Here is a 181,236-nt window from a genome sequence, read left to right on the forward strand (position 1 = left end):
AATCCGTCGTGCCAATGCGATAAACCGACTGCCCGCTGGCATTGACGCTGCCGGAAAACTGCACGAAATAGGAATCATTATAAGGCGAATTATTTTCCGCTTTACTGCGCACCCATAACCGATAAGCAACACCCGACTGGGCATTAAAACTCATCTCGAAATAGTGTGCGGGACTGGCGAGCGCGGTTGTCAATTTCGGCGCGCCGAAATCAGCGTTTTTCAGGCATGCGCCACCAGCGGCTGTAGAGTCTGAAACATTAGTAAAATTGCCAATTTTGGTGCTGGCTGTCGATGCATATAAAACGATTTCACTGGCACTTGCTTGAGCGGTTGTTGGCATTTCTCGCCATACAACCATCAGGGACAGAACGATAAACACAAAACTTGTCTGTCTGAAAACTTTTTTCATTCCTTCAAAATCTCCCTAGAAAAAATTGCCTGTTTAAACAGGCTTCGTGAGTTCACTTAAAACAATTTTCAATTGGCTGCGACCGGTTTACGTTTAATTGCACCTGAACCGGCAGGCAGGCATTTACTGCCTTGTAATAAGTCGCGCCAAATATGAAACACACATGATTTTCGTGAGAATATCTTTAGTTCGGATTGGGTATTGCCTTTAACAAAAGGTCATGGCGCACGTAGCCAAACCTGTATCTTTCAGGCAACCACTTATGCGAAGTTGAATAATCAGGGGTATGAAAGCCCAGACTATACATTTAGCAATTATGAATATGCCTGCAAAACCCAACCGATTTTTTTTTCATTTACATTCAAAATAAGAAATTGCAAGGGGCATATGCTTGAGAAAGGGGGGTATCTCTTTAACCTTTCCACCGGCAAGAAGCGAGTGAGTCGGATTTTGAATAAACCAATATCCGCTATGGTCAAACAAATTGCTCATCTTACCTTGATTAATCAATTTTATTTACAGGAGCGAGAGATGCAAATTGAGATTGCGCTCAATCAAAAATAAAATCCAGTGTGAGGTTCGGTTCATTTTCCCCATTGAACCGATGGTTTTTTATTGCTTTGCTTTTTGTTTTGAGAATCGGATTATACTGAGTGACTCCCACCCAATCAATAATAACCGACACCCCCGACGCAGATTATGAAATCATCATAGATTTTTGAAAAGCTCACCTGAATTCGGTATGGAAGCATCCGGGATATAAAAGCGTGGCATCGCGATTAAAAAACGCTGCTGACATTTTGCAGTTTTAATGGAATTAGAAGTATTTAACCGATGAGTGAAGCAGATTGCCGAAAAAAGGCAAATTCAGGTTTGGACAGTTGAACGAAATCTGAAAGGCGTTCGCTAAACCTGCATTCGCTTCCAAAGACAGTCGCTGTCCTGCAAAAAGCTGGCGGATGGCAATCAAGGATGAGTCGTGGCACAGGCTTGAGAAATGCAATTAGACGTAATTATCCCAACCTTTAATCGTCAGGATTTACTCCCACGCACCTTAAAAAGCTTGCTCGAAGCAGACCTGCCACAAGAGTTGACGGTTCACGTCAATGTTGTCGATAACAATTCCAAAGACCGCACGCGACAGATTGTTGATGAATGGATGAACCGGTTTGATGGGCGATTGCATTATCTCTTTGAACCCATTCAAGGGCGTTCAGCGGCGTTAAACAAAGGCATTTTATCCACCACCGGAGAACTGGTCGGCATGATTGACGATGACGAAGAAATCCATCGTCAGTGGTATGAGACTGTGCAGAAGGCGTTCACTCATAACCATATAGATTTTATTGGTGGTCCCTATTACCCCTGCTGGGGCGCCGAGTGTCCGGATTGGTTGCCGAGAAAATATGCCGGCGTCATCGGTTGGATTGATGGCGGAAGTCAGGTTTGTCCGTTTAACCGAAGTTACCCGGGCATTTTAATGGGCGGAAACGCGGTGATTCGTCGCGCCATTTTAACTAAAGTCGGATTGTATTCAACTGCGCTTGGACGCACCGATACACATCTGCTGGCGGGTGAAGATGAAGAGATGTATGAGCGGTTGTTGAATGCCGGGGCGCGCGGTTTATATCTGCCCGATTTGATTATCTATCATTACATCCCGCCGCAACGATTAACCAAAAGTTATTTTCGCAAATGGTGTTTCTGGCGCGGCGTATCAATGGGATTGCTTCACCGGGTACATCAACGACAATCCGCCATTAAACAACTTTGGGGCATTCCGCGATACCTTTATGGCGAAGCCCTGAGAGGCTTTAAAAGAAAATTGCAGGATGCACTGCGGTTGAAAATAGATTCCGAACAGGGCTTTGCAGGGGAATTAGCTGCCTGGGATTTAGCCGGTTACCTATACGGCAGGCATTTCTATAAACCTGTCGCCACGAATAAATCCACAAAAGGTTTGGCAGTTATCTCTTCGGTGTAACCGAAATCATTTTGAATTCACACCATAAAATTTTGATTGAAACGAAGCAATTGAATTCACCGGAAACTGGAATCGCACATGGCAACATCTGATTTAATCAACGCAGGAATCAACCGAGAGTTATCTGATGCCACACCTCGGCGGGTGTCGGTGATTCGTCCACCTTCGCTCACCCGACTAAATTTCATCGCTAACCTGACCAAACTTTTCCACTACCGGGATTTGCTCTATACCCTGACGCTGCACCGCATCAAGGTGCGTTACAAGCAATCTTTATTAGGGATTTCGTGGGCGATTTTACAACCGCTGTCGATGATGTTGATCTTCACCATCATCTTTTCGATTTTTGCCAGAATGCCAAGCGAAGGTTCGCCCTATGCGTTGTTTGCTTATGCCGCTTTGCTCCCCTGGACATTTTTTTCTACTGCCCTTGCGAATGCGACGAACGCCCTGGTCAGTCATACGCAACTGGTAACCAAAGTCTATTTCCCGCGAGAGATTCTCCCGATGACTTATGTTTTCGCTTCGTTATTCGATTTTTTAATTGCCTCGACGGTGCTCGCCGGGTTAATGGTGTATTACCGCCTTTCACCCACCTGGAATGCGCTTTATGCGGTGCCCATTCTATTCATCCTGACCTGTTTTGCCACGGCGATGGGATTGCTGTTTTCTGCAACCCAGGTGCGCTTGCGTGATATAGGGGTCGCGGTGCCGTTGCTTTTGCAACTGTGGATGTTTGCCACGCCGGTGATTTATCCGTTGAGCGCGGTTCCCGGACGTTTGCGAATGATCTATGTGCTCAATCCGATGGTTGGGATTGTCGAAAATTTTCGCCAAACCATTTTGAATGGCGCATCTCCCGATTTCTACACGCTGGGGATATCGGGTTTGATGGCGCTGGTCTTGCTGATTATTTCTTATCTCTATTTCAAACATACGGAAGCCACAATGGCGGATGTGATTTAAGCAGTGGAGCAGGTTGACGATGGCTGATTTGTTATTCAATGGTGTCTCAAAAAAATATCGGATTCGTGAAGACCACGAGACCAATGGTGAGCGCCGCCCACTAATTTCCAAAATGCAAAAATTATGGCACCGCAAGCGCGATTTCTGGGCGCTTCGCGAAGTCAGTTTTGAAGTGGAACGCGGTGAATCTCTCGGCATCATCGGGCATAACGGCGCGGGTAAAAGCACGATTTTAAAATTGCTCTCCAATATCACCACCCCGAGTAAAGGAGAGATAAAAATCAACGGCAGCCTTTCGGCGCTCATCGAGGTCGGTTCCGGATTTCACCCGGAACTGACTGGTCGTGAGAATATTTATTTGAATGGTTCGATTCTGGGTATGCGACGACGCGAGATTGCCCGCAAGCTTGAAAGCATTGTCGAATTCGCCGGCATCAAACCATTTCTCGATTTACCTGTAAAACGTTACTCATCGGGAATGTACGTTCGATTGGGCTTTTCAATTGCCGCGCATCTCGAACCGGATATTTTGTTGCTTGATGAAGTGCTCGCGGTTGGCGATTTGGCATTTCAGGCAAAATGCATGCAACGCATTGATGATTTGCGACAGGCGGGGACGACGATTGTGTTTATTTCGCATGACCTGGCAGCCGTTCAACGCCTGTGTAAACGTGTATTACTTATGCAAAAAGGCGGAATCATCGCCAGAGGGTCGGCAATGGATGTCGTGAATAGGTATCGCCAGACGGCATCCGATTTTTCGCCGCCCGATGGTCATGGACTACTCATTACCAAATCGGCGGAGGTCACAGCTTTAAATTTTTATGATGCGCAGGGCAGAGAAGTAAAGGTGATGAAAACCGGAGCCGAAATGCGCGTCAAGCTCGATTATTTTGCCCGCGAACGCATTGAAGATTGCGTTTTCGACATCTGCTTTTATTCAGCCAATCGGGAATTGACCTGTCAATTTACCACCGAATTAAAAGAAGACCGGATTGATATTGAACCGGGTCAAGGAACGGTTGAATATCATTGTCCCGAAATCGGATTGCTACCCGGTATCTATTATGTCGACGTGACCATCAAACATCGCGCCTCTCCAAAGGGAAGTCACATTGATTGGCAATATCAACGGGCGATGTTAAGGGTTGACCCCGGAAATTTGGTTAAAGGGAAATTTTATATGCCGCACGAATGGCGACATGAGCGACCGGATGTTGCGACGAGTCTCAGAGCGGAACAATTTCTCAATCAAACGGTTTCCTGATGGGCAATCGTTCAAGCCAAAAGTGGCTTTACGTTCGACATCGGAAACCTGAATGGAATAAAAAATGCCGCGCCCCGTGAAGAAGTCAAATCTGAAATATCGCAAACCGAAAGTGGTTTCCGTCATCATTCCCTGCTATAACCACGCCGGTTTTTTGCAAGAAGCGATTGACAGTGTCTTACAACAAACCTACAAGGATTTTGAAATCCTCGTCATTGATGATGGGTCAACCGATAAAACTTCAGCAATTGCCGCGAGCTTTTCTGCGGTTCGTTATGTCTACCAAAATAATCAGGGGTTATCAGCGGCGCGCAATCGCGGCATCAGCGAAAGTCTGGGAGAGTTTCTGGTGTTTCTGGATGCCGATGATCGCCTGCTTCCCAAAGCTCTTGAAATCGGCGTGAAGGCATTAAGCCTCAGACCGGATTGCGCCTTTGTGTATGGGCGCAGCCAATACATCAATGATAAAGGCAAGCATATTCCGGTCAACTACCCTGAGCCGGTTTTAACCGATCACTACCTGGCGTTGCTGCACTCTAACCATATTTGGATGCCTGCGCAGGTGATGTATCGCAGCAAGGTTTTCGACGAGGTCAGAGGGTTTAATCCCTCAATCAGCGCCGCCGCTGATTATGAACTGTACCTGCGAATTACCAGGCGTTTCCCGGTTTATAACCACTTGGAGATTGTTGCCGAGTATCGCCAGCAACTTACCAGCATGTCGCGCAATTACCGGTTGATGCTCACAACCACCATGCGGGCGCTCAATTCTCAGAAGCCAGCTATTCGAGATGAACCCGATTATCTCAATGCCTACCGTGCAGGAAAAAAACTCTGGCAGTCTTACTACGGCGAAGGTTGCGTTGACCAGTTTCGTAAAGACCTGCGAAAGCCGGGACGAAAAGCCGAATTATTCAAAGCGATGATAATCCTGCTTCGATATTATCCGCAGGGTGTGGTCAAGCATTTAAGGAAGAAATTGACATTGATGTTGAAACGCCCACCCGAAATTCGCTCGACTCCCTCATTGAAATAACAGCCGGAGGAGTAATCATCCGATGGATGAAGCGTTTGATATATCGGTCATTCTTTGTACCTATAATCGCGCCGCGCAACTGCGACAGGCGATTGCCAGCATTATGGCGCAGGATTGTCCGCACCTGCGATTTGAACTGATTATCGTGGATAATCATTCAACCGACCAAACGCGCCAGGTTTGTCAATCCATGATGGCGCAAAGCCCCATTCCGATTCGTTACTTTTTTGAAGCGAGGCAAGGGGTTTCTTATGCGCGCAATTCAGCTATCAACCTGGCTAAATCGGAAATTCTCGCCTTCTTTGATGATGATGTTTGGGTGACGCCGGATTGGTTAGCCACTATTAAACGACGATTCGATGAGCATCAGGATGTCGATGGCATTGGCGGCAAAGTTTTGCCGGTCTGGAACTGTGTAACGCCCGGTTGGTTGAACCCTGCGCAATATGCGCCGCTCGCGCTTCAGGATTATGGCGATAAAAGTATACAGATAAACGCCAGTCAGCCCTTATGTCTGGTTGCTGCCAATCTGGCAATTCGCCGCCAAGTTTTTACGCGAATCGGTCTTTTTTCTCCCACCCTGCAACGTGTCGAAAATGGTATCGGTTCGATGGAAGACCATGAATTGCATTTGCGAATCTGGGATGCCGGATTTCAAGAAATGTATTGTCCGGAGATGATTGTCAAAACCGAAGTGCCGGGCGAACGTTTGACAAAAAATTATTACCGGCGGTGGCATCAAGGTCACGGCCATTTTTATGGGTTGTTGCGGGATCGGGAATTTGAACGCTCGATTATGCGCCTGTTCGATGTGCCAATGCATTTATACAAACAGACACTGGTTGATTTATGGGGTTGGGGAAAAAATCGGTTGTTTGGAAAAGCTGATAAGGCATTTGCCAGTGAAATACAACTCTGGTTTTTCATGGGCTTTTTTAAACAACGCTTAATGACCAGCAGAGCCGGCGTGACCCTGAAAAAAATGCGTGAGGTTTTTACCTCGCTTTATGCTTCACCAAAGCCGCAAAGAGAAAACCCATCAATTGACGAATAAATACGACCCTCTTACCAATCCTTTAAAGCAAAAGCAAAACGATTCAATGGTTTTCTTGCACTGATGCTGTGAATCAAAAAGCTTACCGGCTTGATTGCCGCAAAGTTGGTGGGTGTCGATAAGTTTAAGGAATTTCCCGCCAACGGGTTTTTCATTTGCCCATAGTGAATAAAAATTAATTACACTTCGTTCATCCTATTAGGTGTCACTCGCCAAAATAAAAAAATAGCGGTAAACTCTTGAGCACCAGGAGACCAGAAGCTTTCACGCATGAATCTGTCTTTGCGCGTGTTTTTCTATATCGCGCCAATTATTTCATTGAAGTAAAGGTCAGGTTATGAAATTTAAAATCACATTTCTCTTAGGACTGTTTTTTGTTCTGTTGAGTTCGGCACACGCGCAAAAAGTTATTCGCTTATATGAAGGCGCTGCGCCCGGCTCCGAAACCTGGACACACAAAGAGAAAGAATATTTCTCGCCTATCTGGAATACCCAAGTCGTTACCAACGTTGTGCATCCTACGCTTACGGTCTATCTGCCTGATGCCAAAACGGCTACGCAAACCGGTGTGATTATCTGTCCGGGAGGCGGTTTTCACGCGCTTTCCATCAACAGCGAAGGCATCGATGTTGCCAGGTGGTTAAGCAGCAGAGGCATTGCCGCCTTTGTCTTGAAATATCGTCTGGTGCCAACCGGCGAAGATGGCGTCAAAGAGTTCATGGAAAAGATGAATAAAGGACAACGGTTTGATACCGACCCGGCAATTTCCATGGGAATCGCTGATGGCATTGCGGCAGTCGCTTATGTGCGAAAACACGCGGAGGAATTCGGTATCGCTGCGAATCGCATTGGCATCATGGGATTTTCAGCAGGCGGCACGGTGACCGCAGCCGTTGCCTTTCAATATTCAAAAGACAGCCGCCCGGATTTCGTCGCGCCGATTTATCCGTATATGGGCGCGGTCAAACCCGCAGAAGTTCCCGCAGACGCGCCGCCGCTTTTTGTGTTAGCGGCAACCGATGATCAACTCGGTCTTGCGCCCCATAGCGTTCAACTTTATGGCAAATGGACTGCCGCAAAAAAAACTGCCGAAATTCACCTCTATTCAAAAGGCGGTCACGGGTTTGGCATGCGCAAACAAAATATCCCTTCTGACCGGTGGATTGAACGGTTCGGTGAATGGTTACAGGTGCAAGGCTTGATGAAACCGCTTCATTGATTTTTCGATTAACAAGGAATTTGACGATGACCAAAAAAATGCTGCGCTCAAGGTATTCGCTTTTAATTGCCTGGTGTTTGATTTTTTCTACTGTCGCGAACGGTTTACTGTTGGCGAATCAAGGAAGTAGTGCTGCGCAAATCAAAGTTGTTCATTTACGAACCGAGTATAAAGAAAATCCGATAGGCATTGATGCGCGCAACCCGCGTTTAAGTTGGCAACTGCAAACGGCAGGTCGCGGCGTCACGCAATCGGCGTATCAACTTCGCGTGGCGCGCAGTGAGCGCGATTTGCGAAGCGGCAATAATCTGGTTTGGGATTCCGGGAAAGTCAACTCCGACGAATCCATTCATCGCGTCTATGAAGGCACGCCCTTGAAATCCGGTGAGCGTTATTTGTGGCAAGTGCGCATCTGGGACGGAAGCGGAAAAGCATCGGACTGGAGCGAAGTCGGATTCTGGGAAATGGGATTGCTCAGTCCTACGGATTGGTTGGCGAATTGGATAGAGCCTGACATTGCAGAAGAAGCGAAAAAATCGCAACCCGCACCGATGCTTCGCCGCGAGTTTAAAGTCGGTGGCGCGATTGACCGGGCGCGGGTTTATGTGACGAGTCGCGGACTTTATGAAATGCAGTTGAACGGTCAGCGCGTCGGCGATGAAGTGTTTACGCCCGGTTGGACAAGTTATAAAAAACGCCTGCAATATCAGACCTATGATGTGACCGCGCTTTTAAAAAACGGAGACAATGCCGTAGGCGTCATGCTTGGCGATGGGTGGTATCGCGGCTTCATAGGTTTTTCCGGGCAACGCAATGTTTACGGCGATAAACTCGCGCTGCTTTGTCAGATTAAAATCACTTACAAAGATGGGCGCGAAGAAATCATTGCAAGCGACGACAAATGGAAAGCGACGACCGGCGCTATCTTGCTTTCGGAAATCTATCACGGCGAAACCTATGATGCGCGACTCGAAAAAGGCAATTGGACGAATGCTCAATTTGATGACCAGCAATGGGCAAAGGTCAAAATTGCCAGTTACCAGAAAGATAATCTCATCGCGCCTGCGGGACCTCCCGTAAGAAAAGTTCTGGAAATCAAACCTGTCAAAATTATCAAAACCCCTGCGGGCGATTCCGTCGTTGATATGGGACAAAATATGGTCGGCTGGGTACGTTTGAAAGTTCAAGGCGCTGCGGGTTCGACCGTCACCCTTCGCCATTCCGAAGTGCTCGATAAACAGGGGAATTTTTATACCGAAAATCTTCGCCCCGCAAAACAGTTGATTCAATACACCCTCAAAGGCGGCGGCGTGGAAACCTTCGAGCCACATTTCACCTTTCAAGGTTTTCGTTATGTCGCGGTCGGTGGTTTTCCCGGAGAACTGACGCTTGATAACGTAACCGGCATCGTCATTCATTCGGATATGAAACCGACGAGCGAATTTGAAACCTCAAGCCAACTCATCAATCAATTGCAACACAACATCATCTGGGGACAGAAAGGCAATTTCCTGGATGTGCCCACCGATTGTCCGCAACGCGATGAGCGATTGGGATGGACGGGCGATGCGCAAGTCTTTTCTCGCACAGCCGCTTTCAACATGGATGTCGCGGGATTTTTCACCAAGTGGTTGAAAGATGTCGCCGCAGACCAATTCGATAATGGCAGTGTTCCTTATGTTATCCCCGATGTGTTGAGCAATCCAAACAGGCAAGCCGCAGGGTCAGCGGCGTGGGCAGATGCGGCGGTGATTATTCCCTTTACGGTTTATCTCAGTTATGGCGATAAACGCATTCTTGAAGAACAATACGCCAGTATGACCAAATGGATTGCTTATATGAAAAATCGCGCCGGTGATGATTACATCTGGGATGGCGATTTTCATTTCGGCGATTGGCTCGCTTTTGCATCAACGGCATCGGATTATCCCGGCGCTACCACCGGCAAAGATTTTATCGCAACAGCTTTCTTTGCCTATTCGACAAGTCTCGTACAACGCGCCGCAGAGATTCTCGGAAAGCGTGATGACGCGGCAAAGTACGCCGAATTATTTAACAACGTCAAAGCCGCATTCAATCGTGAATTCGTTACTGCAACCGGTAGAGTCGGCGAAAACACCCAGACCGCTTATGCCCTGGCTTTGCAGTTCGATTTATTGCCCGAAAATTTAAGACCGGTAGCCGCAAAACGACTGGCGCAGGAAATTCGCGCGCGCAAACATCTCACCACAGGTTTTGTCGGTACGCCGTATCTCTGCCATGTGCTGACGCGCTATGGTTATTTGAACGAAGCCTATATGCTGCTCAATCGCGAACAGTATCCATCCTGGCTTTATCCTGTGAAACAAGGCGCGACGACGATTTGGGAACGTTGGGACGGCATTAAACCGGATGGGTCATTTCAGGATAAAGGAATGAATTCGTTCAATCATTATGCCTACGGCGCGATTGGCGAATGGATGTATCGCGTGATGGCAGGCATTGAAATAGACCCGACAATGCCCGGGTATAAACACACGCTCATTCAACCGCAACCCGGTGGCAATTTCACCAATGTCAAAGCCAGCCATCAGACGATGTATGGCAAAGTGAGTTCCGCGTGGACATTGAAAGATGGGCAATTTGAACTGGGTGTCGAAGTTCCCGCCAACACTCGCGCCACTGTGCGTTTGCCGAAAGCCCAACTCGCAAACCTTAAAGAATCCGGTCAGGCTATCGGTAAAGGAAATGGCATAACCGATATTCGACAGGATGGTGAGAGCGTGGTTATCGAAGTCGGGTCGGGTCAATATCGTTTCGCGTATCCGATGGCAACCGCAAATTGATTGAGGTTTAAAAAGGTTGATTAAGCGCATCAAAAAATTGCTGATGCAATTGCCTGTCATTGGTTACAAGGTGGACGAAATAAATTTACGGGCGCAGATAAATACTTTGTTCAAGATTTTAATTTTCATAAAGTCACTGGGTTTTCATAAAGTGAAGGGACATTGATTAACGTGTAAGTTTCCCTCTTAGGATTGAGCGGATTTATTCAATGAATTTAATCCGTTGAATCCGTCAAAACCGAGGACAACTTTTAACTTTTAATCGGGAACCGATTCATTGATTGTTGAAAACTGAATGACCGGCAAATTCAGTGAGGTATTGTGAGTAATCAGGAAAAACATTTTCAATTTGTAAAATATTTATGGCAGGACGAAGTTGCGGAAAAATTATCCGGCATCGAACGCCTGGTCTATCGCTCGAATAAACTGGGCGAAGATTTGACGCTTACCAATACCGGCGGCGGCAACACCTCAGCGAAACTGATGGAAACCGACCCGCTCACCGGCGAAAGCGTCGAAGTCCTTTGGGTCAAAGGTTCGGGCGGCGATTTGCGCACTGCAAAAAGCGATGGTTTCGCTTCGCTCTACCTCGACAAAATTCGCGCCATGAAACCGCTCTATCTCAATCACCCTGAGCGCGGCGCGAAGACTGCAATCGAAGATGCGATGTATCCGATGTACAGCCATTGCGTTTTCAATCTCAACCCACGCGCCTGTTCGATTGACACGCCACTGCATACACTCGTGCCGTTTACGCACGTTGACCATTTACATCCAAACGCGGTGATTGCCATTGCCGCATCAGTAAGTCAAGAGAAGTTGTGTAAAACGATTTATGGCGACGAAGTGATCTATGTGCCGTGGCAACGACCGGGCTTTGATATTGGTCTGCAAATCGAACAGTTGATTAAAGACAACCCGCAAGCCAAAGGCGTTCTGCTCGGACATCACGGCATGAGTTCGTGGAGCAACGACGATAAAAACTGTTATGAAACGGCGCTTGAAATCATTGACCGCGCCGCGCGATTTATCGAAGCTCACGACCAAGGCGCGCAAACCTTCGGCGGGCAGAAATATCAACCGCTTGATGATGAAACGAGAAGGCAGTTCATCGTCAACATCGTTCCATTTTTGCGCGGACAGGTTGCGGTTTATAAACGCTTTGTCGGCACCGTGCAGGACGATGAAAAGATGTTGCGCTTTGTCAACAGCCACGAGGCGCGGCGGCTTGCGGAACTTGGCACCTCTTGCCCGGATCATTTTTTGCGCACCAAAATCAAACCATTTTTTGTTGATTGGAATCCTGAAAGCGGCGACCTCAATCAATTAAAAAATCAAATCAAAGAAGGGCTGATTCAATATCGCAAAGATTATGAAGCTTACTACCATCGTTGCAAACGTCCCGATTCACCGGCGATGCGCGACCCCAATCCAACGGTTGTATTGATTCCCGGACTTGGCATGATTGCCTGGGGCAAAAATAAAAGTGAATCGCGAGTGACCGCTGAATTTTATAATTGCGCCATCGAAGTGATGCGCGGTGCAGAAGCCATTGACAGTTACGAAGCGATGGAACAACAAGAGGCTTTCGATATCGAATACTGGTTACTCGAAGAAGCGAAACTCAAACGCCTGCCACCTGAAAAAGAACTCGACCGGCAAATCATCGTCGTCGTTGGCGCGGGCGCAGGCATCGGCAAAGCCACAGCGCAGCGTTTGGTTAAAGACGGCGCGCATATTGTCTGTGTTGATTTGGACGAATCGGCAGCCCGACAGACGGCGCAGGAAATCATCGCCAAATACGGCGAAGGCATAGGGGTTGCCGGAACCGGAATCAGCAATTGTGGCACGGCGATAGGCTTGACGTGCGACATTACCAATCGCGAGAGCGTGCGACGAATGTTTGAAAATGTACTGCTTGCTTATGGCGGTCTGGACGCAGTGGTCGTGACCGCAGGGATTTTCGTGCCGCCCGATAAATCGGGTCGCATCGAAGATAATCGTTGGGCACAAACTTTCAATATCAATGTGACCGGAGCTTACATCGTTGCCGATGAAGCCTACAAAATTTTTCAGCAACAAAATCTTTCAGGCAACATCGTGCTGACGACCAGCGCCAATGCCGTGGTCGCGAAAAAAGGCAGTCTTGCATATGACGCCAGCAAAGCCGCAGCGAACCATCTGGTAAGAGAACTGGCGATTGAGATGTCGCCACTGGTTCGCGTCAATGCGGTGGCTCCGGCAACGGTCGTCAAAGGCAGCACCATGTTTCCGCGTGACCGGGTGATTGCTTCGCTTGCAAAATACGCCATCGAGTTTAACGAAGAAGAAAACACCGAAGCGTTGCGCGAAAAACTGGCAGCCTTTTATGCCAAGCGGTCGCTTACGCAAACCCCCATCGAACCCGAAGACCAGGCTGAAGCGATTTTTCTGCTGGTATCAAAACGACTGGCAAAAACCACAGGACACATCATCCCGGTTGATGGCGGGTTGCAGGATGGTTTTTTTCGATAGTAGGCAGTAGGCAGCAAGATGTTTGAGCTTTTAGCAACTCGTAGGTTTTTAATGTTTTTATTGATTGACAAACAATCCGGTAAACTCGAATCTGAAAACCAAAAACTGCTTACTGCTTACTGCTTACTGCCTACTTTTTCTCAAGGAGGTAACCATGACCAAACATTTTGAAATCGAAGACGGGTTTATTGCCGAAGAAAATCAGAAATTAACAGCGTGGGTTGAAGAAGATTACGAATACCTTGCGAAAAAACTGGCGCGTGAAAATGTGGATATTGAGCGGCTCACTGAGCGCGCTAAAACTTTTCGTGTAGCTGTGCCTTCGTGGGGCGTAGGAACCGGCGGGACGCGGTTTGCGCGATTTCCGGGAATTGGCGAGCCGCGAAATATTTACGAAAAACTCGAAGATTGCGCGACGATTTTTAAACTCGTGCGCGCCACGTCTGCGGTGTCTTTGCATATCCCCTGGGATAAGCCGGATGACCCCGCGCAGTTATTTCAATTTGCCGAAGAACGCGGACTCGGTTTCGATGCGATGAATTCCAATACCTTTCAAGACCAGGTTGGACAGAAACATTCGTACAAATTCGGAAGTCTCACGCATCCGGAGCGCGCGGTTCGCGAACAGGCAATCGCACATAACATCGAATGCATTGAGATTGGCAAAACGCTCGGTTCCAAAGCCCACACCGTGTGGATTGGCGATGGCGGAAATTTTCCCGGTCAACAGCATTTTCGCCAGGCATTGGAACGTTACCTCGAAAGTATGCGCGAAATTTATGCGGCTTTGCCTGATGATTGGCGCGTGTTTATCGAACACAAATTTTATGAACCGGCTTTTTATTCAACGGTCATCAACGATTGGGGAACCAGTTATTACTGCGCCCGCGAACTCGGCGACAAAGCGCAATGTCTGGTTGACCTCGGTCATCACGCGCCGAATGTCAATATCGAAATGATTGTGTCGCGGTTGATTCAATTCGGCAAACTCGCGGGCTTTCATTTCAATGACAGCAAATATGGCGATGATGATTTGGACGCCGGTTCGATTAAACCGTTTCAACTTTTTTTGATTTTTAATGAACTGGTTGATGCCGAGTTGAATCAGGTCGCGGGCTTCAATCCGGCTTATATGCTTGACCAATCCCATAACCTCACAGACCCGATTGAATCGTTGATGCTGAGCGCCGTCGAATTGCAACGCGCCTATGTGCAAGCCCACCTGGTTGACCGCGAGGCTTTGAATGCGGCACAGGAAAATTGCGATGCGATTGCCGCGCTGACGATTTTAAAGAAAGCCTTTACCACAGATGTTTCAGCGATTATCGCCAGGGCGCGTTTTGCATTGGGCGGCGCTTATGACCCGATGGCGATTTACCGGGCAAGCGGTTATCGCCAACGCAAAGCCGAAGAGCGCCCCGCGCAAGTCGGCATCGCCGCAGGCATCGTTTAACCATTGCGGATTGCGGATTGCGAAATGCGGATTGAAAAAAGAAGTTCATTTGCCAATCTATTTTTGCCTTCTATAAATGAGCGGAAAATCATGAGCGAACAATCGTTAAAATTTCTTCATTCTGAGAAGGACATAGCTCCGCTTAAACTTGAGATGTTTCGCAAGCTCTCAACTCAAGAACTCATAGAGTCTTTGCGTCCGGGAGAAGAAGGCTCGCTCAAAACCAGACCGGATGGCACTGTGCTTGATGGACACCATCGGCTTATCATACTTAGGGAGCGAGAGATTGACATTCATGCTTTACCGCGCGAAATCCTTGAGAAGGATTCGCCGATGACATAAGGAGGATACCGATGGCAGCACGGATATACTGGATTGAAGCCCCTTGGAAAGGGAAATTGGCAATCATTCCGCGCCCGCCCGGAGGAGATTGGCTGAAAGATGAAGTCGCCGGTTGGCACGATGTTGGTATCAATGTCGTGGTCTCTTTTCTCACTCCAGACGAGATTGCCGAATTTGCTCTCGAAGCTGAAAAAGAATTATGTGAAGAGCAAGGTATCAGCTTTATTTCGTTTGCGATTTCCGACCGCCAGGTTCCCGCGTCAAAGAGCGAGACGTTAGCTCTTGTACAAAGATTAAAGCAATTGCTGGTCAAGGGAGAGAAGGTCGGTTTGCATTGCCGACAAAGCGTTGGCAGGTCGGCGTTGATTGCGGCTTGTTTACTGGTATCAGTAGGCGTAGAGCCGGACGAGGCTTTCAAACGCATCGGTTCGGCGCGTGGCGGCAAAGTGCCTGATACTGCCGAACAGCAGCAATGGGTAGCCGGTTTGGAAAAAGATATGTCAACGAAAGGCGAAAGGCTTTTCGAGGCGTATTTGCTTTCGCAAGGCATTACTGATTATGAGTTTGAGAAAACCCATCAAGGCAAAAGCACAAGACCCGACTTCAGCGTTACGCTTGATAGGGAATATCTTTTTGAAGTGAAGGATTTTGAGCCGAGAGATATATTCCCTTCGGGGGCTTATGACCCTTTTCAACCGATCCGGTGGCAAATAGTGGAAAGCGATAAGAAATTCAAAGACTATGAAGAGCAACCGTGTTGTCTGGCGCTTTATAACCACAACGCAAGTCTCATTCATTTGGAAGAGCCAGAAATTATATGTGGGGCAATGCCGCAAGTTACCACTATCAGTGCCATCATAACTTTGCGTGAGGTTGAAGTAGGGACACGAAAGCTTGGTGTGTATTTGAAGAAGTTGATGGCAAAGACGCCCGATATTACTCCCATCGAGGCTTATCGGGAAACCTTTTCCCCGGAAATAGATTTCGATAAGCATGAAAGACAGTTAGGCGTGATCATATGGGAGAATGCCTTTGCGCGTATCCCGTTTCCGCGAAATATTTTTTGTGGGAAGTTTGATGAGCGATACATTTTGGATAAAGGTCATCCAAGACGCATTTTTGTCGGCTCGGGACTGGCTGCCCTTGAAGAGATTGAGGAATCGGAATCGCTATTATTGAATGTTCCATAGCGTTATCGGTTTGAACCTATTTATATCGAATCACAAAGTTTCACCGGTGTTGATTGCTGTTTTTATCAACAGTTGTCTGAGTCACTTTCAGAATATCAATGACCGAAGGTCTCTACATCGCAATTGATTTAGGCGCAGGCAGCGGGCGTGTCTTTTTGGCAGACTTCGCGCCTGATGCCTTTCGACTCGATGAAATCAGGCGATTTCATTACCCACCACGCCACCTTGACGGGCATCTGCGTTGGAATTTCGCGCATATTTTTTCGGAGATAAAAATCGGATTACAGGAAGCAAGTCAGCGCGCGCAAACTTTGCGACGACCTGTTGAAAGTATCGGCGTCGATAGCTGGGCAGTTGATTATGGATTGATTGATGACGCGGGAAATTTAATCGAAGACCCTGTGGGTTATCGTGACGGGCGAACCGAAGGGATGATGTCGCGGGTTTTTGAACGAATGCCCCAAGAAGAAATTTTTGCCCGAACCGGTATCCAATTTTTAAATCTCAATACTCTCTATCAACTGTTCGCCCACACGCAATCAGGAATTTCCGACCGCGCGCAACATCTGTTATTGATTCCCGACCTCATCAATTTTTTGCTGACCGGAAAAATCATCAACGAATATACCAACGCGACCACCACGCAACTCGTGAATGCTGAAACCGGAAAGTGGGATGAGGAAATTATTGACCGCCTGAATCTGCCTGAGCAGTTGTTTAATGAAATCATTCCGGCTGGAAAAGTGATTGCGCCGCTGCCAGCGGATATTGCCAAAGAGACCAACCTGGAAGGTGTAAAAGTGGTTGCGCCTGCCACGCACGATACCGGAAGCGCAGTTGCCGGAACGCCGCTTGAAAACGATTGGGCGTATATTTCATCGGGAACCTGGTCGCTGGTTGGTGTCGAACTTGCAAAGCCATTAATTAATGATGAAATTGTCCGACACAATTTCACCAATGAAGGCGGCGCTTTTGATACCACGCGGTTTTTAAAAAATGTGATGGGGCTGTGGATTCTGGAATCCTGTCGCCAGGAATGGTTGAGTCGCGGTCTCGATGTCGAGTATGCAAATTTACTGGCTCAGGTCGAATCGCTTGATGAAGATTGCGGATTGATATTTCCCGATGATGCGCGCTTTTTTAATCCGCCAAGTATGCTCGAAGCGATTGGCGACCAGTTGCAGGAAACCGGACAAGCGATACCCGACGAGCCGCATAAAATTGCTAAAGTGATTTTAGATTCGCTGGCTTTTCGTTATGCCTCGGTGCTGCGTACCATCGAACTGCTGACCAAAAAGAAAATCACAGGCGTCCACGTCATCGGCGGCGGCAGCCTCAATGACTATTTGAATCAGATGACTGCCGACACGACCGGCTTGCCGGTTTTAGCGGGACCGGTCGAGGCAACCGTAATTGGCAATGTTTTGGTGCAGGCGATTGCCGCCGGACGTTTTGTCTCACTCGCAGACGGACGAAAATATTTAACCGATAAGTTGCAATTGAAAAAATTCTTGCCACGACGGTTGCCGGATTTGTCTGAGCGAACGAAAAAATACGCGACAATCGAGGCGCGTTACATTCAGCAATAAAACGAAGTCGAAACCTATAAAAACGATGCGAGTTTCTTTATTTGTCACCTGTTTGATTGACCAATTGTGGCCCTCCATTGGCACGAGTACGGTTGAAGTATTGCGTCGCGCCGGATGCGAAGTGGTTTTTGATGAACGGCAAACCTGTTGCGGACAACCGGCATTCAATACCGGCTATCGAAGTGAAGCGCAACGATTGGCAAAGCGTTTCATCGAAATTTTTGAAGAAACCGACAGCGAAGCGATTGTCAGCCCTTCGGGGTCCTGCACGGCGATGGTGCATCATTTTCAAGAGCTTTTCCCCGATGATGAAAATTGGCGAAATCGCGCGCGGGCGATTGCCGAGCGCACTTTTGAATTCGGGAGTTTTCTGGTCAAAGTTTTAAATGTCGATAATGTCGGTGCCAGTTTTCGCGGGCGCGTCACCTGGCACGACGCCTGTCACGGACTAAGGGATTTGCAAATTCACAGCGAGCCGCGCCGGTTAATTCAAAACGTCAAAGGCGCAGAGTTTGTCGAGTTGGCAAACGCCGATGCCTGTTGCGGGTTTGGCGGCACGTTTTCGGTGAAGTACCCGGAAATTTCCGTTGCCATTCTCGACCATAAAATCGCGGCAATCGAACAGGCAGAGGTGCGCGCCGTGGTATCAGGTGACGCGAGTTGTCTGATGCAAATCGGCGGGCGATTATCGCGCCTGGGTTCAAAGGTTCAAGTGCTGCATTTAGCTGAACTCCTGGCATCGAATGAATAACCCTGAAATTGAGCAGGCGTATTATAAATTTGTGAAGCGGAAACTCCATAAGAAGCAGACTCTGCATCTTGAAAGCATTCACCAACTATGAATCAATCACCGGAAACTTTTGATACCAATGCCATTCAGGCATTAAATGACCGGCAACTGCGGGCGGCGTTACTCAACCTCGCCAGTACCTTTGGCGAGCGGCGCAAACTGGCAATTCTTAGTGTGAATGATTGGGAAGGTTTACGCGCCCAGGCTCGCAGCATAAAAGATGAAACGCTTGCCAACCTCGATCAATACCTTGAACAATTCGTTTTGAAGGCTGAAAACAACGGCGCGCAGATTCATTGGGCGCTTAATGGCGAAGCCGCGCAACGCCTCATTCTCGATTTGCTTAAAGAAAAAAATGTCCGGCGCATCGTGAAATCCAAAAGCATGACCACTGAAGAGATTCATTTGAATGAGGCGCTCGAACGCGCCGGTTATGCGCCGGTTGAAACCGATTTGGGCGAATGGATTATTCAACTGGCGCACGAAACCCCTTCGCACATTGTGGTTCCCGCTATTCATAAATCGAAACGGCAAATCGCCGAACTCTTTGTTGAAAAAGTAGGCATTGAACCGACGGATAATGTCGATGAATTAACCAAGACCGCGCGGCGCGTCTTGCGTGAGCGGTTTGCCGAAGCCGATGTCGGCATCAGTGGTGTCAATTTCGCGGTAGCTGAAACCGGGACTTTTTTGATTCTTGAAAACGAAGGCAACGCGCGGCTCACCACCAGCCTGCCGAAAATTCACATTGCGGTGATGGGCATCGAAAAAGTGATTCCACGCCTTGCCGATTTGGATGTGTTTTTGAAACTGCTGCCACGTTCAGGCACCGGGCAGCAACTGACCGCTTACCAATCGCTCATCACCGGAGCGAAACGCCAACCCGATGATGAAGGACCCGAAGAAGTTCACCTCGTGATTTTGGATAACGGTCGTTCGCGAATGCTGGCGCACCCTGTGACCCGACAATCGCTTGCCTGCATACGTTGTGGCGCGTGTTTAAATGCCTGTCCGGTTTACCAGCAAATCGGTGGGCACGCTTACGGGTCGGTTTATCCGGGTCCAATCGGCGCGGTGATTACCCCGCAACTGAGTGGCATTGAAAAAGCCCGGCAATTGCCCTTCGCTTCGAGTTTATGCGGGGCGTGTCGCGAAGTCTGTCCGGTTAAAATCGACATTCCCGAATTGCTTTTGCATTTACGCGCCGAAGTGAAGCAGGGAGCCGCAAGTCGCGCAGCATCGCAAACCGGCAAGGTGAGTAAGCATCGGATTGAGCGGTTGGCGTTTCGATTTTACGCTTTTGCGTGGTCAAAAAAACTGACCTACGAATGGGGAATGAAAATCGCGCGGGTTTTCCAACGCAGCATTGCCCGCAAAGGGCGAATCGGAAAAGTGAGCGGATTGTTTGCCGGTCTTGCTCCGGCATTGGAAGCCTGGACAGATTGGCGGGATGCGCCGACGATTGCTGAGCGGTCATTTAGAGAAGTGTGGCGCGAGGCTGAGAAAACCAAAGGTAAATGAAATTTGATTAATCCGAAACCCCAAAATACTTCACGCGAAGCGATGCTTGCAGAAATTCGCAAGCACCTAAATCAAAGCTTGCCTTTCGATGCGTTGTATCAATCGCAACACGCCCTGCAAAGACCGGCGAAAGTTCAAATCGATGCTGCGCCTAACGTTGATTTATTCGACCGCTTTAAACAATCGCTTGAAGCGGTGATGGGAAATTGTGTGCGGGTCGTGAGCGAAAAACATGCCGCTGAGGTTTTGCAAGCAATCATTGATAAGCTGAACGCGCGACGCATCGCGGTTTCCGATTCCCCGTTAATTCATCGCGTATTGAGAGAAATTAAATTGAACGGCGAATTGATTGAAAACCCCGGTAAATCGCGGCTTTTTGAATGCGATATGGGCATTTCATCGGCGCAATGGGCGATAGCCGAAACCGGTACGCTGGTTATCGAATCCGATAGCGAACGCCATCGTCTGGTTTCGCTGGTGCCTCCGGTTCACGTCGCGATTTTTGAAGTTGAAAAAATTGTGCAGACGATGAGCGAGGTTTTGGCATCAATTGGTCAAGAGCGTGAATTGAGTCGCACCATCACTTTCATTACCGGGCCATCACGCACATCGGATATTGAACTGACTCTGGCAATCGGCGTCCACGGTCCCGCCAAATTATTTGTCATTGTTATTGATGGAGCGACGAATGGCTGAAGCGGTTTTGCTGCGGGCTACGAACATCAATAAATCTTACGCAGGCGTTCAAGCTTTATCTCAGGCTGCATTTGAACTGAGAAAAGGTGAGGTTCACGCGCTCATCGGTGAAAACGGCGCTGGTAAAACGACGCTCATCAAAATCATCACCGGAGCGATTTTGCCCGATAGTGGTGAGCTTGAAGTTGATGGACAAATCATCACTCACCATTCTCCGGGTCACGCGAAAACCATCGGCATTGCGGCGATTTATCAACAACCTGCGCTGTTTCCTGAACTCACCGTAACGGAAAACATCGCGCTCGGTTTGGAAGCGACAAAATTATGGCAACCGGTGAATTGGTCAGAACGCCAGCGGCTAGCCGAAAATTTGCTTGCTGAGGTCGGCGCAAAATTTGATACGCAAATGACCGCGGGTGAACTTTCAATGCCGCAACAGCAACTGGTTGAAATTGCCCGCGCCATCGGCGCTAACGCCAGGGTGTTGATTCTCGATGAACCGACGGCTTCGCTTTCCGAAGCGGATACACAAAATTTATTTCAGGTCATTCGCAAACTTCGCGAGCAGGGTGTGGGAATGATTTACATCTCGCACCGGCTCGAAGAATTGCCGTTGATTGCTGACCGCGTCACGGTTTTAAGGGATGGGCGAACCATTGATACACGGGTGATGGCGGAGGTTAATCGTCAAGCGTTGATTCAATTGATGGTCGGTCGTGAATTGACCGTGGTGTTTCCAAAACAACCGGTTGAATTGGGTGAAACGGTTTTGGAACTTCGAGGTTTAGGTTGCAAGTCATCGGGAATTGCAAATATCAATCTCTCGATTCGTGCCGGTGAAATCGTTGGTCTTGCGGGCTTGGTTGGCGCAGGGCGAACCGAACTGGCGCGCGCCATTTTCGGATTAACCCCGAATCCTGCGGGTGAAATATTACTGAAAGGTGAATCGGTAAAAATCACCAGTCCTGCTGAGGCAATCAAGGCAGGCATCGCTTACCTTCCTGAAGACCGCCGTCAACACGGGGTTATTTTGGATATGCCGGTTGCGGCAAACGTTACGCTGGCATCGCTCAATAAATTTTCTCGTTTGCGTGGGTTTGATTTTCAACGAGAAAAACAATTGGCTACGGAATACACCCATCGATTGAATATTAAAACGCCAAGCGTTTTTTCTCCGGTTGCCAATTTATCGGGCGGCAATCAACAGAAAGTGGCGTTGAGTCGCTGGCTGGCAATCAAACCTGCGGTGTTGATTTTGGATGAACCGACGCAAGGGATTGATATTGGCGCGAAATCTGAAATTCATAAATTGATGGGGGAACTTGCCGGACAGGGGGTTGCGATTTTGATGATTTCATCGGAGTTGCCGGAGATTTTAGGAATGAGCGACCGCATCGCAGTCATGCACGCGGGGACGATTGTCGAGGTGCTCAGTCGCACGGATGCTACACAGGAAAAAATTCTGGCGCTGGCTTTGGGGCATAAAACATAACCCATGATTTTAAGGCGATTTTGAATGAATTTTAAAAATTACAAAAGAGAACTGTCGGCGGCGATTGCCTTGGCTATTTTGTTAGGTGTAGTGACGATGTTCGCCCCGGCGTTTTTCAGCGCCGCGAATTTGCGCGACCTCGCTTTAAATAACCTGGCGGTGTTGATGATTGCCATTGGCATGACCTTGGTGATTCTCGTCGGTGAAATCGATATTTCCGTAGGCTCTCAATTTGCGGTCGCCAGTGTAGCCGTCGGGTGGTTAGCCAAATCCGGGGTGCCGGTTTTATTTCTCTTGCCCTGTGCCTTGTTAATTGGCGCATTGATGGGCGCATTAAACGGATACTTAATCGGACGACTGAGCTTGCCTTCGATTATTGTGACGCTTGCCATGCTGGTTATGTGGCGCGATGGATTGCGCTGGATAACCGAAGGCGCATGGGTGCAAAGCTTGCCGGAAAATTTTCAGTGGTTCGGATTGGGACAAACGGTTGGACAGGTCGCGCTGGTGATAGTGGCGTTAATGATCTTCGCGGGATTCAATTGGGGCTTGCGAAATCTGCGAGCCGGGCGCGTGGTTTATGCGGTTGGCTCGCATAAAGAAGCCGCGCGTCTCGCAGGGATTGAACCATCTGGCATTGTGTTCAGTGTATTTGCGGTGATGGGCGCACTGGTTGGGCTTGCCGCATTACTCAATGGCGTGCGGTTTTCCAGTATTCCGCCAAACACGGGTGTTGGGCTTGAACTAAAGGCGGTTGCGGCAGTTGTGGTTGGAGGCACGGAAATCACCGGCGGGCGCGGCAGGTTATGGGGAACCTTTATCGGGGTTGCGTTGCTTGGAACCATCGGAACGGCGTTGACTTTTCTTGGTATCAATCCGTTTTGGGAGAAAGCCATTCAAGGCGCGATTATTTTAGCGGCGTTGATTGCTGATGTCGGACTCGAACGATTCGACCGCTCAAGTATTGCGAATTTTAAATTGCGGAGTGAAAACGCCAAATGAACGAAGCCAATCCGCATTTGATGGAACGTTGGTTTCCCAATAACGAGTGGGTACTGATAGGGGTCCTCATTTTTGAATGCGCTATTTTCGGTTTTGCCGGAGAAAATTTTTTAACTGCGACAAACGGTTTTGAAATCACTCGACTCGCGGTAGAAATCGGACTCATCGCGCTGGCGCTCACGCCAATTATCATTACCGGCGGCATCGATCTTTCCGTTGGTTCGATGATGGGACTTTCAGCCGTTATGTTCGGGAGCTTATGGCGGGATGCGCAACTGCCTATCGGTTTAGCGATAGTCCTTACCTTAATGATTGGCATTGCGGGCGGGGCGCTCAATGGTTTTATCATCACGCGATTAAAATTTCCGCCTTTGATTGTGACGCTTGGAACCTTCTCATTGTTTCGCGGCATTGCCGAAGGCATCACGCGCGGTGTGGATAATTATTCGGGATTCTCTCAAGGATTTTTATTTTTAGGGCAAGGGTACGTCTTCGGCATTATCCCGACACAACTATTTATTTTGATTCTGGCATTCGCGGCATTCGGGTGGATTTTACATCGCGCGGCTTTTGGTCGCAGTTTATATGCTATCGGTTTTTCAGCAGACGGGGCGCGTTTTGCGGGCATTCCCGATGCCCAACGCCTGATGATGATTTATGTTTTATCGGGATTATGCGCAAGCCTTGCGGCGATTATTTATGTGGCGCATCTGGGACAAGCGAAATCCGATGCCGGAACCGGATATGAGTTGATGGCAATTACCGCTGTGGTGCTTGGCGGCGCATCGATTTTCGGTGGGCGCGGAACTGTACTGGGAACCGGGCTTGGACTGTTTGCGATTGTCATTTTGCAAAATGGCTTGCGGCTCGCCGGATTGCCTGCGGAACTTGCGGGCATCCTGACTGGCATATTGCTGGTCACGACAATTATTTTTGACAGATTATCAAAAAGGCGAAAAGCCACTCCGACTGAACCAACGATTGATGAGGAGATTGATGTGAAAAATTCACAGGTTGCAATTTTATGCGCGGTGATTATGGCGGCTGCGTTGCTTGTAGTAGGCAGCAATTTTTATCTGGTGCGTTCATTGCGAGAGGATTTAAACCGACCATCGGGCGCGCCAAATGCAACCACCGCGACAACTGCTCCCAGTAGAAAAAAGGTGATTGCCATGATGCCGAAAGCCAAAGGCGATCCGTATTTCATCAGTTGTCGTCAGGGCGCAGAAGAAGCGGCAAAGGAACTGGGAATCGAATTATTATGGGATGGTCCCACCGACCTTGACCCCGCAAAACAGAATGAAGTCGTCGAAGCCTGGATTACCAGAGGGGTTGATGCAATTGCTGTCAGCGTTGAAAACGAGGTGGCGATTTCAACTGTGCTTCGCAAAGCGCGTGAACGCGGCATCAAAGTCATCACCTGGGATGCCGATGCGCAAAAAGATGCGCGTGATTTTTTCATCAATCAGGCGACGCCGCAGGGAATCGGTTATACGCTCACTGATGAGGCTGCAAGAATCCTCAATAACAAAGGGGAATTTGCGATTATTACGGCATCGCTGAGCGCCGCCAATCAAAACGAATGGATTAAACACATCAAAGCGCGCCTGGCGGAAAAATATCCTGATTTGAAACTGGTTGCCACGCAACCGAGCGATGGCGACCGCGACCGCGCGTTTTCCGAAACTCAGAATGTTTTGAAAGTTTACCCGAATGTGAAATTGATTATGGCGATTGCGGCTCCGGCAGTTCCCGGCGCCGCCGAAGCGGTCAAACAATCGGGGCGTAAAGATGTCAAGGTCACGGGACTCTCGCTTCCCAATATGTGCAAGCCGTATATCAAAGAAGGCGTTGCCGAAAGCATCGTGCTCTGGAATACCCTCGACCTCGGTTATCTCACGGTCTATGCGGCGAACGCTTTGATAAGTGGGGAATTGAAAAAAGCGAACACCCAGATTCAAACCGGAAAACTGGGCAAGATTGAAGTGGTAAATGATGAAGTGCGATTAGGTTTGCCATTCATTTTTAATAAGGAAAACATCGACCGGTTTGATTTCTGAGCGATGGCATTGGAACTGCGGAATGACAACGATAATGGGTTCAACCCGTTAATTTAAATTTACAAAAATTGATTCGTAGACGATTAATCATTTATCTGGTATGGTATTCATGTTGGTTTGGCAGTTCGAGTGCTGCTGATGATTGTAAGTTCAGGTCCTTCCGCTACTGTTTGGAGAGCGTTTGATTCGTTCATTCCTTTTCCCACCAAGTTACAGAAGTTCCTCATAACCAGTTTAGGAGAACAAATGAGTAAAAAAATTTATGTTGGCAATTTGTCTTATCACACAACCGAAAATGATTTGACCACGCTTTTTGAACAAGCCGGTCAGGTTGAATCCGTCAGTATCATTACCGACCGTGATACCGGTCGTTCCAAAGGTTTCGCCTTTGTAGAAATGAATAGTGAGGACGCGGACAAGGCGATTGCCCAGTTCAACGGAACCGAAGTCGATGGACGTTCGTTGACGGTCAACGAAGCGCGACCGCGTGAAGAGCGTTCCGGCGGACGTGGTGGATTCGGACGTAATAACGGTGGGCGTGGAGGACGCGGCGGCTACGGCAACCGCTACTAATTTTCGGATTAACTAAAGGATGGTCGGGGTAAAAGCGATTCGCTTTTACCCTGACACTTTAAAACTTTTCAAAGCTGTTCGCGAACCATGGACTGGAAAATAAAGACAGATTCTGAATGGTCATTAACCTACAGCAAACGGATACAATTCAATCACCGCTTTAATCTCCAATTCAAAATTTAAATATTGGCAAAGCGTGGTGTATCCAAAGTGAGATTCATGAGTATTAAAACATTTCAAGAGTTGGGACTCGGAGCGCCGATTGTTAAGGCGCTCAGTAAACTCAACATAACGAATCCGACAGAGATTCAAAGTAAAACCCTCCCGCTGGCGATGGCGGGGAATAACATTGTGGCTACGGCGCAAACCGGGTCAGGAAAAACCGCAGCATTTTTGCTGCCGATAATCGCCAGATTGAAGCCAACCGGAAAACTTCGAGCTGTGATTCTGGCTCCGACGCGTGAGCTTGCCAAACAGATTGAAACGAATGCGAAAAGTTTTGCTGCGGGGAGCGGACTTCGTTGCCTTTCGATTGTCGGCGGCGAAAGTTTTTCCAAACAATTTCAGGCTTTACGCGCAGGTGTCGATATTTTGATTGCCACGCCCGGACGATTGAACGATTTAATCAATCGTAACGCCATTTCATTTAAGTTGATCGAAGTTTTTGTTCTTGATGAAGCCGACCGTATGCTGGATATGGGCTTTTTACCGCAGGTCAGACAACTCATCAAACATCTGCCGGTTAAACGACAAACGATGTTGATGACCGCGACGCTATCAAAGGCAGTTGAAAAGCTGGTATTTGAATTGATGCGCGATTATGTGCGGGTTGACGCGAATCCTTTGACAACTACGGTTGAAACGCTCACCCAGAAAGCCTATCCGGTTCTGGCGCATGCCAAGACCCCGTTTTTACTGGCGTTGTTAAAAGAACAACCCAACAAAACCTTTTTGGTATTTACCCAGACGCGACATGGTGCAGATAAACTGGTGCGAATCCTGACTGCCAATAATCACCAGGCTGTCACATTGCATTCCAGCCGCAGTCAATCACAGCGCAATGCGGCGCTGGCGAAATTTCGTTCGGGTCGTGCCAGAGTCCTCGTGGCAACCGATATTGCGGCGCGTGGCATTGATGTCGATGACATTGCCTTCGTCGTCAATTATGAAGTGCCCGCCACTGCGGAAGACTATATTCATCGCGTCGGGCGAACCGCACGCGCCGGACGCGATGGGGCGGCAGTAACTTTGGTTAGCCCTGAAGAAGAGTTCACCCTGGAATCGATTGAACGGTCAACCGGCATCAAACTTGAACGATTGCGCTTAAAGGGGTTTTCCGACGGGCGCTCTGAAAAGCAAATTCTGCTTGCAAATGAAATCAACCGCTTGCGGGCAATGCAGGCGCGTTCTTACAGACCACGCGCCTAGGGTTAATTGGTCGATAACCATTTTGATGTTTATCAAAAAAGAAAGGAAAGGTGAGTTATTAAAGAAGATATGATTTCCGCAGAAGGCGTTATCCTCGAATGTGTTGGCAACACCAATTTCAAAGTGAAAATCGGTGAAGGTCATGAAATTCTCGCGCATTTGTCGGGGAAAATGCGCAAAAACTTTATCAAGGTTTTAGCCGGTGATCGGGTGGCGATTGAGTTGTCCCCTTATGATTTAACCAAGGGGCGAATCACGTACCGATATCGTAGTTAATAGCGGGTTGTTTAAATGGTCGCGAATCCCTTACGATAAATTGTTGTATAACGGGTGAATACTGAACCGCGCCGGGATGCGCTGGCTAACGAAAGTTATGCTTCCATGAAATTGTTGATTGGGAAAAAAGTCAATTATCCAAGTCAAGGTCCGTGCCTGATTGACGCTATCGAGGAAAAACTGATTGGCGGAAAACGGGTTACCTTTTATCAATTGCAGGTTCTCAACGAGGGTGGGGGGAAATTGTTGGTTCCCGCAAACAAGGTTGAAAATGTTGGCATACGCCCTTTGCTCAAGAAAACCGAAATTCCCGGTTTGCTGGAACGATTGAGGCGAACTTCAAAATCAGATTTAAATTGTCGGGATCGCATTCGCCTGAATATGCAATTGCTCGCCACCGGTTCGGCATTTGACCTTGCCGAAGTGGTCGAATCCTTGACGGATTTACGCGAGAAAAAAAGCCTGTCGTTTGGGGAACGAAAAACTTTGGAAAAAGCCAGGTGCCTGTTGATTTGTGAAATCTCGGAAGTCTTGGGAGAAACCAGAACCGAAGCGGAAGTTCGCATTAACCAGGCACTTGAAAAAGCTTGTTAATCTATCAACCCGCAAATGGCACTCTAAAGCAGCCTGCAAAATAATTTACCGGGGTTGAGAAAGGGTTCTTTGGCTGCACCTTTATGTGGTCAAAGAGCGTTTCTTCGAGCAGTTTTACAGTAAGTTTTTTTCCACTGTTTAACCCTGGCTCAGTAAAATCAAGCGCCAACCGATAGGGATTAAACGCCAACTCGGTTTCACAAAAAACACACTTAACTATCCGACCTCGACCCCCAACTTCATCGAATTGAGTCAATGATAAAGAGAAGCTGACTTTAATCGAACGGTTCGGGATGGTACAGTTAGTTTTCATTTTGCATAAATCAGTGGAACAGTGGAAAATCAAATCGCCGACAGAAAATGGGCATCGGTTTGCCAAACGAAAAACCCAGCTTAATCAAAGCAGCTCATCAATCAATCCATTCCTTGATACGACGATCACGATTTTGCGATCACTTTTCCAGGAATCTTCGATTGATTCAAGGTCATTGCCGATGCAACAGTTACTCTCATCAGTGATATATAAGGTTTCAATGATTAAAAGGAGAATGACGCGATGAAAAAAATAATCGCTAACATTTTGAGTGTGAAATTAGTTTTGAGTTTACTGCTGGCATTCATCATTCAGTCACCTGCAACCCCTGCACAGGATCGACTGAAATTGATGCCGGGTTATGACCAATATCAGAAATTAAGCCGCGAAATTCCCGGATCGGTGAAAACCGGCGCGTTGCAAGTTGCCTGGAAAGACGGCGGCAAAGCTTTTGAATACCGCAAAGATGGCAAGCTTTTCCGCTATGACATCGCCACCAAACAGGCTACGGAAGCCACTTCCACGTCAGGCGACGCCGCCAATGATGATATGATGGGGCGACGCCGCAGAGGCGGGCCCGAGCGTGGCAGACAATTCGATTCAGCTACTTCACTGGATGGCAAACTCAAAGCTTTTCATCGCAACCGTAATCTCTTTTTAAGCAATGCCGATGGCTCGAATGAAATCGCCATCACCACCGATGGCGACGAAAAGAAACGCATCAAATACGGAACCGCAAGCTGGGTATATGGCGAAGAACTCAATCAGACCACAGCGATGTGGTGGTCGCCGAATGGCAAAAAAATCGCCTACTATCGTTTTGATGAAAGCCCGGTTCCCGATTTCTTCCTGCAACTCGATCAGACCAAACTGCAAAGCCGCATGGACATCGAAGCCTACCCCAAAGCCGGGGTCAATAACCCCATCGTTGAACTGTTTGTCTATGACATCGACAGCAAAAAATCGACTCAGGTGGATGTTCGCGATGGCAAGCCGTTTGAAAATTCGGCAGTCGGGCATTATGTCTATGGCGTCACCTGGTCGCCCGACGGCACAGAACTTTTATTCAATCGCAGCAATCGACGACAGAACATTATGGAATTTACCGCGGCTAATCCGGAAACCGGCAAATGCCGCGTCGTGGTTCACGAAGAATGGTTGCCGAGTTGGGTTGATAATTCGCCCGAAATACGATTTTTAAAGGATGGCAAACGCTTCATCTGGGAATCGGAACGCACCGGCTGGAAAAATTATTATCTCTATGATTTGAGCGGCAAGTTGATTACCCCGCTTACCCAACATCAATTTGAAACCGCAAGCATCGTCCGCATTGATGAAGACACCAATACGTTTTATTACCTGGCGCGAAGCGGCGACAATCACATGAAAATGCAATTGCACCGCGTGGGACTCGATGGCAAAGGCGATAAACGGTTGACCGACCCGACCTTGAATCATGCGGTCAATCTTGCGCCTGATGGACAGTATTTTGTTGATGTCGCGCAAACCCATGACACGCCACCGAGCACGCGGTTGGTTGATGCGACCGGTAAAGTCGTCGAAGAACTGGCGAAAAGCGACCTCACGAAATTTGAGGAATTGAAACTTAAAAAGATGGAACTCATCAAATATAAAGCCGCCGATGGGGTCACCGAACTTCACGGTTTGCTGAGTTTCCCATCCAATTTCGATCCCTCGAAAAAATATCCATTGCTTGTGAGCGTCTATGCGGGACCGGCAACCAACGGGGCGCGCGAAACTTTTTCACCGCCAAGCCCGCTTACCGAATATGGGTTCCTGGTGGCTTCGCTCGATTCGCGTAGCGCCGCCGGACGCGGCAAGCGTTTCCTTGACGCTATCTATCAAAAACTCGGCGTCGTGGAAATTGATGACCAGGCGGCGGGCGTGAAATCGCTCTGGTCGCGATCTTATGTGGATAAAAATCGTGTAGGCATTTTCGGAACGTCTTACGGCGGATATTCTTCGGCGCTCGCGATTTTGCGTCATCCAGATGTTTTCCAGGCGGCGTCGGCATCGTCGGCGGTGACGTCGTGGCATCACTATGACTCGATTTATACAGAGCGTTATATGTGGATTCCCCAGGAAAATAAAGACGGATACGAAGCGGGCAACGCCATGAATTATGCGGACAAGCTGAAAGGTCGGTTGATGATTTATTATGGCACCGCCGATAACAACGTTCACCCGAACAATTCCATGCAATTGATTCGCGCTTTGCAAAATGCCGGAAAGAGTTTTGAAGTGCAGGTCGGTCCCGATGCCGGTCATTCAGGTTTGAATATGAATCGCATGATGGAATTTTTTATTGAAAACCTGATGATGAAATCGGCGCAACAGTAAAAATTTTTTCGCGCTTTCGGAAGCCTTCGATGCTTTGCATCAAGGCAGCAGCAGAGTACGGAACAAACGAAAATAACGAAACAAGCGGAACCGGCGAAACCAGCGATTTCCGTTTGTTCTGTTTATTCCGTCTGTTCCGTATTTTTCTTAACACCTTTCGAGGGACTTCCCTCAATATCCGAGAGCTTTCAATTTTGCCCGAACCGCTTTTGCGGTGGTCAATCCTTCCAGATGAGTTTCAACGTCGGTCATTGAAACAAATTGTTTGCCATCCCAATCATAAACCAGTGAACCTTTAAACGGTTCTTCGCCGCTGCCGTTGCGATACTGTTCAAAAAGCAGAATCAGTTCAAACTGCGGGTCTTTATCGGCGTTGGCAAACATCACGGCATTTACGGAAAATTCAAATTGACCGGGAATGGCGTTGATGGCGGGCAATGAAAATTTTTTGTAGGAACCATCAGCATTGAGCGCCAACACCCAGCCTGAAAACCCTGCGCTTAATTCATCTGTCTTATCGAAAAGAATAACCACAGCTTTGGCGAATGCGCCGAACTTGCCTTCAACAACCGTGTGTACCAGTTCGGTTTTCGCAGGAATAATTCTTTTGGCAAACGCCTCAAGCGATTCGCCTGCCTGGCGTTTCATGATTTCCTGAGCATTACTTGAGATGACGAATGAAAATGACAAAAGCATTGGAATAAATTTACGGATTCCTTTTTTCATTCAGCCACTCCTTTACTCGCTTTGAGCTATCGCAATAGCGAGAATAAAAGACCAATTGCGCCGCCTGCAAGGACGACCCACAAGACATCTATTTTGAATCGGTAAAGCGCGATGAATGCTGCGATGCTCATGATCGCCGCAAACCAATTTATATCGGATAACCTGCCACTTGGAAAAATCACCGCAAGCCCGAATACCAGCGCAAGGTTTAAAATCACGCCGACCACTGCCGCGGTGACGCCTGAGAGCGCCGAAGTGAGCGAATGATTCTCGCGCAGTTTTTCAATGTAAGGCGCGCCTAACAAAATAAACATAAAAGAGGGTAGAAATGTCGTGTAGGTAGTAATCAACGCGCTTATCACACCTGCGGTGGTTTGCGATAAACCGTCAGGATTATTCCATCCCGACATAAAGCCGATAAATTGCAAAACCATAATCAGAGGCCCAGGTGTGGTTTCAGCAAGCGCCAGCCCATCAACCGCCTGCGACTGAGTAAGCCAGCCGTAGGAATCGACTGCCGCCTGCGTAACGTAAGCCAAAACTGCATAAGCTCCGCCAAAGGTCACAAATGCCGCCTGAGTAAAGAAGCGATAAAGTTTTGCAAGCGGGCTTTCCCAACCTCGCCACCAAATCAAAATGACAAATGGAATTGCCCAAAGTACGACAAAAACCGAAAAAGTTTTAATGCTGTGTAACAGGGGTTTTTGCGAGACGGTTTTGGCTGTTTGGGTTAATGATTGTTCAATAGTTGAAGCTGTTTTTGGCAGATTGAACCGTTTCAATAACAATCCCAAAATTGCCGCCGTAAAAACGATAAGCGGAAAGGGAACGTGCAGAAAATAGATAGCCATAAAAGCGAGACCAGCGATGATAAAGTGTTCCATTCGTTTCAAAGCCCGTTTGCCGATTTTCATAATGGCTTCGACGACAATGGCCACGACGACGGGTTTGAAACCGGAAAGGATGGCAATCACAAAAGGCACATTACCGAATCGCGCATAAATGTATGAGAGCGCAAGCAAGACCGCGATGGATGGCAAGACAAAAAATGAACCGGCGATGATGCCACCGCGTGTGCCGTGCAGCAACCAGCCGATATAGACCGCCAATTGTTGCGCTTCGGGGCCGGGCAGCAACATACAGAAGTTCAAGGCATGAAGAAAACGCTCTTCGGATATCCATTTCCGCCGATCAACCAGATCATTGTGCATCAGCGCAATTTGACCGGCAGGACCGCCGAAATTGATAAACCCAAGTTTCAACCAATAGCGAAACGCTACCCGGAAATTGACTTCCTGCGATTGCGAATCATTCAGGTCAGACGCTTTGTCAGATTGCGGCGGTTTATTCATGAATACCTATAACTTAAATACCCGTTTGGCATTTTCGCTTAAAAATTTTGCTTGTATATCATCCGGTAAATTGAGTTCGTAAACCTGCGCCACACATTTTTCCAATGCGAGTTGCGGAAAATTGGTTCCGAATAAGACTTTGTCTTTGCCATAGGTTTTCAGGTAATGAATCAATTGCGGGGGATAATAGCGCGGCAGATAAGCCGAGGTGTCGATAAAAACATTGGCGTGTTTCCAGGCGAGTCCAATCATCTCATCTGTCCACGGGTAGCCGATATGACCGCCAACGATTTTGAGTTCGGGAAAAGTGAGTGCCACTTCATCAAGGTATGGCACCGGGCGTCCGGTTTCCGAGGGCATCAATGGGCCAGTGTGTCCGACCTGTGTGCAAAACGGGATGTCCAATTCAATGCACTTTACATATAGCGGGTAATAGAGTTTATCGTTGGGCGGCAATTTCCAAAGCCAGGGCACTACGCGCAGGGCTTTAAATCCCCATTCTTTTACGGCGCGTTCGAGTTCCCGCACTGCTTCAACCGGTTTTTCGAGATTTACGGCGGCGATGCCTGCGAAGCGGTCAGGATAAGCGCGAATCATTTCGGCAATTTCATCATTCGAGAAAATCCAACTGCCCGGTCGATGCCACGCCGAAAGCATCAATTGATCAACTCCGGCTTTGTCCATTTCCGCGATGATTTGTTCGCCTGAGAGTCCTTGTTCAACCAGGTGAGCCGAACCGGATTGTTGAAAAAGCCGAACAATTTCGGGCATTTTGGCAAACCCTTTAGCGTTTGCCGGTTGTGCCCAGGCATCAATGATGAATGGTTTTTGAGTTGTAGTCATAGGTTATCGAATCGTAATTGATTTATAGTTTCGCCAGGTGGTCGCGGGCGGTTGCGGTGTATGGGTCTTGCGGCGCAACCTCTATGGCTTTTTGAAAATTAGCGCGCGCCTGCTCTTTATTACCGGCGGCTTCATATGCCAGCCCCAGGCTCGTATACGCCAGACGATGTTGCGGTTCGCGACGAATTAATTTGTTGAAACTATCAATCGCCTGTTGTGGTTGATTCATCTTCAGGTACAAATCGCCAAGCGCAAAAAGCAACACCGAATGATCGGGCGCATAGACTTGTGCGGTTTGCAATTGATTTAAAGCTTCCTGAAACCGCGATTGTTTGGTTAAAACGATGCCCAGATTGATGCGCGGTTCGGCATACGTTGGCGCGTAGGTCAACGTATTCATATATTCCTGCTCAGCCTGTGGCAATTTACCCAGTTGGTCATAAACCCACGCGAGGTTATAGCGCGCAACGGTGTAAGATGGATTCAGATAGACAGCACGAATCAAGTGCGGTTCGGCCTCCGCCAGACGATTTTGCGCGATATAAACTGCTCCGAGATTGAAAAACACATCCGAATAATTCGCGCCGAGTTCGATGGCTTTCAAATATTGTTGTTCGGCTTCGGCAAACTTGCCCTGATTTTGCCAGAGATTGCCGAGGTTGGAATAGACATCATAATTGTCCCCATTGTATTTCAATGCTTCCTGATAATTGCGCTCGGCTTCTGCCGGGTTGCTCTTGCTGTATTGCGCGCCGCGATAGTTATAAAGAAATGACCATTGCGGGCTGACTTTCAAGGCATTATCGACCATTGCGAAATCATTCTTCCAGGTTTCATTCTGCGAAATCGTCAATCCGAAAAATACCAGACTGATGAGCACAATCGCCGTTCTGAAAACCATCTGTTCGCGCGCTTTGAAAAATTGACTGAGCCGGTAAATCGCCAGTGCAAGCAAAATGCAAAAGCCAACCGATGGCGCATAAAGATAACGGTCGTGGATTAGGGATTCCTGCGGATTGAAGGCTTTCAGATTTAAAACCGGCAACAAAAATAAAATCATCCAGATGAGCGAAAGTTTTCTGAGCATTGAATTTCGCGTGAACCAAATTGCGGCAAGCATTATCCCGATTGCTCCCAGCAAACATCCCCAAAATTGTATATCAGCGGCGCTCGAAACATATTCCTGACTGTAGATGATGGATAACGGCGACGGTGCAAAAAGTAATTTCGCGTAGCGTAATAAAATCACCGGAATCGTAAAAATCACCTGCTCAGTGGTAATGCCGATGGCTTTGGGTTCGGTCTTGCTCAAAAAACCCAGAACCAGAAAACGCGCGACCAGATAAATCGCCGCCATCGCGAAATAGGGCGCGGCGCTTTTGACAGAACGAATCGCGGCTTCGTAAATATGCTCTTCGGGTTTTTTATCCAGTAACTCTCTAATCAAAAGAAATGCCGGAAAGACGATGGCAATCTCTTTGCTGAACAGAGCCAGCAAGGCGCAAATCAAACTTAAAATTAATAGGTGTTTTTGCAGCGCGCGATTTCGCTGGCGTTCATAAAAAATCAGCGAAGCAAGTAGAAAAACGGTCACTAACGGGTCGGGCAGCCCCGAAATCCAGGCGACCGATTCGCTATGCACAGGATGCAGCCCGAATAACAAGGCTGCGCCGAGAGCCATTTCATTCGCGAGTTGCCACTCTCTGGCGAGCAGATAAACCAGGTAGGTTGCCGTCACATGCAAACCCAACGAAACCAGATGCCATCCGAACAAATTGGCACCGAACATCTGATTGGTGATGATGAGCAGGGAATTGAACATCGGGCGGTAATAGAGACCGACGGCTTCGGGCGAATTGGCATTCATAAATTGCCAGACGCTTTGCACGAACATCTTGGGAATGTTGGTCAATGAGCCAAGTGAAGGATTATTGATAATCTGAAATTTATCGTCGTAAACGAATTCGCCGCCAAGCGCATTTAAAAATGCCACCGCAGTGATTGCTAAAACGCCAAGTAAAAGCCATCGCTCATTCTTGCGAGTTTGCGAGATGGCGATGGCTTTTTCGCGGCGCGTTTGTTGGTTGGTTGTAACGACAGTTTCGGTTTGCGTCTGGGGAATGATTTTTTTGCCTTTTCGTCCTCTGCTCATAGCAGAGCTTTAATACCATTCGCCCGCTGTAACTTGCAACCGTTGCGCTTATTTTGCAGGCAGAGCAAAAGCCATGACCGAATCGCCCATCTTGGTTCCGAGTTTGCCGTGACCGCCCGCGCAGATAATCATCTATTATTTGCCGTTTATTTGATAGGTTATCGGCGTCGCTTGTGCGACTTGCAATGATTTGACATTTTCGCGGTTGATTTGTGTAAGCGGCGAAAAGCGCGAGCTTCCCTGGTCGCGCCCGTATGCCGCCCATTCATGGTCTGATGATTTACTGCTATTGAATTTTTCGATGGCAAATGAATTGAAAAAATTTGAAGAAATAAACAGGCACAGAACTGCTACACCGAACCAACGACGATTCATAAACTCCACCTTTCCTGATTCAAGCAATGATTTAAATACCGAATTGGTTACGGCATTTGATTCCCGTTACGTTAAAGATGCGCGACGGGTTGGTTAATTTAGTGAGGAGGTGAAGAGGTTTCAACGGATTTTACAATGATTTTTTCATCGATTAAATTTTCCTGACGAACGCCGTTTACAAAATACATATCGATTTCGCCTTTATTTTTCGCAGCGATTTTGCCGCGATATTCACACTCGAAAGCCTCTTTTATCTGTTCATAGGTTGCGCCGGAAATATTGATTCTTCCTGCCACGCCGGAGGATTCCAGACGACTGGCGGTGTTGACCGTATCGCCCCAGACATCATAAGCGAATTTGTCATGCCCGATGACGCCTGCAACTAATGAACCCGAATGAATGCCGATGCGGATTTGCCAGAAAGGTTTATTGGCTTTTTGTTTTTGCGCCTTCAACGATTGCATCAAAGCTAAAATTTCCAGAGCGGCGTCGAGGCAATCCATCGCGTGGGTGTGATTGATCATTGGAATTCCGCCGACCGCCATATAGGCATCGCCAATGGTCTTGATTTTTTCCAAGCCATGTTTATTGGCGATGCGGTCAAATTCACGAAAACAATCATCCAGTTCGCGAATCAGTTCCTGCGGCGAAAGCTGTTCGGCGATTTGGGTGAAGCCGACGAAATCGGTGAACATTATGGTGACGCTTTCATAATGCTTGGGTTCAACAGCGTCTCTGGCTTTCAACTCGTCGGCAATGCTGGCGGGCAAAATATTGAGCAATAATTTATCCGATTTGCGCCGTTCCTGATTAAGATTTTTGGTTAAGACTAAAACCAGAATGCCGGTAAAAATCTGTACGAATAATAAATTGATAGCGATGTCAGTAACTCTGGCTTCATTGTTCAGGTGTGGGGCAATCAGTTCAGGATGTTTGACCTCTATAAAAATTATTGTCAGGGTGAAAAAGCAGGATATAGCAAAAGCCAGAACGATTGAACGTTTCGCAGGCGCGAGAATAATGGCAATGACGAGCGCCGGAATGAAGTAATAATGCGCGCCACCGAGGGTTCCTGCATTAATCAGGGTGTTGACGAAAAGAAAAATTTGAATGCCAATGATAAAAGGCCAGAAAAGTTTCCTGTACGACCCACGCAACCGCGCGAAAAAATAGAACACCAGAAAAACCAGCCCCGAAATGACATGCAAAATAAAAAGAAGATTTTGATTATTGAAATCCAGAAACCGGAAAGCGCCGCCGAGATTGGCTACCCCACTTATTAAGCTGAGGGTGTTAAACAATCGGTGTTCAAGTGAGAATTGACGCGGTTCGCCAAAGAGTTCTGTGAGGATTTGGTTGAACCGCTTTTGCACTATTCAGGCTCCTTTTCACTGCTTATTCAAGAATGCCAAATTTTCAATTGATTATTCCTGCTTTTCGGAGCAATGGCTGGAAATTAAGACCGGAAGCGCGAACGTCCGCGTTCCCGTAATACGTTTTTAAATCAAGGGAATTTTAATCGCCTGCTCAGCCCGGCGATTCACTTCCTGCCAGTTCACGTTCATCATAAAGGCGTCAACATATTTGGCTGCGGCTGCGCCGTAATCCATATGATAAGCATGCTCATACATATCCAGCACCAGAAGCGGCCTTCCCATCGGCGCATTGTGCATATGATCCCACGCCCAATAATTATGCAATTCGCCGTTGTGCAGATTATATGAAAGCACAGCCCAACCGGAGCCGCCTGATAAAGCCATCGCGGTTTTGCGAAACTCCGCTTCCCAGTTTTCAAAACTGCCGAAATGGTTTTTGATTAAATTGACTACCGCGCCACCCGCTTTGCCGTCGCCGCCGAGATTTCCGAAATAGTGCTCATGCAAAACCACTGACCCGGTGCGAACCAATTCTTCGCGTTTTACATCGCCATAAATATACGGCGGCAAATCCTTGTCTTTTAACAATGCGTCCAATCGCTGCTCGACGGCGTTCAACGCCTTAACCGCTCCGGAGTAGTTGTTTTCCCAGTGCGATTTAATCAGTTTTTCAGAAATGCCTTTCAATTTTGTCGGGTCAAAGGGTAGCGGTTTTATAGGATGTTGTCCGCGAAAGGCAAGGGTCGTCGCTTGAGTAGTTGTTGGTTCGCTGTTGCCTGAAGCGGCTTTACTTTCCGTATGGTTTCCAAGGATTGCCATGCCTGCTCCGGCTGACAGGAGATTGCCGATTGATTCCCGTCTGGAAATTTTTTTCATTGCTTTTACCTCTGATGGATTTTCTTTTTCAATGTACTATCAGACTAGCACTAGCCAAATCCTCTGTCACCTGAGAGGGCAGATTGTTGATGAATTTTGGCTGTGATAAGATGCGCCCGATTATTGAACAGAGAATTGGAACATTAAGGTAATGTGAGAACGCGCAAATGACTCACAGCTTTTGAAGCTGATAAATCATCCGCAATTTCAAAGGAGCAGGCGTTATGCAATTTTTCCGTTATGCTCAAGATTACTATGGCGACTGGCTTCCTGTGCAACTCTTACCCTCTGCGGGTTGGCTGATGCTCTGGCTGGTCGTGTTATTCGTTGGCATTCATCGCTTGCGACGCGCTGTCGGGGAACCGCTTGCCAGCGAAGCTGAAAGCCTCGGTTTAAGCGGTGAAAAGTATGAACTCGGCGCGAGGCTCTACCATTGGGGCAATTTCGTATTTTTAATGATGCTTGCGGTTTCCGGGCTTGCCTTGTTTGTGCCGCGTTCAATTCGCGGGACGATTTTTTCATGGGTACTGATTCACGAAATATTTGCGGGGCTTTATATTGTCGGGTTATTGGTGCATATCATATCGGCGCTTACCAAAGGCGAACCGCGAACCATGTGGTTTGAAAAACGCGACTGGGCAGATTTAAAAACCATCATGGGCAATTTTTTCGGACGCACAAAAAACTACCCGCGTTTTGGCAAGTACGACCCCTTGCAGAAAATCTATCACGCCCTGCTCACAGTGGTTTCTATGGTTTTGATTTTTACAGGAATTTATCTGGTCTTTAGCGTCGAAGTATGGGCGACATTTTCGCACGGGTGGCTGCGCTGGCAGCGACTGTTGCATGACCTGTCGGCGTTCATCATCGTCGCCATCATTCTCGGACACATCTATTTCGCGCTGATTCGTGTCAACTGGGCGAATCTGGCAGCGATTATTAACGGAAAGGTTTCCGCGAAATATTTCCGTTTGCGCCACAGTGCGGCGCGTTGGCGACCGAGAGTTGCAAAGTCTAAATAGGTTGAGAATTCATACAATCATCAAACATTCATCATCATTCATTGGCTATTTTCAGGAGATAAGGATTGATCAACCCTTGGCGCGGACTGAGCGAGTTACCCAGGCAGATGTGGATACTGTTTGCGGTGACCTTATGCAATCGAATGGGCACAATGGTTTTGCCATTTCTGGTTTTGTATTTAACCAGGAAATTAGCGTATTCGGCAGCCGATGCCGGGTTGGTGTTAATTGCCTACGGGGCAGGGGCAATCGTCACTTCGCCGTTATCGGGAAAACTCTGTGACCATATTGGTCCTGTGCGTGTGATGAAATGGACGCTGTGGCTTTCGGGGGTGATGTTGCTCATCATTCCCCTTACTCAAAATATTTTTGTCATCACCTTGCTGGTGTTTATCTGGGCAATATTTGGTGAAGCCTTTCGCCCGGCGAGTTTGACGATTATCAGCGATGTGGTGGTTGCCGAACAACGAAAGAGCGCCTTTGCGCTCAGCCGGTTGGCAGTAAATTTGGGAATGAGTATTGGCCCGGTAATCGGCGGATTTTTAACGACGATTTCCTATGTTGCCATTTTTCTGGTCGATGGCATGACTTCAATTATTGCCGGAATCGTGCTGGCAATTTCCGGTTTGCAAACTTCACATCATCAAAAGGCGTTGCATACGGCGCTTGAAGTCACCCATTCAGTAGCGACCCGGACAAGCGTTTTAAGCGATGTTCGATTGCTCTATTTTTTAATCGCCATGATTCCGGTTGAGTTGGTGTTATTTCAAACGCAAGCGGCGATGCCGTTATATCTGGTGGGTGATTTGAAATTTTCAGAAGCTTTGTACGGTGGGCTGATGGCAATCAACACGGTGATGATTATTTTTCTTGAGGTGCCGCTGACGCTTGCCATTGAACAATGGTCGAATCGTCTGGCGCTTGGACTTGGCGCATTGCTTTTCGCTTTGGGATTTGGCGCGCTCGCCGTGACTTCAAGTATTGGCGGGGTCGCTTTGACAATTGCGATTTGGACATTTGGCGAGATGGTGTTATTCCCCGGCGCATCGGCTTATATGGCGGAAATCGCGCCGCCGGAAAAACGCGGGGCATATATGGGACTTTATTTGATGACCTTCAGTATTGCGTTTGCCATCGCGCCGTGGATTGGCACTGCTACGCTTGAGCGTTTTGGAGCCAATACCCTCTGGATTGCAACCTTCGTTGGCGGTTGCGTGTCAGCGTTTATGATGATGGGGTTGCGACATCGAACCCGGCTGGTCGAACAAAAGGTTAATTGAAAAGGGATAAAGGGAAGCAATAAATCCCCATGATGCGCGGAAGAAATTGTGCGGTTTTTTCATAGCCGTCGGTTTTCGATGCCATTTAAGTTGTGAGGTGATGATGAGCGAACAAGAGAAAGCAAAAACCGAAGAAACACCCGATGACACAACCCGGCGTTCGTTTATTCAAGCGGCAATCGGCGCGGGATTAACCGCTGCGGCAATCGGCGGCACGGGTTATGAAATTGTTCAACTCACCAAAGCAGAGAATAAGCAGGAACCGATGACGCCTCGTCAAGCGACATCGGCTGACATTGAATTGAAGGTCAATGGTCAATTGCAAAAATTAAACATCCCGCATCATCGAACTTTGTTACTCGCTTTGCGCGAAGATTTGGGACTGACCGGAACCAAGAAAGGTTGCAACCTGGGGCAGTGCGGCGCGTGTACAGTGCTGGTTGACGGGTTGCCGGTTTATTCATGTTTTATGTTGGCAATGGATGCCGTTGGTCATGAAATCACCACTATCGAAGGTTTGGAAAAAGATGGCACATTGCATCCGCTTCAACAGGGCTTTATCGAAAAGATGGGCAGTCAATGCGGGCATTGCACGTCGGGAATGATAATGAGCGGGGTTGCCTTGTTAAATGAAAAATCTTCGATAACCATTGATGATGTCAAGCAGTCACTCGCGGGCAATCTCTGCCGTTGTGGTAACTATGAAAATGAAATTGCTTCAGTGGTTGCTGCCGCAACCAAACAGGGAAAATTCCCGCCGCCGCCAGATGGAATTGGCACAACCACTCCGCCCGGTGGAATTCCTTCGCAACTCAATTCCAAAATCCACACGCTTGACAGCGAATTGAAAGCCACAGGTCGCGCCCGTTATACAGGCGATTTGGGGTTTCATGCAGATGATGAGTTTTCAAAAACACTGATTGCCAAAGTGCTTCGCAGCCCTTACCCGCACGCCACTTTTTCAAGCATTGATGACCGCCTCGCAAAACAATTGCCCGGTTATCGCGGCATGATTTTGTTTCGTGATTTTCCTGAACTCAACCTTGACCGCCATCCGTTAAATAACAAAGCGCGGTTTGCAGGCGATGCGATATGCGCAATTGTTGCCGACGATCAATACACCGCGCAGGATGCTTTGGATTTGCTTCGCGTCGATTTTACGCCTCTGGAATTTTATCTCGATGAAGAAACCACGCTAAAAAACAAAGTCAAAGCCATCCACAAAGACACGCTTGCGGGATTTGGCGGGCAACCCGGTTCAGCGGATACGCCGACGATTGAATTCAAACACGGCGATATGGATGAAGGATTCAAGCAAGCCGACTTGGTTGTCGAAGGTCGTTATGTTACGCCGATTCAATGTCACGTGCCGATTGAGATGCATTGTTGTGTGGCTTCGTGGAAAGATGAGCAACTGACGGTTTGGGATACTCAGCAAAGCCCGCATCGCGCGGCGGCAATTATCGCCGAAGTTTTGAAAATTCCGGAAGCCCAGGTTCGCGTGGTTTCGCAATTTTTAGGCGGCGGATTTGGCGGCAAATGCACGGACGACCCGGGCAAGACTTTATATCAAGCCATCGCCGCCTTGCTTGCGAAAAAGACCGGCAAACCCGTAAGACTCGAATACACCCTCAAAGAAGAGGTGTATGGCGAAGATGTGCGCAATCCGTTTGTGATGTATTTGCGAACCGGCATGAAAAAAGACGGGACGCTTACGGCGCTGGAATGCCGGGCGATTCAACGCGCAGGCGGATATGCCAGCAGCAGCGCGCCCGTCGCCTCGGTTGCGGGCGAAGGCATACTCGACACCTACCGCTGCACTAATTTTCATTATATCGCTCACTGCGTTTATACCAACACGCCGGTTGGCGGCGAACTTCGCGGCTTCGGTCATCCACAGGCGGTCTATTGTTTGGATACGCACATGGACAAAGTTGCCGAAGCCGTGGGGATGAACCCTCTGGATTTTCGCTTGAAAAATTATCTGCGAACCGGTGAAGGCGTCACCACCGTTGAAGGGTCGCTCACGCCGATTATCAGTTCGGGTTTAGAGGAATGCATTAAACAGGGCGCAAAAGAAATCGGTTGGGACAAATGGGAACCGCCGCAAAATAAAACCGGGCGCATACGGCGCGGTTTAGGCATGCGCATCAGTCAGGAGCATTCGGGACGCGATGCCAGCATAGGCTTACTCTGGATTGATAAGCAAGGAAAAATTCATGTGCCGCTTGGCATCGGTAACATTGGCACCGAAGCGCACACCGGTATTGCGTTGATTGTTGCCGAAGCGTTACGGGTTCCGGTTTCTGAACTTGTGGTAACGTGGGGCGATTCGGCGACCACTGCCTGGGATTTTGTGACCGATGCCAGCCGGTCGCTGCATTGTTGCGGCAAAGCGTTTTACAATGCGGCGCAGGATTTATTGAAACAACTTGGGCGGGATGCCAATCAAGGGCTTGCCGGAGTGAATCTGAAATCACTTGGGACGGGCATCAAACCCCGCGAAGATTTCACGCCGTTTTGCAATGTGAAAATCGATATTTCGCCAAAGCTCAATGAACAGACCGGCGCAGTGGAAACGCCGCAACCGAAACTTGATGTGAATACCGAAGCGATGGCGAAAAAGTTGGTGAGCGAAGGCGCAGCAGTCGGTCTCGGTTATTACGTTTACAGTCCAGGGGTAAAGAGTTGGGGCGCAGGGTTCATTGATTGCGAAGTCGATATGACGACCGGGCAGGTAAACATTTTGAATTTCGTTTGCGCGCACGATGTCGGCAGAGTCATTCACCGAACGGCTGTTGAAGCGCAGATACACGGCGGCGGCATCTTCGGTTTAGGATACGCCTGGACGGAAGAATTATTGGTTGACCCGAGCACCGGAATTCCAATGAATCCAACCCTGTATGAATATCGCCCGCTGACGATTTTGGATGTGCCGCCGCTGGTGCCTGTCATCGTTGAAGCGCCCGCTGAACCGGGACCGTTTGGCGCAAAAGGAATGGGCGAAAACCCGGTGTTTAATGGGGCGGCAGCTTTGGCGAATGCGATTTATAACGCCGCCGGTGTGCGTATAGATGAAATTCCTTTGACTCCGAATCGGGTTTATAACGCCTTAAAGAAAGCCGGGAAATTGATGGCTTAGGAAAAGGTTTATGTCTCTACCCGTAAAAAAACGTATGGAATCAGTGAAAAGACATCGGGTTTGGCAAACTCAACTTGATAAAGATGAATTTTTTGATTCGGTATTCGGTAAATAATTTTCCGGTATTTAGAGGACGAATAAATCAATGAGTTGGCAAATAGCGATTGATGAACCGAAAAGTTTCGAGTTGCTTGCGCCTTCAAGCGTTGAACAGGCGATTGAATGGGCGCATCGACATGGCGAGGATGCGGCGATACTGGCGGGCGGTTGTGATTTGCTGGATAAACTCAAAAATCAATGGGCAACGCCGCGCTATGTGATTAATTTGAAAACCGTCGCGGGCTTGAAAAAAATTGAGTCGAATAATTCGATGATAAAGCTTGGGGCGCTGACGACGCTTGGCGAAATCGAACGCCACAGCCAACTCAAACAACTGGCTCCCGCGTTAGTGCAAGCCGCATCGCGCGTTGCCACACCGCAGATTCGCAACCTTGGCACCATTGGCGGCAATCTTTTGCAGGATTCGCGTTGTCCTTATTATCGCGGCGCGTGGCAATGCTATCGCAAAGGCGGCATCATCTGTGATGCGGTGCGCGGCATCAATACTGAACACGCCTTGTTTGGCGGCGACCGTTGTTTTACCGTGACCCCATCAGACCTTGCGCCGGTGATGGTGGCGCTTGACGGGAAAGCGAAAACCCAAAGTCCGCGCGGCGAATCGCAAATTGATTTAGTGGATTTCTTTATGCTTCCCAAAGATGACATTCGCCATATGCATCGACTGGCGAAAGATGAAATCCTCACCGAAGTTGAACTCCCGCTTCGCCCGAATCAACGCTCGACGTTTATCAAATATGCGATGCGCGAAGCCTGGGATTTTGCCCTGGCAAGTATCGCTGTGAGCATCACTCAGGAAGGCTCAACGATTCGCAATGCCCGCGTGGTTTTTGGCGCGGTCGCTCCTGTGCCTTGGCGAAGTCATGAAGTGGAACAGGTTATCGAAGGAAAATCGTTGAACGATTCATTGATTGAAGCGGCGGCTCTGGCAAGTGTCAGAGCTGCCGAACCGCTTTCACATAACGAATACAAAATCGGATTGATGAAAAAACTGGTGCGCGCGGCACTCACGGAGTTATCGAAATGAGTTTGTTTACTCGCAAAAAGCAGACAGAAAATTCAAAGCCAATTAAAAGAGCGCCGAAAATTATTGCGCCGCGAAATCTCGACGGGCGCAAAACCGTAGCCGCCGTCGGATTCAGCAAACTGGAACTCGAACGCGCCGGACTCACGGAAAAACAGGCTGAAGAATTCGGACTGAGGGTTGATGAAAACCGCATTTCCGCGCTCGGTGACAATGTCAATTTATTAAAACGCCTGCTTGAAAAGGCGTAATCGTTTTGCTGGTGCAAAAAAAGATGACAATGCTCTCACGGATAAAGACTGAGCTGATTTTTAAGGTGCATTTCCCAGCGGATGCGGCGGATTCAGCGGATGAGAACGGATAAATTTATTCAGGGTTTATCAAAGTTGACGCGGGTCTATCAACAATGAATCGGGTTTATCAGTTGTCAGAAAATCCGTGTCTATCCGCAGTATCCGCTGCATCCGCTGGGAAGCCAGCTTTGAGTAGTAGCGCAATGATTTTTGTTACGAACCTTGATGATAAATTCAGTTTGCGTAACCAATTCAGAATTGCCGAGTATTTCTTGAGCTTAATTTTATTCAGTCCCTTAATTGGAGAATGTCATGAATCGTCGCCAATTTAACTTCAATCTGTTTTGCGCTGTGAGTGTTTCAATCTTGCCTTTTCATCAAGCGAATGCCCTATTGCGCGTCAATGGCTCGCGATTGAACCTGCATCTCAAAGAGCTTTCAGAGTTTGGTAAAAACCCGCAAGGCGGCGTCAGTCGAGTGGCTTATTCGCAGGCTGATTTGCAGGGGCGCGAATATACTATGCGCTTGATGCGCGAAGCGAAACTGGCGGTCAGCATCGATGCCGCTGGAAATATCATCGGCAGACGCGAAGGTGAAAACCGCGCAAGGGTTGCTCCGCTGATGATCGGTTCGCACATCGATTCGGTTCCCGAAGGCGGCAATTACGATGGTCAGGTCGGCTCGATGTCCGCGATTGAAGTTGCCGCAACGCTTGCCGAAAATAATGTGAGCTTGCGTCATCCGCTCGAAGTCATCATCTTTTCCAACGAAGAAGGCGGCACCTATGGCAGCCACGCGATAAGCGAGGGCTTGACTGAAAAACAACTGGGACTTACGAGCACCGGCGGCAAAACCATTCGCGAAGGCATTAAACTTATCGGCGGCGACCCGGACAAACTTTCGCAACCGCTTCGCAGACGTGGGAACGCAGCCGCTTATCTTGAATTGCATATCGAACAGGGCGGCATTCTTTACAACGAGAAAATCAATATCGGCGTAGTCGAAGGCATTGTCGGCATCAATCAATGGGAAGTGACGATTGAAGGGTTTGCGAATCACGCGGGAACTACGCCGATGAATCAACGGCGAGACGCCATGCTTGCGGCGGCGCGCTTTATTGACGCGGTCAATCGCATAGTCACGAGTACGCCCGGTCGGCAGGTGGGAACGGTTGGCAAATTGCAGGCGCAACCCGGCGCATTTAATGTGATACCCGGCAAGGTGATTTTAGGATTGGAACTCCGCGATTTAGATGCCGCGAAAATTCAGATGCTCTTTCAAAAAATTCAAGCCGAAGCGGAACAGATTGGCAAAGCCACGGGAACGACTTTCGCGTATAAAGAAGTCAATTCCATCGTGCCAGCGCCAACCGATTTGCGGGTGCGAAAACTGATTGATGAAACCGCGAAATCTTTAGGTTTTTCGACGAAATCGATGCCAAGCGGCGCGGGTCACGATGCGCAGGAGATGGCGCGCATCTGTCCGGTCGGCATGATTTTTATTCCCAGCAAAGACGGCATCAGCCATTCGCCCCGCGAATATTCAACTCCCGAAGACATCGTGAACGGCGCAAATGTTTTGCTACAGACCTTGTTGAAACTCGATGCGATGAGTTTAGGCTGAAAATCATGCAAAGAGATATCCGTGATGTAAATGAAGCCTACGCATTTTTAAGAGAACTTGGTGCACCGGAAAAATTATTGTTGCCTGTTGCGCTGGTTGGTGAAGCAGCAGAAATCATCATCAAAAAATTAAAGAGCTTTAATTTGGCTTTTGATGAAAGATTAGTGCGTATTGGTGTGGCTTTGCATGATACCGGAAAAATTTTGCATGCTGATGAGTTTTTTATGCCGGGAGAAAAACATGAAGGTGATGGAGAGACGTTGCTCTTATCTAAAGGCATTGACCCAAAGTTAGCGCGAATTTGTAAATCCCATGGTCAATGGGAACAGATGGAATGTTCAGTGGAAGAATTGTTAGTTGCTTTGGTCGATAAATTGTGGAAAGGGAAGCGTGAGGAAGGATTGGAAAGTAAAATCATTGAAAGGCTGGCTAAACAATTAAACCTTAATCAATGGGACTTGTATATCGAGTTAGATTCCTGTTTTGAAGATATTGCAGTCAAGGGAAATGAACGATTGACCCGTAGCAAAGATAGTTAAATTGATCAATGGTGAAAATTTAACACCTACCCAGCTATCCCAACTTTTTCGCAAACCCTGCATAACCGGTAAGCGTTGAATTGGTAAATTCAAATTTGAAATCGTCGCTCACGGTGCGCGTGAGTAACATTCGCCAGAATGCCAGTTGATTCAGTTTTGGCGCGAAGCCTTTCAGAAATTGAATCCTTAAATGATTGGCTTCGCATATTTCGCGAAGTTCAGCGGGTTTAATGAAAAGGTGCAAAACATGCAGATTCTTCGGGGTATTTTTAACGAACCATTCGACGCCTTTAATGACGATGAGCCACGATAAAAAATTGCGGTTAAAGGTGTGAAAGAAAAACAGCCCTTCGGGTTTTAACACTCGCGCAATCTCTTGAATGATGCCTCTCGGTTCGACGTGTTCGAGAAAATCCATCGCGCAAACCACTTCAAAAGACTCATCTGCATAGGGCAACCGATAGGCGTCACCGAGTTCATATTTCACCGAATGGGTAGAATCGTACTGGCGGGCGACCGCAAGGCTGCTTTCCGAAGCATCGATGCCGGTGACGTTGAACCCCTGTTTTGCTAATTCATTCGATAAAAACCCTGCGCCGCAACCGACATCAAGAATGCGAATGCCTGGATTGGGAAACGCTTTATCAATTTCACCGATTATCCAAGGATTGCGTGAACGCGATTCGGCGCGAAGCAGGGCGACCGGGTCATCACCTGCCGTGTACCAGCGTTCACCTAATTCGTCGTAGAGGTCGTTATTGACTGCGTTTTTGGATGCGGTTTCCATAACAGATTCCAGTAAACCAGTTGATACACCCCGAATAACATTGTAAGGCAGGTATTGCCAACAAAAAAACTGCTCTCGAATCCTTCATAGCGAATGAGATTAAAAAGCGAGTAATTGGAAGTGTCTACATGAAGTTCTCCCCACAACAATGCGGCGCTCAGGAGCATCAACGGATGCAGAATAAATAACACGGCGTGCAGCCAGTTTTCACTCGCCTCGCAAACTTGTTTGTGTACCCATTCATCTTTGGTGACAAACAGACAAGAGAAAATCGCCAGCCCCGCATAAATTCCAACAGCAGTTGGCGAGGGGCGAACCAATAATAAAAAGAGCCAGCAAATTAAAACTGTGAGCGTATCGAGGGGATGACCGAGTCTTTCCCATCGCGGCAATTTTCTCCGCCAATGAAAATAAAATTCATCGAAAGCCATCGCCAGCATTTGCAGCGCAAAGGGAATTAACAGGTAACGCGAATTCATTGCTAACGCTTCCTGAACAATGCGCCTGCCATCGTCAGTCCCGGTCCGAAACCGATGCTTGCCACAAGCGTTCCCGATTTGACGTTGTCGTCATCCAAAACTTTCGACCAGATATGTGGCAGCGTCGCTGATGACATATTGCCGCGTTCAAACAGGACGGCGCGGCTTTGGGTAGTTTGTTCATTGCTGACATCAATCAATTCCTGAACCGTATCAATGATTTTCGGTCCGCCCGGATGAATGGCAAACACCGCCGTGGGCTTTGACTCGGCATAATTTTCGCCGCCTTGCGCGAATAATCGTTCCAGGAATCCGCTGATGGAATTGGCGATTTTATTCGGCACATCACGCGAAAGCGTCATGCGAAAACCGAATTCCGAAACCACCCAGGTCATATCTTCCAGCGAATTGGCAACCATCTCTTCACGAACCGAAAGCACTTCAAATGCCGGTGTCGGTCTGCCTTTTGCAACATCCTCATCAATTGCCATCGAATAGCGAATGAAACCATCGGCAAACAAACTCTGAACCACCAGTTGTTCCGGCGAATGATTTTTCGGATTGAAATGCAGCGAGCAAAGTTCCGTGTGAACAACATCAGCGCGTGCCGGTTCAGGGTTCTGCTGGTTGAGCATTAATCCGGTGGTTACACGCAAAGCAGGAATCGAGGCGTAACACCCCATATGATAAATCTGCGTGGTTCGCGTCTGGCTGTGCCAGGCTTTGCCGTCAACCAATCGCTGAATGGCGCTCGGTGAAGCGTAGCCCGTGCAGGTCACATGAATTAAATCGGCAGGCGGCGGTTCGTCATTCTCGTAAAATCGTTCGACGGCGCGATTGACGGTATTGGCGAAGAATTGATTTCGCGTGTCCAGTCCTTTGCCTTCGGGCGCTTCTTCGATATTGAAGACCTGCATCTGTTGCCATTCGCGATGCGAGAAATCTTCCAGTTCGGTGCCGCGCCAGCCGATATGTTTGGGCGAACAGCCGAACCGCCGAATCAGCTTTTCAAATCGCGGAGCCATTTCCGATACTTTGGACTCATCGTTGGTAACAATCGCTTCAGCTTTCGCATGTGCCGCCGCTAGCCAGGCGATGCACTCTTCCTGTGTGCCGTAATAAGAAGGGAACTGCTTCCTGAAATCGTATAACAGTGGCAGAGGTTTCATACGGTCTCCTTTTTAAGTGTAACGCCGGTATTTGAAAAAAAACCAGGCAAGCAATTTAACCTTTTATGGAAGAAGTAGCCAATTAAAGCGAATAAAATTGTTTGTAAAAAATAGATATAGCCACAGAGAGCCGAAGATTGATAGTAGATATGGCAAATGTGTATAGTGTGGATATTAATCTTTAGCGAATCGGGTGTTTATGAACAAACTCGACATTGCCGCGCGACAAAACAGACTGGCGCAGATTATGGAGCGCGTCGCCGCTTCCTACGATGAAGCGATTCCCAAAATTCATCACATCGACCGCATGCCTTTGCCTTCGCGTGAAGATGCTGCTGCGATTATGAACGCTCTGGAAGAAATTATTTTTCCCGGTTATTACACGACCAGCAATGTCACTCATCAGCGCATCATCTATCGCGTACAGGAGCGCGTCGGTTGGTTGTTTGAACATCTGAGCGACCAGATAACCAAAAGCCTTTTTCATATGGATGCGCTCGATGGCGAACGCTGTTTTACATCGGATGCCAAAGCCGAAGAATGCGCTTATCGCTTTCTCGAAGCTTTGCCGCGCATTCGCTGTTTACTTGCCAAAGATATTCGCGCGGCATTTGATGGCGACCCGGCGGCGCAATGTATTGATGAAATTATTCTCAGTTACCCGGCGGTCTATGCGATGATGGCGTACCGCGTGGCGCACGAACTTTATCTTTTAGATGTGCCATTGTTGCCGAGAATGCTTACGGAAATCGCTCATTCAAAAACCGGAATCGATATTCATCCGGGCGCAACCATCGGCGAACGATTTTTTATCGACCACGGAACCGGCGTGGTGATTGGCGAAACCACAGTGATTGGCAATAATGTCAAACTCTATCAGGGGGTGACGCTTGGCGCGCTCTCTTTTCCCAAAGATGAAAACGGCAGATTGCTGCGCGGCAATAAACGCCATCCGACCATCGAAGATGATGTAGTGATTTATGCAGGCGCGACGATTTTAGGAGGCGACACCGTCATTGGCAGCGGCAGTATTATTGGCGGCAATGTCTGGTTGACCGAATCGGTTCCGCCGTTTTCGCGGGTTGTGCTCGGCGACCCCAAGCCCAGATTTTTAGAACCCCAGGAATCCTATCATCAAGTTTAGCTCGGTCAGCGATGGTTTTCGCTCAAAGCCGGTTGAGGTAGCGGTGGATGTGCGAATAGCAATCAACGACCGCTTGTTCACCCGCTCAAGATTGACTTGTCTTTTTGCATTCCTTGTTGCATCATAAGCGCCCTTGAGATTCAACGGAAAAGAACCCCTGAAATGTTGCACGTTGAACAACTGCAGTGGCTGGCTGACAACAATGGATTTGAAACTCACCTGAAGTTTAGCGGCGACGCAATTGATGTGTGCATTGCCTCTGTCGCCTTCAACCCGGAAGACCGCTTCACGCCCGTCAATACCCAGAAAATTAAAAACCATTCGGTTGCCGAACGAAACCTGAAATTATTACGTGAAGCCGCCGTCAATTTATCCAACGACGGCTTGATGTTTGTTTACGGGTTGCCATCGCAACTGGCGCGTTACGCAGTGGCGCTAGCGGATTTACTAACCTTTCGCTACTGGGTTGCGGTTCGTACGGCGACGAAAGAAAAAGCGATGGGGTTAAGACCTGAACATACAGGTTTGTTGCTTCTATCCAAACCGGGCGCGCCTATCAATAAATTGCGAATGTCGCATTCGATGTGCAAAGCCTGTGGGAAAACCTTGAAAGATTGGGGCGGCAAATCGCATTTGATGAATCCGCAAGGGGTGATGCTTTCCGATGTCTGGATGGATTTAATCGTTGATGGCAACGACCAGATGCCTGCGGAAATTTTTGAACGTATCCTGCAACTTTCACTCAGTGTCAATCGCAAACAGCTATTACTGCTGTCACTCGATGAACGCCCGCTGCAATTTTCGTTGTTTCAGGAAGCTCCGACTGCTCATCCTTTACACTGGCAAAAACCTAAACCGCAACCATCGCGAGAGATTCCTAAAGCTATTTTAAATACTATGCACAAAGGCAAATGTCTGGAGGTGTTGAAAAAAATTCCCTCGCAGACTGTTGATCTGGCATTTGCCGACCCGCCCTTTAATTTGACCAAAACCTATAACGGCTATACGGATGCGCTTGAGCAGGATGATTACACCGGCTGGTGCAAACGCTGGTTAATCGAATATGAACGGGTGTTAAAACCGGGCGGCGCGCTGGTGGTTTTGAATTTGCCGAAATGGTCATTCTTTCTTGCCGATTTTTTGTGCCGCTCGAAACATCTGTACTTGCAAAACTGGATCGTCTGGAATGCCTTGCCGGAACCCAAAGGCATATTGATGCCCGCGCATTATACGTTGCTCTATTTCACCAAAGGTAAAACGCCATCGCGATTCAATTACTGTTCAATGGAAGAAGGCTGGCAACCGTTTGTTGAAGCGGTTTTTCCGCCTGACCGCGCAGATGTTTGTAAACGCCGCGTATGTATTCGCAAACGTCGCGCTTCGGCTTCAACCTGGCGAGGTGAACTCACAGACATCTGGTATGACATTCCGCGTGACCGTCGCGCCGGTCGTCGTTCATCATCACTTGAAATCCATCCTTGCCCGACCCCTGAAGCGTTGATTGATCGAATTATTCGTTTAACCACCAATGGCGGTGATGTGGTGTTGGACGCTTTTGCAGGCGTAGGGACAACTGCGTTGGTAGCGCAAAGGCTCGGCAGAAATTTTGTGACGATTGAACAGGATACCGGTTACAACATCGTTGCGGAGAAGCGAATCGGCGAACGTCAATTGCCTCTGCCACAAGCAAAACCAAGAAAAACCGGGACGGTCACGAAACGAAAATTGCAATTGGAACTTAAACGCATTGCCGTGGCGCTCAATCGTGTACCGACGAGAACCGATATTGAAACGTATTCGCAGTATAAAATCGAGCAGTATGAATCGGTTTTTGCTTCCTGGGGTGAAGCTTTGAAAGCCGCAAAGATTTTCGCGCGTTCGCCGGAGAATTTATATGAACTCTTCGATGTCCAAACCCAGGAAGATTTATTCGCCTTTCTCGACCTACAGGATTAAAGGGCATGAAGGTGCCTGTCTAAATGCTACTCATTCCCCCGTAGATTTCAGACACCTTCACGCTTTACCAGTGCCGTAATCGGTTACTGCCGGCGATTGATGGAAGCCGGAGTTAAAACTTCAGTATCGGCAATAATAATTTCCACACGGCGATTCACCTGTCGGCCTTCGGGCGTGTCATTGGTTGCAACCGGCTGAGTTTTGCCAAGCCCGCGAACCGCAATGATTTTCGTGCCGGAGATACCCGCCTGCGTGAGATAATCTCTCACTGACGCTGCCCGGTCTGCGGAAAGTTTGAGGTTATATTCATCCGAGCCGATGGCATCCGTATGCCCTTCGATTTCCATGCCGTAATCACCCGGATAAGCCAATAAAATCCCTGCGAGTTTACTCAATTTTTCGCGCGCTCCGGGTTTTAACGACGCTTTGTCAAAGTCGAATAAAACGTCGGAAAGATTAACAATCAAGCCACGCGCTGTGCGTCTGGTTTCGAGAATTTCGGAAATCGAAATATAGAGTCGCTGTTGCAGAGCATCGCGTTCCTGTCGGGCTTTTTCAGCTTCACGTCGAGCTTCTTCGGTTGCCTGTTGGGCTTGCGCAGCCGTCTGTCGGGCTTGCTCTTTTTCAAGTCGTTGGCGCTCTGCCTCTAATCGCGCAACCTCTGCGCTGGCTTTGGCGCGGTCGGCTTCGGTCTGTGCATCTTCAAGCCGTTTGCGCGCGGCGAGCAATTCGTTTTCTGAACGCACCAAAGCCGCGCGATAATCCTGGGCTTCCATTCTGGCGCGTTCAGCTTCGTTTTGTGAACGGGCAATTTCTTGGGAGGCAGCCCGGCGTTCTCCGTCAAGACGTGCTTGTACGGCTCGTTCTACCGCAAGGCTGCGTGCCAATTCGCCCAACCGGATGACATCGCGGGCTTCGCCGGCATACATTTTTTCGTGACGCCTGTGCCGCACCCAGATGGATTCGAGAGTAGATAATCTGTTCTCTGCCTGACGCAATTCTTCGGGAGCAAATTCGCCTGCGTCAGCGCGACGGGCGATTTCAACCGAACGACGCGCGCCTAAAATAATCAGAGGCGTCGCATAATCCGGCGAAAGGCTGCCGTCTTTGGCTACATAGTAAATTCCTGAATCCCCGCGATATTCAATTTGACTTGAAGAGATTGTGCCTTTGGTATTTTCACGCAAAACATTTTCAGCGACGATGACCGGGCTGGGCAACTTGACCTGCCCATGAGGCTCGGCAGTGACGATGAGTGCGAAATTTTGATAACTTGTGGTTACTTCAATTTCACTTTTATTCCCATCAACATACAGTTCACCGAGGTTATCTGCCTGCCCTTCGGGGGCGACCGCCCAAAGCACATAAGTGGTGTAATAGGCTCCAAGGGTTTGCGGATTATCCAGGCGGTCGAGATCGAGTTTAATTCTGGTTCTGCCTTCTTTGCGTTTGATTTCGGCTTTTCCTCGAACCCGGGGTTGAACAGGTGAACCGATTAAATCTACTGAAGTGCCATCACCTTCCGGGTATTTAATGGCAAGCGTCGCGCGTTGGGCAATGACGACTTCGGTTGTACGGGTTTCAACGCGGATTTGTGGGAGTGCAGGATAACCGGATAATAAAACGATTGAAGCACATAAGAAGATGAAACTTTTGAATTTCATTGTTTGCTCCTTTCAATAAGGATTTTGAAAAATGAAAAAAGGGCAAAGAATTCACTAGAAGCGAGTGACTTTGCCCCCGGTTAATGATGAATTAACGGATACGCCTAGACCGTCGTTCGACGTCCGGTAAGCAACTGAATGATAAATAATACCAACGCCACAACCAGTAAGAGGTGAATCAACCCACCTACATTACCGATCAGTCCAAGCGCCCATAAAACCAAAAGAATTAAAATTAGTGTCCACAACACTGGTTTTCTCCTCTCTGTTTAAAAAAGTGATGAGCCGATTTTTTAAGCTTTCTTTTGTCGCGCCGTCGCCGCCTTGACCGCTGTGCCTTCTGCATTTGTTGGAATCTCATCTTTGAAGTACAAGCGACGGGCTTTATCACTATCCGGTTCAATAGCGAATAACATATCCGCCAACTCATCAGCGTGCTCTTCTTCAACTGCCAGAATATCTTCCATTAAACGACGCGAGGTCGAATCGTTTTCGCCAAAGAAATTAACCATTTCACGATAGGTCTCAATGGCTATTCGTTCGGCAATCAAATCTTCTCTGAGCATTTCCGAAAGCGTATGACCTTCCCGATATTCGCTGTGTGCATTCTGTGCGATAATCGCCGGATTCATTTCCGGTTTGCCGCCGAGTTGCTTGATGCGCTGGGCAATCCTGTCTGCGTGTTCTTGTTCCTCATTCGCGTGTTCGAGAAATTCTTTAGCCACCGCAGCCGAATGAATGCCGGTGGCGGTGTAATAATGAAAACGATAGCGTAAGATGCAGACAATCTCAGTAGCCAATGCTTCATTCAAAACATTGATTGCCTGTTGCGGGTCAAGCGCATAATCACTGGTCAACGCGCCCTCCTCGATTTTTTTTCTGGCGCGGGCGCGAATTTCTTCGATATTTGATAATAAATTCATCTCTCTCTCCTTCTTGCTGTGACTTCCACTGTCCAATTAACCAAACCATCCTGGAAAAATTAATCTGTATAAACCGGCAGTTCTTGAGTATCTGCCAAACCTTTGCTTTCCAGTTTATCTTTCAAATTGCAGAGCGTTTCTTCGAGAAGTTTTTCAGGATTTTTGCCAAATAGATTGGCAACCCAGGAGCCGAAATTTCCCAATGGCGGTTTAAAATGAATCCAGACATGAACTTCTGTGCCTCTTCCGTCAAGCATGGGTTCAAATTTGACAAATCCTTCATTGGGAACCGCCGACGGCTCCAATGAACACCAACTGATTAATTGATTTTCGACTTCTTCGATAATTTCGGCAGTCCATTTAATTTCTCCCAAGGGGGCTTTCATTACCCATTGGGAATGGCGATTGTCTGTAACTTTCACCGCTTCCAAATTGCTGGCGATGGTTGGCAGGCTGGATAATCTGCGCCAAAATTGATAAACCTCATAGACCGGTCTATAGATATAAATGGTCTTTTCAATATTCATCCCATCAGTTACTTCTTGGGGAATATGGACGGTTTTTAAAGTTGTTATGGTTCCAGAGTCTAGTTGGAAACGGATAATTTTTGCAGTATTCATAACCTTGCCTCACCAATCATTTTCTTCGCTACCCAAGCTATTCAGGCAAAAGATATGCCTTGCTCAAAAAACTCAGGTTAAATGGCTGAAAATTAAGCATAGTCTGCGGTTTGAGCGATTGCAGAACAGGCGTGCTCCCTGCACTTTGAAGGATAGTCATACAATCGTAATGAAATTATTCAAGACAGTTTTTTTGAGGAATTTATTTTCGTACAGAAGCATTCAGGGAGTTCCGTTTAAGAAAGAAAGTTGATTATCTATACACATTTTTTGTTTGTTGGGGGTACAAAATGGATGAAGTAAAAACATCAGGCAGTCAAAGTCTTCCCACGCCCGCGCCTTTAATTCAGTCAATGATTTTTAAATAACGAAAGAATCATCGCTTGTGCCAAATGGCATGGTGATTGCAGTCTTCAACCCTGCTTTGTCTATTGAACAAAGTGCGATTAGGTAAATCTTGAGTTTACCGAATTGTTTAATCCTGGGCGTTCAGAGTCAAAAGTTCCTGCTTGATTCTGACGCCCGAAATTATCAACAGAGGAGAAATAATTATGTGGAATAAAGATGAAATTAAAGGGAAGGGGAAAGAAGTAAAAGGAAAATTTAAGGAAGAAGCCGGTGACCTGATGGATAATCCGAATCTTGAAAGCCGAGGCAGGAAGGAACAGGCGGAAGGACAAATTCAACAAAACTATGGCGAAGCCAAACGCAAAATCAAAGAAACGGTCGATGATTTAACCGATTAATTGAATTTAAGAAGGACGATTGCTTGAAAAATCGGTCGTTCTTTTTGGTTTGGAAAGGAGGGCAAAATGAAGAGTTTTAAATCGCTGGTGATTGTGATTTTTTCTGTAATGATTTTTACCGGATGTGAAAGATATGAATCCAATACCAATTCAACCAACAGCAATGCAAACAGACAAGCCCAAATAAGCGATGCGGATTTAGAAAGAGCAATTGAAGATAAATTCGATGCCGATGCGCAAATTAAAAATACCAATATCGATGTCGATGCCGATGTCGATACCAATTCCGTAACCTTGAGCGGTACGGTTGATTCGCAGGAGTTGCGACTCAAAGCTGTTGAATTGGCGAAAAGTTCGCATGCGGGTTTAATCATCAATGACAAAATCGATGTCAAACCGCGTGAAGTTTCGCGTGAAGGCTATACCGATGATATGGCGAAACGAGATCGCGAAAGAGCCAAATCTTCGGGTGATTCGATTGGCGATAATTTGGAAGACGCCTGGTTATACACCAAGGTCATGGCGAAGTTAATCGGTGACAAAGACACCCCGGGGCGCAAAATTAATGTCGATGTGAAGAATCAAGTCGTCACCTTGCGCGGAACGGTTGATTCAACCGAGCAAAAACAGGAGGCTGAGCGTATTGCAAAAGCTACGGATGGAGTGAAAAGCGTCAATAATCAATTGAAGGTTGGCAAAGCTTAACCTTGGCTTTGAGCGGACTCTTGCCTCGGGCTGGATGAATTGTGTAAGCAATCATCCAGCTTTTTTAGTTTACCCCAATCCTTGCTTTTTAATCCTCAATCGTTCGTGTTAATTTAGGCAGGCAAATTACGCATACAATTTTTTTAAGGCTGTGAGCATGCAACCAACCACACGACTCTATTATTCCGATTCTGCTTTACTTGATTTCCAGGCAACCGTTCTTGAGGTACAAACCGTTAATGGACAGACGAGAATCGTGCTTGACCAGACCGCTTTCTATCCAACAGGAGGCGGTCAACCGTTTGACACCGGCAGGCTCAGCGGTATTGAAATCATTGAAGTCATCGAAGAGAATGACAAGATTTTTCATATTACGAATGCCTCGGAACAACTTTCCGTGGGGCAAATCGTCGAATGCCACATTGATGCAGCCCGGCGGTTGGAGCATCTGCAACAACATAGCGGTCAACACCTTCTTTCACAGGCGTTCATTCAAGCCGTAAATGCCGAAACCCGTTCGTTTCATCTCGGTTCACAAAGTTCAACCATCGACATTGAACTTGCCACACCGAACGATGAGGCGATGCGCGCCGCCGAAGAGATTGCCAATGCCATCGTCTTTGAAAATCGACCGATGCGCGTTCATCTGGTGAATGATGAAGAGGCGACTCAACTCCCGCTTCGCAAAGAGAGTGCGGTGAGCGGCATAATTCGGGTTATTGAGATTGAAGATTTTGATTGGTCGCCTTGCGGGGGAACCCATGCTAAACAGACAGGGCAAATCGGTTTGATCGTCATCAAATCTTTCGAGCGGGTGAAAAGCAATCTGACACGGGTTGAATTTGTTTGCGGGCATCGCGCTTTGGAAGATTACCGACTGGCAAATCAAACGGCGGTAACTACAGCGCGATTGTTCAGCGTCGGAAGAGACGGCGCGCCGCCATTGGTAGAAAAAAACCTTCAGGAAGTTAAAACCCTCAAACGGCGTATCAAAGATTTACTGGAACTGGCGATGACCACCGAAGCCCTACAGTTGATAAATGCCACGCCGGAAACCAACGGATTAAAACTGATTAAATTGCTGTTCGACAATCGCGATGTTGATGAACTTCGCATACTGGTTTCAAAACTCACAACCGAGGATTCGGTAGTTGCGTTGCTGGCGACCAAAGACGACAACGGCGCGCGTTTGATTTTCGCGCGTTCTATGAATCTCTCGCAAAATATGGGGCAACTCTTATCCGCAGTTTGTCAGATGACCGGAGGGCGCGGTGGCGGCAAACCGGAGATGGCGCAAGGCGGCGCGACGGATGTGAGCAAGCTGGCAGCAGCCCTGAACGATGCAGCAGAGCAGGTATTGCGTTAAATGAAGAGTCCATGATCTGAACGGAAATAACTTCGATCATAAGAAGAATGAATCGGACAGTAATTGCGGTAACTTGGTTGACCGAAAGCAAGGGACAATTGACCAATGACGAATGACAAAAAACGCATCGCGATTTATTTTACCGGCGGGACGATTTCGATGAAGATTGATCCAACGCTTGGCGCGGCTGTTCCTGCGCTATCCGGGAAGGAAATTATCGGCAACGTTCCTGAAATCGCGATTGAAGCCGAAGCCGAGATTATTGATTTCGGCAGATATCCGGGTCCGCATTGGACGTTACCTCTGATGTGGGAATTAGCAAAACAGGTGCAATCCACTTTATCACGCCCTGAGGTTGATGGAGTCGTGGTCACGCATGGTACGGATTCGCTGGAAGAGACCAGCTTTTTTCTCGATTTAACCATTCATAGCGAAAAACCTGTGGTGTTTGTCGGGGCGATGCGCAACAGTTCGGAAGCCGCCTGGGACGGACCGCCTAATTTGCTATCAGCGGTGCGCGTCGCATTGTCTGACGCAGCGCGTGGCAAAGGGGTGATGGTGGTGATGAATGACACGATTGTTGCCGCAAGCGAAGCCACCAAAACGCACACTGAATCGATTGATGCTTTTCAAGGATTGGATTTTGGTTGTCTTGGAGTTGTCGATAAAGGCGAGGTAATTTTTCGCCGGACGATTTTAAATCGCCAACCCCTGAACGCCGGATTTGTCGTTGAGCCGGTTTTTTTGATTAAGGTTGCAGCAGGCGTTGATTCGACGTTGATTCACGCGGCGATTGATGCGGGAGCCAAAGGATTGGTTATCGAAGCGATGGGGCGAGGCAATGTTCCGCCTGCGTGTGTTGACGGCATTCAGCGCGCGATTGAACAAAATATTCCGGTGGTGTTGACTTCGCGTTGCCCGCGTGGTCGCGTCTATGACAGTTATGGCTATGAAGGAGCGGGCAAACAACTTCGACGAATGGGCGTCATTTTCGCGGATTTCCTGAATGCTCAAAAAGCGCGAATCAAACTGGCGCTGGCTTTGAGTATGACCGGCGAAGTAAATGGGATTCGCAAATTGTTTGAGCAATGACGGATGTGAAAGCGAATTTAGTTTGGGGTTTTGCGCTCTTCCAGTATCGCCTCTAATTCTGCAACCGCTTCAAAATCTTTTGTCAGCCGCGCCGCCTACAATAATAAATTCGACATGGTTGTTTGTAAGAGAATGTAGCAGTTCGCCGAAATTAGTCATTCGTCACCCTTGCCTGTTTGCCTGCGCGTTGCAATTCTTAGGCAAATTCCTGCAAGCGCATCAACTCTTCAACTCTTTGCTGAACGGTAAGTTTTAAATTTTGGCGAATCAACGTTCGATCAATATCTTTTTTATAGGCTTCGATCACCGGGTCAGGTTCTAAAAACATCTGGTCTTTGCTCAAGATTTCTTGACTCATGGTTTTTTCCTCAATATCAAAACAAGGGAAATTTTATTCTCTGTGTGCGGCTACGGTTTTGCAAGAAAAACTAATGCTTGCCTTGTTAGCGAAGAATGAATGATGTTACCTTCTCGGCTTTATTATTTGGAGGGAAGGTGTCGAAAGAACGGGCGTTTCTGGCAATCTACATCAGCATCGCAATCAGTTACCTCGGCGTTGGGCTGGTCGCGCCATTGATTTCAATCGTTCTGGCTGAACATGGCGCCAACAGCGTCATCGTCGGGCTTGTGGGAACGACGATGTTTACGGCATTCACCCTGGCATCGTTTCCCCTCGGACATTGGATAGATCGGCGCGGCGCAAAGTTATTTTTAATCTGGGGACTGGTGGTTTACGGCGTTTCGCTGGCATTTTTCGCCTTTACCAATTCCATCGCGCTGTTCTTTATTCTGCGGTTTATTGAAGGCGTAGGCGCGGCAGCCATTTCGGTTGCCACGGAAACCATGATCGGACAACTCAGCGAACCGCACGAACGCGCCAGACGCATGAGTTATTACGCGCTCTCGGTTGGCGCAGGTTGGGCAGCGGGACCACTGGCAGGCGCTTTATTGTTTACCCTGCAACCGGGACTACCGTTTTTTGCCTGTTGTTTACTGAGTGTTCTGGCGGCTATCGCGGTTGCCATATTTGTTCCGCATTCGGGAACCAGAGGGCATCACCAGGATGCTTCCATCAAACAGTTTTCCTTTGTCTTAATCATTCCGGTTTCGGCAGGCGCGCTTTATGGTTATCTGATGTCATCGCTGGTGACGCTATTCCCGCTTTATCTGAAACGACTCGGCATCAGCGAAACGTTGATGGGAAGCATCATCACGGCAGTCATCATCGGCACCATTCTAAGTCAAGTGCCTATCGGACACGCGGCGGACAAGTTTGGCAAGATTCGTGTGCTGTTTATTTCAAGCGTCATCGTTGCGGTGGTTTTCCTGCTGATGCCACAGAGTTCAAACTGGCAGAGCTTTTTAATCTATGGGGCAGTGCTTGGCGCTGCGGCTGGCAGCTTTTATCCTGTCGGACTATCAATTATCGGGGAATTAGTAAGACACGAAAAGTTAGGCGCAGCCAATGCGCTTTTCTCGTTGATGTTCGGCATCGGCTCTTTGATTGGGCCAACCGTTTCAGGTTACACAATGAATCAATTCGGATACGGCTGGCTGTTTTATCTGCCTGCGAGTTTAACCATACTGTTCTGTTTTATGGTTATCTTCTCAAAATTAAAAATGGCGGATAGCCGCGTGCCCTGAAGCCAACTCTCATTCAAAAAAACAAAACCACGAAGACTCGAAGGGCGCGAAGTTTCACAAAGACGATTGCATGTGGCGCTGCGCTTACCCGACAACTAACGCAGGTCAGCGGTTGGCAGAAATTTCGGCGGCTTGCGCACCTTTGAAATCTGCTCAAAGGCATAGGCGATTTTGATTAACGTCGGTTCCGTATAGGCTCTACCCGCAAATGAAATGCCGACCGGCAAACCGAAAATATAGCCGAGCGGCATCGTGATATGCGGATAACCGGCAACCGCCGGAGGACTGGATAATCCGCCCGAAAAATGATCGCCATTGACTAAATCGGTCGTCCACGGCGGACCACCTGTCGGTGCAATCAAGGCGTCGAGTTTATGTTTCAACATCACCGCATCAATGCCTTCGGTGCGCGACAGGCGCAAGTTTTTCGCAAGGGCTTTTAAATACGCGGGGCTTTTCAAATCGCCTTTGGCTTCCGACCGCATAAAAATCTCCTGTTCAAAATAGGGCATCTCGCGGTCGCGGTGTTTTTGGTTGTAATCAATCAATTCTTTCAGAGATTTTGCCGGAGCTTTTGCGCCAAGTCCGGCAAGGTAAGCATTCAAATCGGCTTTGAATTCATACAACAGCACTTCAAATTCCGAATCGTCGTATTCGCCGACGTGCGGAATATTCGCCGGGTCAACGATGATTGCGCCGGCGCGTTTCATTGCAGCAATCGCTTCGTTCATTAAAATATCGACCGCAGGATTAAAGCCAAACGATTTTCTGACGATGCCAAGCCGCGCGCCTTTGAGTCCATTGGCGTCTAAAAATTTGGTGTAATCGGTTAAAGCTTTTCCGCGACTCTGCAAAGTGGTTTTATCGCGCGGGTCAATGCCGGTCAGCGCCCCCAAAACGATTGCCGCATCGGTGACGGTTCGGCACATCGGGCCTGCGGTGTCCTGTGTATGCGAAATCGGAATGATGCCGGCGCGACTGACGAGACCGACTGTGGGTTTGATGCCAACCAGCGAATTCATATTTGAAGGGCAAACGATTGAGCCATCGGTTTCGGTGCCGATGGCGGCGGCGCAGAGGTTTGCTGCTGCGGCAACCCCCGAACCGGAACTTGAGCCGCAAGGGTTGCGATCCAGCGCATAAGGATTTTTCGTCAGTCCGCCGCGTCCGCTCCAACCACTGGTCGAATGGGTCGAACGAAAATTTGCCCATTCGCTCAAGTTGGTTTTGCCTAAAATAATTGCTCCCGCTTCTCTGAGTTTTTGTGCGACGAAAGCATCTTTTGCCGGAGTGGACTGGTCAAGCGCCAGGGAACCGGCAGAAGTGCGCATGCGGTCGGCGGTGTCGATGTTGTCTTTGATTAACATGGGGATGCCGTGTAATTGGCTACGGGAGCCGGTTTCACGTTGTTCTTTATCCAGAGCGTCGGCAATTGCCAGGGCGTCGGGGTTGAGTTCGATGACGGAATTGACGGCGGGACCATTTTTATCAATCGCTTCGATACGCGATAGGTATGATTCGACCAGTGACCGCGCCGTGTATTTTCCGGTTTTCATCCCCGCTTGCAGTTCCGCGATGGTTATCTCTTCGAGTTCAAAATCTCGAATGATAAAAGGCGGCTCGGCAGCGGCTTTCACCCTGGAGCCAACGAAGACCACGGCGCTCGCCTGAGCGGTGGTTTTGAGAAAACCTCTGCGACTATTTAGCAATTCTTTTTTAGGCTTCATGTAAATCACTTTCTGTCGGGTTGTTGATTGAGTGATGCAGAGGAAGGTTATTTTGAAATCCCCGGCTTGGCAAGTCGTGAAAAGTAAATCTAGAGGTTAGGTTTTTTAGGCGGTTTGCATACTCCGCAGGTTCCGCGCTCTTCATTGCAGTGCTTGCATTTTGAGCAATTCTTACAGGCTGCACATGGCGTTCGACCTACACATTTGGCAAATAAGGGTGTCGCTTCACTGTGAGCATTGAGGTCATGGGGCAGAGCAAAGAGGGCTAGTGAAGTGATGCAAAAAACAAGGAGTAATTTGAGCATCTTTTAATTCCGAATCGCAGGTTAAGGTGTCCGCCTCCTGGTGACGAGCCATGAGGCGGATGAAATTTTAAGCGGTGGATTTCGTTGAGCCGCGCTCGCGTTTATAGGGTTGCGCCAGATATTTTTCGACGGCTTGTTGCGCGTTGTTGTAATTGTTGCCATTGGCGCGGGCGCGTTCATACTCTTTTACGGCGCGTTCACGCCCGTCCGGCCCTTCAGCATCATAGGCATTGCCTTTATAAATATAAGACCAGACTTCGACCCACGACGGTTCAAGGTCGCCATTCAACACCTGTGTAAACGCATCTCTGGCTTTTTCCCAGTTCTGTTGCGCCATATACACCAGACCGAGGTTGTACCAAGCCCACGAAGAACGCGGATTAAGTTTGCGCGCGGCAATGAACTGCTCTTCGGCTTGCGCGTACTCTTCGCGATTGAAATGTTCGATGCCGCGACGCACGACCACAGCGGTTCTCAGGGTATCGGAAATTCGCATATAGCGATTATCCGGGTCAACGACGATTTCCAGCGGCTTGCCTTCGGATTCAATCTCGAAATCCGCCGATTGCCCGCGCAAATCGATGGTGGTTTTCGACGTGCGCCCGCCTTCAGCTTCAAGCGCGACTTCGACCGGACCTCTAAAAGATTCGAGGGTTTGTCTGACTGTGCCGCGCACTTTGAATTTGCCGTCTTTGGTGCGAATGATGGTGTAATCAGAAGTAAATTCCGGTACGCCCGTCGAGTCTACCCAGAGACTGAAAAATCCTCGCATACTCGAACCGGCGACTTTGTCGGTTAAGGCTTCAAAATCATCAATGCCGGTGGTTTGTCCTTTGTAGGTTGCGTAATAGTTTTTAATCAGGTTGAAAAACTTGTCATCGCCGATGGTTGAGCGCAGCATATGAAAGACATAAGCGCCTTTGTAAAACACCACTGAACGATAAGCCGGTGATTGGTCGTTGAGTTGCGAAGGCGCTCTGGCGATAGAGGCTTCCTGTTCAAACGACAGACCGGATTCGAGAATTTCAGCGAGGGTGCTTTGAAATTCGGCGGCGCTTTGTTGTGATTCGCGATAGAGCACAGATGAGTATTCACCCAAGCCATGCCAGAGCCAGGCATCGTCGAAATTTTTCAAACCGACAGCCTGCCCCCACCATTGATAGGCGACTTCGCGCGCCAGCAATTCAACCGGCAAAGCTCTTTCCGAAGTCAAAATACTGTGTGAGAGAAAGCCGATGCCCGCGGTGCTGTAAGTTTCCAGGGTTTCGTCATCGACCTCTGAAAACACATAGCGATTGCCGAACGGGTATTGCCCGAATTTGGCGTTATAAAAACTGATGATTTGGGCAATCTCTTTGCCGTATTCTTCGAGGCGGCTTTCGCTTCCGGGCAAAGCAAAAAGGTCAATCTGTATACCGCCGGAATTGATGGTGCGAGTGATAAATTGACCGGCGGCAAACGAGCCGACCAAGACCGGTTGTTTTTCCACGAAGGTGAAGGTCTGGCGTTTATCTTTGGGATTGGGTGCGCCGAATATCGATTTAGCCGGTTCCGTCAAGGGTTTACTGGTGGTTGTCGATTTTTGCGCAACCGGCGTTGTGGTTGCGGGCGATGCAGATTTTTTTGCAGGGGTGGTCGGCGCTACCTGATTGCTCTTTGGCGGCGCAACCATCATTTGAGGTGGCGTGGTTGCCGCCTGTACTGCGGGTTTATTTTGCTGCATCTGAGTTTGAAATACATAGGTTGAAACAGGTGCCACGGGATTATCGCTATGGCCTGCGACGACCCAGTTTTCGGGAACCGTCAAACTGATTTCCGAAGTGGCGCGGTCGGAGACATAACCGTGAAAGGGAAACCAACGCGCCGCATAAAACAGATATGAGCCTTCGGGTCCGACATAGGCGAGGCGTGTGTCATTGATGGGACCGCCTTCGGGCGTTGCAAGGGGACCTGAATATTCAAAGGTCAAAGTGATTTCCGAACCAGCGGAGTAGAGTTGCCCCAGATTGATTTTGACGTTCAATTCATTGACGCGGTCTTGAATGAATTGCAGTTCGGTTCGTCCATCGGGCGCTTTGACGCTGGTGATGATTAACGAACCATTCATTTCAAAAACTGCCGATTGCGTCTGTTTGAGCGCCTTGAAGGTCACCGTGGTTTGCGCTTTTAAAATATGATTATCCGGCTCTAATTCGGCATAAATTTTATAGTGAGAAATATCGATGGGGTCGCTTGCGGGGTTTTGCGCAGGGGTCAAACTCGTTAGCCCGAAAAGCAAGGCAATCGATAAAAGTAAACCCATCATTCTGTTCTTAAAAATCTTATTCATACTTCGTGAATCCTTTATGTTGAAAACCATTCGTTAGCCCTCTTCCGACGCAGAAATTATAACATCGTGATTTCAAGCCATACCAGTTTGGGAGACTACTCAGCATTCTTTAAGACGAATGATGCCCAAGTCAAAACTTGCGCGCCAATTACCTTGCCAGTCCGCTTGCCAACCGGGAATCAGACTGCACAAATGCGTCATCAGGCTCATTAGGGCTTGCGGCAACCTCTCCATTTGGATTTTCAAAAGCTAAAAATATTTTTTCCAAAGCTTTCGCGCTTTGGCGGGTTTTTGAGGAATATATACTGACAGCACGCGGTACGATACCTTGCGCCGGGGAGACGGGTTTTAAGCAACAGCAATTCCGGTTGGAGAGTTATGAGTCTTATACCAGGCACTATTGCAATCTGAGGCTGTAATTTAAGCGGAAGCGAAATCCCGTACTTCGAGAGGCGAAACAGAGAATGCCGCTCAGTAAATCCGAACTCAAGCAATTGGGTGACACTTTACACGCGCGTTTACTTGAAGCGCGCGATGACGGCGTGGTGTCGGAAATTTCCGAGCATTTTCTTCAACTCCTGGTCAAAAGCCTGAGCCGGCGATTTTATAAACAGATTCACGACCCGCATATCATCGCTTCGGCGGCGATTGATGCGTTAATGAGTTTTTTGAAACAGCCGGAAAAATATGTGCCTGCCAGAAGTAAGAACGGATTGTTCGGTTATCTATTTATGATTGCTGCAAGAGATTTGTTCACCATATTAAATCGGCAAAAAGCTTTTGTGCCGGTCGAGGCAATCGACAGCGAAATCCTGTCGCGCAAACGCCGCAGCGATACGCCTGAGCGTAAGCTTTTAGAGGATGAATTGCTGCGCGAAATTCAATCGCCGCTCAATGAGGTGGATAAAAAAATCGTGGCATTGATGCTCGATGGGGTGCGCGGCACCGAGCATTACGTTGAGATTTTAGGTATTCAGGATAAACCGGCGATGGAACAGGCGGTCATTGTAAAAATGAATAAAGACCGCTTGAAAAAATCGTTGAAGAAGTTGATTAGAAAGCTTGGCTATATCAGCTTGCCCGGCGGTTTGATTCTGGTGGTGCAGCGTTGGGCGAAAGCCGCGACTCAAAAAGCCGTGCCGCATCTGGTTAATCTTTTGGCAATCGCCATTCTGGTTGCGACCAACGCGCTCATTCTGCACAAACATAACCGTGAAGTTCAGGCGGCACACACGACGAACGCTTTCAATCAAGCGCCGCAACAGCGCCCTGCACCAAACGGAATGAAAGGGCGTTGGGTAGAAAAAATATTTTTTGCTTCAAACAGAGCCAAAGAGCAGGGAACCATTCAACGCCACATCTGGATGATTAACCCGGATGGTTCACAACCTGAACAAGTGACCTTTGGTGATGTGGCGGATGAGAGTGTCAAAGTTTCACCTGATGGAACCCGTATCGCATTTACGCGACGGGAAAGGCCAAGGGCGATTGATGAAGGCAATGCCAGTTCAAGCATTTTCATTAAAGATTTACTTACCGGAGAGGAAATTCCTGTTACTGATAAGTTCGATTATCCAAATTCCGAGCATTATTCTTTCGGCCCCGGTTGGTCACCGGATGGGACGAAAATCGCATTTGCTCGAAAAAGCTCAATAGACCCTGATGGTCGCGGTAAATTCGGCAATCTCTGGATTATGGAAATTTCCCCTGCGATAGGTGAGCCTTATGAACCGCCGCAAGAAAAGGGTTGGGGTAAATATGCGCCATCGTGGTCTGCGGATGGCAAAACGATTTTGTTTATGAAGCACCTGTGGGTTGATGGGCAGCTAACCATTTTTCGGCTTGATTTGACAACCGGACGTGAAGAAGAGGTGATTCCACTGGTTGAAAATGAATATCAGCCGAAGTATTCGCCTGATAGAAATAAAATTCTCTGGATAACCTATCGTCACAGTTCAAATGGAGGAGATATTTATATTGCCGATGTTGCCGACCCGGTCAACACGCAATATCGCGTCACAACTTTTTCAGGGTGGGAAGAGTCGGATTGGTCGCCCGATGGAACCCGTGTTGTATCAGCCAGACATAGTTATCAATTAAACGAAACGTCGTATAAAACGATGCCGCTGGCGCATATTCCCGATGATGTGATTGAAAAGCTGCAACCGCTAAAAGATCAAATCTTCTCGAAAGAAGAGGAGTTTTTAACTGCCGTTAGTGAGTTGCTCGGAGCAAACAGGACAAAAATATACAGCTACCGGATCACTCAACACGGTAACGTCGATGATGAAGATTTATGGATGATGGATATTGACGGCAGTAATCCCGTGCAAATCACCGCAGGCGCTGATTCGGACGAAGCGCCCTGCTGGGCTTATATTTTTCAACCTGAGTAAATTCCTTATCGGGGAATGGCTCGCAATTGAATTATTGAGGAATAGATATAGACACGCCTTCGACTGATGTATGTGCTTGTAAGGTGAGAGCTGGCACTCCACAAGGGGAGCATATTCAATAGTGGTTGAGAGCGTGTCTTCATTATCACTTAATGTTCAGGAAAAAAATAATTCCACAATTGCAACTGAGATAGCGACCAATTCACAGTTGCCAAACAGTAGAAACCGTCTCAGATAAGGCTTACAAGCCTACACTCAAATGAACCAAAAGGAGGGATTATGGATATACGTGTGTTCAGTAAAAGCCTGTTAATGGTTTTAGTATTTTCTTTCACTGTCGTGTTGATTTGTGGCGTAATCAAACCAAGCAGCGCCTCAGCTTCCTTAACATTTACAGAAATTGGGGCAAGTGCAGGGATAACCGAACCAACTGATGCTAACGGGTCAAGCGTGGCAGATTTTGATAGCGATGGATTAGAAGACCTGATTTTGGTTGGGTATTTACCATCCGTCACCGGGAATACGTTAAAACTGTTTCATAACAACGGCGACGGCACCTTCAACGATGTAACGGATTTGTGGGTTGATCTATCGAGTGTGCAAGCGCAGGATGTTCGATTCAGCACTTGGGGCGATTTCGATAACGATGGCGATTTAGATGCGGTTTTGGGAACCAGTAACCCAGCTAAACTGATCTTCTATCGCAATAATCAGGTTGGCTCAGGAAGCCCAATCCTTTCGGTGATGCAAACAATTTCCGAGCCTATAAACTTATTCTATCTAGCGTCCTGGGCAGATTATGATAACGACGGCGATTTAGATTTGCTGGCTAATCGTTTTCCTGGCACTTTATTGCTTCTCAAAAACCATCTCAAGGAAACCGGTACCCCATTGTTTACAGATGTGTCTATCGTTGCAGGAATTGACCAGAATGCCATCACCGCTTCCAGTTTGCACTGGAGCGATGTTGATAACGACGGTGATGTAGACCTCTATGTGATCAATGACAAGAACTATACTTCTTATCATAACTTTTATCGAAATCTTCTCATCCCGACGGGCAATGCCGTTTTGCAGGATGAAACCGTGGCTGTAGGTTTGCCAAGATCGCTCTATCAAGCTACTCACGCGCAGTTTGCCGATTATGATGATGACGGTGACATGGATATTTATTTCAATCTGGGATTCTTTACAGCAAATCTGCTTTACAAAAATAACTTTGTTGAAACTGGTGTGTTGAGTTTCACCGAACAACCCAACGCTTTAGGCGCGACCAGCCCGATTGATGGGGGATATGAAATAGTTTGGAGTGATTATGACAACGATGGCGATATTGATCTACTCAATGGTGGTGGCAGTAATGACCCATCATTTTTGTACCAGAATCTATTGGTTGAAAATACTGTTCCTGGCTTTGCTGATATTACTACAACAGCGGGATTGTCGGGACAGAGTCACCGAAATTCAATGTTTGCCTTCGATCTGGAAAATGATGGCGACCGCGATATTTTCATGGGGTACAACGGCATTGGTGCTAATCGGCTCTATCGTAACAACCTCACAGACAGCCATTGGCTATCTCTGAACCTGGTAGGGACGACAAGCAATCACGATGGCATAGGCGCGCGAATTATGTTGCGAACCGGAACCCACAGACAATATCGCCAACATAACATTCCAGGGTCGTGGACAACGGGAATTCAGAGTCATCGCCTGCATTTCGGACTCGACAGCGCCAATATCATTGATGAAATTGAGATTCGCTGGACTTCGGGATGTACACAAACACTTACCAATGTTGCAGCCAATCAAATTTTGACTGTCGTCGAAAACTGCAATGACACCCAGCCCCCTTCAATCGTCTGTCCAGCAAACCTTGTCACCACTGCGGCTTCAGGGGAAAGTTCGTTGGCCGTAACCTACCCGCCGCCTACAGCCAATGATAACGCCGGTATACCGACAGTGGTTTGTTCACCATCTTCCGGTTCAACATTTCCGTTAGGCATTACCACCGTCACTTGCACAGCAACCGATGGGGCAAATAATCAAACGAGTTGTACCTTCAAAATTGTAATCTCCGGCACGCTCCTCGCCGTTGCCGACAACTTCCTCAGAGATGGCGCGGACAATACCAATGAAGGCGCGAATGAACGATTGCGGATTCAAAGTTCCGGGCATAATCGTGTGATTGTCAGGTTCAATCTATCAGGCATTTCAACCGATGGATTGCAATCTGCAAACCTCATCCTGAACATCGCTGAAAACTCCGATAATTGGGGAACCACCGGACGTTTGGTGGATGCGCATCGGTTGCTTGCCGATTGGACGGAGGGCAACGGGCGCAATGATGTGATGGTCGGTGGCGGTCAAGGTTTTCGCGGCACCGGCGAAGGCGCAACTTGGAAATGCGCCAAGGATAGCAACATCAACAATCAAAATGATGACTGCGTTTCGCCTTGGAACGGCGGCAGTTTTGCTTCGGCGACGGCTTCAAGCATTCTGCATATCAATAACCAAATGGGCGATGTGAGTTGGAATGTCCTGGCTGATATGCAAGCCGGAGCCGATTATGGATGGTTGATTAAAAAGCAAGCTGAAGGGCAAAACGGACAAGTGCGCTACTATTCGCGCGAAGGGGCGACACTTGCGGGCAACGCCAATCTCGCTCCTCGACTGGTTTTAATTTATCAACCCTGATGCTTGCTCGGAAAAAATGCGCAACCCAGAATATGCTGTAATAGAAAATGTAGGAAAATCTCTGATTTGCCAATAAAGAGATGCCAACAAGCCAAAGGGCAAAGCCGCGTCATAAGTTGCTTCGCCCTTTGGCTTGTTGTTTGACGGGTTGATGCTACTTCGCCATCGCATCGGTGACTTTGATTTTACCGGCGACGATGTCGCGTTTGGCTTGTTCGACTTCTTCGAGAACGGTTTTGGGAATCAACGGTTCATTATATTGGTCGAGCGCGTAGCCGACGCCTTCGTTATCTAAGCCGTAGATGTGCAGCCCGCCGGTGAATTTGCCGTTCACCAAATCTTTCACAATCAAATACACCGCGTTGTCGAGGCGTTTCATCATACTGGTTAAAATGAATCCCGGCTTGACCCAGTTCTGGTTGGCATCCACGCCGATGGCGAAATATTTCGCTTCGCCGCCAGTTTGTTTGCTGCGGTCTTCTGCCGCATCGAATACGCCAAGACCGGAATTGCCCGCCGCTTGAAACACAATATCCGCGCCGCGTTCAAATTGCGCGGTCGCCAGTTCCTTACCTTTGCCGGGATTGTTCCAGGCGCCATCATTGATGCCGACATAGTTTTCATAGACTTCGACTTTCGGATTGGCGTATTTCGCGCCCTCTTTGTAGCCTTCGGCAAAACGATGAATCAGCGGAATATCCATGCCGCCCACGAATCCGAGTTTGTTGGTTTTGGTAACTTTCCCGGCAATGACACCAACCAGAAAAGAGCCTTCGTGTTCTTTAAAAATCAACGAAGCGACATTCGGCGTATCAATCACCCCATCGATAATCGCGAACTTTAAATTGGGATAGTCTCTGGCGACATTCTCCATGATAGGGGCTTGCGCAAAGCCTACGCCGATAATCAAATCGTAACCGCGTTCGGCAAAAGCGCGCATCGACGGTTCAATCGAAGTCGGCTCTCCGGGTTCGACATCGCGCAAGAAGACATTATCAGGCATCTCTTCTTTGGCGCGTTTGACGCCTTCCCAGGCGGCGGCATTGAACGATTTGTCATCTTTGCCGCCGATGTCGAAGACGATGCCGACGCGCAACTTGCCGCCCGCTTCATCGCGTGTGCCTTTGCATGCCGGAAGCAACAGACTCAAACCTAAAAAAATCGCAACGGTTATTTTTTTCATCGTGATTATTTTGAATTTAAGAAGATGATTTTTCAATGCGGTCAACCCGCGTTTCCAAGGCTGCAATTCTGGGAAGTTCGTCTTCTTCGATGCGTTTGACTTTGCGACTGGTTTCAATCACCGCCTGGGAAATAGCTTTTACTTCAAAGTGTACACCATCAATCTTATCGTTCAGTTGCTGCTCAACCGAATCAATCTTATCGCTCAGTTGTTGTTCAACCAAATCAATCTTATCGTTCAATTGCTGTTGTACACCATCAATTTTGTCGTTGAGACGTTGTTCGACGGAATCGATTTTGTCGTTGAGACGTTGTTCGACAGCCCTCAATTCATATCGAAAATCATCTTTAAAACCATCGAGCATTACTTTCATTGCCGTGATGATTTCTTCGTTCGCCATAGGCTCTCCCAAGTGCTATCTTTGATTTACCCCCGCATCATTGGATTGTCGTAAAGGCTACTTTTCTGCAATTTCGTATACATATGCCAATTCATGCAAGCGGCTTTCTTTGCCGTCGTGAACTGCCATCGTGGCGCGACGACGTTCGCCTTTGCTGTTGATTGAATATCCCCACAGCGTTGCGCCGCCGTATTCACCAGCTTTGTTAAGCGCATAAAAATTGATGCCGAATTTGCTGAGTTTCGCTTTGTTGTCGTTATAGCTTTTTGAAACCCGTTTGCAGGCTTCAAGGCAGGCATCCGTCGGCGACATCCCTTTACGCATCATCTCCACAATGGTGTGCGCGCCGCAGATTTTGATGTTCTCTTCGCCGCGACCTGTCGAACCCGCCGCGCCGACTTCGTTATCAACGAACAAACCCGCGCCAACGATTGGCGAATCACCGACGCGACCCGGTATCTTAAAAGCCAGACCGCTGGTCGTCGTCGTCCCCGAAATGTCGCCGCGTTCATTGACCGCCAAACAATTAATCGTGCCGGTTGGCGGATGGGCAATCATTTCGGTTGCCAGACCGATTAAATCCGGGCGCGTCTCTTTTAAAATACTCATCTTTTCAGAATCGGGCGCGGCAAGCCCAGGTCCCCAGGCGTCTCTATCGCTCATCATCTCTTTCCATTGCAACCAGATTAACCGCGCCTCTTCGGTGAGCAATTCTTCTTTTTTGAACCCGTGTTTAAAAGCAAAACGCCAGGCGCCTTCGCCGACCAACAACATGTGGTCTGTGCGCTCCATCACCAGTTTCGCAACCTTGGAAGGATTCTTGATGTAACGAATCGAAGCTACCGCGCCGCCGCGTTTCGTCGGTCCGTGCATGACGCTGGCATCCAATTCAACATCGCCTTCTTCGTTGGGAAGTCCGCCGTATCCGACAGACATATCTTTCGGGTCATCTTCAACGATGTTGACGGATGCGATTACCGCATCGAGCGTGTCTTTTCCGGCTTTTAACATCTGCATGCCGGTTTTGATGGCTTCCAAGCCGTTTGTACTTGAAACAATGAGCGGACGAGTGCCTTTGCTTTGCGCATGCCCTGTAAGCATGAGATTCGGACTGAGGCTTGCGGCGGTGCCGATAACGGCGCTGGTTTTAATAAATTTTCTGCGATTAATTTTTGAGTTCATCGAATGTCTCCAAAAGATTGATTTCTTCCACTGAAGATAGGGTTGAGGGTTGATTGTATGAGCGATGGGCGCGTTTGTAAACTCGCGTCAAATGCAGTTGAAATTATTACCTCAACGCAACACCTGTTTAATTAACACAGGTGGTTCAACGCGCGTTTCCCCGATGGTGTAAGCCTGTTGAATAATTCGCGTGACTTCGTCAATCATCGAACCATCGTTGTAATATAAGGTCACCAATGGCGAATCGGCATTTACTTCGTCGCCGATTTTCGCGTCCACTTTTAAGCCAACGCCCAAATCAATCGGCGTGTCCATCCTGAGACGCCCTGCGCCGAGCAGCATCGACGCATGACCGACAACGCGCGTGTCAATTGCCTGAACGAAGCCGCTGCGTTGCGCAACCGCCGGCTTTTGGTTTGTGGATTGCGGCAGCAATGAATAATCATCAACGGCTGCGGGGTTGCCGTTTTGAAAGGCAATAATCTCACGCATCTTTTCCAAAGCTTTGCCCGATGAAATCATCTCATCGTAAATCGCTCGCCCGTTTTCCAAATCCGTCGCCACGCGCCCTAACAGCAACATCTCAGCCGATAATTCGCGGCAAAGCGTGTTGAAATCTTCGGGAGCCTCGCCTTTCAAAGTATCGAACGATTCAATGACTTCCAATGAATTGCCGACCAATCGTCCGAGCGGTTGATTCATATCGGTGATTAAGGCGACCGCTTCTTTTTCCATACCCTTTGCCAGGTCAATCATCAGTCGTGCCAATGACACGGCTTCGGCTTCGGTCTTCATAAATGCGCCGCTTCCGGTTTTAACGTCCAGAACTAACCCGGTGATGCCTTCCGCCAGTTTCTTGCTCATAATCGAACCGGCAGCAAGCGGCTGGCAGGGAACCGTCGCCGTCACATCGCGCAAAGCATAAAGTTTTTTATCGGCAGGCGCTATCTCTGCGGTTTGTCCAATGAGGGCGCAGCCGACGCGCTCAAGCCCGCGTTTATATTCATCAAGCGACAAATTGACATTGAATCCGGGAATTGATTCGAGTTTATCGAGGGTGCCGCCGGAATGGGCAAGCGAACGTCCTGAAATCATCGGCACAGGCACGCCCGCCGCTGCCACCACCGGGGCAATCACCAGCGAGGTTTTATCGCCTACGCCACCGGTTGAATGCTTATCTACGCGGGGGCGACCCAAGAAAGATAAATCCACGACAATGCCCGAATAAAGCATTTCGTGGGTGAGCGCGACGGTTTCGGCTGTGGTCATGCCGCGCAGAAAAATTGCCATCAATAAAGCGGAGACCTGATAATTGGGCACTTCTCCACGTGTGTAACCTTGAACGATGAAACTGATTTCTTCGCGTGAGAGTTCCATCCCATCACGCTTTTTTTCGATAATATCTACGGCTCTCATGAATTTCCTTAACTGTATGATTTTTCCCGATGAATAAAGGAATACTGAGGCAATAGGATTTCATCCGATCAGACTAACGTCAATCCGACAATGAAAAAAATTAACGAATGCGGACGGTCTTCAGATAGTTGCGATAGACCAAATCCTGCTGGCGCACAGCCAGATGACAGGTGATACATTTTTGCAGATTGCCCCGTTCAATCACTTGTTTTCCGTCGCCACTCAATACCAGAAATTCCCAATCATTGCTTGGCGGATTAAATCCCGCTTCACGTTTAATCATCGCGGTTAATAGTTCGGGTTGGGTGGTGGTTGCATCGGGCATTTTCTCTTTGACAATCATCGAACCTTGCGGAAACGACGCCGACCAGTCATTCAATAAAATTTGTTTGCCAGTGTTATTGACGAAGACATTGATATATTTTTCGGCGTGCAGGCTGATGTTGAGTTTTGCAGCCGATGCCGGGGCGCACATTACGGCGATTTGCGCGTCGAGTTTTACGGGCTTGTCGGTGACGCGATGCCACTTCCGGTAGCCGGTGATTTCGGGAGCCTGCAAAGCGACGTTGGCAGATTCAATCGAATGAGTTTCAGGCAAGCTTAAAAAGAAAATCGCCAGGAACAGAGAAACAAGCAGGCTGAATATGAAAACTCTTTTTTTCATTGCTACTCCTTCGAGAATTTATTGGTGGCGTTCGATAACCATCGGTTTATAACAGAGTGTGATGCCGACCAGAAAAGTTATCGCGCCAATCATCGCGGGAGCCAGATGAACAAAATCATTATAGCCGACGATTGGGTGAATGCCGATGGCGGTGGCAAACCCCACCGTCCCCGCAAGACAGAGCACCTGCCAGAGATTTCGCGAAGATTTGCCACACCAGACGCAAAATAAAACCGCGAGTCCGGTGGTACAGATGCCGCCGCCAAACCCTGCGCGGTCATGGGCAATAAGCGGCACCAGTCGCTCATTGATGGCGCGTAACTCTTCGGCAGTGACCTTCATAAAGCTTAAATCCTGCGGCACGAATACCGCCGTCATTCCGACAATTAAAATCGTCGCTCCGGCGGCAATCATTCCAAGCCCTGTAAACAGCAACAGCAAGCGTCCCATTCCTTCGCGGGTCTTCACATTGATTTTTATCGCGGGTTTAAAAATGGTTTTAAACATTTCATCGCGTGGTAAGGTTGCGCGAGAGCGCAGCAAACCGGTTAGAAAAATCGGCAGTAGCGCAAGCGTCGCAACGCCATGCCAGGAATCAAGATAGCCATATCCGAGATAGGCGAGGAAACTCCCGAAACCGAGAATGCCAGTAATTAAAAACACCCACCAACTCCACGCCGCTTGTCTTTTCAAGGGAAAGCTGACCATCCACATATAAAGCGAACCGATAGCAACCAGCGACCCGCCCCACGAGACGCGGTCGTGAATCATAAAATGAACGATGCGACATTGATGCAGTTGGCAAAGCTCACTTGCGGTCATACCGAGATATTGAACATCCTGGGGAAGGAAATGACCGGTGGCGGCAATAAAAATCGCGCCGATGCCCGAAAGCATCAACATCAAACCGGTGAACCAGAGTAACGGACGCCCATCGCCAATCAAGGGTGCAAAAATTCCTCGGTTGTTTTCGGTCATCAAGCTGATTTTAACGAGGTTCGGAAAAAAACAACAAAAATGCTAAGTTTTTTCTATTTCATCGCGTAAGACAGCAAATTCTAATTTTGCCCAGCTTCGATAATAGGAATCAACAAACCCAATTTGCTCGATAAACTGATTTCAGCAAGCCGTTCTAAAGCCTCCGCCATTTTCATTCCGTTGGATTTTTTCGCTAAATCTGATTCTTTGAGAATAGTGACAAAACATCCACAGGGTTTTCTTTCTCCAGAAAGTCCGGAGCCTCGCCTTGCCATTCGATGTGTTTGCCGGTGAGCGTCGCTTTGTATGTATTAAACATTGCTTGCCTCCATTTTGCGATTGACTGATTCGCGTCTCATTATTATTTACTATCGCACTCAAATCAACGCAATCAAGGCAACAGCCTGTGCCTGCATGGCTTCGCCGCGCCCCACTGCATCAAGCTTTTCATTGGTTTTGGCTTTGACGCTGATTTGATGGAGTTCGATTTTTAAGACGGTGGCGAGTTGCTGGCGAATCGTTTGAATATAAGGCGCGAGTTTGGGTTTTTCCGCAATAATCGTTGAATCAATGTTCGCAATGCGATAGCCCAGTTGTGCAATTAAACTAACCACATGCGCCAGCATATCCAAACTCGAAGCCCCCTTAAAGCGCGGGTCACTGTCGGGAAAATGCGAACCGATGTCACCAAGGGCTGCGGCTCCCAAAAGCGCATCACAAATCGCATGCGTCAAGACATCGGAATCCGAATGTCCGAGCAAGCCTTTGTCAAAAGGAATCTCGACGCCGCCTAAAATCAGCTTGCGTCCTTCAACCAGACGATGAATGTCGTATCCGATGCCAATGCGCATAATGTGAAAAAGAATTCAGAAGTCAGGAGTCAGAAGTCAGAATTGCCGTTAAAAATCAGGCGTTCCTCCAAATAAACCCCGAATAATAAACCAGTAAAGAATGAAGCATGTATAAAAAAAGCTTGCGGGAAGTGAGGCGATGAGCAGGGCAATTTTTATTTCGCCTGTATCTTCGCCTTGTTTATATCCGTAAATAAAAACTGCAAATTCCAACAAGGTTATCAACATACTTAAAATAATTGCAGCCCCATAAGAACTGATTAAAACCGGAATATAAGGTAAAAACGATAAAACAAGAATAAGTTGAATGACGCTATCCCACGATGTCGTTTGCGTGAGATTTTTATTCAGGAAGCTCATCGGTCGTCCTCCTTTTGCTGAAATATCCGGTGAGATTTTATCATCCGAAATATTCTCGATGAATGACTTCGGCAATCTTTAAATCAAAAGGTCGGGTGATTTTGATGTTGATTGGCGAGCCTTCAACAACCGATACCTTTTGTCCGATGCGTTCGACCAGTTGGGAATCATCCGTGCCGCGAAAGCCTTCAGCCTTGGCGCGTTCATGCGCTTCTTTGATAATCGCATATTGAAACGCCTGCGGTGTTTGTGCCTGAAAGATATAGCGTCTATCCAATGTCCTGCGAATCGTTGATTGCTTGACCTGTTTGATGGTATCGACGCTGGCGGTTGCCAAAATGGCTGCGCCCTTCGATTCGGCTCGCTGAACGACCTGTTTAATCTCTTCGGGACGCACAAACGGACGGACGGCATCGTGAATGAGCACAATGCCGGCAGTGCTTTCGCGCACCACCTGCAAACCTTGATACACCGAATCCTGACGTTCGGCTCCGCCACCGACGACGCGGGCAATCTTTTTGATGTTGTAACGCGAAAGCAAGGTGAGCACTTCGGAGGTCAGACTCGGTTGCAACACCAGAATAATCTGGTCAACCGCATCCGAGTCTTCAAAGCGTCTGAGGGTGTGAACCAGCAAAGGCACACCGACCAGTTCAAGCATCTGCTTGGCGCGGTCTGCATGCATGCGCGAACCGATACCGGCTGCCGGGATTATGACTGTGTTGATTTTGCGTTCACTCACCTGTGCGAATTTGTTTCGGGACAGTCGGCGCTTTCACTTCTTCGCGAACCGTAGCGCGTCCATCTTCATTAAAGCGACCAAAAATCATTTTGCCTGCCGTGGTCTGCAAAACCGAGGTCACTGCGACATCAACGTTCTTGCCAATCATCCGGCGTGCGTTATCAATGACAACCATCGTGCCATCATCCAAGTAGGCAACTCCTTGATTATACTCCTTGCCCTCTTTCATGACATAGACGCGCATGAGTTCGCCCGGCAGCACTACAGGCTTTAAGGCATTCGCCAGTTCGTTGATATTGAGCACCTGAACGCCCCTGAGTTGTGCGACTTTATTCAGGTTGAAATCGTTGGTGACGATTTTACCTTCAATCTGTTTGGCAAGCTCGATCAGTTTATGGTCAACTTCGCGAACATCCGGGTAATCGGCTTCACTGATGACAATTTCAAAGGTGCCTTTTTTCTTTTGCAGGCGTTGCAGAATGTCGAGTCCGCGTCGCCCGCGATTGCGTTTATTGGAATCGGCGCTGTCGGCAATCTGCTGTAATTCTTTAAGGACGAATTGCGGAATAACCAGAGTGCCCGCCAGGAATCCTGTATCGGCAATGTCGGCGACCCGACCATCGATGATGACCGAGGTATCCAAAATCAAGGGCGCGGCTTTGCCCTGTCCCTTTTCAACAAAGATGCCGCCAAGCGCAGACAAATCGAGATAATCGCCTTTGACGGCTCCCACAACCAGACCGACATAAGCCATGATTAGGGTGATGGCAACGGTTAAAAATGATTTGAACTCTTCGGAAATAGAATGTTGTAAGGAGATGATCCAGCAAATTAGAGTCGCACCCGCGATGCCGAGAATCGAACCCACTGCCCCTCCGATGAGTGTTTTCAAACTGGCTTTTCGGATACGGGCTTCAAAGAAAATAATCGCCAGCGCAATGATTGCGCCTGTGGCGACCGAAGAAGTCTGTGAGCCGTTAATGGGTTTAAGAAAGTAGCCGGCGCCCACGAGTGCAACGATGAAGACGATACGAATAATAGTAACATCGAATCGCATTGAGACCTCCGTTCGTCAAACAACCGCCTTCGGACATTGAGGTTTTGTGCCCCAGAGCGGTAGTTGGGTGACAAGATGAAAATTTAGGGGTCGAAAGACAGAGGTCAGATTTATTTATGATGAGAAGTAATCCTGAAGGAATGAATATTACTTATGAGAAGTGAGGAATACTTTTCAAAGAACCTAAAAACAGAAATCTCCTAACCCCTGAATTCGTCATTACGTTATCTGTCACTGAAATTAAATTGTTAAAGAACCGGTGTGGTTCATAGACCACCATTTCTTCCACAGCAAAATTATCCTGAAGCGAACTGTCCTGCTTAGATAAACCCAAATCCTTCAGGGTTCAGATAAAGACGCGCTTTTCAGCAGATAAGAATTTTTTCTGAAATCGCGTTGACGGGCTAAAACTGCCGGTTTTGTCGGAGCGTTTGGTCTCCAAACATCCCCATTATAGCCAAAAATAAAAGTTTTTCTATCTGATTTAAACATTGTCTGAAAACAATTTTCTGTCTGCTCCGGCAAGCCTGCAACTTTTTCAGTTTAATTGGATTTCCGAACGCTTTGCGGTTTGTTCGCCCGCGATAAAAGCTCTGCCAATTTTCTAACCGCGGCGCGCAGTTGTTTCTCATTGTATCCGGCATATCCCATCAATAACCCCGCGGGTCTTGGGTAGCGTAGGCAAAGCGAAGATAAAGATTGCGCGTAGATGCCCGCTTTAGCGATGAAGTTTTCGACGGATTGGTCACTTAATCCGCCTTGCAACCAGCCAATCACATGCATTCCCGCATCGTGTGATTGGGCTTCAATCAACCCATTCAGATTACGTTGAATGGCATCAAGAAGGATTTCCTGCCGTTCGCGATAGAGCATACGCATCCGCCGCAGATGTCTGTGAAAATGTCCTTCGTTGATAAAATCGGCAACCACTGCCTGATCAATCGATGGGGTAAACCGGCTCTGAATATTTCGTAAACGTGTGAAGGCATCAATCAGGTCGGGAGGCGCGACCACATAGCCAATCCTCAGCGCAGGGAATAACACTTTACTGAAGGTGCCAATATAAATCACCCGCCCCTCTTTATCCAACCCTTGCAAGGCAGCAAGCGGACGCCCGGCATAACGGTATTCGCTATCGTAATCGTCTTCGATAATCCAGGCTCCTGCGCGTGAAGCCCATTCGAGAAGCGCCAGCCTGCGCGTCAAACTCATGGTGACGCCGAGCGGGTATTGATGCGAGGGCGAAACGTAAACCAGTTTGGCTTTCGCCGAAAGCTTGATGGCTTCATTGACATCAAAGCCTTCATCGTCAACCGGCACCGGAACCAGTTTAGCCCCGGTACTGATTAATGCTGAACGCGCGCCCAGATAACCCGGGTCTTCAATCCAGGCGGTGTCTTCGGCATTGAGCAGTAATCGGGCGCTGATGTCCAAACCTTGTTGCGCTCCGGCGATGATAATCACCTGCTCGGGTTCACAACGAACCGCCCGTGACGCTCGCAGATAATCGGCAATCGCTTCTCTTAAAGGGCTGTAGCCGGCGGCATCGTTATAGGTCAACAGTTCAAGCGGCGGCTTGCGCCAATGTTTGGTTAATAAATTTGCCCATATTTTCTTGGGAAATTCAGCAAGCGCAGGCGTCCCGTGACGAAACGGTTTAACGGTAGCTTGATTTGACAAAGCATCTGACGCCAACGGCTTGGTCAATTTTGCCCCGAAATCCGATAATGCCCGCCCGCGTTTGGATACCGCTACAACCTTGGATTTTTTCTGCGTCGTAAACAGCATGTCATCGGGGAGCGAATGGGAAACAAAGGTGCCCGCGCCGACCTGCCCTTCGAGGTAACCTTCGGCAAGCAGTTGTTCAAAGGCATTCAAGACGGTGTTGCGCGACACGCCGAGTTCTGCGGCGAGTTCTCTGGTCGATTGCAAACGGGTTCCGGCTTGTAGTTGTCCCGAAAGGATGGCTTTTCGCAACCAATCATAAAGTTGCCGGTATAACGGAATTGGCGATTCGCTACTCAGTGCGAACGTGACCGGTAAGGCTGTGGCGCTTTTAGACATGGAAATTTGACCTTGAAAATTGGCACCATCACTTTATCTGAAAATGGCTCTTGTCGCCATACCAATTTGTTTTACAATCCATGCGTTTGCAAAGGAGAATTATTTGATGGAACGAATAGAACCGACCTCAAGAACCACAGTAAAACGTCTGCCCAAACGCGGCGAATATGACCGGGAAAAGATTAATGCAATCCTTGATGAAGGGTTTGTCTGTCACGTCGGCTTCGTTGTTGAGGGGCAACCGTTCGTCATCCCGACGGGCTATGCGCGGGTTGATGACCAACTCTACATCCACGGTTCGGCGGCAAGCCGTATGCTCAAAAATTTAAGCGAAGGCATCGAGGTTTGTGTAACCGTGACCTTGATAGACGGATTGGTATTGGCGCGTTCGGCATTTCATCATTCGTTCAATTATCGTTCGGTGGTAGTATTTGGCAAAGCCAGCCTTGTTGAAAACGAAAAGGAAAAGCTGGCAGCGTTGCGCGCCTTTACCAATCACATTGTGCCAAGTCGATGGGAAGCGGTTCGCGAACCCAATGAAAGCGAGATGCGAATCACCACCGTACTGAGGATTCCATTAACCGAGGCGTCGGCAAAAATTCGCACGGGACCACCGATTGATGATGAAGCGGATTACGATTTGAATGTCTGGGCAGGGGTTGTGCCTTTAAGTTTACAAACCGGCGACCCAATCGTTGATGAACGCCTGAAATCGGGAATTGCCATTCCTGATGAAGTTCGTAATTACCATCGCGCCAAATAAGCAATGATGGAGTAAAGAAAAAAAATCGAAGGAGAGCCACACAATGAGTCAGATCACCTATCGCTATGGTAATGATTTGAATGTTGATGAAGTGATTGAATTTTTGCAGGCTTCAACCCTGGGTGAGCGAAGACCGATTGATGACCAAGCGATTATCTCGGACATGATTCGACATGGAAATTTAACCGTGACCGCGTGGGATGGCGATTTGCTGGTCGGGTTTGCCCGCACGCTGACGGATTTTTCTTATTGTGGGTATATGTCGGATTTGGCAGTTCGTGAAAGTTATCAACGTTCAGGCATCGGTGTAGCGTTGATTCAAAAGACGCGAGAAAAAATGGGGGCGCGTTCAACCCTGATTTTGTTAGCTGCGCCGAAAGCCGTCAATTACTATCCGAAAATCGGGTTTACCCAACCCGATAGCGCCTGGATATTAAAAGCCAATGACCCATTTCCTCTATAGCGGTTTGCAATACGATTTAATAAGTTGAACAATCGCTCTTTGACCGCTCACTCAACAGAGGCTGAGTAAATTCATTGGCAAACTGCAATAAATAAAAACCTCTCACACCAGGAGTGCATGAATCGGTTGCTTCATTCAATGCGAGTCATTGTAAAACCGACATTCAGTTTGAACTCTCAAGTGATGCTGAAACCAGCGAGGGAATCGCCACAAACCACGCGCTTAGTCCTAAAACCGCGACGATTGCTGCCAGGAGATAAAATATCATCGCGTATGAGCCGGTTTGCGTGACACATTTGGCAAGCAGTAAAGGACCGATTGCCGAAGCCAGTACCGTGAGGGCTTGCGCTGCCCCTTGAATCTTTCCTAAATGCGCTCGCCCGTAAGTCTGGCTCCAGAAGGCAAAGAAGATGACGATGACAAATCCGCCTGCCATGCCCATGACCAGCGCATAAAAAAAGACATGAGTTTGGCTTTGCAGATGTGGCAAAGCCAAAAGCGAACTTGCCAAAAGACCCATTGCTACGGCGAGCAGTCGCCGCATTGACCACTTTGATGTGAGCCAGCCGCCAAGAAAATTACCTGCCAGAGCCGTTAGTGCAGTAATCACCAGCGTGCGATAGTAGGTCGAAGCATCAAATCCGCGCTCGGCAAGAATGGATTCGTTAAACAAGGCGATACCCGAAGCGATTAAACCATAAACCGAACTCGATAAAGCGAAGACCCAAAAGGCGGGCGTCGCCAGTGCTTCCCGTAAAGTAAAACCGGCTTTTTCATTTTCAACAGGGTTCTGATTTCTATTTTCGCCATCAAGTTTAAGCCCGATGGATTCCGGTGTGCGACGCACCAGTAACCAACTCGCAGGCGTCAGCGCCAGCAATAACGCCAGACCGATTTCTGCCCAGGCAACCCGCCAGCCATTGCGGCTAATGACTGTACCGACGACCGGAAAAGCAATCATAAAACCGATGCTTAATAAAACCGTGTAAATCGCCATTGCCAGATTGATGCGGCGCACAAACCATTGTCCGACGATGGTGATGCTCACAACCGAAAGCGCGCTCTGCCCGAAGCCGCGTGTCAAGGTAATCAAGACGGCGAGCAGAATTACACTTTGAATATTACTCATGGTGAGGACAACGGCGCTCAGGAATAGAGAAACGGTTGTCAGCACGACGCGGCTGCCGAACCGATCAACCAGTCGCCCGATGCCTATACAAAAAAGCGCGCCGATGAGCGTTGCCCAGAGATTGATTTGCGCAAAAACCAGACGATCCAGGCGCAATTCGTTAAGCAACGGCTCGGTAATCAGTCCGAGTCCCTGCGTTCGCCCCGGAAGCGTGCCAACCATTGCGAGCGCGGCAACAGATAAATTCACCCAACCATAATAGAAGGGCAAGCGAGTGGGGCGAAGGGGTCGCGCGGAAAGTTCCGCCGGTAAAGAGTTCATCAAAACGATTCCTTAGATTTGGTGTCGGTATTCAATGGTCACCTGTTTGGCGCATTGGCTGGTACGATGTTCGACTCGTTGAAGTCAACCACCACAGCAAGCATAACGTGAAGCAAAGCCCAAGTCCAAGCCAGCGCACGATGCCGCTCGCAAAAACCACCGTGGCATTGAAAATGATAAAGAGCAGAAAGACCTGCCAGACAACCGCTAAAAGTTTCGGGCGCGCGTGGTAAGTGTCAAGCCCGCGCCACCACCAGATTACATCAATCAGCCAGCCCAACATAAACGCATAGTTGACGTATAACCCGCCGCCCCAATTCCATCCAAAGATTTCTGCGGTCTGTCTGGCAGTCTCTTGATAAACCGCATCCTGACTCCAATGATGATAAAGGTGATAGGCGAAGCCAACATGAACGACCAAAGTAATGAAGGCGAAGGTGTAGAGGTATCTGGCAAACCTATCCCATTTTTGCCTTCCGCGAGAGAGGCAATAGGTCGCGCCGCTCAGAGCAAATCCGCTGAGGGAAAGCCAAATCCATAGCTTGGTTAAAAATTCTTCTCGACTCATGAATCAGGTGAGTGGTTCGCTTTTGAATTCGCTCGGCTGGCGTCTTACGCAGAAAAGATTATTCCAAATACCGGAACCGAAAGAAAAGAAAAATGGGAGATTAATCAACATAGGGATGTCTTTTAAAAGACACCCCTATGTTCGCCGAAAAGGTGATTCGCGAAATTGATAAGGTTTATCCCTGCTGAATGATGCCGCTATCGATTAGCTGACCGGGTTCGCTGATTGCCTTAAAGCTGATTTGCTTATCGTCAATTTCCATGACCATGAAGTGATTGTCTTCGTCATAGCTGACTTCGCGAAACGGGCTTTTCAAATCGACATCGCCGCGACGACATTTGCCGCCGGCTCCGGTAACGAAATATTGAATGCCTTGTTGGGTTTTGGTGCGTTCATAAATATGGTCGTGACCCGATAACACGACGCTCACGCCGTAACGTGTAAACAACGGTTCGAGTTTTTTTCTAAGTCCGGTGTCCGACCCGTGACGTTTGCCGGAAGAATAAATCGGATGGTGAAGCGTGGCAATTTTCCATCGCGCTTTGGAATTGCGCAGCGAAGTTTCCAGCCAGTTGGCTTGCGTCGCATCGTAATCGGTTGAATCGATCATAAAAAAGTCCGCAAGCCCCGCGCCTTTTTCCAGCTTATAAAAATTCATCCCGCCCATATTGAACAGCGGATACTGGCATTGATCCTGGCGGCCTTCCCGAACATCGTGATTGCCGAGCACCGCGTAAAATTTGATTTTTTGTTTGACCAGTTCGGAAAAGGGTTGTTCAAAACATTTTGCGAAATAACGTCCGCTGCCGTTCGGGTAGACGTTATCGCCTGCTGAAATCACAAAATCGAGCGCCGAGCTTTGATGCGCCGTAATCAGTTGTTTTGCGGTATTAATCGCGTCTGTGTCACCGGTTCCCCAATCGCCGATAACTGCAAATCGCAGTTTATCCTTAACCGGCGAACAGAAAACCGATGAAGGTTTAATTAATGTTCCCGCCGAAAGTGCCGCAATGGAAAGCAAAGCCTGCCGTCGCGTCATTAGTCTGCTTTTATTGTCATTCATATTACACATCCTATCTCTCATTATTTTGGTTTTTACTCCTTGATGATTTGGCCGTTGGTATCGACCTTGAACTCTTGCGATTTTTTGCCACTTTTGATGTGGGCTTCGTAGGCGACGAGCTGTCCGTTTTTGGTGATTGATTCGACCATAACGATTTTGCCGCGTCCTGCCTGTTTTTCGATTTCGCTTTTAACTGCTGAGGGAAGTGAATCCAATGCCACCTCTTCTTCTATTTCAACAACTGCTCCGTTGGCATCAATCAACACATCTTTATGATGCCCGTCGATTTTCATGCCAACTTCATAAAATATCTGCCCATGCTCTTTTTCCTGCGATAGTTCAATGACGGTTGCGCCTTTGCTTTGTTCGGCAATGGTTTGTTGAACGGCTTTGGGCAGGTTCTTCATCTTGACGCGCTTTTCATCAGCCTGGGTCAATACCGATAAAGCCATCAGAAATGCCAGACAAAAACAGATGACCCCCATCAGGTTTTTTAAGCTGAGTTTCATATTCGTTCTCCGGTTGGTGAGGTTTGTTGTGCTCGCATCTATTCGCGGATAGCGCGCTTGATTTTATTGGTTACGATAAATGCACGGAAGATGAATAAAAATGTGTGACGGGCTTTGCGCCGCGCCGCATTCTTAATTTTGTTCGTTGAATTAAATTTTCACTGACGGTGAAAACTTGCTCTCCGAAATTATAAAATCTCAAAAATTTCAGGTGGTTGTCAAAGGCGATTATTAAATTCTTACAAGAAGCGGCACCTGCACTGACAAGATTTGTAAGTTGAAACGATCTTGTAAAAATGCAACGTTGAAATTAAAGCACTTATCTTGCTCACTCATCTGGCACACGCATTGCCAATATCAACGGCGTAGCTTAGAAAGATACACGGTGACCAAGGCAACGGGGGCTGCGTTGGTCATCGTAAATTTCTATAAGAAGCGACAGACAGAAGAAAAAATAGGGATGATGCAACGGGGGCTGTGTCATCCCTTTTTTAATTTCTCACCAATGATTTTTTCCCGCCGCAGGTGAACCATAAGCTCATAAAATGAAAATCAATTGAAACGGCAAATGAATGAGCAACCCGACCGGATTGAATCCAGGGAACAGTTGCGAACCGGCGCTCATATAAATGATTGACCCCGGAGCCAACTATAAAAAGGCAGCGCAGGTAATATGAAGGCAGTTTTGAGTTTGTTCATTTGGGCTTTGTCAGTTTGATTGACAACTTCCTCAATTGTCTCGAATAATCTCTCACGGAGAAACTTTATGAGCAATCAATATGTCGAACAAATCAACGGAGCCTACAGAGTCGCAGGCAGTCGGGTTTCTCTTGACTCGATAGTTTATGGCTTTTGGAACGGCGAATCGCCCGAAACGATTGCACAATCGTTTCCGACACTGACCCTCAAACAAGTTTATGGAGCCATAACGTTTTATCTGGAACATGAAGCCGAAATTGATGAATATATCAGCCAAGGCGAAATCGAATTTGAAAAATTGCGTGATAAAGCCCGCCAGTCTGACCCGATGTTTTATCAAAAACTCGCAAATGCCCGTAAAAATATGAAAACTCCTGCGCTATGAAGATTCGCTTTCAGGCAGATGCAGACCTCAAATACGCGATTGTTGCGGCTGTATTGCGCCGTGAACCCACGATTGATTTTCAAACCGCTACGGATGCTCACCTGGAAGGAGTGACGGATTTAGAAGCTGAGTCATGCCCAGTGGAAAAATGATACGATGACGAAAAAGGCGCAAATCACGGGCACTTTGAGGCAAAACTTGGATTTCCGATTAATTCGGACACAGAAAGCTAAATTTCCGGCATTATTTGTGGCGCTTGATTGCGAAAATGCCTGAAAAAAGGCTTTTACCAGTCTATCGCTCAAAAAGACTTCAAAAACTACTGGGCATGACTCAGATTTAGAAGTGCTTGACAAAGCCGCAAAAGAAGGGCGTGTATTGGTTTCTCATGATAAGCGAACCATGTCGCAGCACTTCTCTGAATTTATCAAAACAGAGACCAGTTCAGGGTTGCTTATTGTCTCTCAAGAAATGCCGATAGCTTCAGTTGTTGAAGAACTGTTGTGAATTTGGTTTGCGTCTGAACCTGATGAATGGAGCAACCGCGTCGCTTATTTACCGTTGTGAAGATAGGGCTGATCAAAAAACCACATCCAGCGCATCCACCACATTACGAATGCCGATGACATCGATGCCGTCGTCGTATTCCAACCCGGTTAAATTGCTTTGCGGAATCACGCACCGTTTAAAGCCCATCGCATAGGCTTCGCGCACGCGGACGCTGGCTTGACTGGTGGCGCGAATTTCACCTGCAAGTCCGACTTCACCGAACACAGCGGTGTGTGCGTCGATTGGCAAATTGCGAAAACTCGAAGCAATTGCCACGACAATCCCTAAATCGGCAGCCGGTTCGTCAATCGCTATGCCGCCCGCGACATTGACGAACACATCATCGCCCAAAACATTCATTCCCACACGCTTTTCAATCATCGCCATCAACAACGCCACGCGGTTGGCATCCACGCCTTGCGTCATGCGCCTGCCGTTGCCGTAATGCGAAGTGGTAACCAATGCCTGAATTTCAACCAGCAATGGACGTGTGCCTTCCATGCAGGCGGTGACCACCGAACCGGATGCGCCTTCGGGGCGTTCGCTTAAAAATAATCCCGATGGATTTTGTACAGGCACAAGTCCGCTGCCGGTCATCTCAAACACCCCGAGTTCATTGGCTGCGCCAAAGCGGTTTTTCACCGCGCGAATAATGCGGTGATTGTGATGGCGTTCGCCTTCAAAATATAAAACCGTATCGACGATGTGTTCTAAAGCTTTCGGTCCGGCGATGGCTCCTTCTTTGGTAACATGCCCGATGAGAAAGACCGGAATGGTGCGGTTTTTCGCAAGCATTAAAAACTGTCCGGCAACTTCGCGAACCTGAGATACGGAACCGGGCGCGGATTCCAACTTCATGGAAAATACCGTCTGCACGGAATCGACAACAATGGCTTGCGGTTCGACGCGGTCTACCTCTTCAAAGATGCGTTCAAGACAAGTCTCTGCGAGCAGATAAAGATTTTGCGCCTGGATGCCGAGCCGTTCGCCGCGCAATTTGATTTGCCGGGCGCTCTCTTCGCCGGAAACGTAAAGAACCTTGCCGTAATTTTTCGAGAGTTTATCAGAGACCTCCAACAGCAATGTCGACTTTCCGATCCCTGGGTCTCCGCCGATTAAAACAATCGAACCCGGCACGATGCCGCCGCCGAGAACTCTATCGAATTCGCTGATGCCCGAAGGTTGCCGCGCATCATCCTGACTTTCGATTTCGCTATAGGCTTGAGTTCTGGCTTCTTGAAGTCGAAACATGCCGCCGCGCGGCGAGGTGGATGAACTGGCAAGTGCGGGTTTTTCTTCGGCAAACGAATTCCATTCGCCGCAATCGGGACATTTGCCCATCCACTTGGGCTGTTGCGCTCCACAATTTTGACAAACATAAACGGTTTTCGATGATTTGAATTTCGCCATGATAATTAAATTTTAGCAGATGAATTTAATTATCGAAGGCAGCACGGAGATTTGCGCAGGGGCAAATCCGGCAGCTTCGCCGTCAATATCAATAGCAAGTTTTTCATTACAACGAATCGTCACCGCAGCGGTTTGATAATCACTGACTCTTGGATTTTTTAAATAGCCACCGTGAAAAATGCGCGGCAATTCTTTGACGACGTCCCAACGCGAAGCGCAGTTGGTGAGAATGACATCAAGTAGTCCGTCATCAAGCTTGGCTTGCGGCGCAAACATCATGCCGCTTCCGGCAAAGCGCCCGTTGGCGACGATAATCAAATTGCTGTCGATTGGCATTTGTTCGCCGTTTTCAAAAATTACTTTAACCGGTTTGAGGCGGTATTGACCGAGCACGCCAATCGCCCCGGCAATAAAGCGAAGCTTGCCACCAACCCACGCCGGTAATTTATTTCGCCAGCCATTGACGAGGCTTACGACTTCGCCACCCAAACCGAAAGAAACAATATTAATAGCAAAGCGTGAAACCGTTTTGCCTTGGCGGTCTTGATACGCCACCCGCATCGCATCAATTAAACGAGTGTTTGAGCGAAGAATGATGTTTACTGCATCACGGGAGTTTAATAACCCGACCGAACGACGAAAATCCGAACCTGTGCCGCACGGGAGTAAGCCGATGCTCGCCTGTGGATTGATTGGACTGCCTGAATCATGCAAATAACCGTTGATGATTTCATTCAAAGTTCCATCACCGCCGACCGCAATGATTTTAGAAAATCCATTGGCGAGAGCTTGGCGGGTAATTCGTGAGGCTTCGCCGGAATCGGAAGTCAAATATTCTTCAAACGTGATGCCTGCGTTAATGAATCGGGGTTTTAAAGATTGCCATTTTGAAAGGGTAGTGCCGCGACTGGCGATTGGATTGATGATAAAGAGGGTGTCGGGCATTGATTAGGATTTGGCTTCCTGGGTGAGGCGTTCGACGCGGGCTTCGGTGATGCGATTGCGTGTGGTCGCATGTACGGTTAAACGCAAACCGTTGTATTCGATGGTCTCTCCATTGGATAAGAGTTTACCGGCACGCGCCATCATAAACCCGGCAATCGTGTTGTAGTTGTCGGATTCCGGCAGATTTAAATGCAAGGCGCGATTGGCTTCTTTGATAGAAATACTGGCATTGACGGTTAAACTGCCATCGGATTGTTCGACAATCTGTTTGACCGCCATTTCGTCATGTTCATCGCTGATGTCGCCGACGATTTCTTCGAGCAGGTCTTCAATGGTCACCAACCCTTCAACGCCGCCGTGTTCATCGACAATCAACGCCATATGGGCGCTGGTTCGCCGCAGCGTGGCGAGCGCATCATTTAACTTCATCGAGTCGGGTAAAAAAACGGCGGGTCGTAATAGTTTTTCGAGGCGAACCATCTCGCCGATACGCGTCGCGCGGCTCAAATCTTTATAGAGCAGAATGCCAATCACGTTGTCGAGCGAATCGCGATACACGGGCATTCTCGAATAGCCGATGCGTTCAAAAGTGGCGAGCATATCAACCGGCGTCATTTTTTCATCCAATGCCTCGACTTCGGTGCGCGGTATCATAATCGAATCCACTGTGGCTTCGGTGAATTCAAAAACGTTGTCAATCAAGGTGCGCTCTTCTTCGATAATGTGACCGCTTTTTTGACTGGCAGCAATCAGATGGCGCAATTCATCTTCGCTATAAGCTTTGGCGTGTTCATCCAGTTTATGCAATCCGAGCAGGCGCAAGGTCACATCGCCCGATTTATTGATCATCCAGATGGGCAGTTTGAATACTTTTTCAAATAGCGCCATCGGCAATGCCACGGCAATCGCAACCTTTTCGGCGCGTTCAAGGGCAATGGCTTTCGGGACATATTCGCCGAGCAAAAGATGAAAATAGGTGACAATGACCAATGCGAGGAACGTGGCAATTGAGTGCGCCGCAAGCAGGGTGGGGAAGCCAGCCGGAATGATTTTTTCGAGTTGTGGCGCAAGCAGATGAGCAAAGGTTTCTTCGCCCAACCAGCCAAGCACCAGGCTGGCGATGGTTACGCCGACCTGACAGGTCGAAATAAATGCGGTCAGATTATCAAGAAAATGTTGGACGGCTTTGGCGGATTTATTGCCTTCTTCAATAAGCGCGATGATACGCGACGGGCGAACCGTCACCATCGCGAATTCGGCAGCCACAAAATACCCGTTTGCTAATACCACCAGAAAGACAATGGCAATCTTGATTAAAATAGAACTCCAGGACTCATCCATAACCGAAAAAATAATAGCACAGGCGAATGGATTAGGGGACTCACAAAACTGGTTCGCTAACCCCGAAGGTCAGGGCAACCGAATCCATTTCGGATGAAATGCAAAAGGCTCACACTCCGAACTGGCGCAGGTGATGGTCCATATGCAAATAGCCCCAACGCAGCCATTCTTCGCGCGACATGTCACCAAAAATCGGATGAGGCAGCCAGTTGAAATCAACCGCGATGCCGGAAAATCGTTCAACGGTATTTTCCAGTTCCTGAATATCACGGTTGAATTCGTCGGGTTTGGTGCCGCCGATTTCCTGATCCATTTCCGGCATGGTCTTTACGCCTTTGGGCCAGGTGAGCGGCACCTGCAAAGCAAACCATCGCATAAAGCTTCGACTGATGAAATTGCTGCGATTGGATACCGCCTTTTCGCCGGTTCCGGCTTTAAACGAATCGTTCAAATGACAAACCATCTGATGCGCATTCATCTTCCCCCATTGACGCGGACTGTCGGGGCGAACTTGTCTGAGTCGTTCCAGAACGGCTTGCTTATCACTTTGGTTCAGCAGGCTTTTCATCGTGCTTTTTTTATCCTCTCTATTTCACTCAAAATCAGTGCTTCTACCTTAGCCCAAACTTCCGGGTCGTACTCCATCCTGGTATGAGCGACGCGAAATATTTTTTTCAGCCATGAAACTTCCGAAATATCGATGTTTTTGTTTCGATAATCAAACTGATAATTGCCGATGATGGCGGTTTTGTCAGCAGCTTCGGGGCGAATAGCTTTTTCGCCTTTGATAAAAAGACCATTTCTTTGAAAGAGATTTGCGGCGCGGCGGACGTTTGATGGAATGATGCGGTCACCTCTGCCTACACTATCAATTTGCACTGTGAGTAATATTGGAATATCCCACGCCTTTAACTGGCGTGCCAGTTTGACCACTGCTGCCCCGCCAAAACTCTGCCCGTAGAGAATCAGGCGTGTCGTTGCCCGTTCCTCAGCATCAAGTTGTCCATCTTGATTGCGATCAAACGCCTTGCGGATTAGTTGCAATGCCAATTCACGTTTCTGGTTTTCAACCGTTTCGATTTGAACCTGATGAAGGTTCATTGCCCGCAATTTTAATGCGAGTTTGCGAACATTACGCGCATCATTATTCCAAGGCTCGCGCCCGCCCATAAATCCCAACACCAATATTTCTCTATCGGGAAGCGGGGTTCGGGTAGTGAAGTGGCGATACCGTTGTCCGTGAAGAAAGATGCAGCCGCCTTGCGTGCCAATCAATAGCGCGCCAAGGATGGCGTAACAAGTTAGGCGCTGTTTAGTCATAAACTGCCCGCGCGAATGTCAATTCACTTCATCCAATTGCTGGCGCGTTCAATAGCGCGATGCCAACCCGCCAGTAAAGTTTGACGCATATCATCGGACATTTGCGGTTCAAACACTTTATCGCGCGCCCACATCGCATCGAGTTCTTCTACACTCGTCCAGTAATCGACCGCAAGCCCTGCAAGAAAGGCTGCTCCGGCGGCGGTGGTTTCGGCATTGGCAGGGCGAACCACGGGAATGCCCAGAATATCAGCTTGAAATTGCATCAGGAAATTATTGCGCACCGCGCCGCCATCGACGCGCAATTCGCTGAGGGCAATCCCCGAATCATCGTGCATACAATCGAGCACGTCATAGGTTTGATAGCAGATGGATTCAAGAGCCGCGCGCACAAGATGTTCTCGCGTCGAACCGCGCGTAAGCCCCGCAATGATGCCGCGCGCGAATTGATCCCAGTGCGGCGCGCCAAGTCCAACGAAAGCGGGAACCAGATAAACACCACCATTATCCGCGACGCTGGTCGCGAGCGCCTCGGTTTCGGAAGCGTCAGAAATAATTTTCAATCCGTCGCGCAACCATTGCACCGCCGCGCCGGCAATAAATACACTGCCTTCCAGAGCATATTCGGTCGCTTCATCGCCAATCTTCCAGGCTACGGTGGTGAGCAAATTGTTCTTTGATTTCACGGGCTGGGTGCCGGTATTGAGCAACATAAAACAGCCGGTTCCATAAGTGTTTTTTGACATGCCTTGCCTAGTGCAAACCTGCCCGAACAAGGCTGCTTGCTGATCACCGGCATTTCCGGCAATGGGAATCGCGCGACCAAAAAATGCCGGATCAGTTTCGCCGATGATGGCGCTCGAAGGCGTCACATGCGGTAAAACTTCACGCGGCACATTGAGGATTTTAAGAAGTTCGTCATCCCAATCATTGGTCTTGATGTTGTAAAGCAATGTGCGGCTGGCGTTCGATGGATCGGTTGCATGCACACGCCCGCCCGTGAGTTTCCAAATCAACCATGAGTCAACCGTGCCGAAAGCGAGTTTGCCTTTGACAGCCAGTTCGCGCGCCCCCGCCACGTTATCGAGAATCCATTTGACTTTGGTGCCGGAAAAGTAAGCGTCGAGAACCAAGCCGGTACGATCTTGAAAAAGTTGCGCCAAGCCATCGGTCTTCAACTTTTCGCAATCCTCAGCCGTTCTGCGGCATTGCCAGACGATGGCGTTATAGATGGGTTCACCGGTTTCGCGATTCCAGATGATGGTGGTTTCGCGTTGATTGGTTATGCCGATGGCGGCGATTTGATCGGGTTTCAGATTATTTTCAGATAAGACCTTTTGCGCAGCGTCAAGTTGTGACGACCAGATTTCCGCAGGGTTATGTTCGACCCAACCGGGTTGCGGATAAATTTGCTCGAATTCATGTTGAGCAATGCCGGCGGGTTTGCCTGTATGGTCAAATAAAATCGCGCGTGAACTGGTGGTGCCTTGGTCAAGGGCGAGAATGTAGGTTTGGCTCATTAAGTTATCTCCGAACGGATTTGGATTTTTGAGAAGCGACATATTAGCATCTGTTTTATGAGTTGCCTAATGCCCTCCGCCAAACAGCAGTTGTTGAAAGCCTCACTTTTTTAACCGAAAACCGGCGGTTTTAATGGAAACCTCGCTCATGAATTTACCGAGGTTTTGAGAATTGAAATAAGCGCCTTGACTGCTTATGACAACCAAATAAATCATCTGGCAATCGTAGTTTGTTATAATCGCCAGCATTCAAATCGAGCGCACGAAAGTTTTGCCATTTGGGAGTTGCGATTGATTTATCTGGTTATCTGAAATGTTGATTGAGATGAGGTGGAGAAATGGATTTTATCAACACACTGGCTTTTGCGATGGGGTCTTCGTGGCTTTCGGGCATCAAGCTTTATGCGATGGTCGCAACCCTCGGATTGCTTGGACGGTTTGCCCATCTGCAACTTCCGGGTGAACTCGGCATTGTGACCAACTGGTGGGTGATTGGCGTTGCCGGCGGTCTGTTCGTCATTGAGTTTATCGCCGATAAAGTCGCTTATGTTGATAGCCTCTGGGATACGGTTCACACCTTCATTCGCATACCGGCAGGAGCGGCGCTTGCTGCGCTGGCTTTTGGCGATTACGACAAAGGCGTTCAAGTGATTGCATTATTATTGGGTGGCGGGATTGCGCTCAGTTCACATGGAACCAAAGCAACTTCGCGAATGGCGATTAACACCAGTCCCGAACCGGTTACGAACATCGGTGCCAGTTTATTTGAAGATATACTGGCAATCGGCTCGACGTTTCTAACGGCTTACTTTCCATTTTTGATTATCGGATTGGTAGGTGTCGCGGTCATTATAGCGATAATCATCCTGCCTAAAATCCTCAGATTTTTGCGACGGGTGATGAAAAAGGTTAGGGGTTGGTTTTCTGCAAGCGAAAAGCAGACCAGCCCATAAAACGGAATTCGGGAACTTCTTAACGCTTATTCTGTTAAATAAGCCAATTGCCAGGCAGATGGGAATTCAGTTTTGGAGAAGATAAATGAAAAGAATGATTCTGCTGTTTGGCGTGCTTGTGGTGTTTTACTCGTCAACTGCATTTGCGCAAACCTCACAGCCCGTTGTCGGACGGAAAACCATTTTATTCGATGTTTTCATCATTGATTTAAAAAATCAGACGATGGAAGAGTTGGAAAAAATCGCTAAGGAAAAGCGGCAATTGGATAAGGCGGTTGCCGACGGAAAGATTAAGATAATCGCCCACGAAAGATTACGATGTTTATCCGGTGAAGGGACGAACATCAAACTGGGGCAACGATTGCCTTTTCAATCCGGCAGCGCGCAAAACCTGCCGCAGATTCAATACGAAAACTTCGGATTGACCCTAATCATCAATTTACAAAATATTTCGGATGGCAGCATTGAGGCGAAATATACGCTGGAGTTCTCTTATCAATTGGCGAACTTTTTAGATGCAGCGCCTGCATTTCTTCAACGCACGTTGGCAGGGATAACCAAACTGAAGCCTGATGACTTAACGCCGGTGATTGAAGTTCGCCAACGGGAACCTTTTTGGAAAGCCATGCAGGAGAAATCAGATGCCCCTACAGCCAATTTCTGGGTTGTATTTTCGGGGAAGTTTATTGATTGAAGGTGTAGGGCAATAAAGTAGGGTTTATTGCCCTTAAATTTTGCGCTTCACATTTCCAGACTGCTTAAACTGCGGGCTTGCAGCGGCAATGCTTTGGGATGGAATTTACGGGCGAAAGTATAAACATAGGTTCGCAAATTGTAGTAATAAGGGTTAAAGCCAAAATCATCGGCTTCTTTTAATGCCTGGGCAACCGACCATTTGCTTTCCGCTATGCGATAGATGGCGCTCATTTCACCCGAGCGATTCACTCCGTCTGCGCAAAACACATAAAACGGTCCCTGCGTTTTATCGCTTACCAGGGCAACGAAAGCTTTGGCTTCCTTATCCGTGGGCGGATTCCAAACGCTTGTAGGCAACCAGCGATATTGCAAGCCGCTGCGTTCGGCAGCGATGCCCAGTTCGTCTGTATGGTCGTAAATCGAACGCAAATCAACAATAGTCTTGATACCCAGTCGTTTTATTGTTTCAATGCCACCATGAGCCGGTTCTGCCCCTCGCGTATAGTTTGCGTCCAATCGGTGAAAGAAAGGTAAGGTAGCTGAAACCTCCGCGCTGTCATCACGAAGGTAATTTGTTTGCTCTCCCGCAGTAGCATTTTTGGTTGAAACGATTGTCGGGTTGGATGAAGCATTTGCCTGAGTAGCAAAAATGGCATCACGTCTGACAACGACTAATCCAATAACTAAGACTACCGTGATAACGATAAGGGAAAAGATAAAACTTCTTTTTTGCACTACTTTTCATTCCTTCTTGTCAGCTTTTGAGGGCTAACACGCTAAATTTATTTATAGCCGATTTTCATCACGCAAGCAAAGAAATGATGATTACGGAAAATCACAGCCGGCGGTTTGGTTTAATTACGAAGCAATTTGACCCTAAGAATTCAGTCATTTTGAACGAAGCGACTTTTATAAATTTACTAATGTCGGAAAGGCAGCAAGGAAACCATTCGGACAAATTAAAAAACCAACTGAACAAGTTTTATGGCACGAGGATAGCTTACTTTTTGCGGATTGGTTCGACTTGTATCCATTGCATACTGAATAGGTGAGGATGACGGCATCGGTCTATAAACAGAAACAACTTGCAGCCAACCTGTATGAAGGTCTGATCAGCCTTTTCGGGTTCGGGGTGTTTCTTTTTTCTCTCTATAGCACATTTATCAATTATGCAATGATCGGGATAGATTGGGATTGGGTAGTTTTAACCCTGATTACCATCTGTTTGATCTCGCGCATTGAAATGAAATTATTAAAAACGCCGGGAGCGTTGACTCTTGGCGATACGATTTTTTTTGCCGCGATATTATTGAATGGCATTTATCCGGCAGTGACGCTTGCGGGTATTGATAGCGTCATTCGAGCTTTTCAGAAAAAGAAATCCTATCGAGAGACGCTCTTTCGAGTTGCGCTGATGAGCCTCGCGCTGTTTTGTGCCGGACAGGCTTATCGGTTACATGACAATGGCACACCGCTGAGCAAGATGAACTGGGAATATCTGATCGTCGGGCTTGGCGTTATTGGTACAGTGTTTTTAGTATTGAATTCCGGTCTGATGGTGGGGATGATTGGCTTACGAAGGGGATACCGATACCTTCAACGGTCTAAAGATACTGCGGTTTGGACGGCTTTGTCATACTTCGTGGGGGCAGCCGTCGCCTGCATTATTATCAAACTAATTGCTACGGTTTCATTCATCGCATTTTTAACCACTGCGCCGATATTAACGATTACCTACCTGACCTATAAAACTTACCTCGATAAAGTTGAAAATACCAACCAACACGCAGAAAAGGTGGCGAATCTGCACCTCAGAACCATTGAAGCGTTGGCGATTGCGATTGATGCCAAAGATGAAGTCACCCATGACCATGTGCGTCGGGTGCAAATCTATGCCACAGGGCTTGCGCGACTCTTTGGGCTATCTGACAGTGAGATTGAAGCCTTAAAAGCCGGTGCCTTATTGCATGACATCGGGAAGCTGGCGGTTCCCGATTACATCTTGAATAAGCCGGGACCGCTGACGCCTGCGGAATTTGACAAGATGAAAGTGCATACGATTGTTGGCTCAGAGATTTTGGAGCGCGTCGGCTTTCCTTATCCGGTTGCGCCTGTCGTTCGCCATCATCATGAGCGCTGGGATGGTCGCGGCTACCCGGATGGACTTAAAGGGGACGCCATTCCGATTACGGCGCGCATCCTCTCGGTTGCCGATTGTTTCGATGCCGTGCGTGAAGAGCGGCAATATCGCAGAGCCATGACCCGCGAAGAAGCCATCACTTTACTGAAAGATAACAGCCAGGCGATGTTCGACCCGGCTATCGTTCAAGCCTTTTTAACTCACCTGGATGAATTTGAACAGGAAATCAGGGAGCAGGGAATTCAATTGCAATCCTTTACCGGATTGAAGGAGTTTAACGACCCGGCGACAGACTTGCGCCGGGAAAATGACGCTCAGGTATTTGAGAAAATTCGTAGCGCGCACAGGGAAGTCACGGCGCTATACAACATCGCGCAGACGATTGGCACCAGTCTGGATTTGCGCGATACCTTTGCGGTCTTTTCTGCGCGTTTACAGGATATTGTGAGTTACACCACCTGCGTTTTATATCTGGTGAGAAAAGATTCGACAAAAATCGAAGCGGCGCATGTTGCCGGTCGCAATGCCGAGCTATTAAAAGGTAAAAAGATGCCCTCCGGGGGAGGGATTGCGGGATGGGTTGCGGCAAATAACCATCCGATGCATAACAGCGATCCCAATCTTGATTTTGAAGCCTTGCGCATCGAAATGCCGGATGATTATCGCGCCGTCCTGGTTGTGCCCATGATGCGCGAAGGGCAGATGATTGGCGCGCTGGCGCTCTATTCGACTGAGATTTTGAATTATGACGCCGACCATTTGCGACTGGTCGAAGCCGTTGCCACCCTTTCGGCAGACGCGATTGCCAATGCCGTGCACCATGAGAAAACTCAGGAAAGCGCCCTGTCAGATTCGCTCACCGGGTTACCCAATAAGCGGGCATTGCGGTTGCGTTTCGAGGAAGACGCTGACCGCGCCCTGCGCCATAATGACCATTTTTGCGTGGTGATGATGGATTTGGATGGCTTCAAAAATGTCAATGATATGTTGGGTCACCCGGTTGGTGATCATTTATTGCTGGAGATTTCTAAAATCATGATTCAGCAGGTGCGTTCGACCGATTTCATCTGCCGTTATGCCGGTGATGAATTTGTGGCTATCTTGCAGGCTGATACTGAAGAAGCTCTGGAAATGATTTATCGTTTGCAAAAAGCCATTGAAAAGCATGATTTCCGTTTTGGCAGATCAGACCTGCATATCGGAATCAGCGCCGGTCTTGCCTGCTTTGATTCGGATGGTTGTACGCTGGATGAATTATTATTGAATGCCGACCGGGCAATGTATTCCGATAAACTGACTCGCAAGACCAAAGTGTCACAAGCCTCATCGACCAAAACCGGTTCAATCAATCAGTTGAAAGTAATGTAAATCAATCCTCAGCAATTCTCAGTTTGACCTGATCGCATCAGAATCAGAGTGAGTTTGGCGCAAGCGCCCTCGCTTCTTGAGCCTATTTTCAACAATTGCAGTCCAATCAATGGGCTGACCGGCAGCGCCATTTTCCAAACTGAGAATTGCTGATCAATCCTTCACCGGTCAAAAAACTATTGAAGAGACGCTTCCATATGATATGCTCATCTACGAGTTTTTCAGTGTTTTTCGCCTCCTAATTCAAGATTTAACCAAATAGCCTAGCCGCACAATAACCCTGATAGTCTTTGGTAAACCGCCTTAGTGCTGTTAGCTATTGCTATGGTGATCTCCAATGCACACAGAATGGTTAGAAAACGATTTCTTAACAGGTGATTTTGCTTCGAGGCGTAATCCGAAGTGAGCAAAATATTACAGGCAGATTTATTTTCTGGTAAAAGCAGAGATAAAAGAATAGATAAAAACCATGTCCAATAGAATTGCCGTTGAAAAAGTTGGTGATGTAAGTTCTCTCGGAATCGCACAGCCTAAAAAAACAGGTGAAGTTTCACGGATTACCAAAAGTATTGGCTTCTGGGTTTTTAACTTAACATTTATTGGGATTTTCACTCTGGCACTTTATGCTCACCTCAAAGTTTCTAAGGTTGGGGATACCTATGTGGGGTGGCTGATGCCATTCGCGCTCTTTTTCAATTTAGTGTTTACGGTTATCGTTTTGGCAATCATTTATGCAGTAGGACGGAAAGTAACCGGTTATTTTTCAACGGTATTTATCAGCGTCGCCGAAGAAATTTCCTTCTCTACCATGTTAGGTTTGGGAATTGTTGGGTTAGTTTTATTTGTTTTTGGTATTTGGGGGCTATTTCGACTAACTCCTTTGATCCTCCTTTTATCCGGTTTAGCGATATTTTCCTACAAGGAATTTGGTCGCCTAATAATTATGTCGAAAGGAATATTGAGAGCCTGCCGCTCTATACCTGGAATCCTCATTGCCTTGGGTTTAGGAAGTATAGTGATTCTATTAGCGGTAAAATCATCAACCCCGCCTTATGCCGTTGATGATGCAATTTGTCATCTGGCGGTTCCGCAGGAATATATTAAGGCGGGAAAAATAATCCCTCTTTTTGATAACTTCCCGAGCAATATGCCGCTGCTTGTTCATATGTTTTATGCCGTTTTTATTGCGGCGAAGGCAGATATTGCGGCGCGTTTTTTCAGTTTGGGGTTAGCAGTTATAACAGGCATCGCGGTTTATGCTTTTGGTCTCCGGTTTCTCAATCGTCTTGTGGCGACCCTTGCCATATTCATCTTTTTTAGTGCGGGCGTTGTCTTGGAAGTGGCAATCTCGAATCGCATAGATGTGACCGTTGCCGGAATGATGTTTCTTGCAAGTTATGCGATGGTGAATTATTTTGAATCCAATAGAATTCAATGGCTTTGGCAATCCGCACTTTTTTCCGGTTTTAGTTTAAGCATTAAATATACTGCCGCGATATGGATAGCTTCTCTTGGCGTTATGTTTCTTTACGAAGGGTTAGTTCGTAAGCGCGAACCTTTGTTGAACTGGGTGAAGAATGGGGCTTTCTTCACCCTCATTATGTGTGCTGCGGTCTCACCCTGGTTAATAAAAAATGCAGTTTACTTTAAAAACCCTCTCTACCCGTTTATCACCGGAGAGGTGGCGGATTATGGCGCACAGGGAATTCGTTATTTCACTGCTCCAGATGAAAAGCGAATGGATGATTATTTTATTCAAAGCAAACAGGAGGTAGGCGAAGAGTTTGATTATATCGAAAAAACAATGACACGGCGGGCAACAAAAAGGGAAGAACGTCACCCGTTAAGAGTTTGGGAGCATTTCACGAAACCCGAGTTGTATAGTATGGGCGATGCCGAAAAGTCACATTCGCCAAATTATTTTTTTATGCTTTTACCTCTCTTCTTTTTAGTGCCGAAGCCCAGATGGTTAATCTGGCTGGGATTGTTTTCAATTGTTTTTTTTCTATTTGTGGCATCATCCGCCTGGCTAGGTAGATATCTGGTGCCGATGTACCCCGCCCTCACTGTAATAATAGCTCACACAATTGTTGCCCTAGCGCAACGATGGCGGTTGCTTAACCGTTTAAAGATGGTTTTACCGATTGCGGTGGTAATCATCGGGTGGCTCTTTGCTATGTATGCCTTTGCCTCGCAACTCAATCAATTGCATGAAATAGACTTTATTGTCGGTAGGCTTTCGCGTAAAGATTTTCTAAGTCCGATGTATTATTATCCTGCCATGGATTACATCAATAACTATACGCCAACCGATGCCAAGGTGATGTTGATGGGCGTGCAGACCGGCTATCATCTGCAAAGAGATTATATCGCTGACCCGGCTTGGGATTCCGTAGAGTGGCAACGTTTAATGATTCGGAATAATTCAATGGCTGAAATTTACGAGGATGTGAAACAACAAGGCATCACTCATGTCCTTTTTCATCCTGGTTTATTCAATTTTATTGCCGAATATGGTCGAGCAGGAAGCGGCCCCTCTGGTGAAATGTATTCTGCCCAAAGGAATAAAAAAGGTGAAAAAGATTATGACGTGCAACTCAGGAACTATGCGACCTTTGAATTGTTTAGCAGTAAATACCTGGAAAATGTTCAAACCTTCAAAACCGGGAATATTGAATTCCGAATTCTGAAATTGAAATAAACCGGAACTGCATTTTGATAGCCCTTGAAAAAAATTTTGAAGAATATCGGTGAGATATGGCAGCAAGTGAACTTGGAACCAGACAAGAGTTATCGATGACATCCTTGCGTAAACCGAATAGTCTGACGCGGATTCGCGCGATTGCGGTGAATGCTTTTCGTGAATCGGTTCGCGACCGTGTGTTATATAACCTGATTTTGTTCGTCTTGATTTTAGTCGGCGCGTCAATTTTTATCAGTGAACTGTCAATCGATCAGGAAACCAAATTTATCGCTTCGCTCAGTCTAAGCCTGATGCTGGTATTCGGGGCGCTAATTGCCATCTTCATCGGCGTCGGTCTGGTCTATAAGGAAATTGACAAACGCACGATTTACAACCTGCTTTCCAAACCGGTTCATCGCCACGAATTCATTATCGGGAAATACCTGGGGCTTTGTTTGACTCTGCTTGTCAATCTGCTGGTAATGGTTGCCGGGACGGAACTGGCGCTTCTCTATGTGAGTAAAAGTTTCGGCGCGCTTCATCTGTCGATTCTGCCGACCGCGTATCTGATTTTCCTTGAACTGGCGGTGACGATTGCCGTGGCATTGATGTTTTCGAGTTTTTCAACGCCCATGCTGTCGGCACTGTTTTCGTTTGCCGTTTATGTCATTGGCAATTTCAGTAACGATTTGAAACTGGCTGCCGACCTGAGCGAATCGGCAGTCACCCGCGCGATTTTAATCGGACTTTATTATGTAATGCCGAACTTTTCTAATTTCAGTTTTATTTCCCAGGCATCTTACGGACAATTGCCGCCCGCAAAGATGCTCTTAACTTCAACCGTCTATGCGGTGATTTATATCAGTATCTTGATTTCAGCAGCAGTGTTGATTTTTCAGAAACGCAATTTTAAATAGTGAGTCTTGAAATGAACCGTTGGCTTCCTGCAATTTTTATTATTGTCGGTTTTGGCGTGCTCTATCCTTTGCAACGCTATATCGACACAGAAATGCCCAAATCATCCATCAGTGAAGAATCGCTCTATTTTACTTCGGGCAAACAAATCAAACAGATGAGCCTTGGACTCGATGCCCTGACAGCCGACATTTACTGGATTCGCACGGTACAGTATTTCGGCAGAAAGGTGATTGAAAACGGTCAACCGCAAAGCTTTGGCAACACCGGAACCATCAAAATGCAACTGCTTGCGCCGCTTCTCAAAATCATCACCGAACTCGACCCGCATCACATTCCGGCTTACCGCTTTGGCGCAATTTTTTTACCTGAACGTGATATGAACGCGGCAATTGAATTATTGAATAAAGGCATTGAGGAAAATCCCAATGAATGGCGACTCTATCAGGATTTGGGATACATCTACTGGCAAAATCAGGAATATCAAAAGGCGGCAGATGCTTATGAGCGCGGCAGTGAACTTCCGCAAGCGCCCTGGTGGATGCGCGATTTGGTCGGCTATTTACGCATTAAAGGTGGCAGCCGCGAAGCCGCCCGGGCAATATTTGAACGTTATGTTGACAGCGATGACCCGAAGATTCGCGAACAGGCGGTTGCCCGATTGAATCAACTGGTGTCGCTTGATGAACTCGACCTCATCAATCCGATTCTGGCGCGTTATAAACAGGAAACCGGAACCTGCCCGGACACTTTGCGCATGTTTGCCGCAAAATTCAAAAGTCTGGGTTTGACTTTGAATAAAGATTACCTGCCGGTTGACCCCTGGGGATTTGCTTATAAACTTGACCCGGTCAATTGCAAAGCGACCATCGCCGACGAATCGTGGGTGCCGAGAGAATAAGGTCAGCCTTGAATTTTTCGCAGTTCGATATTGACGGTTCCGTTTGACAGTTTGAGTTTGGTTTTGACGGGCAATTTTCGCGCATCATCGGAAAACCAGATATACATCTCGCCGCTTCGGCGCAAAAATAAGCCGCCGAAAATTTTTGCCTCGATCATGATGGCTTTAAATTTACCGGCATCGACTTTCACTTCTTCGCGTTTGCCAATCAGCACTTCAATGTTACGAATCCGACCTTCATCGCAAACCGGAAATGATAAAGTCGTGCCTTCCTTTAATTCCTGAGTGCGGGTGAAATAAAAAATCGACAGAATATCTTGTACCCAAACCGGCGAGGTACTCTCTTTTTCCTGCGGCGCAAAATCGGGTTCCGAAAGATTCTTGAAGACATATTTCAATCGCCCTTTTTCACGATCAATTTTCATGGTGTGTTGTTTGCGGGTCTTGCCATCATCAATCAGTTTTACGGCTTCAATGACGCTCAAATCCTCTGTGCTGATCAGTGAACTCAGGGTTTGCTCGAAATTCAATTTGAAAAGCGAGGTGAGAAACCCTTTGGAGACAATCTCACCTTTGAGTTGCAGCGTATTGGCATTGGCGGTTGGCTCGGTCTTTAAGGTCATTTCGCCGACTTTGCCGGAAAAAATCAATTTCTCAAAACTTACTTCATAAAACAGGGATTCTCCGGCTTGAAACGGTAGCGGGTGAGTAATTTTTGGCGCAGGTGGTCGGGTAGTTTCAGCCTCGCCGTTTTTTAATAAAAAATCCTGGTCGAAAGGGAAATTATTAAAACAGCAGGTTGAGGAAGCGGCAGGTTTTTCTCCGGCTTCGGTAGGGGGAGAAAAAATGATTGCCGGAGAAAAAATCAAAAACAGACTTAAAAAATATTTGTTCATAGGTTTATTACATCAATACCATTTTTACTGCCAATAATCCATAAACCACAACCACCCCCAAAGCCGCGCGATACTCCCGATGTTTTTTATACTGCTGCAAAGAAAAGCCACTTTCACCTTCTCGAACAGGGGATTTTCTAAAAGGCGTCAAGCGTGGCAAAAACATCGGCACGCGCGAACGATAGGATGCATAGTCTGCCGGAAATAGATTATTCAAGGTTTCGGCTTCGGCAAGCATCACCGGAATATAAATCAATAAATACAAGCCGAGAAATACCGCGATAAACCACAGACTGTTCGTGCTCAATGCAATGCCCATCGCCATGATGAACGTACCGAGATAAAGTGGATTGCGGGTAAATGCATAGGGTCCGCTGACCGTGAGTTCCTGATTTTTTTTCAAAAAACCGGATGCCCAGGCGCGAATCCCTAAACCTAAAACTGAAATCAGGAAACCGATGATTAAACCGCCGAGAGTTGGACGCGCGGCAATAAACAGTAACGGCACAATCACAAACCCCAAGGTGACGCGGAGTTTTTGCGCCAACCGGCGAAAGGTCAAACGATTTTCAACTTGAGCATTTTGCATAACAGTATCGATTATTGTCCGGTATCAGCCTGATTACACGTTGAAAGCCAACGGTTGTTGCATCTTTTCATTTACAGTTTTGGCATTTTTTAGTCGCTTAACGACCGCTTCACAAACTTTTTCCAACGGAATTTCCATACATTGCCAATGCCAACAATGCCTGCGGTGACAATGTTCCCGACACCATAATTCCAATCCCAGGTTAATATCACACTTGGCGAATGCGCCATTGCGTTTGGCTTCGGTTGGCGCGAACAAGCCGACAATCGGCGTGCGACAGGCAGCCGCGAGATGCAGAGGTCCGGTATCGCCGCCGATAAAAATTTTTGCCTGACGTGCCAGCGCCACAAATTGTTTGAGCGTTGACGGCAAGGGAATGGCTTTTTTTATCCGTGAGCTTTGCGCCACGCTTTGTGCCAATGCCTCTTCACCTGGCCCAAAGGTCACAAATGACATCAGTTGATAATTTTCCCAAAGAAAATCTGCGACCGCGCCAAAATTTTTCGCGTCCCAGAGTTTGGTCGTCCATCCGCCGCCGGGGTTGAGGATGGCAAATTGCAAAGTTTGATTTAAGGCGTGTTCATGGATGTACTGTTCATCTTCAAGTGAAATAGCAATCGGAAACTCATACCTGTCGGGTGAAGGCAACTCTAGGCTTCGATTAATTGCGGCGCGCGCCACGGCGAGATTTTTTTCAATCACATGAGCGAACCCTGCCGTGTGAATCTGTTCGGTTAAAAACCGGCGGCTGATTTTTTCTCTGAGGTCTGCATCTTCAAACCCGATACGGCGGTCGGCTTTCGAGGCTTTGGTCACCAGACCGGATTTCAACAATCCTTGAAAATCAATTGCGACATCGAACGATGAGAATTTCTTTGGAGCAAATAATTGTTTCTCGATTTTTTGCGCCACTGAGCCGCTGAAAATATTTTTCTTTAGGCTTTTAGTGTCTAAAATTATCAGTTCATCAATAACCGGTGAGCCTTCCAGAATTGCTGCGGCTTTGGGTTCAACCGCCCAGGCAATTTCTGCATCAGGCAGCGACCGTTTCAAAAAAGCCACTGCCGGAAGCGTATGAACCACATCCCCAATGGCGCTAAGTTTGATAATCAGAAATCGCATCACAATGAGAGAAACGATTATAACATTTTGGCAGGTAATGAACGAACAACTGCTCAAATAAAGAAAAAGCCTGACGGAAAACCAGATTCCGTCAGGCAGAGGGTGAATAAGGAGAATAACTTTTCTTACTTGATGCGCTCGTCCCGATTAATTCGACCGTCAAGAATATGCAAAACGCGATGCGCGTGTTCAGCAATATCGTGTTCGTGGGTAACCAGAATGATGGTGTTACCCTGACGATGCAAGGCATCAAATAATGCCATGATTTCCTGCGAGGTTTGCGAATCGAGGTTTCCGGTCGGTTCATCCGCAAGAATAATTGACGGGTTATTAACCAGAGCGCGAGCGATGGCAACCCGTTGACGTTGACCACCGGAAAGCTCATTGGGTTTATGGTGCATACGGGGACCTAAATCTACCCGCTCAAGCGCCTGTTTTGCCATCTCAATGCGCTGACTGCGCGGCGTGCCATTATAGATTAACGGCAATTCGACATTGTGCAACGCTGTGGCTCGCGGCAACAGGTTAAAGGTTTGAAAAACGAAACCGATTTCCTTGTTACGAATGTAAGCCAGTTCGTCGTCATCCATCTCGGAAACCAGCTTGCCGTTTAACCAGTATTGACCCGACGATGGCGTATCGAGACAGCCAATCAGATTCATCAAGGTCGATTTGCCTGAACCCGAAGGACCCATAATCGCCAAGTATTCGCCGCGCTTCACTTCAAAAGAAACCCCGCGCAGCGCGTGTACTTCTTCGGTTCCCATTCGATAGGTTCGCCATAAATCATCCGTGCGAATCACCGTATCCGAACCCGGAATGGTGTAGGCAAGGTCAACGGGTCTATCTAACACAGCTTCTTCAACAACCATATCTCCTCTTTCTTTCTTGTGGTTTTCTGCCATCACGCCGCCTGTCTATTTGGATTCAGGTGTTGCGGGTTTAACCTCTTTCTTTACCATATCGCCATCTTTCAGCGAGCGTAATGTTTTATAGGGACCGGTAATAATTTCGTCGCCTTCACTGATGCCACTGGTGATTTCAATATCCTGATCACCCTTGATGCCAGTGGTGACCTGTTGGAAACTGGCTTTGCCATTCTTGAATACGAACACGCCTTCGACCTCTTTCTTCTTCGCGCCGTTGGTGGCGTTGGCGTTCGCTTGTTCACCTTGCGGTTTTTCGTCGCCCGGCAACTCACGTGGAACGATGGCTTGTAGCGGTGCAGTCAGTAAGTTTTCGCGGGTCGCGGTGGTGATGACCGCCGTTGTAGACATACCGGGACGCAGTTTCAAGCGAATTTCTTCCGATGGGTTCAAACGGATTTTGACAATAAAATCGCGGGCTTCCTGGGTGTTTGCCGTCGAAGAAGTGGTCGATTGACCGGAGCGCGTCACTGCCGATGCGCCTTTTTCAACGACTTCGCCTTCAATTTCGATTTCACCCAAAGCGTCAACTTTGACTTTGGCTTTCTGTCCGACCTGGACATCGGCAATGTCGGTTTCGTCAACCTTGATTTCAGCATTGATTTGCGCCATATCGGCGACCGTCATTAACGGTGAGGATGAAAAGTTGGCGACCACGAATTGACCGACCTTGACAGGTAAATAAGAAACCACACCATCAATCGGAGAATAACGGGTGGTCTTTTTCAATTGGTCAGCTTGGATGCTGAGTTGCGCCTGACTCTGTTTGACGCGGGCTTCGGCGGAATGCAATCCGGCTTTGGCGCGGTCGACCGCAAGCTCTGCGTCCTTGATTTGCACCTTCAATTGATTGACGCGGGATTCATTGGCTCTCACTGTCGCTTTCTGTTGTTCATAACGCGACCGCGCCGAATCGAATTGCGATTTGGTCGTGAGTCCCTGTTCGACCAGTTGCTGATAACGATTGAATTCGACTTCGGCATATTGCAAATCAACTTTGCTGCGTTCAAGTTCAGCTTCGGCTTGCGCTAATGAGGCTTTGATTTGATTGATATTATTTTCGGCTTGTTGAATAGCGACCTGTTGATTCTGCACATCGACCTGCGAGAGTTGGACACCGGCTTGGTTGACCTGTACTTGCCCGGATAATTGCGTCGGGTCTACGCGAACCAGGGGTTGCCCTTTTTTAACCGGGTCGCCTTCGACGACATAAATCTGTTGCACGGTGCCCGCGACTTCGGCGGTTAAATCATAGTAACGAACCGGGCGAATATCACCTGATGCCGTGACTTTGGATTCCAGTTTGGCGCGACGGGCTACGGTTCCGGTTTGAACCGCTTCACCTTCCTTGTTTTTCAAACGTGAAGAGAGCACCACGATTGCGACAATGCCGACAAGGGCAGTGACAATCAGGATGATTTTCTTGCGACTTAGCTTCATTTCTTAAATTGTCCTCCGATGATTAAAGCGATTGTGGATAACCGCCTTCTTGTACGGCACTCCTCACGCCTAGGTTTCAATAATCTCAAATTATTTGATTAAACGAATTAAAATGATAACGGTCTTCAAGTATAGCCGTCAAAAGTTTCATACGCGCGGCAAGTCATTTGCGGGTGCAAAATAAACCTACTGCTTTGGAGTGCGGTAACCGGTTATCGCTATTGTGTTCGGTAAAGCCAGTTAAATGTTGTAAAGCCGCTCAAGCGCATTGTTTCAATCAAAAGCTGTGACAAGTCGCAGCGCTCCAAAGGCAGCATCCATTTTAGCTAACTGAAAGAAATTGCCTGATAAAAAATAAAGCCGGTTGTTTGATGGCAACCGGCTTTGAAGAGATAAAAATTGGTCAATCGAAAATCGGGTCTTATTCAGGTGGTCGGGTGTGCATCATACCTTCAGAAATTTGCCCGTCGGGATTTTTAACCTTGATTTCAACCGTCTGACCGGGAGCGATATTTTTACCGGCTTTTTTACTGCGCAGGGCTTCGGTTGGCGGTTCCAGATTGAAAGAGGCGAATTCGCGATCATTGACCATGACGAGCGAACCGACCTGGAAATTGCTGCCAAAGACATTCAACTTGTTGCCCTTTTGCACGATGGATGTAATCACCGGCTTGGTCTGAGTTCCACCGCCACCACTGCCTTGAATCGTAAACCTGCCGCTGATGACTTCTGTTGCAAGATTGGATTTATTGGTAGCTTGAATTCTAATTTTAGCCAGTGTGGTCGAAACATTTGGAACTACCCAATCAAAACTTGATACATTGGGATCGGTGGTGTTTATGATAACCTGATTTGGCGCTCCTCCTGGGAAAGTCGCGCCATCGTCGGTTGAGTATCGCAATTCAATACTCGCAATGTTCGATTTTCCGGTGGTTGTCCAGTTAATGCGAAATGTTGAACCCGCATTTAAAGTTTGTCCGGTAATTAACGGGTCAGCAAAAGCTACCGTGACATTTGAAGTGGCGGATTCTGAAAACACTTTTGCTGTGTAAATATAATCGCCCTGATTGGTGCCATCGCCGTTTGCCGCATTACCGGCAACGTTAAAAATAATCGTGCCAATATCGGTTGTCGGAGCCGTCCAATTCACTTGCCAGGTTCGCGCATTTCCGGCATTCGGATTAGTTCCTGCTTGGGTGTGCTGAATATATTGTCTACCGCCGGGGCCAGTTTGAAAATTCAACTGAGTTTCGCTATTAACCGGAGCCAGTGTCCCTGCGCGATTGCGATTGCTATCGATTACTGTCATCTGAAAACCGAACTTTGCGCGTCCACTTTGCTGGACTCGAACAGTTAAGATGTATTGCTGACCGGGTTGATAAATCGCTGGAACACCTGTGATGGTGACGGTTCCGGGACCCACATCATGGTTGACGAACGTGTCATGGCATTGAACGCAGCTATTAATATCACCCAGCGCATTGGTGTATCCTGGGTCCGGTCCCGTGACGCTTGCATAAGCAATAACTGAAATCGCCAATACCAGAATAAGGGTCTGTAGTTTTTGTTTGACTGATCGTTTCAACATCTTTGTTTTCCTTTCTCAATCCAGAGAATCTCTATGACAGATTAAAAAAATCCACACGTTTATTGATCAACTTTATGGTTTATTTCGTGTGGTGAGGATTGAAAAAGCTAAGCGTATACGAAACGGGCAATCAATTTTATACACTGATTGCCCGGATTTTCACAATCACTTGCTTGAGGGTTACAAGAATCCCAGATGATTAAAGGTGCTGTTCAGCACACCCGGCGAATCGCCGTTTGGCAACCACTTGTCGAGGATTTCGGCATAGACCTGGCGAAAATCCGTCGTAAAGACCGGATTTCCGGCGCGGCTCAAAGCGGTCGCTTCAAGCGACGGTTGCGCGCCAAAAAAGCCGCCTTTGATGGCATTGCCGATGACGAATAATTCCGAAGCCTCGCCGTGGTCTGTGCCTTTCGAGGCGTTTTCATTGGGACGGCGACCAAATTCCGAATAGGTCAAAACCACCACATTATCCGCCAATCCATGCTCCGCCATATCATCAAGGAAAGCTTTGACGCCTTGTGACAGGAACCTGAGCAAATTGGCGTGCGCGCCGATGGCTTTATTGGTGAATTGGTCAGCCGTCGTGCCGATTTGCTGCGAGTGGTTATCAAACCCGCCATACCTGACGTGGAAGATATTGGCATCGCCAATCGTCGTCACCACCTGCGCCACCATCTTCAAGGGATTCGATAGCGGATTGCCTGCCGGATAGGTCACCGATGACTGATAGGTGTTGACCACATTAGCCAGAGTTCCCGCGCCGCTTTCGGCTTCCATTCCCGCATCGGCGATGGCTTCAACGAAACTGCCCACATCAAAAGCGCGGGTGCTGTTCGCCTTGAAGGTATTGAGTTGATTGTTGCGGTCGCCTGTGTAGCGCCCGTCGGTTTGATAGGTATAGTTCGAGAACAGGTTATTGGCGTTGTTTGAAGGCGCAATGTTCGGCACCACGACTTTGTTGGCAAACATCACACGCGGTAAAACACTGCCAAAAGAGATTGCCGATAATCCCGACTTGCCGACCAGCGCGGTGTCCGCGTAACGACCAATCCACCCTGTCCCTGTGCGTTGCGTCGGGTCGGCGCTCATCCAGATGTCTGTCGATGAGAAGTGTGAAAGGTTGGCGCTCGGATAGCCCACGCCCAAAACGGCTGCGACTTTCCCCGCATCCCAGAAACCTTTGAGTTCAACAAGCGATGGATGGAATCCGAAATCATTATTGATGACGGTTGACACACCGTTGTTGACCATCTCTTCAGGTTTGAAATGCAGGAAGGGGCGCAAACTGATGTAACGGGAATTGCTATACGGAATAATCGTATTCAATCCGTCGTTCGCGCCTTCCATTTGAATCATCACGAATATCCGACGATTGAGAGTCACCGGTGATTGACCCAAAATAATTTTGGGCATCACCATGCTGAGTGTCACGGCGCTGGCGCTTGTTTTGATAAATTGTCTTCTGGTTGTTCGCATGTTGGGTTCCTCCTAGTTCATCTGAAATTCGGGCAGACTCATAATCTGGTGAATGAGACCGCGAATCTTTTTGTCGATGGTTGTATCGTTGACCACCCAGGTCACTTGATTGCCGGCGTCATCGGCGCTCAGATACCTTCTCAACTCCTTATTCGTAGGCGGTGAGACCACCACTGGTCCCATAACATCAAGCATCACGCGGACGGTTTTCTTGGTCGAAGGTTTTGCCCAACTTCTGAGGTTATCGGTAGGAATCCAGAAACCAACCTGAGCGGTATTGTTTGGTTGTCTGGTGGTGGCTAACTGATTGGCGAAATTGAATCGCTCAAGCATGGTTGTGGTATTGATCCATCCCATATTGAAATCCCAACCTGCAACATCAGGCGGATTGAACAGGTCTTCACCAATCAAACGCGAACGACCCTGCAATTGGTTATCGAATTGCCGGTTGCCGGCGATGCCCGGATTGTAAGTAGCTTTGAGACTGCGCAGCGCGCTGACTATCAGTTCAATCGGTTGTTTCACCAGCCCGTAGCGCGCGCGGTTGCTATAGAATTCATCCGAAGTCAGGATAGCGCGCATCAACTCTCTGATGGAGTGATTGGTTGACATATAGATGCTGGCGAATTTATCAATCGTCGATTTGTCGTTTTGGCTGTTGAGGTCAAGCGGATAGACAAAGAAGGTGAACATCTTATAAACCAGATAACGCGCCGTCGCGGGTTTCGCAGATACGATGCTGATGATGTCTTGCCCCGTATAGTTTGCGGTTTGTCCGTAAACGGTTTTCGGTCCGGCATCGAATTGATTGTTATCAACAAACCATAGATAGGAAAACGGATTGCTATCGCCCGGCGTGCGGCGGAAACGCCAACCGGTAAATGCTCTGGCAATCTGTTTAATATCATCTTCGGTGTAATTGGCTTGCCCGGTGACCACATCTTTAATGCCCATCGTGAAAAGCTCTTGCAGTTCACGGGCGAAATTTTCATTCGGACTGGTGCGCGTGCTGGTCGTAGTGTCGAGCCAGAGCAACATCGCCGGGTCTTGGGCTACTTTTAACAGCAGGTCATCGAATCTCGCCAGCGCATTCTGTCTGAGGGTCAGGTTTTGAATGTACATAAATCTATCCTGAACTTTTGAAAGCGCGGTGGCGAAATGGTTGTGCCAAAACAAAGTCATCTTCTCCTCGAATTGCCGTTTGCTAAAAACCATGCGGGCAACCCACCAGGTGCGGATGATGTTTTGATTGAAAGTGGCATTATCGGTCGGGTCAGTGAAATTGAATGAATTGGTTAAGACCTGCTCCATTGAACTGTTGTCAATTGAGGTGTAATTGAGCAGGTAATCGACAGCCGCTTGCGCCGTGCCTTTTTGCGCCAAAGCGTCTATCTCTTCCGTGCTACCGCCAAAGCCCGCCCGCCTGAGTAAATGGGCAGCATCTGCATATTCCATACTTCGTTCTCCTCCAAGCGAAAATCAACAGCGGTCGGTTACCGCCTGAGCAATTCGTCAGCCGGATGAATGAATTCCGATTTTGTCGAAATTACCTTCAAAGGTTCACATCCGGCTTCGATATAAGTTTGATTGAACCAGGGGTGAGGTGCCCCAGTTGTCAGACAGTCATAGGGAGAAAAAAGTCTGACAATTTTTATCCGAGATATAAATGAATTGATGACTCCCCTCAACTTCACAATCCTTGCGGGCTTTTATAGCGACGCTCCCACTCGCTTCGCGTTGAAAATGCCGTAGGATTGATTGCCCGTTCGACTGCCAGGATGCCATCGAGATGATCGATTTCATGTTGTAATAATTCCGATAAATCGCCTTCGGCTTCAATGCTCTTTGGCAAACCGCTTTCATCTACATAATTCACCTTGATTTTTACGAACCGCTCAACCCTGACCAGCAAATCAGGAAAACTGAAACAGTCATCCCACAACTGCATCCGCTCATCGCTCGTCCAGATAATTTCGGGATTGAGCAAAGCCGAGCAAAATCCCGTCGGTTGCATTTTGATAAAAATCGCTCGTTTTAAAATACCGATTTGCGGCGCGGCAATTCCGCGTCCATAACCTGTGGCTCGCCGAAACTCGGCAAGCGTATCACTCAAATCGTGAATCAAGGTCTGCATGTCCTGAGCGCGCGCATCAATGACCGGCGTAGACTTTTGCGCGAGCAAAGGATTGCCGAGTTGTAATATCGCTTTTCCTGGCATGGCTTTATTGAAGGTGTTTTTTCAGCTTTTTGAGATTCCCTTAAAAACGTCGCTAATTATACAACCTCGCGAGAGCCGGGAAAACATAAAGATAATTGTTGGGAGAAGAAATTTGTATGCAAACTTCGCAGCCTGATGAAAGACCTTAAATAAAATCAACAACTACCGGTCACCGATTTAAACAATTGTTTGAACAACTCGCACAAGCCTCGAATGGCAATAGCATGAAGCGCGGATGTAGCGCAGGTTGTCTAACCTGCGGCAATCTTGGTCAAAGCCCCTTGAAATTTCAAGGACGGACTTGCCTCAATCGGCGCAGACTCGACAGTCTGCGCTACATTTTTCCTTTAACTTCATGCTATTGGCATCGAAGAGGCACAACTCAATAATCTAACGGAGCGCCTTGGGTAGCAATCGGTCATCAATCATTGGCTAAGTTGAATTGTCGGGTTATGGAGTCACTTGACTCAAAAAACCGACATCTTCATATTGCGCGCCGAGAATCGCGCGGGCATCCGCACCGAGCCAGCGATTTAAAATCGTCGAATAGACCGAACGAAAATCGACGTGATGTTTGGGATTGCCACCCGCATCCAATTCCAAAGCCGCAAGCGATGGTTGTTGTCCGTAAAAACCGCCGCTCACCGGATCGCCGATGATGAACATATTCGACGTTGTTCCATGATCAGTGCCAAATGAAGCGTTTTCGCCGGGTCGCCGCCCGAACTCCGACCACTGCATCATCAAAGTTTTATCCGCGAGATTGTGCTCGGCTAAATCATCATAAAAAGATTTCACCGCTTCGGAAAACCATCTGAGCAGCAGATGGTGTTGTCCCGCGAATTTATTAGCTTGTCCGGTTGAATGGTCTACCTGGTCGGCATGATGGTCGAAGCCATGAATGGCGGCATACAATAAATTGGCTTCGGGCATGGTGACGAGAATTTGCGCCAGCATTTGCAAAGCCACCGCCAGCGGATTTTGTGAGTTATAGACCACCGATGATTGATAACTCGAAAGCGCAGCTTGAACTTTTTGCGCGCTGGTCAGCGCTTCAAATGCCGTGTGATTAATCGAACCTAAAAATTGCGAGGTTGAGAGATTGCGACTGGCGGCTTGATAAAAGGTATTGACCTGATTCCTCGCATCATTCGGATAAGCCGGGTCGGTCAGAAAATTATAGAACTGAAAACTGATGATGTTCGGGATAACCACGCGCTCTGCATAAAAAGTTTTCGGCAACTCGCCGGCGACGGCTGCCGCCGGTAACCCCGCTTGTCCGACCAATGCCACATCCGCGTATTTGCCCAACCATCCTTTACCGGCAAGCCCCGTGGTATCTGCCGTGTGCCAGACATCCATTGCCAGAAAATGCGAGAGCGTTGAATTGGGATAGCCTACGCCTTGAACGATAGCGACTTTGCCTGCATCCCAAAGGTCTTTGATTTCTGTGAGCGCCGGATGTAGTCCGATATTGCCCGACAACAACATCGAGCCTTTGGCGGTGTTAAGTTCCGATTCGCGGAAGGCGAGCTTTGGTCGCAACGCCAAATAGCGCGAATCCGAAAAGGGAATGACCGTATTGAACCCATCATTGCCGCCGCTCATTTGAATCACTACAAGTTTTTTTGAATTTTGCGTGTCAGCAGTTTGTCCCAATGCTTCACTTAAAAATAGATTCGGCATCACGACGCCGAGTGAAACCGCTGTGGCGCTTCGTTGAATGAATTGTCGTCTGGTGGTCGCCATTTTTCGTATCCTCTAATTCAATTGAAATTCGGAAAGGCTCATCATCAAATGCACCAAGCCGCGCACTTTTTTATCGACGGTTAAATCATCTTTGACAAAGGTCACAGGATTTCCGTCATCGCCGGTCTGCAAATAATTTCTGAGTGCCAGATTCACCGAAGCATCAACCGGTAGTGGACCCAGCACCGATAAAAAATTTCTCACGGTCTTTTTCACATTGGCTTTGGTGTAGCGTTTAATCTGGTCGTGCGGAATCCACACGCCCGGCGCATTCAAATCAGCGGTGCGACTGATGGTCAGGAAATCTGCGAAGGTATAACGATTCAATAACCATGAGGTGTTAATCCATCCGAGTTGCAGACGCCAACCGGCAACGTCGGGCGGGTTGAATAATTCCTGCCCTAAAAATGACACGATTTGCGCCAGAATATTGGAACTGGTGCGCGGATTGTAATCACCGGGGTTGTATCGCGCGCCAAGCATTCGGACTGCGCCAACCACCAATTCCACAGGGGTTTTTACCAGTGCGAACCGCGCCCGTTCACTGAAAAATTCATCGGAGACAAATATCGCGCGCGCCAATTCTTTGATGGAATGGTTGCTGGCGAAATAGACATCGGCAAACTTTTCAATGGTGCTGCGGTCTGCGGCATTAGCGGTATCGAGCGGATAAACAAAAAAGTTAAAAAATTTATAGACCAGAAAACGTCCGGTCGCCCGTTTATTCGAGACGATGGAAATAATGTCCTGCCCTGTGAAGTTCGCAGTTTGCCCGTAAACCGTTTTCGGCAGTTCATCATGTTCAGCCGGATTGACCAAGAACGGATAATTGAACGGGTCGCGTGTGCCGCGATTGAAAAAGAATTTCCAGCCCGTAAAGGCGCGGGCAATCTCCTGCACATCCTGTTCTGTGTAGTTCGCCTCTCCCGTAACCACATCTTTAATGCCCATCGTGAAAAGTTCTTGCAGTTCACGGGCGAAATTTTCGTTGGGTTTGCCTCTGACATTGACAATGCCGTCGAGCCAGATGAGCATTGCCGGGTCTTGCGAAACGGTGAGCAGTAGATTATCGAAGCGATCCAATGCCTGTGCCCGCAGTTTGAGGTTTTGAACGAACATGAAACGGTCATCAACTTTATTGGCGGCGGTGGCAAAATGGTTGTGCCAGAAAAGCGTCATCTTTTCTTCAAACGGGCGTTTGCTGTAAACCATGCGGGTCATCCACCAGCGTTGCAGTTCGCCGCGATTGAATCGCTCGAATATATCGGGATTGGAAAAATCGAAACTCTGAGCAATCAAATCATCGAGAGCCGAGTTATCAGTTTGGGTATAATTGATGAGCGCATCAACCGCGCCTTCGCGACCCAGCGTCGTTAAAAATTCAAGCTCTTCGGGTGGGCCACCAAAGCCCATGCGTCGAAGTAAATGAGCCGCTTCATCAAAATTCAGGCTTGCCATCGGTGCTCGCCTCCTTTAAGCATTGTTGTGGGTATCTACAATCGGTTTCCTGAAAAAGCCTTCCCAACCAAACTCCGGCAGACAATGGAGCGTCGGGGTCTTGGAAAAAATACCGGCTATGAAAAAAAATTAATCATTCGGACAATCCCTGGTCTGCTCAATCGCATTGAATATCACCCGTTTGTATTTATCGACTTCGATAATATGAAACGGTTGCGCAAGCATCATCGGGTGCAGACAATTATTTCCGGGTTGGGAAATCACATAGCTCACCCGCAAGGTTTTTTTATTGAGTTGCAGAGTTTCGCTGGCGGTTATTTCGTGACCCGGTGAAGGTTTCTCGCCGCCAAAAATCGCAATCACCATCTTTTTCTCAAAATCGACATCGGGGAGTTCGGGCTTATCCGGTATATTTTTGAAAAAAACATTCCATAAACTTTTTAATTCTTCGCGAGATTTGATAACGAAATTATTCGCCTGGTGCTGGGCGCTGATTGAATTTTTCACCAGAGACTTGAATTCAATGCTCTTTTGTTTAATCGCCGGCTCATCCTGCGCAAAAGAATCATATTGAGAACCGCCAAGGGTGAGACTTAACCCAACCAGCACAACCGGAAAGAATCGAAGAAATTTATTCATAAAGCTGCTCCTTTGAAAGTGTTTGTGAGAAGGGTTGCGATTATATCACGATGCCACTTTCAATAAATGGTTTGCGCGCCGGGCAATGGGTGAGCGGGAATAATTCTTCGCCCGGTTTTTAAATTCACTCCATCATTTATTCCGGTTTCGGTTTAGCTTTACCCTTACCCTTCAACTGTTTTAATTGCGCCCGCTGCTCGGTCGTTAAATGGTTTTTAACTTTGATGAGCAGCGCGGTTTGGGCGCGTTTGATTGCCTGTTCGATGGACAACACTTTATCGAGTTGCGCGAGGGTAGTTTGTTCATTGACGTTTTCCTGTTTGATGAGCGTAACCAGTTTTTCCAGTTCATCCTGCAACTGCCATTGCAACTCGGTGAATTGTGTTTGCGCTTTGCGAAATTCGGTTTTAAAAAAATTCTTTTGCTCTTCACTGAGACCGATGGCTTGTTGATGCTGCATCACCAGTTCGGGGGCAAAGAAATTTTCATCAAAGGGGTCGCCCGCAGGTTGTTGGGCATAAGCTGATTGCCAGTTAAAAAATAAAAATAGTGCAAGACACATCAATTTAATTTTCATGTTGAACCTCTTTAATTTTTCTCGTTTGGAATGAGTTTATTGAAATCAATTTTGGGACTTTCGATTCGCGGCAAGATTTTCAACCACTCGTCACCGGGAATTTTTAACAAAGCCGCCGTCGGCGAGTGCCAGGCGGTGAGGGTTTTCACATTCCATTCTTCGGGTCGCGAAATGCGGTGTCGGACTGGTTGCGGTTTTGTTGGTCTTTGAGCGGCAGTTATTTGCGGCGTCGTTTCAGGCTGCTTCATCTGGATAGCCATTTCCGGCGTTACCTGAATGATAATTTCTTTTGCCGATAGACCGGCGAGGAATTTTTCATTGAAGCCGTTCTGAAACGGATTAAGCCAATAAATTCCACCGATAATCATCATCATCACACCGAGTGAAAAAGCGAGCCGCAACGCATAGGGTTTTGATGACGATGGCGTTCGCCTGGACGGTGCAACAAAGGTCGAGAATGCCGGTGTGATTTTCTGCTCCTCTTCGCGTAACTTACGAAAGAGTTGCCTGATTTTCTGCTCTTGAAAATCCCGATTCATCGCTTACTCCCAATTCAATCAATTTCCGTCTCAGTTGGGCTTTTCCACGGTCGTAATGTTTACGCGCTGCGCCAAGCGTGATTTGCATCACCGCAGCGGCTTCTGCCAGACTCAACTCGTGATAAAAGACCAACTGTAAAATTTCCTGTTGCCTTTTGGGCAAAGTTAAAAGCGATTGTTTGAAAATTCCCTGAATTTCCGTGTGAAAAACCTCTTCATCAAAATGACCGTAAGTTGATTCGACCAAATTTTGCCGATGTCGAACCAGTAACAATCGCTTCAAGGTTTCGCGCCGGTGATAATCAATCGCGGTTTTGCGAATGATTGCGAATAACCAGGTTTTAAATGATGACCGGTTATCAAACCGCGCTTTGCCTTCGAGAACTTTCACATAAGCCGACTGCAAAACATTTTCGGCATCTGCCGGATTTCGTGAACAACAGGCTAACGCCCAGCCGAAGCTATCGCTGTGGTGGCGCTCCAATTCAACTCTTAAATCAATGCTGTTCATCAATCAGCAGCTCGTATTTTCAGTTCGTTAGATTAGTCGATTCGGAGAAGCAACTATATGACAAGAAACCGGAGATTAGCAGAAAATTTTTATTTGCGGGATGGATGAAGGATTGATGCCACAAGAAAAAGCGCCTGACGATTAAATGAATCTTAAATCGTCAGGCGCTTAAAAGTGCAAGCTTGATGGATTAGTTTTGTGAAGAAGCGGCTTTCTTCCGTTCAGCCTGTTTCTTTAAGGCTTCGGTAGCCTCTTCTTTGGTAATTGAACCATCCCCGTTTAGGTCTAAGGCTTTGAAGGTTTTTTCACTGGTTAGTTCATCGGCGGTTATCTTACCATCTTTGTTTTTATCCAGATTGGTAAATAACTGCGTGACATCAACGCCGCCGGTCGCTTTATTGGCAACTTCAGAAGCCAGTTGGGTCAGCACGCGATTAAATTCATTACCTTCTTCTGCGGTGATTTCACCGTTTTTATCTTTGTCCAACGCATTGAACGAAGAAACCATTTTCGCAAATTCATCTTTTGACAATTTGCTGTCGCCATTGGCATCGAGGAATTTAACTAAAGTTTCGCCAGTTCGCGGACCTCTAAAGCTCTGCATCCCGGTGTTCCATTCCGCTTCATCAATAAAGCCATCTTTGTTGGTATCGAAACGCTCCATCATCATGGGATTGGGCAACTCATCTTTGCCTAATTTTTTATCCTTATTTTTATCCATATCCGCGAAGGTCGGCATTTGACGATTCATCTGTCCCTGAGGCGGAGCCGCCGGTCTGTTTGAGGCATCGGTTTGATTCAATGCGCGGAAGAATTCATTGCCTTCATCAATCGTCAATTCGCCGTTTTTATCCTTATCCAGCGAATCGAACAGGACGAGAATTTTTGCGAACTCCGCTGTTGAAATATTACTGTCGCTATTGGCATCAAGAAATTTAACCAGGGTTTCACCGGTTCGCGGACCTCTAAATCCCCCCTGCGTTACAGCATTCCATTCCGCTTCATCGAGGAAACCATCTTTATTGGTATCCAGGCGATCAAACCGATCAGCCATAAAAGATGGAACCTGCGCTTGAAATTCCTCTTTACTGATTTTCTTATCCTTATTTTTGTCGAAATCAGCAAATGTTGGCATCGGGAATTGGCGCATCTGCATTCCCGGCGGAGGTCCTTGCGGAGGCATATCCTGCGCCGACGTCATCAGCGCGCCCCCGAAAACCAGAGCCAACAAAGTGATTAACTCAAATGTACTTTTCATTTTTCACTCCACAATTTTACGGTTCCGAATTAGAACCCGAATCTCAGTGAAAGTTCGATTCTTCGGGCATTATCAACATTGTTTGAACGACCAAAAAGCGGGGAGGTTAAAACGCCGTTGTAGAATCGATAGTTGGTATGATTCAGGATATTGTTGATGTTGACATTAACCGTCAAACTATATTTTTGACGGACATCGCCAAAGGCACGCATCATGCCACCGCCGCCACCTTGACCGCCACCACCAGGTCCGCCGCCACCGGGTCCGCCGCCACCGCGCATCATCACTGACCCCATCTGATTCATCGCCTGTCCCATTGCGGAGTTGTTGTTGTTATTGCCGCGGTTGTTATTGCCACGATTGCCCCCCTGACGCTGGTTGTTCTGGGCATTTTGATTATTGTTTTGTCCGCCGCTTTGCGCTGACATTCCAGGGAAACCGCCGCCAATTGGCGGGCCAAACCCGAAGGATTTCGAGATACTCATATTCAAATTGAAACTACTTGGCCCATCGCCGTAGTTGCGCGGAATCAGTTCTTCGCCGGGAAGCGGGTTCGGATTGAAAATGCCGAATCGGGTTTCAACGGCTCCGGGGGTGCCGGCAGCGGCAAATGATGGGCGATCCGAAAAGACCGTATCGAGGTTGTTATCGCGACCGGTGGTGATGTTAAACGGACCTCCTGAGCGTATGTTCATAAACGGACTCAAGCGGAATCCATATTTTGTGGTAAATGAACCGCCGAGAAAAACCGAATGGCGAACATCGTTACTGGAGCGCCCATATTCCGCCGCCAGGTCGTAGGGATTAGCCGGTGAAGTTCCCGCGCTATCGGTGTTGCTCTTGGTTGAAGCCAGGACGTAGTTACTGAAAATCGTGAAGGTGCGGCTGAATGCGGTTCTGAAACCGAAACGCAATTCGTGGCGGTTGGACATGCCATTGGATTGATATTCGAGAATCGCGCCTTGTGAGGGATTGGGTTTGACCAGATTATTGTCGGCATCACGCACCGGCGCATTGATGTTGACCGTCCTCAGCAAATTCACCCCGCGAGTATAGGTATAGGCAACCGTTCCAAACATGGTTTTGTTCAACTGTCTTTCATAACTCGCGGTTTGCAATATCTGGTAGGGCGCATTCAAACTTTCATCCTTGACGCGAATCGACACCACGCTGGTTGGCGCTGAACTGAAGGATGAAGGAATATTCGGGAAGAAATTGGGCTGTGCAATGACGAAATTGCGCTGGCGAATGCCATCATTGCGGATGGTGTTAAAGGTAATTCCGGTATCCAGACGACTATAGAAGATGCCGCCGCCCGTGCGAATGGTGCTCCTTTTGGCTTTATCAGGAACCCACGCCAAACTGTAACGCGGCGCGAAATTGAATTTGTCATCGAGATGGGTTTGGAATTCCTGACGAATACCGTATGAAAAGCTCAAGGTCGGTTTGATTTTCCAGTCATCCTGAAAATACATACCGTATTCCCACTGCGTGAAGCCGATGAACGGGTCGCCGCGATTGATGGAAAATTGCGAAGGCGCATAGCCCGGTGTATCGGTCAGCACTCGGCGATAAAGTTCCAGCGATGAAATCGGCACCGGCGCGCCGTCAACCAGAAGGCGATTGCCTTGCGCATCGCGTTCAAAATCGGAACCGAAAAGGAAGGTGCCGCCGAAATTTGATTGGTCGATATTGGAAAGTTTGGTGGCTTCGCCGCGGAATCCGAATTTGAGGATGTGTTTGCCTTTGGTATAGGTGATGTCGTTGGAAGCTTCCAACCCATCGGTGGTTCTATCGGAGAATAACTGCCCTTGATTGCCGCCCGATGTGAAGGCTTCACTGACGATGATGGCGGGCGCATCGGTTAAAGCGCGCGAGCCATTTGAACGACGATTGATTTGAAAACGGAATTCGTTGACCGCATGTTCGGAAGCAATCGTGGTCAATGAAAAACGCAAGGTATTATCTTTTGAAAATGAGGTCGAACCGGTTTCCGGCAAACTGAAATCGCCGCCATTTCGCGTGTTGTCCATTTTACTGAAGCGATACCATAGTCCCATGGTGTGCTTTTTGGTCAATAAATAATCGGTGCGAATCGACACATTAAGACTGCGCATCGGATTTACCAGAGTAGTGACGAACGGTGTGGGCGTCAGCGTGTCGGTCGGCAGAATAATCGCATTGATAAAAGCGTTGTCGTCATTTTCGCGACGATTGGCGTCAAAGAAAAAGCCCCAGCGATTACGAATGATGGGACCGCTGAAATAGCCGCCGTAGTTGCGCATCTGGGTCGGCGCTTTGAAATTTGCGGTGGCTTGACGCGCATTCAATGATTCATCGTTGAAGTTCATATTGAAGCCGCCGTGAAAGGTATCGGTTCCCGGTTTGGTCACGATTTCAAATCGGGTGTGTCCCGGTTCGGAATATTCCGGGGCAAAGGGGTTCGAGTTGATGCGGATTTGTTGAATCGCTTCTTTGGAAGGCAACCGTCCACCTTCGCGGAATCCATTAACGTAGACCGTGGCATTATCAACACCCGCCATCTGTTTTAAAGCGTCAAGCAGTTCATCCGGGTCATCCGGCAAAGCTGAGAGTTCGCGTTCAGTGATCACCGTGGCGGTTAAATTTTTGTCCGAATCAGTAGAAATTCCTGCCGAATCATTTTTGACTTCCACCTGTTCCTGAATGAAAACCTTTAAGGGAATATTCTGTTCGATGGATTTGCGGGAAGTGAGGTCGATTTCCTGGATGAATTTCGCGAAGCCTTCGAGTTCAACGCTTACCCGATAAATTCCCGGTTTAATATTGTTGAATCGGTAGCGCCCCTTTTCATCGGTGGTGGTGGTGGCGACTTTTTCACCCTGCGCGTTTTCAAGGGTTACGGTTACGGCAACCAGAAAGGCATTCTGTTCGTCGGTGACGACGCCGTGAATTTCTGAATTGTTGACGCTTTGGGTTTCGCCATCGCCGTCGTAGGCTTGGGCAATCGGGCTGATATTGGCAATTAATAAAAGGATGGTAAGCGTAATGGTGATAATTTTTTTCATTTTCAACTTCCTTGTCATCAACTGGGTCTCCTACTGTTTGGGTCCACTGTTTTTATCGGGAGCAGAGATCGGGATTTATTTTTCCTGGCGTTGTTCCTCGCGCCGTTTTTCCATTTCCTGAATCATCTTTTCAAATTCCGGCAACTGATCGGAACTGAGCACCTCGCGAATCCTTTCGCGTTCCTTCTGGCGGACTTCATCGAATTTGCCTTCGTACACTTTGAGTTCCTTGATGTTTTCGCGCATGCTTTTTCTCAAGGTTTTGAACTGGTCAAAGGTTTCATCAAGGATGGCGCGGATTTGCGTGTGCTGCTCTTTGGAAAGGTTCATCCGCTGATCCATGCGTTTGATAATGAACTCCTGCGGTTTGTGGTTTCCGGGACTCTCGTCATTACTGGTCATGCGCTCATAAAGATTCATGGCGAGCGCGCCGGCAAAAAAGCCGATGGCGAAAATCGAAAAGATAATCAAACGGGCTTTGGTTTTGCTCTTACTTTCCATGGTTCAACCTCTCTTCGGCAACAATAAATGTTGAGTCAATGACATCGTCTGCGGACGGTTCAGCAATTTCGATACGCGCCGCCGTGCCTTTTTCGGTTGACGCCGGATGACTCCATAATAAGGTTGCGCCGATGATTAACAGCAACAACAAAGCCATCGCCGGAAACATTTGTCTGGCGGTCAACCAAAGCATCGTCGCCATTGATTCGTCTGCACCGATTTGCGGCAAGCCAAAACTCTCCGGTCCACGGGCGATTCGCGCCCGCAGCGCCGCCATAAAATCCTTATCCGGTTCGATGACTTCCGGCAATGCCGTTAAATCGAGAACCGTTTGTGACAGCGAAAACAGTCGATACTCCGCAGCGCAGGCGGAACAGGTCTCCAAATGTCCCTGCAAGGCTCTGCGCTCATCACTACCGAGGTTCTGAGCTTTCGCGTTTCCGCTTAGTGCCGGAAACGCTTTACGAACTTTTCTGCACCCCATCGATTTCATGCTCCTTTTCATCAACAAACTTGCAAAGATGACTCTTTCTTATTTTTTCTTTTTCTGTTTTTGTTTATTTTCTGCGCTGAGCAGAAGCCTTTTCATTGCGCTTCGCAAAGCGCGCCGCGCACGAAAGGCGCGAACTTTAATCTTTGATTGTCCCCAGCCTAACATTTCGGATATTTCCTGAACCGAGTACCCATCGCGGTCTAACAAAACCAGCACGAGTCTATCTTCGGGTTCGATCTTTGCCAATAATTTCTCGGCAATGTCGGTGGCTTCGCGCTGGCGTTCGGAACTCAGGTGGCGGTCGCGTGCCGCCTCGATCATCTGTAATTCGAGCCATTCATCCTCTTCTTCCATAAACTGCGGAGCGAGATTTTCCGAACGGCGACGCTGGGCACGCAGATGGTCATAACAGGCATTGACGGCGATTTTTGCAACCCAGGCTTCAAATGAGCGTCCGAGAGTAAAGGTTGTGAGCGAAAAGTAAGACCGCGCGAAAACTTCCTGGGCGATGTCTTCAACCATATCCCGGCGACGAAAAAACGACCCGATAATGCTAAACACACGCGGGCTATAACGGCGTACAAGAATCTCGAAAGCGTCTTGATTGCCTTCGAGAACCCGGTTGATTACATCGTCGTCGCTTATCGCTTCCACTGGTTTCTGCTGTAGTCCTCCAATCGCCACAGCCGAATTAGCATTGGCCACGAATTCCTCATTGTCGGTTGTTGGAACTTTGGTTTCCACGCTTATCTGGAAATATTACTGAAAAAATCAACATCCGTTTCCACTGATTTGTCATTTGCGGCAGGATTGCGCCCGTTGACTCACCGCAGGTTAAACGTCATCGGTAGATTTTTGTTCAGCAAATTCGCGAACCGACGGTTCGACAAGCGTGTTCAATTTACAAAGAACCTGAAAGCCGTAACTCCATTTCTGCCTTCACCGGTTAAAGACGGAAGAAAAAATTGAATGGTTACGAAAAAAAATTCAAATTTTTTATAAGAAATATTTTATTTGCGGCAGGTTACTGGATATTTCCGTTCAAAACCTCTGCGAGCTTTTGCGAGAACGCCGAACGCGGCATCACCACATTGCAACCGGCTTCGAGGGCGCGGTTTTTCAAGTCAACCTGAACGTGGGAAAGAAAACCGACGATGAAAGGTTTTTCTAACCTTTTATCGGCTTTTATTGCCCGGATGAGGTCAATTGCGTCGAATTTCGTAGCATTCAAATCGATAAGCAATAGGGAAGGTGATTTTTGGTCTAAATAATTCTGGATTTCAGCCGTTGATTTTACCCGTTCGATGGTTTTACCAAGGGTTTTGGCTGTCGCGAGGATTTTGGCAGCGAAAAACATATCATCAACCGCCACCAGAATGCTTTCAGTTGTTTTATCCATCGGGTTTTCCTGGTTATCCATATATTCAAATGATGTTTCGCAACATCTCATCCAACGTGGCTTCGATGGATTGCGCGACCAGTTCGACCATCGGTTGGGTGTTCATCTGCAAGCCTTCACACAGGGCAATACGGTAATCCGCATGTTGATGAGGACGCAGAATAATCGGGGGCAGGGTCTTTTTCACCGTTAAAAAACTCGCGACCAGCAGGCTTGTCCGTTCATTGCCCGATTCAAATGGCGCAATTTCCATAAATCGTAAAAAGGCGATTGCCGCCTGTTCGATGGGATTGAGTTCGGTTATCGAATGCATCGTAAACCAGCGACAGGCATGCTCGACAATGATTGGCAGATTTTCCGGTCGAATGGATGAGCCTTCGATTATGGTTTTTCGCAATGCCCCCGCGCCAAAGGAATTTTGCAATCGCAATAATAAATTCAAATCGAGCCGGGCATTGTCATTTTGTGCGATTTTTTTCAGTTCGCGAAATGCCCTGAGCGTTTGGTTCAATAAAGCCGCAGGTTCAGAACCCGAAAGGGTCTCAGAGGCAGCGAACCGCGAGATTTCCTCGCGGGAAACCGCTTCACCCTCAAGCGCCAACACCGATTGAAGAAATTCAACTTCAACCCAGGCAGCTAACGCTTCCTGTTTAACCGTTGAAAGCGGGTGTTCGATAAATGCTTTATGTTTGTTCGCTAACCGATTAATCCATTGATAGGATTGCCGTGTAGAGAGTATCGAAGGCATTTGCGGCGGTCTTTGCATCACCCTTTGACTATAGGAAGCATAGGAAGGATGGTCAACAGCGAGTGGGTAAGTTGTGCTTGGTGCTTTGTACTTGGTGCTTGGTGTTTGGTGCCTGGTCTTTCTCCTGAGTTTTTAGCTTGCTATAAAGCAAATATCCCAATGCGAATACCTGAATGAGCACCGATTCATTATTCAAGTACAGATGCAAAGCACAACATACCAGGCACGAAGTACAAATCATAAAACACCAATGACAGATGATAAATGACTATGCTAATCTTTGCCTCTCATTAAGCCATGCATATCGAGCGCGAAATCAGACACCATATTGTTGAAATCGGCAGGCGTATCTATGAAAACGGATACATCGCTTCGTCGGATGGCAACATCAGCGCAAGGCTTTCGGATGGCACCATCGTTACGACGCCGACAATGATTTGCAAAGGTCGCATGAAGGAAAGCGACCTGGTGCTCGTCGATATTGACGGCAATAAACTCCGCAAGGAGGAACGCAATCCGTCTTCGGAATTTTCGATGCATCGGGAAATTTATCGCCTGCGCCCTGATGTTCATGCAGTTGTGCACGCGCATCCGCCCTTCGGAACCGGTTTTGCCGTTGCCAATGTGCCGCTCGATAAACCACTGCTTTCGGAAGTGATTTTGACTTTGGGATGTGTGCCGCTGACGGCTTACGGGACGCCTTCGACCAATGAATTGGTCGAATCGCTCACCCCGTTTATCCCGCATCACGACGCCTTGCTGCTCGCCAATCACGGTGCGGTGGCTTATGGCGGCGATTTGGATTCGGCATACTATCGCATGGAAACGCTTGAGCATTTCGCGAAAATCGCTTTGATTGCTCGACTCGTCGGGCAGCCGAAAGAGATTCCGCCTGAAGCGATTGGCAAATTATTAGACGTGCGCGAACGTGCGGGTTACATGCCGCCGGATGCGCGAGGCGGACAGGTTTGCGGGTATTTGCCGGGGCGCGAAAATCAAACGGTCAGTTCGACCGCGACCGACGCGACCGACGAAGAGACGGTGACGCTTACCAAGAGTGAATTGAGCGCCTTGATTTCAGAAGCGGCTCGATTGATTGCGCAACAGATGCGCGGATGATGATTAGCCCAGCCGTGAAATTCCGGTAAAGCGAAAAGGCAGTTGCGCTTTACCTTTTCACAGGAGATCGGATGATGAGAAGAAGTATTTTAATCGGTTTGGTTTGGTTGATGCTTACGGGTCTGGCTTGGGCGGGTCCGAAACCCGATTACAACGGCAAATGGAAATTGGATTTCGCCAAATGTGAAGGGGTGCCGCAAGGCATGGATCAAGTGATGACCATCACCCATAAAGGCGATGACATGACCGTCGTTACCAAAGTTTATCCGGCTCAGGATATGCTTGCCAGTGTTGTCAATGACAGCTATGCGCTTGGCGGACAGGAAACCAAATATGTGGCGCAGTACGGCGGTGAACCCGGCGAAGGAAAACGCCTTGCCAAATGGTCAAATGACGGCTGGGGATTGGACATTAGCGAGGAAGCCGCCATCAACACCAAACAGGGTGTCGTCAAACTCGTGACTTCGCGGAAATGGATGCTTTCGCCCGATGGCAAAACTATCACCATCGAAATGACCGCCAAAAACCCACGAGGCGAAACCAAAACCAAAAGAGTTTTTGTCAAAGTTTAAATCACCACAGGGAGTTCAAGATGAAGCCCGGAAATTTTCATTCTGGCTTCTGAATACTACACATAGGAGACGATATGGAAGCACTTGGAATGATTGAGACCAAAGGACTGGTTGCCATGATCGAAGCCGCCGATGCGATGGTCAAAGCCGCCAATGTCACATTGGTCGGTTACGAAAAAATCGGCGCAGGATTTGTGACTGCGATAGTGCGCGGCGATGTTGCCGCCGTCAAAGCCGCCACCGATGCCGGAGCCGCCGCCGCGCGCCGCGTCGGAGAACTGGTCAGTGTTCACGTCATCCCGCGCCCGCATCACGCCGTTGACGAAGAACTCCCGGTGACGAACGAATCCAGATAACGGTCGCCGGTGGTCGGTAGCCAGTGGTTGGTTATGATCAGCCACTGGCTACCGGTTGCCGATTACTGATTACCGAAAATATGTTATTAGCCAAGATTGTCGGAACCGTTGTCGCGACGCGCAAAGATGAACGCCTGCACGGGCGCAAATTGCTGATCGCGCGACTGGTGGATGAAAACGGACAGGAACAAAAAAGCCATGTTATCGCCGTTGATACCGTAGGCGCAGGCTTTCGTGAAACCGTTATCATTGTGCAAGGCAGTTCAGCGCGCATGGCTGAAGGCTGTAAAGATATGCCCGTCGATGCCGCCGTCGTTGGCATCGTCGATACGGTCGATGTGATTCAATGATGTAAACCAACTAAAATGAAAGTTGTCTTCTCAACTTTAATACACATCCTTTTCCCATTATTTGGCTTCGAATATTATTTGCGATTATGCCACCAAATGAATCGTGATGAAATCAGTTCTCCACCTACCCTTACCTACTTTTTTTTGTTTTTTACCTACGGTGGACTAATTCTGTTAATTTACACAAAACTTTTTTGGTATTGGTCTGGACTGGCAAGTCTCGGAGCTGCCTATCTGTTGGTGGTTGCTCCGATTATTCTATCTTTTATCGCCTTTCTTCAATTTCAAAATAGATACCTGTCGCGCTACCATCGCAGCGCGTTTATTGCCAGTACCGCTTACGGTGTTCTAAGCGGTGTTGTCTGGGTCGTTATCATTTACCTGAAAACTACTAACCTAGCTTAAAAGGAGATTCACCATGTCACATTATCACGATGAAAACGATATGAAATTGCTCAAGGAAATGTCTAAGCTTTCGCCTGAAGAATTCAAAGCCTGGTTTAATTTAAACAGCATCGTCGGGCGCGAAGGCGGCAACATTCCTGTTAAATACCGCGAACTGATTGCCCTTGCCGTCGCTTTCACGACGCAATGCCCTTATTGCATCGAAGCCCACGCCAAAGCCGCGAAAAAAGTCGGCGCGACCCGCGAAGAGGTCAGCGAAACCGCTTTCCTTGCCGCCGCTCTGCGCGCCGGCGGAGCCGCTACCCACGGCGCAATGGCGCTCAAGTTTTTTGACGCTGAATAAATTTCCGGAATGGTTAATCTTTAACCCGTTGCATCAGTTATGAAAATTTATCTTGATAATTGCAGTTTGCAACGACCCCTGGATAGTAAATCGCAAATTCGTATCTTGCTCGAATCCGAAGCTGTTTTATTCATCATTGAGTTATGCGAGAAAAATCTGGTTGAATTGATTAGCTCACAGGTTTTGTTGTTTGAAATTAACCAAAGCGTCAATTTAGCCCGAAAAGAATTTGCACTCGAAGTGCTGCAATATTCAACAACGGTCGTTACACTTGATGAGGAGATAAAAAATCGTGCTAAGGAAATTGCCGCAGCAGGAATTATGGCTTTGGATGCTTTGCATCTGGCAGCAGCAGAGATAGGTGGAGCAAATTACTTTTGTACCTGTGATGATAAACTTTTGAAAAAAGCAAAAGCTTTGGTAAAACCGACATTGACGGTGGTTTCGCCACTTCAGCTTTTAGAGGAATTGGAAAATGACAACGGAAGTTAAACCACTGGCTGAAATTACTCATGAAGCGATTAACGTACTCTGCAAAAATATCGGCGTTGCAAATACTTTGAGGTTTATTAACCAGTTTACCCAAGGGTATGGCAACTACACGGATGAAAGACAGACACTATTTGAATCTCTATCTGTTGAGGAAATCGCTGCTGACATTGCATCAAAACCCCAATAGTCGGCTTACTCTTGTAAACTCATGAACATTCTCAGAATTGCAATGGCGCAAATCAATCCGACAGTCGGCGACCTGTCGGCGAATGTTGACCGCGTGATTGATTACCTGAATCAAGCCCGCGCATTTGGCGCAGATGTGACGATTTTTCCTGAACTCTCGCTGCCGGGTTATCCGCCCGAAGACCTGCTTTTAAAACCCCATTTCGCGCGGGAAAATCGTCGCGCCCTTGAGCGCATCATCGAAGCCAGCGGCAAACAACTCATCGTCGTCGGTTTTGTCGATACCGATGGTTCGGATATTTATAACGCCGCAGCAGTGATTGCCGTCGGCGAACTCGTCGATGTCTATCACAAAACCTATTTGCCGAATTATGGCGTGTTTGATGAAGAGCGTTATTTTCAAGCCGGGAAAACCTTTCCGGTTTATGCCATCGGCGATGCCCGCATCGGCGTGAATATCTGCGAAGACATCTGGTATCCGGGCGGTCCCGACAAATCACAATCGCTGTTTGGCGATGCCCATTTGATTATCAACATCTCCGCTTCACCTTATCACGCCAATAAAACCTATGACCGCGAACGCATGCTCTGTACCCGCGCCGAAGACAACGCCGTGGCGCTTGCCTATTGCAACCTCGTCGGCGGACAGGATGAACTGATATTTGATGGCAACAGCTTAATCATCAACGAAGGCGGGCATATTATCGCGCGCGGTAAAGCCTTTGAAGAAGATTTAATCATTGCAGACATCGATACCGAACGGGTGTTCGGCGAACGCCTGCACGATCCGCGTCGTCGTCGTGAAAAGATTCGCGCCAAATTCGATGAAGCGGTTTATACGATTCAACTCGAAGCGGATGTGCGCCATTCAAGTGAACGACCACAACTGACGAATCATGATTACCAGCGACTCAGCGAGGAAGCTGAAGTTTATACGGCGTTGGTTCTGGGAACCCGCGATTACATTCGCAAAAACGGCTTCGATAAAGTTTTTATTGGTCTATCGGGCGGCGTCGATTCGGCGCTCACGGCGGTGATTGCCGCAGATGCCATCGGCGCGGAAAACGTTCACACCGTATTTATGCCGACGGTTTATTCATCAAGCGAGAGCGCCCGGGATGCTGAACTGCTCGCCGAAAATTTAGGCGTGCATTATCAGGTCATCGAAATTCAAAGCACCTTTGACGCCTATTTGAAAATGCTTGAGCCGACCTTTGATGATTTGCCAGGCGATACCACAGAAGAAAATATTCAGGCGCGGATTCGCGGCAATATTTTAATGGCGCTGTCGAATAAGTTTCGCGGACTGGTGCTTTCGACCGGCAATAAAAGCGAAATGAGCGTCGGCTATGCGACACTCTATGGCGATATGGCGGGCGGCTTTGCGGTGCTGAAAGATGTGCCGAAAACCCTGGTCTATCGCATCTGCAAGTTTCTAAACGAACGCGGCGATAAGCCGGTCATTCCCGAATACATCATCACCCGCCCGCCATCTGCGGAACTCAAACCTAATCAAACCGACCAGGATACCCTGCCGCCTTATGATATTCTCGACGGCATCATTCATCTGTACGTTGAAAAAGATATGAACGGCGAAGCGATTATCGCCGCAGGCTTCAAACCGGAAACCGTGCGTTGGGTCATCAGTCGCATTGATGCGGCGGAGTATAAACGCCGTCAAGCGCCGCCGGGAATAAAAATTACGCCGCGCGCCTTTGGACGCGACCGCCGCATGCCGATTACCAACAAGTATCACAATTGAAATTCTAAAATATCAGGGTGTTTGTGGCGTGGAATTGGCTGCCCTTGAGATAACTATCGGGCGTCGCCAACGCTTGCGCAAAAATCGAAACGGCAAAACTACAAACAGCAAAATCGGAACCGCCGCGAATAAAAAGCGAATCAACAGTAAAACAATCCCAAGGGCTATTCGGATGCCGAATGACCTCGATTGTTAGCGAATGATTTGGCGCTTGGTGGTATAGAAACCGTTTAAGAAAAAATTGTTCCCGGTGCTTTGAACAAAAATTGCCTGGCTGAAGGTGGTTTGAAAAAAGGGCAAACCCGCGAGAGTTTGCCCTGAAATGTAAATAAGGATTTTCGCTAACGCAAAAACTTTAGCTCAAAACTTTGGAAACGTCACGTTGCAAAACGTCAACTTTGGGTTTGTGGCAATGGCTCATCCTCTGCGGGCGCATCACCATCTCGACTCGCTCGCCAGCGACGATATGCCAATCGTAAAACCAAAAATAATGGTATGCCGATAAACAGCACAACCGGAATCGCTGCGATTGCCAGGCGAACCAAACCGAGAACGAAACCTGCCGCCCAGTCTATGCCATCGCCAAAGGCTTCTTTGATGCTGTACCAGAAGCCTTTCGGATTTGATGAGACAATCGGTGTCGGGGTCTGCAAAACAATGGTGATGGTCGAAAGCGCCGCTTGATTTTCGATGAAGCGTTTGCGCCCTTCGAGGCGTTCAATCTCTGTGCGGACATTGGCGATTTCCGTTTGCACTGAAAGCGCGTCTTCAACTTTCGCGGCGCGTTTTAAAATGTCGAGGAATTGTTGTTCCAGAGCTTTCTGAGTTTTAATGCGGGCTTCAAGGTCGATGAACTCTTCGGTGACGTCCTGCCCGGTGACATTTTCATTGATGACGCGCGAACCGATGGGGCGAATTTTCGCAATCACCGCATCGAACCGGTCAGCGGGAACGCGAAGGGTGACGGTAACCGTTTCGCTTGCGCCGCTGCGACTATCATTTTGTTTATAATCCGAAGTCACCACGAAGCCGCCAAACTCACCGGCAATAGCATTGAGTTTACTTTGCAACTCGGCAGGCGCATCGCATTCGATAGTCAATCTGGCATTGCGAATAATTTTGCGTTCAATGACCTGTTGATTTTGCTCGGACGCGGTTGCCTCATTGAATGAAGCGTTTTGAGTTTGTTGGGTACGCCCGCCTTCAGTGGTGATTAAAGCGTTAGAAATCGCTGAATCGGCGTTTATAACTTCTGCCGTAGATTTAGCCTGGGCAGGCAACTGTTGATCATAATATACGGATGATGGTTTATTAGTATCTCGGGTGTTGCTATCGTTTTGTCCCACAGAACATCCCGATAAAAGAGAAATCGAGAGGATTATAAAAATCGTCGCGGCATTTTTCATGGCTTACCTCTTCGCGCTTGCGAAATTTCCTTCACAAGGTTTGGAATACCTCAATGACTCAAATGTTCAGCCATTGAGTTTAATTTAATTGCAAGACACTTACCGACTTGAGCGTTTGGTTTATCAAACCCGCTTTATTAAATATTGGTTCCAGGAAAATCCAGCAGTTTACGTTTGAAGAATGCGCCCATAGAGATTTGCTTGCAAGGTTTCATTGGGCGCTGAACAAAAAAAAAGCTGAGAAGACTTTTAGAAATCTTCTCAGCAAGGGATGTGTAGTGGGTTGAAAAGGGAATCGCTATTTGGCTTCGACAATGTCGGCTTTCAAACCGGAAATCGCGCCTAAAACTTCGTCCTGTTCTTTCTTGGGAACTTTGAATTTATTGAGGGTGGCGACCAGATGCTTAACCGTAATTTCCCAGTCTTTTTCATTTATCTTTAAGCCTTTGTGAACTGTCTTCATATCGCGTCCGAGATACAGGCAGGGACCGCCGGTTGCGTTGCACAGAAAATCAACGACCAGTTGACGAATGCGCTTTTGCGAACTTTCACTAGCGCCTTGAAAAAACCGTCCGAGTTGTTTGTCGGTTGCTAGCCTGCCAATAAAATCATCGGTCACGGCTGCCAGCGCATCATAGCCGCCGAGTCGTTTATAGAGCGAATCGCCGGATTGCGCTGAAGCCTTGGGGGCAAGAAACACGAATGCAACAACTAACATGGTTGAGCAAATGATTGATGTCGTCTTTTTCAAATCCAATCCTCCTAATCCTGTGTTGAAATAGTTTGAATTCACCCGAAAATCTTATGGGTAAACCACCGGTTTATTGTTTAGTTAAAAATTGTGTTGTACGAAATGCGCCGGTTTGTCACTGGCGTCAGTGATTACGCGGAGAGAAAGCGATATGGATTTACCGGATGAAAAAATCTTTCGGGAAAATTTTAAGGAGACCCGGGGAGGCTCGTTTTCTCCCCGCGTCTCCTTGTTGAGCCTCTCGGCTGTCAGGCGATAAGCCGATTTTGGGTAGGACTGAGGCTCTTTTCCTGCGAGGAGGGGAATCTCCGCAGGTTGGTTGACCAAAAGCAGGAGCCAACCAATTTGAACGATGAGCTTGAGCGGTAGGCTGTCATCGTTATATTTTTCAGCCGATTCAAATAACTATTTTGTGAATCCGGCCCCAAAAAGCTTTCTCAATAGTCCTTGCTACCCATAGACGCCAAAAAAAATATTTATTCTGCAAAATCGAAAAAAAATTTTAAAAATATTTTTATTCGAGGCAGGTCACGTCGGTTTTGCAATTACGGTTGGGAATTTGAACGGTTTTCAAAATGAAAGTTATCAATACAAGAAAAAAGGCGCGATGGATTTTATGGAGCCGTCCAATCGCGCCTGATGAAGGTAAATGATGAGGAGGTTTATCGATCTCGCCATTCGGGAAGTCGTCCGGGCGTGTAAGGCGCTCCGGCAACTTCGAGGGCTTTTTCCAGTTTGCTTAAATCGCCCTCAACCAGCGTGCGCAACCTGGCGAGTTCCTGTTCAAACTCCTGAGCCGCGATGTTGTACTGGTCAATCTGGGTTTGCGTCGGTCGCTGGATGCTGAACGCCAGGCTCCCGGCGGCGGCTTGCACACGTTGGTTAATGCCTGCGGGGGTGTTTTCGTTGCGCGCCGCAATCACCGAATCGCCTCTGAGGGCGCGAAGAATGAGGTTGATGCGTTTATCGAGCGCCACCACATCATCAATCAAACGGGTATCCGCGCCCGGTGATTCAACAATGGCGCGTCGCATGAGTCCGAGCCGCGTGCGAACGTTATTCGCCACATCCAACGCGCCAGTCATCGCCCGTTGCAAACGCGCGACTTTGCGTTGGAATTCGACGAGCGCCGCGCGGTCGGCTGCGGTCATCTGCGCCAATCCTTCGACCGTGACGTTGAATTCCTGCGGCGTGGAAAGTTGTGCGAAAATCCCACCAACCCGTTTGAACATCTTCACGGTGTATTTACCTGGCATTACCAAGCCGCCCGACGGCGGTTCAAAGAAAGGATTCTCTTCGGCATTGGGAATTTGTTGAACGAGTTGTGGCGCAGGGTATCGCAAATTCCAGGTAATACGATTCATGCCCGGCGCAGCAGGGGCTGTAAGTCTGCGCACGACATTACCCTGTGCATCCGAAACCACGAACAACAACGAAGGTGATTCTTCTTCCTCTTCGGCACGTAACTCTTCCCAGTTGGGATACTTGGCATTGCCGCGTCGTTCGGCTTCGACACGCATCTGTTTTTTGGTCTTATAACTCTCTTTCAGATAATAAGTGAAGGTCGCGCCGAATGGCGGGTTGGGCGCTGTGTAAAACGATTCGCCCTGAAAAGCTTTACCGCGCCCGCCCAAAGGTTGCGATTCGATGTACATTAAAGTTTCTTTAACAGGGAAAAGTGTAGCTTCCTGTTCGAGCATTTCAGGTTTCAACAAACGAAGTGGCGTGTAATTATCCAGCACATAAAACCCGCGCCCGAAGGTGGCGACGACCAAATCATTTTCGCGTTTCTGAATTGCCAGATCGCGAACCGCAATGGTCGGCAAATTGCCCTTGAGTTGTGTCCACTTCGCGCCGCCATCGATTGAGAAAAACAATCCGAATTCGGAACCGGCGAAAAGTAAGTTGGGATTGACGTGGTCTTCGGCAAACGCCAGCAAGGGATGCGCCGGCAGATTGCCTTTCATCGATGTCCAGGATTTTCCCGCATCGGTGCTCTTTAAAATGTAAGCGTTGAAATCCGCATTCTTATGATTTTCAAAGGTCGCATAGACCGTATTGGCATCGTGCTGTGAGGCGATAATGCGGCTCACATAGGTCATATCGGGAACGCCTGGAAATTTTTCAACCCGTCGCCAGGTTTTGCCCGCGTCTTCGGTAATATTGATGACGCCATCATCGGTGCCGACATAAATCAAGCCCTCTTTTTTCGGCGATTCCGATAGCGCAATCGAATTTCCAAAAAACGAAGTGGATTGATTTTTCGCAACGGCATCAGGACCCCAGACTTTTCCCATCACCGACAAAGCGTTGCGGTCGAGATTGCGCGACAATTCGCCGCTGATGAGTTTCCAGGTATTGCCCCGGTCATCACTGCGATAGAGTTTGTTTGCCGCATAGTAAAGTCTGGTGCGTGAATGCGGGCTGATGATAAACGGCGTATCCCAGTTGTAACGCAACGGGTCCTCACCTTTGCCGGCGAGCGGTTGAATGCTGACGCGCTCTCCGGTTTTTTTATCGAACCGGACAATCACGCCGTATTGCAAAGCTGAATAAATGGTGTTCGGGTCTTCGGGGTCAACTTGTGAATGAAACCCATCACCGCCGAGGGTAACAATCCAGTCCGAATTGACAATGCCGGACGCGCTACGGGTGCGCGAGGGCCCGCCGAAACTATAATTGTCCTGTGTGCCGCCGTAGATGTTATAAAACGGATAGGCATTATCAACCGTCACATCGTAAAACTGGGGAATCGGCATATTGGATTTGAAATCCCAGTTTTCGCCTTTATCAAAACTTTCATACAAGCCGCCGTCGCTGCCGACTAAATAATGGCGGGTGTCATCCGGGTCAATCCAGATGACGTGATTATCAACGTGTTTGTTGCGTTCACCGAGCGCGCGAAACGTCCTGCCGCCATCATCCGAAACTTGAAAGACAACATTGGGCAGATAAACCCGGTCACTGTCTTTCGGGTCAACGGAAATCTGTCCGTAATACATCGCTTGTGCGATGTTTGGACTGCGGCGTTCCCAGGTTCCGCCTTTGTTGGTTGAGCGATAAATGCCACTGCGATTGTCTGCGGCTTCAACTGTGGCATAAACGATTTTGGCGTCGGTCGGGGCAATCGCCAAGCCAACACGCCCCATATCGCCTGCGGGCAAACCGCCGCGCAATTTATTCCAGGTTGCGCCCGCGTCTGTGGATTTATAAATCGCGCTTTCGGGACCGCCGTTAATCAAGGTGTAAACGTGACGGCGACGTTGCCACGAAGCCGCGTAAAGGGTATCGGGATTTGAATGGTCGATGACCACATCGGTGACCCCAGTGTTGTCGCTGATGTTTAAAATTTTATTCCAGGTTTTTCCGCCATCAGTGGTTTTATAAAGCCCACGATCTCCCCCTGAACCCCACAATGGTCCTTGCGCGGCAACATATACATGCGCGGATTTGCGCGGGTCGATGACGATGCGCCCGATGTGTTCGGAGGCTTTGAGTCCGAGATTTTTCCAGCTTTTGCCACCGTCGTCCGAACGATAGACCCCATCGCCATAAGAGACACTACGTTGAGAATTGTTTTCACCCGCCCCGACCCAGATGGTCAGGGGATTTTTCGGGTCAATGGCAATCACGCCGATGGAATATGAACCTTCGTTATCAAAAATCGGCGACCAGGTCACGCCCGCATTGGTGGTTTTCCAAATGCCGCCCGAAGCTGCGCCCACATACCAGCAGGATTTATCCGTCGGGTCGACTTCAACGGCGACGATGCGCCCGGAGGTGAATGCCGGACCAATGCCGCGAAGTCTGAGTCCGGCAAAGGTTCCCGGATTCATTTTATCGGGTGGTTGTCGAGGTTCCTCACGTTGTTCCGGTTGTTGCGCGATTGCAGAAATGGCATGGATAAACAATGCGAGGATTAAACATAAAAGTAACTTGCCGCGAATTTTTTTCAAAGGTCAGTCCTCCATCTCAAATGATGATTTGCTGTACGGGATTAATGATTGAATTGAAGATTCCACTGTCGTCTGAGCGGGCAATCATACAGTCAGATTCATAGAGGTTTCAAGAAAGCGGGGTAAAGTTAAATTATTAAGCTTCATCTCGGAGAACCAACGAAGAATGAATTACTTCTCCATCCCCAGTTGTTTTTCCAGGTATTCTTGCTCGCGTTTTTGTCGTAAGTTCCAAGACTCAAAATTTTTCCTGTCAGGATTGACGTATTTCGGTGGGTCGGTCGGATACATTAACCAATCATCTCTGATATATGGCGGTGTTGGAATCGGAGTTTCACCTTTACTGATTATCCGCTTTTCGGCAACGCTTTCGCTTTCTTTAGGACTGAATAGATAGTAAGCCGCACAGACTATTGCGATTCCACAGGTAATGCCAAAAATTGCCGTGCGTAAAAGCGCCAGACGAAAACTTTTCTTTGACAGTTCTTCAGACTCACGAAGCGGCAGTAAGAGGTAAACTGGTTTCGCGGTGGCTCTGCCAAAGAGAAAGCCAAGCGCAAATCCGCCGATTCCGGCTGTGAACCATAAAAGCATTGATTTAATTCGCAATTTCATAGGGAACTCTGAAGCAAGTGAATCGGTGATGACTATAGAAACAATAAAGGGCTTTTCATAAAAGATTTTACTTGCATCCCCATATGTGCCTGCAAAGTAGGCAGGGGAACTCCTATGAAATTCATATCGCAAAGCTACAGCAATAGGAAATTATTTTTTGATTTTTGGAGTTCGTTTTTGCGGCAACAGCGGTTGCAGGCGTTTAACTTCGACCTTCTCGGCGCTCACCCGTTTCACTTCATATGAAATTGAAACCGGTCTGGCATTTTCATCGAGTTCTTGTGTCATAAACCCTTTTCCCCCGGCTGCGGTTCCCAACTTAACCGGTAATACGCCGCGCACCCCGTCAATCAAATAACCGTTGATGTACCGCCCCAAATCGGGCGAATAATTCAAAAACCAGATACGAGTGAAATCGACAGCGGCTTCGCCATCAACGCGCTTCATCAGGGCGATGTAGTTATTTTTAATTTCGCCTTTTTTGGTTTTCGTCTGGTCAAAAACCACCCAACCGGTGAAGCGTCGCCCGTCGCCTTCAAGGTGCAAAACATCATCGGGCACATCGAGTTCAACCTGGGCTGCGCCTAACCAACCGGCGCGCAAGACTTCACCTTCCGACAGACGAACCTGATACCATAAAACGGTTTTGGCATCCCCTTCGTCATTGTTGGGATTACTGTCGGTGTCTTCCTGTTTTTGAATGGTGCGAATTCTGCCGACGATTTCCACATTGGTGCCGCGATTCAAAGAAGTGAGCACTTCGCCGCCGGGTTCGAGTCGCAAATTGGCGGATACCTTTACCCGCCCAAGACCTTGAGCCGGTAACTCGCGCGATTTATCAAACAGTTCATTGGTTTTATCAAGGTAGGTTTTGTTGATGACATAACGCGATTCGAGCCACCCGGTATCACCGCTCGGAGTAAGTTTGACTTTAACCCAATTCTGAATCGCGCCGGTCGGCGTTTTGATTTCCGCTTGTTCGAGGATATCGAGACGGTCGCCTTTTTTAAGCTCTTTGACATTGAGCGACACCTTGGCTGTCGAAGATTTCAACATCGCGGTTTTCGCAATGACCACACCTTCGTCGATTTTGGTATCGCTAATTACATTACAACCGTAAAAAGAGAGACTGAGGGTTAAAACAAGAAGACCGAAAAGCGGTAATCTATTCATACAATATTTATTGATTGACATGATGCCGAATGAGATGCAGGAGCGAACCATCAGGATGCAGAGCCAAGGTGAGTGATCAATCCGGGCTGCATTCACCACTCACCTTTAGGCAAATAAACTTTTAGGTTTGCGGTAATGAACTTTTAATCTCCTGCAACATTGAACGCACTGTCGCCGCATCTTTTTTGCGCCAGGTGTTAGCTAATTCCAAAAGTTTGTTTCTCATCGCCTGCTCGCCGCCGACGTAGCATTTCGATTTCGGATCGTTCCAGAGTAACCGGTTGTTGACGAGGTCTTCAGGTTTTCCTTCATAAGCAATGAGCGGGTCTTTTTCCGCGAGCTTGATCAGTTGGTCTACGCATCCGGCAGGACTGTTGGCAGCCTGAGCACTTTTTGAAGAAGCCTTTTTAACTCTTTTGGTTTTCTTTTTCGTGGTCATCATCTGGGGCTGATCCTGACCTTGATCCTGAGCCTTTGCCACTATTGACATGCCAAGACCCAGAGTGAGCGCGACGAGAGAGCTGAGTATTATCCTTTTCATCTGTTTAAGAAACCTCCGTTGGGATTAGGGTCACACGAGCCGTGCGACATGATTCGTGCAAAAAAATTATACAGATTTCACGCTATTCATTACAGCGACAACCGAAAAAACTTGCTTACACATTCGGCAATTTCCAAGGTTCCCGATAGGGTCTCGTAACCCAGCCTTGCGCCTCTTTATCATCCTTCACGGTTTCCTTATCAACATCCCAGTTGACTTTGCGACCCAGGCGAAATGCCAGATTGCCCAGATGACAAATCATTGTCGAATTATGACCAATCTCAACATCGGAATTGGGTTTGTTGCGCGATTTCATACAGTCAATGAAATTTTTCACATGCAAAAAATGATACTCTTCATTGCCGGTGACCTGTCTGGGAAGCGGCATCATCTTGTTTGACCGGGCGTTGCCTTTGCGCTCGACTTCGGAATAAACCTCCCAGCCTCCGCGGTCAACCACCAGCGTTCCATTGTTGCCGTGAAAAGCGACGCCGTGGTCGCGGGCTTCCGGTCCTCGACCGACTGCCGTCGCATGTTCCCAAATCAGGCTGTAATCGGAAAATTCATAAAGCACCTGTTGGGTGTCAGGAGTTTCTTCGGCATCATCGGGAAATCCGTACTTGCCGCCGATGGACATCGCCGAAAGCGGCGCGCGCATATTCATTGCCCACGCGGCAATATCAATCATATGCACGCCCCAATCGGTCATCAGTCCGCCGGAATAATCCCAGTACCAGCGGAAGTTGAAATGAAAACGGTTTTTATTGAACGGGCGTTTGGTCGCAGGTCCCAACCACATATCGTAATCGACGGTTGCCGGCGGTTCGCTATCGGGAACCTTCGGGATGTTGCCCATCCAATCCTGATAAGCCCAGGCGCGCACCAGACGAATCTTGCCGAGTTTACCGCTTTTGACATATTCAACCGCTTGCGCGAAATGGGTGGCGCTGCGTTGCTGGGTGCCGACCTGCACGACGCGATTATATTTGCGCGCCGCATTGACCATGCGGCGTCCTTCGCCGACGCTGATGGATAGCGGCTTTTCAACATAAACATCTTTGCCCGCCTGACAAGCCATAATCGTCGGCAAGGCGTGCCAGTGGTCGGGGGTGCCGATGATGACCGCATCAATATCTTTCTGGTCTAAAACTTTGCGGAAATCTCTGGTAACCAGCGCCGGTTTTTGCCCGACGGGTTCGGCGATTTGCCGCATTGCCTGGGCGCTTTGCGCGTCATCGACATCGCAAAGCGCCACACATTCAATATTTTTGAGGCGAAGCATTTGTCGCAAATCGCCGCGACCTTGTCCGCCGCATCCGATTAACCCAACCCGGATGCGATCATTGGCGCCTGCGACTTTATCGCTTGATGATGCAGATTGGGCGCTGGCGAGGTTATGGTTTACCAGTTCAATTCCGCCAATTGCACCGGCAGCAATTGATTGTTGAATAAATTTTCTGCGACTTTTGGATTTCATGTTGATTCTCCGTTTTTCAAACCGCGAGTTGACTTAGATTTTGCCGGAATTGATGTGGAATCATTACAAATAAATTTCTCCGAGTAAAGTACACAGTTAAGATAGCCCGATTGAGTATTTCAAAAACGAAAACCGTGTGGTAAGCAAACTGCTGACAAAATGATTTTTGAAAAATATTTCACGGATTAAAGACGGTTCAACGATTGAAAGAACATTGATGAACCGAACATTGATTATTCATCAGAATCATTACTCGATGGATAAGCGATAATATCCCCTTAGAATGATTACGCGACTGCTTGACAGCCAATCACCCGCCGGATAATTTTGTCCGCGCATCACGGAGGCTTCTATGAACAATCACAGGCAAACCATCCAAGCGATCATCCAAAATTTTATTCTGACTTTCCTGTTTTTCGCTTTCGCAATTTCAGCGACCGCCCAGAAAGCCGAAAAGCAAACGGCGCTTGACCGCTATATCGCCAAACCCGATAAGACCTATGCGTGGAAACTGGTAAATACGATTCCCGGACAAGGTTGTACGGGTTACGTGTTGGAACTCACTTCGCAAACCTGGCGTAGCGAAAAAGATGTTGATCGTCCGGTGTGGAAACATTGGTTGACGATTATCAAACCCGAAAAACTCACTACCGATAAAGGTTTTCTCTACATCGGCGGCGGCAATAACAACGACCCCGCGCCGACGAAAATTTCCGACCAGTGGCGAACCTTTGCGGTTGAGTCGGGTTCAGTAGTTGCCGAACTCGGAATGGTTCCCAATCAACCGTTATTCTTTACCGACTCGAAAGACCAAGCCCGTTATGAAGACGATTTGATTGCCTACACGCGGGTCAAGCATATGGCGACTAAAGATGATGAATGGCTGGTGCGACTGGCGATGGTCAAAAGCGGCGCGCGCGCTTTGGATGCGATTCAGGAATTTATGAAAAGCGAGGCGGGAGGCAAAAGCAATGTCAATCAATTCGTGGTATCGGGCGCATCCAAACGCGGCTGGACGACCTGGCTGGTCGGCACCGTTGATAAACGGGTCATCGCGATTGCGCCGCTGGTGATTGATGCGCTCAATTCCGAACAAATCACCCGCCATCATTTCGAGGCTTATGGATTTTTTTCAACCGCGTTGAAGGATTATGTCAATCACGGATTGTTTCCTAAAAAAATCGGCACCCCCGAATATCAGGCAATCCTTGCCATCGAAGACCCGTACAATTATCTCAGCCGTGAACGCTTGAAGATTCCCAAATTTTTAATCAATGCTTCGGGCGACCAGTTCTTTTTGCCCGATAATTCCCAGTTCTATTTCGGTAAAGTGCAGGGCGAAAAACATCTGCGCTATGTGCCCAATGTCAAACACAATTTAGCCGGGTCGGATGCCCGCGACGTGTTGCTCACTTTTTATCAAGCCATCATCAAAAATAAACCGCGCCCCGAATTTAGTTGGACGAAAGAAAAAGATGGGACGCTGGTGGTCAAAGTGAAAGATAAACCGCAGGCAGTAAATTTATGGGCGGCGACCAACGAAAATGCGCGGGATTTTCGCGTCGATACCATTGGCACAGCTTATAAAAGCACGACGCTACAAGAAGAGAAGCCCGGCATCTATGTCGGTCGGGTGACGAAACCGGCAAAAGGCTTCACGGCATTTTTCGTCGAACTGGTTTATGACATCGGCGAGAAAACGCCGTTGAAATTTACGACCGAAGTCAGCGTGATGCCCGATGTGTTGCCGTTCAAATTTGAAAATGCCGGAAAATAACTGAGAAAGCTCCAGGTGTGGGCGAGTTCAGAATTTTTGCAGATTACAGTTCTCTGAAGTTCAGCCCCTGTTCTTTCAAGGCGTTTCTCAGTTTCGGTATCGTTGTCTTTCCCATGCCGTGAAGGTTGAGAATTTCCTCTTCGCTGTACTGCGCAAGTTGCGCAGGCGTGGTGATGCCGGCGCGTTCCAAAGCGCGCCGCGCCGGCGCAACGATTAATGAGAGGAAGCCGCTTTCAGGTTTTCTCTCTGCTTCACAAATCGGACAGGTCGGGCAATCGCTGCTTTTAAAATACCGATGTCCGTTTTTACAGGTACGTTGATTCTTCATCGCAATTGTTCGCTTATTTCAAAACCGAAAGATAGGCTTGCCAGGGACCAACGGCTTCTTTGTACTGCTTTGCCAAAGTTCTCGAAATCTGCACCAGATGATCCAGGTCATGGACGACCCAGGTTGAAAGCAATTCACCTAACCTGACGATTCCAAGTTCCGGGTGTTTGCCGCGTTTTTCAAAATCTTCAGCGGTGAGGTTCATATTTTTGAGGGTTTGAATACTTTCGGCTCTAAGCTGGGCGAAGGTATTCAACAACTCTTCCAACGTTTTTCCTTTGCTGACCTCGAACTGAGCAAAGCGGTCAAAAGGCTCGAAGGCTTTCGCTTCGCCATACTGCAAGATCATCCTGGCGCGAGGAAGCCAATCGGTCTGCTCGCCGTGAATGAGATGCCCGACGACATCGAACGGCGACCAGGTTTGATCGCCTTCATTGCTTTGGATTAACTGCGCAGGAAGCTGTTGCAGCATTGCTTGAAGCGCCATCGGGGTGCGCGACAAAATATCAATAGCGTGGTCAAGATTGAAATGCATAGTGTGATTTACCTCAGCGAGAGTATACCCCAACCTCCTTCACTACTTTCAACACCGCTTCTTCTAACTAACGTCCTGCATAATCGGACGTGCGAACGGCATTGGTTGAACCATATGAAATTCGCTCGCGCTCCGGCGCATGCCTTGGTTGCGCGTCATCCGGGAATCATTGCGATTATTGTAATAAACATTATGAGTAAAACAGGGTTGAGCGGAGATGATGACCTTAGCGTTTTCTTAATCGCTCGATTGCCTGACGGAAACTTTCCCGCATGTCATCAAGATGAATCGCGAGTTTGGCGACTTCATCATTCAATAAAAATTCCGGCAATACAGGTTTGCCGATTGCCGCATCGTCGCGAACCGGGGCGCTCAATTCGCCGACGCTCATGCGGTCGGTCGCTTCGATTAAGGTATTCACACGCATCGCCAGATTGTTGCCTAAATAGTACCCGGCAAAGCCTGCAAGCCCGGTCATCAACAAACCTATCCCTGCCAATAAAAATTTCATCCCGCTGCCCGAACCGCTGATGCTATCTGTTGAATAAGCGACCCCGATTGCCCCGACCGTTGCCCCATCAATTGATTTTAGAGGTTGCAAGGCGAAGGCATACGGGCGTCCGCCTTCGCCTTCTAACACATCGGCTTGAATGGATTTGAGGTCTGCGCCGTTCAATAAGCCTGTGTTGCCGGTTGCCGAAGTCAAACTCGAAGCAATCACCACATTGTTATAGGCGACAATCACCCCTTGCCCGGACTGCTTATCGAGTTGCAGTGTCTGTCTGGCTTCGGCAATCAAAGGGGTTTGCAAATCATTGGCGCCGGGCTTGGCGACCAGATAATTGTTAAGCATCTGACCGAGCAGCACCATTCCGACAAAACGCCCGTTGCTGAAAATTGCGGCGGCGGCTTCGACCATCAAGGCATCCGTCACCTTTACTTTACCGCTATCACCCATTGCCTGAACCTGCGCGAGTTGCTCAAGTCCAAGTTTGGCGAGTCGTTCGCCGCTTTCAACCACGATTGAAGATTGCGGCGCATTGCGCAGTTGGATGCCATCGCTGATGACTTTTTCGGCAAGCGGATTTTTGGCGCTGGCATCGCCGATGGTTTCACCCGCCATCGGTCTTCCGTTATGGCGCGCGATGACGCGACCCGTTGGGTCTGCGACCAGAACGAAATCAAGGTTGAAATCGTTTTGCGCGCGCGGCAATAAATCCTGCAATCGTGCCCAAGCCTGTTGCGCATCCGTAGCTTGATTGTCGCTGCTCACCAAAGCTTTATTCGCCACATCGACCGCCAGTTGTTGCGCCGCGCTGCGCAGCCCGTCCCGGCGTTTTTCGACGACGCTTAACGCCACCTGCGCCTCTTTTTTCAATCGTTCATCGATTTGCAGATTTGTTGAAGAAGAGAGGGAATAGAGAGCCACCGCCAGAATTATCAATATCGGTAAACCGGCAGCAATCGCGCAAAGAGTTGCGAACTTGTGGCTAAGTTTCATGTTCGGTAGTCGGTAATCGGTAATCGGTAATCGGGTAGCCGCTCCAACTGGCTACCGACCACCGGTTACTGACTACTGTGTAGCATCTTTCACACAACGGAATCCGGTTTTCGGGAAGGCTTTGTCGGCTTCAACATAACCTCTGTACGACCCATCGTGGCGTTGGTCGCCATCAAATGCGCCGCCGCGAATGACGCGATAATTGCCTGATGCCTCTTCGGGAATTTTGTCTGCGTTGCCCGGATAGAGGGCAAAGGTATCGGCAGTCCATTCCCAGACATTGCCAATCATATCGACCGCGCCGCTGGCGCTTTGCCCAGCAGGAAATTTGCCGACTTCGGTGATGGCTTTGGTCTGAATGTTTGCCATACCGGATTTGAATTCATTGCCCCAGGGGTATTTCTTGCCTTCGAGTCCGCGGGCGGCGGCTTCCCATTCGGCTTCCGTAGGCAACCGTTTGCCAGCCCATTTCGCATAATCAGTGGCGTCCTGCCAGGTGATGTTGACCACCGGAAAATTATCCTGCCCGGCTTTAAAGACGCCGTTTGCCCAATCGGACGGTGCCGCGTGACCTGTCGCGTCGATGAATTTTTTATATTCGCTGTTGGTGACTTCGGTTTTGTCTATGTAAAAAGCTTTGAGGGTGACGGTGTGTTTGGGCTTTTCAATATCCTCGCCGTCATCTCTGCCGATGGTGTAAGTTCCGCCTGCGACCAGCGCCATGCCTTCGGGGGTTGCCGGTGGCGCATTGGTGTTACTGTTTGCCGTATTGGTATTGGCGGTTGTCGAAGTGTTGGTGTTTGCCGAGGTGTTGGTGTTCGCGGCTGGGGGTTCGGGTTTTCTCAGCACAAACCACCAGATGGCTGCGGCTGCGCCCGCCAGGATGATTAAAACCATCGCCAGCGGTAACACCGGAAAGCCCTTCTTTTTTTGCGAAGGGAAAGGCGGATGCTGAACCGGTGGGTGTGGCATGGGCTGTTGCGCCGGTTGCGGATAAGCGACAACCGGCGGCGCTTGCATAGGCTGATTAACGGGTGGCGTTAAAATCGGAACCTGTTTGGTCGGCGCATTGGAAAAAGCATCACCGAGCAGATCGTTTGCTGCCGATTGAAAAGGTTGTGTGCCGGGCGGCTCAACAGTTGGCGGCGGGGTTACCGGATAAGGCGTCGCGTATTCATCGGTTTTAGGTTTCGCGAATACCGGTTCGTCGGCTTTTTCCGAAGTGAATGAAGAGACCACTTTGGTATGGGTGTCGGGTTCGGAAATCGCCGGGGGAACCGGTGCACCGGACACCTGCGTTGAAGCGGGCGGCTGAACCGGCTCAGAGGTAATCATCTGCCAGCTTTCTTCAACCGGCAGTGCGGTTTCCGGCGGTGCAGGTTTTGCAACCGGTTCCTGAACCTGCGGTTTTTCCGGTTCAATAAAAAACGAAATCTCCGGTTCAACACCATTGAAAACCGATTCGGTTGGTGCGGTTACGGAAGACACCGGGCTGGTCGTCGTGTCGGGTTTTAACGCCACAGTTTCCGAGTCGGCATTGTTGATGGCATCGGTCAGGCTGTGAATCGCCAGCGTTTCAATTTCGATTTTATCGGTTACTGCTTGCGGTGGTGGCGTTGGAGCCTGCGGTTTGGATTGAGGGATTGATGATAACGCGACGGTTTCACTATCTGCCTCAACAGTTGGCAGGGAACTGATCTCAATGGTGCTGCTTTGAACTTCCTGTGTCGGTTTGTTAGCCTCTTCGACCTCTGCCGGTGGCACATGAACCTGTGTGGCAAATTGCGCCGGGTGTTGTCCCGATGGCGTGGTGACTGCGTTCCCGCAGGTTTTGCAGTAGGCTGCGCCTTCGCTTAACATTGCGCCGCAAAACGAACAATGGACTTTTGAAGGGCGCAGGGCAGGCGGTGGTTCGGGAATTACCGGAGCGGGTGCCGTTTGTGAGAACGGTGCGGCGGCAACCACTTCACCGCAACGTAAACAATTGGTTACACCAAATGGCACGACCGCGCCGCAGCGCGCGCAAATCGGACTAATCGGTTCCTGCGCAGCCTGTAAAATATTGGCTCCGCAACTATTGCAAAACGCCCAATCGCCTTGTACGGGAGTTGAACAGACCGGGCATTTTTGCAGGTGCGTGGTGACGGTGCGCTTTTCACGCAGGACTTGCCCGCACCATTTGCAGTATGTCATTCCATCAGGAAAATCAGCTTTACAAATGTCACAATACATCATATCCCCAGGTTCCCAATCGTGTAGAATTTGCTGTGTAAATATACAGTTGCGAGGTGTCCGCGTCTACACTTTGAAGCAATCGACCGTCGAGCTAAGGCTTTGCAAAAATATTTCGCGAATTGAAAATCTATTTTATGAAAATTATATTGTCCACAACAACCGTTCCGCTGATCGGTCTGCATTGTTCGCAATAAGCGGTCAGCGAAACCGAAGTCAATTGTTTTAATACCTCTTTGAGATTGACGCGGGTATCAACCCAGGAAGGTTGCGCCAGCGAATTCAAGGAAATTTTATAGGTATTAAATCCCGCCCCGACCTTAAACGTGGTTTGCGGATAGGCAGGGAGATTTTTTATTCCAAGCCCTCGACTGGTGAATTCAAGCCTGAGTGAGGTCACTCCGGTGGCATAGATTTGCAATGACAGATATTTAAACCCCGTGACATCATCGCCAACCGGTTTGCCATCCTCATCGGCTCGCCCGTGAACTTCGACGCCAACTCCGGCATATTGATTGGGCGCGAGCAATTCGTAATCGAAAGCCAGGGCGTGATTGGGGTCGTCTTTTTTCAGACGAACCAGTTCGGGACCTTTAAAACGACTCTTCATAGTCGGGCTTTCCGAATAGGTATTGATTTGAATGTAGCCGCCGCGATTGCTGACCGGACGATTATCCTGAACCTTTTCAAAATCGGCATAAACCAGATTATCGTCTTCGGCTGTCATGGGCGAATCGGAACTGACCGGGGTTGAAATCCTTCCTGAAAACAACAGCGCCAACAGGCCAGAGAGCATTATATATTTCACAGATTTCATATGGATGTCCTTTGTTCTGACTTGTCGGAGCGGGGCGAATTATATGGAGGTTGATGAAGGGATTTCAACGCAGATAATGCGGAAAAGCCAACAAAACTATAAAAAAACATTACATCTCGCGTTCAATGATGAACTGCGGAATGCTGAGCAGCGCGTTGCGGTAATCGGAATCGGGAAGCACGCTGAGCGCCTGAGTGGCTTCCTTTGCATAGCGAAAGGCTTCATCACGGGCGCGACTGAGTGAGCCATGGTTTTCGATTAACTCGAGAACCTCTTCAATCGAAACCGATTCAAAGCCGCCTTCATGCATCACGGTTTCCAGTTTACTGCGATATTCGGGATGGGCTTCGAGTAAATAGATAAGCGGCAAGGTCAGCTTGCCTTCGCGTAAATCATTGACCACGGGTTTTCCGAGTTTGTCTTCGGTGGAGATGAAATCCAGGACATCATCAATCAATTGAAAAGCGATGCCCACCGATAACCCGTAATGCGCCAGGGCGCGTCGCTGCTCGGCGTTGGTTTTGGCAACCAGCGCGCCGATTTCCGCACAGGCGCGAAACATAAAGGCGGTTTTGCGCCGCACGATTTCCAGATGTTGGTTTTCAGTAATTGCCGAATTGCCGATCAGTGAGAGTTGCAGAATTTCACCTTCGACCATCAACCGGGTCATCTCCGTAAGCGCTTCAAGAATTTCAAAACTGCGTTCGTGTAAACTGACATCAAACGCCGTCATGTAGAGCCAGTCACCGACGAGCACCGAAACGTTGTTGCCCCATTTGGCATTTGCCGAGGCGCGACCGCGACGCACACTTGCCTCATCAATGATGTCGTCGTGAATGAGAGTTGCCGAATGCAACATCTCCATCACTGCGCCCATACGAATTGCCGATTGCGAAGCGGGGTCGCCTGCGGCTCTGGCGGCAAGAATCAAAAGCGCCGGGCGAACCCGTTTGCCGCCGCTTTCAAACAGGTGGGTGACCACTTCCGAAACCGTAGCGGAAACCGATTGCGCCTGATGGGCAAGCTCTTCTTCAACGCGCAATAATTCCGGGCGAATGAGTGAAAAAATCTCTATAGGTGACATCTGTACGTTGGCGGATTGATGTTCCTCAACGGTCAAACCGGTTGACATAAAAAATAAGACTCCAAGTTGATGTTCCTTGAATGGCAGCGCATTCAACCTTCTCAATCGCCAGCCAATTTGTATATTAACGAAGTGAGCAATAATAGCAAACGCCTGACAGTCAACGCAAAAGCTCACAGTTTTTGCGTCGTGGTTGATGGCAAAGAAAAAGGCGGCAATGCGACCGCCTCAATCCTGACAAATTAGAAAAACGATTTTACGAACGGACGCCAACCTGTTCGACTTTTGCCTGTTCGGTTCGCGCTTCTTCGTTGGCGCGGTAAATTTCATAGCATTGCCGACAACGCGCTTCATAAGAAATATCGCCGACTTCGATTTGCGAATTGCCGCCCGAAACCCGCTGTGAATAATGCGCGGCATTGCCACAACGCACACAGACCGCGTGCATCTTGGCAACATACTCGGCAACCGCCAAAAGCGCGGGCATCGGCCCAAACGGTCGCCGCATATAATCCTGATCGAGTCCCGCGACAATTACGCGAACCCCGGCGTCTGCAAGTTCCATACAGACATCGACGATGTCATTATCGAAGAATTGCACTTCATCAACGCCGACCACGCGCACGCCAAAGGTCAAATGATTGCGCAATTCTTTGGTGCTGCTGACGGCGATGGCTTCAACCGTGCGATTATCGCGCGACACAATTCGTTTGGTATCGAAGCGGTCATCAATGACCGGCTTGAAAATCTGCACGCGCTGGCGGGCAATTTCCGCGCGTCTGACCCGGCGAATCAATTCTTCGCTTTTGCCGCTGAACATGCCCCCCGCGATCACTTCTATCCACCCACCTTTTTGATTAAATCCGTCCATTTACTCTCCTTTGGAATGATGGAAAATTTTTTTAGTTGTGGTTAATTGAGCTTGCTTTGTACTGTTCTAAACGCTTTGATTGCCAGTTTGTAATTCGGGTTCAAATCGATGGCGGTTTTATATTCGTTTAATGCCTCGAATAACTTCCCTTGCGTTTGATAGACCCGACCCAAATTGAAATAGGGATAAAATACCGGCTCATAACGCCGCGCCTGTTTGGCTTTTTCGAGCCAGTCAATGGCATTGCGCAAATCGCCCTGGTCAATCAAATAAGCCCCGATGTCGTTGTACGGGTTGCCGAAATCCGGGTCAACGGCAATGGCTTGATGGCATTCTTCAATCGCTTCGTCGGGCATCCCCATAAAACTATAAGTCCAGCCTAAAAAGGTATGAGCTTCGGCGGTCGGATAAATTTCAATCGACTGTTTGTACCAATCCGCTGCTTCATCAAGATTGCCATCCATTTGCGCTTCATAAGCTCGCTGGAAAAAATTCAATGCCTCGCGTTTGCGCCCGGCATCACGTTCCGTCAGGTATTCATCCTTGCCGAAAGGCATGTCTCCGATGCCGGTTTGCAAACTGACGAATGCGGTTTTTTCTTCAAGCTTATCCATACTTTCAAGTGACGAAAACCGATTGGCTTATCCGGTAGATAGTTTAACTGATTGCAAACCAGCCCAACCATCAAACCGCATTACACTTTATTCGGATTGGGAGCCATAAAGACCAGCAGCGAAACCCGTTCACTCGAAGCGTTGCGAACCCCGTGCGCCACATCTGCGGGTGCGAATACCACATTATCTTTCCCTAATTCATGGGCTTCACCGCCGATGTGAAAAAGCGCTTTGCCATCCAGGACGACATAGATTTTATCTGCACCCTGGTGCGCGTGAATCTTCTGTTCCTGACCGGGTTCCAGACAATAGAGGTCGGCAAACATCTTGTCGGTTTCAAACAGATTGACCTTCTGCATCTTTTCAGCAGAAAAGCGTTTTTCGGACAGAAGATTTTTAAATGAGGTTATCACTTAACTGGCTCGCCAATGATTTTCTGAAAATGAGTGGAAGGCGGTGGCATTGATTTAAGAGGTCAATGCCTTCCACTCATTCAACCCGCAACCGCTTTAAAATTCATTCGATTTATTCAGCCGGTTTTGCTTGTCCCCGGTGGCAGGTGAAGCAACTGACGCGGCCTGTGCTTCCCAGTTTGGCATTCGTCTCGCGTACCAGCGCAATCATTTTGCGCGCCGTCTGTTTGGTCGGCTTATCATCTTTTTCAAAATGATCCGGGATGTGGCAGTAGGTACATTCGACGCCCAGCGAATCTTTAAAGGCGAACATAATTTTATTGATACGTTCGGACGGCAGCCCTTTTAACAACTGAATGTTTTTATATTTTTTCTCGGCGCGTTCTTCCGTGCTGCTTGCCGGTAAGGGATCAAGCGAAGGCAATTCGACGCCGCCAACCGGTGTCGTTGGACTGGTTGTGCCCCGCGCCTGTTCTTCAGGCGTAAGCGGTCGCGCAGGCGTCGGATTGTTCGGGTCAACAGTTGGATGACCGGCGGGCAATTGCGGTGTGTCCCCTGAATTGACAGAGGTTTGCGGTGACGCGCTGCCCGGAGTTGCGGGAGCGTTTGCCGGCGGTTTCCACGTCCAGTTTGCCACGAAAAAACCGATAAACAAACCCAGTAGAATGCCGACTATGCCAAAACCAATTTCGTCTTTTTTCATGTGATGATTCCTATTTTGACTTATGATAGAGCGAATCTAATAATAATAATTGCGTTCAACAGAGCGCAAATACTAGCACACTAAATTAAGGAGAACAAAACTAGCGATGATACCCGAAGTCGGAGACCAAGCGCCTGCTTTCAAGCTGACCAATGCGGAAGGCAAATCTGTCAAACTGAGCGATTTTAAGGGCAAACGCCTCGTCCTCTATTTTTACCCGAAAGATGATACGCCGGGCTGCACCAAAGAAGCCTGCGGATTTCAACAAGACCTGCAACCCATCGAAGCTAAAAACACCGTGGTCATCGGCGTATCTGCCGATAGTGAAGCATCGCATCAAAAGTTTGCCGGAAAATATGGGCTGACTTTTCCACTACTTGCCGACACCAATCACGAAGTCGCCGAAGCCTACGGCGTCTGGCAGGAAAAAAATAATTACGGCAAAAAATACTGGGGCATTAAACGCACGACCTTCATCATTGATGAAAAAGGCAAAATCGCTCACGTCTTTAAAAAAGTCGATACCGCTAATCACAGCCGCGATGTGCTTGCGGTTCTCGATAAGCTTTAAGTCATCCGTAATTGATAGCCATGAATGTATCAGGCAGAGGATGTTTTTCTAAGCATCCTCAATGCTTCTCCAGTCAACAGAGGGTTCTCACAAAGCGGGCACAGAGGTTGCTTAATAAATCGGCAACTCTGCTGTTGGGATTTTGAGGCAACTTGAAAAGTTACATACGAGTCCAACCATTACGTGCCTGGGAAGGTTGAACGCTCAATGAAATCACTAATAACCATCAACGGTTTGTCAGGGAGAACCCCATGTTTTTTAAACAAACGCAATTCATGAAATTAATCGCCGTGTTTTTTCTGGTGAGTTTTTCAACCGGGTGGCTGTTGCCCGCAGGTTCAACAGTTGAACATCACCGTTACCCTCATTCAAAAAATCACCATGCGGAGCAAAAAACAATGAACCTTGACCCGAAATTTATGACCGCCAATCGTCAATTCGGATTTAAACTTTATGCGGAACTGGCGAAACATTCCGCCAATAAAAATATTTTCGTATCACCTGCCAGCATTTTATTTGCGCTTGCGATGGCTTATAACGGCGCAGAAGGTGAAACCGCCGAAGCGATGCGCAAGGCAATGCAACTTCAAAATTTCAAACTCGAAGACCTCAATGCCGCCAATCAGGCGCTGAAAAAAATGCTCGAAACCGCCGACCCCAAAGTGCAAATGCAAATTGCCAATTCGTTGTGGGTAAAACAGGGCGCACATTTCAATCCGACGTTTGCCACCGCCAATCAGACATTCTACAACGCCGAAGCTCGCGAGCTTGATTTTCTAAGCCCTGCGGCTGCTGCAACCATCAATCGTTGGGTCAATGACAACACTCGTGGAAAGATAGATAAAATCGTTGACCAGATTGACCGCGACATCATTCTATTTTTAATCAATGCCATCTATTTCAAAGGGCAATGGACGAAAACTTTCGACCCGAAAAATACCCGTGAAGAAAATTTCACGCTCGGTAGCGGTCAACAAAAACGTGTGCCGATGATGACGCAATCGGGAAGCTTTGAATATTTTGAAAACGATAAATTTCAAGCCATCACTTTGCCTTACAGCAACCGCCTTTTTGAGATGGTGATTTTTTTACCGCGCGCGAACACTTCGCTTGCCGATTTTCACAAATCGCTCACCGCAGAAAACTGGCAGAGTTGGACAACCCAATTTCGCGCTAAAGAAGGCAGCATCAGTTTGCCGCGGTTTAAAAGCGCTTATGAAGTCGAATTGAAGGCGGCGCTTGGGGCTTTAGGCATGGGACAGGCGTTTACTGATACCGCCAATTTCTCGAAGATGTTTCAGCCGCCGCAATCGGTCGCCATCTCGCAGGTGAAACATAAAGCTGTGGTCGAAGTGAATGAAGAAGGCACCGAAGCCGCTGCGGTTACGTCAATCACCATGCGGACGACGAGTCTTGGCCCGCCGCCATTTAGAATGGTGGTTGACCATCCGTTTTTCTTCGCCATTCGCGAAAAACAGAGTGGGGCAATTTTATTTATGGGGTCAATCGTTGAGCCGAAATAGCGCGTGACCGATGCTATCGCTATTTCAACCGAAGCCTGAAATCAGGATTTCAGGCTTCGGTTTTTTGTGAGTTTGAATATGTGCCAGGGTTACGACCGGAGAAGTTGCTTGCAAAACCCCGAAGGACAAAAGCATGAAGTTAAAGAAAAAGGTAGCGCAGACTCGACAGTCTGCGCCGATTTAGAAAAGTCCGTCCGCGAAATTTAAAGGAGTCCTCAATCAAGACGGGCGCAGGTTAGACAACCTGCGTTACATCCGCGCCGCTTAACTTCATGCCATTGTTCGGGGCTTGAGCGAATTTTTCAAACCGCTTCTCAATGATATTGCGCAATGACTTTGCTTAGGATGAGCCTGGAGTAAATGAGAAATTTATCTGTATAAAGAAAATCAGCCCTGTTTCGGCTTTCGCTGGTGAAACAGGGCTGACAGGCTGGCACCATTCATTGTGGTGTGCATGCATGGCAGGCATTAGGCTTTGCTTTTGGGGAAACTGGTAAAAATCTTTAAAGAATTACGAATTAATAAAACCAAAATAGAAAAAATAGAGGCGAGAGATAGGGCTAGCTTGCAATTCTACTCTCGCCTCTCTTTAAGTCACCCAGACTATTTTCTAAAAGGAGACGCTACTGAAAGGTTAAACAATTGATGCTAAACCTTTGCCCACAATTCATATCTCGCAACTTACTTCAACCAATAATCCGGAACGTTTTTCGACAGTAAAGAGAATGAACCGACCCACCAGGAGTCGGCATGGGATGAATCACCACTCTTTACAGATTGCCTACCAATCTACGAAAAACGTTCCGGAAATTTAAGTAAGTTGTATCAATCGTTCAAGTATCGACGTCTATGGTATGAGCAACCAATGTGCCGCAATATTTGTGAAAAAAATGTACCGATAAAATTCAAACCCAAACTCTCGGATTACTAAAAAAATACTGGTTGGATTGAAAATTGACAGTTTGCGTATTGATTCAGTTCTAATCTTTGAATCTTAAAACACGTTAAGTTGAGGTTTTAATTGAACCAAGAGTTTATTGATAAAATCACTGTTTCGATTAACGGCAAGCGTTTCAGACAGTTTTAATTGAACCGGGAGTTATTGATAAAAGCGCAGATTATCGAGTTCAATCCAGGCGAATTCGCCCGATTTGCGGGTTACTTCAAACATCAACATCAATAAATCCTGCCCTGTCCAGGCGGTTGGGTTTTTGCTTTCCTGTTTTAGCGTTGAAAAATCAATGTTCACGGTTGACCAACGCGCCGATGCAGTAAACGGCGCATTGTAATAAGCGAAGTTGCGCACCCCGCGCGTCGGAATAATTAACTGATAATTTCCCGAACCGCGCACATCAAAGCGAATCCCGCGAAACGCCGTCGCATCGACGGGTTCGATACCGCCGCGACTGAGCGGCAAAATTAAACGAATATAGGGGCGTTGCACCGGCGACATTTCCGAAAGCGCGGTGAAGGCGTGATTATTGGCGTCGCGCAAAGTTTTGCCAAACATCACTTTTGAATGGTCGTGACCGCTGTCTGTGTTATTAATCCAAAGCGTATCGATTTGGCTGCGCCCATCGGCGCGCTCGAAATCATCAAGCAATTCCGGCGCTTTTACTGACTTCACCGGCGAAAGATTCGGTGAAGCAATTTGCGCGGCAAGTTCTGTGCGGTTGATTTCACGACCGCCGAGAAAAACCCGTTTAACCTTTTCAATGTCTTCGATGTTTTTATGCGGCTCGCCTTCGATTAACACGAGGTCTGCAAGTTTACCGGCTTCGATGGTGCCGCGTTCACCGTCAACTTTAATGGCTTTGGCGCTGTTGCCGGTCGCGGCAGTGATGGCTTCAAGCGGCGTGAGTCCGCTTTGCGCCAGCAATTTCATTTCTCTCAGTGTTGCCCACCCATGATGGGTTCCGGTAATTCCCGAATCGGTTCCGTCAGTAATATTGACGCCACCTTTGTTGAGCAGCGCAATATTGCCGGTCAAATATTTCCAGCGTTTTGCCTGTGCGGCAGCGGTGCGACCGGATTCACCGGGTTGTTGGGTGGTGGGCGTGGGTTGAATAGCTGCTTTGACAGCGGGTTCAAGCACCGTATCAAGCAGCGGTGACGAAGTGTAGCGCGGACGCGGTTCGTAAACCGCAAGCGTCGAGGCATAACTTGTGCCATTTTTATTCATGAGTTGAATCAACTCTTCATCAACCTCGACGTTACCTGCGCCGTGCGCGATGACATCGACGCCTGCGCGCGCGGCAATTTTGGCTTTCTCTAAAGTGACGGTGTGGGTGAGCACTTCGATGCCGTTTTTGTGGGCTTCATCAACAATGGCGGCAAGCGTCTCTTCATTCATGCTGGTCATATCCGCGCCGGTGCCGTATCGCCAGCCATCCGTGAACACTTTAATCACATCGGGTTTATAAGCGAGAACTTTTTTCACTCCGGCGCGAGCTTCGGTCGGAGTGGTGACCTCCTGGGTGAAGAAATCGCCGCGTCCGCCCTCAACACCATGACCTGCGGGCGTTGAAAATCTGGCGGCGAGTGAAATGCGCGGAGCGATAACCGCGCCTGTGCGGATGAGACGGCGCATCGGCTCGAAGGTCTCAGGATAAGTGCCAAAATCAACGACTGAAGTGACGCCGCAATAGAGATAGGCTTTCAGGTGTTTTTGCCAATCGGCAGCCACCCCGCCGCCGGTGGCTGATGAAAGGTGCGTGTGCAAATCGAAAATGCCGGGAATCAAGGTCTGCCCATTGGCTTGAATGACGCGAGCGCCTGTTGGAATGGTCGCCTCTTTACCGATTAATAAAATGCGTTCACCTTGAACGATGACGGTTGCCTGATATGGCGCGGCACCGGTTCCGTCAACGATGGTTGCGCCGACAATCGCGATGACCGGTTGGGCTTGTTGCGCGCCAAGCGGCGCGGAGGCGAGATAAACGATGGAAAGCGAAATCAGAAGAATCAGAGATAAAAATCGCACACGGAATAATTTTTTCATAAGCCAATCTCACAAACGCTGCGGCAGGCAAACAACCATCAAGAATAAGACTCACTCCCAAACATCGTAAGCATACAAATCTTCGTAAACTTCGCGGCGACGCGCGATGGTGGCTTCACCGTTCTGGCGAATTAAAACCACTGCGGGGCGCGGGCGACCGTTATATTGCGACGATTGATCAAGCGCATACGCGCCGGTGTTCAGCAGCGCCAGCACATCGCCGACCGTGGTGCTTTCGGGAAGCCGTCGGTACGCAGGCAAGCGCGTGCCTTTTTCAATATCGAAATAGACATCGCCGGAATCGCAAAGCGGTCCGGCGACTTTGAATTCTCTGGCGTGCGCTTCATCGGCATGTGATGCGGAAATCAGGTGGTAGTACCATTTATACATGCCCATCGAAAGCATCAATGAATAGCCGGCATCCGTAAGCAACCAGGTATCGCCGATTTCCGGTCGCTCTTTGATATTGCAGATGCGGGTTAAGACCAGTCCGGTATCGCCGATGATTTTTCTTCCGGGTTCGAGAACGATGGTTAAATCTTTCAGTAATCCGACCTCATCGTGTTTAACCGCTTCGTTGATGGCGGCGCGAAAAACCGATTCGGGGTCGAGTCGCGCTGATAGCATGGCGCGTTCGTTTTCCCCTATGGTTTCGGCGTGTGTCGGGTCAGGCAAATAGTTAATCGGCAAACCGCCGCCAATGTTGATGTGCGATAGTTTGTGATTATATTTTTTGTGCAGGTCAACCAGAATGTCCCACATTTCGCCAAACGCCAGCGCGTAAGGTTCGGCGTCAGGGGTTTGCGAACCGACGTGTATGTGAACGCCGACCAGATTGATGGCGTCGGTCATTTCCAGCGCGTGATGAAAAGCGGTTTCAACCTGCGCGGGGGTAATGCCGAATTTTGAAGAGAGCAATCCGGTTTGCAAAGCCGCGTGTGAGCGCGTGGCGATTTCCGGCACCAAGCGAATTGTCACGTTAGCTTTTTTATTCAAGGTGCGCGCCACGCGGGCGACCTGGTCGAGTTCATAAAGCGAATCGACATTGATTGAAAGAATGCCGTAATCAATGGCGTCGCGAATCTCGGCATCGGTTTTGGAAACGCCGTTGAAAATAATCTGGTCGGGTTTAAAACCCGCGAGTTTAGCTTTGTGCAATTCACCGCCGGAATTGACTTCGATATCGCCACCGGCATTTAAAACGGTTCGGAGGATTGCCATATTGGAATTGGCTTTTGAAGCGTAACAGAGTTTAATGCGCGGGTGGACGGCTTCGATGGCGCAGCGCAAATGGCGAACATTTTGGGCAATGCGTTTTTCAGAAAAGACATAAAGCGGCGACCCAAATTTTTCGACCAGTTCGATGGCATCAACGCCATCAACGGTTAAATGATGGTTGTGAGTTTCCAGATAGCCTTCGCGTTGCCAGGACTCAGTGTGTTGAGACATTCATAAACCTCAATAAAAATTAAGCGATGATTGTAAGCGAGCAATTTCTAACTGGCAAATAGAGCAAAGAAATTCCTGCTTGACTTGGTTGTTACCTCAACATAGCATCGCTAAATCATTTGCCTTAATCACTGCAAAAGGAGTCGCGGGTATTGTGTCACAACTTTTTCGCACGACTATTTTAATCGGTTGCTTATTGGGGTGCGTGGTCACGGTCTATGCGCAGCAATTGCCGATTAAAATCTACACCACCAGTGAAGGGTTGGCGCGCAATCGGGTGACGCGCATTCGCATGGATTCCCGCAATTTCCTGTGGTTTTGCACCGAAGAAGGGCTTTCGCGATTTGACGGTTATCAATTCAAAAACTATTCGGCGGATGATGGATTGCCAAGCAGCAATATCTGGGATTTTCTGGAAACCCGCGATGGCAATTTCTGGGTGGCAACGCTTAATGGGTTGGCGCGCTATAGTCCTTCGGGTTTTCAGCCGTCGCAAAAACAGCGCAAGCCGGATCGGGAAAATCAATTTTTCGTAACCTATCCGCGAGAAGACAACCGTAACCCTTCCGTGCGTTCGTTATTTGAAGATAGTCAAGGAACCATCTGGTGTGGTACATGGTCTGGGCTTTTCTATCTCCAGTATGAAAATGACGACTGGCATTTACGACCCACCGAAATAAAAAATTATATTTACAACATCATTGAAGACCGTAAAGGCGTTTTATGGTTCGCCACCAGCGCCGGGCTGTTCAGAAAGTTTGCCGATGGACGGATGGAAAAATTCACCGTTAAAAACGGGTTGATTGATAATAATATTCGCGGTTTGCTGGAAGCCCGCGACGGCTCGATTTGGGTTGGCACCGGCAATGGTGTTTGTCAACTTCGCAAAGATATAGACCCAACGCAAAATATTGTTCAACGAATCCTCGATGTAAAAAAAGGTATTACCGGTGAATGCAACTGGTTTTTTCAACCTGCCGACAATCGTTTGTTTATCTGTAGCGGTGACGGACTCTTCGAGATTATCGAAACCCCGGATAAGCGCGATTATCTGGTCAAGCCTTTCTCAAAAGTTTTAGGCATCGGCGACAACTACATCTGGGCGATGGTCGAAGACCGCGATGGCAACCAATGGATTGCCACGAACACCGATGGCGCGATTAAAATTTCGCGCAACGGATTTGCAACCTGGCGAAAAGATGATGGCATCGGCACCGATTTCGTTGTCGGTCTGAGTGAAAATCGCGCGGGCAATATCTGTGTTGCCAGTTATGCGGCGAGCGGGCGACTGATTAGCGAATTTGATGGCGAAAAATTTAAGACCGTGCGTCCCTTCTCTCCCAAAGCGATTACCGATTTTGGTCTTGAAGCGCAGCAGAATAATTTCCAAGACCACACAGGCGAGTGGTGGATTCCCACAGACAGCGGCTTGCTGCGCTATCCGAAAGTTGCGAGCCTCGAAAAACTCGCCACCACACCGCCCAAAGCCCTCTACACCGTTAAAGACGGTTTGGCGTCGAATCGTGTGCGCAAACTTTATCAGGATTCGCGCGGTGATATTTGGATCGGCGTGGTGATTCCATCCAATAAAGCCTACCTCACTCGTTGGGAACGCAAGACCGAAAGATTTTTTCACTACACGGAAACCGACGGGTTGATTAATGACACCATCACCGGCATTCGCGAAGATAAGAGCGGCAATATCTGGGTGGTTTCGGCGCGTGGTTCAGCCGCGCGTTATAAAGACGGACGGTTTAGGCGATTTGATCTGGTGCCACAAACGCCGGGCAGACGATTGCACGAAATTTACTGCGACAGCAAAGGACGATTATGGGTGGGTACTGCAGAGAACGGCTTGATTTGCATCGACCGCCCCGATGATGAACAACCGCAAATAACTTTTTTGACCGTCAAAGACGGCTTATCGAGTAATGACATCTGGGATATAACCGAAGATAATTTGGGACATCTTTATCTGGGAACCGGACGCGGGGTTGACCGCCTCGACCCGCAAACCAAACAGGTCAAACATTATTCAACCGATGACGGATTGACCACCAATTATGTGTTGATGATTCATCGTGACCGGCATGGGGCAATCTGGGCGGGCACGCAAAAAGGCGTTTCGCGGTTGATTCCCGAACCTGACCCGCCTTTGCAACCGCCACCGATTTTTATCAGTCGAATTTTGATTGACGGAGAAAAATATTCCATCACCGAACTTGGGGACACCCAAATTGAAATCGCAGAGCTTTCGCCTTCACAAAACAAATTGAACATCGATTTTTTCGGATTGAGTTTAGCCGTCGGCGAAACCTTGCGTTACCAGTATAAACTCGAAGGCGCAGGTGGTGATTGGAGCGAGCCTTCGACGCAACGCAACGTCAACTTTGCCAATCTCCGATCCGGCTCTTATCGCTTTCTGGTGCGGGCAGTAGGAACAGATGGCAAAGTCAGCGCGGAACCCGCTTCGGTAACCTTTCGCATTCTCGCGCCCATCTGGTTGAGGTGGTGGTTTATTACCTTGAGCATCTTATTAATCAGTTCAACGGTTGCGGTATTCATCCGATTTCGCCTGCTCCGTAAACGTGAACGCGAACAGTCCGAGGCAGCTTTGCGGCAGGCGAAAGAGGAACGCTTGCGGGAACTCGAACAGGTGCGTCGGCGCATCGCTACGGATTTGCACGATGATATTGGCTCGAATTTGACGCGGATTTCTCTGCTCAGTGAAGTGGCGCAGCGCCGTGTAGATGGACAGGAAGCGCCCGTCGGTCATCAACTTTCCAATATCGCCAAATTATCGCGTGAACTGGTCGATTCGATGAGCGAAATTGTTTGGGCAATCAATCCCAGCAAAGACCATTTGAGCGATTTGAATCAAAAGATGCGCCATTTCGCGAGCGATGTATTGACTGCCCGGCAGATTGATTTTATTTTTCGCGCCCCCAATCTGGAAACCGATATTAAAGTTGGCGCGAATGTGCGCCGCGAAATATTTTTGCTGTTTAAAGAAGGCATCAACAACATCGTTCGCCATGCAAAATGCACGGAAGTGGAAATCGACTTTCGCGCCGATGGTGAAAACCTGGAACTCAGTTTGCGTGATAATGGTCAAGGGTTTGCTGTTGACGAAAAATATCAGGGGCATGGGTTAGCGAGTATGGGTGAACGCACGCGGGCGCTCGGCGGTGAATTGACGATTAATTCGGTTAGCGATTCCGGTACGACAGTCAAGTTCGTCATTCCCTATCGGGCGCATGAAAGTAACGGGCATTTGAGTTAGTAAACCAAAATAGGCAATAAAAAATTTGTTTACTACATATTTATGCGGTGACAATTGCGCGGTCTGATTTTAAGCTACATTGGCGGGCGTTTGCGTGATGATTTCGAGCAATTGAGTTTCGATACAAACTCAATGCCTGAGTTAAAGCAATTAGGATGAAGCAAATTCCCGCCTGAAATAAAAATGAGCAGTCAACTTTCAACCACCGCCAGAGATGCGGCAAAACCGATTAAGGTCGCGATTATCGAAGATCAGCGCGATATACGCGAGTGTCTGACGTTTCTCGTAAATGGCACCGAGGGGTTCCATTGCACCGGCAGTTTCCGAACTATGGAAGAGGCGTTGGATAAAATCGGTTTTGCGTTGCCGGATGTGGTGCTTTCCGACATTGCTTTGCCGGGGATGAATGGCATCAAAGGCGTCAAGCTACTCAAAGAACGTTACCCGGATTTGTTAATCCTGATGATTACCATTTATGACGATGATGAACGGGTGTTTGATGCGATTTGCGCGGGAGCTTGCGGCTATCTGCTCAAGAAAACGCCGCCGGGAAAATTGATTGAAAGCATACGCGAAGCGGTTGACGGCGGTGCGCCGATGACCCCGGAAATCGCGCTTCGAGTGATTAAATTATTTCGCGAAATTCGCCCGCCTGAACGCGCCAATTATGAACTCACGCCGCATGAAACCCGACTCTTGAAATTATTTGTCGAAGGTCACAATTACAAAACCGCGGCGCGAGAATTGGGAGTTTCGATTAATACGATTAATTTTCATGTGCGCAATGTCTACGCCAAATTACAGGTTCATTCGCGTTCGGAAGCCGTCGCCAAAGCGTTGCGCGACCGGTTGATTTAAATAAGCGCAAAAATGGCAAACGGCGAAAGGTTACAGAGTGCCTGACCTTTCGCCGTTTTATTTTGCTTATCAAAATCCTGTTTATGCCGGATTGTTTTCGTAATCATAGAGCATCAGCGGTGCTTTACCGAGCAAGCGAATGTAGGTGTAAAGCTGACCACGATGATGCCAGTGCTCATCATAAGCGAAGGCAAAATACTGCCACGCCGGAAAACTTCCATAGGGCGCATCAATCAGGCGTGATAACTCTTCATCGGTGATGGCATTGACCGTTTCATTGGCGATTTTGTGACAGTTGCTGGCGTAATCCTGCAATTTGGCAACGGTGGTTAAACCGGCAAGCGCGGCTTTGGCGGATTCCTTTTCGGGATTAGCCGCGGCTTCGGCTTCGGTGGGAATTTTCCCCGAACGAACACATTCACCAACGAGTTTTTCAAAGCTGTAAATGTGATAGACCAATTCGCGAATCGAACGCATTTCGGGTTGCGGGCGAAAGTCCAAGTCCTGGTCACTGAGTTGTCCGATGGCGCGTAGTGTGACGCCATGAACCATATCGAAATATTGTCTTTGTCCAAGCAATGCTTGTTTGTTCATTAGCTATTCTCCTTCGGTTTGATTTGTACGAAAGACAATTTAACAGAGGCGAGTGACAACCTTATGTCAGCATCTTTTTTGCCCGGAGATTTTTTTTGAGAATTTTTTCGGCTTCGTCAATGACGCGAAACCTGAGCGATTCAGGTTCTAAAATTTGTACCTGTGCGCCCCAACTCATTAACCAATTCCAGACTTCGTTTTCATGGTGAACTCTGAGAGTTACCAATAAACCTTCAGCGGTGCTTTGCATCTCATCGACGTAATACGAGCGCCACTCGCGAACCCAGTTTTCAATCGCTTTATCGAACAGGGCGCGAATGATGATTTGTCGTTCATCGCGTTCGATTTGTTCAAGGGTAAAATCCGCCGGACGGATAAAGGTTTTATCGAGCAAGGTGAGCGATTCGATTCTATCCAAACGAAAATTGCGAAACGCCTGCCGCAGGTGGCAATGGGCGACCAGATACCAGTTGCCTGTGTAATGCACCAACCCATAAGGGTCAACCTCGCGTGAAGATTGTTCAGGCGAATATCGCCCATTATAAACGATGTGGGTGGTTCGGGATTCGATAATGGCGCGGCGCAATTTCCTTAAATTATCGTTTTCTTCGTGATTGACGCCCATTGGCACAAGTTCGATGCTGTTTTGTAAAAAGCGCACCTCTTCGCGGCGTTTGGTTGAAAGCACCGTTTCAATTTTGCGGCTTGCGGATTGGGCGGCGGTTTTGTATTGCGAATCGAAATGGTCGGCGACGAAATGGCTGCCCAGAATTAACATGGTGGCTTCATCGGTTGAAAAACTGAGTGGCGGCAAAAAATAACCTTCCATCAAAGCGTAGCCTTGACCGGGAAGCGAAATCACCGGGACGCCGGTTTCGCAAAGCGCCTGAATATCGCGATAGACGGTGCGTTTGGTGATTGAAAATTTTTCGGCTAAATCTTCGGCGCGGCGAATGCCACCGCGTTGCAGTTCAAAAACCAGGGCGAGCAATCGGTCTGTACGATTCATAGGCTGTCATTATCTTTATTGTCAATTGCGTCCGTCAATTCATCTTGCAAAGGCGATAAGTATACGGACGAATGTAACCTCAACGTTTGTTCGGCTGGTTTGACTCGATTCCACCAACTGTTTTTTTCATGCAGATTGGTCGGGGAAATCATGGCGCTACTGATCAAGGATGGCTTCACGCCGCGTCCGCTGAGAAATTCACCTTGAAAATCAGCTCAAGCTTTTCCGCAAGCTGCCCGCCCGTTCGGCAATTGGTTTTTTAAGCGAACCTGGAAAGATTAAGGCTCAGACTTTTATGGAGATTGTACAGAATTCGAGGCAATTGTTATGCTGTACGCGCTTTGGGGGGGAATCGCTTGCAGGGCACGCAGGTTCTGAAACTGGCTTTGTAAATATCGCTATTTCATAGGCTGTTTTGAATCACCCCGGAGGGTATCTTTTTCAAGTGTGTTGACTGACTGGTGATGGGCAAAGGGAAAATGACCAACCGCTTTTATATTGCTCTAACAGGATTCATTTTATCGGGGTGGGTTTGCTCATATGCCCTTTCACAAAGTGTCAAATTTTCGACGTTAAACACTGGCACCCCGTCAACGGGGACATCGTTACGAGAAAGTCATACGCCTCCCGGCAATAAAAATTCGCCGCGAAGGAGTCAACTCTCCCCTTATCATTTCGATGTGTGGACGACCGACAACGGCTTGCCACAAAATTCGATCAACAGCATTCTGCAAAGTCGCGATGGCTATTTGTGGTTCACAACTTATGACGGACTGGTGCGCTATGATGGCGTGCAGTTTACCGTCTTCAATGCCGGGAATACGCCTGAGTTGAAAAGCAGTCGGTTTAGTCACCTGTTTGAAGACCGTGACGGTTACCTGTGGGTGAATACCGAAGCCAATCAACTCATACGCTACAAAGATGGTGAGTTTGTGACCTTCAGTAAAGAGGACGGGCTGACGGGAACCTTGATTTTGCAAATCCGGCAGGATGAGGGCAGTCCGCTTCTGGTGCATAGCGAAAGCGATGTGGTTTATCTGAAAGATGGAAGATTCTTTGCCCAAGACCCCTCTTCACCTCGATTGTATAACGATTTTGGCTACCCGGTTCGCTCAGGAGCGGTCTGGCATCTCGATGAAACCGGATTGCATCGCCTTGAACAGGGGCGCGTCACTGCCCATGCATGGATAAGTGGACTGACGTCGCGCGACATCAAAGTGGTCTTTGAAGACCGTCAAGGAGTTTTGTGGGTTGGCGCGTCGCGAGGCTTATTATTGCGATTCAAAGATGGCGCTTTCAATTATTATTCGCAAAAAGATGGGTTACCCGATAATCGCATCAATGTGCTTTGCGATGACCGGCAGGGGAATCTCTGGATTGGGACTTCAAACGGGGGGGTATATCGCTTCAAAGATAATCAGTTCACCTCCTATACAACGACGAACGGATTGGCAGGTAACGAAATCCTGTCGCTTTATGAAGACCGCGAAGGCATTTTATGGATTGGTTCAACCGGCGGTCTCAGCCGTTTGCGTGACAATATCATTACTTCATACGCCGTTGAAGATGGACTGACAGCAAATAATACTTATCCGATTTGCCTGGACAATGAAGGCACCATCTGGATAGGCACCTGGCCGGGACTGACGAAATATCAAGCCGGGATTTTTACTCGGTGCGGCGAGCAATATGGAGTAGCAAAAGAACTGGTGACCTCACTGATGAGGGATAAAGAAGGAAGCATGTGGATAGGGTGTTGGGGCGGCGGCGCGCGACGTTACCAAGATGGTGTGGTGACTGCCTATATGATGAAGGATGGGCTTCCCGATAATGTCGTGCGGGCAATTCGGCAGGATAAACAGGGAACGATTTGGATAGGCACGCAGAATGGTCTGGCAAAATATCAACAAGGCGCATTCACCATTTACACAACCAAAGACGGGCTTCCCGGAAATACCATCAATGTGATTTATGAAGACCGGGACGGACATTTGTGGATTGGTACGCAAAGCGGCGTTTGCCAGTTGAAAGATGGACAATTTAGTTCATATGCAGGAATTGATGGACTATCCGGTCATATCATCCGGGCGATTTATGAGGATCGTGATGGGGTGTTCTGGTTTGGCACTTATGATGCGGGATTGGTTCGATACAAAGATGGCAACTTCACCAGAATAACCGTGAAAGAAGGTTTATTTAATAACGGGGTATTTCAAATTCTGGAAGACGCCAAAAGTAATTTCTGGATGAGTTGCAATCTGGGAATTTATCGGGTCAATAAAGGCGAATTGAATGATTATGCCGAAGGTCGCGGCAAAACCGTGACGGCGATTCCCTATGGCAAACGCGACGGCATGTTGAATTCCGAATGCAATGGCGGCGGGCAGCCTGCGGGGGTCGCCGCTCTTGATGGTAAATTATGGTTCCCAACTCAAGGAGGCGTCGCTGTGGTTGACCCTGAAGCTGTACCCATTAGCGCGCAACCGCCTTCGGTGATGATCGAGAAATTTCTGGTTGATAACCGGGCGACCAGCTTTCGCCAGTTTGTAGAGATTCCCGCAGATACTGAGAATTTTGAAATTCATTACACCGGTTTGAGTTTCATTATGTCCGAGCGCCTCAAATTCAAATATCAGCTGGAAGGTTGGGATACGGACTGGGTGGATGCGGACACGCGACGGGTAGCTTACTATACACACGTTACCCCCGGACGTTACACCTTTCGAGTGATTGCGGCAAATCGCGACGGCGTTTGGAATTTGCAGGGCGCAAGTGTGCAACTTCACCTCGTCCCGCCATTTTGGAAAACCGGTTGGTTCTATTCATTGGTATTGGTCAGCGCCGCCGGACTAATCTGGTTAAGCATCTGGCTGCGTATCAAACGGCTGGAAAAAGCCCGGTTGGCACAGGAAGCTTTCTCGCAACAACTGATTAAATCACAGGAATCCGAACGGCAGCGCATCGCCGCTGAGTTGCACGATAGTCTTGGGCAACATTTACTGATAATCAAAAATTCGGCATTGCTCGGACTCCATCTGTCGCAACCCGAAGCGCGCGGCAGGGAACAGCTTGATGATATTTCCGCTACCGCTTCACAGGCTATCGAAGAGGTACGCGAAATATCATACAATCTGCGCCCCTATCAACTGGATGATTTGGGGTTGAGCAAAGCGATTGAATCGATCATCGCTAAAGTTGCAGCATCCTGTGAAATCGAAATTATTTCGCAAATCCCATCTCTTGACGGCAGGTTTTTGCCGGAAGCCGAGATTAATCTGTATCGCATCATCCAGGAATGTCTGAACAATATTGTCAAACATTCAGCAGCCACACAGGCAAAAATTATTATTGAAACCAATGGACAGTTGATTGAACTGTTTATTCAGGATAATGGTCGGGGTTTCAATATCGAAAAAAAACTCGGTCAGGAACGCGAAGGGTTCGGGTTGCAAGGCATTGCCGAACGCGCCCGTATGCTTGGCGCAAAACTGGATATTCAATCGACAGTCGGACAGGGAACGACAGTAACCCTGGGTATCGAGGCGAACAATAGGAGATATGGAAAATAACATCCGCATACTGATTGCTGACGATCATCCCATCTTTCGTAAAGGATTGCGCCAGGTGATTGAGATGGAAAGCGGCATGAAGGTCGTAGCCGAAGCCGAAAACGGCAAGCGCGCGCTTGAACAGATTCGTGAAGCGCGCCCGGATGTCGCAGTGCTGGATATTCATATGCCTGAAATGAGCGGGTTTGAATTAGTGCAGGCTTTGCGCGCCCAGGGTCTCGCCGTTGAAATCATTTTTCTCACCATGCATAAAGCCGAAGATATGTTTAATGCGGCGATTGATAATGGGGTGAAAGGCTATGTGCTTAAAGACAGCGCCGTCACGGATATTGTTGGCAGCATCAAAGCGGTCATGCAGGGGCAGCCGTATATCAGTCCGCAGCTTTCGGGGTTTCTGCTCAACCGCAGTGCCAGAGCCGACAGTTTGCGCCGCGAAAAACCGCAACTCGATGACCTGACGCCTGCCGAACGGCGTGTGCTCAAAATGCTTGCCGAATACAAAACCAGCAAACAGATTGCTGATGAATTAAACATCCACTGGCGAACCGTTGATAATCATCGCGCCAATATCTGCCAGAAGTTGGGACTCAGCGGCAGCCACGCGCTGATGAAATTCGCGATTGAACACAAATCCGAAATTTAAGCCCGTAAGCATTAATCAGACCTTGGCTGAGGCAATAGATGGACTGGAATCGGAGCCTGTTTGAATACTTTTCAATCAAGCTCTTCCAAAATATAACCACCAACCTGATGTGAATCATTAACCCCTGCAATTTTCTGACGACAAGTAAAAAATGAGTAATATTACCTAAGAAAATTGTGTAATCCCCTTTATTCAAATTGCCTGTAAATTGTCGCATACTGGCGACGTGAGCAAACTGCTTAAGCTGTTGATTATTGATGACAGCCCCAGGTTTCGCAGGGCAATCAAGCAGGTTGTCAACGATCTTGTCAGTGAAATTCATGAATACTCTGATGGAGCGGATGCTTTGACGGCATATGCCGCGCACCGCCCTGATTGGGTCTTAATGGATATTCGTATGAAAAAGATCGACGGACTTTCAGCTACCCGTCAAATTAAAAAGTCATACCCGGATGCCCTTATTGCCATCATTTCAATCGGCAAAGATGAAGCAATCCGCGAGGCTGCGCTTTTGGCGGGCGCCTGTGCCTTTATCGCCAAGGACAATCTTTTTGAATTGCGGAATTTGCTCATCGAAAACCTTGAGAAACCAACAAAACCGACAGGATTGCAGTAGCCATTCGACATAACGCCTGTCAGCAAATCTATAACCTTGCCGCTACCGAAAAGATGCGGCAGGCAGTATCGTCAAGCACAATTAAAAATTAGTGACAGCCACCAATCTGGTTATTGAAAATATTTGCTTTCGATGAACACAAGACCGAAACCACTATTCACCAACCACCAAAATTTCGCCACAGGGAGAATCCGAAAATGAAATCTAATCCCCATTTCACACGGGTCATTTTATTAGCAGTTGTTTTAATCAGCGCGTGGTTATTGTCTCTCGCCGGTTTAAAACTGGTAAATGCCGATACCGGGATAATCGAAAACAGTACCTATCATTTTTCCAACTCAACCGATGCCGGAGACCTCGACCCGGCAATGTTTTACGCTGTCTATACCGTCGATAACCTCGGCGACACGGGAGCGGGGACAGGAACAACCGGAGATTTTCGTTATTGTCTGTCACAGGCGAATGCTGCGGGAGGAAGTAACACGATTAACTTCAGCGTGACGGGGACAATCAATTTATCGAGCGCGCTTCCGGCGATTAACAATGACCTGACGATTAATGGCCCGGGAGCGAATGCGTTGACTATCAATGGGAATAATTTCGCGGTGGTTTTTAATATTTCCACCAATAAGACCGTCAATATCAATGGCGTGACGATTACCGGTGGCAACGGCACCAGTCTGGTTGCCGGTGGCATAGATAATTCAGGCAACCTGACCCTCAACGGGTGTCACATTACTGGCAATGCGGGAAAATTTGCCGGCGGTTTACAGAACTTAGGCAGCTTAACCGTTCTCAACAGTACCTTCTCTAACAATACGGCTACACTTACGGGGTTTAACAACGGGGGCGGGATTTCGCAAAGCAATAATGGAGTGATGCTTGTAACCAACACGACGATTAGTGGAAATCAAGCAACCGCTTTTGGCAATGCCAATGGCGGCATCTTGATATTTGATGGAACGGCAGTCATAACCAACAGCACCATCACAGACAATAAAGGCGGGACGAACGATAGCGTCGGGGGCATAAGAAGAAACTTCGGTCTGGTGGTTGTGCGTAATTCGATTGTCGCGGCAAATCGCAACAATTCCACGGTGCCGGATGTTGGTGGCGGACTGACATCGCAGGGCTACAATCTGATTGGTAATGTCGGCGGCGAGGTGCTTTTTGATCAACCTGGTGATCAGACGGGAACCGGCGCTGCACCGCTTGACCCGCTTGTCGCCCCGCTCACCAATAACGGCGGAACCACACCCACCCATGCGCTTTATGGTGGCAGCCCTACAATTGATAAAGGTTTGAGTTTCGATTCAGTGATTGACCAACGTGGACTTGCACGCACCTTCGATGACCCGAATATCGCATCAGCCACCGGCGGCGATAATACGGACATCGGAGCTTATGAAGCCCAGACTGTTTTGCCATCATTTGGAAATTATCCCAACACCAGTGTGCCGTTAGGCGCGAATACGACCATCACGCCGAGCGCGCCGCCTTTTATGATGAGTCGCGTCAGTGTTTCAACATCAGCAAAATTTAAAGGGACGTTGACCGCCAATCCTGTGACCGGTGTAGTGCGGGTGACCAACGCCTATCCGTCAGGGATTTATACGCTAACCCTGAATGGATTCGGAGCCAACGGAGTGGGTAGGCGTTCGTTTACCCTGACGGTGCAAAGTGGCACGCCTTGCGAAAACCCTCTGGCTTTTACCTACGCGCCTGATGTTGCGCTCAACCCGTTTTCCAATTCGCTGGCGGTGGGGGATTTTAACGAAGACGGGCGTCAGGATTTTGTTGCCGGATATGATAGTCCCGACCCGGCTTCTGTACGCCTGGGTGATGGGGCAGGTAATTTTTCGGGTTCGACCACCGTTAGCGCCCAACCGTTTATTCGGGCAATTGTGGTGGGTGATTTTAACGAAGATGGCCATCAGGATTTGGGGCTTTCTAATAACAGTGTGCTTCGCAGTGTGTCCATTCGTCTTGGAGATGGAGCCGGAAATTTTTCAGGTACACTGAATGTGCCAACCGGAGCGATTCCAAATGCCGTGGCTATCGGAGATTTCAACGGTGATGGTCATCAGGATTTAGCCACAGCCAATGAAATTGATAATACGGTTTCAATTCGATTTGGAGATGGTCAGGGGAATTTTTCGGGCACTTCGGAAATAGCCGTAGGCGAACGTCCATACTCTATCGCGGTCAGTGATTTTAATGGTGATGGCAAGCTGGATTTTGCCACTGCGAATTTAAATGGGAATGCGGCTTCAGTTCGTTTGGGAAATGGCGCGGGCAGTTTTGCGAATGCTCCCGATATTGCGCTGGGTGGATTTCAACAATTTGTCGTTGCGGGTGATTTCAATAGCGATAATAAACCCGACCTCGCCATTGCGATGGTCAGCGTGAATGTCGTTGCCATTCGCCTCGGTGATGGCGCAGGTAATTTTTCGGGGATGACGAATGTCCCGGTCAGTTCAGGTCCAGCCTGCATCGCGCTTGGCGATTTCAATAATGACGCCAAACTCGATTTTGCGACCACCAATATTGGATTTGGTACGGTATCGGTGAGACTTGGTGATGGGTCGGGTAATTTCACAGGTTTTACTCCAACGAGCGAAGTAACCGTGAACCCCAACCCGCGATACCTGGCGGTTGCTGATTTTAATGGGGATGATTTCCAGGATTTTGTTGTTGTTCATTTCAACGCGCAGAATTCGGGAGCCATTCGTTTGAATAGCTCTTGTCCGCCACCCAATACGCCTCCGACAATCACAGCCGTCGCGCCATTATCGAGACAAAAGGCTGCGCCGGCGATCAACTCCAAAATTGCTGCGGTTAATGACGACGATCAAACGGCAAACACCTTAACAGTGACTGCGACACCTTTATCCGGGACTGGCGTTTCCATCACTAACATCAGCGTCGCGGTCAATGGTGATGTCACGGCTGATGTCACGGCTGATTGCGGCGCAACCAATTCGACTTTCACGCTAACCGTTAGCGATGCTCAGTTGGCTTCTGCCACAGAGACGCTTACGGTTAATGTGACGCCAGAGACCACGCCTCCAGCAATCGAATGTCCAGCGAATATCACTCAATCGACGGACTTGAATCAATGCTTGGCGGTTGTCAATTACACATTGCCTGCTGCAAATGATAATTGCCCCGGCGTAGGCACGGTGGTTTGTAGCCCGGCATCAGGTTCAAACTTTCAAAAGGGTGTGACAACGGTGACCTGCACCGTGAGTGATGCGAGCGGCAATCCCGCTTCTTGTTCATTCACCATAACGGTCAACGACACACAGGCTCCCAACATGCTCTGCCCGCCGAATATCACCATGCCGACAGATACAAATCTTTGTTCGGCAGCGGTTACTTATCCACCGCTTAATCCAACCGATAACTGTCCTGGAGTTGGCAGCGTCACCTGCACACCTGCCAGCGGGTCAACTTTCCAAAAGGGAATAACTACGGTCACCTGTTCGGTCAGCGATGCAAGTAACAACACAGCCGTTTGCACCTTCACGGTGACAATCAATGATACGCAAAATCCGACAATTACCTGTCCGACGAATATCACCCAATCAACCGACAGCGGGGTTTGCACAGCGGTTGTGAATTTTACGACGCCGACACCAGCGGATAATTGTCCGGGCGCGACCGTCGCTTGTGTTCCGGCAACCGGTTCAACGTTCAATAAAGGCATCACGACCATCACCTGTACCGCGACCGATACGTCGAACAATGCTGCGTCCTGCACCTTTACAGTAACCATTAATGATACGCAGCAGCCGACAATAAATTGTCCTGCGAATAAAACGGTCAGTACCGATGCTAATCAATGTTCGGCAGTGGTGACCTATACATCGGCGACCGCGACGGATAATTGTCCGGGTGTTGGAACCGTGACCTGCACCCCGCCATCGGGTTCAACCTTTCAAAAGGGAACGACTACGGTTACATGTTCAGTAAGCGACGCCGCAACCCCTACTGCGAATAGCGCGAGCTGTACATTCACGATAACGGTAAATGATACACAACCCCCAAGTATTGCCTGTCCTGCCCCCGTCACCGTGCCGACCACGTCAAATCAATGCTCGGCGGTGGTGACCTATACAATGCCAACCGGAACGGATAATTGTCCGGGTGTTGGGGCAGTGACTTGTGTGCCGCCGTCAGGTTCGACTTTTCCCAAAGGGATTACCTCGGTGACCTGTTCGGTTAGCGATGCCGCAGGCAATTCAACTAATTGTTCATTTGCGGTCACGGTTAACGACACGCAAAATCCTACGCTGAGTTGTCCTGCGAATATTACTCAAACGACAACGACAGGTTGTTTAACGGTGACCTACACAACCCCGACAGGCTCAGATAATTGTCCAGGCGTAGCGGTGAATTGTGTGCCGCCATCAGGAACCTGCTTTGCTGTTGGCACAACGACGGTCACCTGCACAGCGACCGATACCAGCAATAACAGCGCAAGCTGTTTGTTCACTGTGACAATTATCCCTTGCACTATTAGTTGCCCGGCGGATGTCGTGAAAGCCAATGATACGAATCAATGCGGCGCGTTAGTCAATTATCCGTCACCTTCAACGACGGGCAATTGCGGAACGGTGGTTTGCAGTCCGCCCACCGGGTCATTCTTTGCAAAAGGGGTGACAACCGTAAGTTGCACTACGACTGTGGGTCCGAGTTGTGCTTTCACGGTAACGGTTAATGATACGGAATCACCGGGCATCACTTGTCCGTCTAATATTTCGCAATCGACCGATGCAAATGTTTGTCAGGCAGTGGTGAATTACCCAACCCCGGCAGTAACCGATAATTGTTCCGGTGTTGGCGCAGTGGCTTGTTCGCCGGCATCGGGGGCGACATTTACTAAGGGCACGACGACAGTGAATTGTTCAGTAAGTGATGCTGCGGGGAATTCGGCTGCCTGCTCATTCACCATAACCGTGAATGACACACAGCAACCGAATATGACTTGTCCGGCAAATATCACAACCGCTACAGCGCCGAATCAATGCCAGGCAAGCGTCAGTTATCAAACTCCGGTGGCAACCGATAATTGTCCGGGCGTCGGCGGTGTCACTTGCCTGCCAAATTCGGGCAGCGTTTTTGCCAAGGGAGTGACGACGGTGACTTGTACCGTGAGCGATGCGGCTGGCAATACGCGGACGTGTTCATTTACGGTTACGGTAAATGATATGCAACCGCCGGGTATCGTTTGCCCTGCGAATCTCACGGTTCCCACTTTGCCTGATCTTTGCGCAGCGACAGTGAATTATCAAACGCCTATGGCAACGGATAACTGTCCGGGCATAACCATTGCCTGTGTGCCACCGAGCGGGGCGAGTTTCCCGAAAGGCACAACGATGGTGGCGTGTACGGCGACCGATGCCAGCGGCAACAAATCGAGTTGCAGTTTCACGATAACCATCAATGATACACAAGCCCCGACGATTAGCTGTCCGCAAAACATCACCGCACCGATAGCGCCGAATCAGAGTTGTGTGGTGGTGAACTACCCGGCACCGCAAGTGAGTGATAACTGTCCTGGCGAGAGTGTGGTGTGTGTGCCGCCATCGGGGAGTTGTTTCGGCTTAGGCGTGACGACGGTGAGTTGCACGGCGACCGATGCCAGCGGCAACACGGCGAATTGTTCCTTCGTAGTAACGACCTTTGACATCTGCATTCAGGATGACAGCAATGCGACAACGGTGTTGTTACTCAACAGCCTGACGGGCGATTATGTGTTCTGTTGTGGCGTCGATAAATACTTCGGCAAGGGCACCGTGACCAAGCGGGGCGGGGTGATCACCCTGACACATAATCCTTCGGATAGGCGTGTGCTTGCCACTATCAATCAAAGTGTGAGGACAGCAACAGGTAGTTTGCAATCGCCTCCGGGAACGCTTCAATGTTCTATCGCCGATAGAAATATTCTGGATAATTCCTGTAACTGCACACTCCCCAACAACCGCAGACCATGAACAATTAATCAAAAAGTTGAGAGGTGTAAAATACAAGGTCATTCGGGGTGGCTTGTTGCCACCCTGATTTATTTTAAAGCCATTAACGGGCGATAACGGTTAATTCTTTTTCAGGCGTATTGCTGAGGTGTGACCGATTGGCTTATGCTGCAACTTTCTTCCATGACAGATTCATCGGTAAATGATATAGTCGCACTTCCCGCAACATCTCAGACGATTAACCCCCAATAATAGTGTGCTGAAATGCTGCAACCCAGGTTCTAAAACTAAGCCGTACATTAAGAATTTTTTTAAGATAAATCATCCACTTTAGAAGACCTCGCCTTGTGCGTTATGAAGAACTTTGAAACCCGGTTCAAGGGAATCAAGAGCGTTCTTCCTCTGTTTCCAATTTGGATGAAAAGCTTTTAAGTATCAAGAACCTTGGCGACAAACCCAGCTAGACGAACACAACCTCACCATTTTGAAGGAGTGGCTTATGAAACCCAGATTCATCTTCCCCGCTTTGTCGAATCCACGGTTTATTCTTCTTATCGCTTTTTTGTGTTTCTTAATATCGACTCCCGGTTGGCAGGTAACTTCCGGCACCGTCACTTCAACAAGCAAGGTAATGGCGACGTCTGCCGAATCCAATGCAACGTCAGTTGTAGAAACGACCGAATCCACCACCGGTTCGTCGTTGAAAGCGATGGTTGCGACCGCGTCGGCTGCGGCGTTTTTTGCGCCGACCGTCACTGCCACCAAAACCGCTTCGCCGGCGTCGGTGAGTCCCGGCGGGACGATTACTTATACGGTGACTATCAGCAACAGCGGTATGGATGCAACTAATGTCTCCTTCAACGATACCATAGACGCCAATACGACTCTGGTTGCCGGTTCGGTTAGGGCGACACCCGTAGCGGTCAATGATAGTTATTCGGCGACCGGCAACATACTCATTCAAGTGCCTGCGGCAAACGGCGTTTTAGCAAACGATTATTTTGGGCTTCCGGCGGCGACGATTACCAGTCCGCCTACGACCACGACACAAGGCGGAGACCTGACGCTCAATGCCGATGGCAGTTTCACCTACAATCCCCCGGCGGGCTTTGAAGGCACCGACACGTTTACCTATACCCTGACCAATTCAGCGGGAAGTAATACCGGAACGGTAACGATTGCCGTAAGCGGCATGATTTGGTTCATTGATAATTCGCTGGCAACCAATGGCAACGGTCGCCTCAGCGCGCCATTTAATAGTTTGGCTAGTTTTATTGCGGGAGCGGCAGATGACCCGGGCGATAATATTTTTCTCTATCGGCAAACTGCAACGAACTACACGGGGGTGCTGACCTTGCTGAACAACCAGCGATTAATCGGACAAGGCGCGACGGCTTCATTATCATCCATTACAGGCATCACGCCGCCCGCAGGCAGTCTGGCGTTGCCGACAACCGGCGGCACCAATCCGGTGATTGCGGGCAATGTGACCCTGGGGACGAGTAATCTGATACGCGGCTTGAACATCAGCGCGGCGAGTGGCACGGCGCTCAGCGGAACGAACTTCAGCAGTTTTACCGCCTCCGAATGCAACATCAGCAATTCAGGTGGCAGAGCCATCAGCCTGACGCATTCGGTTGGCACCGGAAGTTTGAATGCGACATTTGTGAGCGTGTCGGCATCGGGTGGGGTCAATGGTATCTTTCTGCAAAACACCACAGGCAGTTTCACGGTCACTGGCGACGGCGTGAACACCACGCGCGGCGGCAACAGCAGCGGCGGCACCATCACCAACGCAACCGGCGCGAACAGTTCAACCAACGGTATCGGTGTATACTTGAACAACGCGCAGAACATCACATTGCGACGGTTGACCATCAACGGCACCAATCAGAACTTCGGCATCTATGGCGCAAACGTCACCAACTTCGTATTTGAATACAGTACGGTCAGTGGTGTAAACGGCAACGCCGCCCCGGTCAGAGAAGGAGCCGTCGTTTTCGACAACCTCTTCGGCAGCGCCAATACGATCAATGAATCGGTCATCAGCGGCGGGGTCGAAGACAACCTGCGCATTGAAAATACCAGCAGCACGGTGCTGTCCACCTGCAACATCACCAACAACAACATCCAGAACAACAGCACGGTTACCGGCAACATCGGCGTGCGTTTCGCGGCTTTTAACAGCGCCAACATGACCGGGGTCATCAGTGGCAACAATTTCAATGGCAATCGCACGGATACCATCAATTGTGACAGCGCCAATTCATCCACCGTCAATCTCACCATCGCCAACAACATCATCACGCGCGGCACGGCTGGCAATAACGAAGGCAATCTCGGCATCAACGTCACCGCCGGTGCCACAGGTCAGATGACCTTTGATGTGGACAACAACCGGGTCGGCACTCCTGATGGCGTAACCAATTCTTCATTGATGAATACCGGCATCAATATCTTCGCGGGCAACAACTCGACGATGAATGGCAGGGTCAGGAACAATAAAATCATCAATCGGGGCGCGGGTTTCAGCGGTAATGGGATTGATGTGTTTCAAGATTTGCTTAGCGCCATCAACATCAGAGTGGATGCCAATACGGTCAGTAACGTCGGTCTTGATTTCGGGTTGCGGGTGCAGGCAAATGGCGATGCGGCAAACTCCGGTGGCGCGGTGCAGGCGGCGGTGACGAACAATAACGTTTCGGTGTTACCTGGCGCGATTGACGCTATCCGCGTCCGCTCGCGACGGCAAACGACGCTCTGCGCGCGCATCACCGGCAATACCACGAGCGCGGGCGGCAGCGGCTTTTTCGGGCTGTTTGTCGCGCAATCGGATACCTCTACGCTTAACCTCGAAGGTGGCACGAGCAACCTGGCGACCAACAATCCGGGCATCGCGCCCGCAAACATCAGCACCTCCGGTACGATCAACACTGTGACTGCTAATTTTTGTTCCGGGATTCCCGCAGCGGTTGTTTTAGAGGCTCAGTCAGGGAAGAAATTGACCGATGCAGAGGTATTGAATTTAACTGATGATGAGTTGTCAGGCGTTGTCAAAGCGGCAATTACAAGGTGGGAGGCAACCGGAATTTCTTATGAGGATGTAGCGAAATTAAGAGAAGTTACTTTCACCGTCGCTGATTTGCCAGAGCGCTATTTGAGTCAGGGCGATGAAAAAGAAATACGCATTGACCAAACAGCCGCAGGCTTTGGGTGGTACGTTGACCCTTCACCCTATGATGAGTGGGAGTATGACCTGCCGCTATCTGCCGCGACTTTTGAAGGTAGTGAACAAAGTCCGGCATATTCACGCATGGATTTGTTGACCGTGGTGATGAACGCTCTCGGCAGGGTGCTGGAGAGTTACAGGTTAAACGCTGCCAAAGACCAGCAGGATTCTCAACTCGCCGAGCAGGGCAACAAGTTCCACCCACTTGACCAATCGCGCGAGTTGATGCAGACCACCTTGCCGGTCGGTGTGCGACGGGTGCCGAATGCGGCAAGCCTCGGCTTCATCATTCCTGAACTTGCCAGTGAAGAGGCCAGCGGCAGTTCGCCAGTTACTCCGCTTCGCCTTGAACCCGCTAGCGTTTCCTCGGCAACTC

Annotated in this window: 151 protein-coding genes and 1 pseudogene; 68 read left to right on the forward strand and 84 right to left on the reverse strand. The window is 48.4% G+C overall.

Features of this window, described 5'->3' with window-relative positions; all coding sequences use genetic code 11:
- Positions 1–409: hypothetical protein (locus AB1757_10895; protein MEW6127532.1), on the reverse strand; the 409-nt coding region annotated here is incomplete at its 3' end.
- 201 nt (positions 410–610) lie between these two features.
- On the opposite strand from AB1757_10895, the gene AB1757_10900 reads away from it, so the two are divergent.
- From AB1757_10900 to AB1757_11015, 24 genes are all read left to right on the forward strand, one after another.
- A complete protein-coding gene (locus AB1757_10900; protein MEW6127533.1) occupies positions 611–973 on the forward strand; it encodes a hypothetical protein in 363 nt (120 codons plus the stop codon).
- A 433-nt stretch (positions 974–1,406) separates the two neighbouring features.
- Positions 1,407–2,393 (forward strand): glycosyltransferase, encoded by a 987-nt coding sequence (locus tag AB1757_10905; protein MEW6127534.1) that lies wholly within the window; start codon positions 1,407–1,409, stop codon positions 2,391–2,393.
- Between the two features lie 78 nt (positions 2,394–2,471).
- A complete protein-coding gene (locus AB1757_10910; GenBank protein ID MEW6127535.1) occupies positions 2,472–3,359 on the forward strand; it encodes an ABC transporter permease in 888 nt (295 codons plus the stop codon).
- Between the two features lie 19 nt (positions 3,360–3,378).
- A complete protein-coding gene (locus tag AB1757_10915; protein ID MEW6127536.1) occupies positions 3,379–4,626 on the forward strand; it encodes an ABC transporter ATP-binding protein in 1,248 nt (415 codons plus the stop codon).
- Between the two features lie 64 nt (positions 4,627–4,690).
- Positions 4,691–5,662, forward strand: coding sequence for a glycosyltransferase (locus tag AB1757_10920; protein MEW6127537.1), 972 nt, complete (start codon positions 4,691–4,693; stop codon positions 5,660–5,662).
- 22 nt (positions 5,663–5,684) lie between these two features.
- Positions 5,685–6,716, forward strand: a complete 1,032-nt coding sequence (locus AB1757_10925; protein ID MEW6127538.1) for a glycosyltransferase — start codon at positions 5,685–5,687, stop codon at positions 6,714–6,716.
- Positions 6,717–7,053: 337 nt separating this feature from the next.
- The gene (locus AB1757_10930; GenBank protein ID MEW6127539.1) at positions 7,054–7,935 is read left to right on the forward strand and encodes an alpha/beta hydrolase; all 882 of its coding nucleotides are present in this window, start codon (positions 7,054–7,056) and stop codon (positions 7,933–7,935) included.
- A gap of 26 nt (positions 7,936–7,961) precedes the next feature.
- Positions 7,962–10,760 carry a glycoside hydrolase family 78 protein gene (locus tag AB1757_10935; GenBank protein ID MEW6127540.1) on the forward strand — a complete coding sequence of 933 codons (2,799 nt, stop codon included), beginning with the start codon at positions 7,962–7,964 and terminating at the stop codon, positions 10,758–10,760.
- Positions 10,761–11,081: 321 nt separating this feature from the next.
- Positions 11,082–13,274, forward strand: coding sequence for a bifunctional rhamnulose-1-phosphate aldolase/short-chain dehydrogenase (locus AB1757_10940; protein ID MEW6127541.1), 2,193 nt, complete (start codon positions 11,082–11,084; stop codon positions 13,272–13,274).
- 154 nt (positions 13,275–13,428) lie between these two features.
- A complete protein-coding gene (gene rhaI / locus AB1757_10945) occupies positions 13,429–14,727 on the forward strand; it encodes an L-rhamnose catabolism isomerase (protein ID MEW6127542.1) in 1,299 nt (432 codons plus the stop codon).
- A gap of 24 nt (positions 14,728–14,751) precedes the next feature.
- Positions 14,752–15,069, forward strand: coding sequence for a hypothetical protein (locus tag AB1757_10950; GenBank protein ID MEW6127543.1), 318 nt, complete (start codon positions 14,752–14,754; stop codon positions 15,067–15,069).
- Between the two features lie 11 nt (positions 15,070–15,080).
- Positions 15,081–16,259 (forward strand): hypothetical protein, encoded by a 1,179-nt coding sequence (locus AB1757_10955; protein ID MEW6127544.1) that lies wholly within the window; start codon positions 15,081–15,083, stop codon positions 16,257–16,259.
- A gap of 98 nt (positions 16,260–16,357) precedes the next feature.
- Entirely contained in the window at positions 16,358–17,848 is a 1,491-nt protein-coding gene (locus AB1757_10960; GenBank protein ID MEW6127545.1) for a rhamnulokinase family protein, read from the forward strand.
- A 25-nt stretch (positions 17,849–17,873) separates the two neighbouring features.
- Positions 17,874–18,599 carry a (Fe-S)-binding protein gene (locus tag AB1757_10965; GenBank protein ID MEW6127546.1) on the forward strand — a complete coding sequence of 242 codons (726 nt, stop codon included), beginning with the start codon at positions 17,874–17,876 and terminating at the stop codon, positions 18,597–18,599.
- 87 nt (positions 18,600–18,686) lie between these two features.
- The gene (locus tag AB1757_10970) at positions 18,687–20,159 is read left to right on the forward strand and encodes a LutB/LldF family L-lactate oxidation iron-sulfur protein (GenBank protein MEW6127547.1); all 1,473 of its coding nucleotides are present in this window, start codon (positions 18,687–18,689) and stop codon (positions 20,157–20,159) included.
- A 3-nt stretch (positions 20,160–20,162) separates the two neighbouring features.
- The gene (locus tag AB1757_10975) at positions 20,163–20,855 is read left to right on the forward strand and encodes a lactate utilization protein (GenBank protein MEW6127548.1); all 693 of its coding nucleotides are present in this window, start codon (positions 20,163–20,165) and stop codon (positions 20,853–20,855) included.
- Positions 20,848–22,347 carry a sugar ABC transporter ATP-binding protein gene (locus tag AB1757_10980; protein MEW6127549.1) on the forward strand — a complete coding sequence of 500 codons (1,500 nt, stop codon included), beginning with the start codon at positions 20,848–20,850 and terminating at the stop codon, positions 22,345–22,347. The genes AB1757_10975 and AB1757_10980 overlap by 8 nt, the downstream gene beginning before the upstream one ends.
- A 24-nt stretch (positions 22,348–22,371) precedes the next feature.
- Positions 22,372–23,349, forward strand: coding sequence for an ABC transporter permease (locus AB1757_10985; protein ID MEW6127550.1), 978 nt, complete (start codon positions 22,372–22,374; stop codon positions 23,347–23,349).
- Positions 23,346–25,409, forward strand: coding sequence for a substrate-binding domain-containing protein (locus AB1757_10990; protein MEW6127551.1), 2,064 nt, complete (start codon positions 23,346–23,348; stop codon positions 25,407–25,409). The genes AB1757_10985 and AB1757_10990 overlap by 4 nt, the downstream gene beginning before the upstream one ends.
- 246 nt (positions 25,410–25,655) lie before the next feature.
- A complete protein-coding gene (locus AB1757_10995) occupies positions 25,656–25,982 on the forward strand; it encodes an RNA-binding protein (protein ID MEW6127552.1) in 327 nt (108 codons plus the stop codon).
- A 219-nt stretch (positions 25,983–26,201) separates the two neighbouring features.
- The gene (locus AB1757_11000) at positions 26,202–27,410 is read left to right on the forward strand and encodes a DEAD/DEAH box helicase (GenBank protein MEW6127553.1); all 1,209 of its coding nucleotides are present in this window, start codon (positions 26,202–26,204) and stop codon (positions 27,408–27,410) included.
- Positions 27,411–27,479: 69 nt separating this feature from the next.
- Complete coding sequence (infA, locus tag AB1757_11005) at positions 27,480–27,686, forward strand: translation initiation factor IF-1 (GenBank protein ID MEW6127554.1); 207 nt, start codon at positions 27,480–27,482, stop codon at positions 27,684–27,686.
- Between the two features lie 54 nt (positions 27,687–27,740).
- On the forward strand, positions 27,741–28,280 hold the full coding sequence (locus AB1757_11010) for a CarD family transcriptional regulator (protein MEW6127555.1): 540 nt from the start codon (positions 27,741–27,743) through the stop codon (positions 28,278–28,280).
- A 556-nt stretch (positions 28,281–28,836) separates the two neighbouring features.
- On the forward strand, positions 28,837–30,954 hold the full coding sequence (locus tag AB1757_11015) for a DPP IV N-terminal domain-containing protein (protein ID MEW6127556.1): 2,118 nt from the start codon (positions 28,837–28,839) through the stop codon (positions 30,952–30,954).
- A gap of 171 nt (positions 30,955–31,125) precedes the next feature.
- Here the strand turns inward: AB1757_11015 and AB1757_11020 are convergent, their stop codons facing one another.
- The 7 genes from AB1757_11020 to AB1757_11050 form a co-directional block, all read right to left on the reverse strand.
- Entirely contained in the window at positions 31,126–31,680 is a 555-nt protein-coding gene (locus AB1757_11020; protein MEW6127557.1) for a hypothetical protein, read from the reverse strand.
- A gap of 26 nt (positions 31,681–31,706) precedes the next feature.
- Positions 31,707–33,032, reverse strand: coding sequence for a chromate efflux transporter (gene chrA / locus AB1757_11025; GenBank protein MEW6127558.1), 1,326 nt, complete (start codon positions 33,030–33,032; stop codon positions 31,707–31,709).
- 6 nt (positions 33,033–33,038) lie between these two features.
- Positions 33,039–33,875, reverse strand: coding sequence for an amidohydrolase family protein (locus AB1757_11030; protein MEW6127559.1), 837 nt, complete (start codon positions 33,873–33,875; stop codon positions 33,039–33,041).
- A 22-nt stretch (positions 33,876–33,897) separates the two neighbouring features.
- Positions 33,898–36,027 carry a tetratricopeptide repeat protein gene (locus AB1757_11035; protein MEW6127560.1) on the reverse strand — a complete coding sequence of 710 codons (2,130 nt, stop codon included), beginning with the start codon at positions 36,025–36,027 and terminating at the stop codon, positions 33,898–33,900.
- A gap of 135 nt (positions 36,028–36,162) precedes the next feature.
- Positions 36,163–36,402: a hypothetical protein gene (locus tag AB1757_11040; GenBank protein ID MEW6127561.1), complete on the reverse strand. Its 240-nt coding sequence runs from the start codon at positions 36,400–36,402 to the stop codon at positions 36,163–36,165.
- Positions 36,403–36,500: 98 nt separating this feature from the next.
- Entirely contained in the window at positions 36,501–37,775 is a 1,275-nt protein-coding gene (locus tag AB1757_11045) for an adenylate/guanylate cyclase domain-containing protein (GenBank protein MEW6127562.1), read from the reverse strand.
- Between the two features lie 126 nt (positions 37,776–37,901).
- On the reverse strand, positions 37,902–38,654 hold the full coding sequence (locus AB1757_11050) for a superoxide dismutase (protein ID MEW6127563.1): 753 nt from the start codon (positions 38,652–38,654) through the stop codon (positions 37,902–37,904).
- A gap of 224 nt (positions 38,655–38,878) precedes the next feature.
- Between AB1757_11050 and AB1757_11055 the strand changes: the two genes are divergently transcribed.
- The 7 genes from AB1757_11055 to AB1757_11085 all read left to right on the forward strand — a co-directional run bounded on the left by AB1757_11055 (position 38,879) and on the right by AB1757_11085 (position 47,694).
- Entirely contained in the window at positions 38,879–39,676 is a 798-nt protein-coding gene (locus AB1757_11055; protein ID MEW6127564.1) for a cytochrome b/b6 domain-containing protein, read from the forward strand.
- 65 nt (positions 39,677–39,741) lie between these two features.
- The gene (locus tag AB1757_11060) at positions 39,742–40,956 is read left to right on the forward strand and encodes an MFS transporter (protein MEW6127565.1); all 1,215 of its coding nucleotides are present in this window, start codon (positions 39,742–39,744) and stop codon (positions 40,954–40,956) included.
- A gap of 100 nt (positions 40,957–41,056) precedes the next feature.
- Entirely contained in the window at positions 41,057–44,098 is a 3,042-nt protein-coding gene (locus AB1757_11065; protein ID MEW6127566.1) for a molybdopterin-dependent oxidoreductase, read from the forward strand.
- Positions 44,099–44,243: 145 nt separating this feature from the next.
- Positions 44,244–45,242, forward strand: coding sequence for a xanthine dehydrogenase family protein subunit M (locus AB1757_11070; protein ID MEW6127567.1), 999 nt, complete (start codon positions 44,244–44,246; stop codon positions 45,240–45,242).
- Positions 45,239–45,490 carry a hypothetical protein gene (locus AB1757_11075; GenBank protein ID MEW6127568.1) on the forward strand — a complete coding sequence of 84 codons (252 nt, stop codon included), beginning with the start codon at positions 45,239–45,241 and terminating at the stop codon, positions 45,488–45,490. The genes AB1757_11070 and AB1757_11075 overlap by 4 nt, the downstream gene beginning before the upstream one ends.
- Positions 45,491–45,844: 354 nt before the next feature.
- The gene (locus tag AB1757_11080) at positions 45,845–47,155 is read left to right on the forward strand and encodes a M20 family metallo-hydrolase (protein MEW6127569.1); all 1,311 of its coding nucleotides are present in this window, start codon (positions 45,845–45,847) and stop codon (positions 47,153–47,155) included.
- A gap of 5 nt (positions 47,156–47,160) precedes the next feature.
- Positions 47,161–47,694 (forward strand): HD domain-containing protein, encoded by a 534-nt coding sequence (locus tag AB1757_11085; GenBank protein ID MEW6127570.1) that lies wholly within the window; start codon positions 47,161–47,163, stop codon positions 47,692–47,694.
- 34 nt (positions 47,695–47,728) lie between these two features.
- Here AB1757_11085 and ubiG read toward each other — a convergent pair whose 3' ends face one another.
- The 3 genes from ubiG to AB1757_11100 are packed head-to-tail and all read right to left on the reverse strand — an operon-like array spanning position 47,729 to position 50,129.
- Positions 47,729–48,481 carry a bifunctional 2-polyprenyl-6-hydroxyphenol methylase/3-demethylubiquinol 3-O-methyltransferase UbiG gene (ubiG, locus tag AB1757_11090; protein MEW6127571.1) on the reverse strand — a complete coding sequence of 251 codons (753 nt, stop codon included), beginning with the start codon at positions 48,479–48,481 and terminating at the stop codon, positions 47,729–47,731.
- Complete coding sequence (locus AB1757_11095) at positions 48,430–48,960, reverse strand: hypothetical protein (protein MEW6127572.1); 531 nt, start codon at positions 48,958–48,960, stop codon at positions 48,430–48,432. Before AB1757_11095 ends, ubiG begins: the two co-directional genes overlap by 52 nt.
- 2 nt (positions 48,961–48,962) lie before the next feature.
- Positions 48,963–50,129 (reverse strand): 3-oxoacyl-[acyl-carrier-protein] synthase III C-terminal domain-containing protein, encoded by a 1,167-nt coding sequence (locus tag AB1757_11100; protein MEW6127573.1) that lies wholly within the window; start codon positions 50,127–50,129, stop codon positions 48,963–48,965.
- Between the two features lie 199 nt (positions 50,130–50,328).
- Here AB1757_11100 and epsC point away from each other — a divergent pair, with 199 nt between their 5' ends.
- Positions 50,329–51,273: a serine O-acetyltransferase EpsC gene (epsC, locus tag AB1757_11105; protein MEW6127574.1), complete on the forward strand. Its 945-nt coding sequence runs from the start codon at positions 50,329–50,331 to the stop codon at positions 51,271–51,273.
- A 162-nt stretch (positions 51,274–51,435) separates the two neighbouring features.
- The gene (locus AB1757_11110) at positions 51,436–53,229 is read left to right on the forward strand and encodes a DNA methyltransferase (protein ID MEW6127575.1); all 1,794 of its coding nucleotides are present in this window, start codon (positions 51,436–51,438) and stop codon (positions 53,227–53,229) included.
- An 83-nt stretch (positions 53,230–53,312) separates the two neighbouring features.
- Here the strand turns inward: AB1757_11110 and AB1757_11115 are convergent, their stop codons facing one another.
- The 4 genes and pseudogenes from AB1757_11115 to AB1757_11130 form a co-directional block, all read right to left on the reverse strand.
- A complete protein-coding gene (locus AB1757_11115; protein ID MEW6127576.1) occupies positions 53,313–54,893 on the reverse strand; it encodes an OmpA family protein in 1,581 nt (526 codons plus the stop codon).
- 104 nt (positions 54,894–54,997) lie between these two features.
- Positions 54,998–55,144 carry a lmo0937 family membrane protein gene (locus tag AB1757_11120; protein MEW6127577.1) on the reverse strand — a complete coding sequence of 49 codons (147 nt, stop codon included), beginning with the start codon at positions 55,142–55,144 and terminating at the stop codon, positions 54,998–55,000.
- A gap of 159 nt (positions 55,145–55,303) precedes the next feature.
- Positions 55,304–55,816, reverse strand: a pseudogene (locus AB1757_11125) (ferritin-like domain-containing protein).
- A gap of 59 nt (positions 55,817–55,875) precedes the next feature.
- Positions 55,876–56,436, reverse strand: coding sequence for an SRPBCC family protein (locus AB1757_11130; protein MEW6127578.1), 561 nt, complete (start codon positions 56,434–56,436; stop codon positions 55,876–55,878).
- 551 nt (positions 56,437–56,987) lie between these two features.
- Between AB1757_11130 and AB1757_11135 the strand changes: the two genes are divergently transcribed.
- From AB1757_11135 to AB1757_11150, 4 genes are all read left to right on the forward strand, one after another.
- Positions 56,988–57,182, forward strand: coding sequence for a CsbD family protein (locus AB1757_11135; GenBank protein MEW6127579.1), 195 nt, complete (start codon positions 56,988–56,990; stop codon positions 57,180–57,182).
- A 66-nt stretch (positions 57,183–57,248) separates the two neighbouring features.
- Positions 57,249–57,887, forward strand: coding sequence for a BON domain-containing protein (locus AB1757_11140; GenBank protein MEW6127580.1), 639 nt, complete (start codon positions 57,249–57,251; stop codon positions 57,885–57,887).
- Positions 57,888–58,044: 157 nt separating this feature from the next.
- The gene (locus tag AB1757_11145) at positions 58,045–59,253 is read left to right on the forward strand and encodes a DHHA1 domain-containing protein (GenBank protein ID MEW6127581.1); all 1,209 of its coding nucleotides are present in this window, start codon (positions 58,045–58,047) and stop codon (positions 59,251–59,253) included.
- 105 nt (positions 59,254–59,358) lie between these two features.
- Positions 59,359–60,345 (forward strand): asparaginase, encoded by a 987-nt coding sequence (locus tag AB1757_11150; GenBank protein ID MEW6127582.1) that lies wholly within the window; start codon positions 59,359–59,361, stop codon positions 60,343–60,345.
- Positions 60,346–60,541: 196 nt separating this feature from the next.
- Here the strand turns inward: AB1757_11150 and AB1757_11155 are convergent, their stop codons facing one another.
- Positions 60,542–60,703, reverse strand: a complete 162-nt coding sequence (locus AB1757_11155; GenBank protein ID MEW6127583.1) for a hypothetical protein — start codon at positions 60,701–60,703, stop codon at positions 60,542–60,544.
- Positions 60,704–60,840: 137 nt separating this feature from the next.
- Here AB1757_11155 and AB1757_11160 point away from each other — a divergent pair, with 137 nt between their 5' ends.
- The gene (locus AB1757_11160; GenBank protein ID MEW6127584.1) at positions 60,841–61,989 is read left to right on the forward strand and encodes an MFS transporter; all 1,149 of its coding nucleotides are present in this window, start codon (positions 60,841–60,843) and stop codon (positions 61,987–61,989) included.
- 95 nt (positions 61,990–62,084) lie between these two features.
- Here the strand turns inward: AB1757_11160 and AB1757_11165 are convergent, their stop codons facing one another.
- Positions 62,085–63,716 carry an amidase gene (locus tag AB1757_11165; protein ID MEW6127585.1) on the reverse strand — a complete coding sequence of 544 codons (1,632 nt, stop codon included), beginning with the start codon at positions 63,714–63,716 and terminating at the stop codon, positions 62,085–62,087.
- A 372-nt stretch (positions 63,717–64,088) separates the two neighbouring features.
- Entirely contained in the window at positions 64,089–66,350 is a 2,262-nt protein-coding gene (locus AB1757_11170) for a M1 family aminopeptidase (protein MEW6127586.1), read from the reverse strand.
- 464 nt (positions 66,351–66,814) lie between these two features.
- On the opposite strand from AB1757_11170, the gene AB1757_11175 reads away from it, so the two are divergent.
- On the forward strand, positions 66,815–68,746 hold the full coding sequence (locus tag AB1757_11175; protein ID MEW6127587.1) for a hypothetical protein: 1,932 nt from the start codon (positions 66,815–66,817) through the stop codon (positions 68,744–68,746).
- A 279-nt stretch (positions 68,747–69,025) separates the two neighbouring features.
- Complete coding sequence (locus AB1757_11180; GenBank protein MEW6127588.1) at positions 69,026–71,443, forward strand: FG-GAP-like repeat-containing protein; 2,418 nt, start codon at positions 69,026–69,028, stop codon at positions 71,441–71,443.
- 154 nt (positions 71,444–71,597) lie between these two features.
- Here AB1757_11180 and AB1757_11185 read toward each other — a convergent pair whose 3' ends face one another.
- From AB1757_11185 to AB1757_11240, 12 genes are all read right to left on the reverse strand, one after another.
- The gene (locus AB1757_11185; protein MEW6127589.1) at positions 71,598–72,626 is read right to left on the reverse strand and encodes a BMP family ABC transporter substrate-binding protein; all 1,029 of its coding nucleotides are present in this window, start codon (positions 72,624–72,626) and stop codon (positions 71,598–71,600) included.
- A gap of 16 nt (positions 72,627–72,642) precedes the next feature.
- Positions 72,643–73,026, reverse strand: a complete 384-nt coding sequence (locus AB1757_11190; protein ID MEW6127590.1) for a hypothetical protein — start codon at positions 73,024–73,026, stop codon at positions 72,643–72,645.
- A gap of 57 nt (positions 73,027–73,083) precedes the next feature.
- Positions 73,084–74,208: a N(4)-(beta-N-acetylglucosaminyl)-L-asparaginase gene (locus AB1757_11195; GenBank protein MEW6127591.1), complete on the reverse strand. Its 1,125-nt coding sequence runs from the start codon at positions 74,206–74,208 to the stop codon at positions 73,084–73,086.
- A gap of 111 nt (positions 74,209–74,319) precedes the next feature.
- Positions 74,320–75,624 (reverse strand): thymidine phosphorylase, encoded by a 1,305-nt coding sequence (locus AB1757_11200; GenBank protein MEW6127592.1) that lies wholly within the window; start codon positions 75,622–75,624, stop codon positions 74,320–74,322.
- 100 nt (positions 75,625–75,724) lie between these two features.
- Positions 75,725–76,288, reverse strand: a complete 564-nt coding sequence (locus tag AB1757_11205) for a cytochrome P460 family protein (GenBank protein ID MEW6127593.1) — start codon at positions 76,286–76,288, stop codon at positions 75,725–75,727.
- 18 nt (positions 76,289–76,306) lie between these two features.
- Positions 76,307–77,266, reverse strand: coding sequence for a hypothetical protein (locus tag AB1757_11210; GenBank protein ID MEW6127594.1), 960 nt, complete (start codon positions 77,264–77,266; stop codon positions 76,307–76,309).
- Positions 77,267–77,459: 193 nt separating this feature from the next.
- Positions 77,460–77,585 (reverse strand): hypothetical protein, encoded by a 126-nt coding sequence (locus tag AB1757_11215; protein MEW6127595.1) that lies wholly within the window; start codon positions 77,583–77,585, stop codon positions 77,460–77,462.
- Between the two features lie 58 nt (positions 77,586–77,643).
- Positions 77,644–78,117 (reverse strand): 2-C-methyl-D-erythritol 2,4-cyclodiphosphate synthase, encoded by a 474-nt coding sequence (gene ispF / locus AB1757_11220; protein ID MEW6127596.1) that lies wholly within the window; start codon positions 78,115–78,117, stop codon positions 77,644–77,646.
- A 48-nt stretch (positions 78,118–78,165) separates the two neighbouring features.
- Complete coding sequence (locus AB1757_11225) at positions 78,166–78,552, reverse strand: hypothetical protein (protein MEW6127597.1); 387 nt, start codon at positions 78,550–78,552, stop codon at positions 78,166–78,168.
- On the reverse strand, positions 78,518–79,219 hold the full coding sequence (gene ispD / locus AB1757_11230; GenBank protein MEW6127598.1) for a 2-C-methyl-D-erythritol 4-phosphate cytidylyltransferase: 702 nt from the start codon (positions 79,217–79,219) through the stop codon (positions 78,518–78,520). The genes AB1757_11225 and ispD overlap by 35 nt, the downstream gene beginning before the upstream one ends.
- Positions 79,212–80,276 (reverse strand): PIN domain-containing protein, encoded by a 1,065-nt coding sequence (locus AB1757_11235; GenBank protein MEW6127599.1) that lies wholly within the window; start codon positions 80,274–80,276, stop codon positions 79,212–79,214. The genes ispD and AB1757_11235 overlap by 8 nt, the downstream gene beginning before the upstream one ends.
- 543 nt (positions 80,277–80,819) lie before the next feature.
- On the reverse strand, positions 80,820–82,340 hold the full coding sequence (locus AB1757_11240; protein ID MEW6127600.1) for a PLP-dependent aminotransferase family protein: 1,521 nt from the start codon (positions 82,338–82,340) through the stop codon (positions 80,820–80,822).
- A gap of 103 nt (positions 82,341–82,443) precedes the next feature.
- On the opposite strand from AB1757_11240, the gene AB1757_11245 reads away from it, so the two are divergent.
- Positions 82,444–83,103, forward strand: a complete 660-nt coding sequence (locus AB1757_11245) for a pyridoxamine 5'-phosphate oxidase family protein (protein ID MEW6127601.1) — start codon at positions 82,444–82,446, stop codon at positions 83,101–83,103.
- A 43-nt stretch (positions 83,104–83,146) separates the two neighbouring features.
- Positions 83,147–83,566: a GNAT family N-acetyltransferase gene (locus AB1757_11250; GenBank protein MEW6127602.1), complete on the forward strand. Its 420-nt coding sequence runs from the start codon at positions 83,147–83,149 to the stop codon at positions 83,564–83,566.
- 163 nt (positions 83,567–83,729) lie between these two features.
- On the opposite strand, the gene AB1757_11255 is transcribed toward AB1757_11250, so the two are convergent.
- The 4 genes from AB1757_11255 to AB1757_11270 form a co-directional block, all read right to left on the reverse strand.
- A complete protein-coding gene (locus tag AB1757_11255; protein MEW6127603.1) occupies positions 83,730–85,016 on the reverse strand; it encodes an MFS transporter in 1,287 nt (428 codons plus the stop codon).
- A 31-nt stretch (positions 85,017–85,047) separates the two neighbouring features.
- Positions 85,048–85,584: a hypothetical protein gene (locus AB1757_11260; protein ID MEW6127604.1), complete on the reverse strand. Its 537-nt coding sequence runs from the start codon at positions 85,582–85,584 to the stop codon at positions 85,048–85,050.
- Positions 85,585–85,759: 175 nt separating this feature from the next.
- A complete protein-coding gene (locus AB1757_11265) occupies positions 85,760–86,647 on the reverse strand; it encodes a metallophosphoesterase (protein MEW6127605.1) in 888 nt (295 codons plus the stop codon).
- 32 nt (positions 86,648–86,679) lie between these two features.
- The gene (locus AB1757_11270; protein MEW6127606.1) at positions 86,680–87,156 is read right to left on the reverse strand and encodes a PepSY domain-containing protein; all 477 of its coding nucleotides are present in this window, start codon (positions 87,154–87,156) and stop codon (positions 86,680–86,682) included.
- A 766-nt stretch (positions 87,157–87,922) separates the two neighbouring features.
- On the opposite strand from AB1757_11270, the gene AB1757_11275 reads away from it, so the two are divergent.
- Positions 87,923–88,240, forward strand: coding sequence for a DUF433 domain-containing protein (locus AB1757_11275; GenBank protein ID MEW6127607.1), 318 nt, complete (start codon positions 87,923–87,925; stop codon positions 88,238–88,240).
- Entirely contained in the window at positions 88,237–88,392 is a 156-nt protein-coding gene (locus AB1757_11280; GenBank protein ID MEW6127608.1) for a hypothetical protein, read from the forward strand. The genes AB1757_11275 and AB1757_11280 overlap by 4 nt, the downstream gene beginning before the upstream one ends.
- A gap of 427 nt (positions 88,393–88,819) precedes the next feature.
- Here AB1757_11280 and radA read toward each other — a convergent pair whose 3' ends face one another.
- The 6 genes from radA to glpK all read right to left on the reverse strand — a co-directional run bounded on the left by radA (position 88,820) and on the right by glpK (position 95,325).
- On the reverse strand, positions 88,820–90,199 hold the full coding sequence (radA, locus tag AB1757_11285) for a DNA repair protein RadA (GenBank protein ID MEW6127609.1): 1,380 nt from the start codon (positions 90,197–90,199) through the stop codon (positions 88,820–88,822).
- Positions 90,200–90,211: 12 nt separating this feature from the next.
- Positions 90,212–91,144, reverse strand: a complete 933-nt coding sequence (locus AB1757_11290; GenBank protein MEW6127610.1) for a diacylglycerol kinase family protein — start codon at positions 91,142–91,144, stop codon at positions 90,212–90,214.
- Positions 91,145–91,147: 3 nt separating this feature from the next.
- A complete protein-coding gene (locus AB1757_11295) occupies positions 91,148–92,485 on the reverse strand; it encodes a hemolysin family protein (protein ID MEW6127611.1) in 1,338 nt (445 codons plus the stop codon).
- Positions 92,486–92,594: 109 nt separating this feature from the next.
- Entirely contained in the window at positions 92,595–93,053 is a 459-nt protein-coding gene (locus AB1757_11300; protein ID MEW6127612.1) for a DUF1569 domain-containing protein, read from the reverse strand.
- Positions 93,050–93,805 carry a hypothetical protein gene (locus tag AB1757_11305; protein ID MEW6127613.1) on the reverse strand — a complete coding sequence of 252 codons (756 nt, stop codon included), beginning with the start codon at positions 93,803–93,805 and terminating at the stop codon, positions 93,050–93,052. Before AB1757_11305 ends, AB1757_11300 begins: the two co-directional genes overlap by 4 nt.
- A gap of 23 nt (positions 93,806–93,828) precedes the next feature.
- On the reverse strand, positions 93,829–95,325 hold the full coding sequence (gene glpK / locus AB1757_11310; protein MEW6127614.1) for a glycerol kinase GlpK: 1,497 nt from the start codon (positions 95,323–95,325) through the stop codon (positions 93,829–93,831).
- A 338-nt stretch (positions 95,326–95,663) separates the two neighbouring features.
- On the opposite strand from glpK, the gene AB1757_11315 reads away from it, so the two are divergent.
- Together AB1757_11315 and AB1757_11320 are read left to right on the forward strand one after the other, a co-directional pair.
- On the forward strand, positions 95,664–96,278 hold the full coding sequence (locus AB1757_11315) for a DUF4126 domain-containing protein (GenBank protein ID MEW6127615.1): 615 nt from the start codon (positions 95,664–95,666) through the stop codon (positions 96,276–96,278).
- 85 nt (positions 96,279–96,363) lie between these two features.
- On the forward strand, positions 96,364–96,972 hold the full coding sequence (locus tag AB1757_11320; GenBank protein ID MEW6127616.1) for a hypothetical protein: 609 nt from the start codon (positions 96,364–96,366) through the stop codon (positions 96,970–96,972).
- Between the two features lie 47 nt (positions 96,973–97,019).
- On the opposite strand, the gene AB1757_11325 is transcribed toward AB1757_11320, so the two are convergent.
- Entirely contained in the window at positions 97,020–97,709 is a 690-nt protein-coding gene (locus AB1757_11325; GenBank protein MEW6127617.1) for a hypothetical protein, read from the reverse strand.
- Between the two features lie 319 nt (positions 97,710–98,028).
- On the opposite strand from AB1757_11325, the gene AB1757_11330 reads away from it, so the two are divergent.
- The 4 genes from AB1757_11330 to AB1757_11345 all read left to right on the forward strand — a co-directional run bounded on the left by AB1757_11330 (position 98,029) and on the right by AB1757_11345 (position 104,981).
- Positions 98,029–100,482: a diguanylate cyclase gene (locus AB1757_11330; GenBank protein ID MEW6127618.1), complete on the forward strand. Its 2,454-nt coding sequence runs from the start codon at positions 98,029–98,031 to the stop codon at positions 100,480–100,482.
- A gap of 469 nt (positions 100,483–100,951) precedes the next feature.
- Positions 100,952–103,183: a glycosyltransferase family 39 protein gene (locus tag AB1757_11335; protein MEW6127619.1), complete on the forward strand. Its 2,232-nt coding sequence runs from the start codon at positions 100,952–100,954 to the stop codon at positions 103,181–103,183.
- A 56-nt stretch (positions 103,184–103,239) separates the two neighbouring features.
- Positions 103,240–104,082: an ABC transporter permease subunit gene (locus AB1757_11340; protein ID MEW6127620.1), complete on the forward strand. Its 843-nt coding sequence runs from the start codon at positions 103,240–103,242 to the stop codon at positions 104,080–104,082.
- Between the two features lie 11 nt (positions 104,083–104,093).
- Positions 104,094–104,981: a hypothetical protein gene (locus tag AB1757_11345; GenBank protein ID MEW6127621.1), complete on the forward strand. Its 888-nt coding sequence runs from the start codon at positions 104,094–104,096 to the stop codon at positions 104,979–104,981.
- Positions 104,982–104,983: 2 nt separating this feature from the next.
- Here the strand turns inward: AB1757_11345 and AB1757_11350 are convergent, their stop codons facing one another.
- From AB1757_11350 to AB1757_11455, 22 genes are all read right to left on the reverse strand, one after another.
- Entirely contained in the window at positions 104,984–105,877 is an 894-nt protein-coding gene (locus AB1757_11350; GenBank protein ID MEW6127622.1) for a DUF3108 domain-containing protein, read from the reverse strand.
- A gap of 7 nt (positions 105,878–105,884) precedes the next feature.
- The gene (locus AB1757_11355) at positions 105,885–106,466 is read right to left on the reverse strand and encodes an isoprenylcysteine carboxylmethyltransferase family protein (GenBank protein ID MEW6127623.1); all 582 of its coding nucleotides are present in this window, start codon (positions 106,464–106,466) and stop codon (positions 105,885–105,887) included.
- Between the two features lie 33 nt (positions 106,467–106,499).
- Positions 106,500–107,588: a glycosyltransferase family 9 protein gene (locus tag AB1757_11360; GenBank protein ID MEW6127624.1), complete on the reverse strand. Its 1,089-nt coding sequence runs from the start codon at positions 107,586–107,588 to the stop codon at positions 106,500–106,502.
- Positions 107,589–107,713: 125 nt separating this feature from the next.
- Positions 107,714–108,355 (reverse strand): ABC transporter ATP-binding protein, encoded by a 642-nt coding sequence (locus tag AB1757_11365; protein MEW6127625.1) that lies wholly within the window; start codon positions 108,353–108,355, stop codon positions 107,714–107,716.
- 150 nt (positions 108,356–108,505) lie between these two features.
- Complete coding sequence (locus AB1757_11370; protein MEW6127626.1) at positions 108,506–109,954, reverse strand: efflux RND transporter periplasmic adaptor subunit; 1,449 nt, start codon at positions 109,952–109,954, stop codon at positions 108,506–108,508.
- Between the two features lie 421 nt (positions 109,955–110,375).
- Positions 110,376–111,542, reverse strand: coding sequence for a choice-of-anchor V domain-containing protein (locus AB1757_11375; GenBank protein ID MEW6127627.1), 1,167 nt, complete (start codon positions 111,540–111,542; stop codon positions 110,376–110,378).
- Between the two features lie 180 nt (positions 111,543–111,722).
- Positions 111,723–113,021 carry a DUF1501 domain-containing protein gene (locus AB1757_11380; GenBank protein MEW6127628.1) on the reverse strand — a complete coding sequence of 433 codons (1,299 nt, stop codon included), beginning with the start codon at positions 113,019–113,021 and terminating at the stop codon, positions 111,723–111,725.
- Positions 113,022–113,033: 12 nt separating this feature from the next.
- The gene (locus AB1757_11385) at positions 113,034–114,476 is read right to left on the reverse strand and encodes a DUF1800 domain-containing protein (protein ID MEW6127629.1); all 1,443 of its coding nucleotides are present in this window, start codon (positions 114,474–114,476) and stop codon (positions 113,034–113,036) included.
- Positions 114,477–114,711: 235 nt separating this feature from the next.
- A complete protein-coding gene (locus tag AB1757_11390; GenBank protein MEW6127630.1) occupies positions 114,712–115,239 on the reverse strand; it encodes a peptide deformylase in 528 nt (175 codons plus the stop codon).
- A gap of 450 nt (positions 115,240–115,689) precedes the next feature.
- Positions 115,690–116,988, reverse strand: coding sequence for a DUF1501 domain-containing protein (locus AB1757_11395; GenBank protein MEW6127631.1), 1,299 nt, complete (start codon positions 116,986–116,988; stop codon positions 115,690–115,692).
- A gap of 12 nt (positions 116,989–117,000) precedes the next feature.
- Entirely contained in the window at positions 117,001–118,446 is a 1,446-nt protein-coding gene (locus AB1757_11400; GenBank protein ID MEW6127632.1) for a DUF1800 domain-containing protein, read from the reverse strand.
- 129 nt (positions 118,447–118,575) lie between these two features.
- The gene (locus AB1757_11405; GenBank protein MEW6127633.1) at positions 118,576–119,085 is read right to left on the reverse strand and encodes a protease complex subunit PrcB family protein; all 510 of its coding nucleotides are present in this window, start codon (positions 119,083–119,085) and stop codon (positions 118,576–118,578) included.
- Positions 119,086–119,221: 136 nt separating this feature from the next.
- Positions 119,222–119,662, reverse strand: a complete 441-nt coding sequence (locus tag AB1757_11410; protein MEW6127634.1) for a periplasmic heavy metal sensor — start codon at positions 119,660–119,662, stop codon at positions 119,222–119,224.
- Between the two features lie 11 nt (positions 119,663–119,673).
- Entirely contained in the window at positions 119,674–120,201 is a 528-nt protein-coding gene (locus tag AB1757_11415; GenBank protein MEW6127635.1) for a hypothetical protein, read from the reverse strand.
- Positions 120,155–120,712 (reverse strand): RNA polymerase sigma factor, encoded by a 558-nt coding sequence (locus tag AB1757_11420; protein ID MEW6127636.1) that lies wholly within the window; start codon positions 120,710–120,712, stop codon positions 120,155–120,157. Before AB1757_11420 ends, AB1757_11415 begins: the two co-directional genes overlap by 47 nt.
- A 190-nt stretch (positions 120,713–120,902) precedes the next feature.
- A complete protein-coding gene (locus AB1757_11425; GenBank protein ID MEW6127637.1) occupies positions 120,903–121,970 on the reverse strand; it encodes a hypothetical protein in 1,068 nt (355 codons plus the stop codon).
- A gap of 29 nt (positions 121,971–121,999) precedes the next feature.
- Entirely contained in the window at positions 122,000–125,017 is a 3,018-nt protein-coding gene (locus AB1757_11430) for a carboxypeptidase regulatory-like domain-containing protein (GenBank protein MEW6127638.1), read from the reverse strand.
- A 75-nt stretch (positions 125,018–125,092) separates the two neighbouring features.
- On the reverse strand, positions 125,093–125,518 hold the full coding sequence (locus tag AB1757_11435) for a hypothetical protein (protein ID MEW6127639.1): 426 nt from the start codon (positions 125,516–125,518) through the stop codon (positions 125,093–125,095).
- Entirely contained in the window at positions 125,508–126,002 is a 495-nt protein-coding gene (locus AB1757_11440) for a hypothetical protein (GenBank protein ID MEW6127640.1), read from the reverse strand. Before AB1757_11440 ends, AB1757_11435 begins: the two co-directional genes overlap by 11 nt.
- A 48-nt stretch (positions 126,003–126,050) precedes the next feature.
- Positions 126,051–126,665, reverse strand: coding sequence for an RNA polymerase sigma factor (locus AB1757_11445; GenBank protein ID MEW6127641.1), 615 nt, complete (start codon positions 126,663–126,665; stop codon positions 126,051–126,053).
- Positions 126,666–127,035: 370 nt separating this feature from the next.
- Complete coding sequence (locus AB1757_11450) at positions 127,036–127,410, reverse strand: hypothetical protein (protein MEW6127642.1); 375 nt, start codon at positions 127,408–127,410, stop codon at positions 127,036–127,038.
- 25 nt (positions 127,411–127,435) lie between these two features.
- Positions 127,436–128,176 carry a Fic family protein gene (locus tag AB1757_11455; GenBank protein MEW6127643.1) on the reverse strand — a complete coding sequence of 247 codons (741 nt, stop codon included), beginning with the start codon at positions 128,174–128,176 and terminating at the stop codon, positions 127,436–127,438.
- A gap of 279 nt (positions 128,177–128,455) precedes the next feature.
- Here AB1757_11455 and AB1757_11460 point away from each other — a divergent pair, with 279 nt between their 5' ends.
- The 8 genes from AB1757_11460 (at position 128,456) to AB1757_11495 (ending at position 133,743) form a co-directional block, all read left to right on the forward strand.
- Positions 128,456–129,277: a class II aldolase/adducin family protein gene (locus AB1757_11460; GenBank protein ID MEW6127644.1), complete on the forward strand. Its 822-nt coding sequence runs from the start codon at positions 128,456–128,458 to the stop codon at positions 129,275–129,277.
- A 71-nt stretch (positions 129,278–129,348) separates the two neighbouring features.
- Complete coding sequence (locus AB1757_11465) at positions 129,349–129,849, forward strand: hypothetical protein (GenBank protein MEW6127645.1); 501 nt, start codon at positions 129,349–129,351, stop codon at positions 129,847–129,849.
- 74 nt (positions 129,850–129,923) lie between these two features.
- On the forward strand, positions 129,924–130,205 hold the full coding sequence (gene eutM / locus AB1757_11470) for an ethanolamine utilization microcompartment protein EutM (protein MEW6127646.1): 282 nt from the start codon (positions 129,924–129,926) through the stop codon (positions 130,203–130,205).
- A gap of 80 nt (positions 130,206–130,285) precedes the next feature.
- Positions 130,286–130,555, forward strand: coding sequence for a EutN/CcmL family microcompartment protein (locus AB1757_11475; GenBank protein MEW6127647.1), 270 nt, complete (start codon positions 130,286–130,288; stop codon positions 130,553–130,555).
- A gap of 418 nt (positions 130,556–130,973) precedes the next feature.
- On the forward strand, positions 130,974–131,303 hold the full coding sequence (locus AB1757_11480) for a carboxymuconolactone decarboxylase family protein (GenBank protein MEW6127648.1): 330 nt from the start codon (positions 130,974–130,976) through the stop codon (positions 131,301–131,303).
- Between the two features lie 39 nt (positions 131,304–131,342).
- Positions 131,343–131,795: a PIN domain-containing protein gene (locus AB1757_11485; GenBank protein MEW6127649.1), complete on the forward strand. Its 453-nt coding sequence runs from the start codon at positions 131,343–131,345 to the stop codon at positions 131,793–131,795.
- A complete protein-coding gene (locus AB1757_11490) occupies positions 131,779–131,982 on the forward strand; it encodes a hypothetical protein (protein MEW6127650.1) in 204 nt (67 codons plus the stop codon). Before AB1757_11485 ends, AB1757_11490 begins: the two co-directional genes overlap by 17 nt.
- 21 nt (positions 131,983–132,003) lie before the next feature.
- On the forward strand, positions 132,004–133,743 hold the full coding sequence (locus AB1757_11495; protein ID MEW6127651.1) for an NAD+ synthase: 1,740 nt from the start codon (positions 132,004–132,006) through the stop codon (positions 133,741–133,743).
- A gap of 392 nt (positions 133,744–134,135) precedes the next feature.
- Here the strand turns inward: AB1757_11495 and AB1757_11500 are convergent, their stop codons facing one another.
- The 7 genes from AB1757_11500 to AB1757_11530 all read right to left on the reverse strand — a co-directional run bounded on the left by AB1757_11500 (position 134,136) and on the right by AB1757_11530 (position 143,662).
- Positions 134,136–135,149 carry a DUF4349 domain-containing protein gene (locus tag AB1757_11500; GenBank protein MEW6127652.1) on the reverse strand — a complete coding sequence of 338 codons (1,014 nt, stop codon included), beginning with the start codon at positions 135,147–135,149 and terminating at the stop codon, positions 134,136–134,138.
- A gap of 298 nt (positions 135,150–135,447) precedes the next feature.
- Entirely contained in the window at positions 135,448–135,900 is a 453-nt protein-coding gene (locus AB1757_11505; GenBank protein ID MEW6127653.1) for a group 1 truncated hemoglobin, read from the reverse strand.
- Between the two features lie 662 nt (positions 135,901–136,562).
- A complete protein-coding gene (locus AB1757_11510) occupies positions 136,563–139,856 on the reverse strand; it encodes a glycosyl hydrolase (protein ID MEW6127654.1) in 3,294 nt (1,097 codons plus the stop codon).
- Between the two features lie 171 nt (positions 139,857–140,027).
- Positions 140,028–140,603 (reverse strand): hypothetical protein, encoded by a 576-nt coding sequence (locus tag AB1757_11515; protein MEW6127655.1) that lies wholly within the window; start codon positions 140,601–140,603, stop codon positions 140,028–140,030.
- Between the two features lie 18 nt (positions 140,604–140,621).
- The gene (locus AB1757_11520; protein MEW6127656.1) at positions 140,622–141,644 is read right to left on the reverse strand and encodes a hypothetical protein; all 1,023 of its coding nucleotides are present in this window, start codon (positions 141,642–141,644) and stop codon (positions 140,622–140,624) included.
- 121 nt (positions 141,645–141,765) lie between these two features.
- Complete coding sequence (locus AB1757_11525; GenBank protein ID MEW6127657.1) at positions 141,766–142,185, reverse strand: hypothetical protein; 420 nt, start codon at positions 142,183–142,185, stop codon at positions 141,766–141,768.
- 115 nt (positions 142,186–142,300) lie between these two features.
- Complete coding sequence (locus AB1757_11530) at positions 142,301–143,662, reverse strand: Gfo/Idh/MocA family oxidoreductase (protein MEW6127658.1); 1,362 nt, start codon at positions 143,660–143,662, stop codon at positions 142,301–142,303.
- 352 nt (positions 143,663–144,014) lie between these two features.
- On the opposite strand from AB1757_11530, the gene AB1757_11535 reads away from it, so the two are divergent.
- Positions 144,015–145,439, forward strand: a complete 1,425-nt coding sequence (locus AB1757_11535; GenBank protein MEW6127659.1) for a PhoPQ-activated pathogenicity-related family protein — start codon at positions 144,015–144,017, stop codon at positions 145,437–145,439.
- A 43-nt stretch (positions 145,440–145,482) separates the two neighbouring features.
- On the opposite strand, the gene AB1757_11540 is transcribed toward AB1757_11535, so the two are convergent.
- The 10 genes from AB1757_11540 to AB1757_11585 all read right to left on the reverse strand — a co-directional run bounded on the left by AB1757_11540 (position 145,483) and on the right by AB1757_11585 (position 154,537).
- Positions 145,483–145,767, reverse strand: coding sequence for an RNA polymerase alpha subunit C-terminal domain-containing protein (locus tag AB1757_11540; GenBank protein MEW6127660.1), 285 nt, complete (start codon positions 145,765–145,767; stop codon positions 145,483–145,485).
- A gap of 13 nt (positions 145,768–145,780) precedes the next feature.
- Entirely contained in the window at positions 145,781–146,302 is a 522-nt protein-coding gene (locus tag AB1757_11545; protein MEW6127661.1) for a DinB family protein, read from the reverse strand.
- Between the two features lie 226 nt (positions 146,303–146,528).
- A complete protein-coding gene (locus AB1757_11550) occupies positions 146,529–147,803 on the reverse strand; it encodes a hypothetical protein (protein ID MEW6127662.1) in 1,275 nt (424 codons plus the stop codon).
- 72 nt (positions 147,804–147,875) lie between these two features.
- On the reverse strand, positions 147,876–150,038 hold the full coding sequence (locus AB1757_11555) for an SUMF1/EgtB/PvdO family nonheme iron enzyme (protein ID MEW6127663.1): 2,163 nt from the start codon (positions 150,036–150,038) through the stop codon (positions 147,876–147,878).
- A 127-nt stretch (positions 150,039–150,165) separates the two neighbouring features.
- Positions 150,166–150,852: a hypothetical protein gene (locus tag AB1757_11560; protein MEW6127664.1), complete on the reverse strand. Its 687-nt coding sequence runs from the start codon at positions 150,850–150,852 to the stop codon at positions 150,166–150,168.
- 109 nt (positions 150,853–150,961) lie between these two features.
- The gene (locus AB1757_11565; GenBank protein MEW6127665.1) at positions 150,962–151,984 is read right to left on the reverse strand and encodes a polyprenyl synthetase family protein; all 1,023 of its coding nucleotides are present in this window, start codon (positions 151,982–151,984) and stop codon (positions 150,962–150,964) included.
- A 208-nt stretch (positions 151,985–152,192) separates the two neighbouring features.
- Positions 152,193–152,807, reverse strand: coding sequence for a thymidine kinase (locus AB1757_11570; GenBank protein ID MEW6127666.1), 615 nt, complete (start codon positions 152,805–152,807; stop codon positions 152,193–152,195).
- 41 nt (positions 152,808–152,848) lie between these two features.
- Positions 152,849–153,421, reverse strand: coding sequence for a tetratricopeptide repeat protein (locus AB1757_11575; GenBank protein ID MEW6127667.1), 573 nt, complete (start codon positions 153,419–153,421; stop codon positions 152,849–152,851).
- A gap of 80 nt (positions 153,422–153,501) precedes the next feature.
- Positions 153,502–153,834, reverse strand: a complete 333-nt coding sequence (locus AB1757_11580) for a cupin domain-containing protein (protein ID MEW6127668.1) — start codon at positions 153,832–153,834, stop codon at positions 153,502–153,504.
- 112 nt (positions 153,835–153,946) lie between these two features.
- Positions 153,947–154,537 carry a photosynthetic reaction center cytochrome c subunit family protein gene (locus AB1757_11585; GenBank protein MEW6127669.1) on the reverse strand — a complete coding sequence of 197 codons (591 nt, stop codon included), beginning with the start codon at positions 154,535–154,537 and terminating at the stop codon, positions 153,947–153,949.
- Between the two features lie 106 nt (positions 154,538–154,643).
- Between AB1757_11585 and bcp the strand changes: the two genes are divergently transcribed.
- Positions 154,644–155,108: a thioredoxin-dependent thiol peroxidase gene (bcp, locus tag AB1757_11590; GenBank protein MEW6127670.1), complete on the forward strand. Its 465-nt coding sequence runs from the start codon at positions 154,644–154,646 to the stop codon at positions 155,106–155,108.
- Positions 155,109–155,359: 251 nt separating this feature from the next.
- Complete coding sequence (locus AB1757_11595) at positions 155,360–156,631, forward strand: serpin family protein (protein ID MEW6127671.1); 1,272 nt, start codon at positions 155,360–155,362, stop codon at positions 156,629–156,631.
- 1,099 nt (positions 156,632–157,730) lie between these two features.
- On the opposite strand, the gene AB1757_11600 is transcribed toward AB1757_11595, so the two are convergent.
- Positions 157,731–159,632 carry an amidohydrolase family protein gene (locus AB1757_11600; GenBank protein ID MEW6127672.1) on the reverse strand — a complete coding sequence of 634 codons (1,902 nt, stop codon included), beginning with the start codon at positions 159,630–159,632 and terminating at the stop codon, positions 157,731–157,733.
- A 51-nt stretch (positions 159,633–159,683) separates the two neighbouring features.
- The gene (gene lysA, locus AB1757_11605) at positions 159,684–161,081 is read right to left on the reverse strand and encodes a diaminopimelate decarboxylase (GenBank protein MEW6127673.1); all 1,398 of its coding nucleotides are present in this window, start codon (positions 161,079–161,081) and stop codon (positions 159,684–159,686) included.
- Between the two features lie 154 nt (positions 161,082–161,235).
- Here lysA and AB1757_11610 point away from each other — a divergent pair, with 154 nt between their 5' ends.
- Together AB1757_11610 and AB1757_11615 are read left to right on the forward strand one after the other, a co-directional pair.
- A complete protein-coding gene (locus tag AB1757_11610; protein ID MEW6127674.1) occupies positions 161,236–164,364 on the forward strand; it encodes a two-component regulator propeller domain-containing protein in 3,129 nt (1,042 codons plus the stop codon).
- Positions 164,365–164,547: 183 nt separating this feature from the next.
- Positions 164,548–165,222, forward strand: a complete 675-nt coding sequence (locus tag AB1757_11615) for a response regulator transcription factor (protein MEW6127675.1) — start codon at positions 164,548–164,550, stop codon at positions 165,220–165,222.
- Between the two features lie 81 nt (positions 165,223–165,303).
- Here the strand turns inward: AB1757_11615 and AB1757_11620 are convergent, their stop codons facing one another.
- The gene (locus tag AB1757_11620) at positions 165,304–165,816 is read right to left on the reverse strand and encodes a DinB family protein (protein ID MEW6127676.1); all 513 of its coding nucleotides are present in this window, start codon (positions 165,814–165,816) and stop codon (positions 165,304–165,306) included.
- 61 nt (positions 165,817–165,877) lie between these two features.
- The gene (locus AB1757_11625; protein MEW6127677.1) at positions 165,878–166,825 is read right to left on the reverse strand and encodes a YafY family protein; all 948 of its coding nucleotides are present in this window, start codon (positions 166,823–166,825) and stop codon (positions 165,878–165,880) included.
- 479 nt (positions 166,826–167,304) lie between these two features.
- Between AB1757_11625 and AB1757_11630 the strand changes: the two genes are divergently transcribed.
- From AB1757_11630 to AB1757_11650, 5 genes are all read left to right on the forward strand, one after another.
- Entirely contained in the window at positions 167,305–170,394 is a 3,090-nt protein-coding gene (locus AB1757_11630; GenBank protein ID MEW6127678.1) for a two-component regulator propeller domain-containing protein, read from the forward strand.
- A complete protein-coding gene (locus AB1757_11635) occupies positions 170,384–171,037 on the forward strand; it encodes a response regulator transcription factor (protein MEW6127679.1) in 654 nt (217 codons plus the stop codon). The genes AB1757_11630 and AB1757_11635 overlap by 11 nt, the downstream gene beginning before the upstream one ends.
- Positions 171,038–171,263: 226 nt before the next feature.
- On the forward strand, positions 171,264–171,653 hold the full coding sequence (locus tag AB1757_11640; GenBank protein ID MEW6127680.1) for a response regulator transcription factor: 390 nt from the start codon (positions 171,264–171,266) through the stop codon (positions 171,651–171,653).
- A gap of 197 nt (positions 171,654–171,850) precedes the next feature.
- On the forward strand, positions 171,851–177,652 hold the full coding sequence (locus tag AB1757_11645; GenBank protein MEW6127681.1) for an HYR domain-containing protein: 5,802 nt from the start codon (positions 171,851–171,853) through the stop codon (positions 177,650–177,652).
- Positions 177,653–178,130: 478 nt separating this feature from the next.
- Positions 178,131–181,236, forward strand: a 3,106-nt coding sequence (locus AB1757_11650; GenBank protein MEW6127682.1) for an Ig-like domain-containing protein, incomplete at its 3' end; no start/stop codon positions are given.

Source organism: Acidobacteriota bacterium, from assembly GCA_040754075.1.
Lineage (GTDB): Bacteria > Acidobacteriota > Blastocatellia > UBA7656 > UBA7656 > JBFMDH01.

Coding starts and splice junctions, on each gene's coding strand:
- AB1757_10905 (MEW6127534.1), top strand. CDS start 1,407: ATGCAATTAGACGTAATTATCCCAACCTTTAATCGTCAGGATTTACTC.
- AB1757_10910 (MEW6127535.1), top strand. CDS start 2,472: ATGGCAACATCTGATTTAATCAACGCAGGAATCAACCGAGAGTTATCT.
- AB1757_10915 (MEW6127536.1), top strand. CDS start 3,379: ATGGCTGATTTGTTATTCAATGGTGTCTCAAAAAAATATCGGATTCGT.
- AB1757_10920 (MEW6127537.1), top strand. CDS start 4,691: ATGCCGCGCCCCGTGAAGAAGTCAAATCTGAAATATCGCAAACCGAAA.
- AB1757_10925 (MEW6127538.1), top strand. CDS start 5,685: ATGGATGAAGCGTTTGATATATCGGTCATTCTTTGTACCTATAATCGC.
- AB1757_10930 (MEW6127539.1), top strand. CDS start 7,054: ATGAAATTTAAAATCACATTTCTCTTAGGACTGTTTTTTGTTCTGTTG.
- AB1757_10935 (MEW6127540.1), top strand. CDS start 7,962: ATGACCAAAAAAATGCTGCGCTCAAGGTATTCGCTTTTAATTGCCTGG.
- rhaI (MEW6127542.1), top strand. CDS start 13,429: ATGACCAAACATTTTGAAATCGAAGACGGGTTTATTGCCGAAGAAAAT.
- AB1757_10950 (MEW6127543.1), top strand. CDS start 14,752: ATGCGGATTGAAAAAAGAAGTTCATTTGCCAATCTATTTTTGCCTTCT.
- AB1757_10955 (MEW6127544.1), top strand. CDS start 15,081: ATGGCAGCACGGATATACTGGATTGAAGCCCCTTGGAAAGGGAAATTG.
- AB1757_10960 (MEW6127545.1), top strand. CDS start 16,358: ATGACCGAAGGTCTCTACATCGCAATTGATTTAGGCGCAGGCAGCGGG.
- AB1757_10965 (MEW6127546.1), top strand. CDS start 17,874: ATGCGAGTTTCTTTATTTGTCACCTGTTTGATTGACCAATTGTGGCCC.
- AB1757_10970 (MEW6127547.1), top strand. CDS start 18,687: ATGAATCAATCACCGGAAACTTTTGATACCAATGCCATTCAGGCATTA.
- AB1757_10980 (MEW6127549.1), top strand. CDS start 20,848: ATGGCTGAAGCGGTTTTGCTGCGGGCTACGAACATCAATAAATCTTAC.
- AB1757_10985 (MEW6127550.1), top strand. CDS start 22,372: ATGAATTTTAAAAATTACAAAAGAGAACTGTCGGCGGCGATTGCCTTG.
- AB1757_10990 (MEW6127551.1), top strand. CDS start 23,346: ATGAACGAAGCCAATCCGCATTTGATGGAACGTTGGTTTCCCAATAAC.
- AB1757_10995 (MEW6127552.1), top strand. CDS start 25,656: ATGAGTAAAAAAATTTATGTTGGCAATTTGTCTTATCACACAACCGAA.
- AB1757_11000 (MEW6127553.1), top strand. CDS start 26,202: ATGAGTATTAAAACATTTCAAGAGTTGGGACTCGGAGCGCCGATTGTT.
- infA (MEW6127554.1), top strand. CDS start 27,480: ATGATTTCCGCAGAAGGCGTTATCCTCGAATGTGTTGGCAACACCAAT.
- AB1757_11015 (MEW6127556.1), top strand. CDS start 28,837: ATGAAAAAAATAATCGCTAACATTTTGAGTGTGAAATTAGTTTTGAGT.
- AB1757_11020 (MEW6127557.1), bottom strand. CDS start 31,680: ATGAAAAAAGGAATCCGTAAATTTATTCCAATGCTTTTGTCATTTTCA.
- chrA (MEW6127558.1), bottom strand. CDS start 33,032: ATGAATAAACCGCCGCAATCTGACAAAGCGTCTGACCTGAATGATTCG.
- AB1757_11030 (MEW6127559.1), bottom strand. CDS start 33,875: ATGACTACAACTCAAAAACCATTCATCATTGATGCCTGGGCACAACCG.
- AB1757_11035 (MEW6127560.1), bottom strand. CDS start 36,027: ATGAGCAGAGGACGAAAAGGCAAAAAAATCATTCCCCAGACGCAAACC.
- AB1757_11040 (MEW6127561.1), bottom strand. CDS start 36,402: ATGAATCGTCGTTGGTTCGGTGTAGCAGTTCTGTGCCTGTTTATTTCT.
- AB1757_11050 (MEW6127563.1), bottom strand. CDS start 38,654: ATGAAAAAAATTTCCAGACGGGAATCAATCGGCAATCTCCTGTCAGCC.
- AB1757_11055 (MEW6127564.1), top strand. CDS start 38,879: ATGCAATTTTTCCGTTATGCTCAAGATTACTATGGCGACTGGCTTCCT.
- AB1757_11065 (MEW6127566.1), top strand. CDS start 41,057: ATGATGAGCGAACAAGAGAAAGCAAAAACCGAAGAAACACCCGATGAC.
- AB1757_11070 (MEW6127567.1), top strand. CDS start 44,244: ATGAGTTGGCAAATAGCGATTGATGAACCGAAAAGTTTCGAGTTGCTT.
- AB1757_11075 (MEW6127568.1), top strand. CDS start 45,239: ATGAGTTTGTTTACTCGCAAAAAGCAGACAGAAAATTCAAAGCCAATT.
- AB1757_11080 (MEW6127569.1), top strand. CDS start 45,845: ATGAATCGTCGCCAATTTAACTTCAATCTGTTTTGCGCTGTGAGTGTT.
- AB1757_11085 (MEW6127570.1), top strand. CDS start 47,161: ATGCAAAGAGATATCCGTGATGTAAATGAAGCCTACGCATTTTTAAGA.
- ubiG (MEW6127571.1), bottom strand. CDS start 48,481: ATGGAAACCGCATCCAAAAACGCAGTCAATAACGACCTCTACGACGAA.
- AB1757_11095 (MEW6127572.1), bottom strand. CDS start 48,960: ATGAATTCGCGTTACCTGTTAATTCCCTTTGCGCTGCAAATGCTGGCG.
- AB1757_11100 (MEW6127573.1), bottom strand. CDS start 50,129: ATGAAACCTCTGCCACTGTTATACGATTTCAGGAAGCAGTTCCCTTCT.
- epsC (MEW6127574.1), top strand. CDS start 50,329: ATGAACAAACTCGACATTGCCGCGCGACAAAACAGACTGGCGCAGATT.
- AB1757_11110 (MEW6127575.1), top strand. CDS start 51,436: ATGTTGCACGTTGAACAACTGCAGTGGCTGGCTGACAACAATGGATTT.
- AB1757_11115 (MEW6127576.1), bottom strand. CDS start 54,893: ATGAAATTCAAAAGTTTCATCTTCTTATGTGCTTCAATCGTTTTATTA.
- AB1757_11130 (MEW6127578.1), bottom strand. CDS start 56,436: ATGAATACTGCAAAAATTATCCGTTTCCAACTAGACTCTGGAACCATA.
- AB1757_11135 (MEW6127579.1), top strand. CDS start 56,988: ATGTGGAATAAAGATGAAATTAAAGGGAAGGGGAAAGAAGTAAAAGGA.
- AB1757_11140 (MEW6127580.1), top strand. CDS start 57,249: ATGAAGAGTTTTAAATCGCTGGTGATTGTGATTTTTTCTGTAATGATT.
- AB1757_11145 (MEW6127581.1), top strand. CDS start 58,045: ATGCAACCAACCACACGACTCTATTATTCCGATTCTGCTTTACTTGAT.
- AB1757_11150 (MEW6127582.1), top strand. CDS start 59,359: ATGACGAATGACAAAAAACGCATCGCGATTTATTTTACCGGCGGGACG.
- AB1757_11155 (MEW6127583.1), bottom strand. CDS start 60,703: ATGAGTCAAGAAATCTTGAGCAAAGACCAGATGTTTTTAGAACCTGAC.
- AB1757_11165 (MEW6127585.1), bottom strand. CDS start 63,716: ATGAAGCCTAAAAAAGAATTGCTAAATAGTCGCAGAGGTTTTCTCAAA.
- AB1757_11170 (MEW6127586.1), bottom strand. CDS start 66,350: ATGAATAAGATTTTTAAGAACAGAATGATGGGTTTACTTTTATCGATT.
- AB1757_11175 (MEW6127587.1), top strand. CDS start 66,815: ATGCCGCTCAGTAAATCCGAACTCAAGCAATTGGGTGACACTTTACAC.
- AB1757_11180 (MEW6127588.1), top strand. CDS start 69,026: ATGGATATACGTGTGTTCAGTAAAAGCCTGTTAATGGTTTTAGTATTT.
- AB1757_11185 (MEW6127589.1), bottom strand. CDS start 72,626: ATGAAAAAAATAACCGTTGCGATTTTTTTAGGTTTGAGTCTGTTGCTT.
- AB1757_11190 (MEW6127590.1), bottom strand. CDS start 73,026: ATGGCGAACGAAGAAATCATCACGGCAATGAAAGTAATGCTCGATGGT.
- AB1757_11195 (MEW6127591.1), bottom strand. CDS start 74,208: ATGAACTCAAAAATTAATCGCAGAAAATTTATTAAAACCAGCGCCGTT.
- AB1757_11200 (MEW6127592.1), bottom strand. CDS start 75,624: ATGAGAGCCGTAGATATTATCGAAAAAAAGCGTGATGGGATGGAACTC.
- AB1757_11205 (MEW6127593.1), bottom strand. CDS start 76,288: ATGAAAAAAAGAGTTTTCATATTCAGCCTGCTTGTTTCTCTGTTCCTG.
- AB1757_11210 (MEW6127594.1), bottom strand. CDS start 77,266: ATGACCGAAAACAACCGAGGAATTTTTGCACCCTTGATTGGCGATGGG.
- AB1757_11215 (MEW6127595.1), bottom strand. CDS start 77,585: ATGTTTAATACATACAAAGCGACGCTCACCGGCAAACACATCGAATGG.
- ispF (MEW6127596.1), bottom strand. CDS start 78,117: ATGCGCATTGGCATCGGATACGACATTCATCGTCTGGTTGAAGGACGC.
- AB1757_11235 (MEW6127599.1), bottom strand. CDS start 80,276: ATGCGATTCGATGTTACTATTATTCGTATCGTCTTCATCGTTGCACTC.
- AB1757_11240 (MEW6127600.1), bottom strand. CDS start 82,340: ATGTCTAAAAGCGCCACAGCCTTACCGGTCACGTTCGCACTGAGTAGC.
- AB1757_11250 (MEW6127602.1), top strand. CDS start 83,147: ATGAGTCAGATCACCTATCGCTATGGTAATGATTTGAATGTTGATGAA.
- AB1757_11255 (MEW6127603.1), bottom strand. CDS start 85,016: ATGAACTCTTTACCGGCGGAACTTTCCGCGCGACCCCTTCGCCCCACT.
- AB1757_11260 (MEW6127604.1), bottom strand. CDS start 85,584: ATGAGTCGAGAAGAATTTTTAACCAAGCTATGGATTTGGCTTTCCCTC.
- AB1757_11265 (MEW6127605.1), bottom strand. CDS start 86,647: ATGAATGACAATAAAAGCAGACTAATGACGCGACGGCAGGCTTTGCTT.
- AB1757_11270 (MEW6127606.1), bottom strand. CDS start 87,156: ATGAAACTCAGCTTAAAAAACCTGATGGGGGTCATCTGTTTTTGTCTG.
- AB1757_11275 (MEW6127607.1), top strand. CDS start 87,923: ATGAGCAATCAATATGTCGAACAAATCAACGGAGCCTACAGAGTCGCA.
- AB1757_11280 (MEW6127608.1), top strand. CDS start 88,237: ATGAAGATTCGCTTTCAGGCAGATGCAGACCTCAAATACGCGATTGTT.
- radA (MEW6127609.1), bottom strand. CDS start 90,199: ATGGCGAAATTCAAATCATCGAAAACCGTTTATGTTTGTCAAAATTGT.
- AB1757_11290 (MEW6127610.1), bottom strand. CDS start 91,144: ATGCCCGACACCCTCTTTATCATCAATCCAATCGCCAGTCGCGGCACT.
- AB1757_11295 (MEW6127611.1), bottom strand. CDS start 92,485: ATGGATGAGTCCTGGAGTTCTATTTTAATCAAGATTGCCATTGTCTTT.
- AB1757_11300 (MEW6127612.1), bottom strand. CDS start 93,053: ATGAAAAGCCTGCTGAACCAAAGTGATAAGCAAGCCGTTCTGGAACGA.
- AB1757_11305 (MEW6127613.1), bottom strand. CDS start 93,805: ATGACTAAACAGCGCCTAACTTGTTACGCCATCCTTGGCGCGCTATTG.
- glpK (MEW6127614.1), bottom strand. CDS start 95,325: ATGAGCCAAACCTACATTCTCGCCCTTGACCAAGGCACCACCAGTTCA.
- AB1757_11315 (MEW6127615.1), top strand. CDS start 95,664: ATGGATTTTATCAACACACTGGCTTTTGCGATGGGGTCTTCGTGGCTT.
- AB1757_11320 (MEW6127616.1), top strand. CDS start 96,364: ATGAAAAGAATGATTCTGCTGTTTGGCGTGCTTGTGGTGTTTTACTCG.
- AB1757_11330 (MEW6127618.1), top strand. CDS start 98,029: ATGACGGCATCGGTCTATAAACAGAAACAACTTGCAGCCAACCTGTAT.
- AB1757_11335 (MEW6127619.1), top strand. CDS start 100,952: ATGTCCAATAGAATTGCCGTTGAAAAAGTTGGTGATGTAAGTTCTCTC.
- AB1757_11340 (MEW6127620.1), top strand. CDS start 103,240: ATGGCAGCAAGTGAACTTGGAACCAGACAAGAGTTATCGATGACATCC.
- AB1757_11345 (MEW6127621.1), top strand. CDS start 104,094: ATGAACCGTTGGCTTCCTGCAATTTTTATTATTGTCGGTTTTGGCGTG.
- AB1757_11350 (MEW6127622.1), bottom strand. CDS start 105,877: ATGAACAAATATTTTTTAAGTCTGTTTTTGATTTTTTCTCCGGCAATC.
- AB1757_11355 (MEW6127623.1), bottom strand. CDS start 106,466: ATGCAAAATGCTCAAGTTGAAAATCGTTTGACCTTTCGCCGGTTGGCG.
- AB1757_11360 (MEW6127624.1), bottom strand. CDS start 107,588: ATGCGATTTCTGATTATCAAACTTAGCGCCATTGGGGATGTGGTTCAT.
- AB1757_11365 (MEW6127625.1), bottom strand. CDS start 108,355: ATGGGAACCGAAGAAGTACACGCGCTGCGCGGGGTTTCTTTTGAAGTG.
- AB1757_11370 (MEW6127626.1), bottom strand. CDS start 109,954: ATGAAGCTAAGTCGCAAGAAAATCATCCTGATTGTCACTGCCCTTGTC.
- AB1757_11375 (MEW6127627.1), bottom strand. CDS start 111,542: ATGTTGAAACGATCAGTCAAACAAAAACTACAGACCCTTATTCTGGTA.
- AB1757_11380 (MEW6127628.1), bottom strand. CDS start 113,021: ATGCGAACAACCAGAAGACAATTTATCAAAACAAGCGCCAGCGCCGTG.
- AB1757_11385 (MEW6127629.1), bottom strand. CDS start 114,476: ATGGAATATGCAGATGCTGCCCATTTACTCAGGCGGGCGGGCTTTGGC.
- AB1757_11390 (MEW6127630.1), bottom strand. CDS start 115,239: ATGCCAGGAAAAGCGATATTACAACTCGGCAATCCTTTGCTCGCGCAA.
- AB1757_11395 (MEW6127631.1), bottom strand. CDS start 116,988: ATGGCGACCACCAGACGACAATTCATTCAACGAAGCGCCACAGCGGTT.
- AB1757_11400 (MEW6127632.1), bottom strand. CDS start 118,446: ATGGCAAGCCTGAATTTTGATGAAGCGGCTCATTTACTTCGACGCATG.
- AB1757_11405 (MEW6127633.1), bottom strand. CDS start 119,085: ATGAATAAATTTCTTCGATTCTTTCCGGTTGTGCTGGTTGGGTTAAGT.
- AB1757_11410 (MEW6127634.1), bottom strand. CDS start 119,662: ATGAAAATTAAATTGATGTGTCTTGCACTATTTTTATTTTTTAACTGG.
- AB1757_11415 (MEW6127635.1), bottom strand. CDS start 120,201: ATGAATCGGGATTTTCAAGAGCAGAAAATCAGGCAACTCTTTCGTAAG.
- AB1757_11420 (MEW6127636.1), bottom strand. CDS start 120,712: ATGAACAGCATTGATTTAAGAGTTGAATTGGAGCGCCACCACAGCGAT.
- AB1757_11425 (MEW6127637.1), bottom strand. CDS start 121,970: ATGAAAAGTACATTTGAGTTAATCACTTTGTTGGCTCTGGTTTTCGGG.
- AB1757_11430 (MEW6127638.1), bottom strand. CDS start 125,017: ATGAAAAAAATTATCACCATTACGCTTACCATCCTTTTATTAATTGCC.
- AB1757_11435 (MEW6127639.1), bottom strand. CDS start 125,518: ATGGAAAGTAAGAGCAAAACCAAAGCCCGTTTGATTATCTTTTCGATT.
- AB1757_11440 (MEW6127640.1), bottom strand. CDS start 126,002: ATGGGGTGCAGAAAAGTTCGTAAAGCGTTTCCGGCACTAAGCGGAAAC.
- AB1757_11450 (MEW6127642.1), bottom strand. CDS start 127,410: ATGGATAAAACAACTGAAAGCATTCTGGTGGCGGTTGATGATATGTTT.
- AB1757_11455 (MEW6127643.1), bottom strand. CDS start 128,176: ATGCAAAGACCGCCGCAAATGCCTTCGATACTCTCTACACGGCAATCC.
- AB1757_11460 (MEW6127644.1), top strand. CDS start 128,456: ATGCATATCGAGCGCGAAATCAGACACCATATTGTTGAAATCGGCAGG.
- AB1757_11465 (MEW6127645.1), top strand. CDS start 129,349: ATGATGAGAAGAAGTATTTTAATCGGTTTGGTTTGGTTGATGCTTACG.
- eutM (MEW6127646.1), top strand. CDS start 129,924: ATGGAAGCACTTGGAATGATTGAGACCAAAGGACTGGTTGCCATGATC.
- AB1757_11475 (MEW6127647.1), top strand. CDS start 130,286: ATGTTATTAGCCAAGATTGTCGGAACCGTTGTCGCGACGCGCAAAGAT.
- AB1757_11480 (MEW6127648.1), top strand. CDS start 130,974: ATGTCACATTATCACGATGAAAACGATATGAAATTGCTCAAGGAAATG.
- AB1757_11485 (MEW6127649.1), top strand. CDS start 131,343: ATGAAAATTTATCTTGATAATTGCAGTTTGCAACGACCCCTGGATAGT.
- AB1757_11490 (MEW6127650.1), top strand. CDS start 131,779: ATGACAACGGAAGTTAAACCACTGGCTGAAATTACTCATGAAGCGATT.
- AB1757_11495 (MEW6127651.1), top strand. CDS start 132,004: ATGAACATTCTCAGAATTGCAATGGCGCAAATCAATCCGACAGTCGGC.
- AB1757_11500 (MEW6127652.1), bottom strand. CDS start 135,149: ATGAAAAATGCCGCGACGATTTTTATAATCCTCTCGATTTCTCTTTTA.
- AB1757_11520 (MEW6127656.1), bottom strand. CDS start 141,644: ATGAATAGATTACCGCTTTTCGGTCTTCTTGTTTTAACCCTCAGTCTC.
- AB1757_11525 (MEW6127657.1), bottom strand. CDS start 142,185: ATGAAAAGGATAATACTCAGCTCTCTCGTCGCGCTCACTCTGGGTCTT.
- AB1757_11530 (MEW6127658.1), bottom strand. CDS start 143,662: ATGAAATCCAAAAGTCGCAGAAAATTTATTCAACAATCAATTGCTGCC.
- AB1757_11535 (MEW6127659.1), top strand. CDS start 144,015: ATGAACAATCACAGGCAAACCATCCAAGCGATCATCCAAAATTTTATT.
- AB1757_11540 (MEW6127660.1), bottom strand. CDS start 145,767: ATGAAGAATCAACGTACCTGTAAAAACGGACATCGGTATTTTAAAAGC.
- AB1757_11545 (MEW6127661.1), bottom strand. CDS start 146,302: ATGCATTTCAATCTTGACCACGCTATTGATATTTTGTCGCGCACCCCG.
- AB1757_11550 (MEW6127662.1), bottom strand. CDS start 147,803: ATGAAACTTAGCCACAAGTTCGCAACTCTTTGCGCGATTGCTGCCGGT.
- AB1757_11555 (MEW6127663.1), bottom strand. CDS start 150,038: ATGATGTATTGTGACATTTGTAAAGCTGATTTTCCTGATGGAATGACA.
- AB1757_11560 (MEW6127664.1), bottom strand. CDS start 150,852: ATGAAATCTGTGAAATATATAATGCTCTCTGGCCTGTTGGCGCTGTTG.
- AB1757_11565 (MEW6127665.1), bottom strand. CDS start 151,984: ATGTCAACCGGTTTGACCGTTGAGGAACATCAATCCGCCAACGTACAG.
- AB1757_11570 (MEW6127666.1), bottom strand. CDS start 152,807: ATGGACGGATTTAATCAAAAAGGTGGGTGGATAGAAGTGATCGCGGGG.
- AB1757_11575 (MEW6127667.1), bottom strand. CDS start 153,421: ATGGATAAGCTTGAAGAAAAAACCGCATTCGTCAGTTTGCAAACCGGC.
- AB1757_11585 (MEW6127669.1), bottom strand. CDS start 154,537: ATGAAAAAAGACGAAATTGGTTTTGGCATAGTCGGCATTCTACTGGGT.
- bcp (MEW6127670.1), top strand. CDS start 154,644: ATGATACCCGAAGTCGGAGACCAAGCGCCTGCTTTCAAGCTGACCAAT.
- AB1757_11595 (MEW6127671.1), top strand. CDS start 155,360: ATGTTTTTTAAACAAACGCAATTCATGAAATTAATCGCCGTGTTTTTT.
- AB1757_11600 (MEW6127672.1), bottom strand. CDS start 159,632: ATGAAAAAATTATTCCGTGTGCGATTTTTATCTCTGATTCTTCTGATT.
- lysA (MEW6127673.1), bottom strand. CDS start 161,081: ATGTCTCAACACACTGAGTCCTGGCAACGCGAAGGCTATCTGGAAACT.
- AB1757_11615 (MEW6127675.1), top strand. CDS start 164,548: ATGAGCAGTCAACTTTCAACCACCGCCAGAGATGCGGCAAAACCGATT.
- AB1757_11620 (MEW6127676.1), bottom strand. CDS start 165,816: ATGAACAAACAAGCATTGCTTGGACAAAGACAATATTTCGATATGGTT.
- AB1757_11625 (MEW6127677.1), bottom strand. CDS start 166,825: ATGAATCGTACAGACCGATTGCTCGCCCTGGTTTTTGAACTGCAACGC.
- AB1757_11630 (MEW6127678.1), top strand. CDS start 167,305: ATGACCAACCGCTTTTATATTGCTCTAACAGGATTCATTTTATCGGGG.
- AB1757_11635 (MEW6127679.1), top strand. CDS start 170,384: ATGGAAAATAACATCCGCATACTGATTGCTGACGATCATCCCATCTTT.
- AB1757_11645 (MEW6127681.1), top strand. CDS start 171,851: ATGAAATCTAATCCCCATTTCACACGGGTCATTTTATTAGCAGTTGTT.